The sequence below is a fragment of the Campylobacter sp. RKI_CA19_01116 genome (assembly GCF_025771405.1).
Classification (GTDB): Bacteria; Campylobacterota; Campylobacteria; order Campylobacterales; family Campylobacteraceae; genus Campylobacter_D.
Map to the genome: position 1 here is coordinate 1 of NZ_JAKMQF010000003.1, position 230686 is coordinate 230686.

A 230686-nucleotide genomic window follows, 5' to 3' on the forward strand; every position below is an offset into this window, starting at 1 on the left:
ACCCTCTATACAAGGAAATGGAGCGCATTGATACTTATTATCCGTTAAAACCATCATTGCTAGAATCTATCGCTAAATTATCTCTTAGCTTTTGGAATGGTAATTTCAATAAATGATATATTGTCACAACATATACTAAAAATCCAAAAGAAAGTAGTATATTATAATGCAACATAACACTATTTAAAAAATTTTCAACTACATTTTTTATACTTCAATTAGTATTTACACTTTTTGAATTTGTATTTTGGTTAATACTTGTGTTTTGCTCCCACAGCCTATCAAGCATAACATTAAAAAGCTTAGTGGTATTAGTTTCATTGCTTTTGGATATATAGTTTTTAACATCATCAACCCTTGTTTTGATTTGATTTTTTTGAGTATTTGCATGAAAGAGTGCTTTTAGCTCTTGTTCGTGTCTTGTTTTCAACTCCTGAGTAATTTTTGTGAGTTCATTATTTACACTCAAAGCTAAATTTAAATCACTTTGACTTTTTTCTAATTTTGCGTTTGTGTTATCTAGCTTAAGATATAAAAATACATTAAGTATAAGCATTAGAGCTAAAGCAATATAAAGCTTTGTATTGTTAAATAAAAATGACATATTATTTGTAGTTTAAAGTAGGTTTTTGTATAATACTTTCAAGGGTTAGCCGTAGGTCTGACCCCCTATGGCTTAATCTAACCCTAGAAAGTAGGTGATTAAATTTGAGCTATATAATCCACATAATCTTTATAATTATACTACTTTGTATAATTATAGTCAAGGCTTATTAACCTTGTCCCCTTTTTTAGGGGGATTATGTGGTAACCTACTCTAAGCTTACTCCTTTCTAAAATTTATTCGTGATTTCTAATTTTATATTTGATAAATCTTGTTGATATAGCAAATCATATAATTTTTTACAAGCTTGTCTGCTTTGACCGACACTTTCATCACTCTTAATTAAACCTAGTAAATTACAACCTTCTGTATTCTAATAATTATATATTTATTATCTTTTACTCTCAAACATTGTTTTCTAAATAAACTTTCATTTCCAAACTATAAGTTTTACAGCGTTTATAAACTAGACTTTATTTGTTTATAAAGCAATTATTGTTAATATTTTTAAAAAATTTAGAGAAAAATCATGAAAGATCTTAAAAAATACATCGCAAATTCCAAACTAACACGCCTTGAAGTTTTATATGAAAAATTAGTAAAGTCTGAAAATGGCATAACCATAAAAGAACTAGCCCAAGAACTCAATGTAAGCGCTAAAACCATAAAAAGAGATATGCAAGGGGTTTTTGAGCCTATGGGGCTTATTAAAAATGGAAGAAAATGGCGTATTGATACAAGCAAAGACATTCAAGAGCAAGATGATGAAAAAATAATCCTTGAAGTGCTTGATACCATGGCAAAAAGTGCCGGAAATAGCTTTTATGCTAAGGCTCATCCCCTACTTTCTAAACTTTCTCAAAATATCTCTAACCCCATCCATACTAGCCTAGATGCAGAAAAGCTAGAAGAAAAAGATTTAAGCAATTTTCAAATTCTTGAACAAGCCATCAACACCAAAACACAAATTGTCTTTAAATATGAAAATAAACTTTTCCAAGTAAAACCTTTAAAACTAGCTTTTTTTAGTGGATTTTGGTATTTGCTTGCTTTTGATATGAAAAAACGTGATATTTTCAAAAAATTTTATTTAAAAAATATCCAAAACATCACCCTAACCCAAGAGCATTTTCAAACCGATGAAAGTTTAGAAGTAAAACTTCAAAGAGTAAATTCTATATGGTTTAGCCTTGATAAGCCTTTTACAGTAAGGCTTTTAGTAGAAGAACCTATACGAAAATACTTTGAAAGAAAGCCTCTAAATTCACAAATCATCACTGGTAAAGACAAAGATGGCTCCATAGAAATAGAGCTTGAGATAACTCATGAAATGGAAATTTTACCTTTAGTGTATTATTACATACCTTATGTAAAGGTTTTAGAACCTGATTTTATAGCAATTAAAGTCAAAGAAGTAGTTAGAGAATACCTCGATCAAATAAGCAAATGATTGCTTATTTGTCAGGATTTTAATACTTTCTTAGCTTCATTTAAAGCTTTTTTAATCGTGTCATTTTCTATAAAATTTTTTATCAATTTCATTGTTTTTAACTTTTTCTTTTATGTGTTTTATGTAGTCTTTGAGTTGATTTGGCTGATCTTTTGCTTTAAGTTTATTTTCGATGATGATATATCTTTTATCTTTTAAACTTATAAGTATATCGATCCTTCTATTATCTTTTGTACAAGCTTCTGTTTCTACGCTTTCTATATCATGGGCTGTAAGATTTTTAAATTTCTTAGCCTTTGTGTATCTTCCAAGCTTTTTTAAAAACTCATTTGCAAAAAGCTCTTGATAATGATCATCATGTGGATCTATCAAATAAGCTATAAATTTAGAATGATAAATTTCCATTTCTTGTACGCCCAAAGATTCAAAAATATTTATATCACTCATGCCTTTTTTGGTATTTTCTTCAAATTTATCATTAACCCTTAATAATTCTTCAATAAAATTTTTCATTCACAATGCCTTTAAAATAATTTTCACAATTATACTACAAAAATATAGACTACCATTGTCTGCTTTTTTTAGCTATGATTTTTCAAATCATTCAAAAAAAGGATAAAAATGCTTCAAACCATGAAACACATCCTAACTCACACCGATGAGACTTTACTTGCAAAGAAATTTGGTTATAACAATGTAGAAAAATTTACTAAAACAAAAACTTTGTTTTTAGAATGCGAAAGCATACAAGAATGGCTTTTAAAAGGACATTATGATATGGTAAATTCCTCTTTAGAATTTATGCAAAAATTTGATTTTATTTTAGATAAAGAAATTTTGAATTCAATTTTAGAACAAAGTATTTTATTAAAAGATAAATACACAAAATTACAAGAAGCAAAAGCCATCATAAAAACAAATTTTAAACGCAAAAGCGAACCTTTGCATACTTTGATGTTTTTATCTCATTTACGCGTGCTTAAATTTCCTATTAGCAATGATATGCTCTATCTTGATAAAACACAAATCATGCAAAAACTCAAAGAACTAGCTATAAAGCATTATGAAAATTCACAAGGCAAATTAAAGCTTTGGGGAGATATCTTACAATATGACATTATTTATGATGATGAGTTATTAGTTTTAAGCATGCAAAAGAGCGATGAATGATAGCTATTTCTACACTTTTATCATCAAAACATAAAATAATTTATCAAAATCTTGTGCGAAATTTTGCTCAATTTAACATCACTTTTAAAGAAATTCCAAGTAATGATATATGGTTAAGAGATTTCATGCCTTTAGTGTATGAAAATACGGCGACAAGTTATATTTATGATCCTGATTATCTTAGAAATTATCCACATTTAAAAACCACTATAAAACCTTTAAAAAATCACTTAAATTTAATCCTTGATGGAGGTAATTTCATAAGAAAACATGATGTTGCCTTTATGTGTGAGAAAATTTTTAGCCAATCCAACACTTAGCAAGGAAAGCATTATCCATACTTTAAAACAAAGCCTAAATTTAAAACACATAGTCTTTTTACCAAGACTAGCTTATGATAGATACACACATAGCAATGATATTAATAATTATTCATAACTAGACAACTAAAGTCTAGTTATTTTGTTTATAATTGCATTATATATCTTAGTTTAAAGGTTTATAATGCAAACAAATACTTCTACTCTTACTCACATTGCGGATTTTGATTATTACTCACATAATGTAAAAGTCATCTCACTACACGCACAAATGCTCTCAAACAGCAAACAAATCAAAAAAGATTTTTACAGCGAATTTGAAGATACACTAGAAAAAGATAATAAAATCCCTAGTTTTATCTATAAACAATACTCCAAATTTATCTATCCTAGCTTTTTAAAGAAAAATCTAAGTTATCTTAAAAAATACTTAAATTTTACTCAAGCAGAATGTGATGTGTTTGCGTTTTTTTACTATGCAAACAAAGGTAGATTTGCCCTACACCAAGGTTATAGCACTGCTTTGGGCAAAAAGATCATAGAAAAAATTTTCAACCACACTTCAAAAGATGTCAATAAAGCCTTAAGTGATGATTCTATGCTTTTTAAGCTAGATGTCTTGTGTTATTATGATAGCGATGCCTTTGGTATAGATGTAAATAATTTTGAAAGCATTTTCACTCAAGATATTAGCAAAACTACACTTATGGGTGAGTTTTCTTATTTTTTACCTAAAACTAGACTAAATTTGAGTGATTTTGACTATATACAAGAGGAATTAAATACCATCATTACTTTTTTAAAAAAACGCCAAAAAGGAAATATTTTTATATATGGAAAAGCAGGCGTAGGCAAAAACGAGCTTAGCGCACTCATAGCTAAAGAGCTTGGAAAAGAAGCATTGTGTGTTAAAGATTGCGAAAATGATAAAAAATCAAGTAGAATTTCAAATTTTTACGCACTTAAAAAGATACTCAATCCAAAAAAACAAATGATAGTCTTTGATGAGTGCGAGGATAGTCTTTGCTATGATTCTTTAAAAGAGAAATTAAAAATCAATAAAATCTTAGATGAAGAAAATGGCATTTGTGTATTTTTATCAAATTCTAAAGACATGGATGAGGCGTATTTGAGGCGTTTTGATGTGATTTTAGAGCTTGAAAGTATGCCTAAAGAAAAGAAAATTCAAAATATAAAAAAGTTATTTAATAAAAAAAATATAAAAATAGATGAGGTCATTATAGAAAATATAGCTTCTCATCCTGAACTTTCTCAAGGGGTTATTTTAAAATGTGCAAACAATGCTAAGATCTTTAAAAGCAAAAGTCAAGAAGTATTTGTAAGATTGATCAATGAAAATTTAAAAGCAAGATCACTTCAGGGCATTTCAATACCAAAAAAAGACAAAAAATACGATTTAAGCTTGATAGAATGTGATTTAAATTTACAAGAACTAATAAACAATATCGATAAAAATTCAAGTTTGAGAATTTTAAGCTATGGCATAGCAGGTAGTGGAAAAAGCGAGTTTGGCAAAGAACTAGCTAATGTTTTAAACAAAACTTTACATTCTTATAAACTTAGTGATATTTTAGATCCTTTTGTGGGTAATAATGAAAAAAATATCGCAAACATTTTCAAAAAAGCTTCTAATGATAATGCTATCTTACAACTTGATGAAATCGATGCGTTAATTTATAGTAGAGACGAAGCAAATAAAAGCTGGGAAAAAAGCTTAGTCAATGAAATGCTTATGCAAATGGAAAATTTTGAGGGTATTTTCATAGCTTCTACAAACTACCTACAAAACCTTGACAAAGCTAGCATAAGAAGATTTGATCTAAAGATAGAATTTCAAGCATTAAAGCAAGAAAAGCTTTTAAAGGCTTTTGATTTTTTTGCTAAAGAATTAAATTTAAGCTTTGATAAAAAGCAAATTTCAAAAAGGCTCTTAAGACTTCAAAACATTTGTTTGGGCGATTTTGCGCTAATTCTTAGACAAAATAAAATTTTTATAATCAAAAACGCCGATGAATTTTTAGAAAAATTAGAAAAAGAATCAAAACTCAAGTCAGATGATGAAAAAATCAACATGGGATTTTTATGAAAAGGATAAAACTATGAACATAACACTTCAAGGAACAATACACAAATGCTTTGTGTTTGGATTTAATGATATAAAAGCAAAAGAACACATTAAAGCATTATACGAAACAAATAATGATGAGTTTAATTTCCAAACACAAATTCAAAATACAGAAAATATACAACTACTAAGCCAAAGTTATCATTTAGAAAATGGATATTTTTTAGATGTAAATACTCAAAGCAAACTTTTGTCTTTTGAAAATTTTTTAAGTCAAAATTATGCGGATTTTAAACATTTTTGTGTTGTTGAATTTATAAAACATAATGCAAAAATATACTATAAATTAAAAAAAACAAATACAAAAAGCAAACTCTATCATCTTGTAAGTGCATATGCCTTTCCTAAAAATGGCTGGATAGATAAAAAAGTGCTAAACATCAATGACATCTCACCTTATCAAAACATACTTATAGAAGGGTTGTTTTATATTAAAGAGCAAGAATTGCTAGAAATTATAAAGCAAAATGAAAATTTGATAAGAAATAATTTTTATTTAAAAGATTATGATTTTTCAAAAGGTTTAAAAAAACTTTTAGATGTGAGTTTGGATATTTTATTTGCTAATATTAGCACGAAAAATTTTAAACCCTATAAACTAGAAATAAACTCTATCGCTCACGAGGATATAGAAAGAAAGATTTCTTTTGTTAAGCTACTAAAATGATTGTTTTAGTAGCTCTTTGATCCTTTCTATAAATTGCGTTTCTTTTTGGGTAATATACTCAAGAGTGATTTCTTTATCTTGACTATCTTCAAGAAAAATTCCATCAACTATAAATTTATACTCATCTGAAAGGATAGAATTTTCACTATGGCATTTGGCTTTTTCAAATTCTTGCATAGGATATAAAAGTCCACCTAAAAGCACCTTGCCTATCTTTTGATAATACCCCATATAAGTATGAATTTGAAATAAATCATTTCTGTCTAAATCTCCCATACCATTTTGGCTTCTACCTTCCATTTTCATTCTTTTATATTTAGTATCAAAAACCATATATGTATCATCTTTAGACAAAACAATATCAGGTATTATATAGCGTTTATAAAAGCTATTTTTATAAATTTCAAGCTTTGGAGAATCAACCATATATTCTTCAAAATTATTTCTTAAAAGTTTGCTTATATAAATTTCAAAAAGCTCTGCTATATTAACGATAAAACCATAACTTTTTTGATCATTTTTATTTTTACTAGTAAAATTTTGACTTTCTATGATCATTTTTGCATATTTTAAAAGCTCTTTGTAGTTTTGATAGTTTTGATTTCTCAAGGCTTTGCTAGAAAAGGCTTTATTTAAACTTTCTTTTATAAAACAATGCTCGCTTTTATTTTGCACTAAATAGGTTTTTATATGCTTTACATTTTTTAAAAAGCTTGAATTTTTCTTTTCTATGACTTCTAATGCTTTGTATAATACATTAATAATATGCACATCTTCTATTTGCTCTCTTGTTTTTGTAGCAACCTTTGCTTTTAAAGGGATATTGTGTTTTATAAATTCAACCATATCGATATTTCCCTTAAAGCGCAAATCGTTGTATTTTTTACTTTGATAATTTTTAGGCAAACCTATCAAAAAACTTTTTTCAAGTTTTTGCACAAAGATATAAAAAAGTATAAACTCACTTATATTGCTTTCCTTTTTTACATCTTGATAAATACTCACATCATCGACAAATACATCATTAGCAAAATTTAGCATTCTTTCTAAAAACTTCTTGCCAAACCTGGAATTTATCTCAACTTCCAAACCATTATAAGAAATTTTTCCTATATAATTTCCACTAGCAATTTGCCTTTTATTTTCTTCAATCGTTCGCAATGAAATGATAGGATTTTTAGCATTTTTGCTTAAAATTTTTTCATCATCATTGAAAAAAGAAAAGAAATTTCCATTTTTTATAAAATCTTCAAAATACAAATCAAAATCTTGTATTCTTGAAGATTTTTGATCTATTTCTATAAAGCTATTATCATTTATTTTTATCATCGTTTTTTTCTATAACAAAAAGTTTTTTTAAATTATCCAAGTGTGTTTGTATTTCTTTTTCATTATATTCGCTTCTTAAATACTCTTTTAAAAGCGCTTCAAAGCGGTTGCTAAAAAGTTTTTTCATATCACTATCTTTAATCTCATCATTTTTAAATTCAATTTTTAGAAAATAAGAATGTCCAAGTTGATATTTTTCACCTATATCTTTACTAATTTTATCGTTTAATTTTTTACAAGCTTGTGCGTATTCTTCGTTATTGCTGGCATAAATTTCATTTTTTATTACATCATAATCACATGTCATTTCTTGCCATATAAAACGTCTTCTAAGTGCTAAATCAAAACTATCTATGCTTTTATCTAAATCATTCATAGTTCCTAGTAAAAACATATTTTCAGGTACATAAAAATCCTCATCATCTCTCATAGAGGCATATTGTGTTTTTATCTTGCCTTTTTCTCCTCTATACTCAAGCGCATAAAGTAATTCTCCAAAAACCCTAGATAATTCCGCACGGTTAATCTCATCAGCTATGAAAAAATACCCATGATCACTTAGAGCTTCATTAAAATTTCCTTTTTCTAGTTTTTCTAAAAACCCTTTTTCTTCTTTTTTTGCTTTATCACAAAATTCTCTAAAAATTCCATTTTTAAGTTCAAGTTTTAATTGTCCATTTTCAATCCCTGCAGGTTTAATACCTTCTATAAAATCTTCATAAGAAAAACTTGGGTGAAATTGAGTGATAAGCATCTGCTCTTCATTGCTAATAAGATTTTTTATATTATTAACCATAGTATAAGTTTTTCCTGTTCCAGGAATTCCATGAAAAATGATATTTTTATGTGTTCTTAAAAGCTCCAAAAAACCTTTTAAATTACTACTTTTAATATCTGCCTTGCCACATAAATTTGCAAAGCTATAGGCTACCTCGTAAAGTTTATAATACACACTTTGATTTTTATCATTTTCAGCTAATTTTTCTTTTGTAATTAAAGCAAAATCAGACTTTTTTATCTTATCAATCAAATTTAAAAATTGATCTAAAATATAATATCTTGGAAGATTATTTGTTTTTTTTACTTCAAGTTTTTCCAAAACAAAATCAAAATATACTTCTTCTTTACATTCATTATCAAAATTATATTCTTTTGGATTTTCATTTAATATCTCAAAGATGTACTTAGCGGTATTTACAGAAGCATCATTTGCAAGTGGAAATTTATCATCTTTAAATTGTAAAAAATATGCTAATTCTCTAGCAGTAGCTTTCATGCCTTCCACTTTATCAAGTGCTACTAATAATTCTGTTAAATTGCTACTATTACTTACTGCATCATTTATTATTTTAAGATTATCAACTAATTTTTTTTCATCTTTTAATAAATTCGTAGCATTACCTTGCATTTTAGCACTATTTATACTTTTATCCCACCATTTTTCAAAAATATCTTTTTTAAAATTACCCTGATTGAAATCTATCTCGTCTATTTTTTCTTTACCAAATGTTTCGCTAAAATTATCCACAATTTTGCTTTTTGTTTTTAAAAATTCACCATTTTCATCAAATTTAATATGTATAGTACTTTTATTACTATAATCGTTTAAATATTCCTCAAAAGCACCTTTTAATTTATCAAATACCTCACTATTATCTTCATAAATTTTCTTGGTTAATTCTTTAAACCTTAATTCAATATCATCATTTTCTAAAATTACACTATTTCTTTCTCTACCAAATTTAGTATGATAAATATAACATTTTCCATCTTTATCAAAAAAATAAGCAAAATTTTTATTTTTATTTTCGTTTAATCTAGTTTTTAAATCACTCATTGTTTTCCTTAGTTTTGATTTTTATAATTATAACTTAATTTTTGCATTGTTAATTATACCAAAATAAAAAAATAAAAAATAGACAAACACCGTCCGTTAAAATAACATATAATTACAACAAAATTAAAAACTATTGTAAATCTATAACATAAGGAGGTATTAAAAAATAAAAATCAACATAAAAATTTAAAATAACAAATCAAAAACAAAGGAATAAAATGAAAAAACTATTTTTAATTTTAAGCATGTTAATGTGTATATGCTTTACTTTTGCCAATGCTGAAGTAAATTATACAACAGCACAACAAGATATAACAATAGAAAAAACTATAGATAATAATACAAGCACAAAAATAGCTCAAGAAGATTATACCAATACAATAATCATCACCATAGCTATCTTAATATATATCATCATAGCCGCAGTGCTTGTGTATTATGGATTAAAAGGTAAAGTGATTATATATAGAAATACAATAGATCTTAGCTTGTGTGTTGGATTATTTGCTGTATTGCCTTTAGCCTTTATAATCTTTATGACATTATTTCTAATGCGAATAGAAAGAGATACTGCGCTAATGATTATGGGTGTCATTGCTTTTATATGGGCATGCGTTGTATTATATATAGCATACACAACACTAAGAGATAATCGTAATAATCCATTACTAATGATTTTAATACTACCTTTAAAAATAACATTAGGATTATGGTATGGACTTAGTATTTTTGCAGTTTTTAGAAAAAGCAATCTTAAAACCGTAGCGCAAAGAAGAGAAGAAAAACAAAATGCGTTAGCACGCTTTGCTTTTTCAAGCGGACTAATTTATGCTCTAATGCGAGATAAACCTTTGAAAAAATAATACTCTAGCCTATTTTAATAAAATAGGCTAAAATTCAAACAAAACAACAAAGAAAGGTAAATAATGTTTTTTTCAAAATCAAGATACACAAGAGGCGCACAATGTGCTAAATCTCTTTGGTTAAATACTTACAACAAAGATGTTTTAAATTCATCTAACAAATCAACAAAAACTGACATAGGTAATAAAGTAGGCGAGCTAGCCTGTAATCTTTTTCCAAATGGAGTAAAGATAGAGTTTGAAGGTAGTTCTTTTGATGAAAAATGCGAACAAACTAGAAAACTATTAGAAAATAACCAAGAAGTGATTTACGAAGCTACTTTTTGCTACGATGGTATTTTGATCATGATAGATATTTTGCAAAATACCAAAGACGGTTTGATCATAAATGAAGTAAAAAGCTCTACATCTTTAAAAGATGTTTATATAGATGATTGTGCTTTGCAGTATTATGTTTTATCAAATTTAAATTATAAAATCAAACAAGTTAACCTGATACATTTAAACAATGAATACTATAGAAGTGATTTTCTTGATATAAATCAACTTTTTAAGATCAATGATATCACAAAAGAAGTTTTATTAAATCAAAACCAAGTTAAAGAAAATTTAAAATACTTTGAAGAAATTTTAAGCAAAAAAGAAGAGCCAGATATAGACATAGGAACACATTGCTTTGATCCTTATGAGTGCGATGGATATGAGTATTGCTGGATTAAACAAAGAAATTTATGTGAAAAAGAAAATGTTTTTAATATACCAAAATTTAAAAAAAGTTTTGAATTTTATTATCAAAATACTTATAATTTTGAAGATTTAGATGATCTATCTATCTTTACCAAAAACCAACAAATTCAAATCAAAGCTTCACTTAATAAAGAAATCTATATAAACAAAGAAAATATCAAAAAATTCTTAGATACTCTAACCTATCCTATATATCATTTAGATTTTGAAACATTTATGCAAGCTATACCTGAATATAAAGGTATAAGACCTTATATGCAAATTCCTTTTCAATACTCTTTACATATAGACCATAAAGACAAGTTAGAACATAAGGAATTTTTGAGCGAATGTGGGATCGATCCAAGATATGAGTTTGCAAAAAATTTAATCAACGATATACCGAAAGATGTTTGTGTGCTTTCTTATAATGCAAGTTTTGAAAAAGGTGTAATAAGGAATTTAGCACTTGCTTTTCCTGAATTTAGCGAACATTTGTTAAATATAGAAAAAAACATCAAAGATCTTATGATACCTTTTCAAAATAAAGATTATTATCATTATAAAATGCAAGGAAGTTATTCTATAAAAAAAGTTTTACCAGCTCTGATCCCTGATATGGAGCAAGCTTATAAAAATTTAAATTTAATCCATAATGGAAGCGAAGCTATGCAAAGTTTTGAAGCTATGCAAAATATGGATGAAAACGAAAGAAAAGCTTACCGCCAAGCCTTACTAGAATACTGCAAACTTGATACCTTAGCCATGGTAAAAATTTTAAAACATTTAGAAGAGCTTGTAAAATAATAACTATATTAAAAGTTACTGCTTAGAGTTTTTATATCAATCTCTAAGCAAAAATTATCAAACTAGACAGCAGTAGTCTATAAAAATACATTATAATAATAACCATATCAATTAAAAAGGAAAACACATGAAAACAACACTTTTAAAACTAGATAAAAAACTTGCTAACAAAAAAATAACAAATTGTGGTGTTATAAAAAAAGATGAAATGTATTATGCAAGTTTTTTAGAAGATTCGATCTTATTTGATATCAATGGAAACATACTAAAAAAATAGCTGGAAGTATTTATAGCTTAAATGATGATTTATATGGATTTTGTAGCACAAAAACAAAATATGGCTTTATAGATAAACAAGGAAATTTAGTTATAGAAGCAAAGTATGATGATATTTATGATTTTAGCGAAGGTTTAGCTAGAGTTGAGCTTAATGGAAAATGGGGTTTTATAGATAAAAAAGGAAATTTCATCATAGAAGCAAAATATGATTATGCTATGGGTTTTAGCGAAGGTTTAGCTAGAGTTGAGCTTAATGGAAAATGTGGCTATGGTTTTATAGATAAAAAAGGGGAGATAATCATAAATAATGAATATGATGAAATTGGCTATAATGAAAAAGAAGAATTATCAAAAATTAAACTTAATGAAAAATATGGTTTTATAGATAAACAAGGAAATTTAGTCATAGAAGCAAAGTATGATGATGCTTGGGATTTTAGCGAAGGTTTAACTGGAGTTAAGCTTAATGGAAAATGGGGTTTTATAGATAAAAAAGGAAATTTAGTTGCAGAAACAGAGTATGATGGTATTTGGAATTTTAGCGAAGGTTTAGCTAGAGTTGAGCTTAATGGAAAATATGGTTTTATAGATAAAAAAGGAAGTTTCATCATAGAAGCAAAATATGAAAATGCTTTGGGTTTTAGCGAAGGTTTAGCTGGAGTTAAGCTTAATGGAAAATATGGTTTTATAGATAAAAAAGGAAATTTCATCATAGAAGCAAAGTATGATTATGCTTTGGGTTTTAGCGAAGGTTTAGCTGGAGTTAAGCTTAATGGAAAATGGGGTTTTATAGATAAAAAAGGAAATTTAGTTATAGAAATAAAATATGATGATATTTTTAATTTTAGCGAAGGTTTAGCTGGAGTTAAGCTTAATGGAAAATGGGGTTTTATAGATAAAAAAGGAAATTTCATCATAGAAGCAAAATATGAAAATGCTTTGGGTTTTAGCGAAGGTTTAGCCGGAGTTAAGCTTAATGGAAAATGTGGTTTTGTAGACAAGCAAGGAAATTTAGTTATAGAAGCAAAATATGATAATGCTTTAAGCTTTAACGAAGGTTTAGCTGGAATTGAGCTTAATGGAAAATGGGGCTTTATAGATAAGCAAGGAAATTTGGTTATAGAAGCAAAGTATGATTATGCTTGGGATTTTAGCGAAGGTTTAGCTATAGTTGTGCTTAATGAAGAATATGGCTTTATAGATAAACAAGGAAATTTGGTTATAGAAACAGAGTATGATGTTGTCTTGGATCTTATTAAGGGTGTTGGATATGATTACATAGGTTTTGAAGATGTAGATGAAAATTGTTGTTATAGTGAGATATTAAAATTTGATACGAATTTATTTTTACTTAAAAAAGGCGAAGAATTAAAACTAAAAAACCTAAATTAATTTAAAATGTTTGCGTGCTTGCTTATAATGCAAGCTTTGAAAAAAGGTGTTATAAGAAATTTAGCACTTGCTTTTCCTAAATTTTGCAAGCATTTGTTAAATATAAAAAATACCAAAGATCTTATGATACCTTTTTTAATAAAAATCATTATAAAATGCAAGGAAGTTTTATAAAAAAGTTTTACTAGCTTTAATCCTGATATAAAGCAAGCTTATAAAAATTTAAATTTAATCCATAACAAAAGCGAAGCTATGCAAAGTTTTGAAGCTATGCAAAATATAAGTGAAAATAAAAAAAGCTCTCCATCAAGCCTTACTAGAATGCTGTAAATTTAACCATGATAAAAATTTTAAAAGCTTAATCCATAGCTTAAAGCTATGGATTAAAATTCGATTTTTAAAACCTCATACACATTTGCCTCATTTGTATAAAAGACATCATAATAACATCCTGTGTATTTATTGTTTTTTAAAAACTGATTGATTATTTTTAGTTTTCTATCATCACTGAGCTTAAAACTTAAAATATGAATTTTAGCTTGTGGATTTAGCACTATCTCTTCATCTATGGTTTTTACTTCACAATGATAATTTTCACTTTCTTTTAAAGCTTCTATTACATTGTAATTGTTAAAAACTTCATGATGGATAAATTCTCTACATAAGTTTTTATGAAAATCATTCCATTTTTCTAGTAAAATATCACGTGTTTTCATTGTTTTTTACTCCGTTTAATTTTTCATTTAATTCTTTGATTTTTTCTTTATTTTTTTTAATAAAATCTCGTATTGTTTCTGCTGTAGATTTTTCATCAAAAACTATATAATTAGATAAAGTGTATCCGTTAAATTCAGGTATTTTCTCTTGAATTTTTTCTCTATCTCCTTGTGATATATCACCTATAAGTCTGATTCCAAAATTTTTCCAATTTTTAGAATTTGTAGTATCAAACCAAGCAAAAGCAAAATATACATCATTATTACTTAAATTCTTTGGTTTGAGTATAAATTGAATATAGCTTGAGCCATTATCAATGCTAAAATCATTATCAAAAACTTTGCAAGTTTCTTCTAAAAACTTATTGATAATATAATCTCTTTCATACATTGATATTTTTGGCAATAATTTTGACTTATTATTAACTAAATCTTTAAACAATTGTTCAAAACCAACTTTACTTTCCTTTTGCAAAAAGCTTATTATATCACTACCATTGCCTATGACATTATTTATAGCATCTTTGTAAAATTCTATAGTTTGGTTTAAATTGCAAAAATTTTTAACCTTTTCTTGAGATTTTTTTAACCAAGTTAAAATTTCTTTCTCATAAGAAATTTGTCTATATAGCACTTTATCGTTGCCTCTTTTTAAGAATAATTCATTTTCAACATTTTCTATATTCCAACCATTTAAACTATTCTCACTAGGATCTCTATCGCCATATGGAGTAAGATAAATCACCGTGATATCTTTCTTTTCTCCATTATTTAATGTATCTATATACCTAGCAATTTGTTGATGTTGATCTTTCGCCCAAATTTTATTTTCTAGTATAATGTGTTTGGTGCCATTATGTATATAAATATCTATATTTTTATATTCTTTTAAGACTTTTACATCATCACTTTCTCTAAACCAATCTTTTAATCCTATCTCATTTAAAAATAAATCTAAAAATAATCTTCCTTGTTTATGATTTTCACTAGGATCAAGTAAAGATTTTAAAATTCCACTATGCAAATTCACCTCATCATGAGCAGGCAAAACCTTTAATAAAGGATTGTAGTTTGATTTGTTTTTTTCCTTAAATTCCTTAAATTGTTCTAAAAAATTTTCCATATTTATTTCCTTTCCATATATAAACTAATAATTTTTATTTTAGCGTAATTTTCATCATCGCAAAACCAAAATTTCATGCGTTCTCCAACTCTATTTTTCTCCAAAGTTTTTAAAATTTTAATAGCGTGTTTTGCTAAATCATTTTTAGGTAAAAATATCACAGCAAAATAACACATCAAATCATACTCTCTATCAACTATTTTCTCATCATAGCAAAAAAATCCTCCTTTATTTAAAATTTCACTTGCATACAACAAATCATCATCATCTAGTCTAAACACACCACTATCTCCATAAATAGACATGTATTTATCATAAATTCTTATCATTTCATTAAGATTATTTCCTCGCATATTTTTCCTTTACACTTTTAACTCTAGCAACCTTAAAATTCTCCAGCCTATATCCTTGCTTATACATTCAATTTGTCTTTGAGAAAAAGGATTAAGGGTTATTTTTCCGTTGTATTCTAAGTAAAATTTATGTCCATTTTTACTAAGCTCATAAATTCCATTGCCCAAATCATTTACATTTTCAAACTGCAAGTCAAGCACAAATTCTCCATTTGTATTAATAAAACCCCATTGATTATCTATACAAACTTGTGCTAAACCTTCTTTAAAATCAAACGCCTCATCAAAATGCTCTTTTATAACAATATTTGCATTTTTATCCACATAAATAAAACCATCACTTGTTAAAACTAATGCCAAACCACAGCTAAAACAGGACATATACTCATACTCATGCTCACAAAGTATCTCATCATTTTGATTGATCAAAAAATATCTATTGTCTTTTTTTACACTTGCTATGCCTTCGCTAAAGCTATTTACCTCATCGTATTTTGCTTCTATGATGATTTTTCCTTTTGTATTAATATAGCCGTATTTACCATCTTTTTTTACTACAGCTAAACCTTCGCTAAAGTTACTTACATCATCGTATTTTGCTTCTATGATGGTTTTTCCTTTTGTATTGATAAAACCCCATTTTCCTTCTACACAAAAGGCTGCTAAATTCTCACTAAAAAACCTAAGCTCATCATACATCACATCGATGATGATTTTGGCATTTTTATCTATAAAGCCGTATTTGTTAGCTATCTTTACGCAAGCCAATCCACCAACAAATTCTCCAACTTCATCAAATTTAGCTTCACAAATTAACATCCCATTTTGATCCATGAAACCAAATTTAGAATTTTCTAAAAACAAAACAAGCTCATCATCAATAATCTTCATAAAATCAAAACTATTCTCACTAAGCTCATTTTTGTTTTTATCTACCAAAGTATATTTAGTCCCTACCCTGACTTTGATCATATCTTTGGCTATAAATTTCACATCCTTATACATAGGATCAAAAATGCAATTTAAATTTACATCAAACAAACCATACAAAAACCCATCAAACACTAGCAAATACTCATCATTTATCAAGCTAATATCATCAAATTTAGCCTCTAAAACAAGCTTTGCAAATTCATTCAAAACTCCGCATTTAACCTTGCCATTGATCTTTTGCTTGCATAAAAATAATTTTTCATTTAGTCTTTTTATACTTAAAAACTCAAAATCACTTAAAAAATTTCCATTCTGATCAATCAATGCAAACACATCGCCTTTTTTGATCTTAAAAAGCTTATCACTGAGTCTTATAATGCCATCATATTCAGTCTTTAAAATGATATTTGCTTGAGTATCTATGATGATATTTTCATTTCCTTGTCGCAAAAGTGCATAATCATTTACAAAACTACAAACATCATCATATACAAGATCCACTACCACCTTAGCCTTAGTATCTATAAAACCCCATTTGTCATTTATCATAACACCTGCTAAATTTTGACTAAAATTTAAAACCTCATCATATAAAAAATCACAAATTAATTCTCCACTGCTATTTATAAAGCTATACTTACCAGCTTTTTTTACCGCCGCAAAGCCATTTTGAAAATCTCTTACATGATCAAATTCATCATCAATAACAATCCTAACTTCTTTCATCACTTTCCTTTATAAAATGAAATTATATTAGAATTTTATAGACTAAGATTGTCTATATTTTATGCTAGAATATCATTTTAAAAATATGGAGGAAAACATGAAAAAGAAAAAAATACCAAGTCAGGTTCCGTTTAGTTTTGAAGATTCTCCCTTTGAAAGCAAAGAAGAGTATCTAGAATTTATCAAAAACATGCCTAAAATAGCTACTTTAGATAAGGCTTTGATAAAAAAATCAAGAGAGAAAAATTTAGCAAATAAAGCCATTTCTTACATACAAAGAAAAACTAATCTAAGCTACAACAATGCTAAAATTTTAAAAGATATCTTATCAAAAGAGTATTTTCGTAAGATAAGAAGCAAAAATAAAGTCCTTGCTAAATTTATGAAAAGATAAAGCCTTAGGCTTTATCTTTGATTACTTCAAGAGAATTTTAACTTGCTCTATACCCCCAAGCATAAGGGCGTTGATAATCAGGTATGTTTAAAGAAAAATTATTTTCTGAAAATATCTTTGATTTTTCCTTATTTTGATCATTTTTACCATCTACTTTACCACACACCAACTCTTTCAAACTCACAACACAAGAATTTACTTTATTTTCATCACTCATTTATAGCCTTTCTAAATTTTAAGCTTATTATATCAAGCTATCTATCATTTCCAAAGCTTTCAAAGCTTTCATCTTAAGTCCTATGCCATTTCTAAAAAACTTTGGAAAATCACACTCATTTGGATTGATCCTTAAAAGTGTTCTAGCTTTGCTTTTTTTACAAAAATCCTCACTAAACATACGCATACTAGGTACAGCTTTACCAGCTCCAAGCTCTATAAGCAAGATGTTTTTACCCTCTAAGGGTTTAAGCCAGTTTTTATAACTTTGCTTTTGTAAAAAATAACGGCTATCATTAAAACTACCATCATTAAACATCAAGATATTTGGCCTTGCTAAACCTTGACATCTAGGGCATTTTGGCAAAGACAAGGCTTTGAAATTTTCCATATCTATATCTAATTCCTCTTGCATTTGCCAAATCAAATCACCACATGCATAATTAAAACATTGTAAATAATTTATATTTCCATGAAATTCATAAATCTTATTCTCATCAAAGCCAGCCTTTTTAAAATGTCCATCTACATTAGTCGTAACGACATAATAATCTTGTTTGCTTTTTGCAAGTTTTAAAAGTATCTCATAACCTTTATGTGGCTTAGTATCTTTGTATAATTTAAATCTATGTCCATAAAAAGCCCAAGCAAGCTGTGCGTTTGTATAAAAATTTGTAGGATTAGCCATGCGTTCAAAGTCTATGTCTAGTTTTTGCAAATGCGGATAAGCCCTCCAAAAACCATCTTTTCCTCTAAAATCAGGCAAACCACTATCTACTCCCATGCCAGCTCCAGCTGTGATGATGATTACCTCTGCTTTGTCTAAAGCTTCTTTTACATAAGTTTGTATTTGCATTTTTTACCTTTAAAAATTTTCATAATCAAATTTCCTAGCCTCATGTAGTTCTTTAGCTACTTCAAGACTCATTTCCCAAAAAACTGCATTCATGGATTTTGGCATGCAATTTTCATCTTCGTATTTTTTGTTTATAGCCTTATAAACCTCATCATTTTCCTCACAATCAACAGCAAGACTACCCAAATAAGGATACAACAAATACCCCACCGGAGCCGTATCAAATACCATAGTTAGTTTTGTTTTTGGAAAATTTTCTTTCATAAAAGCTAAAAATTCATCTCTAGCTTTATAATCTGTCTTGTCTTTGTCAAACAAATCACTATGTTTTGTTTTATTGACATGAAAATCATTATTTGGAATGTTAAAACACATCCAAAAAGATTTTTTACCTTTTTGGATGGTATAATCTTGAATAGTCTCAACCGCTAAAGCCATTTTTTATCCTTTTTATATTGTATTGATATAATTATACTATATAAAATGGACTTTTAATGTCTATATTTTAACCTTTACATTTTTGAGCTATCACATCCATAGCTTCTTGCGAGAGAACAAAATTTGTATGATAAAGCAAGCAACTACCCATATCAAGCACTTTTAACACAAGCTTTTTGTTATTAGTATCTTTTGGATTGTGCCTTGTATTAGCTAGATCATAAATTTCATACACCATATCTTTACTAAGCTTGTTAATATCAAGTTCTATGATATTTTCTTCAAATTTCATAGGCTCTTGGGTAAATTCTTCTTTATTTTCTTTTTTTGCAAAGCTTTTTTTCTTACTAAAAGATTTTAGCTCATTTTCCTTTGCTTCTTCTAGAGTATAAATTTCATTTAAACTAAAGCTTAAGTCATTGTCGTTGTTTTTATATCTTAGTAAAAAGGCAAAGGCTTCATCTTTGTTTTCTTTAAAAAGCGCCTCAACTTTTTCTACTTGGGCTTCAAAGATGATCATATCAAAAGTAGAATAAAAATCTAAAATCACAGCCTTGGCATATCTTTTACCACTTTTACTCATCATCGATTTAAAATCTTCGATCTTTCCTACAACCAAAAGCTCACCTTCGCCTTTGAGTGTTTCAAAGTCCATACTTTTAAAATACTCTATGCCTTCTATTTGACTTGCAAATTTATCTAAAGGATGGCCTGATACATAAATTCCTAAGATTTCTTTTTCATAGCCTAGTTTTTCCATTAGTTCAAATTCTATTTTACTATCATGAAGCCCTACTTTGATATCTGCAGCTATTTCTTCTTCTCCAAAAAGTGAAGCAGTGGAGTTTCTTTTAACTTCAGCAATTTTCCTACTTGTTTCTGAAATAAGCTCAAGATTATCCACTAAGCATTTTCTAGTATAGCCAAACTCATCAAAAGCACCTGATTTTGCCAAATTTTCAATAGTTTTTTTATTAATTTTAGTTGGATCAATCGAACTTATAAAATCATCAAAATCACTAAAACCCTCTTCTTTACGAATTGCCATGATATTTTCTATCGCAGGAATTCCCACACTCTTAATCGCTCCAAGCCCATAAATAATAGCTTCAGAACCATCTTCAAGCTTAGTTGCACTAAATTCTCTTTGGGCTTTGTTAATGCTTGGTGGCAAAAGCTTGATGTTCATTCTTTTCATCTCTTCAATGTATTTTGCGACCTTATCTACATTGCTTTCTTCACTTGTTAAAAGTGCAGCCATAAACTCACTTGGATAATAAGTCTTTAAATACGCTGTTTGAAAGGTTATAAGTGCATAAGCAGCTGAGTGAGATTTATTAAAACCATATTCAGCAAATTTCAAAATAAGCTCAAATAAATCATCAGCCTTTTTCTCATCATAGCCTTGTTTTTTAGCTCCTTCTAGATACTCTGCTTTAAGATTATCCAAAATTTCTCTTTTTTTCTTACCCATAGCACGGCGCACATTATCAGCCCCGCCCAAAGAAAAACCACCGATTTTTTGCACTATTTGCATAACCTGCTCTTGATAAACTATAACCCCATAAGTATTTTCAAGTATAGGTTTTAAATCTTCAAATGCATAAGTTGCAGCCTTTCTACCATGCTTGATATCGATAAAATCATCCACCATCCCACTATCAAGTGGCCCTGGTCTATATAAAGCTAAAACCGCGATTAAATCTTCAAATCTTTCAGGCTTTAACCTAGCATTTAAACTTTGCATACCGCCTGATTCTATTTGGAAAATGCCCAAGGTATTACCACTTTGTATGGTTTTATAAACCTTAGGATCATTCATATCAATCTTTTCCCAAATTACATCTTTACCATAGCGCTTTTTTACTAGCTTAATCGCATTATCAATTACTGTAAGAGTTTTTAAACCCAAAAAGTCAAATTTGATTAAATCTACATCTTCAAGATATTCTTTAGAATACTGCGTAACTAAATGACGCTCATCGTTTTTGCTTTGTCTAAACAGTGGAGCTTTATTCCACAAAGCTTCATTAGATATCACAACTCCGGCTGCATGCATACCTGCGTTTCTATTTAAACCCTCTAGTGCTTTAGCAAAGTCCCAAACCTGACGCCCTTTTGGATGAGAATTTACAAATTCAGCTATTTTTGGTTCTTGCTCATAGGCTTTTTCTAAAGTGATTTTTAGCTCTTCAGGAACTAATTTTGCCAAAGCATCCGCATCAGGTATGCTCATATCACAAACCCTAGCCACATCACGGATTACTCCCTTTGCTAAAAGCTTACCAAAGGTAATGACTTGCGCAACCTTTTCAGCTCCGTATTTATCAATAACATAATCAATTACCTCCCCTCTTCTATCTTGGCAAAAATCCACGTCAATATCGGGCATTGATACACGCTCAGGATTTAAAAATCTCTCAAAAAGAAGATTGTAAGGTATAGGATCTAAATCTGTAATTTTCAAACAATACGAAACCAAACTCCCCGCAGCACTCCCACGCCCTGGGCCAACTGGTATATCTTTTTCCTTAGCTGCAGCGATAAAATCATGAACGATTAGCATATAACCTGAAAATTTCATATTTTTAATAATACTAATTTCTAAATCAAGCCTATCTTTATACTCTTGGTGCTTACTCTCATCGATAAATTGAAGTCTTTCTTCCAAGCCCTTTTTACAAAGATACTCAAAAACTATATCATCATTATCAAAGCTAAATTCTTGATCTTCTTGACTTAAATTTAAGCCGTATTTTTTCGCATATTCACGGGTAAATTTAAAATTTGGTGGTGTTGGATCACCTAGTTTTAATTCTAGATTGCATTTATTAGCTATTTCTTGAGTGTTTTCAATGGCTTCAGGAATATCAGCAAAAAGCTCACTCATTTGCTCTGGTGTTTTTACATAAAACTCATGCACTTCATGTCTTAAACGCCCTGGATCATCAAGCTTAACCCCCATAGCTATACACATAAATACTTCATGCGCAGCTGCTCTTTCTTTAAAAGTATAGTGCGTATCATTGGTTGCGATGATTTTTATATCAAGCTCTTTAGCAAGTTTGATGATAGAATCATCGATAAATTTTTGATCATCAATGCCATGACGCATAATCTCAAGGTAAAAATCATCTCCAAAAACCTTTTTATACCAAAGCGCAGCTTCTTTTGCGCCTTCATAACCTTTTGCGCCAAATTTTAAATTTCTTTCATTTTTGGTATTTAAATGCCAATTAACCTCACCTTGCAAACACGCAGACGAGCAAATCAAACCCTCACTATGTGCTTCTAATAGCTTTTTATTAATCCTTGGGTAATAATACAAACCATGTATATAGCTTTGCGAGCTTAAATACATCAAATTTTTATAACCAATTTCATTTTTAGCAAACAAACAAATATGAAAGCGTTGTCTTGAGCTTTTATCACTTAAATCATCATGATTATGCAAATACGCTTCAAGCCCTATGATAGGTTTAATCCCCTCAGCCCTCATCGTTTTATAAAAATCAATAGCCCCAAACATATTTCCATGATCAGTCATAGCAACACTTGTTGCACCTTGCGCTTTTAGCGTTTTAGCAAGCTCTTTGAGTTTATTTGCTCCATCAAGTAAAGAATATTCCGTGTGTAAATGCAAATGTGTAAATTGGCTCATATTTCCCCTTGTATTTTTTTATTATTATAAAAAAAAACCTTAAATTTAAAACTTACAAGCATAAAAAATGTATAATAGCTTACTTTCAAAAAAGGAGTAAAAAATGGAAGTAAAAATTTATTATTGTAATCTTTGAAATTACAAACCACAAGCTGCAAGGGTTGCAGAAGAAATACAAAATGAATTCAAAGATGTGCAAATTTCTACCATAGAAAAAGGTGGTGGTCATTTTATAGTAGAAGTAGATGGCAAAATCATTTACTCTAAAAAAGACTTGTTTAACTGCGAAGTAGATAGATTTCCTCATGAGGGTGAAATCACTAAGCTTATGAAACAAATGTAAGCTAAACCCTCATTAGCGAGGGTTTATTTTGTTAAAGGAACAAGCATACCTTCATAAAGTTTTTGATAAATTTCTTCTGAGCATAAATGTTTAGCAAGCTCTAAACCAAACAAAATAGCTGTAGCAGGCCCAGCTGCTGTGATGACATTTTCATTTACCACAACTGCTTTATTTACTCTTACACCTTCAATACCTACTTCACAACCAGGATAGCAAGAAAACTCCCCATTTATCACCCCTGCTTTAGCTAACACCATAGGTGAAGCACAAATAGCTGCTACGATTTTTTTCTTAGCATGTAAATCTTGTATGATTTTTATGATAGCTTGATTATTTTTTAAATTCATCATACCTTCAAATCCACCCGCCAAAGCAATTGCGTCTAAATTTTCTTGATCAACACTAGATAAACTCACATCAGCCCTTATGCAAATTCCATTAGCTCCTTGTACCAAAAGCTCATCATCTAGTGAAGCAATAATTACTTCTAAATTTCCACTAGCTTCTCCTGCTCTTTTTAAAACATCAGCTATACCTATAAATTCAGCTTCTTCAAAACCTTTTGCCAAAGGCACTAAAACTTTTTTCATTTTTTCTCCTTTTAGTCAATAAATCTTTTATTTAATTCATGAAAATACTCTATGCGTCTATCGCGTAAAAATGGCCACCACCTACGCACATTTTCACATCTTTGCATATCAATTTCAATGATTTTACAAAGCTCTTGTTTATCATCAGCTCTAAAAAGCTCTTCGCCTTGAGCCCCAAAAACAAAAGAATTTCCCCAAAATCTTATGCCATCTTCCACACCGCTTTCATCTTTTTCAAAACCCACTCTATTAATAGCTACTACAGGTAAGCCATTAGCTATAGCATGGCCTCTTTGCACACCTATCCAAGCTTCAAGCTGTCTTTGTTTTTCTTCTTTTTCATCCTTATCAAACCAACCAATAGCAGTAGGATAAATCAAAATTTGAGCTCCTTTTAAAGTCATTAACCTAGCAGCTTCAGGATACCATTGATCCCAGCATATTAAAACCCCAAGTTTTCCAACACTTGTTTGTATAGGTTCAAAACCCAAATCACCTGGAGTAAAATAAAACTTTTCATAAAAACAAGGATCATCAGGTATGTGCATTTTACGGTATTTACCTGCTATGGAGCCATCTTTTTCAAATACCACGCTAGTATTATGATAAAGCCCTGCGCTTCTTTTTTCAAATAAAGAAGTTACCAAAACAACTTTATTTTCCCTAGCTACATTAGACCAAAACTTAACATCTTCTTCATAGTCATTGGCTAAATCAAAAAAGTCTGTATTTTCACTTTGACAAAAATACTGCGTTTGATGAAGCTCTTGCAAGCATACAAGTTCAGCCTTTTCTTTTGCTGCTTGTTTGATAAGTTCGCATGTTTTTTTTATAGTTTTTTCTTTATTTTGTTTAAATTCTTGCTGTATGAGTGCTAATTTCATTTTTACTCCTTTCTTCTTCTGAATCATCATAAGGGTCTAAGTGTACATGAATATTCCAAAAATCATCTTTAAAATGCTCCCTTATACTATCTTCAATCTCATCACCGATTTTATGAGCTTTTAAAAGTGATATTGTAGGTTCAAAAACTAAATGCACACTAACATAAAGTATATCAGGACTTTTTCTAGTTTTTAAATGATGAAAGCTTTTGACCTCTTTATTTGCACTTATAATTTGCTTAATCACTTCAACTTGCTCTTTATCAATTGCCACATCTAATAAAATTTTAGAACTTTCTTTTATAATTTTAAAAGCTGAAAAAATCGTATATAAACTTATAGCTATACCAAACAAACCATCAATAAAATGATAATTTGTAAAAGCTATAATCACAAGTGCTAAAAGCGTTAGAGCATTAGTTAAAAAGTCTATTTTATAGTGTAAGCTATCAGCTTTTATAATCAAGCTTTTTGTTTTTTTGGCAACATAATTTAAAAAAACTACCAAACACAAAGTCACAAGCATAGCAAAAGCCATGGCATAAATTCCAAGATCAAGTTTTTCTACACTTTCTTGATTGTGAATTTTCAAAACACTCTCATAAAAAATATAAACCCCAATCCCGCTAATCACAAGACCTTCAAAAAACCCCATTAATGCTTCAATTTTACTAAGGCCAAAATTATATTCTTTACTAGATCCTTGAGAGCTTTTTTTCAAAGCTAAAAAATTTAAACCCGAAATCACACAATCAAGTAAAGAATCAATCGCACTAGAAAGCACCGCAACAGAACCCGAAGCTAAACCTACTATAAATTTAACAATAGCTAAAAAAACAGCACATACACTTGCGATGATGGTTGCGCTTTTTTGCAAATTCATCTTTGACCTTCATAGCGGTTTTGACAAGAACAATGCAAAGAACCATTTTGTCTTAAAAACACTCTTGCATCAACTCCTACTACTTTTCTATCTTTACATGCTTTTTGTAAATTTTCTAATACCAAAGCATCGTTTTCATCATTATAAGTTGGCACTATCAAGCCACCATTAACAAAAACAAAATTTGCATAAGTAGCACCAAGCCTTTTACCTTCAAAATATAAAGGCTTAGGTAAAGGAAGCTCTAATAAATCAAACCCTGTTTTTTTAAGTTCTTCCTCCATAGCTTTTAAGGGCTTATAATGTTCATCGTTTTCATCTTTACACACGCAATAAGCAATGGTTTTTTCATTGATAAATCTTGCTAGAGTATCTATATGATGATCAGTATCATCACCTTTTATATAACCATGATTTAACCATATAATTTGTTTTAAGCCAAAAATTTCTTTTAACTTAGCTTCAATTTGCTCTTTATTTAAACGGGAATTTCTATTTTCATTTAACAAACAAGCACTCGTTGTAAGCATTACTCCTTGCCCATTAAAATCAATACTCCCACCTTCTAAAATAAAATCAATTTTTTCTAATTTTCCAGATAATTTTTGTGCAAAAAGTTTTGAATTTACCGCATTATCTAAAATGCTTTGAAATTTATCCCCCCAAGCATTAAAAGTAAAATCAAGCCCTATAGTTTTATCATCTTCAAGCACATCAATTGCACCAAAATCTCTAATCCAAGTATCATTAGTATCACACTTAAAAAAATCAACGTTTTTTATATGCTTAAATCTTTGAAAATCTTTTTCATTTGGCGCTATAAGTAAAACTTTTTGAAAATTTGCCACAGCTTTAACAAATTCTTCATAACTTTGTAAAATCTCTTCTAAATAAGGCTTCCAATCGCTATTTTCATGAGGCAAGGAAAGTAAAAGTAGCTCTTGTTTTTGCCATTCTGCTATGCTTTTTCTCATTTTGATACCCTTTTTGATAATTAAAAAAGTATTTTAACATTTTTAATGATAGTTTTTTACTCTTTTTTTAAAACCCAAGCAAAATACCATATCGCAAAAGATAAAAGCAAAATCATGAAAAGCTTTTTATCATACACTCCAAATCCTATATAAAGCACAGAATACATAAAACCAAAACTTCCTGCATAAATGCAAATTCTACTCATTAAACCATTTTCCACCGCTCTAAAACATGGGCATTTGTGAAAAAATTTCTTTTTTGTTTCTTTGGGCTTAAAAAAACTCAAAACCGCACTTAAAATCAGCAAAAAACTTAAAAAATATAAAACCTTATCCATTAGTGAAAATACCTTAACCAAGCAGGAATTGCTTTTTGTTCTTCTTTTAAAGTGCTTTCTTCTCCATGCCCTGGAAGTAATCTAAAATCTTTTTCATAAGCTAAAACTTTAAGCAAACTCTCTTTCATCTTGGCTGCATCTGAGTAAGGAAAGTCCCATCTACCAATACTACGGTAAAATAAAAAATCTCCACTAAAAAGCACATCTTCACCCACAAGTTCTATCATGCAACACCCTGGAGTATGCCCTGGAAAATGATGAAATTTAAACTTAAACTCATCTATACTAAATTCATTTTCATTTTCTATCAACACATCAGCATTTGAATGCTCAAAACCATAATTAAAAGGATCTTTTAGCATAAAAGCATCATCTTTATGGATAAAAAGTGGAATTTCATAAACCTTTTTAACTTTAGCATTATCATAAACGTGATCATAATGACCATGAGTATTTAAAATAGCTAAAGGTTTGCTTGCGTTTTCTTTGATAAACTCATAAGCATTTTCACCTGGATCAATGATGATTTGCTTGTTATTATGATCTATAATATAACAATTTGTTTCATACATTCCGCATGGTTGTTTTAAAATACGCATATAAACTTCCTTTTAACTAAATCAAATATAATTTTAAAAAATTAATATTTAAAGATTTTTTATGAATTATACAAAATTACAAGAATTATTGATCAATTTTATAAAAGAACAAGCAGGAGATAAAAATCTCATCTTAGGTTTAAGTGGTGGGATAGATTCAGCTTTAGTAGCTCATCTTTGCAAAAAAGCAATAGGTGAAAAACTTTTTGTGCTTTTAATGCCTACAAAACATTCTAAAAAAGAAAATTTAGATGATGCATTAATGCTTTGTAAAGATTTGCAAATTCATCATAAGATTATTTATATTGATGAAGTACTTTGTGCTTATGAAAAAATTTGTCAAGACTTAAACCCTTTACGCTTTGGAAATTTAGCTGCAAGAGTGCGTATGAGTTTGCTTTATGATTATTCGGCTTTACACAATGCATTGGTAGTAGGCACTTCTAATAAAAGCGAACTTATGCTTGGTTATGGGACTATTTATGGGGATTTAGCTTGTGCTTTTAACCCTTTGGCTACGCTTTATAAAAGTGAAGTTTTTGAGCTTGCTAAATTTATGGGTGTGCATGAAAATTTCATACAAAAAGCCCCTAGTGCTGATCTTTGGCCAAATCAAAGCGATGAAAAAGATCTTGGCTATAAATATGAAGTTTTAGATGAAGTTTTAAAAGCTTTAGAAAACAATCAAAGTTTGGAAAATTTTGATGAGAATTTAAAAAATTTAGTCTTAGAGCGTGTGCAAAATAATGCCTTTAAAAGAAAACTTCCAACAACATTAAAGAATACATATGACTTGGCTTGATCGCTATTTTTTTAAACCTAATTTTTTGCAAAAAACTCTAGCCTTTTTACTTTTACCTTTTAGCTTTTTATATATGATTATAGCGATTTTAAATACTAAATTTAAAAAAGAACTTGATTTTAATTTACCCATTATAAGCATAGGCAATCTAACCCTAGGAGGCAATGGAAAAACTCCCATTTGTAAAGCCATAGCAGCTGAGTTTGAAAATTGTTTTATCATCTTAAGAGGCTATAAAAGACAAAGTAAAGGCTTAATCATCGTTAAGCATAAAGATGAAATTTTGTGCGATATTAAAGAAAGTGGCGATGAAGCTATGGAATATGCACTTACAAAGCACATTAATGGAGTGATAGTAAGCGAAGATAGGGTTAAAGGCATACAAAAAGCTATCGAGCTTGGAGCAAAAATCATACTTTTAGACGATGCTTTTTCTAAATTTCACATTAAAAAACTTAATATTTTATTACAAAGTAAAGATGAGCCATTTTTTGATTTTACCCTACCTAGTGGGGCTTATCGTTTGCCAAAATCTTTTGCTAAAAGGGCTGATTTTATAGCTAAAGAAAACGAAGATTTTGTGCGTTATTCTCATGTAAAAGAAAATCAAAAAGCCATTTTAATAAGCTCTATTGCAAAGCCTTTTAGATTATATGAACATTTTATCAAAGCTAGGGCTTGTTATTTTTTTGCTGATCATTATACTTTCAAAAAAGAAGAATTAGAAAAACTTTTAAAAAAACACAATTGCGACACTTTAATGCTAACCTTTAAAGACTATGTGAAAGTAAAAGATTTTGGCTTTAAAACTGAACTTATCCATCTTGATATTGTTTTAAAAGATAGTTTTAAGCAAGTTTTGCAAGATTATATTGATAAATTTAACAAAAAGGAAGAAAATGTTACTACACTCAACCCAAGATAAAAATCACCAAGTAAGCTTTTCAAAAGCCTTACTTAGCCCTAGTGCACCTAATAATGCTTTATATGCACCACTTAATCTACCAAAGCTTGACAATGAAGCTTTGAAAAATTTAAACTACAAAGAATTAGCCTTAAAAATCATCGCAGCTTTTGATTTTGATTTAGAGCTTGAAGTTTTTGAAAAAGCTTTGAAAACTTATGAGAGTTTTGATGATAAAACCTGCCCTATTAATTTAAGAAAAATCAATGATAAGCTTTATATTAATGAATTATTCCATGGGCCAACAAGAGCTTTTAAAGATATGGCTTTGCAACCTTTTGGCGTGCTTTTAGAACACTTAAAAAAAGATGATGATTTTTTAATCATGTGCGCTACAAGTGGTGATACAGGGCCTGCTACGCTAAAAAGCTTTGAAAATAAAAAAGGCATAAAAGTAGTTTGCATTTACCCAAATGAAGGCACAAGTAAAACTCAAGCTTTACAAATGACACACTCAAATGCAAGCAATTTAAAATCCATAGCCATTGAAGGTAATTTTGATGATGCACAAAATGTTCTAAAAGCGCTTTTAAATGATGAGGATTTTAAAAATACTTTAAAAGAAGAAAAGTTAAGTCTAAGTGCTGCAAATTCAGTTAATTTTGGAAGAATACTTTTTCAAATCATCTATCATTATTATGCTAGTTTGAAAATCAATAAAACAATAGATATCATCATTCCAAGTGGAAATTTTGGCGATGCTTTGGGAGCTTATTATGCTAAAAAAATGGGAGCAAATATAGGTAAAATTAAAATTGCTTCCAATTCAAACAATATCTTAAGTGAGTTTTTTAATACAGGCAAATATGATTTAAGAAATAAAAGCTTACAAAAGACTATTTCTCCTGCTATGGATATACTCATATCATCAAATATAGAACGCTTGCTTTTTGATAAATTTAAAGATGAACGCACCAAAGAACTTATGCAAGCTTTAAAGAATAAAAAATATTATGAGCTTAGCCAAAAAGAGCTAGAGCTTTTACAAGAAGACTTTGAAGCTGATTTTTGCAATGATGATGAGTGTATGCAATATATCAAACAATACAGCCACTTAGGACTTTTAGATCCTCACACTTGCACTTGCTTTAAAATGCTTGATTCTAACACCACTACGCTTATTACTTCCACAGCACAATGGAGTAAATTTACTCCGAGTATGTATCAAGCAATTTATAATAAAGAATGCCAAGATGAACAAGCTTGCATGCAAGAACTTGCAAAAGAATTTAAACAAGAAATTCATCCAAATATCGCAAGCTTATTTACAAGCGTACAAAAGCAAAATCAAGTTTGCAAACTCAAAAATCTAAAACAAACTATTATAGAATGGATAAAACAATGATTATCATACCAGCAAGATTAAAATCAAGTCGTTTTGAAAATAAAATTTTATGTGAGATTGATAATTTACCTATGTTTATTTATACAGCTAAAAAAATGCAAGAAGTTGATGAAGTGTGCGTGGCACTTGATGATGCAGAGGTTTTAAAAATAGCACAAAAACACAATATAAAAGCAGTTTTAACAAGTAAAAATCACGAAAGTGGCACTGATAGAATCAACGAAGCTTGTCAAATTTTAAAACTAAATGAAAATGAGTTAATCATTAATGTCCAAGCTGATGAGCCTTTTATAGAAACACAAAATATTAAAGATTTTAAGGAATTTAGTCAAAAAGCTTTTGAAGATGAGCTTTGCTTTATGAGTAGTTGCTACAAAGAAGTAGATGCGAAAGCTTGTGATGATCCTAATTTGGTTAAAGTAGTTACTGATAGTAATGATTATGCTTTATATTTTTCAAGATCTAAAATTCCTTATGAAAGGGCAAATTATAAACAAAATTTTAAAGCCCATCTTGGAATTTATGCATATAGGGTTAAAAATTTACAAGAATTTTGCACTTTGAAAAACTCAGCTTTGGAAGAATGTGAAAAATTAGAACAATTAAGAGCCTTAGAAAATGGCAAAAAAATCAAAATGCTAAAAATACAAAGTCAAAGCATAGGTATAGATACAAAAGAAGATTATGAGAAAGCTTTAGCTAAATTTGGAGTTAAAAAATGAAAAAAATACTTTTTTTACTAAGCTTGTTTTTTACACTTCATGCAAAAGAATTAATCGTAGGCATGGAGTTAGCCTACCCTCCTTTTGAAATGAGTGATACCAAAGGTAATCCAAGTGGTATTAGTGTAGAGTTTTTACAAGCCTTTGCCAAAGAAAAAAACTATGATTTAAAAATTCAAAACATAGCTTGGGATGGACTTATACCTGCTTTAAGAACTCAAAAAATAGATCTCATCATGTCTTCTATGAGTATAAGTGAACAAAGAAAAAAAGTAATAGATTTTACCTTGCCTTATGCTAAGGCAAATTTAGCGATATTAAGTGCTAAAAAATCAAATATTAATTCCATAGAAGATTTAAATCAAAAAGGAAAAATCCTTGCCTTAAAAAGAGGTTCAAGTGCGCATTTATATGCTCAAAAAAATCTTAAAAATGCAAAAATCCTAGTACTTGATAAAGAAAATGCGGCTATTTTAGAAGTCATTCAAGCAAAAGCTGATGCTTTTATTTATGATCAAATGAGCATTTATAAAGCATGGAAAAAACATCCTGAACAAACAAAAGCTATTTTTACTCCTTTTGAAAAAACACCTGAGCAATGGGCCATAGCTTTAAATAAAAATAATACCAAATTAAAAGAAGAGCTCAATGAGTTTATTTTAAAATCTAAAAAAAATGGTCTTTTTGATAAACTAAGTCAAAAATACCTCAAAGATATGCAAGAAGTTTTCAAAGAACAAAAGCTTGAGTTTTTCTTTTAAGAAAAACTCTTTTCAAGCTTTCTTGAAAACATAGAAATAGGTAAAGTTAAAACCAAATAACAAAGTGCTAAAGGAATGTAAATTTCTAAAGTTGAAAAAGTAAAAGCATTGATTTCCTGAGCATTTTGAGTTAATTCTGAAATAGCTATAACGCTTAAAAGAGAGCTATCTTTGATCAAATTACTAAGTTGTCCACTTAGTGGTGCTAAGATATTTTTTAAAGCTTGAGGAAAAATCACGCTTTTATAAATTTCAAACTCACTCAAACCCAAAGCTTTAGCACTTTCATATTGCATTTTATCAACACTTAAAATCCCTGCTCTAAATATCTCACAAATATAAGCACTAGCAAACAAAGCTAAAATCAAAACTCCACAAACATAACGATTATCAAGCCCCAAATTATCCGCAAAAATATAATAAATCAATAAAATTTGCACTAGCAAAGGTGTACCTCTAATAAGCTCTATAAAAACTCTTGCAAACATATTAAAAAGCACGATTTTACAAAGACTCATATAGCATAAAATCAAAGCAAAAATCACACCTACAATCAAAGACAAAACACTAATAAAAAAACTCGTAAAAAAACCCTGTATCATTTTGTCTTTATATTCATAAATTGCCCCAAAATCAAAATTATAACTAGCGCTTAAAAAAGATAAATAAAAAAATAAAAACAATAAAAAAACCAACAAAAAAGCATTAACCATATATGCTTTTAAAGTAATTTTTTTATACTCGTTAAATTTATTGTGTACTAAAAAAATATTATTCAAAAATTTCCTTTATTATGATTTCAAATATAGCAAATAGCAGCTAAATTTCACTAAATATTAAGATTGTTAAAAATTGGAATTTTAGTTTATAACAAACTCCTTAATTTAGGATAATTATTAACTTAAATTTACCACAAATAAGTAAAATAAAACAAATTTAACTTCTAGTTTCAAGGAGAAAAATGCGTTTTTTAGCGGTATTTTTTATTTTTTTAAATTTAGCTTTTGCTAATAATGGAGTATTATCACTCAATGAAGCTTTTAAACTCAATACCCACAGCAACAATCAAGGAATTTTTTTAAAAATCAATCTTGCAGATAGAATTTATCTTTACAAAGATCAAATCAAAGTAGAATTAGATTCAAATGACATTACTTCTTTATTAAATTTCCCACAAACTCAAACTAGAGAAAACAAAGAGGTAATCTTTAGCCAACTTGAACTTTTTATACCTCAATTATTATTAGATGATTTTGTTAAAAATAACAAAGCAAAACTTTCCTTAGCTTATCAGGGTTGCTCAGAAGAAGGTTTATGCTATCGTCCTGTATATGTAAATTATGAACTTAATAAACAAAATGGATTTTATACTATAAAATCCACTAAAGATCAATTTAAAAAGCAAAATGAAGATGAGCAAATTGCTAATGATTTAAGCACGCAAAATATATTTATCACACTTTTAACTTTTTTTGGTTATGGCTTGTTATTAGCACTTACTCCTTGTATTTTACCAATGATACCTATTCTTTCTTCATTAATCGCAATGAAGCTCAAAGATAAACCATCTAAAAAATATAGCTTTTATTTATCTTTTATCTATGTCTTTTTTATGTCTTTAGCTTATGCTATAGCAGGTGCTTTAGTAGGTCTTGCAGGAGCTAATGTACAAGGTTTATTACAACAACCTTGGATTATTATTGCTTTTGCAGGTATTTTTGTATTGCTCTCACTTTCCATGTTTGGCCTTTATGAATTACAACTACCACTTAAATTTCAAAATTTTATTAATAAAAAAATAGAAGGCAAAAACGGGGTTTTTGGTATAGCTATCATGGGCTTTTTATCAGCTCTTATTGTAGGACCTTGCGTGGCTGCACCTTTAGCAGGGGCTTTGCTTTACATTACTAATAGTGGCGATGTATTTTTAGGAGGACTTTCTTTATTTGTGATGAGTTTTGGTATGGGTATGCCTTTACTTTTAATAGGACTTGGAGGAAGTTTTTTAAAAAGCGGAGCTTGGATGCTTAAGATAAAAATTTTCTTTGGTTTTATCATGCTCATCATGGCAGTTTGGATGCTAGAAAGAATACTTAGTGCAAATATCATTTTAATGCTTTATGGGATTATAGGGGTATTTTTTGCTAGCTTTATGGGGCTATTTGATGAAGCAAAAACTAATTTTGATAAATTTAAAAAAGCAAGTATGATTTTAATTTTAGCTTATAGTTTAAGTCTAATTTTAGGCGGCTCAATGGGTTCAAAAAGCTTACTAAAACCTCTTGAGTTTAACCTTGCTTCAAAAGAAAATAGCTCTAGTTTAAGTTTTAAAACCATTAAAAACTTAAAAGAACTTAAGCAAGAATTACAAAATTCTACCAAACCGGTTATGCTTGAATTTACAGCTACTTGGTGTGAAAACTGCAAACTTTTAGAAGAATATACTTTTACAGATACGAAAGTACAAAATTTGCTTGCTAATTACACGCTTTTAAAAGCAGATGTAACACATAATAACCAAGAAGATTTAGCTCTTATGAAAGAATTTGGAGTTTTTGGGCCTCCTGTAATGATATTTTTTAACAAAGGTGAGGAAAAAGGACGTATTATAGGCTATGTAGATGCAAATGATTTTTTAAGCAAAGCTCCTTGATGAGTTCTATTAAATCTTTACAAATTGGCAAAATCAAAAACTATAATAAATTTCACTCAGCATTTATCAAGGATATTTATTTAAATTCTTTGCAAATTTATACAGATTATATTCTTGATAATGAAATAGCTGATAAAATTCATCATGGAAATTTAGAAAAAGTTGTTTTTGCAAATAGTGTGCAAAACTATACTTTATGGAATAATTATTTAAATAAATACTTAAATTTTGGAGAAATGGGAGAGAACTTAAGTATTGATGGTTTAAACGAATATAATGTTTGTTGTGGAGATATACATGAGATAGGTACTTGTATTTTGCAAGTAAGTCAACCGCGCAAGCCTTGTTTTAAAATTTCTAGCATACACAATCACTTAAATTTCACTCAAGAAATTTTCAAAAGTGGAAGAACTGGATGGTATTATAGAGTCTTAAAAGAAGGCATAATAAACAAAAATGACAAAATCAAAATCTTACAAAAAGATGAAACTAATTTAAGCATTATGGAGTTAAATCAATTATTTTTTAATCCTTTTAAAAATTCAAATTCTTTAGAAAAATTAGAAAAAATTTCCACCCTAGCAAAAGGATGGAAAGAGAGTATTCAGGCTAGATTAAATCACACTTATGATGATTCTTATATGTTTATTTAAAAAATCCTTTTATCCCTATAAGCTGATACTGCCATAGTTTTTCTATAAAAATTTTAAGTTTTATTGCCAAAAGACCACTAATTGGCTTATGCAAAACTGTGCCAACTGCATAATCATTTCCGATTGAACAAACGGTATTTCCACTTATAAAAGAAAATTCTTGCTTAAATTCTTTCTCACCAATCATAGCCATTAAAGCTTTGGCTACATAAGCTCCTTCTCTTAATGCAAGCTGGGCTGTTGGAGGATAAGGAGTGTTGGTTTTAGGATTTTTAAATAAACTATTATCACCTATAAAAAAGTATTTTGATGGATTTTCAACATTTAAAGGATGCATGAAAGCATCTACTTCTATACGCGATCTTGCACTTGGAAAATCAGAGCTATTTTCTATAACGCTATTACCCCTAACTCCTGCAGTCCAAATGATAGTATTAGCTTTAACAAATTCTCCCTCATCAAGTCTTATACCATTTTTTTCACATTCTATGATTTTAGATTTTTCATATACTTTTACACCAAGCGCTTCTAGTCTTTGCTTTGCTTTTAAAGCCAAACTTTTATCAAACATAGGTAAAATTTGATCCATAGCTTCGATAATAGAAAGCTCTAATTTCTCATAAGCAATTTGCTCTTTTTGGCAAAAGAATTTAAGCTCTTTAGCTAAAGAAGCTATAAATTCAACCCCACTTAAGCCCCCACCACAAACTGTAATTTTTAAATCATCTTCATTTTGGGTGGTTTTATAATTTTTTATTTTCTCATGTATTATTTCATTAATTTTTAAAGCATTTTCATAATTGTCTATACTCAAAGCATATTCTTGCATACCTTTAATGCCAAAAGTTTCTTTAGCAAAACCAAGCCCACATACTAAAATATCAAAGTCAAATTCATTATTTTTAGTAAAAACTTTGTCTTTAGAAATTTTTAAAACTTCATCTTGGATAAAGTTAATTTTTGGATTTAACAAAGGCAAAAGATCATATTTTGAACTATAAATATCTTCATTGGAAGCTACTTTGTGTAGTAAAATAGTATGATAATGATAAGAATTGTTATTAATCAAACTCACTTGTGCTTTTTCAAAAAACTCATCAGGTAAGGCTTTTATAGCCGATAAAGTAGCATATCCTGCACCTAAAAACAAAATTTTCTTTTTTTGCATGGATTTTCCTTTAATTTGATAAAAAAATAAATAAAAATTTGGCATAATGGTATTATTTTTTATCTTAAAATATTTTTTATTTAAATTTAGCAAGGAAAAAGTATGCAAAGACAAACTTGGAGCAATACGCTAACTTATATCCTTACAGTAGCAGGAGCGACTATTGGTTTTGGAGCCACTTGGCGTTTTCCATACTTAGTAGGTGAAAATGGAGGCGGTGCTTATGTTTTAGCCTTTTGTATAGCTATGATTTTTATAGGAATTCCTGTGATTTTGGTTGAAAATGTTATAGGAAGACGCAGAATGCTAAATTCAGTCGATGCTTTTGGCGGAAAAACAAGCGATGGAGTTAAAATATCTAATTCTTGGCAAGGTGTTGGCTACATGGGGCTTTTAGGTAGTTTTGGAATCATGGCTTATTATATGGTAATAGGTGGATGGGTTTTGGCTTATATTTTTAAAATCATCATAGGCGATTTTAATCTTTCAAGTCCCATTAATGCTCAATATACAAGCGAATTTTATAGCTCTACCATAGAAAATAATCCTTTATTAATAGGAATTTTTACTACTATATTTGTGATAATTAACTGGATTATCTTAAAAAAAGGTGTGATTGATGGCATAGAAAAGTCAGTAAAATACCTTATGCCATTTTTATTTATCTGCCTTTTGGTTGTTGTTGCACGCAATTTAACACTTGAAGGAGCAAGTGAGGGCGTAAAATTTTACCTTACTCCTGATCTTTCCAAAATCACTCCTAAATTGTTTATAGATGTTTTAGGACAAGTATTTTTTGCCCTATCTTTAGGCTTTGGGGTAATGATAACCTTATCATCTCACCTTAAGAAAAATGAGAATTTAATCAAAACTTCTGTTTATACAGGAATTTTAAATACCCTCATAGCAGTGCTTGCTGGTTTTATGATTTTCCCTGCTTTATTTAGCGTAGGTTTAACCCCTGATAGTGGGCCATCTTTGGTTTTTAAAACCTTACCTGTTGCATTTTCACATATACCTTTTGGAAGTATAATTTGTGTGTTTTTCTTTTTGCTTTTAATCATCGCCGCACTTACCACAAGCTTGCCAATTTATCAAGTAATCATTAGTGTTTTGGAGGAAAAATTTAAACTAGCTAAAAATACCGCTATTAATCTAACACTTGGAAGTATTTTTGTTTTAGGAAATTTACCATGCATACTTACTTATGGTCCTTTAAAAGATATTACTATCATCAAAGGAAAAAATATTTTTGATAGCTTTGATTTTATTAGTGGAAATATATTCTTTGTTTTAACCGCATTTTTTTGTTGTATTTATGTAGGTTGGGTGCTTAAAAAAGATGCTATTTATGAACTTTCTAATCAAAATACTCTAAAAGGAAGTATTTTTAAACTATGGTATTACTATGTTAAGTTTATTATACCTTTGATTATCTTAGTGATTTTTTATTTTGGAATTTTTTAATTTATATTCATAACGCTTTAACATGCTTATATTTCCTTCAAGGCCTCCTTGATGGATATATAAGATTTTTCCACCAAATTGCTCTTTATGAGCTAATAAAGTTTTAAAACCCACCATATCATAAAGCAAATCAAACTCCACTCTACATTCTTTTTTTAGATCTTGATAAAGATCATAAAATTCCAAATAAGGCTTAGCAAAATGATATTTTTTAGGTGGATTTAGTATGGTTAAATTATCAAAATCATAATTTGCTTCTAAGCTTAAAATTTGCTCTTTTAAATACGCACTATCTCCCACACAAGCACATGTAAAAACTTTAAATTTACTATGTTTAGCCAAAAAAGCCGCAGAAGTTCCTGTACCTGAGGGTAAAAAAATACTTACATTTTCATTCAACTGTTCACTAAGCTCTAAGGCTAGTTGTTGGTATCCAAATTCAGCTTCTTTTATAGCCACACCCTCTTCTATAAAAATATCATCATCTTTTTTTAAGGCTAAAGCTTGTAATCTTCTTGTAGGATAATTTGTATTTTCTATCAACTCAACATTGTATTTTAATGCAAATTCTAAATTTCCATGGGGATTTTCTTTTAAAAAAGAACTAATTTTTTCACAAACAAAAATAAGTGAAAAATCATTTTCGTAACAAAACTTAGCTAAAGCAACTAAAGCATTACTTTGAGAAGAACCAAAAGAAATAAACCTTTGTCCTTTTTTAAATAAATGTTTGTTTTTTTCAAAAAAGGCTAGTTTTCTAGCCTTATTTCCATTGATATAACCTAGTAAATCATCTCTTTTGAGTAAAAATTCAAAATCTTTGTATTTTAAAACATCAATTCTACTTGCTATCAAGGTATTTTTCAACCTTTTCTAAAGCATTATTTGTATTGATATTAAACTTAATCTCTATTCTACGGCTTGCTTCTTTATCTTCTTTACCATCTTTCATAATCACATCAGAATAAGACCTACCACTTGCCATTAAAAGCTTTTGCAATCTTGGATCTTTGTAAAATGAGTGTATAAAACTCATCACAGCATAAGCTCTTTTTTGTGATAAATCAAGATTATATATATAAGAACCTGCACTATCTGTATGACCTTCTATGACTATATTTTCTATGCTATTTAAGATATTTTCATCTTTTAAAATATTGTCAAAATACTGCGTTAAAATTGCTTTTAAATTCTCTTTTGCTTGAGCTTTTAGCGTAAAAGAATTTGTATCAAAAAGCACTTCAGAAGGTAAAACTATCGCCCCTGTATTAGAATCTAAGGTAATATTAGTGTCAAATTTAGCTTGAAGATTTTTAATGGTATTTTCTTTGATTAAACCTAGTTCTTTGATTTTACTTTTTGCCTCATCAAAATTACGCTCTAATTCTTTGATTTCTTCATCTTTTTTGTTTAATCTCTCAAGTAAAGCAAAAATTTGTTGATCTTTTTCATCCAAACTTGAATTTAAATCTTGATTGAGTTTAGTAATATTAGCCTCTAAAGCCTGTTTTTGCTTATTAACATCATCAAGCGTGCTTGAAGTATTATTTAATTTTTGGCTAAGATTTTTTAAAATATCTTCTTTTTGGTTTAATTCTTCTTTGTTCTCTCTTAAGCGCTCTTCTTGTTTTTGCAGATTTTCTTTTATGATTTGCAAATCACTTTGAGTTAAAACATACTTAACAACTATAGCTCCAATAAGCAAAATAAATATAAAAAGCAAGCCCGCCATTAAATCTGCATAAGCGATCCAAAAATTATTTTCTTCATTGTTAGAATTATTTTTTATCATCTATTTTTTCATCTTCTTTTTGATTTTCAAGCTTTGCAATAACTTGTGTGGTTTGCTCATCTAATTCTTTGCTTTCTTCTTTAAATTCTTGCATTAGTGAAATTTTTTCATCGATATTTTTTTCATCTTCATAAGCTTCTTTAAAAGTATGCATACCTTCTATAATACTTGCCCTAAAACCTTCAAAAAGCTTAGTTTGATTATCTAGCATAAGATTTTGATATTTTTCAATATTATTTGAAAAATTATTCACCTTTTCATCTAAAGCACTCACGCTTTTATCTAAATGCACAATCTTATCAGAACTCACATCCAAAAGTCTGTTGTATTGCTCTGAAATTCTTAAAGTTAAATCTTTTATGTTTGAATTTAGCATATTTACCGCATTTGCAATCTCGCTGTAAGTTTTAACTATATCTTTTTGCTCTCTTTGGGTTTTAGACAAATCACTCATAGTTTGTTTTACATGCTCACTGCTTAATCTTACAGCTTTTTCCTCAGCATTTACAAGCTCTTGAAAAACTTTGAATTTTCTATCTATTGTATTATCTAATTCTTTAAAAAATTCCTCATTGCTCACATGCTCAAAAATCGTGCCTATTTTTTCAAAATGTTGCAAACTTTCTTGAAGATATTTTCTATCAATTTCTTCTTTAGACCAGAAAAAATCGCTTGTTGCATTTTTTTGACGATTAAGAAGTTTTTGAAATTTACTGCTGCCGTATTTTTCAAAAAATATCCACCAAAGCGCTAAGAAAATTCCATAAATTGATACATAAAAGGCTGTTCCTACTCCATTTAATAAAACTGAAATTTCTTGTTCTAAACCTGCTGTGTCACTTGAATTAAAATTTGGCATAGACATTGCTATACTTATAAAAGTCCCCAAAATACCGAGCATAGGAAAAATAGCTGCACCTACAGAAGCAAAATTTTCATTTCTCAAATCTTTCACATAAGCATAAGCAAAATCATCAAAACTAGCGTTTGACTTTGTTTCTTTACCTATAACTAAAAAATGCTTCATAATATAGCGTTTTAATATAAGCTTAAATTCATCTTTTTGTTGCTCAAAAATACTTGAAGCATAATCAGCACTATGTCTAGCAAAGATCAAAGCTACCAAAAAGATAATCCCTATCATTACAACACTATGTAATTCTACTTTAAAATCAATCTTTCCAAAATATCCTAAAAGTACTAAAATATACAATATAGCAGGGATAAATATAATCTTTAAATAAGCAACAATTCCAGTACTGCCTTTTCCCTCAGGCAATACAAGATCAGAAAAATCATCAGTTGTTTTAACTTCCATTTTATAAACCTTTGTTAATTTTGCTCTAAAAATTTGAAATCTTCACAGGAAAATCAACTAAGAGTTATAAAACTCTTAGTTTCTATCGATACAATTTAAATCACTAAAAGCACACTCTAAGCGTTTGATCATACTTTCTTCGCCCGCTCTAAGCCATACTCTTGGATCATAGTATTTTTTATTTGGCTTATCATCTCCATCTGGATTGCCAATTTGTCCTTGCAAATAAGCTTTATTTTTAAGTTCATACTCTCTAACACCATCCCAAAAAGCCCATTGAGTATCTGTATCGATATTCATCTTAATCACACCATAGCTAAGTGCTGCTTTGATATCTTCTATATCACTACCACTGCCACCATGGAAAACAAAATTGATTGGTTTTTCTTCACCAAGATTGAATTTTTCTTTTACATAATTTTGAGAGTTTTTAAGAATTTCAGGTCTTAAAATCACATTTCCTGGTTTATATACTCCATGTACATTACCAAAGCTAGCTGCGATTGAAAATCTATCACTAATTTTAGAAAGTCTCTCATAAGCTAGTGCTACATCCTCAGGCTGGGTGTATAATTTTGCATTATCGATATTAGTATTATCCACCCCATCTTCTTCACCGCCCGTACATCCTAGCTCAAGCTCTAAAGAAATTCCAAGTTCAGACATTTGTTTTAGATAATTTTCACAAGTGCTTAGATTGCTTTCTAAATCCTCTTCACTTAAATCAATCATATGAGAGCTAAACAAAGGCTTGCCTGTTTCTTTTTTAAACTCAATATTTGCTTCAATCAAAGCATCGATCCAAGGAAGTAATTTTCTAGCAGCATGATCTGTGTGTAAAATCACCGGAACTCCATAAGCTTTTGCCATTAAATGTACATGTCTTGCACCACTTATAGCACCAAGTACATCAGCCTTTGGGCAAGCTTTCCCTGCTACAAATTTAGCTCCTCCATTTGAAAACTGAATAATCACAGGTGAATTAACTTTTTTAGCACTTTCTAAAACCGCATTGATAGAATTTGTCCCCACGACATTTACCGCAGGGATAGCAAATCCTTCTTTTTTTGCATGATTATATACGATATTTAGATCATCACCACTTAAAACACCTGGTTTAACAAGATCTAATACGCCCATTATTTGTATTCCACTTTTGCTTTTTGAAGAAGTTCTTGAGCTTTTTTATTCATAAGTTCTTTAAATTCTTCCATTTTGATATTGCTTTCAATACCTGCTTTTACTTCATTATAGCTCATAGTACTTTTTGCTCTAGCATCTTCTTTTAAGATAACATGATATCCAAAATCACTCTTTACAGGTGTTTTAGAAATAGTACCTTTTTTCATAGAAAAAGCTGCATCAGCAAATGGTTTTACCATAGTTGATTCAGCAAACCAACCAAGATCACCACCTTGAGCTGAAGAACCTTTGTCGATTGATTTTTCTTTTGCAAGTTGAGCAAATTTATCATTTAAAGCTTTTCCACTTAGCTTACTAAGCTCAGCAATAATATCTTTAGCTTCTTTTTCGCTAGTTACCAAAATATGTTTAGCTTTCACTTGAGCTGGTTTAGTAAATTTATCTTTATTTGCTTCATAGAATTTTTTAGCTTTAGCATCATTATTTTTAATTGAATCAAAAATTTTCTTTTGGTAGATATTTACCAAAATAGCTTCTTTAGCACGCTCTAATTCTTCTTTATATGAAGGATCATTTTCTATTTTTTGAGCTTTAGCATCTTTTAATACAAGTTGTTGAACGATATATTGATCAATAATTGCTTTTTTTTGTTCAGCTGGCAAATCAGTGATTTTAGCACCTCTTAACATAGGAGCAAAAAATTCATTCACTTCTGTATCGCTGATATTGTTTCCATCAAGGGTTGCAACCACCGCAGCATTTAAACTTAAACCTGTTAGCAAAGCCGCAGCAACTAAAGAAATTTTTTTCATTGTTTTTCCTTTTGAAATAGTTTTGTTGATTTTATTATATCTAAACTTTATTTAAAGCCGATTAACATACAATAAGTTTATGAAAAGAAATTTAGAAATTAAAAAATTATTTTTAGAGCATTTTGGACAAGCAAAAACAGAATTAGTTTTTAGTAATGCTTATGAACTTATAGTTTGTGTTATGCTTTCAGCTCAATGTACTGATAAAAGGGTTAATCTCATCACACCGGCTTTATTTGAAGCTTATCCTAGCGTACAAGATTTAGCTAAGGCAAACTTATCATCTTTGAAGCTTTTGATTAATTCTTGCTCATTTTATAATAATAAAGCACAAAATTTAATCAAAATGGCTCAAGCAGTTTGCGAGCAATTTAATGGTGAAATTCCTATGAATGAGCAAGATTTAAAAACTCTAGCAGGAGTAGGACAAAAAACTGCACATGTAGTAATGATAGAATGGTGCGGGGCTAATTGTATGGCTGTAGATACTCATGTATTTAGAGTTTCACACAGACTTAATCTTAGCAAAGCCAAAACCCCTGAAGAAACAGAAAAAGACTTAACTAAAATTTTTAAAGATAATCTAAACTATCTTCATCAAGCTATGGTGCTTTTTGGACGCTATACATGCAAGGCTAAAAATCCTTTATGTAAAGAGTGTTTTTTAAATCATTTATGTAAGAGCAAAGATAAAAAGTTAATCTAGCACTAAATAGTGCTAGATGATTTTAATGAAAGAATGGTAGATATAAGAAAGCATTAATCACTAAAGCATTTACTATATCTATGAAAAATGCACCTACTAAAGGCACAATAATAAATGCCATATGGCTCATACCATAGTGATTTGTTACAGTTTGCATATTTACCATAGCTGTTGGAGTAGCACCTAAACCAAAACCACAATGTCCTGCTGCTAAAACTGCTGCATCATAGTCTTTTCCACATATTCTAAAGGTTACAAATATAGCAAAAGCAGCCATCATAGCAACTTGTACTACTAAAATTACTAGCATCGGTAGTGCAAGGGTTACTAGATCCCAAAGATTAATAGTCATTAACGCTAAAGCTAAGAATAATGACAAGCTTACATTACCTAAAACTGATACCTCTCTATCAAATACATGGTGAATTTTTGTAGCCGATAAAACATTTCTTAAAACAACACCCACAAAAAGACAATACACAAAAGTTGGTAAAGTAAAACCTGTATTTGCTTTGATATAAGTAGATAAAGCATTACCTATTAATAAACATAAAGCAATCAATGCTAAAGACTCTATAAAAGAAGATGGAGTGATCAATCTTTCTTTTTCTGGAGATTGGAAATTTAAAATCGCATCTTTATCATCATTTTGTTTTGGAACTACTAATTTGTGTTTATTAACCAAATATCTTGCAACAGGCCCACCTATGATACCACCTGAAATAAGTCCAAAAGTCGCACAAGCAATAGCAACAGTAGTTGCACTAGAATACAAATAAGGTTCTTTAATAAATTCAGCCGCCCAAGCTGCACCTGTACCATGACCACCACTCATTGTAACAGAACCTGCTATAAGCCCCATAAGTGGATTTTGTCCCATGGCAGTTGCTACACCTATACCAACTATATTTTGCGCAAATAGTAAAGCTACAACTACAACTAAAAAAACTGCTAATTTTCTACCACCTTTTTTCAATGAAGCAAAATCAGCTAACAAACCAATACTTGAAAAGAATGCAAGCATTAACGGATCTTTCATAGATTCATCAAATTTAATGTCTAGTGAAAAAGAACTATGTAAGATTAAAAGAATAATCGCAGCTATTCCACCACCAACAACTGGCTCAGGGATATTATAATCACGAAGAAATTTTACCCTTTTAATGACAAAAACGCCCAAAAGCAATACTATAACCATAGTAACTAGCGTTGCATAAAAATCAAATTTCATACCTCTCCTTTGTTTGATTTACTTATCAATTGTAATCTAAATGACTTTAAAAACAACGCAAATAAACACTACTCTTTACTAAGATATTACAAAATGAAACATTTTTAAGTCTATTTTACTCTGAAATCAATACTATATTATGATACAAATTAATATTTTTAAGCAAAGACAGTTTCGCTCTACTAAGTTCTTGAAGTGAATTAATAAGCAAAGCATCTGCATCAAGATAATCTTTTAGCTCATTACGCCCTAATTCATATTTTTCAAAATATAATTGTGTAATTTTTGCTTGATTGGCATTAATATCTTTTACTAAATTTAACAAATCATTGTAGTATTTATCATTTTCATAACAAAGTTTAAACTCATGAATAGCTCTTTGTAATGCATCTTTATACTCATATAAGCGTGCTTGGTATGCAAATTCAGAAATTTTTACATTTTGTCTTACTCTATAAAAGTCCAAAAATGGTAAGTCAATAACAACATTACCTCCTAAGATTAAAAATTTAAAACTCTCATCAAAATTTTTATCACTCCCATCTAAATTTCCCAATATTTTTATACTAGGCAAAATACTTTTTTGCACACTTGCAGAATCCTTATAAGAAGCAATAAGTTGATTTAGTTTTACTTGAACTTGTGGTCTATAAGCAAGCATTTTCAACTCTATATCAAAATTAATTTTTTGCAAAGAAAAATCTTCAAGAGTATAATTTAGCATTTTATTAATCAAAAACTCATCATCTTTACCTAGTAAATCTTTTATGTTTTTAAGTGTTAAGTCTTTATTTTGCAAATTTGTAATGATGTTTTGTTTAGTGTTTAATAAAGACTTTTTAATATTTAAAAGATCAATATATTCAACCTTACCATAATCAAATTTAGTAGTATAAATTTCTAGCATTTGCTCAAGATTTTTTAAATGATTGTTTAGCAAGTGATCTACATCATTAAAATAAATCAATTCAAAAATACTATTAATTGCCAAATTAATCGTATCAAGCTCTAAAGAGCGTAACTCATATTCGCTTGCTTTTGCTAAAAATTCAGAACTAGCAACTTGATCTGAGATTTTGCCATATATATCAAGCTCATAATTTAACACAATGCCATTTGAGAAATTATGTATTTCCGCGCCATTGTTTAAATTTTTTCTTATGTTTGCACCTAAATTTCCACTCAAAGTAGGATAAAGATCTAAATTTAAAAGCTTATATCTAGCTAAAGTGCTTAAAAAATTAACTCTTGCTACATTTAGATCTTTGTTATTGTCAATAATAGCTTTTAAGATATTATTTAAATCTTGATTATTATATTTTTCCCACCAAGCCTTGCTTGCATTAAAATCTTCAAAATATTCTTTTTTTATTTGATCTTGGGATACTTGTTCTAATTTTACTCCTACGCAAGCATTTAAAAAAAAGGCTATAAAAAATAATAAAAATATTCTCATCTCATTCCTTTGATAAAGCACTAATAGGATTTAAATTTGCTGCATTTTTTGCCGGAAAAAATCCAAAAACCACTCCGATTAAAACCGAACTTAAAAGCCCTAAAAATACCGAATTTAATGAAAGTATCATTGTAAAACCAAAATTTAAAGAATTAAATACTTCAATGATAATAAAAGAAAACATTACTCCAAAAATGGCCCCTAAAGAACAAATCAACACAGCCTCGATTAAAAACTGCATTAAAATATCTTCTTTTCTAGCTCCAATAGCCATTCTAACTCCAATTTCCCTTGTACGCTCACTTACTGAAACAAGCATGATATTCATCACACCAATACCACCTACTATCAAAGATACCACCGCAATGGAAGAAATAAGTAAGGTCAAAGTAGCAGTATTTTCCTCAATAGCATTTTTAATCGCGTCAGAATTTATAGTGAAAAAATCCTTTTTTCCGCGTTTAATCTCTAAAATTTTTACCATAGCCTCTTCAGCTAAAGCAGGATTTACCTCATCTTTTACCTTAGTTACTATAGCTCTTATTTGTTTATCCCCTGTGATTTTATTCATCAAAGTAGAATAAGGAGTGTAAATTTTAATGGTATTTTCATCAGCTCTAAAGCCTTTATTATCTCTTTCTTTTTTTAAAACACCAACTATAGTTAAAGGCTGTTTGTTAAAAATCACACTTTTACCTAAAACATCTTTAGCGCTGATATTATCAAATAAAATTCTCAAAGCATTTTCATCTATAATACAAATATTAGTATTATCTTTTATATCTTCATTATTAATAAACCTACCATCTACCATCACAAAACCTCTAAGCCTTAGATGATTTGGCCCTACTCCATAAATTCTAGCTTGCAAAGAATTATTCTTATAAGTTACTACCCCTATTTTGCCCACATCTGCTTCTACTGCTTCTAAATAAGGCAAAGAACTTAAGGTTTTTAAATCACTTAAATTTAGCCTTGTTTTACCTGATCGAATATCTCCCAAACCACGCCCTGAAACAACTTCTATGGTATTAGTCCCGATAGAACTAATAGAAGCAAGTATGTTTTGTTGGGCTCCAAGTCCTAAAGCAACCACGCAAACTACTGAAGCTATGCCTATGATAATACCAAGCATAGTAAGCAAAGAGCGTAGCTTGTGTGCTACAATGGAAGTTATGGACATTTTTAAACTTTCAAAAAGCTGATTTTTAAGCAAATTAAAGCTTTTTTTCTCTTTTGGCATTAACTTAGCTTTTATTTCGTCTGCTTTTTTTGCACCATTATCGCTTATAATCTTACCATCTTTAATTTCTATAACTCTTTTTGCTCTAGCAGCTATTTCTCTATCATGAGTGACTAAAACTACAGTGTGTCCTTGATCGTTTAGTTTATTTAAAATTTCTAAAACTATCTTACCGCTTTTAGAATCAAGCGCACCCGTTGGCTCATCTGCTAAAATAAGCTCACCACCATTCATCAAAGCTCTTGCTATAGAAACTCTTTGCTGTTGCCCCCCGCTTAGTTCATTTGGCTTTGATAATTCTTTATGATCAAGCTCTAAAAAAGAAAGTAATTCCTTAGCCTTTTGCGATCTTTCTTGTTTGTTTTTGCCTGCATAAACAGCAGGTAAAGCGACATTATCTTTAGCATTTAAAAGACTAAGCAAATTATATCTTTGGAAAATAAAACCTATTTTTTCACGTCTAATCCTTGCTTTTTCATCCTTGCTTAAATTTGTAACTTCATATGCATCTAAAAAATATTTTCCACTACTTGGTTCATCAAGTGTGCCTATAATATTTAAAAGAGAGGTTTTTCCGCTACCTGATTGCCCTATAATAGCTACAAATTCCCCTTTTTGAATATAAAGATTAATATTTTCTAAAATAGTTGTATTATTAATCTTTTTTTGTATATTTTCTAAGCGTATCATTTTTTATTTTTACCTATGATAACTAAATCACCCTCATTAATACCATCTAAAATTTGAGTATTTAAACTATCTTTAATACCTAATTTAACAGGTGTCTTCACGCTTATATTATTTGCTTTTAAAATTTCTACATAATAACCACTTGTATCACTTTTTATAGCCAAAGTTGGTATAACTAAAGTATTATTTTCTGTTTTAATAGCAATTTCATTTTCTGTACTCATACCTATGCGTAAAAAATTATTATCATTTTTTACAAAAACCCTTGCATAATAATATACAGCGCTAGTGCTAGTACTTGAGTTTGAGTTTAAACTTGTATTGCTTGTTGCATCACTTATGGTAGTATTTGCTGGATCTATACTTGAAATAGTTGCTTCATATTTTTTATCAGGCTCATTTAAAATGCTAAATTTTACCTTTTTTCCAACACTGATTTTATTAATATCAGCTTCAGCTATTTGCATACGAATTTCCATTTCACTTAAATCAGCCAAGCGCACTATACTTGGTGTATTTTGGTTTGCATTTACAGTTTGCCCCTCTTCAACCGCTACATTGATAATCTCACCCTTACTAGGTGCGGTTATAGTAGTATAAGCTAAATCTTTTTGAGCATTTTTTAAAGAAATTTCAAGTTGAGTAGTTTGAGCTTTTAAATCAGCTACATTTGCTCTTAAGGCATAAAAAGTATTTTTAAGATTTTCAAGATTTTCTAAAGAGGTAGCCTTTTTAGCATAAAGCTTTTGCTCTCTTTGGTATTGTTTAGTAGCTATATCAAGAGCAATTTTTTTACTTTCTAAATTTGCCTTTGCACTTTCAAGCTGAGCTTTGGTAATATCTAAATCATTTTGTTGCTTATCTTTATCAATTTGTGCGATTAAATCACCCTCATTAACATGATCACCTAATTTTACATAAAGTTTAGTAATTTGCCCACTAACTTGTGCACCAACATCAACTTGGGTTTTTGCATAAACTTCACCAATTGCTTCTATACTTTGAGTGATGTCTTGTTTTTTAACCTCATAAGTTAGATAATTATATTCTTCCTTATTTGCAAAAAAGAAAAAATACACCCCTATAATGAGTAAAATCAAAAATATGCTTAAATAAATTATTTTTTTCATTTTAATCCTTTAAAAATCATATAATAAAACATTTGTATGAAGTAAAAATAAAATTGTAACAATAAAATATAATTTTAACAATTTTAAAGCTTATAAGATATAAGATAAATCAAAAAAAGGAAAAATAATGCAAGATTATTTAAATTTAATGCAAAATCGCTCTTCTATTAGAGCTTACACCCAAGAAAAAATTTCTAAAGAGAATTTAGAATATATCTTAGAATGTGCTAGATTATCTCCTAGCTCCTTAGGACTTGAACCTTGGAAATTCTTAGTTTTTCAAAAAGATGAACATAAAAAAGAAATTGCTAAAATAGCTAGCAATCAAAGCCATGTAGCAAATTGCGCTGCTATTATAGTTGTAATTTCAAGGGCTGATTTTAAAGATTATTTTGAAGAAAAACTAAAAAAGAGAGGTTTAAGTCAAGAAGAATTAAACAAACGCTTGCAAACTTATAAGCCATTTTTAGATGCAATGGATTTAGAACAAAGTTTTATTTATGCCAAAGAACAAAGTTATCTTGCTATTGCAAATATTATCAATGCTGCTTATAGTTTAAATTTGGGCTCATGTATTATCGGTGGTTTTGATAAAGATAAAATCAATCAATATTTAAATTTAGACACCGCTAAACAAAGAGTATCTATGCTCATTACTTTAGGACATACCCAAGAAAATATTAGCACAAAAAAAGCTCGTTTTGCATTTGATGAAGTGGTAGAATTTAAAGATTAATCAAATATCAAAACTCCATTTAAATTTTATATAATAGAATAATATTTTTAAAATAAAATGGAGTTTTAAATGCAAGGAAATTTCTTAAAGATTTTTGGCGTATTGCCATTTTTAGCAGTAGCTTTTATTAATGCTTTTGTAGATTTAGGACACAAAATCATTATACAAAACACTATCTATAAATTTTATGAAGATAGCACCCAACTTTTTTTAACCGCTATTGTCAATGCTTTGATGCTTTTACCTTTCATCCTTATGCTTTCGCCTTCTGGATTCTTAGCAGATAAATTTCCTAAAAATAAAATTATGAAAATATCTGCATTATTTTCAGTAATATTAACTTGTATTATTTGTTTGTGTTATTATCTTGGAGCATTTTGGCTTGCTTTTGTAATGACTTTTATCATGGGAGTACAATCTGCCTTATACTCTCCTGCAAAATATGGTTTTATAAAAGAATTAGTAGGAAAAGAGCTTTTAGCTATGGGAAATGGAGCTGTAAACGCAGTAAGTATTGTGGCTATTTTAGCGGGTATGGCAGTATTTTCTCTAAGCTTTGAAATGCTTTTTGATCCAAATTTTAACACTCCTTCAGATATTTTAATACAAATTGCACCTTTGGGTTTTGTATTAATAGCTTTTGCTTTATTAGAACTTTTTTTAGCTTATAAACTTCCTTGTTTAAAAGAAGAAGATAAAAGTTTAAGTTTTGACAAAAAACAATATTTCCAAGGAAAACTTTTAGCCTCTAATTTAAAAACAATATTTTCTCATAAAATCATTTGGCTTTGCATTGTAGGAATTTCACTTTTTTGGGCCATATCACAACTTTACTTAGTGAGTTTTCCTGTATATGCAAAAAATGATCTTTTCATAGAAAATACCTTTTATGTACAATGCTCTTTAGCTTTTTCTGGCATAGGAGTGATTATAGGATCGCTTATTAGTGGTAAGTTTTCTAAAAATTACATCGAATTAGGTCTTATACCACTAGGTGCCTTAGGAATTTTTCTAATGAGTATTTTAATGTCGTTTTTAGAAAACTTACTAAGTTATAGTGTAGTGTTTTTTATTTTTGGTTTAAGCGGGGCATTTTTTATCATACCTTTAAATTCTCTCATACAATTTCATGCAAAAGAAAATGAACTAGGAAAAGTCTTAGCAGGAAATAATTTCATACAAAATATTTTTATGTTAGGCTTTTTAGCACTAGCTACTTTTGCTGCTTATGCTGAATTTGAAGTGATAAATTTGTTTTATTTTATCATCGCTGTGGCATTTTTTGGAAGCATTTATGTGTTAAGTAAATTGCCTTTTTCTTTAGTGCGTTTATTAATAAGTATAGCGTTTTTTCAACGCTATCGTTTATTAGTAGAAGGTTTTGAAAATATTCCTGAAAAAGGTGGAGCATTATTACTTGGTAATCATATATCTTTTATAGATTGGGCTATTGTGCAAATGGCTATACCAAGAAAAATTTATTTTGTTATGGAAAAAAGCATTTATTCTAAGTGGTATATTAGAATTTTTCTTGATAAATTTGGAGTTATTCCTGTTTCAAGCGCTTCTAGCAAATCAAGCTTAGAGCTTATTGCTATGCATATTAAAAATGGAAATTTAGTTTGCCTTTTCCCAGAAGGAGTGCTTTCACGCCATGGACAGCTTAATGAATTTAAAGGTGGATTTGAGTTAGTTTGCTCAAAATTAGAAGAACAAGATGGAGTGATTTTACCTTTTTATATTAGAGGACTTTGGGGAAGTGCTTTTTCAAGAAGTGATGAAGAATTTTCAGCAAGAAACCGCAAAATAAGCAAAAGAAAAATCGCTATTGCTTTTGGAAAAAGCTTGCCAATACACACTAAAAAAGAAGTGGTTAAAACAAAAGTTTTTGAACTTTCTTTTATTGCTTGGAAATCTCAATGTGAAAGTATGCATACTATAGCCAGAGCTTGGATAGATAGCGCTAAAAGAAATTTAAGTCAAATAGCTATTGTTGATCCTTTAATAGGTGGTATTACCTATAGAAAAATGCTTGCTTTAAGTTTAGTTTTTAGCTCTTTCATAAAAAATATATCGCATGAGCTAAATATACAACCTACCCAAGGAAGCTATGCTCCAAAAGAAGAATGTGTGGGAATTTTACTCCCTGCTTCTATGGCTAGTTCTCTTTGCAATCTAGCTGTATTGCTTGCAAATAAAATCGTAGTAAATTTAAACTTCACAGCAGGTGTAAAAGCAATTAATCAAGCCATTCAAAGCTCTCAAATTCAACAAATTTATACTTCTAGAAAATTTATGGAAAAATTAGAAAATAAAGGTATAAAACTAGAATTTGAAGAGCATGTTAGAATCATTTTTATGGAAGATATTATCGCAAGCTTTAAAAAACAAAAACTCAAAATCTTTTCTATGCTTGCTTTAGTAAGTATCTTACCTACTTGTTTAATAAAAGCATTATTTGCACCTAATAAACAAAACCTTGCCATAGCTGCTATATTATTTAGTAGTGGTAGCGAGGGAACACCAAAAGGAGTAATGCTAAATAATCGTAATATTTTAAGCAATATAGCTCAAATTTCAGATGTATTATGTGCAAAAAATGAAGATGTTGTCTTATCTTCTTTGCCACCTTTTCATGCTTTTGGATTAACTGTAACTACTTTTATGCCTTTATTAGAAGGGATTAAAAGCATAACACATGCTGATCCAACAGATGCGCTAGGTGTAGCAAAAGCTATAGTAAAAAATAATGTTAGTATTATGTGTGCTACTTCAACTTTTCTAGGTATTTATGCAAGAAATAAAAAACTTGATGCGATTATGTTTGAAAGCTTAAGGATTATCGTTTCAGGTGCTGAAAAACTCAAAAGCGAAGTAAGAACTGCCTTTGAAATGAAATTTAAAAAACCTATTTTTGAAGGCTATGGAGCTACTGAAACCACTCCAGTTGCAAGTGTAAATTTACCAAATAAATTTGATCCTGACTATTGGATTTTACACCGTGCAAATAAAGAAGGTAGTGTAGGTATGCCTTTACCAGGAAGCGCTATACGCATAGTAGATCCATCTACTTATGAAAGTTTAAATCATGGAGAAGATGGATTAATACTCATTGGTGGCCATCAGGTTATGGTGGGTTATTTAAACAATAAAGAAAAAACCGATGAAGTTATCAAAGAAATCGATGGCATACGCTGGTATAATACCGGCGATAAAGGTCATGTAGATGAGGATGGCTTTTTATATATAGTAGATCGTTATTCTCGTTTTGCAAAAATTGGTGGAGAAATGATATCTTTAGGAGCTTTAGAAGAAGAAATTGCTAAATTTATCAATACAGATATAGTAAAATTTTGCGCAGTTGCGCTAGATGATGATAAAAAAGGTGAAATGGTATGCTTATTAGTAGAATGTCAAGAGCAAGACTTTGATGGAATTTGCGAAGTGATTAAAAACTCTACTATGCCTGCTATTTTTAAACCAAGTAAATATTTTAAAGTAGAACAAATTCCACTTTTAGGCTCTGGTAAAGTAGATTTAAAAGGCGCTAAAGATTTAGCTAAAATCTTGCAAGAAAATTAATTCCCAAAGTAATTTTACTTTGGGAAATTTTACAAACTATTTCTTTTAGTTTTATAATCATATTTTTTATCAAAAACAAGTTTATCGTTTTCTTTGACTGCTATTTTTCCCTTAATATAAAAATACTCCAAATCACTAGTTTGTGTTAAGATTATATCAGCCTCCATCATACAACCCTCACGTCCTATTTGCATTGTTTGAGTAATGGTATATTGCGCGCTTAATGGGTTTTCATTTTGAAGTTTTAATTCTCTTTTTAAATTATGCTTTACTAAAACATCAACCTCATCAAATCTATAAACACCTTCTCCAAAAACTCCGCCAACACCATCTGTAATACAAGTCCAAGTATCATTTAAAATATCATAAGAAATGCTTCTATCTACCCTACCTTCTTCTAAAAGTGTTATTGGAGTTAAAGGAGCACTTTGTGCTTGCATATTGATTTTATTACTATTTTGTCCATTAAAACATGGCAAATTAAATTCACACTCATTTAAATCCAAAGTCAAGGTTGAAATTTTTGGCATAGGCCAAAACATAGGCCAAAAAGAATTTGCTAATGATAATCTTATCTTAGAACCCTTGCCAAATCTATATCCACAAGCATCAAGTTTGATTTGCTTTTGGATAAATTCATCTTTTTTTAAAGGTATAAATTGCTCTTTATCATCACTTAATGCAAGATTGATCACTCCATAACTTACTCTTTTTACAAAACCATCAGCTCTAACTTCACTAAGCTGAGCAAAGAGCATAGCTTTTCCTTGATCACTTGCAATTTTTACATTTAAAACCGGAAAACCCAAAATATCTAAATCTTGTTCTAAAAAATCACTTTCAAAAACAACTGCCATCCCATCATCCAACCTTTGATCACTAGGACTTTCTCCTAAAACACCAGCCCCCATCCACTCTCCGGATAAAAGCCCATGATTTAATGGAGTGTTAATTTTGATAAATTCACTTGATTTTTTGCATGTTAGTTTATACGGATTTAAATAGTATTTTTTATAGCTAATATCATTTTTAAAATCATTTAAAGCAACAAAACGACCTTCTACTTTCTCTGTTTTTGAATTTGGCTTAGAGCTATTTTCAATATATGCTTGTATCATAGGAGCTTCAAGCACATCGTTTTCTTCATTTTTAAGCCATTTATCCCACCATTTAAGTGCTTCTTGTAAAAAACCCATTGCAGGCAAAGGAGATCCATCATGAGGATAAACATGAGCCCAAGGACCAACAATAGCTTTTTTTGGAACTTTCAAAGCATTCATTAGAGTAAAAACAGGATTAGTATAAGAATCAGCCCACCCATCTAATGCAAAAACAGGAACTTGTATATCATCATAATTTTCTCCAACAGATCCATGCTTCCAATAATCATCTTTTAAAGTATGCTCAAGCCACAATGCGGGCCATAAAGGCATATTCTCAAGCCTATTGAGCCATTTATTTCTACCATTTGAATCAATTTTTGGATCAACAAAGCGCGATTGATATGCAAGCATAATATTACCCCACCAAAAATTATCATTAAGTAAACATCCACCTTTATAATGAATATCCTCATTAAACCTATCATCAGTAAAACCTACCACTATAATAGCTTTTAAATTTTTGGGTCTTCTTGCTGCAACTTGCAAAGAATTAAATCCACCCCAAGATTTACCCATCATACCAATATTTCCATCACACCATTCTTGCTTTGCTATCCATTCAATAACTTCTAAGGCATCATCTTGTTCTTGCTTTAAATATTCATCTTCTAATAAACCATCAGATTCCCCACTTCCTCTAATATCAACTCTAACAACCGCATAACCATTACCACTAAAATATCCATGCATAGGCTCATCTCTACTTCTTGTTCCATCATTTTTTCTATAAGGAATGTATTCTAATATAGCAGGAACTTTTTCTTCAACCTGAGGAAGCCAAATTCGTGATGAAAGCTTGGTGCCATCTTTTAAAACTATCCATTCATTTTCTATCACTTTAACCTTGTTTTTAAAATCAAGAATAATTTCTTTCATTTCATCTCCTTTTTATTGTATTTTTTAATCCAAATCAAACAAAACATTACACCCAAAATAGCCATAGCAATCATAATAGTAAAATATATATGAAAACCTTTTACACCTGGATATCTATCTAATAAATCTCCAGCAAGCAAAGGTGCAAAAACCTCAGGTAAATATCCAAAAGTAGATACAATACCTATGGCCATACCTGCTAAATGAATAGGAATTTTTCCCTCACTAAGTAAAGAATAATAAATTCCAAAATTAGAATACATAGCTACATAAATTACCACACAAGCAGAAGTTAAAACGCTCATTTGCAAAAATCCATTTAATTTTGAACTAAGCATTAAAAAAATAACACCAATTCCCATTAAAATAAAGCCTATCATCATTATTTTAGCCTTTCCATATCCATCTGCTATAAACCCACCTACCACAGAAGAAACAGGACGAATGTATTGAGCTAATACTGTTAAAATAGCTGCAAAAACAGCAGAAGCTCCTATCACATTACTTGCATAAGGAGTAAAATAATAAAAGCTCATATTAAAAAAATAGGTACAAAAAGTAATAGCAACCACAAGCCAAAGAGCAGAATTTTTCAAAAGAAAAACTAAATCTTTGATTTTAATCTTCTCGCTTTGTTCATTAACCTCATCTTTTAAAAGAAAAAATAATAAAACAGCGCTTGCAATAGGAGCTATAGAATAAAAAATAATAACCATTTCTATACCTTGTGCGGCTAAAGCTTTTGTTTGAAAATATCCAAAAATACTTGTAGCTATAGCCAAATGTGCAGCACCAACAACACCTCTACCACCTTCAAAAATTCCATAAGCTTTTGCTTGCTCTTTAGAATTTGCCAAACTTCTTACTATTTTCATCAAAGAAGGCCAAAAAGTTAATAATGAAGTAATCCCCCAAATTCCATAAATAATCAAAAGTGCATTTAAAGAAGTAAAATATAAATGCAACAAACCACCAAGTCCTGTAGCAATTAAAGAAAAAATCAATAATTTTTTTGGCGCAAAACGATCTGCTAAATATCCTCCTAAAGCATAAGAAAACAAACCAAGTAAGCCATAAGCACTACCCAAAAGGCCCATTTCAAAATTATTTAAATGATAAAGACTCATATAATCATCATAATAATATTTTCTAAAATAAGGCAAACCATAAATAATAGATCCACAAAAAGATAATAACAATAATGTAAAAAAATTATTTTTTAAACTTTGTTCTTTATTTTCATACATTAAAAACCTCCTTTTTTATACTATATATGATTTTTTTATTTTTTAATCTAAATATAGATAATTTTGCATAAAAATTTTAAATTGATATATTTTTTTACACACTTAAGATAATTTTTAAAAAATTTTTTTAATTAAATGAGTTGCAATAAAAACAAAAACTCTACAAAAAATTAAAATTATCTATAAATTTTTATATTTCATTATCATTTTTTTGATACATTTACACATTAAAATACTAAAAAAGGGAAATAATGAAAATTTTTGATATGGTAGTTATTGGTGCTGGCCCTGCAGGTATTGCAGCGGGAGTAGAAGCTAAAATAAAAAATAAAGAAGTTATTGTTTTAGAAAAAGCTGATGCGATTTGTCAAACCTTAGTAAAATTTTACAAAGAAGGCAAAAGAGTAGATAAAGCTTATAAAGGTTGTGATAGCACAAATCACGGGCATATAAATTTTGAAGATGGAACTAGAGAAAGTACGATAGAAACTTTCCAAAATGCTATCAAAGAGTACAATCTTGAAGTAAAGCTTTCTAGTGAAGTTGAAAGTGTTAAAAAAGATGGAGAAAATTTCATCGTTAGCACCGCAAATGAAAATTATATTTGCAAAAATGCAGTTATTGCCATAGGTAGAATGGGTAAACCAAATAAACCAAGCTATACTTTACCTATAACTTTAACAAAAATCATTAATTTTAATGCAAATTCAGCAAGCCAAGGTGAAAAAATCTTAGTTGTAGGTGGTGGAAATTCAGCAGCAGAATACGCTATAGATTTAGCTAAAAATAATGATGTGACGCTTTGCTATAGAAGAGAAACTTTCTCAAGATTAAACGATATTAATCTAGAAGATATTCAAAAAGCTTTTGAACAAGGCAGTGTAAAAGCAAAACTTGGCATAGATATAACTAGCATTGAAGATGAAAGCGGTAAAGCTAAAGTAAATTTTACTAATGACACAAATGAAATTTATGATCGTATTATTTATGCTATTGGGGGTTCAACTCCACTTGATTTCTTACAAAAATGCTCTATAGAAGTTGATGAAAAAGGTGTGCCAAGCTTTGATGAAAATAAAGAAAGCAATGTAAAAGGATTATTCGTAGCAGGCGATATAGCGAGTAAAAACGGAGCTTCTATTGTAGTGGGTTTAAATGATTCATTTAAAATCTGCGATCATCTTTATAAATGCTAAAACTCTTTCAATACTCAAAAGGCTATCGCTATAATAATGATAGCCTTTTGCTTTTTGACTTTTTATCTAAATATAATTTAAAAGGAAATATCCTTGATATAGGATGTGGTTGTGGAATTTTAGGACTTTTAATAAAGCAAAGATTTCCAAATTCAAAAGTTTATCTACTAGATATCCAAGAGCAAAATATCAAACTAAGCTATAAAAATGCCAAAGAAAATAAACTTGAAATTCAAGGCATTTGTGAAGACTTTTTAAACTATAAAAGTGATATAAAATTTGATTTTTTAATATCTAATCCTCCATTTTATAAAAAAAATACACAAAAAAGCCAAGATTTGCATTTATGTATATCAAGATATCAAGAATTTATGCCACTTGAGAAGATGCTTACTAAAATAAATACTTTAATCAAGCCAAATGGTAGTTTTTTTATGTGTTATGAGGCAAGTTTTTTAGATAAAATTTGCGCTTATTTAAAACAATTTAAATTAAAACTAGTTTCACTTCAATGTGTTCATACTAATACACAAACTAACGCAAGACTTGTTTTAATGCATATTAAAAAAAATAGCAAAAGTCCATGCACTATAATGCCCACACTTTTTATGTATGAAAATGATGTTTTAAATCCAAAAATTAGTGAAATTTATAAAAATACAGGAACTATAAGCTATGATGTGTGAAAAAGGTTTTGATTATTCTTTTGATGAAAGTGCTTGTGAAAAATGTGGTGGGAAGTGTTGCACTGGAGAAAGTGGGTATATCTATGCTAGCAAAGAAGAACTAGAAGCTATTGCTAGTTTTTTAAATTTAAACTTTGAAGCCTTTAAAGAACAATACCTCATCAAAGTTGGATTTAAATATAGCTTTAAAGAAGCAAAGTATGAAAATGGCTATCGTTGTATTTTTTTTGATACAATATATAAAAAATGTTTAATTTACAAGCATAGACCAAAACAATGCAGAACTTTTCCATTTTGGGAGTATTTTAAAACACACAAAGAGGAGTTAAAAAAAGAATGTATAGGGGTTTGCTTTCACTAATTATAGTTTTTATCCTAACAAGCCTTGCTTTAGCTAAAGGTGAAGATAAAATCCTACAAGCACTTATTTATGAAGAGCATGGACAATTTCAAAAAGCATGTGATATTTATACAAATTTATTTCATGAAAATAATGAAAGTATTTATTTGCAAAAGGCTTTACTTTTAGCCTTAAGTGCTAATTTAAAACAAAAAGATGAGCTTTTAAAAGCTTCTAAAGACTTTTTAGAACACACAGCTATTGCAAGATTAAATGCTTTATATTTTTTTGAAATAGGAGATTATAAACAAGCTGAAGCTATACTTTATAAACTCATTAAAGAAGAACAAGATTATAGAAATTATGAAATATTAGGCGATATTTTTGCCAAAAAAGCTTTATATACTAAAGCTTTAGAGCAATACAATCTTGCTTATAAGCTTTTTGAGCATGAAAATTTATTGCTTAAAATAGTTGAAGTTAATATCAAAAATAAAAATATCAACCAAGCTAAAAAGGCCTTAGAAGAATTTGTAAAAAGTTCACAATGCACCCTTAAAACATGCACCCTACTTTTAAAAATTTATCAAGAGCAAAAAGATCATAAAGCAAGTATTCAAACCCTTGAAAAGCTATATAAACTCAACAATGACATTAAATACATCTACGCTATTATAGAATTACTAGTACAAGAAAAAAATTATACTCAGGCTCTAAATTTAACCCAAAAATATAACATAGATCCTGATACCAAAATTTTCTTATACACACAAACAAAAGATTATAAAAAGGCCTATGAAATAGCTTTAAAACATTATGAACTTAGCAAAGATAAAAAATATCTTTCTATGGCAGGTGTTTTAGAATTTGAAATTCATATGGATCCTAAAAGTAAAAAAGTCACAGATCCAAAAATTCTAGCCTCTATCATGAAAAAATTTGAACAAAGCGTAGATGTGCGCAGTGATGCTTTATATCAAAACTACTATGGCTATGCCTTGATTGAATATGATATTGATATAGCCAAAGGTATAGAGCTAGTAGGCTGGGCGCTTGAACAAGAACCACAAAATCTTTATTATCTAGACTCTTTAGCTTGGGGGTATTATAAACTTAAAGATTGCAAAAAGGCTTATGAAATTTTGCAAAAAACACTGCATGATAAAGAATTTTCAAGCTCAGATGAAAGCAAAGAGCATTTAAAGGCCATCGAAAAATGTTTAAAACAATAAATTTAAAAAATCATTTTTCAAAAACACAAAAAATTCTTGAAAGTAAAAAAGAAATTTTTCCTTATGATATGTTAGGTAGAAGTCTAGCTTCTAATGCCTTTTATCCTAAAGATATTTATACACTTTTACTTGAAGGAAAACTTTCACATTTTTTATATTCTAAAGATTTAAATTTTAATCATGAAAATTTTGATGCCATCATCTTACCAACAAGCCCTTTGCTTAATCAAGACATACAAAATTTAAGTCTTTTTAGACGCTATCATGAAAAACCTATTGTGCAATTTGATTTTATTTTTGATGAATATCAAATTTTAGAAAGCTTAGTATATGGGGCTGATGCATTTATTGTATTTCCTAAAATGCTAAAAACTATGCAACTAAAAAAACTTTATAATTTTGCAATACATCTTGGCTTAGAGGCCATTTTTTACCTTGAAAGCAAAAGTGATCTTAATAATGCTATTTTAGCTGGAGCTAGAATTTTTTTATTAGAAGATGAAAAGCTATTATCTTTGATACCAAAAAATAAAGCTCTTATAAGTAAAAATATTAAAAATCTACATGCTTGCATAAAGGAGAGTTGATGGAGTATTTATACGCACCTTGGAGGGATGTTTATTTTAACAATAAAGATAAAAATTTTTGCCCTTTTTGTCATTGCAAGTATAAACTTAATGAAGATGAAAAACTTGGGGTAATTTTTAGAGCTAAAGAATGTTTTGGCATTATGAATAAGTACCCTTATAGTCCAGGTCATTTTATGATTATCCCTTATGAGCATTTAGAAAATATAGAAGATTTAAGTGATGATACATGGCTAGAAATTAGCCATTTTGTGCGTATTGGAGTTAAAATTTTAAAAGAAAACTTTCACGCTAAGGGTGTTAATATAGGTATGAATTTAGGCAGCGCAGCAGGAGCTGGCATAGCACCACATTGTCATTATCATTTAATCCCAAGATGGCAAGGCGATACAAATTTTATCACCACCATAGGACAAACTAGAGTTTGCGGGAGCGATTTGGAAAAAGTTTATACCACCTTATGTAAAGCTTTTAAAGACTATGTATAAAGAAGTTGATTTTGAAAATTTTTTAAAATTTAATTTTGATCTTTTAATTGACGCAAGAAGCCCCAAAGAATACAAACTTGCTCATATAAAATCTGCGCAAAATTACTACGCGCTCAATGATAATGAATTTGAAGAAATAGGCACACTTTATAAGAAAAATAAAGGCTTAGCTAAAGCAAAAGGTGTAAGTTATATTTGCAAAAATATGAGTGAGCATATTAATAAAAATTTATCAAAATTATAAAATAGGCTCTTTGGTGGGAATTTATTGTGCAAGAGGTGGTAAAAGATCAAAAGCTATTGCTTTAATCTTAGCTGAACTTGGCTATAGAGTTGTAAGATTAGAAGGTGGATACAAAGCCTATAGAAGTTATGTGAGTGAGTTTTTTAGAAAAGATTTAAATATTGAGTTTTTATGCCTTTGTGGTAATACAGCAAGTGGTAAAAGTGATTTAATCCAAACTTTAGATAATGCTTTAAATTTAGAAAAACTAGCCAACCACCAAGGATCTAGTTTTGGTAAAATTTATGGAGAACAACCAAGCCAAAAAGCCTTTGAAGATGAATTGTTTTATTTTTTAAAAGATTATACTTATAAAACTTGTTTTATAGAAGCTGAAAGTAGACAAATTGGAAATTTAACTATCCCGCTAAATTTATACAATAGCATGCAAAAAGCTAAGAAAATTTGGTGTGAGTGTGATATGAATTTACGCATTCAAAGAGTTTTAAAAAACTATACTCCAATGGATAAAAAAATATTTTATCAATGTGTTGAAAAAATATCACCTTATATTAGCAAGGATTTTAAACTAAGACTTTGTCAAAATTATGAAGAAAACAATTTAGAACTTTGTGTAAAAATGCTTTTTGAATATTATGATAAAGTATATAAAAAACCTTCAAAAATTGATTATTTTATCAATAGTTCTAATTTAGATGAAGCTAAAAAACATCTTATGAGTTTAAACTCATAAGATTGTATTTACAAAGATAATAAAAATAATACTTGAAAGAATTCCAGCAACTGGTAAAGTAATCACCCATGCTAAACCAATAGGTTTCATCATAGCCCATTTAGCATCTTTATTAAATACCCCTATACCTAAAATTGCACCGATTAAGATATGGGTTGAGCTAACTGGAATTCCAAGTTGGGTAGCTAAAAGTATAACGATACTTGCACCAAGTTCAGCACTAAAGCCTGTTGTTGGTTTAATTTCAGCAAGTTTTGACCCCACAGTTTGAATAACTTCTTTACCCAAAAACCAAAGCCCAATAACCAAAGCTATACCAAACATAAGCATTACAGCAAAAGGTACTGGTGAGCTAGGATTAATGGTGTTATTTTTAAGTACATCTAAAATAGCAGCAAATGGTCCAAGAGCATTAGCTATATCATTAGCTCCATGTGAAAAAGCAAAACTTGAAGCAGTAAAAATTTGAAACCATGAAAAAATCTTTTCTATGGTTTTATTAACCTGAGTTTTTTTCATCAATCTCACAACTGCCAAAGTAACAATATAAGCAAAAATAGAGATAATCGAAACTATCCATAAATTTTGCATTACATCTAAAGTAGAAACATTATTTAAACCCTTAAATAAAAACATAGAAGCAATAGTCAATGCACCTACACCTGCTATTAAAGGAACGTGAAATTTCATTCTTGAGAAAACATCTATGTTTTTTTCTTTTTCTTTTAATTCTTTGATTTTTAACTTATATTCACTTCTTTTTTCATCATCATCTAAAACAATAGCACTAAGTTCTTTGATTTGCTCTTCTTGGCTTTTGTTTTTTAAATTTTTAAAATATTCTTCTTTAAATGCTTTTTTTTCTTTTTTAATTTCTTTTACCACAAGAGTTATTTCTTCTGATGGCTTTAGAATTTTTTTATAAATATAAGCATAAATTAAATACGCCACAAGCCCGCCAAGCAAAGGCGAAATAACCCAACTCATAGCTATTTTATAAATACCATTCCAATTTACCATAGATAATGCTTGATCTTGATCAAAAAATACAAAGCCCATAGCAATACTTGAACCTACAATACCTCCTATAATACTATGAGTGGTAGAAACTGGAAGTCCTTTTTTAGTCGCCACAAAAAGCCAAATTCCTGAACTTAACAAAGCTGAGAGCATTACACATACAAACACCATAGGATTAATTCCATCAGGTAAAACCACTATACCACTTCTTATAGTATTTGTTACTTCTCCTCCTGCAAACACAGCCCCGCTTAATTCAAACACCGCTGCAATAATCAAAGCTTGTTTTATAGTAACAGTTTTAGCGCCTACGCTAGTACCAAATGAATTTGCTACATCATTACCACCGACATTAAAGGCCATAAAAATACCAAATATACTAGCAAGGATAAATAATATCATGGAATTATTAGGAATATAATTATATCCCCAAACAAAAAAACATAAAACACTCACAATAAAAATAAAAAATGCAATAGCATTATCTTTACTCAAGTATTCTCCTTAAGAATTTATTTTAATGAATTAATTTTAGTAACTTTTACTTAGTTTTTTCTTTGATTTTTAAAAATTGCAAAGCAGATTTCACTGCTTGCATATAACTTTGTAAATTAATTTTTTCATTTTTATAAGCCCTATCATAAGCTGTTCCATGATCAACGCTAGTGCGAATTATAGGTAAATTTAAACTCACATTAATACTTTTTTCAAAATACAAAGCCTTTAAAGGCGCTAAACCTACATCATGATACATACTGACTAAATACTTGCATTTACTTAACGCAAAAGGAGTAAAAGCACTATCAGCCACTAAAGGCTCACTTAAATAAATATTTTCCTTACAAGAAAGTTCTTTTTCTTTTTGACTTAAAAAATCTTCATTTTCTAAATTTTGCAAATTTAACGCACAATCTTTTAAAAATACATTTGCCATTCTTATAGCTTTTTTTATCTCTATCTCTTCTTCTCCGCCTATTACGCCATTATCACTTGCATGAGGGTTAAAACTCAAAACTCCAATTTTTTCAAATAAAGTGCATTGATAAAAATTAATTAAAAATTGCGCAAGCTCAAAAGCCTTAATCTCTTTAAAAACATCTCTTAAAGCCATATGCTCAGTATATAAAGCCACAAAAAGCTCATCACACCCTAACATCATAATAGCATCTTGTTTGAAAAAATCTCTTAGTGCTTCAGTATGACCTTTATAGCTCACTCCCCCCATTTGCCAAGTCTTTTTATTAATCGGTAAAGTTACCAAAGCATCTAAAAACAAATGCGTGCAATAACTAGCTCCTTCAAAACTTAAAAAAGAATAAACCCCACTTTTAGCGTCTAAATTTGCAGGATTTAACTCAAAATCAAAATCAATAATTTTACTAGCTTGATATGAAAACTCATAAATTAAAAAATTTTCTTTTTCTTCTTTAAAACTAAATTGTGGTTTTGAAGCATTAGAAATTTCAACTAAATTGATTTTAGATTTAGGATTTATTTTCAAAAGTTTATTTGCTTTTTGAAATAATTCATAATGCACAAAATAATAAGGCTCGCAAATTTTTACTAGCTCATCATGACAAGCTAATAAAATTTGCATACCTATGCCATTTAAATCCCCTATGCTAATAGCAATTTTTTTCATCTTTTAATCAAAGCTTTCATTTGCAATATAGCTTTTTCTAAGCCTACAAAAACCGATCTTGCTACTATGCTTTGACCTATATTTAACTCTTCTATTTCTAAAATATCTACAATATTTTTTACATTTTTATAATTAAGTCCATGACCAGCTGCTACTCTTAAATTTAAACTCTTAGCCAAACTTGCACTTTGTCTTAATCTTTGGAGTTCATTTTCTAAAAACTTTTTGAGTTCATTTTTACTTAAAATTAATTCAGGCAATGCATAAGAAGTTTGATTGATATTAGTATATAGTGCATTATAAATATTAGCATACAAACCTGTATGAAGCTCTATAAAATCAGTATTTAAAGAAGATGATTTTTTAATATCTTCTAAATTTGGATCAATAAATAAAGAAACTTCGATTTGCTCTTGCTTTAAAGCATTAATAGCTTCTTGTAGTTTTTCATTATCTAAATTTAAACCACCTTCTGTTGTAAGCTCTTGTCTTTTTTCAGGCACTAAAGTAACGCGCGAGGGTTTGTATTTTAAAGCATATTCTATCATATCAATAGAACATTCTAAATTCACTACACATTTGCAATATTTTAAGATATTTTCTAAATCAAACTCATTAGCATGGCGACGATCTTCTCTTACATGGATAGTGATTTGATCAGCTAAATTTGCACTCAAAAAAGCAGCCTCAAGCAAATCAGGATCATTTACTTTTCTAGCTTCTCTTAAAACTGCTATATGATCGATATTAACCCCTAAAAGCATAAGTTTTCCTTATAAGTTTTTTGCTATTATACTTTAAATTTTTTAAGGAGAGCTAGTGCTAGGTATTGATATGGGTTCAAATACATTAAGAGCTGTTTTAATGGATGAGAATTTTAATAAATTAAAAAGCGAAGAATTTATCATAGGCGCAGCTAAAAATATGCAAAATGACACCATTAGCGATGAAGCCATAGAAAGAATTTTTAACGCTTTAAAAATCTTAAAAGAAAAAAACTATGATTTAAGTCAAGCCAAAGCAGTCGCCACAGCTGCTTTTAGAAAAGCAAAAAATACTGAGTTTATTTTTGAAAAAATTCAAAAAGAATTTAAACTTGATATAAAATTAATCGATGCAAAAACCGAAGCAAAACTAAGCATTTTAGGTATGCAAGAGCGTCTTAAAACTCTTAAACTTTTTAGAAAAGACTTAAACTATTGTGATTTGGGTGGTGCTTCTTGTGAAATTTCAAATGATAAGTTTAGTAAAAGTTATGATTTTGGAATTATTAGTTTTTATGAAAGAATGCATTTTAAAGCTATAAAACCAAGTGCTTATGTAAGATTTTTTAAAAAATACCCGCAAAATCTTGCACGCATTAAAGATGAAAAATTAAAAATTCATCTAAGCCCCTACCCTGCACATTTAAAGCAGCTTGTCTTAAAAGCTTTTAATCTTAGTAAAGATATAAAATTAAAAGGAAATTTTTTCATACTAAATTCAGGAGTACCTACCACACTTTGTGCTTATAAACAAAACATAAAATACAAAGATTACCTAGAAGAAAGTGTTAATGGTAAAATACTCAAACGCAAAGATTTTTTTGATTTTGCATTAAAAATTTGGAATTTAGAACAAGAAAAAGCTAAAATTTATCTTGGAGAAAATAGAAAAAAATACCTCATAGCAGGCTCAATGATACTTTTTGCTTTATTTAATAAGCAAAAGCTCATTGTGATTGATGATGGTGTTAGAGAAGGTGTGTGTATAGCACATTTTAAAAATATCAAATTTTAAAGGAGAAAAAATGAGTTTAAAAGATCAAATTTTAGAAGACATTAAAGAAGCTATGCGTAATAAAGATGATTTTAAAAGAAACACTTTAAGAACGCTTAATGCTAGCTTTAAACAAATAGAAGTTGATGAGAGAATTACGCTTAGTGATGAAAGAATATACAAAATCATTGCAAGTGAGATTAAAAAACGAAATGAAGCAGCTTTGGCTTTTTCTAAAGGCTCTAGAGAAGATTTAGCACAAAAAGAACTCCAAGAAGTAGCTATTTTAAGTGCTTATTTACCAAAACAACTTAGCGATGAGGAATTAGAAAGTGAGCTAAAAAAACTTATAGATAAATTACAAATTAGCTCTTTAAAAGAACAAGGTATTTTGATGAAAGAAGCTAAAGCAGCTTTTGGCGCAAGCGTTGATGGTAAAAGACTTAATGAAATGGTAAGAAAGCTTTTAGCATGAAAAAAGTTTTAACACTTTGTGCCTTAGCTTTAAGTTCTTTTGCTTATACCCAATATGAGTTACATCCTAGCTTTAAGCCGTATTTTAAAGACTGCTCTTTATTGATGGATAAGTATTATTATATCAATTGTTATGATTATAATTATAAAGGCACTAAGGCAATTGCTTATAAACTAGAAGCTAAAATTTTAAATCAAGGGCACATCAAAAAACGCCCAAGATTTCAAGAAGATACCAATATACCTAAAAAATACAGAACTTATTGGGAGGATTATCTAAGAAGTGGCTATACAAGAGGGCATGTCGTGCCAAATCAATCCATGAATGCAACCCCACAAGCCCAACTTAGCACTTTTTTAATGAGCAATATCACTCCGCAAAAAAAAGATATCAATGCAGAAATTTGGAATGAAATCGAACAAAGAGAAAGATATTTAGCAAAGAAAAATAAAGAATTAGAAGTCTTAAATTTAGTACTTTATGATGATAAGCCAAAACGCATTAAAAACAACATAGCCATTCCTAGTTTTTATATCAAAATTCTTAAGGCTAAAAATTTCAGTGAATGTTATAAAGTGCCAAATAATGATAATTTTGCAAGATTTGATAGAAATTATTTTAAGGAAGATTGCAAAAAATATATTGATTAAACTAGAAGCAACAAGGCTTCTAGTTTAGTTTTTACTCAACTTCAGCATCGATTACATCATCGTCTTTTTTCTTTTGAGCGTTTGGTTCTTCTTTTTTGTACATATTTTCTGCTAATTTATGAGAAACTTCGCTTAAAGCTTTCATTTTACCTTCGATTTCTTCTTTAGAAGCATTAGCATTTTTCAATGTCTCTTTTAACTCATCTAAGGCTTTTTGGATATTTACTTTATCATCATCACCTACTTTATCTCCAAGCTCACTTAAAGATTTTTCTACTTGATGCACTAAGCTATCAGCAGCATTTCTAGCTTCTACTGCTTCTTTGCGTTTTCTATCTTCTTCTTTGTGAAGCTCTGCATCTTTTACCATATTATTGATTTCTTCTTCACTTAATCCGCTTGAACCTGTGATTTTAATCTCTTGAGCTTTACCTGTAGCTTTATCTTTTGCACTAACTGTTAAAATACCATTTGCATCAATATCAAAAGTTACTTCAATTTGTGGCATACCGCGAGGTGCTGGTGGAATTCCTTCAAGATTGAAATTTCCTAAAGATTTATTATCACGGCTAAATTCTCTCTCACCTTGTAAAACATTGATAGTAACCGCGCTTTGATTATCTTCGGCAGTTGAGAAAACTTGCTCTTTTTTAGTTGGTATAGTTGTACCTTTTTCGATGATTTTAGTCATCACACCACCTAAAGTTTCAATACCTAAAGAAAGCGGAGTAACATCAAGCAATAATACATCTTTAACATCACCTTTAATAACCGCACCTTGAATCGCCGCACCTATTGCAACAACTTCATCAGGATTTACTGATTTATTAAGCTCTTTTCCAAAGGCTTTTTTAACTTCTTCTTGTACCAGTGGAACACGAGTAGAACCACCCACCATAACGATTTCTTTTACTTCACTTTTATCAAGTCCTGCATCTTTTACTACTTCGTTAATCTTACTAATAGTTTCAGCAACTAAACCATCAATCATACTTTCAAATTTAGCTCTTGTTAGAGTTTTAGTTAAGTGTTTTGGACCACTTGCATCAGCTGTGATAAATGGTAAATTAATATTAGTTTCATTAGCTGAACTTAATTCTTTTTTAGCATTTTCAGCTGCTTCTTTTAATCTCTGTAAAGCCATTACATCGTTTTTAAGATCAATACCTGTTTCATCTTTAAACTCATTTGCTAAAAAGTCGATTAATTTATTATCAAAATCATCACCGCCTAAAAATGCATTACCGCCAGTTGCTAAAACTTCTACAACATTATCACCTGTTTCAAGCACAGTAACATCAAATGTACCACCACCTAAATCATAAACTACAATTTTTTCACTTTCTTTTTTATCAAGTCCGTAAGCCAAAGCTGCTGCAGTTGGTTCATTAATAATTCTTAACACATTCAATCCTGCAATTTGTCCTGCTTCTTTTGTAGCTTTTCTTTGCGCATCATTAAAATACGCAGGAACAGTAATAACCGCATCTTCTACTTTTTCACCCAAGAAAGCCTCTGCATCTTCTTTTAATTTCATTAAAACTTTTGCTGAAATTTCTTGTGGAGTATAAATTTTACCTGCTATTTCAATCGCACAAGCTCCATTTCTTTCTGTGATATGGTAAGGTAAGCGATTTTTAGCTTCTTTTGCTGCTTCTTCATTGATCATCAAACCCATAATTCTTTTTATAGAATAAATAGTTTTTTCAGGATTAGTCACAGCTTGACGCTTAGCGCTATCTCCAACCAAAACTTCTCCCTTATCTGTAAAAGCAACTACCGAAGGAGTAGTGTTTTTACCTTCTTTATTTGGGATAACTTTACTCTCACCTCTTTCATATACACTCACACAAGAATTTGTTGTACCCAAATCTATACCTATAACTTTTGCCATTTTTTATCCTTTTTATTAAATTTTATTTTGCAACACTAACTTTTGCTGATCTAATTACTCTATCATTCATCATATAGCCCTTTTGTAAAAGTTGGACAATATGATTGCTTTCATGATCAGCGCTTTCAACATGAAACATCGCTTCATGTAAATTTGGATCAAACTCACCATTTGCTTCTATTGCTTTAACCATATGTTTTTCAAGTTTTTTCAAAAGCAAGTCTAAAGTGTTTTGAACCCCTTCTTTTATTTTCAAACTTAATTCATCATTAGCTTCTACATTAATAGCCGCCTCTAATGCATCAACTACATCAAGCAAATCTTTAGCAAAACTTTCATTTGCATAAATTGTTGCTGCAATTTTTTCTTTTTCCATTCTTTTTTTGATATTTTCAAATTCAGCATTTGCTCTTAAATAAGTATCTTTTAACTCATTATACTCTGCTTGAAGTTTTTCTAATTCATTGTTTTGATTTTCTGAATTTTCCACTGCTTCTTCTTGCATTTGCTCATTTTGCTTTTCTTCGCTCACGCAGCCTCCTTTATAATATTTAACATTGTTTTAAAATCAGAATACACACTACCAGCAAAAACCACATTAGATTCTTTGCCTAAAAATGTACTCTTAAGCTTTAATCCCATAAAACCCTCTTCAAATAAAGGATCAAATTGCAATTTATCGTTAAAATAAAATCCAATTTGAGGAGATAAAAGCTTAGCAAATTCATCATTTTGATAAATTTGATAAGCTTTACTCTCATTATATCTATAATAAACCATAGCATCTTTTAACATAGCAATTTTTTCTAACAACTCTTTAAACTCAACTCTAAAAGCTAAATTTTCAATACTTTTTAGATCAAGCCCTATAAGTCTTTGTAAGAAAATTAAACTATCTTGACTAAATCTTAAAACCAACTCATTTTGTCCAAAATCAAGTATGATAAATTTATCATTAACCTTAGTAATATCTTGTAAAATAAGCTCATCACCACCATAAACTAAGGTATAAATTTCAAACTTATCAAGTAAAAACTCCAACAATGCAAGATCGTTAATCACAATCTCATCTTCGCAAAGTTGTTCATACCAATAAGCCTTCATAGCAGTAAAAGTTGGTATGCGACCACTGCTAATGTGAAGTTGTGTTAATACACCCTCATCACTTAATTTTTTAAAATAAACTCTTATAGTAGAAGCAGGTATGCTAACTTTATGATTTAACTCATTAGAACCCACAGGATTATTACCATCTAAATAGGTCTCAATGATGGTTTTTAAAATTAAATCTTTTTTACTATAAGACTTCACTATAAAACCTTAAATTTTTTATTTTAGCACTCAATGTTTTTAAGTGACAAGATAATTATACAACTTTAGTATAATAATGTCAAGTTATTTTTAAATAAAAATATTTAAAATTATTTAGTCTATATAACTAAAGTTTATTTAGCTATTTATATATAATATATAAAAATTTATTTTTCAGTTTTTTTAAAAGAAAAGATAATATAATTGCATCTAGCAATATTTTTTAAAAGGTTTATAACAATGAAAAATCTTACTTTAAGAGAAAAGCAAGATCTAGAAGCTTATGTGTTTTCTAATATAGAAAGAAAAAAAATGGCTTTAAGTAGAATTTTAAAATTATATTATTTAAGATTTTTTAGATTAGTTTTTTAATTTATATTTTTTCATACCCTCTTTTGTGAAAGATAAGTCCTTAAAATCAGGAGATGAGATTAACTCCATACAAGTTTTATCTAAATTTTCCATTCCGCTTATTTGCATACTAGCTTGCAAATTTTCATCTAAATATAAATCAAAAACTACACAAGCTTGATCATTAACCTTGTAAAGAATTTTTCCACCTTTTTTCTCATCTAGTTTATACGCTTGTAATTTATCATTTTTACTCATTTTTTTAATTTCATTTGCAAAAGATTGATGTAAGGTATAATAAATCATAAAATCACGCATTATGTTTTTAATATCAGCAATTTCTTTTCTTAGTTTTGATAAATCTTTAGTGTATAAGCTTATAAATTGCGTATTTAAGTACTCATTTAGACTTTTTTCGTTTAAATTTTCACATAATGGATAAATTTTAACCACAAAAGCCTTATCTTTAGCAAGTACTATATCCACACAAGCTTGTTTATTTTGTTTGTATTCTAAAAATAAAGCTTGACTTGAGCTTAAATTTAGCGTGTTTTGTTTATTGTAAGCAAAATCACTTAAATCTTCATAGATATTTGCATAAGAAAAAATTCCCGCAAAAAGCAATAATAAAATTTTCATTCAAATAAATCTTTATGATGATTTTTTAAGTACTCTACTACTTCTAAGATCTCATCAACTCCTTCTTTTTGAGTATTTTGACAAACCTCATCAATACAATCAATATAAAGTCCAATTGCTTTTTCTAATTTTACTCTTTTTACCCCAGCAAACAAAAGCATTGCCTCTAAAACTATACTTAATTCATATTGTAAATTTTCTATTTCTTCTTTAAAATCATGATTTGTTTTCATTATTTTCCTTTAATTCTTTGCTTTTAATTAAATCTACAAATTGTGCTTTTATAAAATCATAGTTAGAGCTATCTTTATACGCAGCGAACAATCCACCGCTAGCATTTTTATGCCCTCCTCCATTGACCAAACTCTTAGCCATCAAACTCACATCGATTTTATTATTTGCTCTAAAACTTAAGGTTTTTCTTGAACTAAGATCAACGAAAAAATCAAAATCAGGATTTTGCATTAAAAAATCATTTCCAATTACGGAAGTATTGCCTATATTTGAAGTTAATAAACCTTTACTTCCTTTATAAAATACACTAAATTTTTCTTTATTTACACTTAGTTTTTCTACTACGAATTTAGAAATTAAATTACTTAAAGTATCATCATTTTCTTTTTTGAAAAAAGATTTTTTTAAGCCATGCAAATCATCATCTAAATTAATATGAGCATTTTTTTGATGAATGTATTTTCTACAAACATCAAAAAGATAAAAAAGATATTTGATATTTTCTTGTGCAAACATTACTCTATTGATTTCTTTTGCTCCAGAAACCATACCAAGCAGTACTTTTCCAAGTTCAAAATTCTCATCTTCACTCAACCAAATATCTACTGCATTTACCACATCTACAAATTCTGACAAAGCCTTATTTTCGCCATAACATTTACTAAAAAAATCATAAACAATCTTAGTAGCACATCTTTTATCATCTAAAAAATACCAAGGATATTTTTGCATACATTCTAAGCCACTTTGATGATGATCTAAAAGTAACAGTTTGATTTTTTTGCCTTCTATAGCTTTTTGAAAATCTTCACATTGACTTAAAGTTAAATTTAAATCCGTGATTAAAATCACAAATTCTTCATTAGGATTTTGTTTTAAATCTTCCTCTATATTTTTAAAAATCACATTAAAATTTTCATTAATCTCTTTACCATAATTAGAATTATAAAAATAACAATTCTTAAAATAAAAATCTAGCACATACTGACAAGCATAGCCGTCTAAATCTGTATGTGAAAGATGATAAATTTTCATATTTTTCCTTTATAAATTATCAACTTTTATGATACCTTCTGTTTCAAATTTGGTATTTTCTGCAATCTCAGCAAAACTCAAAACCGTAATATTAATACCAAAATTAGAACAAATATCAGCAATAAATTTTCTAAGTTGCGGCTCAACACAAAGCAAGAAAGGTTTAATTCTTGTATTTGCTACACTTGCAAGTTCAGCTTTTAAAGCTTCTACTAAAGCGCCAGTTTGAGCTACATTTATCATTAAATGATACGAACCATCTTTAAACTGCACATGCTCCATTAATTTTGCAGCCGCAGCTGCATCAAAAATATAAAAGCTAATTTGCCCTTTTTCATCCACATATAAATTTGTAATTGCTCTTGCTAAAGAAGCTCTTACATGCTCAATAATCATATCCAAACTCTTACTTACTTCAGCTATATCACTAATTGATTCTAAAATTGTAAGCATATCTTTAATAGGAATATGCTCTTTAAGTAAAGCTTTTAAAACTTTTTGAATCAAACCTATACTAGCAACTCTTAAACAATCATCTACTACGATAGGATAATCATTTTTGATTTTATCTAATAAATTTTGAACCTCTTGTTTAGTTAAAAGTTCTGAAGCATTGGCTTTTATAAGCTCGCTCATATGGGTTGAAATCACACTTGCTGGATCAATTACAATATAACCATTTAGCGTTGCCTCATCTTTTAAAGATGATTCTATCCATAAAGCATCAGAATTAAAAGCAGGTTCTTTAGTAGCTATACCTTCGATAGGTTCAGTTATAAAACCACTATCCATAGCCAGATATTTATCTGGATAAATTTCAGCACTAGCTATACCCACACCTTTGAGCTTGAAAGTATATTCATTAGGCTTTAATTGTAAATTATCTCTAATTCTAATTTTTGGCATTAAAAAACCTAAACTTTGAGCTATATTGCGTCTTGTTGATCTAATACGCTCTGTTAATTCACTTTCTGCTAATTTAATAAGTCCATAACCTAATTCTAATTCTAAAATTTCTAATTTTAAAATATCTGTGATTTTGTTTTCTTCTTCTTTTAAAATTTCTTCCTCGCTGCGTTTTTGAGGTTTAGCTTGCTCTTGCTCATCAGCTTCTTGAGATTTTTTAGCCGAAATTGTATTGATTTGAATTTTACCTTCTTGCACTTGTTTTATCATATAACCAAGACCCAAAAACACCAAAGCCATAAAACCCAAAGAAAAATGCGGTAAACCAGGTACTAAAGCAAAAATAAATAAAACAAAACCTACAATTAATAGTGTTTTGTATTCTCCTAAAAGCTGATTAATAGAACCTTCAGCAAAATTATCCTCATCTTTACTAGCACGCGTAATGATAATTGCAGTTGCTGTTGAAGTGATAAGCCCAGGAATTTGAGAAACAAGTCCATCACCTATTGTTAATATAGTATAAGTTGAAGCACATTCTCCAAGCTCCATATCATGCTGAAAATAACCTATCATAAACCCGCCAATTAAATTTACAATGGTGATAATAATCCCAGCAACAGCGTCCCCTTTTATAAATTTAGAAGAACCATCCATTGCTCCATAAAAATTTGCTTCGGCTATAATTTCTTGGCGTCTTGCGCGTGCAGTTTTTTCATCAATCAAACCTGCATTTAAATCCGCATCAATAGCCATCTGCTTACCTGGCATTGCATCAAGGGTAAATCTTGCTTGAACCTCAGAAACCCTTGTACTACCTTTGGTTACAACCATAAAATTAATCAAAACCAAAATACAAAAAACAACCATACCTATAACATAATTGCCACCAACAACAAATTCACCAAAACTTGCCACTATATCACTAACAGCTGCTGGACCTTGATGACCCTCACTCAAAATCATACGCGTTGTAGCAATATTAAGTGAAAGCCTAAAAAGTGTGATGATCAAAATCAACGTTGGAAAAGTTGTTAAATCCGTAGGCTTTGGTATATACAAAGAAATTAAAATAATTAAAACTGAAATGGCAATACTTAAAGCAAGAAAAAAGTCTAAAACTATACTTGGTAAAGGCACTATAATAATTGCTAAAATTGCAATAATTACGGCTACTATAGTTAAACTTTTTGCCTTTAAAATAGGCGCAACAAGTGGAGCAACCCAAGGCAACACTAAGCTAAAAATATCTCTTTTAGCCATTATTTTGAATAATATCCTCTAAGGTAATAGAAACTAAAAAATCATCGATTTTATTTTGAAGTTTCACTAAAACTGGCATAATTTTGCAATTATCCTCTTTTTGAGAAGGACAAATTCCATTGCTACATTCAAAAACATTAATAGATTTTTTCTCTACGCTATTGATAATTTCTTTTAAAGTGTATTCACTTGGCTGCTTAATAAGCGCAAAACCACCCTTAGCTCCCTTGTAAGACTTCAAAAGTGCATCTTTAGCAAGAGCTTGTAAAATTTTTGCTAAAAAACTTTTAGGTATATCTAAGACATTTGACATAGTATCTACATCTTGTGGTTCTTGGGATTTTGCTATATGAATTAAAGATAATAAAGCATATTCGCTAGCTTTGGTAAATAACATTTGTTCCTTTCAAGTTATAAATAAAATATATTATTGGTTATTAATAAAAATTTTTATTATATCAAAAATAAGTATCGATAAATATTAAATTTCATATTTTTTAAATTTCAGCATTCTTTTTGGTTTTTTAGTTATAATTACACTTTTTATTTAAATACCGCTCAGGAGGTCTATTATGGCTTTAGATTCGGCTAAAAAAGCAGAAATAGTTGCAAAATTTGCTAGAAAAGAAGGAGACACGGGTTCTCCAGAAGTTCAAATCGCACTTTTAAGTGCAAGAATTTCAGATTTAACAGAACATTTAAAAATCTACAAAAAAGATTTTTCTTCTCGTTTAGGTCTTTTAAAGCTTGTTGGTCAAAGAAAAAGACTTTTATCTTATCTAAAAAGAAAAGATTATCAAGTTTATTCTAAATTAATTAGCGAATTAAATTTAAGAGATAAATAAGCTTCGTGCTTATTTATCTTTATATATTTTTTATTACATTTATTTACTACTACTTTAATTTAAGTTTTCAAAATTTCATCGTTTTATTCACAAGAGTTTCACAGTGTGAATTTACCTTCTAAGCACCTAAAAATAGCACTTTAAGTTTTAAACTAAAAACATTTTTCACATTTAATTTTATTAATTTTTAATATTTTTTCACTTTTGCTATAAAAAACCCATCTGCATAGTCATCTGGTAAAACTCTTTTAGCAAATGATAAATCAAATTCATCACTCTTTGCACATATAAAATCAACATTAATCAAATTAAAATCAAGCAATTCTAATTTAAAATTTTCATTTCTTAATGCATTTTCTAAAACTGCTTCATTTTCTTCTCTTAAAAATGTACAAGTGCTATATACTAATTCTCCGCCATGTTTTAAAGCTAATAATGCTGAATGCAAAAGCTTTTTTTGCAAATTTGCAATTTGCTTAATTTCTTTTGTGTTTTTTTGGATTTCAAAACCCATTTTTGCAAAAGTTGAGCAAGGTGCATCAAGTAAAATTTTATCAAATTTCAAAGGACAAGCCTTGCCTATAATGCGTGCGTCTTTTAAGAAACATTTTGCAATTTTAACTTGATAATTTTCCATAGTTTTTTTTAAGGTAAAAAAACGTGTTTTAGATAATTCACAACTTGCTAAATAACCCTCATTTTGCATAAAATTAGCTAAATTTAGACTTTTTCCACCAGGAGCTGCACACATATCCAATACACTCTCACCAGCTTTAACACCCAAAGTTTTAGCGCATAAATACGAAGAATAATTTTGTATATAAAACTTACCCTCATTAAAAGCTTTCATTGAGCTTAGTTTGCTTTTGAAGATACATGGAATTTTATAACAATATAGATCAATTTTTTCAAATTCTATATTTTCATTATTTAAAATTTCTTCTAATTCATCATTATCAACAAGCAAGGAATTTCTAAAAATATTAATATATTTTTCTTGATTAAAACTTTGAAGGATTTGTTCTTTTTGCTCTTTTGTATAAATTTCATCTAAAGTTGTATTTAAATCAAGTAAGGCCATAAAAATCCTTTAAAAACAAATACGCAGCTAAAGAATCAAGTTTGCCATCTTTTTTCTTTAAATTCACCATGCCAAGTTCTTGTGCATTTTTAGAACTAAAACTCTCATCGACAAAAAAAACTTCTTTGTCAAAATCAAGTAAAGATATAAAATGCTCTATTCTTTTTCGCATTTCATCTTCACTAGATCCACCTAAAGGAATTCCTACTACTAAAGTATTTACATCATACTCTTTGATGCACTTTTTTACCTCATTTGCTGCTTGGTTACGGTTTTTTCTAATAATAGCTTCAAGCGGCATAGCTATACTTTTATTAACACACAAAGCAACACCAATACGCTTTAAGCCTATATCTAATGCTAAAGTTTTCATAAGCAAGATCTTATTTTCACTCCAAATATTTCTACTAAACCCTCAAGTTCATACTCATAAACTCTATCGCCAAATTTTTTCAAAACTTTTTCTAAATCGTCTTCATGTTTTAAAAAACTTAACAAATCATCTTCACTTTGCTCATAATGAAGCTCTCCAAACATTTTTGCAAATTCATCAAAATCATGAATTAAATTTGCCTTTTTTGTAGCTAAAAGCAAATTTGTTCCTTCGCTTTCATTTTTCCTATGAGGTAATACATATATAGGTTTATTCATACCTAAAGCAAGTCTTGCACTTTGCATAGAACCACTTTTTAAATCAGCTTGAGCTATTATAACAACCTCGCTTAAAGCAATAATAAGTCTATTTCTTAATAAAAAATCATAGGGTTTTGCCTTGTAATTTCCTTCATTTTCACTTAAGGCTAATGCATTTTCATAAATATTTAAAATTTCATTTGTGTTTGCTTTTGGATAAATCTCATCAAGCCCATTAGCAAATATAGCTATGGTTTGAGGGTAAGCTATTTTAGCTGCTTGGATATCAACCCCCAAAGCCCCGCCACTTACCACACAAACCTTAGCTTTTTTTAACAAAGTCACCAATTCAACAAGACAATTTTTGGTATAAACACTCATTTTTCTAGAACCTATAACAGCTACTTTTCTAGCATTTAAAAGCTCTAAATTACCTTTATAATAAATCTTTGAAGGCGGATTTAAAAGATTTTTAAAATCTTCAATATTCTCAATAAATTTCATTTAAATACACAAGCTCAACTGAATTTAGCAATTCTTTACTTTGCACCAAGGCTTTAAAAGTCTTTTCTCTTGGATGACCAATAGCAATAGCAAAACCTTTCTTTTTTGCCTCTTCTACTGCTTGTCTGAGTTGGTTTTTAATATATGCTATATCATCTTCATTATCCAAAAAAACATCTCTAGCTATATAAGGTTGTTCAAAATGACTTACTAAATTTTTAGCTTTAGAATTTCCTATAGTTCTTGAATCTACAAAAATAAAATCATTTTGTTTAAAGGCGCTAAATAATTTTTCCATAGCCTGCTTATTTGCAGTAAATAAACTTCCTGTGTGGTTGTTAATAAATTTTACTTTTGGAAATTGCTCTTTTACAAAAGCTATGCGCTTGCTTATTTTTTGCATATCATCACTAGGGTGTAAAGTGTTTAATTCTGCCTTGTCATATTTTATAGCAGCAAGAGGCAAATGCACCATAAAAAAGTCAAAATCCTTTGCAAACTCAGCTGTATAAGGATGACGTTTATCAGGTGGAAAAAAAGATGGGATTAATTTTAAATTTGTTTTTTTAAGCATATCTACATGAGTGTGACTTGCCATATCATCTATGATAATTGCTAGACGAGGCTTGGTATTTTTTTGCACTAGGGTTTGAGTTTTATTATCCTCGTTTTTATCTGATATATTTTGCTCTTTATTGATTGATTCTTTGCTTGCATTTTGATCTATTACTTTTAAAATTAAAGTTTGATTATCCTCTTTAGTTTGATTTAACTCTGTATTTACAGGGTTTAAATTTAAAATTTCACTAATATTTTTATCTAAAAATTCTAATTTTTCATTTTCTAAAGTCAAATTTATATCATTAAAACTAAAATTATTTTCTTGTTCTTTTGTAGGTGGTAATGGTTCTTTTTTAACTATGGTTTGATTATAGTCTAAGGTTTTATTTTCTTCTTTTTTTAAAAACAAAGCTCCAAATGCAAAAAGAAAAATTCCAAACACAACCAAACAAAGTGCTAAAAGCACTTTGTATTTTTTATTTATAGTTTTCAAATTAGTTTTTATCTTTATCAACTAATTTTTTAGCACTAATCCAAGGCATCATAGCGCGAAGTTCGCGTCCTGTTTTTTCTATCAAAGAATCATTCATTAATTTACGCTCTGCATGCATTCTTGCAAAATTTGCTCTTCTTTCTAAGATAAAATCTTTAGCAAAACTTCCATTTTGTATGTCTTTTAAAACACCTTTCATAGCCACTTTAGTTTCTTTGGTAATAATCTTAGGTCCTGTGATATAATCTCCATATTCAGCAGTATTAGAAACAGAATATCTCATATCAGCAATACCACCTTGATAAATCAAATCCACAATTAATTTCATTTCATGCAAACACTCAAAATACGCCATTTCAGGCTCATACCCTGCTTCAACTAAGGTTTCAAAACCAGCTTGGATTAAAGCACTAAGTCCTCCACAAAGTACTGCTTGTTCGCCAAACAAATCTGTTTCAGTTTCAGCTTTAAAAGTTGTTTCTATAATACCTGTTCTACCACCGCCTATAGCACTAGCATAACTTAAAGCTAAATTTTTAGCATTTTTACTCTCATCTTGGTGGATAGCAATTAAACAAGGAGTACCCCCACCTATACTAAATTCATGCCTTACAGTATGACCCGGAGCTTTAGGAGCTATCATAATCACATCTATACCTTTTGGAGCAACAATTTGTCCATAATGAATATTAAATCCATGTGCAAATGCTAAAGTTTTACCTGCTTTTAACTCAGGTTTAATTTCCTCATTAAAAATTTCACTTTGAATTTCATCAGGAGCTAAAATCATAATCAAATCTGCTTCTTTAGTAGCTTCTTTTACACTTTTTACTATAAAATTTGCTTTTTGAGCTTTTGCCCAACTTTGCCCACCCTCTTTTAAGCCTATGATAACATCTACACCACTATCTCTTAAATTCATAGCATGAGCATGACCTTGAGAGCCAAAACCTATAATAGCTACTTTTTTTGATTTTATTAAATTAATATCACAATCTTTATCATAATAAATTGATACAGCCATTATGCACTCCTAAAATTAAAATTAAAGCAAAGATTATAACTAAAAAATATAAATTTAATCCTTTTATGATAAAATTTAAGTTTTGAAAAATTACTATAAAGAGTCTTATGAAAGAATTATTTAATCAACTAAGTTATGGTCTAAATGCCAATGAAATTTCCAATAAAAACAAGCAAATCATTAGAGAATTATTAACTTGTGATATTATTAAATTTTATAAAAATAAATACTATTTAAAAGATGGCTTTACTTTTGGTAAGATTGATATTTCTGTTAATGGAACGGGATTTTTAGAAAGTTTTGATCCTGCTTTTAAGCGTGATTTACTCATAGAAAATAAAAATTTAAAAGGAGCAAATTATGCTGATATAGTTGTGGCAAAATTACTCCCTCTTAAAAAAAAGCGCCCAAGCGCTAAAGTTATTTTTATACTTAAAAGAGCCCACGAAACTTCTTTGGTTATGACTAAAAAATACGGAGAAGCAGTCCTTGGAGTAAATATTCAAACAGGACTTACATGTGTCTTAAAAGCCTCTCAAAAATCTTTAAAAGCTCTGCCTTTAGGAACTATTTTAAAAATAGAAAATCATGATAATAATATCACTGAAGTGATAGGGCATATTGATGATGATTTTGTTGATGAAAAAATTTCCTTAGCACTTTTTAATAAAAATGCAATTTTTGATAATTTATGTGAAAATGAAGCAAAAGCTTATGGAGATAAAGTTGATGCAAGTATGTATCCATCAAGAAAAGATCTTAGAAATTTAAATTTTTGCACCATTGATCCAATTGATGCAAAAGATTTTGATGATGCAATTTATTATGATAAAAATGAACATGCCATTTATATAGCCATAGCTGATGTAAGCGCTTATGTGCATGCTTATAGTGCTATTGACAAAGAAGCAAGATCAAGAGGCTTTTCGATTTATTTTCCTCATATTGCCATACCTATGTTGCCAAGAGCTTTGAGTGAAAATATTTGCTCACTAAAACCTAATGAAGATAGGTTAGCATTTTGTTTTAAAATAAGTTTAGATCAAAACAATGAAGTGATTAAAGAAGAGCTTTTTGAGGCTATTATCAACTCAAAACGCCGTTTTAATTATGATGAAGTTGATGAGTATTTACAAACGCAAGAAGATTTAGGTGCGATTAACTGGCTTTATGAAGTTTTTAAAATCACTCAAAATTTACGCAAAAAACGTCTAAAAAATGCTTGTGAGTTTAAAACCCAAGAGCTAAGAATGACTTTAGATGAAAATAACAAACTCATAAAAACACGCCTTGAAAATGACACAGCCTCACATAATTTAATCGAAGATTGTATGCTTTTAGCCAATAAAGCTGCAGCAAAACTCATTGATATAGGAGTTTTTAGAAATCACTTAAGTCCTGATTATAAAAAAATAGATCAATTACTAGCTGATCTTTCAACACTTAGTATAGATATTAATCCTAAAAATAATGTCATAGAATTATTTAAAGACATTCAAGTCTTAGCAAATGAGCTAGATATAAGAGAAGAAGTAGATAAGCTCATCATCAAAGCACAAAAAAAGGCAGAATATTCTAGTGAAAATGCGGGACATTTTGGCTTAGGTTTTGATAAATATACCCATTTTACAAGTCCTATTAGAAGGTATTCTGATCTTATTTTACATAGACTTTTAAAAGCCAAAATCAACAATGATGAAAAAATGTTTAATTATTTACTTTTAAATATACAAAGTACTTGTGAGGAATTAAGCTTACTAGAAAGAGAGGCGGATAAAGTTGCTTGGCATTTCATGGATAGAAAATTTGCAAGATGGGCAAAAGAAAATATAGGAAAAAGATTTAAGGCTTTGGTGGTAGAAAATCAAAGTTCATTACAAGTAAAATTAAATGATGAAATTAAAGGAGCTTTGATTACCATCATAGGTTCAAGGGCAAATTTATTAGAAAATGTAGAAGTAGAAATCACTGAAGTAGATATTGTTAGTGCTAAAATTTTTGGCAAAATTACCAAGCATTTTAGTTTAGAAAGAAACCAAAATGTATAAAAATCAACTCCAAAGCTTACTTAATAGCAATAGTTTTCCTAATTATTTCTTACTTTATGGAGCGGATAATTTCCAAATAGAGCTTTATGCTAAATTTATTAAAGACAAATACTCTTTTGATGAGAGTTTAAGATTTTATTTTGAAGAATATGATTTTAAGCAAGCCCATGATTATTTATCTAGTGCTTCTTTATTTAGTGAAAGAAAACTGCTAGAAATCAAAACTCAAAAGAAAATCCCAAGCAAAGAACTCAAACAACTTTTACAGCTTTGTCAAAATTCGCAAGATAATTATTTTTTACTTGAAATTTATGATGAAAGCTCCAAACAAAGCGAAGCGGAAAAAATTTTTGCTAATAATTTTTGTAGATTTTATAAAGTAAATTCAGCCAAAGAAGGTATGGAATTACTAGCTTTAAAAGCCAAAGAATTAAATATTAACATCACTCAAAATGCCCTCTATGCTCTTTTTTATAATTTTAATGAGAATTTGTATTTAGCAGCTAATGAGTTAAATAAATTTAGCGGTTTAAATATCGATGAAAAAATTATTCAAGAGCATTGTTATAGCTTAAGTACTATTAGCTTTGAAAGTTTTTTTGATAAATTAATGCAAAAACAAGATTTAAGAAACGAATTTGAAAATATTTTAGAAAATTATAATGAAATAGCACTGATTAACGCCTTATATGCAAATTTTTCTAGACTTTTTAAAATTGCATTACATGTTAAAATTTATGGAAATTTAGACTTAAAAGAAATTTTAGGCTATGCCCCGCCTATTTCTGTGACACAAAATCTTCAAAAACAAGCTCTTGTGATCAAAATATCACAATATAAACATATCTTTTTAACACTTTGTAATTGCGAATATGAATTAAAAAAGAATTCTAAAATAGAAAAAAAAGAGTTTTTAATCGCAACACTTTTACAACTTAGCTCCATATTAAAAAGTTAAATTAAGAAAACTTATGGTAAAATAAAATTTGCATTTTATGCAAAATCCTTGCCTAAAAATTTTAGGCTTTATATCCATAAGGAGAAATTAAATGAGACATTATGAAGTTTTATTCATATTAAAACCGACACTTACAGAAGAAGAAGTAAGTGCTAAGTTGGAATTCGTAAAAGAAGTCCTTACAAAAAATGGCGCAGAAATTGAAAGCGTAGTTCCAATGGGAACAAGAAAACTTGCGTATAAAATTAAAAAATACGAAAGAGGAACTTATTTTGTGATTTATTTCAAAGCTCCTACAAATTTAATAGCAGAGCTTGAAAGGGTATTAAGAATCACTGAAGAAGTAATTAGATTTTTAATCGTAAAATATGAAAATAAAAAAGAAATTGCAGCTTGGGAAAAACTAAGCAAAGGTATCAAACAAAATAAAAAAGAAATCAAAGCTAGTGAAAATACAGAAGGCTAATTAATGTTTAATAAAGTCGTTTTAGTAGGTAATCTTACAAGGGATATAGAGATGCGCTATGCTCCATCAGGTAGCGCGATAGGCTCTTCTGCTATAGCTGTAACAAGAAGATTTAGTACAAATACAGGAGAAAAAAGAGAAGAAACCTGCTTTATCGACATTAGTTTTTTTGGTAGAACAGCAGAGATTGCTAATCAATACCTTAACAAAGGTAGTAAAGTTTTAATTGAAGGTCGTTTGAGATTTGAGCAGTGGAGCGATCAAAATGGACAAAATAGATCAAAACACAGCATTCAAGTTGAGAATTTAGAAATGCTAGGTTCAACTGTACAAAATAACCAACAAAACAATTTTGACAATCAAAATTATGGCTATAATCAAAATTTTAACCAACAACAAAGTTTTGATCCTTATGCTCAAGTACAAACTAGAACAAACCCATCTAATACTTATCAAAATCCTCAAAAGGAAGCTCCTATGAAGGAAATTGATATTGATAAATATGATGATGATACAGAATTACCATTTTAAAGGAAAAAACATGGCAGAAAAAAGAAAATATTCACGTAAATATTGCAAATATACAGAAGCTAAAGTTGATTTCATAGACTATAAAGATACAGCATTGCTAAAACATGCTTTATCAGAAAGATTTAAAATCATGCCACGCCGTTTAACAGGTACTAGCAAAAAACACCAAGAAATGGTTGAAGTTGCTATTAAACGTGCAAGACATGTAGCACTTATCCCTTATATCGTAGATAGAAAAGAAGTTGTTACTAATCCTTTTGAAGGACTATAATTATTAAATCAATCCCAAGCTTAAAAGCTTGGGAAAATAAAAGGTTGTCTTATGTTTTCAGATATAGAATCTGAAATTTATGCTATTTTACTTGCTTCTGTTGCTATTATAGCAGTCTTAAATCCTTTTGGAAATCTTCCACAATTTATCGCAATGACTGAGGGCTTAGATGCTGATACGAGAAAAAAACTTTTTAGAAATATCATTTATACTGCATTTTGTATTGTTTTAGTTTTTTTACTTTCTGGACCGTTTATTATGAAATATTTATTTAAAATAGATATTAATGATTTACGAGTTGCGGGTGGTTTGATTTTAATCATTATGAGTACTAAAAACTTACTTTTTACTCCATCAAGTTCTCAATTTCAACATTATCAAGGATTAAGTCATAAAGAATTATTGAAAAAAAGTATAGTTCCAATGGCATTTCCTATGCTAGTAGGACCTGGAACACTTTCAACGATAGTGGTTATTTCAGAAGATCAAAATTTAACTATAGCTATAGCTTCTGTACTACTTACCTTTGCTTTTATTTTTGCTTTATTTCACTTTTCAGCTACCATTGAAAAAGTCATAGGAAAACTTGTACTTTATGTTTTTTCACGTATTGCTTTAGTTTTTATTATGGCTATGGGGGTAAAAATGATAGCCATTGGAGTTCAAACTTACATTCAATCTAATTTAGGATAAACAAAAAAACTTTTTTGTAAAAACACTTCTTCATTTACCGCTTTATTACCATTTAGTAACACACTAATATTTACAGCTATAATGCTTTTTGCATTAACATCATTTGCTATCAATTTATATTCTTTACACTCACCTAAAGGATAAGCATAATCAATTCGTATTTTTATATTATTATATTCAAAATTATATTCATTTAAACATTCTTTACCCTCTAAATAGGCTTGATATAAAAAATATTTAGAAAGCTCTTTTGTATCATAAAGCAAAATCTTTCCTTGAGTATAAAGAGTTAAATCTTTCATAATTCTTGGAGAATATGAAGAAATTTTTATTATAAATACCATAACAAAAGAGATAAATAAAATAAAAGATATTGTATAAACCATAGCAAACGATTTTTTCATAAAAACATCCACTTAAATAAACATTCATTTTGACTTTTATCGCATATTAAAACTTTTAGCGCCTTATCATCTTGCTTGAAAATAAGCTTTGAAATATTTTGAGCTAGTAAAAAAGATCGTTTGTTATGATTTAAATCATCTATTTGCATATAAATATTTTCATTTTCTAAATATACTCTAACATAAGCATATAAAATAGTATAAAATCCACTAAATTTCTCATTATTAAAATGGATTTTCTCTCTATCATTCACTAATGCTTTATAAATTTTTGAATTTTTTATATCATAAAAATACATATAATCATTAGCATATATTTTTAACTTTTTTTCGCTATGGATATCTTTATAATTACTTAAAATTCCTTTAGAATTTCCATTTTCTATAAAATGTAAATTGCTTTTTGGACTAAAAAAACTTTCATTGTTTTCTAAAATAATGCCACTAAAGTTTAATTTTTTCAATGATACATCATAAAAAATATCATCATTTGCACTCATATAGCACTCAAAAGAACTACTTGTCAATGTCGCATTTAAACAAGAATGATAAATTTTTTCCATACTAAGCAAAGTTTGATTTAAATTTAAAAATACTGTGTTGGAATTTTTAATTTTGTAACTATGATTATAAAGATGTATAGCCGGATTGCTTAAGATAACAATCAATACACCCAAGAGAACAAGGCTTAGCACAAGCTCTAATAAACTAAAAGCTTTTTTCATCTATAAAGGCTTCTTTATAGGATAAATCTTTTATTTTTAAAGATTTGAGTTTAAACTCATCACTAGTGTATTCTAAAAAGTTATAAGTATTTATATTTACTTCTTTTGTTTTATATGAGGGATTTTGCATAAATAATTCTTTTTCTTCATTAAAAAGGATTTGATTTTGCCATATAATATTTAAAGATTTATTTGCAAATATAAGATAATAATATCCAAAAACAAAAGATAAAATTACAATACAAAAAGCAAGCTCTAGGAGACTAAAAGCTTGCTTCATTTGTTTAAACTTACATTAAAAGCTTCAAAAAAAGCACCGCGCAAAGCTCTTTTTTCTAAAGCCTCAACTCCTCTTATAGTCACTCCTGCTGGAGAACAAATTTTTTCTTTAATAATAGCAGGATGTGTATGATTAAATAAAGCACTAAAGCTTTCAAAACAAGCACGAGTAAGCTCATAACTAAGCTCATTTTTTAGACCATTTTTCACACCTGCATTTGCTAAACTTTCTGCTACCAAAGCCAAAAACGCAGGAGCGCAGCCACTTAAAACCATAGCCACATCAAATTCTTTTTCATTTTGCAAACCTATGGTTTTACCAAAAGTATTTAACAAAGATAAAATTTCATCTTTATATAAATCATTTTCCATCAAATACGCAGTCGCTGAGGCTTTAAATTCAGCTGCTGTATTTGGCATGATTTTTATATAATTTTGCGCATTAACACAATGAAGTTGCTCAAAAGTAGTATTTGCTAAAACTGAAATAAGCCATCTTGCCTTGCCTTTTAATTTAATAGCTACTTCTTCTAAAGCATAAGGTTTAAATGCTAAAATAACATTTTTATCTTCTAAATCAAATTCTTCATAAGATAAAACTTCTAAATTTAAGCTACTAGCTTTTTTTAAATCCCTAGCAACAATAACTACTTTATAAGTATCTTTTAAACCTTTAGCTATAGCACTTGCCATAGCGCCATTTCCTAAAATATAAATTTCAGACATTATTTTGCTTGTTTAATAAAAGCTGAAATCTTTTCAGATTGAAAATAATTAGGATATTTGCTTGTATCTAAAATCACTTGTACTAAAGAATTATTATCATAATTCATCACAACAGGTGCTAAAAAATTAACCGTAGATTCTTCTAATGGCTCATTAATAGCGACAATAACAAATACACCAAAATTAGTTTGTTCATTTAAAGCTAATAATTCTTGATAATAATCAGGTACTTCAAAATCATAATCAGGACGGATCATATAAGGATCAATCATCACAAAAGAAAAATCTTTACCATCAAGGCTTTTAAGTCTATAAAAAACCTCATCTATTTTATAAAAGTTCATATTTTTGGTATCTTCAAACCCCAAAATAGGACATTTAACCTCTAAGTTCATTTTGCCTCCTAAAATCTATTGACTAAGAAATTACAACTCATAAAGCAATTTTAGTTCCAACTTTTTAAATTATGCTAATTAAAACTTTTTGATTATAATTTTAATTCAAAAATTAACATTTTCATAAACATAAAAACACTATAATTATAAACTATATAAATTTATAAGGTAACATCATGAAAAAACTTTTTATTTTTTCGTTTATTATCGCAGGTTTATTTTTAGGGGCATGCAGCTCAAAAAAAGCCGAAGATTTGTATAATCTAAGTTCGATGGAATGGTATCAACAAATTATAAAAGATTTACAAGAAAAAAATCTTGAAGCAGCTGATAAACATTATACTTCAATGGCAGCTGAACATATAGCTGATCCATTATTAGAACAAACTTTGCTTATATTGGCTCAAGCTCACATTAGTGAAGAAGAGTATGAAATGGCAAATTTTTATCTTGATGAATACTTAAATAAATTTGGTGATTCACAAAATGTAGCTTATATAAGATATTTAAAAATCAAAGCCAAATTTGACTCTTTTGCTGTTCCAAATCGTAATCAAGCACTAATGTTAAAAACAATAGAAGAAATCAAAGAATACAATCAAAGCTATCCTAATGTGCAATATAATGATTTAATTGACACCATGCTTACTAAATTTAATCTTGCGGTTTTTTACCTTGATACCAGCATAGCAGAGTTATATCATAAAAAAAATAGAGAGCAAAGCTATGAGATTTATAAGCAAAAAATAGAAAATTCCGATTTTAATAAAATCGATATGATTAAACCAGAACTTCCATGGTATAGAAAAATATTTGAAGAAGGTATAATGTAATGAAATTAGAAAACACTCAAAACTATCCAACAAAACTTCCTGTTCTTGTGGAAGATGAGCTTTTTTTATACCCTTTTATGATAACACCAATTTTTTTAAATGATATGCAAAATATCAAAGCCTTAGATACTGCTTTACAAAATGAAAGTATGATTTTTGTAGCACCATCTAAGATTGAAGGTGGACGTGGTTTTGATGAAATTTATGATTGTGGGGTTATTGGAACCATTATGAGAAAAGTTCCATTGCCTGATGGTAGAATTAAAATTTTATTTCAAGGTTATGCCAAAGCTAAGATAGTTGAAAAAATTTCAGATGACCCCTTACTTGCTCTAGTTGATTTAATCCACCAAGAACCATTATGCAGCACAAAAAAAGAAGCAATCATCGAAGTAGTAAGAGAAAAAGCTAAAGCTTTATCTACCGTGAGTCATTATTTTCCACCCGATCTTTTAAGAACCATAGAAGAAGATGTCGAGCCTGGTAGAATTTGTGATTTAATACTAAATTCCATTAAAATCAAAAAACAACAAGCGTATGAATTTTTCATCGAAACTAACTTAGAAACCAAGCTTTTAAATTTAATTGATTATTTAGCTAAAGAAATTGAAGCAAATAAAATTCAAAAAGAAATCAAAAACAAAGTTCATTCTAAAATAGATAAAGTCAATAAAGAATATTTCCTAAAAGAACAGCTCAAGCAAATTCAAAGAGAGCTTGGAAGTGACATACAAAAAGAAAGCGAAGTAGAAGAATATAATAAAAAATTAGAAAAGAAAAAAGCTTTTATGTATGAAGAAGCTTATAAAGAAATCAAAAAACAAATTCAAAAATATGAAAGAATTCATCAAGATAACTCAGAAGCCTCTATGGTGCAAACTTACATAGAAACGGTTTTAGATATACCTTTTGAGCACTCCTCAAAGAAAAAACTAAATTTAAAAGATGTATCTTTACAACTCAATAGTGATCACTATGCCCTAGAGAAACCAAAAGAACGTATTGAAGAATATTTTGCAGTAAAAGAGCTTTTAGAAAAACGCAAAATTAAAGATAGAGATGGTGCAAAAGTTATCTTGTGTTTAGTTGGACCTCCAGGTGTTGGTAAGACTTCTTTGGCAAATTCAGTCGCAAAAGCATTAAAAAGAGAATTAGTACGCATAGCTTTAGGCGGTTTAGAAGATGTAAATGAATTAAGAGGGCATAGAAGAACCTATATAGGAGCTATGCCAGGACGCATTATACAAGGACTTATAGAAGCTAAACAAAGTAATCCTGTAGTAGTGCTTGATGAGATTGATAAACTAAGTCGCAACCATAGAGGAGATCCAAGTGCAGTTTTGCTTGAAATCTTAGATCCTGAACAAAATACTAAATTTAGAGATTATTACCTAAATTTCAACATCGATTTAAGTAAAATCATTTTCATAGCCACAGCAAATGATGCAAGTTTAATCCCACCTGCTTTAAAAGATAGAATGGAATTTATAGAGCTTAGCTCTTACACCCCTCAAGAAAAATTCCAAATAGCTAAAAACTACCTCATACCTGATGAAATAAAAAAACATGGTCTTAAAGAAAAAGAAATTAGCTTTGATGATGAAGCCATAGAATTAATAGTCAGTGAATATACTAGAGAATCAGGTGTAAGAAATTTAAGAAGAAAGATTGCTGAAGTTTGCAGAAAATGCGTTAAAAAACTTCTTTTAGAGGAAAATACTAAACACATTCAAATTAATACTGAAAATTTAAAAGATTTTTTAAACAAAAAAGTCTTTGAAATAGAAAAACATGAAAAAGAAAATAAAATCGGTCAAGTAAATGGACTTGCATGGACTGCAGTGGGTGGAGATGTTTTAAAAATAGAAGCTATTAAAATCAAAGGCAAAGGCGAGTTAACTCTTACAGGAAGTTTGGGTGATGTTATGAAAGAATCAGCAAAAATTGCTCAAAGTCTTATTAAAAATTTAATTGATGAAGAACAAATCAAAACACCAAAAAATCTTTTTTATAAAAAAGATGAAAGCATTTACAATCAATACAATCTTCATATTCATGTTCCAGATGGCACAACACCAAAAGATGGGCCAAGTGCAGGTATAACAATCACCACAGCTATTGCCTCTATTTTTAGTGACAAAAAAGTAAGATCTGATGTTGCAATGACAGGAGAGATTGACTTAATGGGCAATGTTTTACCAATAGGTGGTTTAAAAGAAAAATTAATCGCTGCTTATAAAGCTGATATTAAAACAGCTATTATTCCACATAAAAACTACGAAAGAGATTTAAAAGATATCCCAGAGGAAGTAGTAAAAAATATGAAAATAATTGGGGTAAAAACTTTAAATGAAGTATTAAAAATAGCTCTTGTGTAAAAACTAGAAGCTTATTAAGCTTCTAGTTTATCCATAATTAATTTGCTATCTTTTTCTAACTCTCTTATATCACTAATAATTGAATCATAATCTTCTTTTGAAATATTTTCTTTTTTAGCTATTTCTATAGCTTTATTTGCAGAGTGTTGTATTTTTTCGCTCTTAGAATCCATTTCATTTTGAGAGATTAAAGGACAGAAAATACTTTTTGCATCTTCATCTTTACATAGACTAGAGATTGGATCAAGATTTTGTAGATTTTGCTGAGAACCATTAAGAGTTAGATAAACATCTGATTTATATAAAATATGATCTATTTTCATAGCCGATAAAGTCAAATCAGAAGCAAAATTAACAAATTCTTTTCCTAAATGAGAGCTTTTATCCTCTAATTCTCTAAATGCTTCGCTAAAATCAGCGATTTTACTGTTAGAAGAATTTGCAATATCAAATACCTTTTCACTATTTTCTTGTATTGAGCCAATTTCTTGATTCATTACTTGAATTGCCAAGGTAATCTCGCCAGTTGCTTTTTGTGTTTTTTCAGCAAGTTGTCTTACCTCATCTGCAACCACAGCAAAACCCCTTCCATGTTCACCCGCACGAGCAGCTTCAATAGCCGCATTTAGCGCAAGAAGATTAGTTTGATCTGCTATATCTCTAATAACTTCTACAATTGCATTAATACTCTGAGCATTAGATGCAAAAGTATCAACAGCTTTTTTACTCTCATCAGCCACTTGCATCATAGAAGAAATCGAATCTTGTAAATTGCCCACTTCTAAACCATTCTTTTGAGCAGTATCTGATATTATTTTAATATCACCAAAAACTTCCCTCATCAACTTAATAATACCATTTAAAGCAGAAGATAAGTCATTTAAATTTTTATTTTGGCTATTTAAACTCAAATCCATCAATTCTCTTGATAAAGCATTTTTAAAAACAGATTTTCCTGTTTTTTCTATATCATCTAAAGCTTTATTGATAAAGTTAATATTATGAACAAAAATTCCTTTTAAACCTTCAGGAATAGCTCTTCTAAAATACTCACCCTTTTGAGAACAAGCAATAGAAGTATTAATTTCTCTCAAATAAGCTTCTAAACCATCTATAGTATTATTAAGATTATCCGCAATTTCTTTAAGTTTTTTATTGCTACATTTAATATATACAATTCTTGAATCAAAATTACCATTTTTTAATTCTCTGCTAAGATCTAAGATTTTATCACTAAATTGATCTTCTTTTTTTAAAACAACAAAAGCAAAAGCAAACAATAATAACAAAGCTAAAGAAAACCCAAAAGAAATAAAATCCATAAAATATATAGAATTTGCACAAGATAAAATACCCAGACCAATACCAACTAATACTATATTTTTCATCAACATCCTTTTATTTTTGAATTTGCATTATTAATTCATTGTAGCTCATCCCATAAGATTTTACTACAGCATTTAGTTCTTCAAGTCCTGTTTTTATACCGCCTTCCTTTTCTTTTCTTATAAGAACTTTATAAATTTCTTCTATTGTTTTAACAGCCTCTGCTTTAGGCTTTCTTCTTACTGAATAATAATTTAAAATATTTTCATTAGAATCACAAGAAGCTGTTATGTTTGCAAAAACCCAATAATAATCATTAAATTTTGTTTTATTTTTTACAAAAGCAAAAACCTCTCTTTTCATTTGAATATTATCCCATAAATATTTAAAAACAGTTCTTGGCATATCAGGATGACGCATAATACTATGAGGTTTATATAAAATTTCATCAATTTTATAATCAGAGTATTTTAAAAAATCCTCATTGGCATAGATAATTTCACCTTTTAAATTAGTTTTTGATGTTATTAAAACATCTGGAGTTAGAACTTTTTCCAAAGACATAGATAAATTCCTTAAATTTAAATTAATCAGACTGATTATACCTTTTTTTATAAAAACATTTTTTAAATGTTTTTATAAAATTATTTTTGAAGCTCTAAAATTAGCTGATTATAACTCATACCATAAGAATTAACTATCTTCATAAGTTCATTCACTCCAGCTTTTATACCTCCAGTTTTTTCAGCTTCTAATAAAACCTTATAAACTTGCTCTATAACAGGTATGGCCTCTCTTTTAGGTTTTCTTCTTACTGAATAATAATTTATAATATTTCCTTGATTATCAAATGAAGCTGTAACATTAGTAAAAACCCAATAATAATCATTTTGTTTGGTTTTATTTTTTACAAAGGCAAAAATTTCTTTTCCATCTTGTATATAATTCCACAAACATTTAAAAACCGTTTTTGGCATGTCAGGATGACGCACAATATTATGTGGTTTATACAAAATCTCATTCATTTTATAACCAGCATATTTTAAAAAATCATCATTAGCATAAATGATATCTCCTTTTAAATCTGTTTTAGAAGTTATTAGTGTATCTGGTTCTAAAATTTTCTCTTGTGACACTTTTACCCTTTTTTTGGTTTTATTTAAAAAATATTATATTTAATATATCATAAAATTTCATTAAAATTAAAACCTTTATCATAAAGTATCTTTCTAACTAATTCTTGATGCTCTTTTCCTTTAGTTTCTAAGGTAATTGAAATCATTGCATCACCATATTCAAGCTTGGTTGAAAATCTATCATAGTCAATTTTAACTATATTAGCCTGAGCTTCCTTAATTGCATCACTTAAAGCACTTAAAGCCCCTGGTTTATCAACTAAAGTAACATTAATAAGCATTTTTCTAAAAGCTTTAAATAAGCCTTTTTCTATAATAATATTTAACATTTGTACATCAATATTTCCACCACTTAAAACCACACCGATTTTCTTATGATTTTTTAAATCTATTTTTTTATGCAAAAGTGCAGCTACTGCTGATGCTCCTGCTCCTTCAACTGTTATTTTGTGTTTTTCAAGTAAATACAATACCGCATTAGCTATTTCTTCATCATCAACTTGAATAAAATCATCAACACATTCAAGAATAATATCAAAATTAATTTTATTCACATCACGCACTGCTATACCATCAGCTATAGTTCTAACAGCTTTTGAATTAATCATTTTTTTACTTTTAAAACTCTCATACATCGCAGGAGCTCCCTTAGCACTCACTCCGATAACTTTTATAGCAGGATTAATTTGCTTAGCAGCACTTGCCACTCCACTAATCAAACCTCCCCCACCAACTGGAGCTAAAATCATATCCAAATCACTTATTTCATCAAGCATTTCAAGCATTAAAGTGCCTTGTCCTGCTATAATACTTTCATTTTCAAAAGGATGAATGAAATTTAAATGATGTTCTTTGGCATAATTTAGTGCATAAGCATAAGCCTCATCAAAATTATCTCCTTTTAAGATCACTTTTGCGCCTAAATTTTTAGTCGCACTTACTTTTAATAAAGGCGTAGCTTCAGGCATAACAATCACAGCTTCTATGCCAAATTTTTTAGCACTAATTGCTACTCCTTGCGCATGATTTCCTGCGCTTGCAGCTATTACACCTGCTTGTTTTTGTTCTTTAGTTAAATTAGCTATTGTATTATAAGCTCCTCTAATTTTATAAGCACCTGTTTTTTGCAAATTTTCACATTTTAAAAAAACATCAGCTTCTAAAAACTCACTCAAAAAAGAAGAGTGCACAAAAGGGGTTTTTAATACAAAATCTGCGATTTTTTGTTTTGCTTGATAAATTTTATTTAATTCAACCATGATTATCCTTTTTGTAGTTCTATTTTAATGCAACGATCTTGAACGCAATTTATACCATATTTTTTACATTTTTGCATTATTTCTTCATTAATAATGCCAAGTTGCATCCAAAAATTTTTAATCTTTTTACTCAAAAGATCCTCAAAAATTTCATTTGCAAAACTTGCTTTTCTAAACATTACAACCGTATCAACTTCAAAAGGGATTTCTTTTAAGTTTCTATAAACTCTTTCATTTAAAATAAAATCTTCTTTAGGGTAGATGGGATAAATTTTATAACCTAAATCTTGTAAATATTTGCTTACAAAATGAGAAGGTTTATCTTGATTAGGGCTAAGTCCTATGATGGCTATATTTTTCATAGTACTTAGTATTTTATAACTATCACACAATGCTTTTTCCTTTTTAAAGCATTGTATCTAAAATCAAATTAATAAGAAGCTTTTTTTACAACCAACAAACAATACAAAATCAAAGCCATTGCAACTAATAAAGCACAAAAAGCATAAACATTAGCAAAACCTATACTTGGCTCTATAATGCCTAGCAAATAAGGACTTACTCCTATACCAAAATCTAAGGCTATAAAAAATGTAGAATTAGCCAAGCCCATTTTTTCTTTAGGTGCAAGTTTTATAGCTAAAGCTTGAGCACTTGAAGTAGCATTAGCATAACCTAACGCACAAAAAACTCCAGCTAAAATAATCATATAAAAATTTAATGCAAAAGCAAGTAAAAGCAAACATACTATAAAACTCAAAAAAGAAAAAATCATCACAATATTAGCACCATATTTATCAAACACTTTACCAGCAAGTGGTCTAAAAATCATAGAAAATCCAGCATATATCACAAAAAACATAGATCCAGCAAAAGCTAAATTTAAACTTTGGGTATAAGCACTCATATAAGCTATAATAGCACCAAAAGGGCATGCAAGCAAAAAGGTTACCAAGGCTAATTTTAAAACTGATTTTTCAAAATAATTATAAATACTAAATTTTCTTTTTATATGATGATGTTTTTTAAATCTTCTTACTTTTAAAAAAATAGATAAGATTAACGCAAAGACAATACTCAAACAAGCTATTAAAAAACTGAGCCAAAATTGATTGATAGAGTCAAGTTTTATGGCCAAAAAAGGCCCTAAAGCTGAAGTTAAAACAACGCTTGTAGCATAATATCCTATACCAACTCCTCTTTTATTGCTAGGTATTATCCTAGCAATAGCTGCCCCACAAGCACAAGAACAAATTCCGTAACAAATCCCTGCTAAAAAGCGTATTAAAATTAAAAAATATACATTATAAAATTTCAAATACATTAAATTAATAAAAAGATAAAACAAAAGCGAAAACACTATAACCTTTTTTATATTAACATCATCAATTATAGAACCAAAATAAAGTCTAGATAGCAAAGCGCCTATAACAAAAGCTCCCATAATAAGACCTGCGGTGCTAGTTTGAAGGTTTAAAACACCTAAAACATAATCTGTACTAGAAATAGTACTCATATAAAAAACAAGACAAATAGCAAAATTTATCCCAAAAATACAGAAAAAATTTATATTAAATAAATTATATTTTTTACTTAATCCCATGAAAAAACCTTTTAAATTTTCTCATTGATATAATCAAGTAATTTTAAAAGTCTTTCTTGATCTTTTACATCTAAGATATCTAAAATATTTCTTTCATATTTTCTTATATAAGCATTTGCATCTAAAAAAATTTCCTTACCTTTAGCGCTTAAAGTAATGATTTTTTCTCTTTTATCATCTGCTTTTAAAAACTCTATATATTCAAGTTTTGCTAATTTAGAAACAACTCTAGAAAGTATAGCTTTATCCATCTGATAAAACTCACATATTGGAGCTAAAGTACTATAGCCATGCTGATTTAAATATACAAAAACCCTCCAATCACTTGATTTTAATCCAAAGGGTTTTAAAATTTCATTGACTTTATAGAGTATTTTTCTATTTGTATAAGTAATTTTTTGAAATAAAATAAGAAATCCTTTATAAAAATTAATTGATTAAATCAACTATTTTTATAATAACAAAGCTTGTATAAATTCTAACTTATACTAAGCTTTTATTTTTAAATGCGCCCCACATTCAAGATGAGGAGTATTAGCAAATTGATCAAAAAAGGCTAAATTTAAAATTTCATGACTTTGACATAAGATTTCAAGATTTTCTTTTAAAGTAATAGGATTACACGAAATATAAATGATATTTTCATAATTTTTAATAAGTTCAATCACGCTTACATCAAGCCCTGCTCTTGGAGGATCAACCAAGACATGAGATATTTTAAAGCTATCTAAATCTATGCCTTTTAAGCGGTTAAATTCTCTTTCTTTTTTCAAAGCTTGACTCAACTCTTCACTAGAAAGTCTTGTAAAAGTTATATTTTCAATAGAATTTAAAACGCAATTTTTTAAAGCAAATTCGATATTTTTTTTAGAAATTTCAGTTGCTAAAACTTTGTTAAAATTTCTTGCTAAAGCTATTGTAAAATTTCCATAACCACAATAAAGCTCTAATAAATCTTGTTTAAAATCACTCTCTACACAAGATACAACCCATTCAATCATTTTTTCATTGATAAAAGTATTAGGCTGGATAAAACAATCATTATTAAACTCATATAAAAATTCATTTGTATTGATTTTTAAAGCTTGTCTTAAATTTTCCCCATTAAATACAAGTTTTTTACCCCTGCTTCTTGCTATGAGCTTGAGATTTAATTTTTCTGCTAATTCTTGTAAATCTTGTGTAATTAGCTCTATATTTTTATGGAAAAGTAAAGTTATACTTAAATCTAATTTTGTAGCTAAAAACTCTACTCCAAAAAGCTTATGTTTTAAATTTTCGTTTAGATTATTTAATAAAATAGGCATACAGTCTTGAATTTTTTCATCTGCTATATCAAATTTCTCAATAGGAATTTTTTTCTTGTTTTCAAACATTGCATAAGAAATTTCCCCATTTTCATGATGATATATAGAAAATTCTGCCCTAGTTCTATAAGCTTTTAAAGGTGATTTAAAGCACTGAATTTCTTTATCATATAAAGAAGAAAACAATGCTTTATTTAAAGCAATTTTTTCTTCAAAATGCATCTATGCATCTACCTTTTTGCCAACTACAAAAAGTAAAGCTATCATAGCTAAGATTCCAAAAACAAGCCCTAGCCATACATTAAGTCCTAGTGCTACTGGTAAATAACCACAAAGTATACTAATAGCACAAACACTCAAAGCATAAGGCATTTGCGTGCTAACATGAGCTAAAAGATCACACTTACTTCCCATAGATGAAAGTATAGTTGTATCAGAAATTGGCGAGCAATGATCTCCAAAAATAGCTCCTGTTAAAACCCCTGAAATATTAATAATCATATATTGGTGCAACTCTGCTCCGCTTAATTCATTATGAACACCAACAGCCATAGCTAAAGGAATAGCTAAAGGCATTAAAATACCCATAGTTCCATAACTAGTTCCTGTTGAAAAAGATATAATAGAAGCAAAAATGAAAATTGCCGTAGGAAGCAAGTAAATAGGTGTTTTATCTGAAAATAAATCAATTAAATATTTAGAAGTTCCTAAATCCTTAATCACAGAAGCTAATGACCATGCACAAAGTAAAATAATCACAGTCATAATCATAGTCCTCCAACCATGGGTCCAAACTGCAATAGCTTCTTTTAAAGTAAATATTTTTCTATACATTCCTAAAATAATAGCTACTATGGTAGCTAAAAGTGCTGCTTGAAATAATACAACCGAAGCATCAGCTGCGCCAAAAGTTTCTCTAAAGGCAAATAAACTAAATGGTACTGCATCAATTTGTGCTTTAATACTCGCATCATCTAGGGCATTATAACCACTAAAATAAAAACCTATAAATGAAAATACAATCAAAACAGCTAGAGGTATAATAGCATTAGAAGCTTGTAATTTTACATGCTCTTTTGGCTCTAAAACCTTATCTTCTATATTATCAATTTGCTCATGACCATGAGAAAATTTACCCGCTCTAGCTCTAAGCTCAGCTTTTAACATAGGTCCAAATTCTCTACCTGTATAAATAGTCAAAACAACAAAAATCAGCATAAAAAGATTATAAAATCTATAAGGTAAGGTTTGTACAAAGATCTCAAAAGCATTGATTTCTTCTTTTACTATACCTAAATGCGCAAAAGTTGCATTATCGATTAAATCATATCCGCTACGAATTAAAGAAATTTCAAGTCCTATCCAAGTAGAAATGATAGCAAGACCGGTAATTGGTGCTGCAGTTGCATCCATAATAAAAGCAAGTTTTTCACGGCTTACTCTAAATTTATCTGTTACCGGACGCATGATAGGACCTACGATTAATGAATTAGCATAATCATCAAAGAAAATAAAAATCCCCATACACCAAGTAGCAAATTGTGAGCTTTTTGCCTGTTTAGCTTTAGTAGAAAGCCAAACAGCTACAGCCTTAGTACCACCTGTTTTGGTAATAAGAGCTACAACCCCACCTATGGTTAAAACTTGTAGTAAAATTCCTGCATTACCAGGACTTGCCATGGCATTTACCACTTTAGAAATAAAGCCTGTAAAAGAAGCAATAATAGCATGATAAATGCTATTTTCAATAAGTCCTAGCATAAAAGTACCACTTAATGCACCAATAAACAACGAAAGCACTACATCTTTAGTGATAAAAGCTAAAATAATAGCTATCACCGGTGGTAAAAGCGTCCAAACTCCAAAAAGTTCTGCATTTGCTTGTGCATCAGCAAATAACAATAAAGGAGCTAATAATAAATAAAAAATTTTCATATTTTTCCTTAAGTTTTTATATTTTCTCGCTAAAAGTTCCTGCCCATGTTTGAGTCACAGGCATAAGTTCAATTTCGTTAATATTAATATGCTCAGGCAAGCTAATAATAAAAGTAATAATTTTTGCTATATCTTCAGCTTTAATATATTTAGTATTTTCATAAACCTCATCAGCCTTTTTAATATCACCTTTAAATCTCACTTCACTAAATTCAGTTTTACAAAGCCCTGGAGCTATATTTGTTACCTTTATATTACTTCCGCGCAAATCTGTTCTTAAAGCTTTAGAAAATTGTGCCACAAAAGCTTTCGTACCACAATAAACATTACCTCCATAATAAGGCACATTTGCCGCAATTGAACCAAGATTAACCACATGAGCATTTTTTGCCTTTCTAAGTAAAGGTAAAGTAGCTCTTGCTATATATAAAAAGCCTTTGATATTAGTGTCTACCATGGCTTCAATATCTTCAATATCCAAAGAATCAAACTCATTTAAACCCAAAGCAAGACCTGCATTATTAACAAGTAAAGAAATATTTTGTAAATCTTGAGGTAAATTTTCAATTGCTGTAAAAACCGCTTGTTTATCCCTAACATCAAGCACGATAGGATAAATTTTATCCCCATAAAGCTCTTGTAGTTTTTCTAACCTTTCTTTACGTCTTGCTATGGCTATAACCTTATAATCAAGTTCTATTAAAGCTTTTAAACTCTCTAGTCCAAAACCTGAACTTACCCCTGTTATTAAAGCAATTTTCATGGTTGAGCCTCTTCATACAACATCAAATTTTCATTTTCTTTTAAACCAAGTTTTTTTAAAAATTTAATATTTTCTTCTTTTTTTGCAATGATAGCAAAATCAAGAGCATTAAATCCTAAATCATCTATTTCTTTATAATTAGCTTTATAATCTATAAGCAACTTAAGCATTTTTACATCAGCATAATTTGCTCCATGCATAAAGATATTTTTAGAAGTATGCTCAAGCGCACATAAGGTGATAAAATATGGCGTATTGCTTCCCATACTGGCAATAGAAAGTTTTTCATTATCATTAATGTATTTTTGATTTACATTTGCACCATTTTCAAGCAAAAGCTTGGCAATCTTATAGTTGTTATATTCAACAGCATAAAACAAAGGTGTTTTTCCAAAAGAATTTTTATAATCAACCACCGCTTCATTTTCAAGCAAAAGCTTAACATTTTCTGCATTATCTAGTGCAAAAAATAAAGCAGACTCATAACCTTCATTTATTTTTACGCCCAATTTAATAAATTCTCTTATAATCTCACTTTCTCTATTATTTAACAAGGCTGATTTAAAACCATTGTTTAATTCTAAATTACTAATTTTTTTAGTATAAATATACTCTTTAATCTGCTCTAAAGAATTATTTTTATTAGCTACAAATTTTTCAAAATCTGAAATATCTTTAAAGATTTTAGTCTCGCCAACTGCCCAGTTTAAAAATTCATTCAAAGCATTACTAGCAAAATAAATTGCACTTGCTTTATCTAAATTAAATTCCTTTTGAAAATATCTTGTTAAAGGATTAATCGCATTATTATATTCTTTCCAAAATTCCTTAAAAAGTTTAAAATTTCCAATGCTTTGATAAGCCCAAAATCTAAAATACGCTTTTAATTTTGCAAATTTTTCTTCAAGTATTATAGAATCTTGTAAAGTCTTTTGGTAGCCTTGTGGATCAAGTGCAATTTCTAATAATTTAAAATCAAATTTTCTCAAATCACTAAAATATTCTCCACCCATGCAAGCACTATTGCTTCCTCTAATTTCATTAGCAAGCTCATATAATCTTTTTGTGATTTGATGATTTTTTAAAGAAAAAGCACAATTTAAATCCACTTGAGCAAAATCTTGTGTATTTTTTGGCTCAAATTCTTTGAAAAAATTAGCTTTATTTTCCTTAACATACTCACAACTATAATCCAAAGCTAAAACATTTAAACTTATAATCAAACTAAATAATAAAATCTTCAAATATTTTCCTTGAATATAAATTAAATCACTATTTTAACTAAATTTTTGCTTTAATAACAATTAATTAATTTAAAATTCATACAATGCTTGCTTTTAAATAAGGAAAAATATGTATCAAAGTTTTTATAAAGCTAGTTTTGCTTATATTCTTTTACAAAGTGATAAAGATAAGCTTATTAATGTTGATTTTGCTATATATAAGCCTGATTTTACCAAAGATAAACACCTTGTTTTAGAACAAGCCTTAGAAGAGCTAGACCTTTATTTTAATAAAAAGCTTTTTGCTTTTAACACTCCTCTAACTCTTCAGGGAAGCGAATTTGAACAAAAGGTATATAAAGCTTTGATAAAAATTCCTTATGGGCAAACTAAAACTTATCAAGAAATTGCTTCTTTCATCAATCATCCAAAAGCTTTTAGAGCAGTAGGTAATGCAAATTCTAAAAATAAACTTGCAATTTTTATACCTTGCCATAGAGTGGTAGCTAAAAATCACTTAGGTGGATACAATGGTGGTTTATTTATCAAAGAGGCTTTACTTAAATTAGAAGGCGTGCTTTAAAATGCCAAGTTTATTACTAGCAAGTTTTATTTGGGCTTTTTCTTTTCCATTAATTGGACATTTTATTACCTTAGAAATGGATAGTTTTTTTGCAGCATTTGCAAAAGTTTTTTTGTCTTTATTGGTGTTTTTGCCTTTTTTAAATTTTAAGCTAAATTTGCATTTAAAACTAAAACTCATAAGTATTGGGGCTTTACAACTTGGCATAATGAATTTATTTTATTATCATTCTTTTTTATATTTAAGTGTAAGCGAAGTAGCGCTTTTTACGATTTTTACACCTTTTTACGTTGTGCTTTTTTATGGGCTTTTTTCAAAAAATCTTAGATATTTATATTTTATAAGTATTTTTATATGCATTATGGGTGCTTTTGTAGTTAAATTTGATAATATTAACTCTAATTTTTTATATGGATTTTTACTTATTCAAGGAGCTAATTTAGTATTTGGTGCTGGACAAAGTTTTTATAAAATTTTATTAGAAAAAAATACAAATTTAAGCCAAAAAGAAGCCTTTGCTTATTTTTATTTAGGCGCAACCAGTATAACCTTACCTGCTTTTTTATTTTTTGGAGATTATAATAATTTACCATCCAATTTAAGTTCTTGGATAGCTTTGATTTATCTTGGGACTATTGCTTCGGGACTTGGATATTTTTTATGGAATAAAGGCTCTACGGAAGTAGATAGTGGGGTTTTAGCCTTGATGAATAATGCCATTATACCTATAAGTATTTTTATCAATATGAGTATTTTTGGAGTAGATGTAGAGCTGCTACCTTTTTGTATGGGGACTTTAATCATTCTTTTTTCATTTTTTATACATAAAAAAATCATGCATTATTATAATAAGAAATCTTACTCAAATATAAACCACTAGCAGGAGCTAAAAATCTACAATGAGCTTTTTTAGCGTTGATTTGTTCTAAAAGCTCATTTTTGCTCATTTTTCCTTCTAATACTTTTAAAATGCTTGCCATCATCATTCTAATTTGAGATCTTAAAAAACCATTTGCTTCAAAATAAAATACAGTGTAATTTTTATAAGCATAAACTCTAGTTTTATACATTTTTCTTATACTTGTTTTATTATCAGAGCCTTCTTTTTGAAAGAGTTTAAAATCATGCTCTCCTTCAAATAAAAAAGCAATTTCCTTGGCTAATTTAATATTTATTTTTGGATAAAAATGCACATATGAGGCTAAAAAAGGATTATATTTTTCATGACTTATAATATAGCGATATGCTCTTTTTTGCACATCAAAGCGCACTTGGAAATTTTCTTGCATTCTTTGAATATGCTTTATATGTATAAATGGGTGTGCAAAATAATTGATTTTATTCTTTAAATATACAAAATCTTTAAAATGTTCTCCCGCTTTAACGCAAGCAACTGCATTAAATGCATGCACACCTTTATCAGTTCTTGAAGCAAATAAAGGCTTTTCATAAATACCCAAATGCGACAAGGCCTGTGCTAAGACATCTTGGACACTAAACTTATGTGGCTGGGTAGCAGAACCTTGAAATTTAGAACCATCATAAGAAAAAGTTAATTTTAAAAGCATTAATACTTACTTGCAATTTTTGCTTTAAAATAAAACAAAGAAGTAATTAAAAAGCTTGAAAAAATCACAGCAATAGCTACAAAAGGAGGATTATAAAAACTAATCAAAAGCGTAAAATAAGCAAAAATAATCACAAAAATTCCAAAATAAGCAAAACCTTTTTCATAACGATAAGTTACTATACCAAAAGAGAGTGCAAAAAGCACGCTAGCTAAAGGAAATAAAGCTATAAGAATATAAATAACAAATTCTTTTGCTTTTTCTTTATTGCTTGCTACATCAGACCAATACCCATAAAAACTTTGAGTATTTAATTCTTTAGAAGAAAGCTTGCTTTTAATTAATAAATTTTTAAAACTAGAAATATGCCAATCTTCTTCTTTAATCTCATAAGCTTTTCCCTCATCTAGCTTAAAAGTAATAACCCCATCATTTGTTTCTAACTTTCCTTCTTTGGCCAAAATCACTTGTTCTTTATCTTGTGGGTTTTTCTTTGGATGATACATTATGATATTTTTATAAGTTTCATCGGAATTTTTAGCATCGATAAAAACAAGCCATTCTCCATATCTTTGTCCAAATTCTCCTGTTTTTATGCTTACTTTAGCGCTAATTTTTTTATAATCTACAAAATTATCAAAAAGTTCAAAAGATATAGGTATAAAAACCAAAACCACCAAAAGCATAAAAGCACTTACTAAAGCTGCAATTTTTGCAAAAAAACTTGCTATCATACTTGGAGCTATACTCAAAGCAAACAACACCGTGCTTTCATTTTCCCTAGAAAGCCTATAAAATGCCAAAGTCAAAGCTATGAAAAAAGATATGGGTAAAGTAAAAATCAATATCTTTGGTAAAAGATAAATATATAATTTGATTAATTCAAAAAAAGTAATTTCAATATAAGCAGTAATTTTAGCAAGTTGTATAAAAAATATAATCGAAACAATAATAAATAAAGTAAAAAATAAAGACAACATTGTGCTTAAAAACTGATTAAGCAAATACTTATAAACTAGTTTCATAATATACTTTCTATACTTAGGTTAATCAAAATTCCGCAAAATAAAAAAGGAATCATAGGCATTTGATAATCTTTCTTGGCTATTTTTATAAACATCAAAAGACTTAAAAAACTTGCAATAAATAAAATCAAAAAGCCTTTTTCATAGTCAAAAATTCCAAAAATCAAAGCTATTATTATAACATCACCTTCCCCTAAACTTTCTAAAATTTCATCTCTTTTTTTAAAATTTTTAATAAAATTAATTACACTTTTTAGTATGAAAATTAACCCCGCCCCAAAACACACGCGAAATAAAAAGCTATCTTGAAAATCCTCTAAATTTAAGCCATTTTGTAAAAAATCAAAACAAAAAGCTAAAATAAATAAAATCCAAAGCCAAAGCTCACTCACTGCTTTTAAATAATAATCCATCCAAGAAAGCGCTAATAATATAGCTAGCATACAAGCAAAAATTAAAATTTGAAAAACATCTTCGATTAAATAAAAAGCAAAGAAAAACAAACACGCACAAATAAATTCATTAAAAGGATAAATCAAAGAAATTTTTTCCTTACAAAAAGCACATTTACCTTTTAAAAATACAAAAGATAACAAAGGAAAAAGATGATAAAATTTCAAAGTTTTAAGACACTTAGGACATTTTGATCTTGGACTTATTATACTTTCTTTATTAATCGTTCTTAAAATCAAAACATTGACAAAAGAACCCATACAAAGCCCTAGTAATAAAAAGAAAAATATCATTTACCAAAGGTTCTTTTGCGTTTTTTAAACTCAGTAATAATATTTGCGATTTCTTTTTTAGTAAGTGCAGGAAATAAGGTTTGACTAAAATAAATTTCTGCATAACTTGATTGCCATAATAAAAAATTTGAAATTCTTTTAGCACTCCCTACCCTTAAAAACAAATCCACATCCTCGCTTAAGTCAAGATTTGCTTGTATATTTGCTTCGTTAATTTCAAGATTTTTTTCAATCACCTTTTTAACCGCTCTAACTATTTCATCCTTACCTCCGTAAGAAATAGCTAAATTTACGCATAATTTTGTGTAATTTTTAGTTTGTTCTTGAAAATTTTGTATTTTTTTTAAGGTTAATTCATCTAAAAGATTTAAATTTCCTATGGCTTTAAAACGCACTTCATTGGCTACAAATTTATTTAAAGACTCATCAAGATATTTATTTAATAGTTTAAAAAGAAACTCCACTTCTTCTTTTGGTCTTTGCCAATTTTCTGTACTAAAAGCATAAAGGGTTAGATTTTGAATTTTTTCATCTATACATACTTCTATGATTTTTTCAACAACTTTAGCACCTTGACTATAGCCAATTTTTTCTAAAAGTCCATTTTTTCTAGCCCATCTTCTATTGCCATCCATTACCACAGCAAGATGTTTTAACTCATTCATTCTATCCCTTTATATCCATCAATCTTTTAAAAACAAACATAGGATTAAGCGTATTAACTACTTCAAATTTAAAATACTCATTTAAAAAATGTGCTACTTTGGCAAAAGGTGTTTGTATGCGTGTGATTTTACCATTATCAATTATAATTTTTAAAGCACCAAAAATTTCAAAATACAAATACACCTCTAAAATATTTCCATTTTTCTTAGCTTCAAACAAAGCCCTATTTCCCTCATAAACAAAAGGTATATGATAAATTCCTTCAAAAAATGCGAAAAACATTTCCTTATAAATTTCAAACTCATATGCGCTTTTACTTTCTATAAGCCTTTGAATAATGAATTTTTTATACCAAGCTTTTTCATCACCTTCTTGCAAAAGCTTTTCTATAAGTTCGGCCCCTTCTTCAAAAAGTCTAATTTTAGGCTTTTTCAAAAGATTTTTAAAAGAAATTACTCCTTTATTTTCATAAACTTCAGCTAAATACTCCTCCCCTACTTCAAGCTCTATCAAACTTTTTGTTTCAAGCTTTTTAGTGTTTAAAAGCAATACATAGCGATTATATGCACGTTTTTCCAAAATTTGCATTCTTACAGGTAAAGTTGAGTTGATGATATTCACCAAAGTTTCCTTAATTCTTGTGCCAAAATAAAGCCAAGTTTTTCTTTGCTTTGTTTAGAACTTTGAGAAATACTATCTTTAGTGATAAAACAAATGCTATTTTCATCACTTCCAAAGTTCATTTGCTCATTTAAGACATTTAAACACACCATATCTAAATTTTTACTAACTAAAGATTTTTTAGCATTTTCTAAAGCATTTTGCTCATCAAATTCCATTTTAAAGCCTATTTTTTTGCCTTTAAAATCTAAATTTTTTAAGATGTCTTCATTCAGCTTTAATTTTAAATCAAGTCCATTTAAATGCTCATTTTTCTTAATCTTGCCCTTATAAGCTTTTAGAGTAAAATCACTCACAGCAGCAGCCATAATTAAAGCATCAAATTCTTTGTATTTTTGCAATTTTTCTTTTAATTCTAAAGAAGATTTAAATTTTTCTAATTTATAAGGTGTTTTAAACTCTACTGAGCTAACTAACACTACTTTAGCACCTAAAAAATACAAAGCATCAGCAACCGCCTTTGCCATTTTTCCACTTGAAAAATTACTAATACATCTTACATCATCAATTTTTTCTTTAGTCCCACCACCGCTTATAACAAAACTTTTATCTTTAAAAAAATCTTCCTGCATTAGACTTTTTTTTAAAGCATTTATAATACTATCAAGCTCAGCCAAAGCTCCTAAGCCCTCATCTTTACAAGCTAGAGTTTTAACTATAGGATCAATGATAATATAACCTTGCTCTTTTAAATTTTTTAAAGAATTTTGAGTGCTAAAATGTAAATACATGTTTGTATTTGCAGCAGGTGCGATTAAAAATGGTTTATTTTTATCTACTGCTATTAAAGTTTGAATAAATAAATTATCCGCTATACCATAATTTAGCTTATTAATAGAATTTATACTAGCAGGTGCAAAAAGCACACAATCACAAGTCTTACTAAAGGCTATATGATTATTAGTATTTTGCCAACTTTCATTATCTTCACATAAAATTTCATCTGCTAAAGCTTCAAAGCTAAGCTTAGTGCCAAATTTTAAAACTCCTTGACTTAGCAAAACTTTAACCCTAAAGCCTTCTTTTTTTAATAAAGAAATAAGCTCATAAGCTTTATAAAAGGCTATGCTTCCACTTACTGCTAGTAAGATTGTTTTCATTTTTTACCTAGTTTTTTATAGTAAAAATCTTCTATGATTTGCACTTTTGCCCTATTGATATGTAAAGAGCCTTTTTCTACATCCCTACACACGGTGCTTCCTGCTGCGATGATTACCTCATCTTTTATCTCAACCGGAGCGATAAATTGCGTATCTGAACCCACAAAAACATTTTTACCTATTTTGGTCTTATGCTTTTTAACCCCATCATAATTACAAGTGATAGTACCACAACCTATATTAGTTCCCTCATCTATCTCACAATCTCCTAAATAACTCAAATGTCCTGCCTTAACTCCATTTAATAAAGCATTTTTACATTCTACGAAATTTCCTATATGGGTATTTTTAAGCTGACATTTTGGACGCAAATGCGCTAAAGGACCCACATCGCTATTTTCCACTATGCTATCTTCAATCACACTTGAACTTTTAATGATAGAATTAATGATTTTTGATTTTCCTTCTATGCGCACATTTTCATACACTTCACACTCGCCTACAAACTCAACTTCATCTGAAATAAAAGTCGTCGCAGGCATGTGAAAAATCACTCCTTGCCTCATCCATTCCTTTTTAATCGCTTCTTGCATAAGATCTTGAGCTAGGCAAAGCTCAATTTTATCATTTACCCCCATAAAATCTTGCTCATTTACAAATACCGCATCGATTTCATAGCCCTTTTCTTTTGCTAAATAAACCGCATCAGTTAAATAATACTCTTTAGCTTTATTATCATTTTTTATCAAAGGCAATACTTCTTTTAAAATTTGTGCTTTTATAGCATAAACACCACTATTACAAATGTTTATAGCAAGTTCTTCTTTGCTTGCATCTTTTGTTTCTACTATTTTTTGAATTTTATTTTCTTTTAATACTATTCTTCCATAACTTTTTGGATCTTTTGCCTCAAAAACTGCTACATTAAAATCACTTTCATTTAAAGCTATTTTTTCTAAATCATCTGCTTTAACTAAAGGCATATCACCACATAAAATCAAAACTTTTTCATGCTTACTCTCATAACCCCTTAAAGCCCCTGCAGTACCTGGAAAATTTTGCAAGTCTTGCTCTAAAAAGCGTGTATTTGGAAAATACTCTAAAACAACTTGTTCAACCTTTTCTTTTTGATGAGAAAGCACCACACACACATCATCACTAATCTTATATGCTTGTTTTAAAATATGTAAAATCATTGCTTTTGAGCAAATTTTTTGAAGCACTTTTGGATTTTGTGATTTCATACGCGTGCCAAGTCCAGCAGCCAAAATAAGCACAGAAATTTTCATAATTTACCTTTGTTTTAAAAATTATTGCTTATTTTAACAAGCTAAAGTAAAAATTCTTATTTTTATAAAATCATTTTTATTCTTTTAAGAGTAAAATTGCTAAAATGACGCTTTTAATTTTAACCAAGGAAATATTTTGAGGGTTTTACTAGCTTTATTTTTATCAAACTTGGCTCTTTTAGGTGCTGAAGCAACCATACCAACTGTAAATTTAAGCCTTAGTGCTCCAAATAGCCCACAACAACTCGTAACAACCCTAAATATAGTTATAGTTTTAACCATACTAGCTCTTGCGCCTACCATTGTTTTTGTAATGACTTCATTTTTAAGACTTGTTGTAGTATTTTCTTTTTTAAGAACAGCCCTTGGTACTCAAACTATGCCACCAAATACTATCTTGGTTACCTTAGCTTTGATTTTAACTTTTTTCATTATGGAGCCTGTGGCTACAAAATCATATAATGAAGGTATAAAGCCCTATATCGCTGAACAAATAGGTTATGAAGAAGCTTTTGCTAAAGGCGTTAAGCCTTTTAAAGATTTTATGCTAAAAAACACTAGGGAAAAAGACTTAGCGCTTTTTTATAGGATTAGAAATTTAGAAAATCCAAAAACCATAGATGATGTGCCTTTAACAGTTTTAGTGCCAGCCTTTATGATAAGCGAGCTTAAAACTGCTTTTGAAATAGGCTTTTTACTTTTCTTACCATTTTTGGTTATTGATATGGTAGTAAGCTCGGTATTAATGGCTATGGGTATGATGATGCTACCTCCTGTTATGATTTCTATGCCTTTTAAACTTTTGATATTTGTGCTTGTAGATGGATGGAATTTACTCATACAAAATTTAGTCAAAAGCTTTTTAACTTAGCAGAATAAAATGTATATTTTTTCTTCCTTATTTAGTATATTTTGTTTGCTTTTTGGTGGATATTTTGCTAAAAAAATCAAAATTTTAAAACAAAAACAAGCGCGTGCTTTTTTAGATTTTGCTATTATTTTTGCATTGCCTTGCTTGATTTTTGAGCGTGCTTATCATTTAAATTTTGATTTTTCTTTGATTGTTATTATATTGCTTGGGTTGGGCTGTGCTATTTTTTCAGCATTATGTTGTGTATTTTTAGCTCTTTGTTTTAAATTTAGCAAAAGCACTCTTGTAAGTATTTTTTTACTTTCTAGCTTTGGAAATACTTTATTTGTAGGTATACCTATTATTAGTGGAATTTATCAAGATCCTCATTTTTTGGGAGAGATTATCCTTTATGATGCTCTTGCTACTTCTTTGCCAGTGGCACTGCTTGCTCCCTTTATCATATCTTTAGCTAGTGAGCAAAAGGTAAGCTTTTTACAAAATCTTAAAAAAGTTTTTACTTTTCCACCTTTTGTTGCTTTGATTTTAGGACTTTGTTTTAAGTTTACTACACTTCCTAATTTTATCTTTGAACCTTTGCGTATGCTTGGAGCTAGTGCCACACCTATAGCACTTTTTGCCATAGGTTTAAATTTAGGCTTTTTAAGTATAAAAACTTCTTATAAAGCAACTATAATAGTCATTTTTGGTAAAATGATACTCACACCTTTAATCTTTTTAGTGCTTTTAAAGCTTTTAAATTTCAAATTAAATCCTAGCTCTATCATCGCTTTACTTGAATCAGCTATGCCTACTATGACAATGGTTGCAGCTATGATTATGAAAGCAAAACTTGATACAAATTTAGCAGTTAGTTCTGTGGCTTTTGGTATAGTTTTTGCCTTTATTTCTTTACCTATTTGGGTATATTTTCTAAGCTAAGGATATAAATGGCATTTGCTATCTTTGGAAAATATCTTTATAATGATCTTGCCTTTACCCTCAAAGCCTATACTCAAAAAGAAAGCAAAAAAGCTTTTAAAACCATAGAAAAATATAAAAGTCAATATTATTTTTTAGGTTATATCCAATATGAATTTTATAAATATCTAGAAGATAAAAATTATAAAAGCAAAGAACCTTTTTTGTATTTTTTTGCTTTTAAAACAAGAAAAATCTTTACAAGTGAAGAAAAAAATTTAGACTTTTATCCAAATTTTTCATCTAATTTAAATCAAGAAAAGTATTTTGAAAATTTTGACAAAGTTAAAGATGCCATAGCTAAAGGTCAAAGTTATCAAGTTAATCTTGCTCAAGAACAACATTTACAATCAAATCTTAATGTGTATGAGAGTTTTTTAAGCCTTTATCCTAAGCAAAATACCCCTTATAAGGCTTATATGAAAAATGAATTTTTAGAACTAGCTTCATTTTCACCTGAGCTTTTTTTTAAAATCAAAAATAAAAAAATCATCACAAAACCCATGAAAGGCACAATCAAACGCTCAAATGATCCAAAAGAAGATGAAAATCTAAAAAACTTTTTAAAATGCGATGAAAAAACCATTAGCGAAAATGTAATGATAGTTGATTTATTACGCAATGATATTTCAAAACTCATCAAAAAACATTCTTTAAAATGCGAACTTTTTAAGGTTAAAACCTATCCTACCTTACACCAACTCATTTCAAAAATAAGCGGAAAATTAAAGCAAAAAAATGATTATTTTAAAATTTTCAAAGCCCTTTTTCCATGTGGATCTATCACAGGCGCACCCAAAATAGAAACCATTAAACTCATAGAAAATTTAGAGCAAAGAAAACGCGGAATTTATTGTGGCGCAATAGGTTTAATCTATAAAAACAAAGCAAAATTTAGCGTAGCCATACGCACTTTAGAGAAAAAAAATAATGATGATTTTTTAAGATATGGTGTGGGAAGTGGGCTTGTGTGGGACTCACAAAAACAAGATGAATTTGAAGAATTAAAACTAAAAAGCAAAATTTTAGAACCTAACTTTTACTTGTTTGAAACAATGTATTATAAAAATCATTCTATTTTATTTTTCAAAGAACATTTACAAAGAATTTTAAACTCAGCTAAATTTTTTGGCTTTGATACTCAAAGATTAATACATGATTTTAAAAATATACTAGAGAGTAAAGATAAAAAATTCCATTTTAAATCTTTACAAAATTTCAATAATTTTGTTTTCAACCAACATCATTTTTTTACAAAAAGTAATTTTACTCAAAAAGACTCAAAAGCTATTAAATTAAAACTTTTCAAAAATGGTCTTTATGAGTTTGATTTTAGCAATATACAAGAAAATTCAAGCAAAAAACTACTCATAAGTAAAGATATCATAAAAGTAAATCTTTTAACACACCATAAAACTTCTCTGCGTAGTTTATATGAAGCAAATTCGCATCTATGGAAAGAAAATATTTGCTATGACATAGTTTTTTTTGATGAAAAAGGCATACTTTGTGAGGGTTCAAGAACTAATATTATCATAAATTTAAATGATGAGTATTTTACTCCTTATGCTAAAAACTGCCTCAATGGCATTTATAGACAAACACTCTTAAAACACAAGCTCATCAAAGAAAAAGATATCACTAAAGATAAGCTTTTAAATGCTAAAGAAATTTATGCTATTAATTCTTTAAGAGGCTTAAAAAGGGTGTTTTTGTGAGAGTTTTAATTATAGATAATTATGATTCTTTTACCTACACTATAGCCTTTTATTTAAAAGAATTAAATATTACTTATAAAATCATCAAAAACGATAAATTTAAAAACCCAAAAAAGCTTAAAAAATATGGTTTTACCCATCTTTTAATCTCCCCTGGACCAAATTCTCCAAAAGAATCAAAGCTAAGCTTAAAAGCTATAAAATATTTTAAAAAAGATAAAAAAATTCTTGGAATTTGTCTAGGACACCAATGCATAGCACATGTTTTTGATGGTAAAATTTCTAAACTTCCAAACCCAACTCATGGTAAGGTAAAAACTATAAAATTTAAACCAAATCCACTTTTTAAAAATCTTAAGCAAAATTTTAAAATTTGTTTATATCACTCTCTTTATGTTAGCCATATAGGTAAAAAATGTGAAATTTTAGCCCATAGTGAAGATAATGTCATCATGGCTTTAAAACATAAAAAATACGACATTTATGGAATCCAATTTCATCCTGAAGCCATACTAAGTCAAAATGGTAAAAAGCTACTTAAAAATTTTCTTGCTTTATAATTACTTTAAGTTATATTTTCTATAATAAAATAAAAAGTTTAAAAATGAAAATTTTATATTTACTTTTCTTGCCTTTATTTTTGCTAGCTAATAATCTTAAAGAATTTATAGATTTAAGTTTAAACAATGAAAATTACTTACAAAAGCAACTTCAATTTTCAAAAAGTATTTTAGAACAAGAAAGCGTGCAAAATGCTTATTTGCCAAGTTTACATTTAGGTGTTTCTTATCTTGGCTCAAACAAAGATCGCTTTATCATAGAACCTCAAGAAAGTCTAATGAGTACTCTTTCGCTTAAATTTTTACTTTTTGATGGGGGCAATAGAGAAGCAAAAATCGCTAGCATGCAAAGTCTAAAACAACTTGCTCATCTTGAAAAAGAAAACATGGCAAATTATATGGCACTTAGTGCTAGTGTTTTGTATTTTAATTATCTTAGTTTAGAAAGTATTATAGCAAGTGATAAACAAAAAGAAATCACTCTACAAAATCAACTCAAGCGCTTAGAAAATTTTTACCAAGCTGGACTTGCTAGCCAAAGTGAGCTTGAGAGCATAAAAGCAAAATTTGAGTTAAGCTCTTATGAATTAGCTCAAAATGAATTAAAACTATATGAATTAAAAAATGAAATTTATAATCTTAGCAAAACGCATTTTACGCCTTCTTTTCAAAATATTTTACAAGAACCAAGTGCAGAAAAAAACAAAAGCTATGAAATAGCCCTTATGCAAGAAAAATTAAATTTAGAAAATTTAAAAATAGACTCTGCTAGAGCTGAGTTGTTTCCAAAAATATTTTTACAAAATAGTTTTAGTTTTTATGATATAAACTACAATCCTAAATTACCACATGAGCTAAAATCAACAAGCGAAAGCTTTTTAAAAGAACATGGACAAAGTAATCGTTTTATTTTAACTTTTGAGTGGAAAATTTTTGATTTTGGGGCTAATCAAAAAGCTCTAGAATCTCAAAAATATACAAGCAAAATCACTCAATTAGAGCTTGAAAAAACTAAAAGAAAAGTAGATATAGAACTAGATAATCTTTTACAAGAAATTGAAATTTCCAAAGTTAAAATAAAAGCATTAAATGCAAGTTTTAAGGCGGCTAATTTAGCTTTTGAGGCCATTGAGAAAAAATACACCGCAGGGCTTTGCTCATATGTAGAATACCTAAATGCATTAGAATTAAAATACAAAAGTCAAAGTCAACTTGAACTAGCTAAAAATGAATATGAAATTACAAAAGCAAGGTATTATTTTACAGCTGGAATTGATATAAAAACAAAGGTTTTAGAATGAAATTAGTATTTTTAATTTTATTTTCTCTACTCACTTTAAAAGCTGAAGAAATTTATGCTAGTTTTGATGTGCTTGCGCAAAATCAATCAAAATTATCCTTGCAAAGTGCTGGTATAGTTAAAGCAATTTATGTGAATGTTAATGATAAGGTAAAAAAAGATCAAGTTTTACTTAAACTTGAAGATTCTAGCGAGCAAATAGCCTTAAAATTAGCACAAAATGAATACAAACTTGCCACTCTTGCACTAGAACATGCTAAAAGTTCTTTAGAAAAATTTAAAAAGGTACAAGAAGTTATAGATAAGCAAAGTTATGAAAATATTTTATTTGAGTTTCAAAAAGCACAAAGCTTGCAACAAAAAGCCTTTTTAAATATACAACACTATAAAGACTTAATCGATAAAAAAACTCTAAAAGCACCTTATGATGGGATTATTTCTAACAAATATATCGACATAGGCGATGGAGCTAGGGGAATTTCTCATGTTTTATTTGATTTTTTTTCTTATCCAAAAGTAAAATTGCTTTTAAGTTTTGATGAAAAATTTAAAGATAAGATAAAAATCGATGATATTTTTATTTATAAAATAGACTCAAATGAAAAAGAATATCAAGGTAAAATCACACTTATTTATCCAAGTATAGACATAAAAACACGAAAAATTTATGCAGAAGTTGAGGCCTTAAACTTTACTCCAGGTTCTTTTGGAGAAGGAAAAATCATCACCAAGGATTAATCTTGTATCGTTTTGCTATTAATAATCCTATTGCTGTTTTGATGTTTTTTATCGCTTTGGTGATTTTTGGTACTTTTTCTATTTTTAGTATGCCCATTAATCTTTATCCAAAAGTAGATATTCCTTTGATTAAAATTACCACCACTGCGAATGGAGATTTAAAATTCATAGAATCTAAAATAACCAAAGAAATAGAAAATGCAATTTCAGATGTACAGGGGATAAAAAATATCAATTCTACAAGTTATAATAATTTTTCTATTTCTGTTGTTGAATTTGAACTAGGCAAAAACTTAGAAGTAGCTGCAAATGATATTAGAGATAAACTTAATACTATTAATCTTCCAGCAAAGCCAACCTTAGAAAAAATATCCCCTGATGCAGGATCTGTTGTATCATTATTTTTAAGCTCCAAAGATCATTTAAAACTTATGCGTAAGATTGACAATGATATAAAACCATTTTTACAAAAAATTTCAGGAGTTGGAACGATCAATGATATAGCCTTTTTAAAACCACAAGTTCAAATCAAACTCCTGCCTAATGCCTTGCAAAAATACCACATTAATGCACTTGATGTAGCTAAAATCATCCAAAGTCATAATTTTAAACAATATCTAGGTGAGTTTGAAAATTCAAAAGATAATTTCACCATCAAAGGATATTTTGAAGCACAAAATTTAAAAGAGTTAGAAAATATACGCATTTTTAGTGGAATATTTTTAAAAGACATAGCAAATATTAGCTATGACTTAGAAGATCAAAAGCAGTTTGCAATGCTTGATACAAAAGATGGGGTATTACTTGAGCTTAATAAAATTTCTGGTTATAACTCCTTAAAAGTTATAGAAAATATCAAAAATTCTTTAAAAACATTACAAACAATAGTAGGCAATGAGATAGAAATTAAAATAGTTTATGATAAAAGCCAAAATATCTTAAAACATATCAATCAAGTTATTTTTGATATGGTTTTTGGCGTGATTTTGACACTTTTAATAGTGTATGTATTTTTAAGAAATATCAGTGCGACTATTTTAGCTTTTATTGTTTTACCAACTTCAATTATTTCTAGTTTTTTTCTCATTAATCTTTTAGGTTATGATATTAATCGCTTAACCATCATAGCTCTTACTTTAAGTATAGGAATTTTTATAGATGATGCTATAGTTATTATTGAAAGTATAGCCAAAAAAGCAAAAACACTCCCTCCTTTACAAGCTTCATTTGAAGGAATCAAAGAAATAGGCTTTAGCGTTTTAAGCATTAGTGCGGTTTTATTGTGTGTGTTTATACCTATTGCTTATATGAATTCAGTTCCTGGTTTATTTTTTAATGTATTAGCTACTAGCGTTGCTTCTGGTGTGATTATAAGCTATCTTGTAAGTGTATTTTTAATACCTACCTTAAGTGCTAGATTTTTAAATACTAGCGAAAGTACATTTTATAAAAAAAGTGAATTTTTATTTATAAAACTTGACTTATTTTATGAAAAGCTACTTTATAAAGTTTTAGCTAATAAAATTAAATTTATCCTATCAACGCTTGTTGTAATTATTTTATGTTTTTCTTTAGCTCCTAAAATAGGCTTAGATTTTCTACCTATAGAAGAAGATAGTGAAATACAAATTTTATTAGAAAGCAAAAACGACTTATCTTTAGAAGCTATGAAAGAAAAAAGTTTAAAAGTATATGAAAATATAAAGCAAGATCCAAGTGTTGCTTATGCATATTTACTTATAGGATATAATGACGCAAAAGAAATTAAAAAAGCAAAAATTTATGTAAAATTAAAACCTTTAAATGAAAGAAAATTCAGACAACCTAAGCTTATTAGCCTTTTTCAAGAAAAATTAAACTCCTATGAAGACTTAAAGATAAAAGTTTTAGAACTCCCTAAAATAGAAGGAGCAGGCATTGAAGATCCGGTTCAAATTCAAATTTTAGGTGATGATTTAAAGCTAATAAAAGAAGCTATTAATAGAATGAAAGAAGTGCTTTCAAAACACGAAGGCTTTGTTGCTATAGATGATAATGAAGGGGATTTAAAAGAAGAAATTGCTATTAATATCAATAGAGAAAAAGCTGCCAAACTTGGTATTAACCCTCAAGAACTTGCTTATGTCTTGGCTTATTCCTTTGGAAATTTAAGTGTTGGAAATATGGATTATAAAAATTTTAAAGATGAAATTATCCTTAGCTTTGATGAAGCTTTTAAGCAAAATCCAACTAGTTTAGAGCTAATAGAACTTAAAAATCATAACAATGAAAGTATAAAACTTGCTAGTATTGCTAGCTTTTCTTATAAAAAAGATCTTTCTTTAATTAACAGACACAATAAAACTACTAGTATAAAACTCACTTCAAGCATAGAAAACATTTCTTTGGGTGAAGTAAGAAAAATTTTTGAGTCCAATTTAGCTTATATTTTAGGAAAAAACAACCTATCTTTTGCTTATTCTGGTTTTTTGGACTTTTTAGATGATACCATTAGTGGATTTTTGTTTTCTATATCTTTGGGAATGATTTTGATTTATTTAATCCTTGCTTCTTTGTATTCAAGTTTAATACTTCCTTTAATCATCATGATAAGCATGCCTTTGGCTTTTGGTGGAGCTTGTTTTGGAATTTTTATCACAGGAAATCACTTTTCTTTATTTGTACTTGTGGCTATTATTTTGCTTTTTGGAATGGTAGGAAAAAATGCTATATTATTAGTAGATGTAGCTAATAAAAAATGCGATGAAGGTATGGAAGTAGAAAAAGCACTAATTTATGCAGGAAAAAGTCGTTTAAGAGCCATTTTAATGACAACTTTTGCGATGATTTTTTCCATGCTTCCACTAGCACTTTCAAGGGGTTCTGGTTTTGAAGGAAATTCTCCTATGGCCATTGCTATTATATTTGGTCTTATTAGTTCAACCTTACTTACACTTTTAGTAGTGCCAGCTTTATTTAAATTTGCTCATAATTTAGATGTGAAAATTAAAAAAATCTACCAAAGAGAGAAAATTTAATTAAAAACTCTCATATTCTTTAGCTATAAAAACTTCATCATCTTTTACAATTAATGGGCGTTTTATGAGTGTTGGACTTTCTAAAATCATTGCTTTAATTTCATCTTGGTTTAAATTTTGAAGTTTTTCTTTATTTAAGCCTAATTTTCTAGCACTCATACCCACTGTATTTACAAGCTCTAAAACACTCCTTTTGCTAAGCCAAAAATCTAAAGTTTCTTCATCTAGTTTTTTAATATCTAAAAATTCAAATTCAATTTGCTTAGAATTTAAACAATCCATAGCTTTTTTAACACTATTACAATTTTTAATACCATAAAATTTTAACATTTTCTTGCCTTTTTAACTAAGTCTGCTATGATAAATGCTAATTCTAAAGCTTGGTCAGCATTTAATCTTGGATCACATTGTGTTTCATAGCGTTTAGAAAGCTCTTCTTGAGTGATATTTAAAGAGCCTCCTACACATTCTGTTACATTTTGCCCTGTCATTTCCAAATGTACCCCACCAGGATATACGCTCTCACTCATAGCTATTTCAAAAAATGCACGCACTTCTTGAATGATTTTATCAAATTCTCTTGTTTTAAAATTACCTGACTTAACTGTGTTTGCATGCATAGGATCTATGCTATAAAGTATATTAAATCCTTCTTGTTTTAACTCTTTAAATAATTTTGGCAAGGCATTTTCTATCTTATCACATCCCATACGAATAATGAAATTTAATCTTCCTGCTTCATTATGCGGATTTAAAATACTTACTAACTTTTTAATCTCATCTAAATCATAATTAGCACTAAGTTTAACACCAAGTGGATTTTTCACTCCACTTAAAAAATGCACATGTGCTTCATCTGCTTTTCTAGTACGCTCACCTATCCAAAGCATATGTGCTGAACAATCATAAATTTCCCCGCTTAAACTATCTACCCTAGTTAAAGCTTCCTCATAAGGTAAAAGCAAGGCTTCATGAGAAGTATAAAAGGCTGTTTGAGAAAGATTTGGAGTATCGGTGATACCACAAGCTTGCATAAAAGCTAAAGCTTGAGTGATTTTTTCGCTAAGTTCATCATATTTTTTTCCAAGCTCTGCCTTTTTTAAAAAACCCAAATTCCACTTATGTACCACTCTTAAATCCGCTAAACCGCCTCTTGAAAAAGCTCTTAATAAATTTAAAGTTGTAGCACTTTGATAATATGCTTCTAACATTCTTTTAGGATCAGCTATTCTTGATTTTTCATTAAATTCAAAACCATTAATAATATCTCCACGATAACTTGGAAGCTTTACTCCTTCAATTTCTTCAAAATCACTACTTCTTGGCTTTGCAAATTGTCCTGCAACGCGCCCTACTTTAACAATGGGACAAGATCCTGCAAAAGTAAGCACTATAGCCATTTGAAGCATAACTTTAAACATATCTCTTATATTATCAGCGCCAAAATTTACAAAACTCTCCGCACAATCTCCTCCTTGGAGTAAAAATGCTTGTGAATTTACAACATTAGCAAGGGATTTTTTTAATTTATCCACCTCACCTGCAAAAACAAGCGGTGGTAATTTTTCTAATTTTTTAACAACATCTTGTAATTCATTTTCATCAGGATATTGTGGTTGTTGCTGAATTTTATAATTTTTCCAAGAATCTTTAGTCCATTTCATAGCTTAACTTCCTCATTTTAGTAAGCTAAAATTATACAAAATGAGGCTTAAATTAAGATTTTAAAACACTTTCAACGCGTTCAAGACTATCTTGCTTATACAAAGTTAAGCGCACTATAGAATCTTCTAACGCTAAAAGATTATGAATCTCATGAGCTTTTAAACTTATACTATCTAGTGTTTTAAGTAGAATTTTTTGGTTTAAAACTCCAAAATCGATAGAGCCTTTTAATACTTGTATGGTAATATCAAAAGGTGCTTTATGATCTTTCATAAAGCTATCTTTTGACATAGTTATGCAGATTTCTTTAGCATAAGCATTTTCTATTTTCTTAGATATATTAATGCCGTTTTGAATTTCTTGTTCCCAAGAAATTGCTTCATATATTTGAGTTCTAAATTTCACTTTTATTTTTTAAGTTCTTTAATACGAGCAGCCTTACCTCTTCTATCTCTTAGGTAGAACAATCTAGCACGGCGTACACGACCTCTTCTTAATACTGTAATACTTTCTAAACTTTCACTATAAATAGGAAAAATTCTTTCAACGCCTACATTGTTAGCACCGATTTTACGTACGATGAAAGTTTCATCTACACCATTTCCTCTACGTGCTATACAAATACCTTCAAAATTTTGAATTCTTGTTTTATCGCCTTCTTTAATGCGAATAGCAAGTCTTAAAGTATCTCCAGCACGAAATTCTGGAACATTTTTACCTTCAATTTGCTTTTGCTCAAATTGCTCAATGTATTTATTTTTCATAACGATATTCCTTAAAATTTGCGTTCATGCTTTTGATACAAATCAGGACGAAAATATTTCGTTTTGCAAGACGCCAAAGTAGTTTTTAAAGCTGTGATTTTAGCGTGATTTCCCTTTAAAAACTCTGAAGGCACATAAAATTTTTTATTTTCCTTTTCAAAAATAAAAGGTTTGGAAAACGATGGAGCTTCCAATAAGTCATTTTCAAAACTTTCTTCACTTAAGCTTTCGCTATTTCCAAGAACATCTTGAATATTTCTGCTAATAGCATCACACATCACCAAAGACGCTAACTCTCCACCTGTAAGTATAAAATCACCTATAGAAAATACCTCATTAGCAAATTCTTCCACAATGCGCTCATCCAAACCCTCATATCTACTACTTACAAAACAAATATGATCTTTCTTACTTAATCTTTTAGCATCAGCTTGTTTAAAAGTCTTAGCGCAAGGCAAAAGAAAAACAAAATGAACATTTTTATCTTGCTTTTTAATATGTCTTAAGCAATCATACAAAGGCTGAGCTTGTAATAAAAGCCCTGCGCCTCCTCCTATTTTATAATCATCTACTTTAAAGTGCCTGTTTGTGGTAAATTTTCTAGGATTAACAAAAGCAAATTCTAATATTCCCTTTTCTTTTGCCCTTGCTAAAATAGAAGTTTGAAAATAAGGTTCAATAAGCTCTGGGAATAAACTTACAAAAGTATATTTCATGAATTTTCTAAAATATCTAAAGCAGATTGCGTGAATATTTTTTTATTTTCTACATCAACTTTTTGAATATATTTATCAACATAAGGAATATAAAAGTTTTTAACCTTTGTTAGTTTTTCATCACATTTTATACAAAATAAAAATCCTGCTCCATTTTCTAAAATGTCTTCAACTGCACCTAATTTTTGCTCATTTTCAATAATATCACATCCAATTATATCAAAATAAAAATACTCATCTTTTTTTAATTTACAAGTTTCTTTTGTAGCTTCAATAGTTTGAAAAAGAGTAATATTAGTTAAGGTTTTGGCAGCTTCAACACTCTCAAAACCTTCAAATAAAACTAAAGATCTAGTTTTATCAAAAGCCTTTATGGTGTAAATTTTTTGATTAATATCAAAAAATTTAGCACCTATTTTAAACTGCTCATAAAAATCACTAAGATTATGTAATCTTACATAACCTTTTAAACCAACACTTTTCCCAAGTTTAGCAACTTGGATCAAATCATTCTTCAATGGCTTTTACCGTTATACGATATGAAGTTGCATCTTTAACTTTGTAAGCCATAATGACTGTTTTTATTGCGTTGATTAATTTTCCATTTTTTCCGATCAACTTACCAGTATCAGATGGATCGACATAAATGATAATTTCAGCAAAATTATTTTCTAAATTTTGTCTTTGTATATCAACTTTTTCAGGAAAATCAACAATTAATTTTGCATATTCTCTTAAAAAATTTTCAACCATTTTTATTTGCTTGTAATAGCTGCTACTCTATCGCTTAATTTAGCACCTACGCTTTTCCAATAAGCTAAACGCTCAGCATCAAATTTTACCACTTCAGGTTCAACCATAGGATTGTAATATCCAATGCTTTCTATCCAGCTACCATCACGTCTTTTTCTACTATCAGTTACAACTATACGATAAAATGGTCTTTTTTTACGTCCCATTTTTGTAAGTCTGATTACTGTCATTTTAATACTCCTAAAAAAATTAAAATTTTGTTATAGATATTTTAACTCATATATCCATAAAAAAGCTTTAATTATTGCGGTCTTTTAGCTTGCTGCAACATATTCATAAAGTTTTCCATTCCTTTTTTGTTTGAAAATTTCTTTGCCAACTTAGCTGCATTGCTAAATTGTTTTAAAAAGCGATTTACTTCCATTTGAGATAAACCAGCACCTTCTGCAATACGACGCTTTCTTGCGTTGTTTAACAAATCAGGATTTTCTCTTTCTTTTGGTGTCATTGATGAAATCATTGCCTTAATATGAATAATTTCTTTAGAATTATCCAAATCAATATCTTTAATATTTGCTGCCATAGATGATAAACCAGGTATCATACCAATGATTGATTTCATACTACCAAGTTTTTTAACACTTTCCATTTGATTTAAAAAGTCATTAAAATTAAATTCACCTTTTTTAATTTTCTTATTAAGTTTTTTTGCTTCTTTTTCATCAATAATGGCTGCAGTTTTTTCAGCTAAAGTCGCTAAATCACCCTCACCCATGATACGATTAACAATTCTATCAGGGATAAATACTTCTAAATCAGCTACTTTCTCACCAACACCAATAAATCTTAAAGGCACACCAATTTGTCTTGCTATACCTAGCGCAACACCACCTTTAGTATCTGCATCAAATTTACTTAAAATAACCCCAGTGATTTCTAAAGCTTCATTAAAGCTACTTGCTGTTTTAACTCCATCTTGACCACTCATAGCATCAGCTACATAAAATACTTCATCAGGATTTAAAATAGCTTTTACATCTTTAAGCTCATTCATCAAAGCCGTATCAATTGCTAAACGGCCGGCAGTATCTACAAGCAAAACATCATACATAGAATTTTTTGCTTTTTCCAAAGCTTGTTTAGCAACATTTAAAGGATTACTTTCATTTTCTATGAAAAATAAATCAAGCTCATTAGCTTGAGTGAGTTGTCTTAGCTGTTCTACTGCAGCTAATCTTTGCAAATCGCATGCAGCAATTAGTACTTTTTTATTTCTTAACTTTAAATAATTAGCAATTTTTACCGTAGTAGTAGTTTTACCACCACCTTGCAAACCACACATCAAAACAACCGTAGGTGGCTTACTAGCAAATACAAAACCTTGATTTTTACCTTTAACACTAAGAATTTCTTCTAAATTTTTCTTAATTGAGTCTAAAAATTGTTTTTGACCTATGCCATTAGTTTTCACATCATTTTCTACTAAAGTAAGTAATTCTTTAGTAACTTTATGATGTACATCTGCTTTTAAAAGGGCTTTTTTTAGAGTGTCAAGAGCATTTTTTAAAGCTTTTTCATCATCAACAAAACGAAGTTTATTAACTGCGGATTTAAATGACTCACTAACTATTTCAAACACTTTATTTTCCCTTTATTAAAATTTTAAAAAGCTAAATTATAAACCCTTTTAGCTTTAAACGCCTTTAAAAATTTAAATTTTTTATTTCAAAACCATAAGTATTGAAGCTCTCATCAAGTAAGGCTTTAAATTGATAATCAAAAATATGCGTTTCATATGAATGCAAATACATTCTAGAAGATCTAATTTTTGCATATTTTTCATCACCTATAATACCATGTTTTATATGATTTAAATGCACTCTAATTTGATGTGTTCTACCTGTTTTAATGACTGCTTTTATTAAGGTTTTTTTAGCATTTACCATTAAAGGTATAACCTGAGTATGAGCTTCTAAGCCAAATTTATCGATTTTACTAAAAGCTCCGGATTTATTTTTTATAGTAGTTATTTTTTCACAAATTTCAAGTTCTTCAGCAATCACTCCATCAACAATAGCCAAATAACTTTTATAAACATTTTGCTTTTTATATTCTTGAATACATTTTAGTCTAAATTCCTCATCTTTACTCAAAAGTAAAACTCCACTTGTTTCCTTATCAAGTCTATTGATTAATTTAGCATTATAAATACCTTCTAAATTCTCACTAATCTCTCCATAAGGCTTATTTAAAGCTATGATTTTATCATCTTCAAAAAGTATTTTTGCTTTTTTTATTTTTTGCACAACAAATCTTGTTTTAGAACTCATTAAAGCCCTAGCTATAACAACCTTTTTACCCATAGCAAAAACACAGCCTTTGTCAATCAAATCCTTTGCTGCGTTATTAGAAATTTTTTCTTGCATTGCAAGCAATTTATAAGCTTTTTCTTGCATCTAAACCTTCTTTTATGCTTAATATAATTTCATTTAAATCACTTTGTTCTTTAAGTTGTGCTTGTGGTGATTTTTGCTTTAAAAAAACATTTATATCTTTTGCACTCTCACAAATATACAAACCATCAACTTCTTGATATAAACTTTCTTGATTAAAATAATATTTCCCTGAGATAATAACATTATTCCATCTAGCTGCCTCTATAGGATTATGCCCACCTATATTATCTACAAAAGAGCCGCATAAAAAAACCACATCACTAATCTTATAAAAACTTTCTAGCTCACCTAAAGTATCTAGCAATAAACATTTGGTATTAAAAAAATTTGCAAAATCATTTTCACTTAAAATAAAGTCTGAAAATTTTTGCATATTATAGTGGTTTTTTTGACAAAAATCTTTTAAAATTCCCTCAACCTCGCCAAAACGCTCCGGATGTCTTGGGGCAATAATCAATTTATCGTTTTCTTCTAAATTAATTTCATTAAGTAATAATCGTTCTTCATTTTCATGTGTACTAGCAAATATAATAATCCTAGCTTTGGGCTTGGAATAGTTTTTCACTTGTTCTTGTTTTATATTAGCTTTGATATTTTTATATGCTATAACATTTTTAGCGCCCAAGCATTCTAATCTTTCTTTGTCTTTTTGACTTTGCGCAAACACAACATCAATATATTTAAAAATCAAACGATAAAAAAAGCTAAAACGCTTATAGTTTTTTAAAGATCTATCGCTAATTCTAGCATTTAATAAAACAACTTTTGCATTATAAAATTTAGCCATAAACACAAGCATAAGCCAAAGCTCTGCTTCAAAAATAACCAAAACTTTACAAGGTCTCATCCAAAAAGGTACAAAAATCTCAAAAGGGAAAAAATTTACTTTTTTAGAATATTTTAAAGCTTCACTAAAACCAGTTTGAGTTATGGTTGAAATTTTACAAGCTGGAAAAAGTTTTATTAAAGGAATAAGGCTTTTAATTTCACCAAAAGAACAAGCATGAAAATACACGTCACCTTGTTTTTGCCTTAAATTTTTGTAAAGAAAGAATCTTGATTTTAATGATATTTTATACTTTTCCTTACAAAAACTTAAAATCAATAAAAAAGGAGCTGCAATTATATATATAATCACAGCAAAAATATAATACAAAAAAATCAATTTTGATTTTCTTCTTTTTCTTTGTATAAAATTCTTCCACAATGTGGGCAAGTTATGATTTCATCACCTTTTAAAACAGCCAAATAAGTTTTATCATAAATTCTCATAAAACAGCCATAACAAGCATGTTTTTTTACAGGAACCACTGCAGTATTTCCTGCCCATTTTCTAATTTTTTCATAAAAAGTTAAAACTTTTTGATTTATTTCACCTACTAATTTTACCTTTTTATCATAAATTTGTAATCTTTCTTTTTCAATATCCACTAAAACAGTTTTAGTTTGAGCATCGATTTGATCCACTTCATTTTCAAGTTCGCTTCTTTTAACTTGCAATTCTTGTATAAACTTTTCTTTATTTTCTAAAATTTTATCCAATCTTTCAATTTCTTCATTTGCTGCATCAAGTTGTTCTTTGGCTATATCCTCTTCAATTTTTAAAGCATTTGCTTCTTTTTCAGTTTTTACCGCTGCACTTTTTTTGGCTATTTCTTTTATTTTTACACCAAATTCTGCAATATGATTGTTGTTTTGAATTTTTTGATTTTCTATATCTTTAATATCTTTCTCAAAACCTGCAATTTCTTCTTCTGTTTTATCAAGTAAATTGCGTTTTTCTTTTAAATCTTTTGTAGCATCTTCTACTTTATTTGCAAAACCATCAAGTTCTTTATCAATTTGCGATAAAGCTATAAGTTGTTCTAAATATTTACTCATTGAAATTTTCCTTAAAAATATTGAAATGGATTTTTTGAAACTGATATTATAACTTCTAAATGAAATTTTTGCAAATCTTTTGCTAAAATTTTACCAAAACAAGATTCGCTTTCATAGTGTCCTATATCAATCAAACTAAGTTTATTATGATAACTTTCCAAAGCTTGATGATATTTAAAATCTCCGCTTAAAAAGCAATCTGCCTTAATACTAGAAATTAAATCTCCTCCACTACCTGTGCATATTGCTAAAGTTTTAATTTTCTCATTACCTGCATTTACAACTCTTATGTAATCAAGCTTTAAATTTTTTTTTACATGATTAATTAAATCACTAAATTTAAAATCAACATCACAATAAATTAAAAACTCATTTTGTTCTTTAATCTTAAAACCTAAAATTTCACGAGCAAAATAAGCATTTAAATGACTTAAGTCAAAATTCGTATGCATAGCAATTAAAGCTATGTTTTTTTGTATCATTTTAGTAAGAATATTTTGCGGATAAAACACCCCGCTTAAGTTTTTTAAACCTTTAAAAATCAAAGGATGATGAACTATAAAAAGTGAATTTTCACGTGCATTTTCAATTAAATGCATATCCACATCAAGAGCAAGATAAATTTGATTTACTTCTTGATCTAAAGCTCCAAGTAATAGGCCACTATTATCCCATGAACTTTGCGTACTAAATGGGCTAATAGTATCCAAATAATCATAAATTTCTTTAATTTTCATCTAAACTTTCTTTATACACCAAAGCACAATTTTTAGATAATTCTCTAATTTTAAGCATAAAGTCTTGTCTTTGAGTTACTGAAATAGCTCCTCTTGCATCAAGCAAATTAAAAGTGTGCGCTGCTAACATACAATAATCATATGCGGGTAAAGCAAGCTTTGCTTCTAATGCATTCTTACACTCATTATAGGCATTTTCAAATTGCACATTTAAAGTTTTAACATCACTTACTTCAAAATTATATTTACTAAATTCAAACTCACCTTGCTTATGAACATCTTTATAGGTAATTTTTTCACCGTTAAATTCATTCCAAACTATGTCATATACATTATCTACATCTTGCAAATACATTGCGAGTCTTTCTAAGCCATAGGTAATTTCAGCACTTACTAAATCTACGCTTATACCGCCAACTTGCTGAAAATAAGTAAATTGTGTTACTTCCATGCCATCAAGCCAAACTTCCCAACCCAGACCCCAAGCACCTAAACTTGGACTCTCCCAGTTATCCTCAACAAAACGAATATCATGTGATTTTAAATCAAAACCTAAATTTTCCAAACTTTTTAAATATAATTCTTGGATGTTATCAGGGCTTGGTTTAATCAAAACTTGAAATTGATAATAAGCACCTAGTCTATTAGGATTTTCACCATATCTTCCATCAGTTGGTCTTCTACTTGGTGCTACATAAGCAGCTGCCCAAGGTTTTTTACCCAAACTTCTTAAAAAAGTCGCAGGGTGAAAAGTCCCTGCACCTGCTGGAAAATCATAAGGTTGCATAATGGCACAACCTTGTTTTTGCCAAAATTCTTGTAAGTTTAATATCATTTGAGAAAAAGTCATTTTTCTTCCTTTATTTCTTCTGGCTTTTCAGGTGAATTTGCATATAACTCTACTGTTTTATTCCACATCATTTTGTATTTTCTTTTTAGAAATTCCACTTCATTGCGCGCATATTTGAGTTGCTCGTTAAGATTTTCTATGGTTTTTCTATCTTCATCATAAAGTTCTTGCATAGAATAAAGAGCATCTTTTAAAAATTTATTCTCACCCTTTAAAGCTTCTAAGGTCTCATCTTTAGCATCAAGAACTTTTTCGTGTAAGTTTAAAATAGTTCCTATGGTTTTTTCCACAAAACTTTCTCCTGCTAAAGTCATAGAATTTACCACAGCAGGTTGCTTTGAGCTTGTTGGAACCACACTAAATGTTCCTTGATTAGCCTCAATATAAATTTCACCCTCTTCTTCTTTGAAATTTAAAGCACCATTTGCCATCATTCCTTTTACAACATCTTCAGATAAATGCACTAATTGACAAAATTCTTTTAACTTCAAGTAAGTTTGCATAAATACTCCTTAAAGAAAAACTTCAATTGTGCTAGAATCTTGAATTAATTTTTCTTGTTGTTTTTTTCTATCTTCTAATAATTTTTGTGCTAAAGATTCATCCTCTATAGCTAAAATTTGTACAGCTAAATAAGCTGCATTAATAGCCCCTGCTTTACCTATAGCCAAAGTTGCTACAGGAATTCCACTTGGCATTTGCACAGTAGAAAATAAAGAGTCCATACTTGCTAAATTACTTCCTGGCATAGGTATGCCTAAAACAGGTTTTGTTGTATGTGCTGCAACAGCTCCTGCTAAATGTGCTGCCATACCTGCTGCTGCAATAAATACTTTTGCACCTTTTTCTTCGGCATTTTTGATGTATTCTTGGGTTCTTTGAGGACTTCTGTGTGCTGAAGTGATTAAAATTTCATATTTAACATCAAATTTTTCCAAAATTCCCAAAGCTTCTTTCACTACATCATAATCACTCTTACTTCCCATCAATATAGAAACAAATTTCATTCAACACTCCTTCTTAAAAAGCTAAATTCTGGAAGCTTAAACGGTAAAGTAATTTCATTTTCATTACCACTATGAATTTCACTAAATTCTTTATTATTTTTGGCCAATAATTGCTTAAAAACTATAAATTTCTTACCATCATTTTCATAGATTAAACCTAGTTTATTTTCTCCTAATTCTATATTAGAATTAACCGGAGCTAAAATTTCATATTCTTTGTTTAATTCTATCTTGCCTTTACATTTAAAAAACTCGCCATCTTCACTAATAGCATGCACTTGATGAGTTCCTTCTTCTATACTTGTATTGTGATTAATAGAATCGGTTTTTTCATAAGCTCTTGAGACTAAATATCCATCCGTAAAACCTCTGTGTTTTAAAGTATGGATTTCTTTTTCATATTTAGCAGCATCAAAAGTGTCTTCCAATACATCTTGCACTGCCATTTTATATGTTCTTGTAGTTAAAGCTACATAATACTCACTTTTTGTTCTTCCTTCTATTTTAAAAGCATGAATACAATTTTCTTGCATAATCTTTTGAATATATGAGCTTAAATTTAAATCTTTAGAATTAAATACATGTGTGCCATTTTCATCTTCTTCTAATCTAAAAAGTGTATTTGTCTCTGGATTTTTCGCATAAAGCTCATAATTAAATCTACAATCATTTGCGCAAGAACCACGATTGCTCATGCGTCCACTTTGTACTGAGCTTATTAAACATCTACCGGAATATGCAAAGCACATAGAGCCATGCACAAAACTTTCAAGCTCGATATCACAATTATTTTTCAAATCTTTTGCATCTTTTAAGCCAAGCTCTCTTGCTATAACAACACGCTTAGCTCCCATGTCTTTATAGACTTGAGCGTCTAAATAGTTTAAAATATTAGCTTGAGTGGATACATGAAGATTGATTTCAGGTGCAAGTTCTTTAACTAAACGCATAGCACCTACAGAAGCTACTATAAAAGCATCAGGTTTCATTTCTTTTAATTTTAAAATATGCCTTTTTAAACCCTCAATTTGTGAACTAAAATGAAAACCATTAATGGTTACATAAATTTTTTTTCCTCTTGTATGAGTATAATCAATAGCCTCTTTAAAAGTTTCATAATTGAAATCCCTAGCAGTTCTTGCTCTTAATGAAAAATTACTCACTCCCGCATAAACAGCATCAGCTCCATAAGCCAACGCTATTTTTAATTTTGTAAAATTTCCCGCAGGAGCTACTATTTCAGGAATAATCATTTTTTGCCTAAACTTGCGATTAATGCCTCAATATCATCATTGCTTACAACATCTGTAGTTGTATCACCTTCAATATGCACAGCCGATCCTACGCGTTTTTCATCATCAATTTTACCTTCAAATAAACTACTCATATATCTACTTAAAGCTCTCATAACATTAATAACACGTTCGATTTTTTGACGATGAATATCTTGATATTGCATAGCATCCATTGCCATCATAACTTCATCTTGTCCAGTTTGCAAACAACCTGTAATCTCATCTATAATATTTTTAGCATTATTGTTAGTTTCTATGGCTTCTTTAAAGCTTACAACATTAGGAAATTTTGCATTTAGCTTTTCAAAAATTTCTATATTTTTATTCAGAGCATCACTAATTACACAAAGCTCATTTTCTGAATTTGCAAAGAAATCATTAATAATTTCTAACTTTTCCATCATTTCAGTAGCTTTGATTTCACTATCTCTTGTAACATCATCAAGCTGATGCACAACTTTATGCTCTTTGCTAGGTGGTGGTGGTGGCCATGCCATATCTGCTCTTGCTTTATAATCACCATTAATCATTGCATCAACAATTTGTTTATTTTTTTCCTCATCTTCATACTCTGTTTCAGGCTTTGTTTCTGTTTCTTCTACAGAATCAAGATCTAAATCTTCAGTGCTATTCATTAAAGCATCTAATTCTTCTTGAGTCATTTTTACACCTTTTTAATATAAAAAACTAATGTGAAATTATATTATAAAAAAATATAAACCAATATTAATTTTGTTAATTAATTATATAAATTAATATTTTTTTATATTTGACCATAAAAAAAATATTAATTTAAACTTAATTTAATAAAAATATACTACAATCTTAAAAAATAAATTAATACCTAATTAAAAAGGAGAGAAAATGGGTAAGTTTGTAAATAACATTGGTGAGTTTTTTAGTTATTGTCAAGAACATGAGGTTTTATTTGTTGATTTTAGATTTACTGATATGATAGGTACTTGGCACCATATTACTTACAATATAAAAGCAATTGATGATAAAACTTTTGAAAATGGAATTCCTTTTGATGCAAGCTCTTTACACGGTTGGCAACCTATAGAAAAATCAGATATGATTTTAAAACCTGATGTAGAAAGTGCATTTTTAGATCCATTTACAGCAGATCCTACTATCATAGTAATTTGTGATGTATATGATATTTATAAAGATCAAATGTATGAAAAATGTCCAAGAAGTATTGCCAAAAAAGCAATGCAACACTTAAGTACAAGCAATATCGCCGATACAGCTTATTTTGGTCCTGAAAATGAATTTTTTATTTTTGATAATGTAAAAATAGTTGATTCTTCTCATTGTGCAAAATATGAAGTAGATACTGAAGAAGGTGAATGGAATGATAATAAAGATTTCACAGATAGTTACAATAGCGGACATCGCCCAAGAAATAAAGGCGGATATTTTCCTGTAAGTCCTATTGATTCTAGTGTAGATATTAGAGCTGAAATGGTGCAAGTTTTAGAAAGAGTGGGTTTAAAAACTTTCGTACATCACCATGAAGTAGCACAAGGACAAGCTGAGATTGGTGTAGAATTTGGAAATTTAGTTGAAGCTGCTGATAATGTACAAATTTACAAATATGTAGTAAAAATGGTAGCACATTTAAATGGAAAAACAGCAACTTTTATGCCAAAACCACTCTATGGAGATAATGGAAGTGGTATGCATGTACATATGAGTCTTTGGAAAGATGGAGTAAATTTATTCTATGACAAAGAAGGCTATGGAAAATTAAGCGAATGTGCGATTAATTACATCGGTGGAATTTTAGCTAATGCAAGAAGTGTTGCCGCATTTACCAATCCTAGCTCAAATTCCTATAAAAGAATAGTTCCAGGTTTTGAAGCACCTTGTATATTAACTTATTCTTGTCAAAATCGCTCTGCAAGTTGTCGCGTTCCTTATGGTATTAACGAAAAAAGTGCAAGAGTAGAAATAAGATTTCCTGATAGCACTTCTAACCCTTACTTGGCTTTTACAAGCTTGCTTATGGCAGGACTTGATGGTATTAAAAATAAAACCATACCGGTTGGCCCTATGGATGAAAATTTATTCGCACTAACCCTAGATGAAATTAGAGAAAAAGGTATAGAGCAATTACCTCACACTTTAAGAGGATCTTTAGAAGCACTCATTAGAAAAAATGCTTTCTTAAAGCCTGTTATGAGTGATGTGTTTATTGATGATTATCAACATATGAAATTTGAAACCCAAGTATGGCCTGTAGAAGCTAGACCAACTGCATATGAGTTTAAAACTTGTTATTCTTGCTAATTTTTGATGCCTTTTTGGCATCAAAAATTTAAAACACTATCGTTTTATTTTCGTGTATAAAAATCCTATCATCAAAGACCAAATCCAAAGCCTTAGAAAAAACATTTTTTTCCACATTACGTCCTGCTTGTTGCATAGCCTGCCAAGAATATTCATGAGTAACTGGTATAACATCTTGAGTGATAATTGGTCCCTCATCTAAGTTATTATTTACAAAATGTGCTGTTGCGCCTATAATCTTCACTCCTCTTTCATAAGCTTGCTTATAAGGATTAGCTCCTATAAATGCAGGTAAAAAAGAATGGTGGATATTAATAATCTTTCCTTCAAAATGCTCCACAAAAGATGGAGATAATATTCTCATATATTTTGCTAAAACAATATAATCAAACTCGTATTGTTTTAAACACTCTAGTAATTTTTCTTCATGCTCTTGCCTACTTAAATCCTGCGCTAAAATAGTATGAAAAGGTATGTTAAATTTATCCACTAAAGGTTTTAACACCTCATAATTTGCAATAACTGCTTTAATATTTGCGTTAAATTCCCCACTAAATTGGCGGATAAGTAATTCACCCAAACAATGAGTTTCTTTAGTAGCTAAAACAATAATATCTTTTTTTCTCTTTGGTGTAATTTCAATTTGTGCATTATCAGGAAGCATGGCTTCAAGCGTTCCCTTAAAAGCTTTTATATCAAGATCACCTTCTAAATGCGCCCTAAAGAAGAAACGATTTTCTCCAACAAATTCATCATTTTTTATAATATTGATTCTATATTTAAAAATAACATCTGAAATTCTATAAATCAATCCTTTTTCATCACTACTTGAAATTTTTAAAATATATTCATTCATTTTTGCTCCTTTATATAGTTTTTTAACTCTTGCAATCTTCTTTTTTCAAGCTCAATCCCAAGCTCCTTCCCGCTAAATCCTTCCTTTAGTAAATCATTTGCACTAATTTTACTTTTAAAAGTATGATGATATAAATTTAATTTCTTTGCTTGTGCTATACGCTCATTATCCCAAAGTCCAAGCCATTTACAAAGTGGCATTTTCAAAGCAATTTTAGCTAAATTAAAATCATCAATTTTACCTAAAATAAACTCTTGTTCACATTTTTTTAATAGTTCTTTTTTTAATTTTGTTTTTTTAAAAAAAATCTCTTTATTTATATGAAAAAAATTCAAATACAAATACAAATACAAAGCCTCATCGCAAATTAATTTTTGACTACGCTCTAAAAGTCTTTCAAATTCTTCATTACAGCTTTGATAAAAAAATATTTTTTCTTCTAACTTTAAAATTTTGAAATACTCATAAGCTTTATTTAGTCTTGAAGTTTTAAAAATTTTATAAAGTTCATTATTAATACGCTCTTTAGATAAATCACTTATATCCATAGTTTGCATTAATTTTAAACTTTCTTTCGCAATTGTTAAATCAAACCTGCATGCAAAAGAAATTCCACGAAGCACTCTTAAACTATCTTCAACAAAACTTATATCATCAATATGTCTTATAATCTTTGCTTGTAAATCTTGCAAACCATTAAAAAAATCTAAAAACTTAAAATCAAAAATATTTACCATCAATGCATTAATGGTAAAATCTCTTCTTTTAGCTCCTTCTTGTTCATCATTGCAAACTTTAACTTCAAAACCTCTATGGCCTGTAGAAATTTTATTTTCATAACGCGCTAGAGCTAAATCAAATTTTTTGTATTTATATACAAAAAAACTTTTTCCTACTCCATTTGCACCAAGTTTTTGCATAAGCTCATCAAAAAGCTTAGGCTCAATATCATAAATTTCTATATCATAATCATCACTAGATAAATCTAAAAAAGAATTCCTTACACAACCACCTACCAAATAAGCTCTTTGTGTGCAAGGTTTAAGTATATTTTTAATTCTTAAAAAATCTTGATCATTTTTTAAGTCTATCTTCAATCTTTGCAAGCAAAAACTCTAAAAAAGTAATTGTAACATCTAGTCTTTTTTCTATATGCTCATCTTTAGTATTTTTTAATCCTTCAAATAAAACCAAAATACGTTCTCTGAGATTTTTTAAGAAAAATTCTTCATTATTTATAATATTTTCTTCTTTTTCCTCTAAAGCTTCAACTTTAATAGCCATAGCTTGTTTATCTTCTTTAACTTTTACTTCTAAATCATCTAATTCTTGGATCAATTCTTGTGCAACTTGATTAATCTCTTTTTTTATTTTATCTTCTTGGATATTAGTATTTTTTTCTTGAGTAATTTCCTCTACCATAGGAGTAAATTCATCATTTTTACTTTTTTTATTATCTAACTCTGAATTAACTTCACTTATGGCCATTTTTGCTAAATCTTCTATATTCATAGTTTTATTAACCACCTTTTAAATTCATTAACTTCTTCTTCGCTTTTCATATTAACAAAAAAATCAAGCATATCATAATTTAAATCTTCATGATTAGAGCGCAAACCACTTAAACGCCTTATAGCATCAATGGCATTTTTATTTTGCGGATCTTGCTTTAATATATTTTTATAAATCTCCAAAGCTTCATCTTTTAAACCTTGTGCTTCATAAATAGAGGCTTCTGTTACTGTATATCGCATTATCAACTCACAAAAAATAAAATGTCAAAATTCTAACAAAAAAGACTTTAATTTATTTTAATTTTTACTTAATCACAGGAGCTTTATATGCTAAAAATACAAAAATATTAAGTATTATAGCTACCGTAATAAGCATGATAAAGCCTAAAGTAAAATTTCCAAAACTATCATGGAGCATACCTATAATCCAAGGTGCTTGAGCTGCTATTAAATACCCTATGCCTTGTGACATGGCAGAAAGTTTAGCTGCTATAAAAGAGGTTGAACTTTTTATAGCAATAAACAATAATGAAATTGTAAAAACCCCACTAGATGCAAAACCTAAGAAAATAGCTGCTAATAACAGTACTAATTTTACATCACAAAAAAACACCAAAATAAAACTTAAAACATATAAAAAACCTAATATTATAATAACAAAACCCTTAGCATGAGCTCTTAGTTTTCCTAAAACAATAGGCAATAAAAACGCCACAGGCATACCTATGATTTGAGAAAGTAATAAAACATTAGAACCAAAATCAATTCCAAAACCTTTTTCACTTATCATCACACTAAGCCAAGCAAAAAGACTATAAGATAAAAAACTTTGCAGCCCCATTACAATAGTAACTTTCCAAGCTGTTAAATTCAAAAAAAGATTTATTTTATTGATGTTTTTCTTCTTAGGACGCAATAATCTTTTGTTTTTCAAATGCGGAAAATAAAAAATCAAAGCAATCAAAGCTAAAACAACCCAAAAAAACATAGCTTGAGGCACCTCAAAAATTTTAAGCAAAGGAAGTGATAAGGCCACTCCAGCAATTGAAGATAAACCTATAATTGATCCATATAAGCCCATAATTTTATAAGCATTTTTTGCAAATTTTTCTTTTACAAAAGAAGGTAATAAAACATTAGCTATTGCAATGCCTGCTCCAATTAGAAAAACCCCAGAAAATAAACCTATATTACCCCCATAACTTCTAATAAACTCTCCAAAAACAATTAAACACAAAGCAAAAAACAAAGCTTTAATTTGCGAAAAATACGCCACTAAAAAAGATATAAGCCCAAAGGCTATCAAAGGTAAAGTTGTAAGCATTCCTGCTAGAGCTGAATTTATCTTATAATATTCTTGAATGTATTCTATCATAGGACCTATAGAGGTTATAGGTGCTCTTAAATTTAAAGCAAGGGTAATTACAACCAAAATATTAATCCAAAAGAATTTTTTATATGAAATTTGTGTATACATGATTATTTTTGATTTAATATATTTTCAAGGTATTTTTGTTTATCTTGCTTAATATTTTTTTGTTCTATTTGCTTTTGTTGTTTTACTACTTCATTTTCCTTAGAAAAATAAAAATGATCAATAATAAAAACAGAAGAAATGATAAAAATCAAAGGAATCAAAAAAACCATAATCAATACTTTCTAAAGACATTACCATAGTATTCTATATTATCTTTTTTTAAATTCTCATCAAAAGCATTTGCCTCAAAATTTGCTTTTAAAATTTTTTCTCTTTCTTCGTCTAAATCCTGATAAGAAAAAACCATATTAATACTCACTACCCCATCAAGCTGCTCTAGTTGTTTATATGCTTTTAACTCGTCATCTAAATTTTCACTTTCTATTACTACTATAATTTTTTCATCCTGAGCTAATTCCACACTACAACAAGGTGTTTTTTGAATTTGCTCTTTGAGTTTTTCTACTTTTTCTTCTTTGGTTAAAATCAACACACTAGAAAGATTCATCTATACTCCAAAATATAATTTTATCTTCATAACCTGCACTAATAAGCTCATGCTCATTTAAAAATATAAGATATTCTAGCAAAAAATCTTTATTTTGGAATTTTTTTATCGTTTTTAAATTTTTAGTATCTATAAGTTCTATGATATTTTTTTCATTATCTCCAAAAACTGCTATTGAGCCATCTTTATTTAAAGCACAAGTATAAATCAAAAAATCTCTTTCTATATTTTTTTCTTGATCATTTTTCACTATGCCTAATTTTCTATCAGTACTACAGCTTGCAATAATTGTGTTTTTAAAATCAAGTTGATAAATATTATCCTTGTGAATATTCTTATAACTTTTCATTTTTTGCCATTTCTTCACATCAAAAAGCATTAGCTCACCACTTTCAAAACCTGCCACTAATTGAGTTTTAGTTTCATTTAAAACCACATCACTTAAGCTTGAACTAGAAAAAGTAAAATTTTTTACAACGCTTTTTGTTTTTAGATCAAAAAGCTCTATATTAGAACCTAGCAAGGCTAATAAAATAGTATTATCATCTAAAAACAAAGCTTTTTTTGCTCCATCATTAGCTAAATCATAGCTTAAAAGTTGTTTATTTTTATAAACATATAATTTTTTACTTCCAAAATCACCTTCACTTAAAATCAAAATAGCCCCATTTAAGTAATCGATACTATAAATTCTGGGGCTAAGATTTTCTTCGTAAAAATTTTTAATCTTATTTAGCTGAGTGATTTTTTGCATTTTTTTATCTTTAAGGAAATATTGTTTTATCTCTCCATTATCAAGTCCTATAAGTAAACTATTATCAGCAAGCTTTAAAGCGTTTAAATTTGAATCAAGCTTAAGCTCATAACTCAATGCATAAATACTCATTAGTAAGATTAAAAACATTTTTTTCATAATTTTATTTTACACCTTCATTTAAAACATCTAAAAGATTAGATTTTTTCTTTGATTCTTCGCTTTTAAATTTTGCTTCAAAGCTATTTCCTACCAAAGGTTTAGCATCACTTTGTGGCACATGACATTGTGTACAATTAAATCTTGCATCGCTTATCATATCTTTAGTAGATTTGTTTTTTCTTAAATCAAAATAATGACTACTTGGAAGTGGTGTAGCTCCAACATCTTTAGCAATAGTCTTATCATGACAACTTAAGCAAATATTATTATCCTTAGTAATTGGAAGCATATCCTCTAAAGTGTGCGGGATTAATGGCGGAGCATTTTCAAACGATCTTTCAATCAAAACAGACTCACCAGCCACTACTTGAGAATATTTTGCATCCAATAATTCTACATTTTCACTTTCTAAACTTGTTTTTCTTAAACCTATATCTTTTGAATCAACACTTTTAACAGCAAGCCCACAAGCACTTATTAAAACAGCTGCTGCTAAGGATAAAAAGATTTTATTTTTCATTTTCTCTCCTTAAATTTATTATACTAAAACCTAAAGCATCATCACCGCAAATATCAATACATTTTCCACATCTTATACATTCACCTGATTTTACATCTTGATCTTCTTTACCTATCATCCAAAGCACTTGTTTTTCAGGGCACACTCCAAGACATTTATAACACTTAGTGCATTTTTGTATGCTATATCTTACTTTTAACAATGAAAAATGCGAACTTAAAGCCCAAAAAGCCCCTAAAGGACAAAAATGCGAACAAGTAAATCTTGGACTAAAAAATGTATCTATACAAAAAATAATCAAAGCCATAAAAAGCCAAGAAACACCACCGAAAATAATCCCTCTTTGGATTATTCCTATATAAGAAAATTCCTCAAAAACAGGAAAAGAAAAAAGAAAAGAAAAAATCAAAACAAAAGCTAAAACATAATAACGCAAATTTTTATTTACATTAAAAACTCTTGCTTGATTAAAACCTAATTTATTTCTAATAAAATAAGCAAAATCAGTAATGATATTGACAGGACAAACCCAAGCACAAAATGCTCTTCCAGCAAAAATAGCATAAAACAAAAATACTATCAAAGCACCACTTAAAGCCATCAAATCTACTTGCAAACTTGCCAAAGCAAGTTGAATAAATGCAAAAGGATCACTTAGTGGCACCGAAGAAAATAAAACCGAAGAGCTTAAATTTCCTTTTAATATAAAATTAAATACACCAAAAGAAAAAAAAGTCAAAATAGACAATTGCACTACTCTTCTTAAAATAAGATACTTCATAGCAATTCTCCATCGTTAAGATAATCTTTAGCCTTATTTTTATTGAATTTTTTATCTGTGTTTACATCTTGTAAACGTTTTTCATCTTTTTCATCCCAACCTTTGATGTAATTATCCCCAGCTTTTCCTAAAACAAATTCTCTAGGTAAAACTTTAATGGCTGCTTTTTGTGTTATACAAGCTTTTTCACAAATCCCACATCCAACACACACTTCATGATCTACCACAGGTAGTAAAAATGCATGCTTTGCTGTTCTTTCATTGCGTTTTGTTTCAAGTTTTAATGCTTTATCTATTAGAGGACAAGCTCTATAACATGCATCACATTGAATTCCCCAATAAGCAACACAACTTGCACTATCAATTATAGCTATACCCATTTTTGTTTTATAAATTCCATCTTTTTGCTCTAGATATTTATGATCTAGAGCATTTGTAGGACAATCTCTTATACAAGGTATATCCTCACATAACCTGCAAGGATTTTCTCTTGCTACAAAAAAAGGTGTACCATTTTTAGCACTATTTTCTAAATTTGCTAACTTTAAAACATCATAAGGACAGGCTTTTACACAAAGTCCACATCGTATACATTTTGATAAAAATTCTTTTTCATCATCTGCCCCAGGAGGTCTTAAAAAATACTCCTGATTTGAGCTAAATGCTAAACTTGCCAAAAATGCACTTCCGCTTCCTATACATAAAAGCTTAAAAGCAAAGGCTAAAAATTCTCTTCTATTTTTCATTTTTATGCTTTAGTAATTTTTACGGCACATTTTTTGAAATCTGTTTGATTAGACAATGGACAAGTTGCATCTAGTGTAACTTTGTTTATATATACATTCTCATCAAACCAAGGCACATACACAAGGCCTTTAGAAGGTTTATTTCTACCACGAAAATCTACTCTAGCTTTTACTTTACCACGACGTGATTCTACCCATACGATATCACCTTGATTAATTTTCATAGCCTTAGCATCATCTTCATTCATATAACAAAGTGCTTCAGGTACTGCACGGAAAAGCTCAGGAACCCTCATGGTCATAGTTCCACTATGCCAATGCTCTAAAACCCTACCAGTACATAACCAGAATGGATATTCTTTGTTTGGTCTTTCAGGTGCTTTCATAAATGGTCTAAAGAAAATTTTCACTTTGTTTTTCAAGCTATATTTTTCTTTAGTTTGTGGAGCTAGTAAATCTCCTTTTGGTAATTCTTTAGCAAAATCACCATAAAACGCAAAGTCTGAATTTGGAGCGGCTTTTTTAGCATAATAGTCAAATTTAGTATTAAATCTCCACTGGGTTTCCTTGCCATTTACTACAGGCCACCTTAAACCTCTTACTTTATGATAAGTATCAAAATCAGCTAAATCATGTCCATGACCTAAGCCAAATTTGCGGTATTCTTCCCATAGATATTTTTGTACAAAAAATCCATAACCTTCAAATTCTTTACCGTCACTACCTATAACTTTTCTCTCATCACCAAATACTTCAGAATTATCAAATCCTTTTGCAATATTATCTTTAGCTTTAAAAGATTTTGCTTCTTTATTAGCAAATAATACATCATATAAAGTATCATCTTCGCTATAACCCATAGCTTTAGCTTCTTCTAAAACACTTGGTAGAGTAAGCTTATCATTTACCTTAGTTTCGCCCCAAACTTCTTTTAATTTAAAGCGTTTTGCAAATTCCATGATTTGCCAAGTATCACTCATAGCTTCACCTACAGGCAGCACTTGTTGCTTCCAGTGTTGAGTTCTTCTTTCAGCATTACCATAAGCACCCCATTTTTCATAAATCATAGCACTTGGTAAAATTAAATCTGCCACCTTAGCACTAATTCCTGGGTAACAATCACTCACAACGATAAAATTATCCATTTCTCTAGCCGCTGCTATCCAGTGATTTGCATTAGCTGTATTTTGCCAAGGATTATTTACTTGCACCCAAGCAAATTTGATATTTCCATCTTCTAAATCTCTCATAATTTTTAAGTATGGAGCACCTGGTTTAGGATTGATTGTTTTTGCAGGAATTTTCCAAATTTTTTCACTAATTTCTCTGTGTTTAGGATTTGCAACCACCATATCAGCAGGTAAACGATGCGAAAAAGTCCCTACTTCTCTTGCAGTTCCACAAGCACTTGGTTGTCCTGTTAATGAAAACGCACCACTTCCTGGCTTAGCTTGTTTACCAAGTAAAAAATGCACCATATAAGCTTGCTCATTTACCCAAGTACCTCTTGTGTGTTGATTAAAGCCCATAGTCCAAAAGCTTACAACTTTTCTATTTTTTTCTATATATAAATTTGCTAATTCTTGAAGTTTTTTCTTAAATTCTTCTATGCTTTCATCTTCATTACCCTTAGCAACTTTAGCAACATAATCAAGTGTATAAGGCTCTAAAGCTTTTTTGAAATCTTCAAATGAAATTTCCCAATGCGCATCAGGAGCATTTTGGTGTTTCATTTCAAATTTATCGCCTGCTTTTACACCCAAATAAGCCAAAGATACTGCTTCTTCTTCATCTACAATAATAGCATTTTGTTTTGCTACGGTATCTTTTTCACTTGCTTTAAATTTAGGATGATTTGGATTATTTCTCATTCCATAACCAATATCAGCATAACCTGTTGTAAAAATACAATGTTTTTCAATAAATTCTTTATCCATAGCTTCAGGATGATTATAAACAATCTCTCTAGCGATATAATTCCAAATAGCTAAATCAGTATTTGGTTTGAAAATGATTTCAGTATCTGCTATATGAGAAGTTCTATTAGAAAAAGTAGATAAATTTACGATTTTAACTTTATCTAAATTACTTAATTTTCTATCACTTACCCTTGACCATAAAATCGGATGCATTTCTGCCATATTTGCACCCCAAGTAATAATAGTATCAGTAAGCTCTATATCATCATAACAACCAGAAGGCTCATCAACCCCAAAAGTTTGCATAAAACCAACAACAGCACTAGCCATACAATGACGTGCATTTGGGTCTATATTGTTGGATCTAAAGCCAGCTTTTACTAATTTTGCAGCAGCATATCCTTCTTGTATAGTATATTGACCACTTGCAAAAATTCCAATCCCCTCAACACCTTTTTCTTTGTAGGCTTTTTTGAATTGTTTTTCCATTTCATCAAAAGCTCTTTGCCAAGAAACTTGTTGAAATTTTCCTTTTTTATCAAACTCACCTTTTGCATTTACACGAAGTAAAGGTGTTACTAAGCGATCTTCTCCATACATAATTTTTGCATTAAAATAACCTTTAATACAATTTAATCCACGATTTACCGGAGCTGCTGGGTCTCCTTTTACAGCGACAATTTTACCATCTAAACTTGCAACTAAAATTCCACAGCCTGTACCACAAAATCTACAAACAGCCTTATCCCAACGCCATTTATTCTCAGTATTTGCAAGTACACTACTTGGAACACTAAGGCCTGCAACACCACAAGCACTAGCAATAGCGGTATTTTTAATGAAGTCCCTTCTGTTCATTATATCCCTCGTTATTGTTTATTTATGTATATAAAGAATACATAAATAAAATATTACTATGATTAGTTTAAATTTAAATTATAATAGAGAATATTTTACAAGTATTTATAAATAGGAGTTTTTTAGTATTTTTTAATATTTTTTGCATATTATAAAACGCTAGTTAATTCTAGCGTTTTAATTGATTTACAATTCCAAGCATATCATCACTTGTAGTAATAGCTTTTGAGCCAGCTTCATAAGCTCTTTGCCCTGTGATAAGATCTGTCATTTCTTCTACAAGCTGAACATTACTAAGCTCTACAAAGCCATGTTTAATTACAGAAAATCCATTCTCTCCCGCTATACCTGCAATAGGCGCTCCACTTGCATCAGTTTCTACTAAAAGATTATCTCCCAAAGCATGCAAGCCCGCTGGATTAATAAAATTTACAAGCTCAATTTGACCTATTTGAGTTTCTGCTGTATTTCCTGGTTGCATAACAGAAACTGTTCCATCGCTTGCTACGTTAATAGCTGTAGCATCTTCAGGTATAGTCATTTCCGGCAAAAGTCTATAACCATCTGAATTTACTATATTTCCTTCAGCATCTTTAGTAAATTGACCATTTCTAGTATAAGCTATAGTTCCATCAGGCATTTGAATTTGAAAAAAGCCATTATTACCAGCAATTGCCATATCAAGACCTGAAGTTGATGTTTGTTTTAAACTACCTTCACTAAAAATTTTACTCACAGCTGTCACTCTTGAGCCAAGACCCACTTCTATACCACTTGGGTGTTTTGTGGTACTTGAGGTTGAAGTACCTGCGTATTTCATCGTTTGATACATCAAATCTGCAAATTCTGCACGCGATTTTTTATAACCTACTGTATTAACATTTGAAATATTATTTGACGTTACATCAATTTGTGTTTGTTGTGATACCATCCCTGATGCTGCTGTATATAATGATCTTAACATTTTACCTATCCTTAGTTTTATTTAGTACTTGCTAATTTGTTAATAGCTTCTTGATTTAAATCATCCATATGAGATGTCATAACTTTTTGATACATCTCAACCATTCTATTTGCTTCGATTAATCCTACCATTTCTGTAACTGGATTAACATTTGAACCTTGAGTAAAACCTTGCTTAATGGCATTTGAATTTGGCAAATCTCTAATTTTGTTTAAATTATCGATTTTATACATATTATCGCCATCTTTTTGCAAATCTCTTAAATCATCAACTTGCGCTACGAATAATCTTGCTATATCTTGATTAGATGCACTGATGATTCCATTTTTATCCACATTAATAAAAGAAGTGGAATTTCCTATGCGTATGCCATCGTTTTCAGGATTGTTAAAATAATCACTGCTTAAAACTCTATACCCTTGACGATTTACCAAATATCCCTCATCATCAAGCTGGAAATTTCCGTCTTGACTCAATCTTACCTCACCATTATTTGTTTTAATTAAATAAAAAGTATCCTCACGAGTAAGAGCTAAATCCAAAGGATTATGCGTCATTTTCATAGAACCTACGCTAAAATTTGTATAGACGTGATTAACTTGTGGAACCCTATCTATAGTTGTATTTACAAATCTTGCAGCATCTCTTGTATGATTTTGTATAGGTAACTCATCTTGAGTTTCTTTAAAAATCCTTTTAAAATCTGCAATAACAACATTATCTCTTTTATAGCCACTTGTATTTACATTTGCTAGGTTATTAGTTACAACATCTAAGCGATTAAACTGCGTAACCATAGCACCAGTAGCTTGATAATACCCATTTTGCATTGTTTTTCCTAACTAAAATCTTAATTTTCTACATGATAAAGCAAAAGCTGTTCCAAAATGTTTTTATTTGTTTTTAATTAATTTTTAGGCATAATATTTAGTTTTACACTCATTACTTAAATACAAGGGGTATCCATGGCTAATGAAACTAATGTTTTAGAAGAACTTTTCAAAGAAAATTCTAAAGATTATATCACATATGAAAAACTTGTCAAGTATTTTGCAAAGCTTCCAAATGCAACAAGTGCAAAAAAAATCCGCGATTTAATGGATAAACATAAAGTAGAATTAATTTCTTCAGCTGAAATTGCTAAAAAAAGAAATTTAGAAGAAGCAAAAAAACTACAAGAAGAAAAACAAAAATTACAAGATACAAGTTTAGAAAATGAATTTGATTTAGCCAATGAAAACGATTTGCTTGAATGGAGTAGATCAGACTCTCCTGTTAGAATGTATTTAAGAGAAATGGGACAAATAGCTCTTTTAAACAAGGACGAGGAAGTTGAAATTTCTAAAAAAATTGAGCTAGGTGAAGATATTATTATTGATGCTTTTTGTTCTGTGCCTTATTTGATAGATTTTATACTTGATTATAAAGAACCTTTAATCAATAGAGAAAGAAGAGTAAAAGAGCTTTTTAAAAGCTTTGAAGATGATGATAAAAGTGATGATGATAAAAGTGATGATGAAATAGACTCTGAAGAAGAAAATGAAAACGAGGAAAATGAAAACTCAAGTGAAAAAAAACCTAAAAAAGCAAGTAAAAAAGAAGACGAAAGAACCTTAAAAGTTATAGAAAGTTTTAAGGCCCTAGAAAAAGCAAAAAAAGAATGGTTAAAAACCATATCTACCATTAATGCAGAAAAAAATGATGATGAATTGTTAGATAAACTCATAATTGCTTTTAAGAAAAATATATTAAAAGAAAAACTAATGGATCTAGGTCCAACTTCAAAACTTATCTCTGAAATCGTAAAATCCATGGAAACAGCTTTAAAAAGTGACGAGGAATTTGACAAAGAATTAAAACGCTTAGAATATCGTTTGCCAATGTTTTCAGAAGAATTAAAACAAAGACACCAAAATATCTTAAAAGATATTACCAAACTTAGCAAAGAAGAAATCGCTGAACGCGCACTAGAAACTACCATGGTAAGCACTTATATGGAGATAAAAAAACTCATTCAAACTAAAGAAGCTAGTCAAAATTCTTTTGATTTAGAAAAAGATCAACTAAAAGAAATTCTAGAGCAAATCAAACGCGGTAAAAAAATCTCAGATGAAGCTAAAACTAGAATGGCAAAATCAAATTTACGCTTGGTTGTAAGCATTGCCAAAAGATATACCAATCGTGGGTTACCATTTTTAGATTTGATCCAAGAGGGCAATATAGGCTTAATGAAAGCGGTAGATAAATTTGAATATAAACGCGGTTATAAATTTTCAACCTATGCAACTTGGTGGATTAGACAAGCCATTTCAAGAGCTATTGCTGATCAAGCAAGAACAATTAGAATTCCTATTCATATGATAGAAACTATTAATCAAATCAATAAAATCATTCGTGAATATTTACAAAAAGAAGGTAAAGAACCTGATGTAAGCATTATTGCTAAAGAAGTAGGACTTAGCGTAGATAAAGTAAAACAAGTGATTAAAATCACTAAAGAACCAATTTCTCTAGAAGCACCTATTAGCAATGAAGATGATGGTAAATTTGGAGATTTTGTAGAAGATAGAACTTCAATTTCACCTATGGATCACATCTTAAAAGATGATTTAAAAGAACAAATTGATGAAGTTTTAGATCAGCTTAATGACAGAGAAAAAGCTGTTATTAGAATGCGTTTTGGTTTAATGGATGATGAAAGTGATAGAACCTTAGAAGAAATCGGCAAAGAACTAAATGTCACAAGAGAAAGAGTAAGACAAATAGAAAGCTCAGCCATAAAAAAACTCAAACACCCAAAAGTTGGTAGAAAACTTAAAAATTATATAGAAGGTTGGAAATAATCCTTGCTAAAAAGCAAGGATTAGCTATCCCTAAAAAGCTTCGTTGCTAAATGTGCTGCTCTACTATGATCGGTATCTTTTTTCAAGGTATTAAAAATTCTACTAATATATTCTTCTAAAATTTGTTGAGAATTATTAATTTTTTCTGCTTCATTTAAAGTAATCTTACGATATCTTCCTTCACTGTTTAACTCATAAGCTAAATCATTATCACTTAATTGTAGTTTTAAAATTTGGGCTAATTTTGCACGCGAATGCTCATCAAAAATAGGAGTCATTAATTCCAGTCTTCTTTCTAAATTTCTTGGCATCCAATCAGCACTTGAAATAAAATAATTTGGCTCAGTGTGTTTAAAATATAAAATTCTGGCATGTTCTAAATATTTTCCAACTATACTTCTAACTTTTATATTTTCACTATACCCTTTTACTCCAGGTCTTAAACAACAAATTCCACGCACAATAAGATCTATTTTAACACCCTTATTTGAAGCCTCATATAAAGCTTTAATCACATCACCATCTACTAAAGCATTCATTTTGGCTATGATTACCCCATCTTTTCCATGACTTGCTTCTGTAGCTATCATATCTAAAATTCGTTCTTTGATTTGCTTTGGACTCATTGATAAAGTCTTTAATCGACGGCTTTTGCTATATCCTGAAAGTATATGAAAAAAGGTTGTGGTATCTTGAGAGTATTCTTCTTTAGAAGTAAAATAACTCACATCAGTATAAATTTTAGCTGAACTTGCATTATAATTGCCTGTACTTAAATGATTATAAATTTTTAATTTATCCCCTTCTTTTCTAATCACTTGAGCTACTTTTGCATGCACTTTAAAACCAGTGATTCCATACACCACATGAGCTCCTGCATTTTCTAATGATTTTGCCCAGTGCAAATTATTTTCTTCATCAAAGCGTGCTTTTAATTCCACCATTACTGTAACTTGCTTACCATCACTGGCTGCATCAATTAAAGCTTGGACTATGTTTGAATTTTTTTCTACCCTATAAAGAGTCATTCTTATAGAAACAACCTTAGGATCTTTACTTGCTTCTTTGATAAATTGATATACAGGCTCAAAACTCTCATAAGGCTGTATAGCCAATATATCTTGTTTATCAATTGCACTAAAAATAGATACATTATCTCCAAAAGGTGGTAAAATCTTTGGTGTATACACAGGGTTTAGTAAGTGTGTAAATTCTTTATTAGAAATGATTTGCCACAGTGATGGCAGATTTAAAAGTATGCTGTATTCATAAATGTCTTTATGAAAAATATTCATATGAGAATTTAAAAATTCAATCAACTGCTCATCTGCGCCTTTTTCTATTTGCAAGCGTATAAAAGCACCTTTTCTACGAAGCTTTAAACCCTGCTCCAAAATCAACATAAAATCATCAGCTTCTTCTTCTTCTATCTCCATATCTGCGTTTCTAGTTACCCTAAAAGCAGCAGAAGATAAAAGCTTATAGCCAGGAAAAATATGCTCCGTATGATGACGCACTATACTTTCTATAGGCACATAAATATTCGAACTTACTTGATAAAATCTTGGTAAAACCCTAGGTATACGTATCATACCAAATTTTAAAAGTTCAGGATGCATAGGATCACAAAGCTTTACCGCTAAAGAAAACGAAAGATTATTTAAATGCGGAAAAGGATGAGTTGCATCAACCGCAATAGGCACTATCACAGGAAAAATATTAGAAAAAAAATGCTCATTACATTGTTGTTTTAAATCCTCGTCAAGTTCTTCATATAAACGAATAAATAAATTTTCTTTTTCTAAATCTTGAGTTATTTTAGTAAAATACTGCTCTACTACATATTTTTCTTCATGTAAATAATTTCTAATAGCTTTAAGCTGTGCAAGTGGTGTCATTTCATCATTGCTTGCTGTGCTTATTCCTGCTATAAAAAGCTGTTTTAATCCAGCTACCCTTATCATATAAAACTCATCTAAATTTGTACAATATATAGCTATAAATTTAAGTTTTTCAAGCAAAGGAAGATCTTTAGAACATTGATCTAAAACACGGGAGTTAAATGCAAGCCAAGAAAGTTCTCTATTAATATACATTGATGGTTGAATTTGCATAATACACCTACCTTATTTTCTAGTATGTAATATTTTAGTATTTCTTTTATTAAATTTTATTTTATTTTTATAATAGTAAATAAATTTATATAAAAAAATAATACTTTTTTTATCTTATTAAAAAAATTATAAATAAATAATAAATTTATATTTACTTTTTAAGATTTTATAGATAATATAATTATACTTAAGTTCTTGTAACTTAAACTTCATTCAAAGGAGAGACTTTGAAAAAAGCAAACTCAAAACTTTTTGCTGTTTTCCTCTTCTTGCTTGTAATTTTAGCAGGAGTTGGAATGTATACTTTCCATAATGCTAAAGGCACTTCTTATTTTAGCGATGCTAGTGAAAGCTGTAATAATTGTCATATTATGAACGAAGTTTATAATGATTATTTAAAAGCTTCACACTCTAAAGAAGTTGATGGTAAACCAAGAGCAACCTGTAATGATTGTCATTTACCACATAGCTTTTTTGAAAAATGGATTGCCAAAGCTCAAAGTGGTTTAGGACATGCTTATGCATTTACTTTTAAACTTGATTCTTTACCTACACATTTAAGTGCAAATGCAAAAAGTAAAGAAATAGTCCAAAATAACTGCATAGAATGTCATAAAGAAATTGCGAGCAACACTATCAACCCTACTCTAGATCCACACAAAGATAATTCCTTAAGTTGTGTATCTTGTCACCAAGGTGTTGGCCATAAGAGAGGATTTTAAATGAAAGGAGTAATTAATGAATAATAAAGGCATTTTATATAGTGCTATAAGTGCTACTATAGTAGCTATTGCGGGCGTATTGTGGTTAAATCAAGATATCACAGCTAAAACAAATGATTCAGTAGGTGGAATCATTTCTCAAGAAATTGTAAAACTTGGCGATGAAAACCCTACTTTTGATTATTGGGGAAAGAATTTTCCTGATTATTTAGATATGCATACAGCAGTGGAAAAACAAGCACCTAATGCAACAGAATTTGGTGGAAATTTAGCTTATTCAAAACTAATCCGCTATCCACAACTAACTGTTCTTTGGGCGGGTTATCCATTTAGCATTGATGCTAATGAAGAAAGAGGACACTTTTGGGTTCAAGTAGATCAAATGGATACAGCTAGAAATAACAAAGATTTCTTAAATGCACATGGCTTTGCAGGATTTGGTGGTCAACCAACAGCTTGTATGAATTGCCATAGCGGATGGACTCCTTGGCTTTTAAACAACACTGCAAAAGGTGATTGGGTGGCATTTAACTCTGCAAAATATTGGACTATGATTAAAACAGTTCCTGCGGTAAATGGAGCTAAAGAAAACTCGCCTGAGCACAGTGGACCTCATGGTGGAAAAAGAATGGGTGTAACATGTGCAGATTGTCACAACCCAACAGATATGAGTTTAAGACTTACAAGACCAGCTTTAATTAATGCATTAATTTCAAGAGGCTATGAGGCAGATGAAAAACAAGGCATTAAAGCTTCAAGAAGCGAGATGAGAACTTTAGTATGCTCTCAATGTCATGTTGAATATTATTTCAAACCAACAGGTACTAAAGTAAAAACTATCGGTGAAAGTATTGCTAATGATAGTTCTAAAAAATGGTGGAATGGTACACAAAAAACTTATGATGAATTTGACTCTTGGAGAGATGGAAATAAACCAATTGAAATTGAGGTTGATGGTATAGAGTTAACCTATCCATGGAGTGAGTGGAAAAAAGGTGAGCCATTTAGAATAGAAATGTTTGATGATTATTATGAAAAAAATAGAAAAAATTTCCCAAGTGATTGGGTTCATAAAATCACTAAAGCACCTATGTTGAAAATTCAACACCCAGAAAGCGAGCTTTATAGTGGTGGAGTACATGCTGCAAATGGTGTAAGTTGCGCAGATTGTCACATGCCTTATATTAGAAAAGGTGCAAAAAAAGTTACCAACCATAACATCACCTCGCCTTTAGTTGATATTAATTCAGCTTGTAAAACTTGCCATACTCAAAGCGAAAGCTATCTAGCTAAACAAGTAAAAGATATTCAAAATTCAGTAGCTCATGATTTAAGAACAGCTGAATATTCTTTAGTAAGCTTGATTAAAGACGTAGAAACTATTCGCGCAGAGCTTGGAAAAATGCCTAAATTCCAAACTAATGGCAAAGCAGATGATGCTAAAATTTCAGCTGAATTAAAAGAAGTATTAGAACTGCATAGAAAATCTCAAGTAAGAGCAGACTTTGTAGGTGCTGAAAACTCAACAGGATTCCATAATCCTAGAGAAGCTTCAAGAATGCTTTTACAATCAGTTGATATGTCAAGACAAGGACAAACTAAATTAGTAGAAATTGCGGCCAAAAATGGTATTAAAGATTTCAAAACTTCAAATTTAGGTTTTGAAGATATTCAAAAATTAAATCCAGGTGAAATTCACTATAAAGTAGATCTAAATGGCAACAAAGCAGGAGACCGCTACTATAAACACCAAGAAGTAAATGGTAATCCACCAGCAAAACTTCTTGAAGATGATAAAAATCTAAAACCTTATAATTATAAAGTAATAGATTAATCAAACTAAACCCTCATGATCGAGGGTTTATTCTTTTATCAAACTTACATCCTCACCTTTTAAAATTTTATTCATAGTGTTCATAGCACACATTTTTCCACACATTGAACAAGAATTAAGTTCTTCAGGCTTTCTTTCATTAAACATTTTCTTAGCCTTTTCTCCATCAATTGCCAATTTAAACATTTTTTCCCAATCAATATCTTGTCTAGCTTTACTCATTTCATCATCTATTTTTCTTTCTTTAGGAAGTTTGGCTATATCTCCTGCATGAGCTGCTATTTTAGTCGCTACTATACCATCTCTTACATCTTCTAAATTTGGAAGTCTTAAATGCTCAGCAGGGGTTACATAGCAAAGTATATCAGCACCAGCTGCTGCTGCAACTGCTCCGCCGATTGCTCCACTTATATGATCATATCCTGCGCCTATATCAGTAACCAAAGGCCCTAAGACATAAAAAGGCGCGCCGTTGCAAATTCTTTTTTCAAGTTGCATATTAGCTTCTATTTCATTAATAGCCATATGGCCAGGTCCTTCTATCATCACTTGTACATCTTGAGCCCATGCTCTTTTAGTTAATAACGAAAGTTCGATAAGTTCAGCAATTTGAGCTCCATCACTTGCATCATGAGTGCAACCAGGTCTTAGCGCATCACCCAAAGAAAGTGTCACATCAAATTCCTTACATATAGCGAGTAAATCATCATAATATTCATAGAAGGGATTTTCAGCATCATTCATTTGCATCCAAGCATAAAGAACTGAACCTCCTCTTGAAACTATATTAGTAATCCTATCACACTCTTTAAAAACTCTAGCAGCACGAGAATTTATCCCTGCATGAATTGTCATAAAATCCACTCCACTTTTAGCATGATGATACACTACATCTAAAAAATCTTTTGCCTTAATATCTTTTAAATCTTTTTCTAAAAATCCAACCGCATCATAAACAGGCACCGTGCCTATCATAGCTTTTGAAGTGGCAATTAGCTCATCTCTAAAACGACTGGTTTTACCATAATTACTAAGATCCATAATAGCTTCTATATTAAATTTATGAGCCAACTCTACCTTTTTCATTTCTTCGCTATAATCTACACAATCATTTGAAACACCTAAATTTACATTTACTTTTGTTTTAAGTCCATAGCCAATACCATTTGGGTCTAGTGCTTTATGGTTGATATTTGCAGGAATGATAATTTTTCCACATGCTATATTTTCAAGCAAAAAATCTTCACTTACTTGCTCTTTTTGTGCAACAATTTGCATTTGTTTTGTAAAAATTCCTTCTTTTGCATAAGACATTTGAGTTTTCATTTAAATTTATCCTTAAAATAAAATTTGGATAAATGAAGGGTATGTGAGTAGTTGATAAATTATCCCAACGCTAGCATTACCTAGTTCTGGTGCGGTCTAAGCTTTTAGCTTACTCTCAGCCTGTATCACAAGCTCCCGTCATTTATGCAAAGCAAGTATAGCAATAAATACAAAACAAAGTTTATTTTTTTATTTGATTTTTAGCTTGCTTGCTAAAATGTAACAATTCTTCGGTAGTTTTTATATAAAAAGGAATTTTTTTAAGACAGTATTTTAAAATTTCACTTGCAGCCAAAGCATCACTTAAGGCTCTATGATGCTTACTTTCAATACACAAAAACTCTTTTAGCGCATCAAGACCGTATTTTGGACTTTCAATACACTTTTTAGCTAAATCAATAGTACATAATCTTCTATTTAAAAGCACCCCAAAATCATTTTCATACATAGCTTTAGATATAAAATGATAATCAAAACGCACATTGTGTGCTACAAAAATACTATCTTTTAAAAATAATTTAAAATCATTTAACACAGTTTTTAAAGAAGGTGCATTTTCTACCATATCCAAACTAATCCCTGTTAATTCTGTAATATTTTCAGGTATGCTTTCTACTTTTATAAAACTCTCAAATCTATCAATTTCTTTATAATTTTGAATTTTAACCGCACCTATTTCTAAAATTTGACCACTTTTTATCCCACCAGTGCTTTCAATATCTACTACACAAAAAATCTCATCTTTTATTTTTGTATTTTTACTTTTTAAGCACAAGCAATTTTGTGCATTAAGCTTCACTCCTAGTCCTAAAAGCTCAAAAATATATAAATCAAACTCATAATGATTTAATTCTTCTATTTTTGCAAGTTCTTTTAAAACCCAAGGAAAAGGTTTGTTTTCTTTGCTTAGCTTGATGATTAAATCATCGATTTGTTGTTGGCTCAAAATTCAAGCTTTAAAGAATTAATTGCTGTTTTTTTATCTTGCGAGGAAAAGATATAACTACCTGCGACTAAAATATCAGCTCCTGCTTCATCTAAATCAGGCGCATTTAAACCATTTACCCCACCATCTACTTCTATAAAAACTTTAAGATTTTTCCTATCTATCATTTCTCTTAACTGTCTAATTTTATCATACACTAAAGGTAAAAAATTTTGCCCGCCAAAGCCTGGATTAACACTCATTAAAAGCACCATATCTACAAATTCTAAAATATGCTCTATACTTGAAACTGGAGTATGTGGATTTAAAACAATAGCAGGGTGAATACCATTTTTTCTTATATACTCACACACCCTAATAGGATGATTTTCAGCTTCTAAATGAAAACTAATAAATTTTGGCTTTATTGGGATAAATAAATCTACAAAACTACTAACATTATGCACCATTAAATGCACATCTAAAGGCACTGGAGTAATTTTTGAAATATTTTCAATCACACAAGGACCAAAAGTAAGATTTGGTACAAAATGCCCATCCATCACATCAATGTGCAACAAATCAGCCCCTGCTTCACACACATCTTTAATCTCGTTTTCCAAATTTAAAAAATTTGCAGACAATAAACTTGGCGCTACATACATTTTATATCTCCAATAAAAGTAAAAAATAATTTTATCATACTTATTATCAAATTTTCTTTATGTATTTTTGATAATATTTGATTTTTTTAAGCTTGTTTTAGATACAATGCTAAAAATTATTTTTATTTCATAAGGAAAATTTATGTCAAGAATTTGCCAAATTACAGGAAAAGGACCTATGGTAGGTAACAATGTTAGCCATGCTAACAATAAAACAAAAAGACGCTTTTTGCCAAATTTAAGAACAGTTCGTATTACTTTAGAAGATGGAACTACTAGAAAAGTTAGAGTTGCTGCTTCAACTTTAAGAACACTTAAAAAGCAAAGTAGTAAATAATCCTTAATGTAAATGAGGAATTACTATGTCTTTTTTAAAAAAGCTACAAAAATTCCTCAATTGGTCTCCCTCTCCAAAACCTTCAATTAATCTCAATGATGAGCTTTATGAGCAACTTAAATTTTTAAGAATTCCTCTTATTGCCGTTGTTGTTATGACATTAATTGGGGCTTTTGGTTATATGCTCACAAGTAATTACAACCTTAACGATGCTATTTATCAAGCCGGTATGACTTTTACCACTTTGGGTTATACTGAAGTTAATCCCATACCAACAGCGGGTAGAATTTTTACTGTTGTATATGTACTATTAACTTTTACAATATTTACTTTTTGTATGGGTTTAGTAATAGAAATAGTAAAAAAAGGTGTTTTGTCTAAAATTATCAAGGAAAGAAGAATGCTGCATAAAGTTGCAAGATTAAAAAATCATTTTGTAATATGCTACCATAATGATTTTACCATAGAATTAGCACAGCAATTTAGAGAAAATCATATTCCTTTTGTTGTGGTTGATGAAGTTGAAAATTTCAGCGAGATTGCTGAAAAATATAATTATCCTTATTATATAGAAAGCGCACCTCATACTAATACAGCCTTTTTAAAAACCAATCTTTCTAGCGCAAAAGGCGTAATAACCCTTAGTAATAACATAGCAGATAATATTGCTATCATTGCCTCAGTAAGATTATTTGAAAAAGAACTACAAAGAATTAATCCTTATTTTATACTAGCTAGCTCAAGCAACGAAGATGAAACAGAAAAACTTAAAAAACTTGGAGCAAATTCTATTGTTTCTGCTACAAAATTAGTTGCACAAAGACTTAGTGCGATGTCAGCAAGACCAGATATGGAAAATTTATTAGAAAATTATCTTTATAAAAAAAATAGCCCTATTGATTTAGAAGAGGTTAAAATTCCTGATGAATCATGGGTGAGATTTAAAAGATTAAAAGAAATTCATTTAAGAGATATGGCAAACGTAAGTATAGTAGGAATTTTAGAAAATAAAAAATTCACACCTATGCCAAGAGGTGATACTTTAATAGGTACTGGAGCAAAATTATTAATCGTAGGTACAGCAGATAGCATAAAAATAGCCAAAAAGATTATAAAAAACAAGCAAAAACCTGATGAGTTAAAATATATTTAACTTATTTTAAGCTATAATCAAATATTAATTTTAAAAAGGAGGCTTATATGCTACATGAATTTAGAGATTTAATTACTGAGCTAAAAGGTAAAGACATGCACTTTGATAAATTGTTTGAAGAGCACAATGAACTTGATCACAAAATCAAAGACGCAGAAGAAGGTAGAATTCATCTAGATAGCTTGGAAATTGCAAATCTTAAAAAAGAAAAACTAAGATTAAAAGATGAGCTAAACACTTATTTATCAAATTATAAAAAATAATTTCTTTCTAATTTTAACTTTCAAGGAAAAACTATGTTTGGAAAAAAAAGTCAATCAAAACAAGACTTTGAAGATTTACAAAATAAAATCAAAGAACTAGAAGAAGAAAACAAAAAACTTCTTTTAGAAAGACAAGAATTAATCGAAAAATACGAAAAGCAACTTCAAGAAGATTGTGGGAAAACTGCACTTGAAACTCGTCTTTTGGAGATGTTATTAACTGGAGTGTTAAAAGGCATTTCAAATGTACAAGGCGATATGCAAGAAAATGTAAATAAAGCTGAAATGATTTCCCAGTATTCTGACTCATCATTAAAAGATATGCAAGAATTAAATGCAATAACCCACTCTATCATATCTTCACTTCAAAGCATTATTGAATCAGCTAACCGTTCAAGAGATACAGCAGGTAATTTACACCGCAGTGTTGATGAAATCACTAATGTTATTAACTTAATCAAAGATGTATCTGATCAAACTAATCTTTTAGCACTAAATGCCGCAATTGAAGCTGCTAGAGCAGGAGAACACGGCAGAGGCTTTGCTGTTGTTGCTGATGAAGTTAGAAAACTTGCTGAAAAAACACAAAAAGCGACCTCTGAAGTAGAATTAAATATTAATCTATTAAAGCAAAATGCAGATGAAATGTATGGACAAAGTGAACAAGTAGAAAAAGTATCATTAGAATCAAATGAACATATTATAAAATTCTCTAGTAATTTTGCTCAATTAATCTCTAATGCAAATTCAACTAGCTCGCACGCTAAACGTATTGCTTCTGAAATTTTTGTTTCCTTAGCAAAATTAGATCATGTTGCTTTTAAATTAAATGGTTATAATGAAATCATTCATGCTTCAGGTAAAGCACTCTCTGATCATTTGAGTTGTAGACTTGCAAAATGGATTGCAGGTGTGGGCAAAGAAAGATTTTCTAGCGGAAGAGCTTTTGGTAAGTTAAATTTACCACACCAAAAGGTGCATGAAAATATCAACCAAGCCGTTGCCTTAGCACATAATGAAAATACAGGCAATGAATTAGTTCAAAATCAAATTCTAGATAAATGCTCAAATGCTGAAAAAGCCTCTGAAGATTTATTTGTAATCTTTAAAGAAATGCTTGATGAAAAAGACCCAAACATTGAAAATAAAGAAGAAAAATAAAGGTAAGGTTAATTCTTACCTTTAAACCACAAATACGCATATTCAAGTAAAGGGGTTTTGATAGGATTTTCTTTAGAAAATTTTTCAAAGTCTTTTCTTTTTATCCATACTGCTTGAATATCCTCTCCATCAATTCCACCACCATGACCAGTTTTATCATCTTCGGTAATTTCAGCATAAAATAAAAACTGTCTACTTACACCTGAACCAAAACCTGTATAAAACTCTCCTATTTTTTCTACAACCTTAGGAGTATAACCTAGCTCTTCAATACATTCTTCTTTAGCTATTTCGTCTAAACTCAAATTTTTATCAACAAGTCCTGAACAAAGCTCTATGCTAAATCCCATCTCATCTAATTTTAAGTTATTACGTTTTTGATAATCCCATAAAGGAATTCTAAATTGTTTTACAAAGACAAAAGAATCTTTTTGAGTATGATACAAAAAAACAGAAACACTATCCAATGCTTCTATAAAATCCCAAGTATATTTTTTATTATCTTTGCCTATATAAGTATATCTTTTAGGTTTAATGTATTTTGAGTTGGAAAATCGCTCTTCTTGTAAGTTTTTCATGTAAAATCCTTATAATTTTACATCTATTATAACAAAAATAAAAATCAGTGCAGAAAAATAAAAAAAGAGTGAGTTGCTTTATATAAAAAGCAACTCAAAAGCAACAAAAAGATGGTATTACATCATACCACCCATGCCTCCCATACCGCCCATGCCACTCATATCAGGCATAGCAGGTTTATCCTCTTTGATTTCACTAATTGTAGCTTCAGTTGTTAAAAGCATACTAGCTACTGAAACTGCATTAAGCAAAGCCACTCTTTCTACTTTAACAGGATCAATAATACCGCTTTCAAGCATATTTACATATTCACCTTTTGCAGCATCAAAACCGGTATTTTCTTCTTTACTATTTTCTACTGTATTTACAACCACACCAGCATCAAATCCAGCATTTTCAGCAATTTGTCTTAAAGGTGCTCTTAAAGCTCTTTCTACAATAGCAGCACCAATAGCCTCATCACCTTGCAAATTCAAGCTGATTTTTGATTTTGCTTTGATTAATGCAGCACCACCGCCTATTACTATACCTTCTTCAACAGCAGCTTTTGTAGCACTTAATGCATCATCAACTCTATCTTTTTTCTCTTTCATTTCAGTTTCAGTAGCAGCACCAACTTTAATCACCGCTACACCACCGCTTAACTTAGCTAGTCTTTCTTGTAGTTTTTCTCTATCATAATCTGAGCTTGTTTCAGCAATTTGAGCTTTGATTTGATTAATTCTTGCATCAATATTTGCTTTTTCACCTGCGCCATTTACAATAGTTGTATTATCTTTGTCAATAATCACGCTTGAAGCTTGACCTAAATCTTGGATACTAGCACTTTCTAAAGTTCTTCCAAGCTCTTCAGAAATCACTTCACCGCCTGTTAAAATAGCAATATCTTCAAGCATAGCTTTTCTTCTATCGCCAAATCCAGGAGCTTTAACTGCTGAAATATTTAAAACACCTCTTAATTTATTTACAACTAAAGTTGCTAAAGCTTCACCTTCAATGTCTTCAGCTATAATTAAAAGTGGTTTTCCTGTTTTTTGAATTTGCTCTAAAATTGGTAATAAATCTTTTAAATTAGCAATTTTTTTATCAAATAACAAAATAAATGGATTTTGCAATTCAGCTGTCATTTTTTCAGTATTTGTAATAAAATATGGGCTTAAATAACCTCTATCAAATTGCATACCTTCAACCACATTTAATTCATCATTGATTGATTTTGCTTCTTCAACAGTGATAACACCATCTTTTCCAACTTTTTCCATAGCATCAGCGATTAAATTTCCGATTTTCTCATCTGAATTTGCAGAAATTGTTGCAACTTGAGCAATTTCTTTTTTGTCTTTAACTTCACGAGAAAGTTTTTTAAGTTCAGCTACTATAGCTTCACAAGCTTTATCCATACCTCTTTTAACTTCGATAGGATTGGCACCTGCTGTGATATTTCTCAAACCTTCTTTAAAAATAGCATGCGCTAAAACTGTTGCCGTTGTTGTTCCATCGCCTGCTTGATCAGCTGTTTTACTAGCTACTTCTCTAACTAAAGAAGCACCCATATTTTCTAAAGAATCTTTTAATTCTACTTCTTTAGCCACACTCACACCATCTTTTGTGATAGTTGGAGCACCAAAGCTTTTTTGGATTAATACATTGCGACCACGTGGTCCCATGGTAACTTTTACTGCATCATTAAGTTTTTTAACACCTTCATAAAGTTTATTTCTTGCTTCATCTGAAAAAAATATTTCTTTTGCCATTTTTTATCCTTTTTTATTTAATAATCCCTAAAACATCTTCAACATTAAGAACTAAATACTCTTCATTATCAAGTTTTATTTCAGTTCCGCCGTATTTTGCAAACATTACTTTATCATTTACTTTAATATCTTCTATTTCTTTACTCACTGCAACAACTTCACCATTTAATGGTTTTTCTTTAGCATTATCTGGTATAATAATCCCAGAAGCAGTAGTTTTCATTTCTTCTAAGCGTTTTACTAAAATACGCTTTCCTAGAGGTTGAAAATTCATTTTTTATCCTTTCTAAAATGTGCTATTTTTAGCACTCTTTGTTTTTGAGTGATAGAATTATACATTAAAGAAAGTTAATTGTCAATAAATTAAGTAAAATATATCATATAAGTTTAGTCTATTACACTAAATTTTTATGATATATTATTATAAAGGTTTCTTATGAAAAAAATTCTTTACATTCTTTTAGGCGTAGTGTGCGTGGCATTATTAGCTATATATACATTATTATTTACAAGCATGGGTAATGCTTTTTTAAAGCCAAGAATCGAAACGATTATTGCTCAAAAAAGCGGTATGAATGTTAAATTTGAAAATTTTAAAATTAGTTTTTCACAACTTGACATTAAAACAAATATTGATGATAAATTTTTTACTAATATAGAAGGTGACATATCACCTTTAAGACTAGGATTTGATTTAAATTATCTTTTAGGACTTAAACAAAATTATATTCAAGAACTTGGCTTAAAAAGCGATAGAGATTTTACATTTAAAGGTAGTGCTGTAGGTAAAAGTAGTGATTTTTTAGTAAAAGGTAATGGTTTTTTGTTTGATTCTAATCTTAGCTTAGATGCAAAATTTGTTGATTTTTCTCCTATAAATCTTGAATTTATTGGAAAAAATATAGATTTAGCTCAAATTTTAGATTTTGCTAATTTACCAAGATATGCTCAAGGAAAAATTAGTATTATAAGTGATATACAAGCTAAAGATTTAAAACCAAATGGTAATGCTTTGATTAATTTTTACACAAGTTCTATCAACAATACTCTAATTGAAAAAGATTTCAATCTAAGCCTGCCAAAACAAAGCTATATAAAGGGTGAAATAAGATCTTTGATCCAAAACAATGAAGTTATTTCTAAAAGTGAAATTTTAAGCAACTTCTTCAAACTTTATACACAAAAAAGTATTTATGATATAGCAAAACAAAGCTTAACTAGTGATTTTGACATCAAAATAGATGATTTTAATCAATTTTCATCTTTAGCTAAAATGAAACTCCAAGGCAAAAGTCAAATTCAAGGTAATTTACTTTTTGCAAGCAATCAATTACAAAAATTAGATGCTAACTTGCTGGGATTTGGTGGTAGCTTAAAAGCTATTTTAGAAAATAATAATCTTAATATCAACACAACCAATATAGAAGTAGCAGAGCTTTTAAAGACTATCTCTATGCCTGCTTTTATTAATTCTAAATTAATTTTAGATTTAAAAGCGCAAGGACTTGATTTTAAAAATTTCAATCTAAATACTAGGTTAAACAATGCAAATATAAATGTTGTAGAATTTAAAAAACTAAGCAATCTTGATTTTCCAAAAACAACTTTTAATCTACAAGCTAAAGCAAATGCGAAAAATTCTTTGATTGATTATGAAGCTTTGCTTGATTCAAACATAGCAAAAATACCTCAGCTAAAAGGCTCTTATAATCTTACAAACAAAGATTTAAAAGCACAAATTAGTGCTTTTGTAGATAATCTTAACAAATTAAAACCTTTAACCAAACAAGATCTCAATGGACCTTTAAATTTAGATGCCAAAGTTGATCTTAAGGCAAATCAAATTCAAAATCTTGATGCAAATATTAAAATCATGCAAGGACTTATCAATGCAAAATCCAATGGGAAAAGTTTACAAGCGAAAGTTGATAATATAAAATTAGAACAACTTTTCCCTTTAATAGGACAAAAAGTTTTAGCATTTGGCGATGTAAATGCTGATATTGATTTAAAAACACTTGATTTTAACAATATTAATGGTGATTTTAAAGCCACTATCAATTCTTCTTTTAATGAAGTAGAATTATCCAAGCTTTTGGATAAAAAATTTCCAAAGAATACTTCAGCAAAAATCAATCTTGATGGAAAAATTTCTAAATCAATCATTGATTTTAATGCTAAAGCTCTAAGTTCATTTGCAAATATTAACTCATTAAAAGGAAATTTTGATCTTAATCAAATGGCTCTAGCAAGCACTTATAATATATCATTGCAAGATTTTTCTAAACTAGGATTTTTAGTCGATAGAAACTTAAAGGGCAAGGCTGATTTTGAAGGAAAATTTGATTTTAAAAACGCTTTAATAGATGCAAGTATTAATAGTAAAAATATATTTAACGGCTCATTAAATGCCACTTTAAAAAATAATATTTTTAACGCTAAAATGCAAAATACCGATCTTTCAAATTTAACTCAAAGCTTAGATTTGCCTGATTATTACCAAGCAAAATCAAATTTAAGCATTGACTACGATCTTTTAAAAGAAAGTGGTGTAGTGCTAATGAATTTAGCCGATGGGCAACTTAAGAAAAATCTTATCACAGGTGCTTTAATGTTACTTTTACAAAAAGATATCACTCAAGATGTATATCGCAACGGTGAAGCCAAAATAAATATCAACAAAAATCTTATAGATTTAAATTTAAACCTAGTGGCTGATAGAAGCAATATAAATATTAGCAAAGGTAAGGTTGATACAAAAAGTACCAAATTAAACATTCCTTTTAATATCATTATTGATAGAGCAAATTTCAAAGGCATTATAAAAGGAACAACACAAGATCCTAAAGTAAGTCTTGATACAAAAAGTGTTGTAAATTCTATTGTTAATACAATAGGTGGAAATGCTAGTGATGGTGCTAAAAACACAGGTAAAAAAGTAGATCAGGCAATAGATAAAATCTTTAACAAACTCTTCTAATACATCTAGCCTTAAAAAGGCTAGATTTTTTAAAATAAACCAAATTTACCATCTTTTTTCTTATATAGCACCCTCATTTTTGCATCTATGTCATTAAAAACTAAAAATATATCCTTACTTGCTTTTAGCTTTTCTAATGCTTCTTCAATTTCTAAAGGTTTGTATAGCTCAAGTTCTGTTGGAACTATCTCATCTTCCTCAATCACACTTGGCAATACTAAATTTTCTTTTATCTCATCTTGATGCTTATGAGTAATATTTTTATCATGTAATCTTCTTAAAACCTTAGAAATTCTATCAATAGCTAAATCTATAGCAGCATATAAGTCTTTATCTTTTTGCTTTACAACCACTGTATTAATACCAGCTAAGTTAATGCTAAATTCAGCCCAAAATCCTTTCTTTCCATGCCTTTCATCAGCGCTTATAACACAACGTGCAGAAATCACATCTAAGCCATATTTACTTAAAGCATCAAAGCTTTTTTCCACATACTCTTTTATAGACTCAGTTAGCTCAAATTGCTTTCCAACTATACTTGTATTCATTACTTCTCCTTTTTATGAAGTTAAATACATTATAGCACTTTAATCGTAAAAAATTAACTTTTTAAATAAAAAATAAATTTAAAATTTTAAAGGATCTAAAATAAGCGCACCATCTGCTGAAAGTTTTTTACCTTGAAAGTGTGTTTTACAAAAAGAAACAATTAAAGCATGAAAAATTTGATAAAGCTCGTATAGTTTACATTCTTTTTTTAGTAAAACACATAAATCTTGTTGATTTTTAGCTATGCCTTTTTTTAAAAAATCTGCTAATTCATCATAACTTTGACACTCATAGCCTAAATAATTAGCTATTTTTGCACTATAAGCATCAACTACTAAAACTTCTTTTTTACATATATAATTTAAAATTCCATCTACACTTTCTTGACCCAAGCCTTTAATACCTAAAAGCCATTCTCTATCTACTTCTTCTTTAAAAAGTTCAAAAGAATTAAAATTTTGAAAATATTTTTGAGTGAAATTTTTAATATATTTTGCCTTGGTATTATAAAATCCACTTGGCTTTATTAAAAGTGCTAAATCTTGAGTGCTTAAAGTTAATAAATCTTCTATCTTGGTAATATTTGCTTGTTTTAAATTTGTCAAAGCTTTTAACACATTTTTCCAGTTTGTATTTTGAGTTAAAACCACAGAAATTAAAATTTCAAACTCGCTTAAAGTATTATTTTCTAACCATTCAAAATCTTTATAGTCAATATTTGTATTAACTAAAGCTTTAAAAATTTCATATCCGCTCATGCTTTTTCACTCTTTCTTAAATGCATCAAAATAGCCTCGATCACATCATCATCGTCTTTACTTTTTGCCTTAATGACTTCCTTACTCTCATCATCTTTTACAAAACAAATATTTTGCTCATAATTACTCACTAGTTTATAATGCTTGCTAGCCAAAATTTTTATAATGATTAAATCCAAAAACTGCTTAGTAAAAATATCAGGCTTACCAAAACGATCATTCATCTCACTTTCTATCTCATAAACTTCATTAACACTCATACATTTACTAAGTCTTCTATAAAGCTCTAATCTCAAACGATCTTCGCTAATATACTCACTATTTAAAAAGGCATTGATATTAAGCTTTAGATCTATTTTTTTCTCTTTAATTTCTTCTTTTTTGCTTAGCTTATTAATTTCATCTTCTAACATTTTAAGATATAAACTATAACCAATTTGCTCTATATGTCCACTTTGATCCACGCCTAATAAATTTCCACCACCACGAATTTCTAAATCATGGTAAGCAAGCACGCTTCCTGAACCTAAATAAGAATTACTCTCCAAACTCGTAAGTCTTTTTAAAGAATCTTTTGTGATTTTTTCCTTATCTTCAATCAAAAAATAACAATACCCTTGCTTAGCACTACGCCCTACTCTTCCTCTAAGTTGGTGCAAATCAGCCATACCAAAGCGATCTGAATTTTCCACTATGATAGTGTTTGCATTTGCTAAATCAATACCACTTTCAACTATAGAAGTACAAAGCAATAAGTCATATTCTTTATTTTCAAATTTAATCATTTCTTCTTCAGTAGTTTTTGCATCAATTTTAGAATGCAAGATTAAAATTTTTAAATTTGGAAACAAATCTAAAAGATATTTTTTACACCCATCAATACTTGCTATATGATTGTGTATATAAAAAATTTGTCCTGCTCTTCTTAATTCTCTAGAAATAGCTTCTTTAATCAAAGCGTCATTACTTTCTCTAACAAAGGTACGCACATCCAAACGATCCTCAGGTGGAGTTTGTAAAACACTATATGATTTTAAAGAACTAAGAGCTTGATTTAAGCTTCTTGGTATAGGCGTTGCTGACATAGATAAAATATGGGAGTTTTTACTTAATTCTTTGAGTTTTTCTTTTTGTTTTACACCAAATTTATGCTCCTCATCTATCACAACTAAACCCAAATTTTCACACTCAACCCCTAAAAGAGAATGCGTTCCAACCACTACACAAGGCTTATTTTCTTTTAAAAACGCTAAAACTTGTTTTTTTTCTTTAGCACTAGTAAAGCGATCTAGCTTAAAAACCTCTATATTAAAAGAATCAAATCTTCGTTTTAAGGTTTTAAAATGCTGGGCTGAAAGTAAAGTAGTTGGCACAAAAAACAAAGCCGTATAGCCACTTTTTACACAAGTAAATATAGCATTCATAGCAACTTCTGTTTTACCAAAGCCCACATCACCACTTAAAAGCCTATCCATCACCTGCATACTTTTTAAATCTTGAGTGATTTCTTGACAAACTTGACTTTGATCTTTAGTATAAAAAAATCCTGCTTTATTGATAAATTCATCTTGTAATTCTTGAGAAATTTTTAATTCTTTTGCTTTTATCAAAGCTCTAGCCGCTGCTAAAGAAACTATATTTGAAGCAATGGCAAATAATTTTTCTTTTAATCTTTCTTTGATTTTTAGAAAACTTCCTTTTCCAAGCTTATCAAGTAAAGGCACGCCACCACTTGCACCGATATATTTATCAATCATATATAAATTTTCAACAGGCAATAAAAGCTTATCGTTATTTAAATACCCAAGAGTGACAAATTCTTTTTTTGCTCCTGCAATTATAATAATCTCAAGACCTAAAAATTTAGCTATACCATAATCTTCATGTACAACAAAATCCCCAACCCTAAGCTCATCTATTACCAAACTTGCTTTTCTAACTCTTTTACTTTTTTCTTTTTTATTTAAAGAGATAATAAGCTCATCTTGAGTGATTAGGTTGATTCTTTCTTGAGATATTTTTAATTTAATATTTGAAAATTCTTGTAAATTTAAAGCTTTAAACAAAGCTTCATTTTTTGCCAAAATAGTAATTTTTTTATCTTTGTGAAAAGTGAAAAAATCATGATTATAAGAACTTACCAAATCTTTACAACATCTTGGTTCAGGTAAAATATTTTGATTAATTTTACTAATATCTTCTTCAAAATCATTTATATCAAAATTTTTTATACTCACAAAATTTAAATCTAAATAATCACAAAAATCATCAACACACCAAAAGCCTAAAGAATTAACATCATTAACAATGCTTTGACTTTGAAAATTTTGAATTTTTTCTTGTAGATTTTCATATTGCTCTTGATTAAAAGCACTTAAAAATGGACAAATTTCTATATTGGAGAGTTCAGCAGGGATTGATTTTTGCGTATGTATATCAAAATATCTTATACTTTCTATCTCATCTGAAAAAAGCAAAATTCTAAAAGGTTGTTCTTCATTAATCGCAAAAATATCTATAATATCCCCGCGTATTGAAACCTCACCCTTATCTTGAACTATATCTACAAACTCATACCCACTATGTAAAATTTCTTCTTTAAATTTCTCTAAAGCAAGAAGTGAATTTCTTTTAAGAATAATGTTTTTTAGATGCTTTTTCCCGGGGAGTTTTTGCAAAATTGTTTTTATAGGAGAAATTAAAATTTTATTTTCATCTTCTTTGTGATAAGCATTTAAAACTTTACAAATTTCAAAAAGCTCTTTAGAAAAAGAGCGCAAGTCACTACCAAATTCTGCTCTAAAATCAGGTAAAACGAAAGTTTTTAAATTTAAAAATAAACAAACTTGAGCTAACTCATCTGCTTCTTTATCATTCTCACAAACTATTAACTCAGTTTTGTTACTTAATAAATATTCATATAATTTAGCTTGCATTTTCTGAATTTTCTATGCTCACATCAATAGTTGCAAGTTCTTCGTCTTTTTCAATTATTTTACTGCTTCCATTAAATTTTCCACCATTTTCAATGCTTAATTGTTTAACTATGATATTACCATTAAGCACACCACCGGATAAAATTTCCAAAGAATCAACTTGCATTTCTCCTTCAAAAACCCCATTAATCACTATCTTACTTGCCTTAACTTGTCCTTTTAAAACACCACTTTTACCTATCACTATCACATTAGAAGAATCAATCACACCTGTAATCTCTCCATCTAAATGAAGCATAGAGTCAAAATAAAATTTTCCTTCTATTTTTGCTCCGTTTGAAATGACTGTAGTTTCGGATACTGTAGCAATAGAGCCTTTATTAAAGATTGCCATGGAACTCTCCTTTCTTTATCAAATATTTGTTCATAATTTTTTCGGTTTAAATCTATAAAAATTTTAGGGTCTAAAAGTTTATTAATAAATCTAACCTCATAATGCAAATGTGGTCCAGTAGAAAGACCGGTATTTCCTGTATATCCAAGCAAATCACCTTTTTTTACAAATTGCCCTGCCTTAACAACATCTTTGCGCATCATATGTGCATATACCGTTTTAAAGCCAAAATTATGGATCAAAATCACTGAATAACCATAACCATTATTACTATATGCAGCATATTCAACTACTCCATTTGCCGGTGCATAAATAGGAGTATTTAAAGCTGCTCTTAAATCAATACCTGGATGAAACTCTTTTTTATTTAATATAGGATGATGGCGCCATCCGAAATTACCTGTGACTCCATTATCTTCTACCACATGGCCATTTGGAATTTGTGTTAAAAATAAATAGGCTTGATCGTTGGTAAGTTTAACTTTTTCCAATCTTTCTGGTATATCTAAACCCTCATCTTGCTTTAAGCCTAAATTTTCTTCAATATCTGCAAGTTGAGTTTGGAGTTCATCATACAAGGCTGTTTTTTCCTCTAAACTTTTTTGCATACTTTCATTTTGAGAAAATAATTTAGTATTTTTTGCTGACAATGCTTCTTGCTCTTTTAAAAGCTCTGAACGCTTATCTGCTAAATAATTAATATATAAAGCACCCAAAACTATAACAACAAAAACAAAAGTAGTAAAATAAATAATTACTTTTTTTATGATCTGACTTAATAAAAAATGTCTAGAACCATTTACATCTGTGATAGTTAACGTAAATTTATCTTTCATTATAGCCTCTTAAAAAATTTTCTACCAATACAAAAGAACCAAAAACTAAATACAACTCATCTTTTTTTATTTGTTCAAATTTTTGATAAGCAATATCTAATTTTTCTAAATTTTCTAGCAAAACAGAGCCTGCTAAAGGTCTGTCTTTGCTTTCATATTCATAAATTTCAACTATTTTTATTATAGGCTTTAAAGCTCTTAAAATTTTATAAGAATCTTTATCTAAAAAGCAATTATAAACCAAATGAACTTTTTTTTCCTTGAAAATTTCAGCTAAAGTTAAAGCTGCCATTTCATTATGGCCTACATCAACAAAAATATTTTGACTTATTTGCTCACACCTTCCTTTTAAATCAAGTTTTGGCAAATTACTAATGCTGCAAATCAATTCTTTTTCATTTTTGGCATAAATTTTAGAAAAAGCTTCTAAGGCTAAAAAAAGATTATCTTTTAAAAAAGTTGCTAAATTATATTTTTGAATATATTCCTGTACACAAGGATAAATAATTGTATTTTTATCTAACGCACTAATATCTAAACTAGCTTGTTTTAATTTTGCTATTTTTTGAGCCAAATTTAATACTTTTGTTTCTTGCTTATGATTAATTAAAGCTTTAGCACTCATGGCTTTTAATTTTGTTCTTGCTATTTCATCTAAGTTTTTACCCAATAAATCTTGATGATCAAAACCTATTTTAGTAAAAATACTAAAATCTATCTCAAAAACACTTGTTGCATCGTACTCTCCACCTACTCCAGCTTCTAAAATCACATAATCACAATCTTTAAAAACAAAAAATGCTAAAAATGTAGCATACTCAAAATAGCTAAGTTTTTTCACATCATCTAAAAAAACACTTTCCAATTCTTCGTGTGCTTTTTCTAAAAGCTCATTGCCTGTAATTTTTCCATTTAACCAAAATCTTTCATTAAATTCAAAAATATGTGGACTTGTATAATGCCCTACTTTACATCCTTGCTCTAAGAGTAAAAGCGCTAAAAATCTACCTGTACTTCCTTTGCCATTAGTGCCAATAATTTGAATATTTTTAGTTTTTGGGATAAATTTTTTATATTTTTCATACATACTAAACATAAAAAATCTACTGATTTTTTGTACATGCATAGTTTTTTGTGAAAGTGTTTGCTGGAATTTCATACTAAGCTTTTTGCATTAATTCTTTTAAAATATCGCCATCTGGAAATTCTTTTTTTTCTATACAAGAAGATGATAAAACAAGTCTAACTACTTCTTCTTTATAAATAAATTTATAATCATCTATAAGTTTCAAAGCTTTTTCCGTAAAGATTTGAGCATCTTCTAAGCTTTTACCCGGAAAAACAATTAAATAAGAACTTTCATCTAAAATCCAAATTTCAGCTAAATTTTTACATAAGTCTTTGAGGATTTTTTTAAACTTCCCACTAATGGTTTTAAAACTATCAATACCATAAGCATTAATAACATGTTCTATATTATTGATTTTAAAGAAAGATAAAGCATAATTAACCGCATAAAGCTTATAATTTTCATCAAGTTTTTTAAGCTCTTGAGCAAGACTCCATTGTTCTCTTTGCTCATCATCGCTTGTAGCTTGAATTTGAGTTTTAATTTGAGCTATTTGCTCGTTTGCATACAAAAGCTTATCTTTTAATGTATCAAAATTAACCTGCACATTACCATTTTCATCTTTAGTTAAAGCATTAATAAATTTCACATCTTCTTGGCTATTATCATAAAGCTTTGAAACCATTTCATTGAGGCTTTCTAAATGTTGATTGAAAAAAGAAAGATTTTTTTGTATGTAGTATTTATCTATTGCTTCTTTTTTTTGTAGCATCAAACAATATTCATGTGCAAATTCTTTTCTAGCAATCAATCTAGGATTTTCTTTTAATTTTTGCTTAAATTGCTCTACTTCTTTACTCTCACCAAATAAAGGTTCCAAAGAAGCTAGTAAAAGTTCAGCTTGTTTTTCATAAGAACGTTCTTTTAGCATAGTGATAAGTTTTTCTATTAAAGCATGAAAATCCAAAAAAGCTCGGATATTAAATTCTTCTAATTTTTTTAAGAGTTCTCCATCTTCATAAGATTTTTCAAGTTCTTTCCATTTAGCTCTTAAAAGATATATGGTTTCTAAATCCATAGCTTGGGATAATCTGTGTTGAGTAATTTGAGCAAGCTCTTTGATTTTTTTATCTTTACTAATACTAAGTTGTTGAATGATTAAGCCAAGCAAAGCATAAACATCTTCATATTTTCTACTTACCTGTCTATTGAGCCTAGAGACTAAAAACATCAAAAACTCATCAATAGTTCGAATACTTTTTCCTTTTAATTCTTGTTTGTAAGAATCATCTAAAAGATTGGTGTATTTTTCTATTCTAGCTTTATTTGAACTCATCACTCCTGCTTTTTTAGCACACTCTTCAAACACCTCGCTATAATTTTCAGGAGTTGGATATAACTTACGCTCTTTTAGTTTTATCAATGTTTCTTTTGCAATTTCATTGATATGACTTGCCATTTTATTTATAACCCCTAATAGCTATAATAGAAACAAATTCATCAAAAGCTTCACTTGATGCATTTTTAATCGCTTCAAATCTTGCTTGATCACTGATGATAGAGTTTGGATTAATATCAAAATTATAACTTCCTTTAGTATTTACAATTTCTTCCTTGCCATTTTTATAACGCAACACAAACTCCAAATAAAGCTCTGCTTTATAATTAATCACATAACCATTTTTATCATAAACCATAGGATGAAATTCTAATTTTTTCATCGTGACTATAATAGAACTATCTGCATTATACTCATCTGTGATTTTTCTACCAAGCTTATTAAGCATGGCTTCTCTTAGAATGTCTGTTATGTAAACACTGTTTTCAGGATCTTGTTTGCTAATATTGATTTTTAAAAATACATTTTCACCCAAAACCCTACTTGCCATCTGCGAAGAGGGAATATATCCACAAGCTATGATGAAAAAAGCAAAAAACAACACTAGATATTTTTTCATTTAATCACCAAATTTACTAATTTCTTGTCAATATAAATTTCTTTTACTATAGTTTTTCCTTCTAGCCATTTTGCGACATTTTCTTTAGCTAAAGCTAAAATCTCATCTTCTTTAGCTTCTGAATTTATTTCAATCTGTGCTCTTTTTTTACCATTAACACTAATAGCTATATTAAAGCTATCCTTTATAAAAACCTCATCTTTTATTTTTAATACTTTAAAATTTTCACATTTAAATAAATGCTCACTAAGTTCAAAACAAACATGAGGGATGATAGGCTCTAAGATATTTAAAATAATATAAAAAGCTTCTTTTGAAACTTCTTTATGATTTATAGCATTTAAAGCATTTAAAGCCTCCATACATGCAGCTATTAAGGTATTAAAGGCAAAGCTTTCTTCATAAACTTCGAAAGATTTTTTCAAAGCTTCATATACTTTTAATCTAGCATATTTTTCTTCTTTATTTAAACTTTGATGATCAATTTCTTGTAATTTTCCACATTCTAAACTCATAGCCTTTTCATAAAGCCTATTGATAAATTTAAACGCACCTTCTAATGCACTATCGTTCCATTCAAGTTCTTTAGCAGGTGGTGCAGCAAACAATATAAACAATCTTGCACTATCTGCTCCATATTTTTCTATAATATAATCAGGATCAACCACATTCCCCTTAGACTTACTCATCTTAGCACCATCTTTAGTGACCATTCCTTGGGTTAAAAGTCTATTAAAAGGCTCATCATCTTTTAAATAACCCAAATCTCTAAGTGCTTTTTGGAAAAATCTAGCATAGAGTAAATGCAATATCGCATGTTCAATCCCACCAATATATTCATCAACATTCATCCAATAATTAACACTTTTTTCATCTACTGCTTTTTCTTGCCATGTTTTATCATCACTTGCAAAACGCGCAAAATACCAAGAACTTTCAAAGAAAGTATCTAAAGTATCGCTTTCTTTTTGTGCTTTTTTACCACATTTTGGACAAACGCACTCTTTCCATGTTTCATGCTTATCAAGCGGATTTCCTTCTCCATTTATCACCACGTCTTCAGGCAAGGTAATAGGTAAATTTTCTATTTTTTGAGGGACTATGCCACAAGAGTCACACTTAATCATTGGTATAGGAGCACCCCAATATCTTTGTCTAGAAACACCCCAATCACGAATTTTAAAATTGGTAACCTTTTTACCAATACCCAAAGATTCAATTTTTAAACTAATTTTTTCTCTAGCATCATTGCATTCTAGTTGATCAAATTCGCCACTATTAATTAAAACGCCTTCTTTTAAAGTATAACACTGTGTATCATTTTCATCTTTATAAATTACTTTTTTTATAGCCAAATTATAAGTTTTTGCAAACTCATAATCTCTTTCATCATGAGCAGGTACACTCATAACAGCACCACTACCATAATCACTTAAAACAAAATTAGCTACCCATAAAGGAATTTTTTCTTTGCTTAGTGGATGGATTACATAAAGATTTAAAAAATATCCTTCTTTTGGTGCGGCTTGTCTTTGGCGCGGTGTTTGATTTTGTATATTTTGAATTTTAGCTATAACATCTTGATCTAGTAATTTTTTATCAATTAATTCATTTACTATTTCATGATCAGGCGCTAAAGCAATGTAAGATACTCCATAAATAGTCTCAGCTCTTGTGGTAAAAACATTGATTTTTTTTGCACTGATTTTATTATTTTCTTCTATATCAAAATCAAAACTAAGCCCTGTGCTTTTACCTATCCAATTCTCTTGCATAGTTAGAACTTGACTTGGCCATTTTCCTTCTAATTTTTTAAGATCTTGCAATAATTCATCTGCATAAGCGGTAATTTTTACATAATATCCTGGCATTTTTTTTCTAATGACTTCATGCCCACAACGCCAACATTTGCCATCTTCAACTTGCTCATTTGCTAAAACTGTTTTATCATTCTCACACCAATTAACTTCAGCTTCTTTAGTATAAACAAGCCCTTTCTCATACATTTTGATGAAAAATTCTTGCTCAAATTTAGTATATAAAGGATCAGAAGTAGCAAGCATTCTTTTTTTAGAAAAAGAAAAACCCAAAGAAGCAAGCTCATTTTGCATATAATCAATATTTTCATAAGTCCATTTTTTAGGATGGATGCCATGTTTAATCGCAGCATTTTCAGCAGGCATACCAAAACTATCAAAACCTATAGGATGTAAGACATTAAAACCTTTTTTTCTATAATATCTAGCCATAGCATCGCCTATGCTATAGTTTCTCACATGTCCCATATGAATTCTACCACTTGGGTATGGAAACATAGATAAAATGTATTTTTTTGGCAAAGAAAAATCATCTTTTGGTTCAAAATATTCTTTTTCTTGCCAAATTTTTTGCCATTTTTTTTCTATTTTACCTGCTTCATATGCCATTTTCACTCCTAATTTTCTTCTTGATTTTTTACTGAATCAACTATAACTAAAATCATTGAAAAGATATTAGCTATCAAAGCACCAATTGCTAAAGTATAAACCATAACATTAGCTTCTGGATTAATTTGTATTAAAGCAAAAGCTGGAATTAAATGCAAATCAGCCACCAAAGAACTAGCAAATAATTCAGCTGCTAAGAAATTTCTAACCCCAATTTTCAATAAAGTAGAAATTAAATTCACACAAGCTGCAATAAATAAAGCAACTTCATTTTGATCATATAAAAATCCTGCGGTTGTAGTTAAGCTCATTAGAGCAAAAAAGATATAAATAACCTTACCCCAATTCATTTTTACACTGTTCCTTTTTCATACATCGCTCTTAATTTCTCTTTTTCTTGTTTTTTCTTTACTTTTTCTAATTCTTTTTGACGATACTGCGCAACACTAAATTTAAACCATAAAAGTGCTGGACTTGCTACAAATATAGAACTCGCAGTACCTGCTACAATACCCACTATCATAGTTAGAGCAAAACCTTCTATCATAGATCCACCAAAGAAATAAAGCACTACAACAGTAATTAAAGTTAAACCCGTTGTTAAAGTAGTTCTTGATAAAGTTGCAGAAACTGATTCATTGATAATTAAATCAAGTTTTGAATTTTTACTTATTTTAACACCTTCTCTAATCCTATCAAAAATAATAATCGTATCATTTAAAGAATACCCAAGTACGGTTAAAACAGCCGCCAAAATATCTAAATTTACATCTATTTCGAACAATGCAATAGCACCTAAAGTAATGACTATATCATGAATTTCACACACAATAGAAGCCATAGCAAAACGCCATTCAAATCTTACTGCCAAATAAATCAAAATAGCAATCAAAGAAATTCCAACCGCCATAAGACCTTTATTACGCAGTTCATCTCCTACTTTTGGACCTACTACATCCACACGGCGCACTTCAAATTTACCTGTATCTTTTAATAAATTTGCAATACTTACTCCAATATCACTTCCTAAACTATCACTACTTCCTGAAAAACGAATAATCACTTCATTAGCACTACCAAATTCAGTAACACTAGCACCTTTTAAATTTTCATTAATAGCTAAAGCTTTGCGAATTTCAGCCAAAGGAGCTTTTTGCTCATATTGAAGTTGCACCAAAGTTCCACCGGTAAAATCAATACCAAAATTCAAACCCTTAGTAAAAAGGATAAAAATAGAACCAAAAAATAAAATAAAAGACAAAGAGATGGCTGCAAATCTCATTCTCATAAAATCATAAACATGTTTTTGACTAAAAAATTGCATTAAGGTCTCCTATATCCAAACCATAATCTTGTGTTATTGCTTTTTTCCATACGATTCATAAACATTTCAAACATACCATGAGTTCCAACAATAGAAGTAATCATCGAAACTAAAATCCCAATACTCAAAGTCACCGCAAAACCTTTTACTGCACCTGTTCCATAAGCATAAAGTACCACTGAAGTAATAAGCGAAGTAATGTTAGAATCTAAAATCGCACTCATTGCATGCTTATAACCATTTTCAACACTTTGCCTTATACTAGCACCTTCTCGCAATAACTCCCTAATTCTTTCATTAATAATAACATTAGAATCTACTGCCATACCCACAGTAAGCACAAGTCCTGCCATACCAGGTAAAGTTAAGGTTGCACCAAACATAGCCATTACAGCAATAATCACTAAAATATTTGCCACTAAAGCAATATTAGCAAAAATTCCTGCTATACCATAATACATCACCATAAATGCAATAACTAATATAGAAGCACCTGCTAGGGCTATCATACTCATTTTAATACTATCAGCACCCAAAGATGGTCCAACACTTCTTTTTTCAAGCATTTTAACCGGTGCTAAAAGTGCCCCACTTCTTAAAGCAATGGCCACATCATGAGCTTCTTCAACAGTAAAGCTACCACTAATTTGACCACTACCCCCACCTATTCTTTCATTAATTCTTGGAGCTGAATATACTTTATTATCTAAAACTATAGCTAAGCGTTTGCCTACATTATTTCCTGTATAGTCTCCAAATTTTTTAGCACCTTCTGAATTTAAGGTAAAATTAATCACAGGAAGATTATTACTTTGCGCAAAGCCTACTTTTGCATCTGTTAACATAGAACCATCAAGAATAGGTATAGATTTTACTAGATATTTAATTTGAGGATTTTTTGCATCTTCAAAAATCAAGTCTCCATATTCAGCAGCTTGAGCTGGAGTAAGATTATTTACCTGATCCATTCTAACATCATCTACTTCCATTAATTGCAAATGTGCAGCTTTTGCGATAAGCTCTCTAGCTCTAGCCTCATCTACAGCAGTTTTAATACCTGGAAGTTCGACTAAAATTTTATCCTCACCTGATCTTGCTACATTTGGCTCTGCAAGACCAAATTGATCAAGTCTATTTCTAATGGTTTCTACAGCTTGTAAAATAGCTTGTTCATGAGTTAATTTAATTTCTTCTTGGGTTAAAGAAAGTGTGTAGTGTAAATTTTCGTGTGTAATAGCCAAGCCTTTAATGTCTTTTAATAACAAATCAACCTTAGCTACATCATTTTCATCTAATAAACTAAATTCAATACTAGTATCATTTACTTTGATTTTATCAACAATAATATCTTCTTTATTGATAGAATAACTAAGAGAAGAGGCTATGGATTTAACCTTTGATTTAACCGCCTCTTCTACTTCTACACCTAATAACATATGCAAACCACCTTGCAAATCAAGTCCTAGGTTGATCTTAGCACCACTTTGGGTTTGCATAAAAGAAGGTATGGAAAAAATTAATCCTATAAGAAAAACTACAAAGAAAATGATACTTCTATAAGTAATTTTTCCACTACGCATCAATTTTCTTTGCTATGAAATCTCTAGAAATTTTTACAACTACATTTTCATCATTAAGCTTAACTTTGATAAAATCCTCTTCTGGTTTTACCACCTCGCAAATTATCCCACCATTTGTGATGATTTTATCTCCTTTTTCTAAAGATAAAACCATTAATTTGTGGTCTTTTGCTTGTTTTTGCTGTGGTCTGATAACCAAAAAATAAAAAATCGCAAAAAGCACAATGAGAGGCAACAATGAAGTCCAAATATTTCCGTTTTCTGCCATTTCTTCCCCTTTTTTTAAAGTTCATAAATTCTAATTCTACCACTTTTAAAATAATAAAAGCCTTTTTTTCTGCACTTTTATTGTCAAATTTTATTTATTTTTCTTTTTTTGAAAATTTACTTTTTGAATTTATTTCACCATTTTTAAGTATATATGGTTTGATTTTATTGCTAAGAAATAAAAGTAAAATAGGATATTTTTATACCGGATTTTTTGTAGGAATTTTATGGTTTTGGTGGATAGCTTTATCATCAATTTATTTTGATTTAGCTTATTTAATTCCTTTAGAAATTATCTTAATCGGATTAATTTATGGATTATTATTTTTAGTATGTTTTTTTCTTAAATATGATTTTTTAAGGCTTTGTGGGATTTTTTTACTTAGTTTTGTTCATCCTTTTGGATTTGATTGGCTAAATTGGGGTGTTTTAAGTGTATATGGAATCTTTGATGCAAGTTATCAAGGCATTATAGCTATGTTTTTGATTGCTTATTTTTATTATGAAAAATATATTTCAAGATATTATAAAATAGCAATCATTTTAATCCTTATTCTAATCGGAGCTCAATATAATCAAAAACAACCACAAACACTAAATTTAGACTATAAATTAATTCAAACTAATATCTCCCAAGATCAAAAATTCATACAAGAAAATTTACAAACTCATTCTAAAGATATATTTTATCAAATCAATCAGGCCATAAAAGAAGGCAAAGAAGCAATTATTTTTCCTGAAACAGCTTTTGCCTTTGCTTTAAATAAAGCACCAAGTTATTTGCAAGCTTTAAAAGATTTATCAAAACAAATCATCATCATCACAGGTGCTATAAGTACCACACCTAATCATCTATACAATAGCACTTATGTATTTGACAATGGTAACATACAAGTTTTTAACAAACATTATCTTGTACCTTTTGGAGAAGAAATTCCTATATTTAAAAACTTTTTTAAAAAATATCTTTTAAATATTGATGAATTTTCAAAAGGAAAAGAATTAAATCAATACATTCTAAATAATCAGCTCATCACTAATGCTATCTGCTTTGAAGCTACAAAAGAAAAACTTTACAAGAACTCAAAGATCATCATCGCTATTTCAAACAATGCTTGGTTTAATTTTTCAAGTGAGTATAAATTACAAAATTTTCTAATGCGTTTTTATGCAAATAATTATAATGTAAGTATATATCATGCAGTTAATGGAAAAGAAAATGCAGTAATTAAGCCAAAAGAAGTATTGATTTTAAAGATAAAAGAAAAACTTTTAAAGCAAAATGAAGCTTAAAAGCTTCATTTTATAATGCCTTAAATTCATCAAGTGCGTCTAATTTTTCCCAAGGATAATCAGCTTGACCCACTTGACCACGAGCAGCTACATCAGCATACATGAAAGTATCTTTACTTGGTTTATCAAGATTGAATTTATTTTTAATCCAATTTGGAGTTAATGGGAAAGTTTTCATTACAAAATCACTTAAAATATCATCATTTAATCTTGTGTTTGTTCCCATACAATCCACACTAACAGAAGTTGGTTTAGCTACACCTATAGCATAAGAAAGCTGCACTATGCATTTTTTAGCAAGACCTGCGGCTACGATATTTTTAGCAAGCCATCTTGCTGCATAAAGCCCACTTCTATCAACCTTAGTATAATCTTTAGAAGATTGTGCTCCTCCGCCTATTGGAGCATAACCACCAAAGCTATCTACTATAAGTTTTCTTCCTGTTAAACCACTATCATGTAACGAGCTGTGATTTACATATTTTCCCGTTGGGTTGATTAAAATTCTTGTTTTTTCCGGACAAAAAAGTTCTTTTGGCAAATTTGAATCCAAAATCAAATCCATCACCAAAGCTCTTAGATCTTCTATTTTCATACTTTCAACACAAGGAGCTGAAACTACAATAGTATGGATGCTTTGAGGTTTACAATTTTCAAAATTTTCTTTATTTACATAATCAATTGTCACTTGAGTTTTAATATCCACTCCAAGTTTATCAGGATTGTTTTTTGCAAACTCATATACTTTATCACAAAGCATTCTAGCATAAGAAATAGCTGCTGGCATATATTCTTTTGCTTCATTACTTGCAAAACCAAACATTATCCCTTGATCACCCGCTCCAATCTCTCCATCTTCTTGATCAACACCTTGATTGATATCAGGACTTTGTTCATTTAAAAATACCATTACATCTAAATCATCAGGATGTAAACATTGTTTTTTGCTAAAATGTGGATGCCCATCATAGCCAATATCTGCCAAAGCTTTTTTTACAATATTTTCATAATCTTGTTTTTCTAGTTTATGTTTTGATTTAATCTCACCACCAATTACTACTTTATTTCCTGCTACAAAAACCTCACTAGCAACCCTTGAATCTTTATCATGAGTTAAAAAAGCATCCACTATAGAATCAGCTATAATATCAGCACATTTATCAGGATGTCCTGCACTAACAACTTCAGAAGTAAACAAATACATATTTTATATTCCTTATCATAAAAATTCTAGCTTTATTTTAACATAAGCTAGCTTAAAAATAAAAAAGCTTATTTAAGCTTTACTTTGTTAGAATAAATTAAAAATTTATCACTACAAAAAAGGTAAAAAATGAGTTTATTTTCTTGTGCAATCAAACGCTATAAAGATGGAAATCTTATTTTACAAATTTGCATAGGTATTATTTTAGGAATTTTAGTAGGTGTTTTTTCTAAAGATTTAGCTATTTTTGCAAATATTTTTGGTGCTTTATTTACAGGAGCTTTAAAAGCCATAGCACCGATTTTGGTTTTTATCTTAATCTTAACAACTATTTGCACAAAAGAATTTAATCATGGAAGCGAAAAAATAAAACATATCATTTTCTTATATATATTTGGAACTTTTTTAGCTTCTTTAAGCGCGGTTAGTATAAGCTTTGTCTTTCCCGTAGAATTAGTATTAACCGATATTGAAAAAGCTTCTACTACAAGCCCTGCACATATAGGCGAAGTATTTAAAACCTTACTTTTTCAAATCGTAGATAATCCTATCCACGCCTTATCTTCAGGAAATTATTTAAGTATATTAGCTTGGGCCATAGGTGGGGGTTTTGCTCTAAGGCACTGTTCAAATGACGCAAAACAACTTTTTACTGATATCAACGAAGGTGTATTAAAAATTGTTAAATTTATAGTCAAGCTTGCTCCATTTGGAATTTTTGGACTTGTAGCAAATTCAGTTGCTCAAACAGGAGCAGCAGGACTTTTAAGTTATGTTAAATTATTAATAATTTTAGTTTTAACCATGTTTTTTGTAGCCTTTGTGATTAATGCTTTAATTGTCTTTGCTTATACAAAGAAAAATCCTTATCCTTTGATTTTTATTTGCTTAAAACATAGCGCTGTTTTTGCATTTTTCACAAGAAGTTCTGCAGCAAACATCCCTGTAAATATGGCACTTTGCTCTAAATTAAATATCAATAATAATTTATATAGTATTTCTATTCCACTAGGCGCTACGATTAATATGGCAGGAGCAGCTGTAACCATAGCCATATTAAGTCTTGCAGCAGCTCACACAGTAGGCATTGAAATAAATTTTTTACAAGCTATGCTTTTGAGTGTTTTAGCCGCATTTGCAGCTTGTGGAGCTAGCGGGGTTGCTGGAGGCTCACTCTTACTTATACCGCTTGCTTGCTCTTTATTTAATATTGATTATGATATAGCCATGCAAGTAGTTGCGGTTGGATTTATCATAGGGGTTATCCAAGATAGTGTTGAAACAGCTTTAAATAGCTCAACAGACGTTTTATTTAGCGCCATTTGTTCAGATAATGAGCTTAATTTAAAAATTTAAGGAGGGCTTATGAGGCATTTAATTACTACAAAAGATTTTAACAATGATGAAATCTTGGCTTTATTTAAAGAAGCAAAAGAATTTTTAGATGAAAAACCGCATACATTTTTAGAAGGAAAAAGTGTTACAACAATTTTTTTTGAAAATTCAACACGCACTCAATCAAGCTTTGAAACAGCTGCAAGAAGACTGGGTGCTAAAGTTTTAAAATTAGATGTTTCAAGAAGTAGCTCAAGTAAAGGTGAAACACTTTTTGATACTGCTGCGAATTTAGATGCAATGGCACCAAGTGCTATTGTAGTTAGACACAAAAACTCAGGTGTGCCTCATACTTTAGCAAATTATACTCATTGTCCTATAGTTAATGGAGGCGATGGCAAACATGCTCATCCTACCCAAGCCTTACTTGATCTTTTTACTATAATGGAGCATTTTGATTATAATGTAAAAGGTAAAAAAATAGCAATAGTAGGAGATATTAAAAACTCGCGCGTCGCTGCTTCAAATTTAGAATTATTACCTCGTTTTGGTATTGATATCACCCTAGTAGCCCCGCCTCATTTTATGCCAAATTATCCTATTAAAAAAACAAATAAATTAAAAGAAGTCATTGATGATGTTGATATTATCATGAGTCTTAGAACACAAACTGAAAGACACAATATTCCAACCTATGCATCGCTTAAAGATTATGCAAATGATTTTTGCATTAGTAAAGATTTAATAAAAGATAAAAATCTCATTATCCTACATCCTGGTCCTGTGCATAGAAACATTGATATTAGCGATGAAGTAATGGCTGATAAAAGATGTAAGGTTTTAACTCAAGTTAAAAATGGTGTTGCCATTAGAATGGCTGTATTAAAAAAACTCATTTTAGAAAGCTAAAATCATGCAAAATTGGAACTTAAGTACGTTATTTAAAGATGAGCAAGAATTAAATCTTTTTTTACAAAAAACCCAAGAAGAAGCTTGTGAATTTAAAAAACAATATGAAAATAATCTTCATAGTTTAGACAATGAGCAATTCTTACAGGCTTTAAAAAATTATGAAGAATTAATCTTAAAACTTTCTCACATACTAACCTATGTGTATTTAAATTTTGCACAAGATACCACCAAAGGTGCTTTTTATGCAAAATATGAAAATTTAAGTAAAAAAATAGAAGAAAATCTTTTATTTTTTGACCTTGAATTTTGCGAATTAAAAGAAGAAAAAAGCAAAACTTTCATCACATTTTGCAAAGATTATGAGTTTTATTTAAACAATCTTATCAAACACAAAAAACACAATCTTTCCAAAAAAGAAGAAAGAGTTATATTAGCTCTATCAAGTACAGGCTCAAATGCATTTGCAAGATTATTTGATGAAACCTTTAGTGCTTTAAAATTTAATTTTGAAGGGCAAAAATTAAGCGAGGAAGAAATTCTAAGCAAGCTTTATGATAAAGATAGAAGCATTAGAAAAAAAGCTTCAAAATGCTTTAGTAAAACTTTAAAAAAGCAAAACAAACTTTTAGTATATATTTTCAATATGATTAAAAGTGAACTTGCTAGTATTTGTGAGTTAAGATCCTATGAAAGTCCTGAAACTCCAAGACATATAAGAAATCAAATTTCTAAAAAAAGTGTTGATGCGCTTATTAGCGCTAGCGAAAATAGCTTTGATATCGTTTCTAAATTTTACAATGCAAAGAAAAAAATTCTAGGGTATAAAAAGTTAAAAGATTATGATCGTTATGCACCCATTGGAAAAGAAATGCAAGTTGATTTTGATCAAGGAAAGGATATAGTTTTAAAAGCCTTTGAAAAATTTTCTAAAGATTTTTACACCATAGCAAAAGAAGCTTTTGAGAATAATTGGATTGATGTCTATCCTAAAGAATTTAAACAAAGCGGTGCTTTTTCTCACTCAAGTACACCACTAAGCCATCCTTTCATACTTTTAAACTATACCAACCAAAGACGTGATCTTTTCACCCTAGCACATGAGCTAGGTCACACTATACATCAAAAACTTTCTTATAAAGTAAGTTTTTTAAATCAAGATACACCACTAACTACAGCAGAAACTGCTTCAGTGTTTGCAGAAATGTTGATTTTTGATTATATTAAAGAAAATTTAGACAAAGAAGAGCTTTTATCTTTATATGCAGCAAAAATAGAAGATATTTTTGCTACTCTTTATAGACAGATTAATTTTACTACTTTTGAACGCAGATTTCATGCTAAAAAAGAAGAGTTAAGCGCTCAAGAACTAAGTGAAATTTGGCTTGAAGAATCAAGAAAAATGTTTCAAGATAGCGTAGTTTTAACCAAAAATTATGGCCTTTGGTATTCTTATATACCGCATTTTATACACTCTCCATTTTACTGCTATGCTTATGCTTATGCACAACTTTTAGTTTTAGCACTTTATGGTCTATATAAAAGTGGTAAATGTCCTGATTTTACTTCAATTTATATTGAGTTTTTAAGTAGCGGGGGAAGTAAAAGTCCAAAAGAACTTGTAGCTATGTTTGGCTTTGATATAGAAAGTGATGAGTTTTGGAATATAGGCTTAGAGCAAGTTAGAATACTAGTAGATGAATTTTTAAGGCTAAGCAATGATTGATAAAATTTTAAATAATAAAAATTTTATAAGTTTAATGCAAAAAAGCATTTATGAGTGTTTGCAAATTTTAATCCAAGAAGATATTGAGTTTAATATCATTGTAAATACTAAATTTGTTACACTCGAACCTCCTTTGCCACCAGAATTAGATGTAGTGAGTAAAAATCCTTATTGTCTTTTTGCTCTTGGTGGTTATACTTTTAAATCTATAGTTTTAACAAATGAGCATATAGAATTTCATGCAGGTTTTGGGCCTGATGATTTTGCAACCTTTGTGAAAGTGGATTTAGGGGCAATTACTCAAATTCAAGTTGAAGATAATATCATTTTTGTTAATTTTTCAAACTATTTCAAAAAGCAAAATGATCAAAAATTAAAAGAAAAATCCATGAATGCTTTTTTAAATAATCCCAACAATAAAGATTTATTTAAAAAATGAGTTTTTTTGAAAGTTTAAATGATAGCCAAAAAGAAGCTATCATGCATATTGATGGAGCTATGCTGATACTAGCAGGTGCAGGTAGCGGAAAGACTAAAACCATTACCACTAGACTTGCTTATTTGATTGATCATGTAGGTATTCCTGCGCAAAATACCCTCACACTAACCTTTACAAATAAAGCTGCTAATGTAATGAAAACAAGAGCCTTAGCACTTTTACAAGATCAAAATTTACACAATCCCCTTTTATGTACTTTTCATAAATTTGGCTTGTTATTTTTAAGACTTTATAGCGAAAGAATTAATAGAGCAAATAATTTTGTCATTATCGATACAGATGATAAAAAGAAAATACTAAAAGATTTGGCTAGCGAAAATTTGCAAAGCTCTTTAGCAAGCATAGGTGCTTATATTTCAAATTTTAAAAATCAAAGCAAAAGCGCTCAAGAAATACGCAAAGAATTAGAATTTTTAAAAGATGAAAAAAACAAAAATTACGAAGAAATCATTCATTTATATGAGCAATATGAGCATTTTTTAATCCAAAATAATTTTATGGATTTTGATGATTTACTCATGCTAACTAATAAAATTTTAGAAGATGAACAATTTGCAAAAGAGCAAAGTCAAAAATATACTTATATAACAGTAGATGAATATCAAGATACCAATGCCTTACAATATCAAATTCTAAAAAAACTTTGCACGTCTCATGAAAATATTTGCGTGGTGGGTGATGATGATCAAAGTATTTATGGTTGGCGTGGGGCTAAAATAGAAAATATCTTAAATTTCAAAGAACAATTTAATAATGTAAAATTAGTCAAACTAGAGCAAAACTACCGTTCAACTAGCGCTATTTTACAAGCTGCAAATGAACTTATAGAGCATAATAGAAAAAGACTAGGAAAAACTTTAATTTGCACCAAAGATGAAGGCGAAGAAATTACAATTTTACAAAATGATGATGAGAAAATTGAAAGCTTTAAGGTTGCAAGAGAAGTTTCAAAACTTTTAAACTCAGGGATTAATCCTAGTGAAATAGCCATACTTTATAGAGTAAATGCCCTATCTCGCGCTCTTGAAGAAGCTTTTAGTAAAGAAAAAATTCCTTTTAAATTGCTAAGTGGAATTCGTTTTTATGAAAGAGCTGAAATTAAAGATATTATTTCTTATTTAAGATTACTTTCAAATTTAAATGATGATTATTCTTTTAAACGCATTATCAACCGTCCTAAAAGAAATTTTGGTAATGCAAGTTTAGAAAAGCTAGAAAATTATGCTAAAGAAAATCATTTGTCTTTATTTGAAAGCCTATGTGCTTTGCAAGGAAGTGGATTTTTTAGCAAAAAAACAGACAAAGAATTAGAAAAATTCATACTAAGCATACACAAAATCAAAGAAAAAGATGATTTGCTTGCAATGATTTTAGCCTTAGAAGAAGAATTTAAAATCAAAGAATTTTATAAAGATAATCCAGAGGGCGAAGATAAACTTTTAAACATAGATGAACTTTATGCTAACTTAAAAGATAAAATCACTCATGGAAATTATAATGGCTTAGATGATATTTTAAATGAAATTTCTTTACTTAATGAGCAAGATGGACTTGATAAAGAAAGTATTTGTATTATGAGTATTCATGCAAGTAAAGGACTTGAGTTTGATTATGTTTTTATCATAGGCTTAGAAGAAGGATTTTTCCCACTCACTAGCGAATCAAGCAATATAGAAGAAGAAAGAAGACTTGCTTATGTAGCAATCACTAGAGCCAAGAAAAAACTTTATTTAAGTTATGCTAATTCTAGATTTTATAAAGGAAGTCGCACAAGATTAGAAAAAAGTAGATTTTTTGGCGAGAGTAATGTAATCAAAAAAGAATTAACACTAGATCATCAAAAAAATTGCTATAAAAAAGGCGATTTAATCAAACATAAAATTTTTGGCATAGGCAGAGTCACCGGAGTAAGTAAAATAGGAGCTGAAGAAAAACTCACGATTAATTTTGGAGGCATAGAAAGAATGATAATGTCAAGTTTTGTGGAAAAAGTGATATGAATAAACTTTTTGTAGCTTACAAACCAAGTGGAATGAGTTCTAATGCTTTTTTAGGCAAACTCAAGAAAAAATATAAAAATAAAAAAGCAGGTTTTTCAGGAACACTTGATCCTTTTGCAAAAGGTGTTTTACTCATAGCCTTTAATCAATACACAAAACTTTTTCGCTTTTTTGATAAAAATCCAAAAGTTTATAAAGCAACGCTTTGGCTAGGTGTGCATTCACTAAGCCTTGATAATCAAAATATCAAAGAGATCAATCTTATAAATGCTTTTGAAGAGAAAGTTTTAGAACAAATTAAAAATGAACTTTTAGGTAAAATCACCTACACCCCACCCGCATTTTGTGCAAAAAAAATAGATGGAGTACGCTCTTATGAGCTTGCAAAAAGAGGTTTTGAAGTCAATTTAAAACCTTGTGTTATGGAAATTTTTTATACTAAAATTTTACACTATAACCACCCCTTTTTAACCATAGAAATAGCAGTTAGTGAGGGTTCTTATATACGCTCTTATTGTGAATTATTTGCTAGAAAACTTGGTATTAAAGCCACGCTAAGCTCATTAGAGCGTTTAAGTGAAGGAAGGTTTTTTTATGAAAATGAAAAAGAGTTAAATCCTTTAGCTTATTTAAATCTTAGAAAAAATACGATAAAATACCCCCAAAAATTACACAATGGACAAAAAATATTTTTGGACGATTTGGAAATTCAAGAAGAAGGTAGCTATATTTTAGAAGAAAAAGATTTTTTTTCTATCATTTCTATCCAAGATAATCAAGTGCAATATTATTTAAATAAGGTATTAAAATGTTAATTTTATCAAGAAAAGAAAATGAAAGTATAAAAATCGGAGATGATATAGAAATCAAAGTAGTTCAAACAGGCAAAGGCTATGCCAAAATAGGCATCGAAGCTCCAAAGTCTTTAATGATACTACGCAAAGAGCTTATCGAGCAAGTAAAAAGTGAAAATTTACATGCAATTAGTGATGAAACGATAAAACTTGATGATCTGAGTAAAAAGCTTAAAAAATGAAAGCTTACGCAAAAGCTAATATTTTTTTAAAAATCATAGGAATTGACTCAAGATCTTATCATTTATTACAATCACGCTTTGTTTTATTAAAAGATATTTTTGACGAGTTAAGCTTTAGTGATGAAAAAACCAAAGAAGGGTTTGAAATCACTGGAAATTTTACTCAAGATACCATCATATACAAAGCTTATAAAGAATTAGAAAATTTAGGATTTTCTAATGAATTAAATGAATTTTTTAAAGACAAAAGTTTAAAGCTTATCAAAAATATTCCCATAGGTGGAGGCCTTGGTGGAAGTAGCACTGATGCAGTGACATTTTTGCTTATGATTAACGAAGCTTTAAATTTAAAACTTAACCAACAACAACTTGAACAAATCTGCCAAAAACTCGGTTCTGATTTAATCTTTTTTTTAAGTGGATATGATAGTGCAAATGTTAGCGGGTGTGGCGAGATTGTAGAATATTTTGAAGATGATTTTACTCAACTTGATTTTACTTTTCCAGCTATTGAATGCTCAAGTGCAAAAGTATATAAAGCATTTGATGAAAGCTCATATGATTTAAAAGCGAATTTAAATTTAGCCAAAACACTTAAAACACTTAAAACAAGTGAAATTTTAGAGCATAAAAATACTGATTTAAACGACTTATTTGCTCCTTGTGTAAAAATTTATCCTAAAATGCAAACTTTTCTTGATGAGGCTTATTTTTTAAGTGGAAGTGGAAGTGGAGTTTTTAAGGCTAAATGATGAAAAAAACTATAGTAAAAAACAAAAAAGCTTTTTTTGATTATGAAATTTTGGAAAAATTTGAAGCAGGTATTGTTTTAAAAGGCTCTGAAGTGGTAGCATTAAGAGCTAGTAGAGCAAATTTAAAAGATTCTTTTGTGCGTATTATCAAGGGTGAAATTTTCTTACTTAATGCTCATATTTCTCATCTTAGTACTACACATTCTTTTTATAAGCATGATGAAAAAGGCGCGCGAAAACTTTTAATGCATAAAAAGCAAATCGATAGGCTTTTTGGTAAAATTAGCACTCAAGGCTTTACTATAGTACCATTAGAACTTTATTTTAATGAAAAAAATAAAGCAAAAGTCTTAATAGCCTTAGCTAAAGGAAAAAACTTACACGATAAAAGAGAAAGTTTAAAGAAAAAACAAGCAGATCTTGAGGCAAGAGCTGCTATGAAAAATCATTATTAAAAAAAGGATTTTGATGAAAAAATTTGCTTATTTATTTTTTACATTTGCTTTTGCATTTTTAATAAATGCTTGCTCAAGTGAAGAAAAAATCGAAAATGAATTTGCGTTTGCTGAGTATAAAATGGGCGATGAAATTCTTTTAAAAAGTGTCAATGGCGGTGAAAAAACCTTAGTAAGAACACAAAATGGTTTTATGGTAAAAGGCGAAGAGAATAAAATTTTAATGTTTGATTTTTTTGGAACCTTTTGCACACCTTGCCAAGAAGAAGCTACCCATCTAACAAGCTTATGGCAAAAAAATACAGATAATTTTATCATCATAGGGCTTAGTCATTTTGAAAATGTAAGCGATCAAACTGTTAAAGATTTTGCTATTAAATATGGAGCATATTATTTTTTAAGCAATTCTAAAGAAAATGATAGAATTGTCGCACAAGCTTTAAAAGATATCAACTATCAAAGTATGGAACAACTTCCTTTTAAAGTGGTTTTAAAAGATGGTATTTATCAAGATTTAACAGACTTTTGGAATAAAGACTCAAAAAATTATGTGAAATATTATCTTGGAAAAGTTTCTACTCAAACTATGCAAGAAGATATTACTAGGATATTAAATGGGTCTAAAAAGTGAAATTTTAGAGCAACAAAAACTAGCAGAACCTAAAATGTTTAAGGTTTTGCTTTTAAACGATGATGTTACCACTATGGATTTTGTAATTGAAATTTTAATGAATATTTTTCATCATGATTTTGAAAAGGCAAGTGCAATTATGCTTGAAATTCATCATCAAGGAAGTGGAGTTTGTGGTATATACACAGAAGAAATTGCACTTAGCAAAAAACAGCAAGTTGACATGGCAGCAAAAAACAATGATTTTCCACTCCAAACAAGGATAGAAGAACAATGAAATATAAAGAATTAATTGACTCATTTATACCAAATGCAAGACATTTAAGCTTTATCAATCATCATGAATTTATCACTTGCGAGCATTTGCTTTTTGCTTTAGTTAAACTTAGTAATGACTTTAAAAATCTACTTGAAGAAATCGGAGATGGTGATTTACAAGGCTTTGAAAATGAGTTAAAAAACTACTTAGCTAAAAATAACGAAATTTTAAAAAAAGAAATAGAACCTATTTTTTCTGTAATCTTGGAAAATATATTACACAAGCTAAATGCAAAAAATCAAACAAGTGTGATTGATTTTATCATTGCACTTTGCAAAGAAGAAAAAGCTTATTCTTATAATATTTTAAAAAAACACCTAATAGAAGAAGAAAAAATAAAAGAATTGTTACAAAATGCTGAATTTGAAAATTTAAAAACCCATACTATAGAGCTAGTTGAGCTTGCAAAAAAAAGCAAAATAGATCCTGTTATAGGTAGGAAATTTGAACTTGAAAGAATGATGCAAATTCTAAGCCGTCGCAAAAAAAATAATCCTATTTTAGTTGGTGAGCCAGGTGTTGGTAAAAGTGCCATTATAGATGGACTAGCGTTAGCTATAGCTGAAGAAAAAGTACCAAAACATTTAAAAAACTCAAAAATTTATAGTCTTGATATGGCAAGCTTGCTTTCAGGGACAAAATACAGAGGTGATTTTGAAAAAAGATTAAAAGATATCATTAAAGAATTAGAAAATATCCCTAATGCTATTTTATTTATAGATGAAATTCACACCATAGTAGGAACTGGCGCAAGCAATGAAAGCCATGCAGATATGTCAAATTTATTAAAACCTGCACTAAGTAATGGCAACATCAAATGCATAGGAGCAACTACTTTTATAGAATATAAAAACACCTTTGATAAAAACAAAGCCCTAAGTAGAAGATTTGCAAAAATTGATATAGATGAGCCAAGCGAAGAAGAATGTTTTTTGATCTTACAAGGCTTAAAAAGCAAATATGAAAATTTTCACAAAATCAAAATCAGTGATGAAATTTTACAAACAAGTATAAAACTAGCAAAACAATTTTTACATGATAAATTTTTACCCGATAGTGCGATTGATTTAATCGATGAGCTTGGTGCAAGCTTTGCTTTAGAAGATAAAAAAAGTAAAAAAATAGTAAAAATAAAAGATTTAGAAAATACTTTAGCAAGAATGACACATTCTCATAAAATTTATGAAAGCGATCAAAGTAAAATTCTTAAGAACTTAGAGCATGATTTAAAACAAAACATTTTTGGACAAGATGAAGCTATCAAGGCTTTATGTTCTACCTTAAAACAAAGCTATGCAGGATTAAAAGGTAAAAACACCCCAAAAGGCGTGTTTTTATTTACCGGTTCAAGCGGGGTTGGTAAAACCGAACTTGCGAAAAATTTAGCACAAATTTTAAACCTTAACCTTGAAAGATTTGACATGAGCGAATACTCACAAAAACATGATGTGAGCAAACTCATAGGAACTTCAGCAGGTTATGTGGGCTATGAAGATGGTGGCTTGCTTAGTAATAGTATTAGAAAAAATCCTTTTAGCGTAGTTTTATTTGATGAGATAGAAAAAGCTCATCCTGATTTAACTAATACTTTTTTACAAATTTTTGATAATGCAAGCTTGACGGATAATAGTGGATTAAAAGCTGATTTTAAAAATACTATTATCATTATGACTTCAAATTTAGGCTTAAAAGAAAGTAATGAGCTTGGTTTTTTAAGCAGTGATAAAGAAAAAAGCAATAAAGCCATAAAAGATTTTTTTGCGCCTGAATTTATCAACCGTATTGATAAAATCATTCATTTTAATGACTTAAATCAAGAAATTTTAGAACAAATCGTTCAAAAAGAGCTAGATTTAATGGCGAAAAATTTAAATAATATCACCATAGAAGCTGATAAAAAAGTAAAAGAATTTCTTGCTAAAAAAACTAATAATAAGGAATTTGGAGTCAGATTATTAAAACGCATTATTGCTGAAGAATTAGGAGAGAGATTAAGCGATGAGATTTTGTTTGGAAAATTAAAAAATGGTGGTAAATTAAAACTCAAACTTTCCAAAAATGAAAAAATCGAATTTGTATTCTAAACTTTTAAAAAGCCCTGATGATGCGCCTGTTTTTATTAGCGAAAAGCTAGAAGTAGATTTTATACCTCATGCTTATCGTCTAGGGCTTTTTCCATGGACTAGTAATCCTGTTACTTGGTGGTGCCCTTCTCCTAGAATGGTGCTTTTACCTGATGAAGTACGTATGCAAAAAAGCATAAAAAAAGCTTTAAAAACTTATGAAATAAGACTTGATTTTGATTTTAACTCTCTTATAAGCCATTGCGCAAAAAGAAAAAAAACTTGGATAAGTCAAGAATTTATACAAGTTTATACAAAGCTTTTTGAGCAAAATTTAGCTCATAGTGTTGAAGTTTATGAAAATGATGTTTTAATCGGTGGTTTATATGGACTTATCATAGGCAAAATATTTTTTGGCGAAAGCATGATAAGCCTTAAAAAAGATGCTTCAAAAGTAGCTCTAATAAGACTTTGTGAGCTTTTAAAACCATATGATTTTTTAATAGATTGTCAAGTGCCTAATGAGCATTTAAAATTTATGGGCGCTAAAGAAATGACAAAAAAAGATTTTTTAAAAACACTAGAAAAAAAAGTTTCACTTGAAAGTGGCTTTAAAAATTTCAAAAATTTACTATAAAAAGATATACTTATAGATAAACAAAATTGCATAAATATTTTGGAATGATTTTTGCTTTTAGTCTATAAAAGCTTTATTTTAAGGAAAAATTATGATAAGCCCTTTTAAATCAAAAGAACTTATTGTTGATGCTTTAGCAGGAAGAAACCTAAGAAGTCAAATGATTAATTCTAACCTTGCAAATGTTGATACTCCTTTTTATAAAGCAAGAGATATAGAATTTGAAACTGCTTTAGTTAATAGAGCAAATGAAATTTTTAAAAAGAAAGATACCAAAGAGCTTGAATTAGCAAGTACAAATGCAAATCATCAAAAACCTTGGAAATTTCCAGATCCTAATAAATCAACCATTTATTTAAGAGATGGACATTTGGCAAGAAATGATGCAAATACAGTAGATCTTGATGTAGAAACTACCGAAATGAGTAAAAATACTATGATGATTACTGCTTTAGATGGTGTTTTAAGAAGACAAAGTAATATTTTTTCAACCATCATAGAAACAAGCTCTAAATTAGGCTAGGAGAAAAACAATGGCTTATTTAAGTGATTTTGATATTAGCGGATACGGACTTAGCGCTCAACGCTTTAGAATGAATGTAATTAGCTCAAATATAGCTAATGCAAACACTACTAGAACAGCGGAAGGCGGACCGTATAGAAGAAGAGAAGTGATTTTTAAAGCGACTGATTTTAATGAATTACTAAATAAACAAATCGCTAAAGATAATAATTTTTTAGAATATGAAAATCCTTTAAACGACCCAGCTTCACAAAAAGATGCAAAACCTGCTATAATGAGCGTAGTAGTTGATAAGGTTGTAAGAGATGATAAAGATTTTCGTATGAAATTTGATCCATCTCATCCAGATGCAAATGAACAAGGTTATGTTGCTTTTCCAAATATAAACCCTGTCATTGAAATGGCCGATTTAATAGAAGCAACAAGAGCTTACCAAGCAAATGTAAGCGCTTTTACAAGCACTAAAACTATAGCACAAAGTGCGATAGATTTACTAAGAGGTTAATAAATGAACACTATTAATGGTATAAATCAATTTAACAATGTTAACAATAAAAATAATAACAACTCAAATAATATAGGTGATGAATTTTCAAGCTTATTAAAAAATTCTATAAACAACCTTAATAAAACTCAAGAAACAGCTGAAGCTGCTATGGTAGACATCGCAACAGGTGAAGTAAAAGACTTACACCAAGCAGCAATTGCTATTAGCAAAGCTGAATCAAGTATGAAATTTATGCTTGAAGTTAGAAATAAGGCTATAAACGCATATAAAGAAATTTCAAGAACTCAAATTTAATATATGCTTTCAAACACCATTAGAAATAGAGTTTCAAAGGTAGCTTTTGCTTTTTGTATGGCTCTGTTTTTTATGGCCTTGTTTTTACTTTCTACTTTTTTTCTAACCTCAAAACGCCATATACCAAATACCCAAAAAGAACAATATTTTTCCGCTCTTAGAGGTAATATCATCACAAGCGATAATTTTACAGTAACTTCAAGTAGGCAAATTTATAGAGCAGAGATTGATCTAAGAAGTTTAAATCCTGATAAAAAAGAGTTATTCTTAACGCTTTTTCAAATTTATAGCGGTGCAAGCGATGAGCAAATGCAAGATATCAAAAAAAGAATGCTTGCAAAAAAAAGAAGAAGTTATAATTTTATTTTACTCCAAGATATTAACTCAAAAGACGCAAGCTATTTAAAAGAATTAGCTAAAAAGCTTTATACTCAAGGTTTTTTTAAGTCTTTTACAAATAACAATGGCAGAGTTGAAACAAGAGGACTTGATATCATAGAACACAAAGAAGATCGCGTGTATATGCCAAAAGACTCACTTACTCCTATCATAGGCTACACAAGAACTTATATGGATGAAAAAAGCGAAATTTTTAAAAATGTCGGCATAAAAGGTTTAGAAAAATACTACAATGAATGCTTAAGCCCTTTACAAAATGCAAAAATCCAAGGTTTAAGAGATATAGGTGGCAATATTATCTTAAATTTGCACTCTTATGAAAAGCGTAAAATAGATGGATGTAATTTATACTTAAATATTTCACTAAAACTTCAAAAAGGCTTAGAAAAGGCTATTGATAAAAGAAATGAAGATCTAAAAGCTAATGAAATTATAGTTGCAATTATGGAAAGTAAAAGTGGAAAAATTTTAGCCCTTGCTAGCTCAAGAAGATACGATCCGCAAAATCGTGGAAAAGATCTATCTGTACTTAATGCAAGCGCGATAGAATATGGCTATGAAGCAGGTTCTGTTATAAAGCCTTTTATATTTACCACTGCTTTAATGCTTGATAAAATCAAAGTCAATGAAATCATCAACACTCAAGGCGGTCAATACAAGCTTGGTCGTTTTACCATACGCGATGATCATAGAAAAGATAAAATGAGCATGGAAGAAGTTATCACCTACTCTTCAAATGTCGGCATGATTAAAATCGCCCAAAGATTAAGCAATCTTGAAATCATCTCAGGGCTTAGAATTTTTCGTTTTGGAGAAAGAAGTGGTATTGATCTTCCTTATGAACAAAAAGGAGAAATACCAAATCCAAAAAGATTAAGAGAAGTAGAAAAATCTGTATTAAGCTATGGTTATGGCTTAAAAACAACTTTTATGCAACTTCTAGCTGCTTATAATGTATTTAACAATGATGGAATTTATATCACACCACAAATTGCAAATAAAATTTATCAAGATGGACGCTTAATAAAACTTGATGATGAAGTTAAAAAAGAAAAAATTCTCTCAAGTAAAGCTGCCAAAGAAATGCAACAAATTTTAATCAATGTTATAGAAAAAGGAACAGGTAAAAAAGCACAAACTCAAGGCATTATCATAGGTGGTAAAACAGGAACTGCTAGGATTGCTGAAAGAAAAGGCTATACTTCAAATCGCTACAATGCTTCATTTTTTGGCTTTGCAAATGATGAGAAAAACAATTACACCATAGGGGTTTTGGTGAGAAATCCTACCAAGGCTTATAGTTATTATGCTGCACAAAGTGCTTTACCTATGTTTAAAGATACAGTAAATCTTATGATAAAAGAAAGTTATTTAAAGCCTATAGAGAACAAAACGATAAAAACTAATCCAAACTAACTTTAAAATTTAGAGTTTTATTTGACTCTAAACTAAACAATTTAAAATAAACTCTATAAACTCATCACTATTATTAGGGCAAGCAATAAGCTCATAATCACTTTTTGCTAAGTGTCTATACTCAACTCCAAGTTCAAAAATCGTTTCAGAGCAATCTATGCAAAAAGATATAGGATAAATCAAAGCTTTTTGATCTAAATTTGCTAAAATATCACTTGTATTAGGTTCAAGCCATTTCACTGGACCTAGTTTTGATTGATACGATAAAATGATTTGTTCAAATTCATTTTTAAGTTTTTCTTTTAAGATACCCACATGCTCTTGCACATGTTTTTCATATAAATCACCTTTTTTAATCACCGAAAGCGGTAAAGAATGGGCAGAAAAAATCAAAGTTTTATAATCACATTCTTTCTTTTTTTCTAAAATATGCTTTATAATCATTTCATTATAAAGTTCATCTTTATAAAAAACATCAATGATTTTTACATTAGCTTGATTTTGGATATTTCTTAGCTCATTTTGCACCACTTCTAAAGAACTAGTTACAGTGGTTTTAGAATGATGAGGATATAAAGGAAATAAAATGATTTCATCATTTTTTTGAAAATCATATTTTGAAAAAACCTCATTTACAAAGGGTGGTACATATAGACTGATAAAATCAAAGCTATATTCTCTAGTTTTAGAATTTAATTTATCACATAAACTTTGTGTGATTTGAGTAAGCGGGGACTTCCCACCCATTTTTTCATAGTTTTGCTTCATAGCTTTTAGTCTTGATTTTCTTATCATAAAGGCTACAAATTTTCTTAAAAAAACATTTTTTATCCCTAAAATATAAGGATCATTAAACATATTTTTTAAAAAAACTTCACATTCTTCAAGTTTATTAACCCCGCCCATATTTAAAAAAAATACATATTTCACTATCAAACACCTTCTAAAATTTCTTGCACTCTCAAAGCATCTTCAATGCTAGCTAAATTTTTACAAACCCCATTTTGCAAAAGCTCAAAAAAGGCTTCATGCTCAGCATATAAAGGAGAGTTTTCATATAAATTTGGAATTTTTTGCATATTGATAAAAAGTTCAAAATTTTTAAGATCAAGTTCATAAGTATGTTTTTTACCTAAAAGTGCGATTTTTCTTATAACACATTGTCCATTCCAGCTATCATGAATACTTGCTAAGATATTTTCTAATTTTAAGCTTATCATTACCTCATCTTCAAATTTATCATGATGGAAGCTTTTATAAATATTTGCTTTTAAAATTTGCTCTTGACTTAAAAATCTAACTAAGTCAATATCATGCACACTAAGATCACTTAAAACACCTACATCGTTTATTCTTTGTGGATAAGGCGAAATTCTTTGTATATTAATACTTATAATCTCATCTTCTAAAAGTTTTTCTTTAAAAGTTAAAATAGCAGGATTAAATCTCTCGCAAAAACCCACCCCTACTCTGACTTTGTTTTCTCTAGCTTTTTGCTCTAAGATTAAAATTTCATCAACATTTAACGCCAAAGGCTTTTCTATCAAAACATTTTTTATTTTAGGAAAAACCTTTAAAGCTATATCTAAATGCGTATGAGTAGGTGTAGCAATGATAACACCATCAAGATTTTGTGCTAAAAAATCATCAAAATTTTTATGAAAAAAGTGTTTAAATTTATCTTTGCAAAAAGGATCATAAAGATGAATTTCTTTTACTTTTAAATTACGCTCAAGTTCTCTTAAATGGTTTTTACCCATTTTACCAAGACCTATAAGCCCTATTTTCATTTAAAAGCCTCTATCACTCTAGCTTGGTGCTCTTCTTTTAAAAATGCACTCATAGGTAAGGATAAAATTTCATCACTTAAAAGTTCTGTATTTGGTAAATCGCCTTTTTTATAAGCAAGATAATCAAAAGCTTCTTGCAAATGAAGCCCTAAAGGATAATGCACCGCAGTAGGTATGCCTTGCTCTTGTAATTTTTGCATGAAATTTTCTCTATTCTTTACACGCACGCTATATTGAGCCTGGGCACTCACAAAATCATCTTTCCTTGGTGGTAAAATACAATTTTTTAAATTTTCATCATAAATTTTTGCTATTGCTTCTCTTTTTTTAATCTCTTCATCTAAGTATTTTAATTTCACATTTAAAATAGCTGCTTGGATAGTATCAAGCCTTCCATTAATACCGATGTATTTATGTTTATATCTTTGTATTTGTCCATGATTTAAATAAATTTTTATTTTTTGCGCTAATTCATCATCTTGGGTAAAAATCGCCCCGCCATCTCCATAAGCACCTAAAGGCTTAGACGGAAAAAAGCTTGTGCATGATATATCAGCTATAGCACATGATTTTATACCCTTTTGACTAGCTCCAAAACTTTGCGCACTATCTTCTATCAAAGCAATATTTTGACTTTTACAAAGCTCTTTTAGAGCAAACATATCAGGCATAAGTCCAAAAATACTCACAGCAATTACAGCTTTAGTTTTAGGCGTGATAGCACTTTGAACTTTTTCTAAACTAAGATTATAATCTTTAAAATCAATATCTACAAAAACAGGTTTAGCGCCGATTAGAGCAACCATTTCAGCTGTAGCTATAAAGGTAAAACTTGGCACTATTACCTCATCATCTTTACCTACACCCAAAGCCATCAAGGCTAAAAATAACGCACTTGTACCACTTGAACAACCTATTGCGTGTTTAATACCTACATATTTAGCTAAATTGTTTTCAAATTCTTCTAATTTTGCACCACCTATGAAAGAAGTGTTTTGTAAAACTTCACTAATAGCCTCATCGATTTCATTTTTATAAGCATTATATTGAGCATTTAAGTCTATAAAAGGAATTTTCATTGTATTACCTTAGTAAATTTAAAATCGTGATTATAAGATAGTTTTACTTAATTTAAAGTATTTTTGGTATTATTTTAAGCAAAAAACTAGCTAGGAAAATCTATGGATATAAGAAAAGAATATTTAGAATTTTTTAAATCAAAAGGACATGAAATCACTCCTTCAAGCCCTTTAGTACCTGATGATGCAACTTTACTTTTTACTAATGCAGGTATGGTGCCTTTTAAAAGCATATTTACCGGAGAAGTACCGCGCCCTAATCCTCCGCGTAAAACAAGCTGTCAAACTTGTATAAGAGCTGGTGGAAAACATAATGACTTAGACAATGTAGGCTACACAGCAAGGCATCACACTTTTTTTGAAATGCTTGGGAATTTTAGTTTTGGAGATTATTTTAAAGAACAAGCCATTGCTTATGCTTGGGAATTTGTAACTGAGGTTTTAAAACTACCTAAAGAAAGACTATATGTAACTGTACATGAAAGTGATGATGAAGCATATGAGCTTTGGCAAAAACATATAGAAAAAGAAAGAATTTATAAATTTGGTGATAAAGATAATTTTTGGCAAATGGGCGATACTGGACCATGCGGGCCTTGTAGTGAAATTTTTTATGATCAAGGTGCTGAGCATTTTAATTCTAGTGAAGATTATATGGGTGGTGATGGAGATAGGTTCTTAGAAATTTGGAACCTCGTTTTCATGCAGTATGAAAGAAGTGCTGATGGCACACTTACTCCATTGCCAAAACCAAGCATTGATACAGGTATGGGACTTGAAAGAGTTAGTGCTATAAAAGAAGGAAAATTTAGTAATTTTGATAGTTCTTTGTTTATGCCTATTATTGAGAGTATTGCAAAACTTTGTGGCAAAACTTATACCTATGAAAGTGGAGCTAGCTATAGAGTAATCGCTGATCATATTAGATCAAGTGTATTTTTACTTGCTCAAGGAGTTGGTTTTGATAAAGAAGGTAGGGGCTATGTTTTAAGAAGAATTATGCGCCGTGCCTTAAGACATGGATATTTACTAGGTCTTAAAAGAGCTTTTATGTATGAGCTTGTAGATGTAGTGTGTGAGTTAATGGGTGGGCATTATACTTACCTAAATGAAAAAAAAGAATTTATTAAAGAGCAGATTAAACTAGAAGAAGAAAGATTTTTAAGCACTATCGAAAATGGTATTGAAATTTTCAATGAAGAACTTAAAAAAACTAAAGATATTTTTAGTGGTGAAGTAGCTTTTAAACTTTATGATACTTATGGTTTTCCGCTTGATTTAACCCAAGATATGCTAAGAGAAAAAAATCTTAGTGTGGATGAGGCTAAGTTTAATGAGCTTATGCAAGAACAAAAAGACAGAGCCAAAGCTTCTTGGAAAGGAAGTGGAGATAAAGCAGTTAGCGGGGACTTTAAAGTTTTATTAGAAAAATTTGGCAAAAATACTTTTAGTGGTTATGAAAATTATGAAGAAAAAACTAAAATCATGGCCATTTTAGATGAAAATTTTAAAATCATAACCGAAGCAAAGGCAGGAGATATAGCATGGTTAATGCTTGAAAAAACTCCATTTTATGCAACAAGTGGAGGACAAAGTGCTGATATAGGTTTTATCAATGAAAATGAGGTTTTAGACACACAAAAATTCTTTGATATTAATCTTAGTCAAGTAAAATTAAAACAAGATCTTAAAACAAATGATGAAGTGTTAGCTTGCATAGATACTAAAAAAAGAGAACAAATCGCAAGACATCATAGTGCGACACATTTATTACACCATGCTTTAAGAGAAATTCTTGGCTCACACATTAGTCAAGCAGGTTCTTTGGTAGAGCATAATAAATTAAGATTTGATTTTACTCATCCAAAAGCCCTAAACAAAGAAGAATTAAAGCAAATAGAAGCTTTAGTAAATACTTACATCATGCAAGCAAATGAAGCTAAAATTGAAATTTTGGCTTTAGATGAAGCTAAAAAAAGTGGCGCCATAGCTTTATTTAGTGAAAAATATCAAGAAAAAGTAAGAGTTTTAACCCTAGGAGCTAGTAAAGAGCTTTGCGGTGGCACCCATGTGAAAAATAGCTCTGAAATAGGAAGTTTTTACATCATCAAAGAAAGCGGAGTTAGTGCTGGAGTTAGAAGGATAGAAGCAGTAGTAAGCAAAGCTGCACTTGATTATGTTAATGAAAATTTAAAAGAACTAAACCAAGCTAAAGAAGAGTTAAAAACTCATGATATTTTAAGCTATGTGGCAAAATTAAAAAATGAAATAGCTAGTTTAAAAAATGAATTAAAAAATTCAAACAAAGCAGAATTAAACTCTAAAGAACTAAATGGCATTCAATATTGCGTGCAAAAAATAGATAATGGTGATATAAAAACCATGATAGATGAGTTTAAAAATAAATTTAACAAAGCTGTGATTTTACTTTTACAAGAAAAAGAAGGTAAGATTATCATAGCAGCAGGTGTTAAAGACACTTCGTTAAAAGCTGGTGTTTTGGTAAAAGAAATTGCGCAAATACTTGGTGGAAACGGTGGTGGTAGAGATGATTTTGCAACAGCTGGCGGTAAAGATACAAGCAAAATAAAACAAGCGCTTGATCATGCTAAGAAAATCATAGAAGAAAGTCTTGCTTAATGCTTTATCTAGCTTCAAGTTCGCCTTCACGCGTTGCTTTATTAAAAGAAGCAAATATCGCTTTTGAACAAATTATTATCGATTATGATGAGAGCTTGGTAAAAAAAGATAATCCAAGCTCTTATGTGCAAAAAATTGTTTTAGAAAAAGAAAGGCAGTTTTTTGCAAAATATCCTGATTTAAAAAATGTTTTATTTGCTGATAGCATAGTTTGTGCTCAAAATATCATTCTTACTAAAGCTAAAAGCGATAATGAGGCTTTTAATATGCTCAATTTGCAAAGTGGCAAAAGCATTAGCGTTTTAAGCGCGATGATTTTAGTTTTAGAAGATAAAAAGATTTTTAATCTTAGCAAGTGTGATTTGATTTTGGATAAATTTGATCTAAAAGATATGCAAGAATACGTTGAGTCAAAACTTTATCAAGGCAAAGCCGGAGCTGTGATGTGCGAGGGATTTCATAAAAAATACATTAAAAAAATCATAGGCCATCAAAGTACAGCACTAGGGCTTAATATAGAACTTTTGAAAGCATTTTTATGATAAAAATTTTAAAAATATTTCTTTCTTTTTGTGTAGTGTGTGCGGTTGGAATTTTTATATTTATTGCTTATTTGTTTTCTGATTCTGATTTAAATCAATACACCTTTAAAGATTACAAACCACCTCTTACAACACAAATTTTTGATAAAAATGGAAAATTAGTTGCAAATGTTTTCGAGCAACACCGCTTTTATGCCCCTTATGAAGAACTTCCACCAAGACTTATAGAAGCTTTGGTGGCCATTGAAGATACTAGCTTTTTTGAACATGGTGGGGTTAATATAGATGCGATTTTTAGAGCAGCTATTAAAATCATAAGAAGCGGTGGAAAAACCATGGAAGGAGCTTCCACTCTTACACAACAATTCATAAAAAACACAGAATTAACCCCAGAGCGTACTTTAAGTAGAAAGCTAAAAGAAGCTTTACTTGCATACAAAATAGAAAGTACTTTAACTAAAGAGCAAATTTTAGAAAGATATTTAAATTTCATATTCTTTGGACATGGATATTATGGAGTAAAAACTGCTGCGCTTGGGTATTTTAGAAAAAATTTAGATGAGCTTAGTTTGAAAGAAATTGCCATTTTAGTAGGTATGCCAAAGGCTCCAAGCACTTATGATCCTACTAGACATTTAGATCTTTCTTTAGCTAGAGCAAATAGCGTAGTACAAAGAATGTATAATCTTGGTTGGATTTCTAAAGAAGAGTATGAAAATGCCTTAAAAGAAATTCCAAAAGTATATGATGATACTTTAACACAAAATGCAGCTCCTTATGTTACTCAAGAAGTTTTAAAACAACTAAGCGGAATTAAAGACTTAAAAAGTGGCGGTTATAAAATAGAGCTTGCTATAGATCTTGATGTGCAAAATATTGCAAGAGAAGCTTTAAAATTTGGCTATGATGAAATAGTTAAAAGAGACAAAGATGCAAATTTAAGCACACTTAATGGAGCTATGATAGTAGCAAATCACCAAAATGGAGATATATTAGCCTTAGTAGGTGGAGTAAATTATACAAAAAGTAATTTCAACCGCGCTACTCAAAGTTTAAGACAGCCTGGAAGTTCTTTTAAACCTTTTTTATACCAAATTGCTATTGACATGGGTTATTCTCCTATGAGCAAGGTTGCTGATATTTCAAGAATTTTTGAAAGTACCAAAGAAGATGAGAAAGACTGGAAACCTAAAAATTACGGTGGAAAATTTCTAGGGCTTATAAGCTTAAAAGAAGCATTAACTGGATCAAGAAACCTAGCTACCATAAATTTAGCTCTTGCCCTAGGACTTGATGTGATCCATGATAAACTTCAATTTATGGGCTTTGAGAATATACCGGTTGATTTATCTATAGTTTTGGGTAGCTTTGGAATTTCTATTTATGACTATGCTAAACTTTATACAGTATTTGGAAACTATGGCGTGCAAAAAGATTTAATACTCATTAAAAGAGTAATTGATAAAAATGGCAAAATAGTAGTAGAATTTAATTCAGGAGAAAGAAAAATCAGCGAACCCGAACAAGCCTTTTTAGTCAATGATATGATGCAAAATGTTGTTAAAAAAGGCACTGGACGCAATGCTAGAGTAGAAGGGATTGAAATAGCTGGAAAAACAGGTACTTCAAATAAAAGCATAGATGCGTGGTTTTGTGGCTTGACTCCTGAAATAGAAGCTATCATTTGGTATGGAAATGATGATAATAAACCTATGAAACAAATCGAAGGTGGCGCAAGAACCGCTGCTCCGGTTTTTAAAGAATTTTTAACAAAATACTTAGAACTTTATCCTGATAGTGCTAGAAAATTTATCATTCCAAAAGGAGTTTATCAAGGAATTTATGAAAAGCAAAGAGAATATTATACCAATACCTCTCCATTTCCAAAAAACAACCCTGCTCTATCTGAAAACAGTGAGATAATTTTTTAAAAATATTTTTTTATATAATAAAAATTATCCTTTTATTTTCCTTTATATGTTTTAATATCACAAAACTTATAAAGGAAAATTATGAATATCACAAACGAACAATTATATAAAAAAAGACGCCATTTTTTAAAACTAGGTGCTGGAGCTTTAGTTAGTTCAGCCTTAGTTCAATCTGAATTGATGGCATTAAATTTCTTTCCTGATCCTAATAATGAAAAATTAAAACTTAGCGATGAAAAAATTGCGACTAATTATGTAAATTTTTATGAATTTTCTACTGATAAAAAAAGAGCCGTAGAGCTTGCGAAAAATTTTAACACAAACGGCTGGAAAATAGAAGTTAGCGGGGAAGTTGAAGAGCCTTTGACTTTAACCATGCAAGATTTATTGGCTTTTCCTTTAGAAGAGAGAATTTATAGATTTCGTTGTGTTGAAACTTGGTCTATGGTAGTGCCTTGGGTTGGTTTTGAATTGCGTGCTTTAATAGAAAAATGCAAAGTCAAAAGTGAGGCTAAATTTATAAAATTTACCACTCTTTTTGATAAAAATCAATTTGCCGATCAAGCTTCATTTTTCCCAACTCTTGATTATCCTTATGTAGAGGGCTTAAGATTAGATGAGGCTATGCATCCACTAACGCTTATGGCTGTGGGTATGTATAAAAAGCCTTTATTAGGACAAAATGGAGCGCCGATTCGTCTTGTAGTTCCATGGAAGTATGGCTTTAAAAGTATAAAATCTATTGTAAAAATAGAATTTACCAAAGAACAACCTAAAACTACATGGGAGCTAGCAAACCCTAGAGAATATGGATTTTATGCCAATGTTAATCCAAATGTTTCTCATCCAAGATGGTCTCAAGCAAATGAGCGTCCCTTGGGAGATTTTTTCACCAAGCCTACACAAATGTTTAATGGCTATGAAAAAGAAGTAGCACATTTGTATAAAGATATGGATTTAAAGGTTAATTTTTAATGAGCAAAAAAGTTTATAATATCTGTGGATTTTTAGCCTTTGCTTTAAGTATTATTTTTAGTATTTATCAAATCATGCAAGAATTTGATATTGTAAAATCTGTATATTTTTATAGTGGTATATTCGGCTTAATCTTTTTTGGATTGAGCCTGTTTTTTTCACTTTTAAAGTATAAACACACAAAAGATTACCCTAAATTTTTAGGTTTTTATGCATTTTTTTGGGCTCTGATTCACTTTTTTAATTATTTTGCTTTTGGAAAAAATTTAGATTTAATACTTTTTTTCAAAGATACTTTTAGTAAAAATTTAGAATTTAGTGGTTTTGTAAGCTTTTTTATACTCACATTTATGTTTATAAGCTCATTTAAGTTTTTTAAAAAAATGAGTAAAATAAGAAAACTTGGATATTTTTGCTTTTTACTAGCAACTTGGCATTATTTTTTATCTGCAAAAATACCACAAATTCCACATTTTTTAGCTTTAAGTCTAGCCTTGATTTTTCTACTTATTAAACTATATAAAAACTATAAAAAGAGAAAAAAAGTAACTTTTTTATAAAAATTTATATTCAAATGAAACACTTTTAAGAGTAAATATATAAATATATTCTTAAAATAAGACTTGATATATCTTATTTTAAGGACAATCATGCAAAGAAGAGATTTTTTAAACGGAATGGCTTTAACTATACTTGCAGGAATGACTCCTTTGCAAGTATTATATGGTAAAGAAGCCAAAATCGAAGATTTTACCAAAGAATACTATCCTCCAAAATGGCTTGGACTAAGGGGTAGCAATAATGCAAGTTATGAATTTGCACATATGCTAAGAGATGGTGAAAAATTTGACTTTAGCGCTATCAAACCTAAACAAGAATATGATTTGGTTGTAGTTGGAGCTGGAATTAGTGGTTTAGCAGCTGCCTGTTTTTATCAAAACAAATTTGGAAAAGATAAAAAAATTCTTATCCTTGATAATCATGATGATTTTGGTGGACATGCTAGAAGAAATGAAATAGATTTAGAAGATGGTACTATTTTAAGTTATGGTGGTAGCGAAACATTTCAATCACCAAAGGCGTTATATTCTAAAGAAGTAGTAGATTTATTATCATCTTTGGGTGTGGATATTGATGAGCTTGCTAAACGTTTTGATGTAAATTTTTATCCTGATTTAAATCTTAGCAGGGGTGTGTATTTTTCTAAGGCTGAATTTGGAATAGATAAGGTCGTAAGTGGCAACCCTAGAAAAGTAATTTGCGATGATATTCCTGAGGGAAGACATAATGGTAGAAGTGTTGAAGCTTTTATAGGTGATTTTCCTCTTAATGAAAAAGATAAAAAAGATTTAATTGCTTTATTTAAAAGCGAAAAAGACTATTTAAAAGGCTTGACAAAAGAGCAAAGAGATGAGTATGTGGCTAAAACAAGCTATAAAAAATTCTTAGAAGAAAAAGTTAAGCTTTCACCGCAAGCTGTAAAATTCTTTGAAGGTATGACAGATGACTTTTTGGCTTTAGGTATTGATGCTGTTTCTTGTGAAGATGCTAGAGCTTCATTTTTACCTGGTTTTGACAAACTTGGACTTGATCCAATCGAGGGAGAAGCATTAGCTGAAATGGAAGAGCCATACATCCACCACTGCGCTGATGGTAATGCTACTGTTGCTAGATTAATGGTTAGAAGATTAATTCCTGATGTATCTAAAAAAGGCAAAGATATGGATGAAGTTACTCTAGCTCATTTTGATTATTCTAAACTTGATCTTGCTAAAAACAAAGTGCGTTTAAGATTAAACAGCACTGTTATCAATGTAGAAAACACAAAAGATGGAGCTTTGGTAACTTATGTTAATAAAGGCAAAAATTATAGAGTAAAAGCTAAAAAAGTTGTAATGGCAAATTATAATAGTATGATTCCATACATAGTACCAAGCATGCCACAAGATCAAAAAGATGCTTTGAGTAAAAACGTAAAAACATCACTTTTACACACAAATGTTATTATAAGTAACTGGGAACCATTTATAAAACTTGGAGTACATGAAATTTATTCACCAAAAATGCCTTATGCTAGAACTAAACTTGATTATCCTGTGGATATGGGAGGATACCATCACCCAAGAGATCCTAAAAAGCCTATTTGTGTTCATATGGTATGCTCGCCTTTAGTATTTGCTTCTATGCAAGGAATCGACCTTGAAGGAATGGATGCAAGAGATAGAGCTAGAGTGGGTAGAAATTTATTATTCACTATGAGTTTTGAAGAACATGAAAAAATCGTTCGCGATCAACTTCAAGGCATGTTAGGCTCGGCTGGATTTGACCATGAAAGAGACATTAAGGCTATAGTTGTAAATCGTTGGGGGCATTGTTATTCATATACAGAAAACAGTCTTTTTGATGATAGTGAAGAAGCGCAAAAAACTATAGAACTTGCAAGAAAACCTTTTGGTAATATCGTTATAGCAAATTCAGATGCTGATTGGGATGCTTATATGCACGCAGCAATTGATCAAGCATATCGCGCTGTTAATGAACTATAAAATCAAACTCCTTTTTAGGAGTTTGATGAATCAATCATCGTTTTTGATGCTAATATAAATTAAAGCTAAAAGCATATAAGTTACTAATCTAGTAGCATCAGGTAAGCCATTCCAAGTTTTACTCATCCACATACCAAACCATTCTGCAGCCACTACTTGAAAGCCAAAAAACCAAAGTAAACAACAACAAGTTAAAGCAATGATTCCAAATTTTTTAGCTTCATGGAAAGTTTTTGCATCTGAATTTCTTGCGTTAAACATATCCAAAGCGCCTTTTAAAGCAGTTAACATAATAAAGACTTCAAAACAAATAATAAAAATATAGGCAATATGATGAATAGTAGAATTTGTAATAGCTCTATAAACAATAGCATTACCTAAATAATCAGGTTTGGTATCCATGCTCATAACATGTTTTACAAATTGAAAATTTGAATTGTAATCAGTTATATTACCAAAAACAACAATAGCCGCTAAAGAGGCAACTGTAAGCAAGATAATCATTTTAGAATATCTTACTATATTCATCATAGAAAAACCGCAGTTGCAATTCATTCTAGTACTCCTTTTTGTTAAATTTATATTAATATATTATAGAAAATATTAAATAAACTTAAATACCTAACGTAATCTTAAAGAATTTAGTACAACTGTTACTGAACTAAAACACATTGCCAAAGCTGCCAAATGCGGACTAAGACTTATAAATGGCACAAAACCTGCTGCAATAGGAATACACAAAGCATTATAAATAAAAGCCCAAAAAAGATTGAGCTTGATGATATTTTTAGTTTTTTGAGAAAGCTCAAAACAATAAGCTATTAAAGATAAATCATCTTTTATTAAAATCAAATCTCCACTTTTTTTAGCAAGCTCACTTGCTTTGGAAAAACTTATGCTTGCACTAGCTAAATTTAAAGCAGGAGCATCATTGATACCATCTCCTATAAAAAGCACTTTTTCTTTTTTAATTTTTTCTTTTATAAAATCAAGCTTTTGCTCGGGTTTTAAGTCAGAATAATACTCATCGATATTAAGCTCATTTGCTATTTTGGCAACACTTTTTTTATTATCACCGCTTAAAATAATACTTTTTACACCTTTTTGCTTTAAATTTACTATCAAGTCTTTAGCTTCGTTTTTAAGTTCATTTTTCAAGCAAACCCCACCAAGACAAATTTTATTTTTTGCAAAATACAAACATATAGGTGCTTGATCTTCAAATTCTTGCAAAAATTGTTTGCTTTTTTGTATATCAACACCATTTTCAAGCATTAATTTTTCATTGCCTATTAAATATTTATCTTCATTTTCCTCATAAAGCAAACCACTACCCACTAAAACACTTAATTTTCCTTGCAAATTTAAATTTGCATTCAATTCTTTAGTAAAAGCCTTTGCGATTGGGTGTGAGCTTAAATTTTCAATTTGCGTGAGTTTTTGAAAATTTTCTTGAGTTAGATCATGCTTATAAACACTTAAATCATCTTGACTTAAAGTGCCCGTTTTATCAAAAATAGCAAGTTTTATACTAGCTAAATTCTCTAGCACTGCTGGATTTTTCACTAAGATAAAATTTCTTGCTCCATTTGCTAAAGCACTAACTATGGCTATAGGGGTTGCTAAGCCCAAAGCGCAAGGACAAGAGATCAAAAGCGTAGCACAAGCATGTAAAAACGCTGCATTAATTCCTTCTTTAAAATACCAAAAAGCAAACACAAAAAGTGATAAAATTATAATACAAGCTACAAAATAAGCTGAAATCTTATTAGCTAAATTTGCTAAAGGTGTTTTGACATTACCTGCTTTAAAAACAAGATCTTTGATTTGTTCTAATGAACTTTCAATCGCCTTTTTATTAGCTTTAATCTTTAAACTTCCATTAACCAACACACTTCCTGCTAAAATCTCATCATCTTGCTTTTTTAAAAGTGGTAAAAACTCTCCTGTTAAAAAACTCACATCAACCTCAGCTTCACCCGCTATAATCACCCCATCAGCGACAACGCTTTCACCCTCTTTTACTAAAATCACATCATTTTCTTTTACAAAAGCACTGGGTATGCTTTTTATACTTCCATCTTCTAAGATTATATTAGCTTTTTTAATATCTATGTTTTTTAATTTATTTTGATACTCTAAGGATTTAAATTTAGCCTTTTCTTCTAAGTATTTACCTAATAAAACAAAGCTTATAATCATCGCTCCGCCACTAAAATACAAATAACCATCTTTGCTAAATACCTCAAAATACACAAAAAAAGAATATACAAAAGAAGTAAAGGCACCTAAGGATATCAAAGTGTTCATATCTAAATTTTTATGTCTTAATCCTTTAAGAGCGTGGATAAAAAAACCTTTTCCGCAATAAAAAATCGTTACCATAGATAAAAACATTTGAATTAAAGCAGAAACATTTCCTTGAACAAACATTTCAAAATACATCACAATAAAGCTTAAAATTATACTCATGATAAGCTTTGTTTTCATATTTTTAAGCTCTTTGAGTTTAAACTCGTATAAATTTTGCTCTTCTTGTAATATCTCAAAACCCAAAGCTTTGATTTTTTCTTTGATTTTTACTTCCAAGGATAAATCTTTAAGCAAAAACACCCCGCTAGAATTGACATAAGAAACACTTACATCTTCGACTCCATCAATTTTTGCACAAACTTTTTCTATAGCATTAGAGCAATTAACACAAGTCATATTGCCTATTTTTAATTTTAACTCATGCTTCATCTATCTCAAAACCTAAATCTTGCAATTGTTTTTTGAACTCTTCAACTTGTTCTGCTTTTAAATCAATCTCTATGCTTTTTGTTTCAACATTTATTTGCATAGCACCAAATTTATCTTCTAATGAAGCTTTGATTAAATTTACACAACTTTGACAATTAATATTTTTAGTTTTTATAATCATTTATTCTCCTTTTTCTCTGTATTCATATTTATGAGAGTGAAAAATTTTATTTTTTATAAATTTAAAGCCCATTTTTTCATAAAGCATTTTTGCATTTATATTTTCATCTTCTACGATTAATGAAAGCTTTTTACCATTTTTTAAAGCTTCATTGAAAGCACATTCAATCAATTTCTTAGCAATACCTTTTCCTCTTGCTTTTTCATCCACACAAATACTATCTAAGTAAAACTCATTTTCACATTCTTTTAAAACTTTTTCATTGATTCCTAAAAATTCTAAATGCTCATTTAAAGGCTTATCTAGCTCATCCGCCAAAGCCCCATCATAAAAACAAATCGCACCTAAAATTTCCCTATCTTCTTCATAAACATATATATTTTCATAGCTTAAACGATTATTTTCTTGAGTGAAGAAATTTTCTAAAACCTCTATGGCTTTTTGATGATCATTATAACCACTAAGTTTGTATATAAAATGATCCATTGCTAAAGCAAGCAATTGTATGCATTTTTTAACATCATCTTTTCTAGCTTTTCTGATCACTCTTTTACTCCTTTAAAATCAAATTTAGACTTCTTAGTTTATACTTTTAACTTTAAAACAATATAAGAAAGAGAGAATTTATGGGAAGAGCGTTTGAATATCGCAGAGCCTCTAAAGAAGCAAGATGGGATAAAATGAGCAAACTTTTTCCAAAACTTGCAAAGGCTATACAAGTAGCAGCAAAAGAAGGCGGAGCTGATCCTGATATGAATCCAAAGCTTCGTAGTGCCATAGCTACTGCAAAAGCTAATAATATGCCAAAAGACAATATCGATGCAGCTATTAAAAGAGCAAGTGGAAAAGATAGTGCTGATATTAAAAATATCCACTATGAAGGAAAAGCAGCACATGGAGCTTTAATCATTGTTGAGTGCATGAGTGATAATCCTACACGTACAGTAGCCAATGTAAAAGCGATTTTTAGCAAAAATGGTGGAGAAATTTTACAAAATGGCTCTTTAACTTTTATGTTTTCACACAAAGCTGTTTTTCATCTTGAAAAATATGATGGAGATTTAGAAGAACTTGAGCTTGAACTCATTGATGCAGGACTTGAAGAGCTTGAACAAAATGAAGAGGAATTACTAATTATAGGTGATTACATTGCTTTTGGTGAGCTTAGCAATGCCATAGAAAAAAAAGGTTTAGTGCTTAAAAAAGCAGGACTTGAATATCTTGCAAACAATCCTGTAAATTTTAGCGAAGAACAACTTCTTGATATTGAAAAATTGCTTGATAAATTAGAAGATGATGATGATGTACAAGCAGTTTATACTAATATAGAATAGGATCAAAAAATGCTTAAAAAAATCGACACAAAAAATGCAAAAAAATACAATTTTGCTATCATTAGCACCGAAAAAGGTGATATAAAATTAAAATTATTTCCTGATGAAGCACCGCAAACTGTGTGTAATTTTGCCAACTTAGCCAATGATGGTTTTTATGATGAGCTTGTTTTTCACCGCGTGATTCCAAATTTTGTGATACAAGGTGGTTGTCCTTATGGTATAGGCTCAGGTGGCCCTGGCTATGAGATAGAATGTGAATGTGACGATCAAAAACACAAGCACTTAAGAGGTAGCTTATCTATGGCTCACGCTGGCAGAGATACAGGCGGATCGCAATTTTTCATTTGTCACAGCCCACAGCCTCATTTAGACGGAGTGCATACTATCTTTGGGCAAATTAACCCTGAAGATAAAGAAAGTTTGGAAGTACTAGATAGCATTAGAGCAGGAGATAAAATCAAAACTATCCAAATTTTAGAAAAACTTTAATTTTACATCTCCTTAAAATTGTGCTATGATTTTTAAGGAGATTAATTATGCATTTTATTTTTATTTGTATTCATCTTATTTGCGCTGTATTTTTTATAGCCTATGTATTTTTTGATGTATGTGTTTATCGCTTTGCTTATCAACACGCAAACAAAGAAGATTGTGATAAAATCAAAAAAGCCTATACTAAATCAAGTATTTTTATTTTTGCTGGTATTTTTATCTTACTTTTACTAAGTGGATTTTATCTTTTGAGCTTTTATGAAATTAACTCTTTTTGGGATTTTTTTGCGAGTAATTTTGGCATATTTTTATTTATCAAGCTTTTATTATTAATAACAATGCTAGCTTTGACTTTTTATTCTTTATTTTTTATAAAAGTTTTAAAAAGAAAAGATCCTTTGAAATCTCACTTGATTGCATTGATTTTATGTATTTTAATAGTCATTTGTGCAAAAGCGATGTTGTATTTTTAAAACATTAAAACTAAACTTATATCATTAGCTTAAAAAATAAAGGTTATTTATGCTTGGTGATATTATAGATTTTTTACTCACTCTTGCAAAAGATTGGGGTTATTGGGGGATTATTTTTCTTATGTTTGTAGAAAGTTCCTTTTTTCCTTTTCCCAGTGAAGTAGTGATGATACCTGCTGGATATTTAGCCCATCAAAATGAACTTAACTTTTGGCTATGTCTGCTTTGTGGGACTTTTGGAGCTCTTTTAGGAGCTTTGCTTAATTATTATTTATGTTATTTTTTAGGACGGGAAGTTCTTTTGAAAATATGCAAATATTTTGGAGTTAATGAAGCAAAATTTGCTCAATTTGAGGCCTTTTTTAACAAACATGGTGAGATATCAACCTTTAGTGGTAGATTAATCCCTGGTTTGCGTCAGTATATTTCTTTACCTGCAGGATTAGCAAGAATGAATTTGAAAAAGTTTATATTTTATACTAGTTTAGGGGCTGGAATTTGGTGTTTAATTTTGCTTATATTAGGCTATGTTTTAGGTAAAAATGAAGATTTAATCAAAGAATATTTGCATTTTGTTATTGTAGCTTGTATTATTTTTGCCACTATGATTGTGGCTATTTATATCTATATCCAAAAAAGAAAAAAGATATCTTAAAATTTCATTTTTAAATACCTAGTTTCATTAGCTAGGTATTTTATTATTTTCTTTAATTTAATATATATTTTTCTAAAAACATTTAAATTTATATGATTTTATATTTGATTTTTGATAAAATCTTATAAAAATTATTTCAAAGAAAAAAGGTTATGCAAAAGCCATCTATTCAAAATTTAACGGATTTTTTAATCGAATACATTAGTGTTTTTCTAAGTGCTGGAACTTACACAGCAAGAGTAGCAAAGTGCGTTGGAAGGATAGCTAATGCATATGGTTATGAGATTAACATGAATTTTTTCTTTCACCATACCACACTAAATATTTTTGATAAAGATGATAATTCCATACAAAGAACCTATATCATACCTAATAAACACAATCACATTAACTTTAAACTTATTTTAGAGCTTAGTGCATTAAGCTGGCAAATTCATGATCGTAAATACAACCTAGAAGAAGCTAAATTTTCTCTTTTAAAACTCAAACAAAGCACAAGAAATCCTTTTTTAGCGAATTTATTTTTAGTATCAGTGGCAAATTCAGCATTTTGCAAGCTATTTGGAGGAGATTTTTATGGCTGTTTATTTGTATTTTTAGCTACTTTAGTAGGTTTTAGCTTAAGAGTTTTACTCACTAGAATAAAAATTGATTTAAGAATTCAATACATTATTTGTTCTTTTTTATCCTCTTTTATTGTATTTTTTGGGGTGGATTTAAAACTCGTGCAAGAAGCTAATGTTGCTTTGGGTTCTAGTATATTGTATTTAATTCCTGGGGTTTATTTTATAAACTCCGTTATAGACATTTTAAAAGATCATATACTTATGGGACTTAGTCGTATTATTAGTGTGGCAATATTAGTATGCTGTATTGCCATTGGAATTTACACTACTCTTGGTATTAATGATTTTGGGACTTTAAGATGATTGATTATTCTTCTATACTTTGGGATATGTTTTTTGCAGCTTTAACAGGTTTTGGTTTTGCTTATGTGTGTAATCCACCCTTTAAAACACTCATACTCTCAGCCATATTAGCCGCTATAGCTCATGGTATGCGCTTTACCTTGATGGGATATTTTGGCTTTCAAACCTTGGCTATTGCAACCTTTATAGCTTCTTTTAGTATAGGTTGTCTTGGTTTATTTTTAGCTAAGATTTTTAAAACACCTGCTGAAATCATAGCTTTTCCCGCTCTCATTCCTATGATACCTGGAATTTATGCATATAAGGCCATATTGTATTTAATTTCTTTTATACGCTCAGAAGATATTAGCGAAAAGACTAATTTCTTGATTCAATTTTTTGATCATTTTTTTACAACACTTTCAGTAACACTAGCCTTAGCAGTAGGAGTAAGTGTGACTTTGCTTTTATTTTTTGAGCAAAGCTTTATGATGACAAGAAGTATTAAAAAAAGTAAAAATCACGATCAAAATTAATCGTGATTCATTTTATTTTTTGCTTCTATCCCCATAAGCGCAAAAGCTGTTTTAACACTTAAAGCACATACGGCAAAAAGTTTTAAAAGCTCATCTTCATTATCTGAGCCAACTACTTTATTTTCATTATAAAATTTATGAAATAAAGAAGCTAAATTTTTTAAATAATCAGGAATTTTTTGCAAGGCTCTTGACTCAAATGCGTCATTAAGCACTGCTTTTAAATTTAAACTTTCAAATAAAAGATTCATACCATCTTCATTTAAACTCTCAAATTTAGCATGCATAACATCATCTACACTCTTACCTGCTTTAGCAAATACTTGATGAATTCTAGCATGAGCATAATTAATATAATACACAGGATTAGAGCTATCTTCTTTTTTAAACTCATCTACATCAAACTCTAAATGTGTATCACATTTTTTACTAATAAAAATATATCTTAACACATCACTGCCAAGCTCTTCTAAAACATCACCCATTAAGATGAAATTTCCTGCTCTTTTGCTCATTTTATAAGGCTCACCATTTTTTAATAATGAAACCATTTGCGCTAAGATAATTTCAAGATTTTGACTATCATGACCTAAAAATTCCATAGCAGCTTTCATTCTAGCTATATAGCCATGATGATCAGCTCCCCATATATTAATACACTTATCATAACCACGGCTCATTTTATCTTTATGATAAACTATATCAGCAGCTAGATAAGTTCCTTTTCCATCATCTTTAATAATCACACGATCTTTTTCATCGCCTTTAGCACTTGATGCAAGCCAGATTTTACCATCTTGTTCATAAGTACCACCATGCTCTTTTAAAGCTTTTAAGGTATTTTCTAATTCATTATAATAACTTGTTTCGCTCACATAAGTATCAATAAATATCTTAGCATCGGCCAAATTTTGCTTGATAATTTTAAGCATTTTATCCTTAGCCCAAAGTGCTAATTGCGGAATGTTTTCTTCTACAAAGAAATCTTTTTCAAAATCAACAAAAGCTTCTTTTGCTACATCTACGATATATTCGCCTTTATAATACTCATCAGGATATTGAACTTGCTCTTTTAAACAATGCTCTTTTACTGCAAGTAATATAGAAAGACCTAAAAGATAAATTTGATTACCTGCATCATTGACATAATATTCTGTATCAAATTTATACCCTAAATGCCTAGCAACTCTAGTTAAAGTATCACCAAAAATAGCCCCTCTAGCATGTCCTATGTGTAAAGGTCCTGTCGGATTTGCACTCACATATTCAAGTAAAAAACTCTGCTCTTTTTTATCATCTTTTGCAAAATTTTCACTATCGCCCAAAGCTTGCGTAGCCAAAGAATTTAAAAAAGCTTTTGAAAGTTTAAAATTTACATAACCATTTAAAGCCTCTACACTTTCAAAACAATCACAATCTTTTAACTTAGCAACAATATCATTGGCAATTATCATAGGATTTTGCTTTAATTCTTTAGCCAAAGAAAAAGCCAAAGGCGTGGCAAAATGAGCTAGATTTTTATTCTTGGGATTTTCTAAGATAAAATCTCTTCCTAATTTTTCTTTAATTTCTTTATAAACTAAAGTTTTCAATGTATTGCCTTAAGCTTTTTTTACTTCTTCGTTATTTTCTTTTACAAGAACATCTTTTTCATTGATTTTTTCAATTTTTTGCGCATCTTCTTGAACGATTTTTTTATCATCTTCTGTATTCATTTCATCTTTAAAAGTTTTAATACCTTTTCCTAAGCCTTTAGCAAGCTCTGGAATTTTTTTTGCACCAAAAAGTAACACTACTATAAGTAATATAATCAACCATTGAGTTCCGCTTGGCATATGCATTTTATTCTCCTTTATTCCATTGAATTTGAATTTGTTTTAAATCATGTTTTGTACTTTTTAATTTTGAAGCTTCAAAAACCGCTTCTAACTCCCTATAGCTTTTTTCAAGATCATCATTTATGATTAAAAAATCATATCGATCCAAATAAGCCATTTCATCACTAGCATTTTCCAATCTTTTGCTAATATCTTCTATTTTATCAGTATTTCGCTTAAGCAATCTTTTTTCAAGTTCTTTTTTATTTTTAGTTGTAATAAAAACAGAAGTAATATATTCAGGCATTTTTTCTTTAGCTATACAAAAACCTTGCACATCGATATCAAAAATGACACTTTTACCCTCTTGTAATGCTTTTTTCACAGGGATTAACGAAGTGCCATAATAATTTTTATGTACCAAAGCCCATTCTAAAAAATCACCTTTTTCTATACCTTGTTTAAATTCTTCTTCGCTAATAAAAAAATAATCTACTCCATTTTTTTCATTTTCTCTAGGAGCTCTTGTTGTACTTGAAATAGAAAAATAAATATTATCTTTTTCTTTAAAAAGCCTTTGAAGCAAGGTACTCTTACCTGCTCCACTTGGCCCTGAGATGATTAAAATTTGACCACTCAATGTTTATCCTCATCAAAGCTTATGTTAATGTTTATATTCATTTTCATGCCTTTTAAGGCTGCTTTTAAAGTATCATCGGTAATACTCGAAGTGATAGTTTGAGCTATGCTTTTACTAAGCTCATTTACCATTTCATCTTCTTGTAAATTCTCTGCTTTTTCTTCAGTGTTTACCTTGCTTATTTCTTTCTTTTCTACAATAGCTGGAGCAAGTTCTTCTCCTAAAGCTAACATAATATCATTTTCGTTTAAATTTGCAAATTCATCTTGCGTTTTATCTAAAACTTCACTCATATTTTCCTCTATATTTTCCTCATTCACATCGGCTTGTGATTTCATTTGTAAATCTTCACCCTCACTTAAATCCTGCATATCAAAATCACTCATTAAATTCTCATCAATATCACCAAATTCTTCATCTAGTTCATCAATAGCAGCTAATTCTTCTTTTATTTTATCTTGAGTGCTTAACTCCTCTTCTGGTTGAAAATCATCTATACTTTCATCTTCAAAAACCTCTTCTACTAAAGGTTCATTTTCTTCTGCAACACTATCATCATCTTTTGCTTCACCAATAAATTGAGCATCTTCAGGTAAATCATCAAAACTCATCTCTTTTTCGCTCATTTCTTCAACCATAGGTAAATCATCAAGAGAATCAAATTCGGCGGGGTTTTCTTCTATATTTTCTTCTATATTTTCTTCTATATTTTCTTCTATATTTTCTTCTATATTTTCTTCTATATTTTCTTCTATATTTTCTTCTATATTTTCTTCTATATTTTCTTCTATATTTTCTTCATGTTGTTCATCTACTAATGTTAACTTATCATCTAATTCCTTGTCAATATCAGCTTCATTTGATAATTTAGATTTATCTTCAACTTCTAATGAATTATCTAAATTTTCTTCAAAAAAATCTTCTTGCAGATTTAAATCATCTTCACTTAAACTTTCTTCATGCTCAGACAAATCAATACCAGCCAAAAGTTCATTTCCATCTAAAGGCATATCTTTATCAATTAAAACATCCTCATCAAAACTCAATTCATCTTCTTCTAAAGTGCTATCCTTACTTTCACTTAAAGTTTTTTCATTACCCAAAAGTTCTATAAAATCAGTCGGTAAAAAAGGCTTATATAAACACTCTACGCCTTCTACTTGCTCTTGGTTTCTAGGCAATAAATAAATCAATCTATTACATTTACTTTTCAATTCATCTAAATTGGCTTCAATATCATGATCTATGATGATAATATCATAAAAGTCTTCAAGTTCTTCAGCATTTGCAAGCTCTTCAAATTCATAACCTAGTTTTTGAACCCCCAAGCTAATTAATTTTGAAACAGCTACATTAGAATTTATCAGCACAACCTTCATCTGTCATCTCCCAAGTTAAAGAAATGTATTATTTTAAAACATTTTTAATTATTTATTGCTTATATATTGAAAAACAATAACTCCATATGCTCAAAACTTTTTAACATTAAATTTTTAAAATACTGCATCATGATGAGTAAAATAGCAATAAGCACTGCAAAAGATAAAAATATCTTGATAGGATAACCTACCACTAAAAGATTAAATTGTGGCATAGTTTTCATAAGCATACCAAAAATAACATCTGATAATAAAGATATTGCTAAAATAGGAAAAGCCATAGAAAAACCGAGCACAAAGATATTTACCATAGCTTTATTCAAATAAAGCATTAAATTCTCGTGCGGATAAAATCCACCCAAACTAATATAATCTAATGAACTAGATATAAAAAGCAATACCAAATGATGACCATCAAATGCTAAAAAAACCAACAATGCAAGCAAATTTAAAACTTGAGAAATTACTGGAGTATTAGCACCTGTAGCTGGATCTAAAATACTAGCCATAGAAAAACCCATGGTAAAAGAAATTTGCTCACCTGCCATTTGTAAAATGGCAAAAATCATTTGTAAAATTAAACCTGCAACCATCCCAAAAAGCACTTCACTTAAAAGATACAAAATAAAAAAAGAATCAGGTGTATTATTTTCAAGTTTTGCCAAAGGATATAAAAACATTGTTAAAAATAAAGCTAAAGTTGTTTTTACTACCAAAGGTATACTATTGTGAGAAAAAAAAGGGAAAAATACTATTAATCCACTCATTCTGGCAAATAAAAGCATGAAAATTACAACATTTTCATCGCCTAAATATTTAACAAATTCCATAATTACTTAAATGATAAATCCTATCACATTTTTTAGCAAGTTCTTGATCGTGAGTCACAAAAACTAAAGCTGCATTATTTTCTTTGACATAACTAATCAAAATATCTAACACATTTAAAGCATTTTTAAAATCTAAATTACCAGTAGCCTCATCAGCAAAAATGATTTTTGGTCTTTTACTTAAAACTCTAGCTATACTTACTCGTTGCTGCTGTCCACCACTTAATTTTGTGATCTTTTGATTCATTAAATCAACAATATCAAGTTTTTTTAATAACTCATAATCGATATTTTGCCTACTCAAAATACTTGCAAGCTCTATATTTTCAAAAGCTAAAAAACCTTTAAATAAATAATGCATTTGAAAAATAATCCCAAAATCTTTTCTGCGAATTTCTAATAAAGCTTCATCATTTAAGGAATACAAATCCTGATTATTATAAAAAACTTTTCCTGATTGAGGTTTTAACAAGGTAGATAAAATATGTAAAAGAGTAGATTTGCCACACCCACTACTTCCACATATTGCAATACAATCTTTTGCATTTAAAGTAAAATTTAGATTTTCAAAAAGCGGAATATCAAAACTATGGCTTAAATTTTCCGCTTTTAAAAGTTCCATTTTTAACCAATTTGCGCAGCAACTTCAGCAGCAAAATCTTCAGTTTTCTTTTCTAGACCTTCGCCCACTTCAAAACGAATAAATTCTACTATTTTAATAGTTCCACCAAATTCTTTTTCTTTTTCTGCAATTACTTGCTCGACAGTTTTTTTATCATCCATCGCATAAAACTGTCCCATTAGGGTAAGTCTACCATCAAGCTGAGAATTATCCGCTATAAAGCTATTTAGTTTACCTGGGATAATGTTAGGCCAAATTTTTTCTGGTTTTCCTTGTGCTTGAAGTTCAGCTTTAATAGCTTCTTCAGCTTCTTGGATTATCTCTTGAGTTAATTGCTTTCTACTTGCAAATTTTGGAATTTTAAGCTCTGGCTTATTAGGATCTTTTAATCTTCTTCTTTCTTCATTTTCTTTTTCCAACTCTGCAACTAAAGCTTTATATTCATTTTCTACAAAATCCATATCAAGCTCTTCATAAGATAAATAACTTGGTTTCATTGCAGCAATATGCATACAAAGGTGTTTTAAAAATTCTCCACACTTATTAGCCGTAGCTTCACTATCACAAGCTGCAGCAATAATAACACCCACGCGTCCATTAGAATGAACATAACCATTTACTGCTCCACTAGCTCCAGCTTTTACAGTAGCAAATCTTCTTACAACTAAATTTTCACCTATAGTTGCAATTTGATTTTTTAAATATTCTTCAAATTTAACACCATTAATCTCACTTGAATGCAACTGCTCAACATTTTGAAGGCTTTTAGCTTGAATATGTGCTGTTGTATCTTTTGTTAAAGCAATAAATTGTTCATTTTTAGCAACAAAATCAGTTTCTGAATTGATTTCACTTACAGTTGCGCATTTTAAATCATCGCTTACTTTTACACTTACCAAACCTTCAGCAGCTAAACGATCGGCTTTTTTATCAGCTTTTCCAAGTCCTTTTTCTCTTAAAAGTTGTACTGCTTTTTCAAAATCACCATCTGTATCTTTTAAAGCATTTTTACAATCCATCATACCTGCGCCAGTACTTTCGCGCAGTTCTTTTACCATTTGTGCAGTGATTTCAGCCATTATTCTTTATCTCCTTCAAAATCTTCTTCACTCATAGCTTCTTCTAAAACTTCTTTTTTTTCTTCTTCAGAGATTGGTTGTTCTTCATTTGCTTCACCATCTTGCTCTCTTAAAGCTTTACCTTCATTGATTGCTTCAGCCATTTCTTGGCAGAAAAGTTGAACTGAACGAATCGCATCATCATTTCCTGGAATTGGGAAATCTACTAAGTCAGGATCGCAGTTTGTATCTAGTGGAGCAACCACAGGGATTTTTAATCTATTAGCTTCTTGTACTGCAATTTTTTCTTTAACAGTATCGATAACAAAAATCATATCAGGTTGGGTTTTCATATATCTAATACCACCAAGATATGCTAGTAATTTTTCTTTTTTTCTAGTAAGCATTAAAGCTTCTTTTTTAGTTAAAAGCTTAATGCTTCCATCTTCTTCCATTTTTTCTATAACTTCTAATTTTCTAATCGATTGGCGGATAGTTCCAAAGTTAGTCATCATACCACCAAGCCATCTATGATTTACATAAGGCATACCGCATTTTTCAGCATATTCTTTAATCGCTCCACCAGCTTGTTTTTTAGTACCAACAAATAAAATTGTTTTACCTTCTGCAGCAGCATCGCGAACGATGTTATATGTGTATCTAAAGTATCTAAGTGTTTTTTGTAAATCAATTACATAGATACCTTTTCTTTCTCCAAAAATAAATTTTTTCATTTTTGGATTCCATCTTCTTGTTTGGTGTCCAAAGTGTACACCACACTCTAATAAATCTCTCATGCTTACCATGAAATTCTCCTTGAAATAAAATAATTAGGTTTATTCCTCCGCATTCTTTAACCCATAAGCAACCTAATAAGGAAATTAATGCGTGTGAAATGAAAAAATATTATATCAAATTTTATTTTATATTTAGCTTATTATTGAAGAAAAAGAACGCCATAAGGCGTTCTTTGAGTAAATTAGTGTAGTTTAGACCAAACTGATCTTTTCCAACCTATAGCAAAAATACTTAAGATAGCAAAGAATATCATAATATAAATTCCTGTTTGCTCTCTTTCTTCTTTTTTACTATCACCAACTTTTTCAAGATAATTAATAACTTGGGTTTGTGCTTTTTCATTCAAACCAACTCTTGGCATAGCAGTTCCATGAATTTTCTTTTGAGGTTCATTGATGAAGATTTCAAGATAATGTGCACCTTTAGAACGAATCATCATAGATAAATCTGGAGGTGTCATACCAAGATAATTTTTTAAATCACTCATATTTGAGCTTGAAACAAAGCCATCATATTTTACATCATGGCATCTTCCACAAGCATTTTCAAATGTATGTTTGTTTTTAGCAAAATCAAACTCTTTTGCAATTAAAGCTGTTTTTGCTTGCTCTGAAAGCTCTTGATTTTTAGCATATTTTTCTTCTAAATCAGCTTTTAATTTTGCATCAAATTCTTTTTCATATTCACTAGCTGTATTTTTAAAGAATGCAATTAAATCTGCTAAATCTTGATTATCTTGTGTTTCATCGCCACTTAAAGGATAAGCAGGCATTAAGAATGGATTTTCATCATTAAATTTATGTGAAATTTGTAAAGCTTTAACCGGATCAATGATAAGTGCAGTTAAAAATTTCTCATCATAAATAGCACCTGCATCACTTAAATCAGGAGGTGTTACACCTAAAGAAGAATCTGTGATAGTAGCAGGAATTCCAGTGGCTTTTACACCATGGCATGCAATACAATTTCCTTCAAAAAGCTCTTTTCCTTTTTGTGCATTACCTTTGCTAAAATCGATTTTTGCGATTTTTTCCCATAATTGCTTAGTAGCTTCTTCTTGACTTTTTGCAAGCTCTAATGCTTTTTGAGCATTAGCTATAGCTTTTTCACTTCCTGAAGCATTAGCATCCACTGCTGCTTTTTCTTTTAAAGCAACTTCACCTTTGGTAAATTCTGCATCAGCTTTTGCAAAGTCAAAATTAACCGGAGTTGAAGGAGGATTCATCACTGAATGTGCATAAGGCTCAACCCCCCAATAAACTAAACCTGTGAAAAAGACAACTACAAAAAATATTTTTAATTCTCTCATTATTAGCCCCTTTTTCTTTCCATGATAGTAATAATTGGTAAGACTACTAACAATAATAGTAAAAATACCATAGAAGCGTAAAATCCTATCCAAGCATTAATTCCTGTTGGAGGAAGTTTTCCATAAACTGTTAGTACAATTAAATCTATCAATAACACCCAAAACCATACAAAAAACATTGGTCTTTCGTGTGCTGGTTTTACAACATCGCTTCTATCAAGCCAAGGTAATAAGAAGAAAATAATTTGTGCTATACCAAATGCTGCAAGTCCTATATCAAAAGCCTTAATGCTTCCAACATCAAAGAAAAATCCTCTTAAAACTTCATAACTCCATAAGAAATACCATTCAGGATAAATATGAGGAGGTGTTTTTAAAGAATTTGCTGGGTCAAAGTTGATTGGATCCATTGCAAAATTAAATTTAAAACATACCAAATAAAAGAAGAAAATCATAAATAGCGCAATATACATGAAATCTTTAGCTAAAAATCCTGGCCAAAAAGGAATAACTTTAGAACCTTTTGTATCACCTGCTAAATATTTTTCAGCTTCTAAATCAAAATCAATTTCTTCTGAAATTTCATTATTTACATGAGGAATTCTTAAAGAATAAAAGTGAAATGCAATAATTGCTAAAATCACGATAGGCAATAAACATACATGTAACATAAAAAATCTAGTTAAAGTTGGATCTGATACTGCAAAATCTCCTCTTATCCAAATAACCAACGCATCACCTATAAAAGGAATTCCACCAAAAAGCTGAGTAATAACTTGAGCAGCCCAAAAGCTCATTTGCCCCCAAGGCAACATATATCCACTAAATGCTTCTGCTGAAAATACAACAAATAAAAGCATACCACTAATCCAAATCATTTCGCGGCCTCTTTTATAAGAGCCATAATAAATTCCTGTTAGCATGTGAATATATATGATTAAAAATACAACTGAAGCAGCCACACCGTGCATATGACGCCAAAGCCAACCATACTCCACTTCTTGCATGATAGTCTTGTTAACACTATCAAAAGCCAAAGCTACATCTGGCTTGTAATACATTACCAAAAATAGACCTGAAATAAACAAAATAGCAAAAAGAGTGGTTAAAATAACACCCATTGCCCATAAGAAGTTAATTTGTTTTGGTATCCAATATTGAGCCATTAAAACATTAAAAAGCTTATTTACAGCTAATCTTTGATCAAGCCAATCCACAATACCATTTGCTTTTTTTATCTGTGCCATATTAAGCCTCCGCGATCATTTTTTTATATTCTGGACCTTCTTCGCCTAATACTAATTTTGTTCCATCAATTCTAAAAGGAGGAATGTCCAAAGGTCTTGGAGGAGGACCAAATACATTTTTACCACTGGTGTCAAATTCACCACCATGGCAAGCACACTTAAATAATTTTTCGCTTGGAGCGTAAGCTGGAATACAGCCTAAATGCGTACAAAGACCAATAACTACAGTATAAGCAACATCACCTACAACAACATCTCTATTGCTATCTTTTGCCATATCTGCATCTTTTTTTAAGATAAATATAGGCTTCTTACGCCATTCAATTGTTCTAAGCTCGCCCTCTTTCATGCCAGAAAGATCTACAGTAGTAATACCTGCTGCTTTTACACTTGGGAGTGGATCCCATGTTTTTTTCATTGCAACTAATGAAAAAGCACCACCCACAGCAGCTACCGTTCCAAAGGCAAAGCCCATAAAGCTTCGTCTACTTTCAGATGTAGCCATTTTACTTCCTTTGTTTTGATTTTTTTGTAAAACTTAGCAGTTTATCTAAAAAATGATAAATTTTTTCTTTGGTATAAAAAGCTTGATTTAAGATATATGGATATTTATTTAAAAACAAAAATAAATGTTTGTTTTAAATCATAACAATAGATAAATTTATTATTATCTATTGTTTTTTCATTTTGATATAAATATGTAAAATATCCAAAGCAGCAGGAGTAATACCGCTAATTTGCGAAGCAGCAAAAATAGTTGGTGGATTAAATTTTTGCAGTTTTTCCACTACTTCATTACTCAATCCACTCACACTTTTAAAGTCAAAATTTTCAGGGATTTTCAAATCATTTAAATTTTTCATTTTTTCAATTTGTGCTTTTTGCATTGCAATATAATGATAATATTTTGCTTCATTTAAAATTTCATTTAAAGAATACTCGTCCATATTTTTAAACATTTCATCTAAAGCTTTTAATTTTTCTATATTAAAACTAGCTCTTGCGACAATTTTTTGTAAACTCACTATTGAAGTAATCTCTTCCTCTTCAATGCTTTGTAAAAATTCATTATTTTGCTTACTTGGTGTCCATGTAGTTTGAAGTAAAAACTCAAGTCCTTTATCAACATTTTGTTTTATATTTTCAATATATGCATAATCTTCTTGACTTAAAAGTTTAAAATTATATCCATATTCTCCAAGTCTTAAAATGGCATTTTCTTCTCTTAAAAGCAATCTATACTCAGCTCTTGAAGTAAACATTCTATAAGGCTCTTTAGTGCCTTTCATCACTAAATCATCAATCAACACCCCTATATAAGCCTCATCACGCCTTAACACAAAAGGATCTTTTTCATCAATTGCTAAAACCGCATTCACTCCTGCCATAAAACCTTGCGCAGCAGCTTCCTCATAACCAGTGGTTCCATTAATTTGCCCAGCACAATATAAATTTTTAATCTTTTTGGTTTCTAAAGTATGTTTTAGTTCTGTTGGGTCTATATAATCATACTCTATAGCATAGCCAAAACGCGTGATTTTAGCATTTTCAAAACCTTTTATACTTCTTAGCATTGCAATTTGCACTTCATAAGGAAGCGAGGTAGAAAAGCCATTGATATAATATTCAGTCGCATCTTTAGTTTGTGGTTCTATAAATAAATGATGACTTTCTTTATCACCAAAACGATTAATCTTATCTTCTATAGAAGGACAATATCTTGGTCCTATACCTTCAATTTGCCCTGTAAAAAGCGGAGCACGGTAGAAATTACTTTTTATAATCTCATGTGTTTTTAAATTTGTTCTTGCTATATAACATGGAAGTTGATTAGGCTTGAAATTTTTTGTTTTAAAGCTAAAAGCTTTAGGATTTTCATCTCCAGGTTGAATTTCTAAAACACTAAAATCGATACTTTTAGCATCAACCCTTGGGCAAGTTCCTGTTTTTAATCTTCCTACTTTTAAACCACTTTGTTTTAAGTAATCTCCCAAATTTACAGATGCAAGCTCACCTACCCTACCTGCTTGAAGCTTAGTTTCACCTATATGGATAAGTCCATTTAAAAAAGTTCCTGTTGTAAGTATGATTTTTTTAGCAAAATATGTATTTTCTAAATTAGTTTTAACCCCTTTAAGCTCATCATTTTCAACAATCAAAGACAAAGCTTGCTCTTGAGAGATTTCTAAATTTTCAAGTTTTAAAAGCATATTTCTAGCACAAATTCTATAAGCATCCATATCAATTTGTGCTCTACTTCCGCGCACTGCAACACCTTTGCTTTCATTTAAAATTCTAAATTGAATTCCAGCCTCATCGGTAATTTGCCCCATAAGTCCACCCATAGCATCAAGCTCTTTTACCAAATGTCCTTTTGCTAAACCACCTATAGCAGGATTACAACTTGCAGCACCAATTTGCTCGATTAAAGTAGTTAAAAGTAAAGTTTTTTTACCCATTCTAGCAGCCCCGGCACTAGCTTCAACTCCAGCATGCCCACCACCTATTACGATTATATCATACATATTTTGACCTCATTTTTATAAAAAGGCAAAAATTATATAATATTTTTTAAAATAAAACACTAAAAATACTTTTTGAAATTTAAAAGTTTTAGATAAAATCTCATAAAAATTAAAGGTATTGAATGTTTAATGGATTAATCCGCGAATTAGCCTTTGTCAAATCATATCAAAACAACACTTTAAGATTAAAAGCAAACTACAAACCAAAACTAGGCGATAGTATTGCTGTCAATGGTGCGTGTTTGAGCGTAATAAAACTTTTTGATGATGGTTTTAATCTTGAGCTTTCTTATGAAACAAGAACTCACATAGCTATTGAAAATTTAAAAGATTATGTGCATATTGAACCTGCGCTAGCTTATGGCGATAGAATAGATGGACATTTAATGCAAGGGCATATTGATGGTATAGGTGAAATTACTAATATTTCTAAAAAAGAAAACGGGGTTGATTTTTATATTAAATGTCCTGATGATATACAAATTTATATGGCCAACAAAGCAAGCGTAGCCATAGATGGGGTGAGCTTAACTATCAATGAAGTTTTAAAAGATGGTATTCGTTTGACTATTATTCCTATAACCTTTAATGAAACCTTGTTTAAAAACTATACCATAGGAAGACGCGTGAATATAGAAAGTGATCTTTTAGCAAGATATATACACAGACAATTAAATTATAAAAAAGAAATTTCATGGCAACAAATAGACAAAATTACATCACTTTATTAGAAAATGATTTTGCAAAAGCTTTTGTAACTTTTGATCAAGATTATAATATTTTTAGAGCAAAAATTCATGATAATATTTTTCCTTGGGAAAATTCTATAAAAAAGTGTGTATTTTTAAATCAAATTCATTCTAATATCATTACTCAATACAATAAAGATTTTCACTTTAATGCTGATGGGGTAATTAGTAATGAAAAAAATGTAGCTTTGTGCATTTTAAGTGCTGATTGCTTACCTTTGCTTTTATATGATGATAAAAATAAAGCCATAGCAGCTTTACATTCAGGCAGAAAAGGATGTTTTGAAAATATCTTAAAAGAAGCTGTTTTAAAAATGCAAGAAAGTTTTAACACTCAAACCAAGAATTTAAAACTCATCATTTCAGCAGGAATTTGTGCTAAAAATTATGAAATTAATGGCGAGGTTTTAAACTACAGCAAAGAAAAATTTGCACCTTTTTTACATGAAAATAAGCTTGATTTAAAAGCATTAGTTAAATTTCAAGCAAAAGAATTAGGTGTTAATGATATTTTTGATATCAGTCTTTGCACCTTTGATGATAAGAGATTTTTTTCTTATAGAAAAAACCAAACTCCAAAGCGCATTGTTAGCGTGATTTATTTAAAGGATTAAAATGTATGAAGTAAAAAATTTGCTTGCTTTGAAAATTTTACAAAAGGCTAGAGAATTTGGTGATAATGACTTAAGCAACGAAGTTTTAATCACTCAAATGCTAAATCATACCTCACAAACTCTAAATCAAAACGATACTAAAAATTTAAATAAATTTATCACAACACTTATAAATGCCAAAGAAAAGGCTAAAATGAGTAATAAATAATTTTAATTTTTCCAAGTTAAAATAAATTTTGTTCCTTTATTTAGCTCACTTTCTACTTTTATGTTAATGTTATGATCTTTACAAATTTTATCCACTAAAGAAAGCCCTATACCAAAACCACCTTGATTTTCATTAAATCTTGAATAACGCTCAAAAATGTTGGCCAAATTTTCCTTTGCTATACCACAGCCACTATCTTCTATTATAAGTCTTTGCTCCAAAAGCATTATTTTAATATGTCCATTTTTTACATTATATTTTATAGCATTATTAACAAGATTATCAAACATTTTAAAAAACTGCTCTTTATTGGCATAAATTTTTCCATCATCTTCCAAGCTAAGCTCTAAATTGATATTTTTTTGCTCCAAAAATATCTTAAAATACTCCATTCTTTCTTTAATCAAATCTTTTAAAAATATCCAATCCTTTTTAGCCTCATAAGCTTGAGAAAAATTTAAAAAAGTTAAATCTGAATACAAATGACTCAAAGTCAAAGCAGCTATTTTTACACGCTTTAAAGCTTTGAGTTCTTCAAAATTCTTTTTTCTTTCTAAACCTTCTACACTCATTAATATCGCACTAATTGGAGTATTAATCTCATGAGTGGTATCTTTTATAAAATTATTTAAAAATCTTATTCTCATTTCTAAAGGCTTGAGTGCAAATTTTAGTATAAAATAAGCCATTATACTTACAAAAATCAAAGAAAAAACCATAGCCAAAGCTACTTTAAATCTTATAAATCCAAGTTCTTTGGAGATATCATCACCTTGTACTAAAACCCTCAAACGATTAACATCACCTAAGACCTCCAAAGCATCTTGTCCTTGAGTATTTGCAAGCAATAAATTATTTAAATTTACATCAGCTACATAAATTAGAGTGTTATTATTATAAATATTTGCGTTATTAAGTTTAAAAAATGTTGTTTGAGCAGGCAAGTCAAGATTAGAAAAATAAACTTTTGTTCTATCAAATATTGCAAATTTTATATTAGAAATTTGAGCAATTTTTCTAGCACCTTTTTCTATAGGCTCAAAACGTAACTTTTCCATTTGTAAAATTACAAAACGATGTTCTTGTCTTAATTTTATGCTATGTTCGGCTATTAATTCTTCTATTAACTTTGCATACCATACGCCAAAAAGTACTATAAGAACACTTCCTATACTCACTAAATACAAAGAAAGAATTTGCCATGCAACGCGCTTGGCTTCATACATAACAATACCCTCTTCCTCTTTGGTTGACAATACTATCTTTACCTAAAATTTTTCGTAAATTTTTTACATAAGCTCTTAAGCTAAGTTCACTTGGCTCCTGATCATACTCCCAAATTTCTTCAAAAATACAAGCAGTATCTATAAATTTACCTTTATTTTTTAAAAGCAAAGATAAAAGCTTTAATTCTTTTAAAGGCAGAGTTAAAGGCTTATCGTCTTGATATAAAGTTTGTGAAACAAAAGCAAATTTAAAACCATTTCCCAAGTCTTCATAATCTTCATTTTTATGAGCAAAAGAACGCTTTAAAATAGCATTAATTCTTATTTTTAACTCCTGCAATTCAAAAGGCTTTTTAATATAATCATCACAACCGCTTTCAAAACCTTTTTGTAAATCCATAGTAGTATTTAATGAAGTCATAAAAATAGCTGGAGTATATTTGCCAGCTTCTCTTAAATTTTTAAGCACACTAAAACCATCACCTTGTGGAACTTTTACATCTAAAATCCATAAATCAAAATTTTTCTCATAAGCTTTATCTTGCGCATCTTGAGCATTATCCACTAAAGTAACTATAAAACCTTCTTCTTCTAAAAATTCACTAACAATTTCTCCTAAATTAATATCATCTTCTAACAAAAGAATTTGTGTAGCCATTTTTAACCTTTTTATTATATTTTACTTAAAACATTATATTTTTTTTGTGTAAATTGAGTGTGAATTTAGTAGAATTAAAGCAAAATATTTATAAAATATTAACTATTTTATAATTTATACTGTTAGGATTTTTATGTTACCTGAATGGGATCAAAAATACAGCATTAATAATGAAAAAATTGATAAACAACATAAAAAACTTTTTGAACTTGCTGCTAGAGTTGAAGAAATTTCAGATAAACCAATTTGTCAAGTCGAACTTAAAAAATAGTTGCTGATTTTTTTCACTATATTAAAATTCATTTTCAAGATGAAGAAAACTACATGGCTGAGATTAATTATCCTTACTTAAACCAACATAAACTCATGTATAAACAAATCACAAAATCTATGATAAAACTCATACAAAGCATAAAAAGCACCAATGACCTAAAAGAAAAATTATACATAATGGTTAATTCATGGCTTATAGAACATATCATTCAGCATGATATGATGATACAGCATTAGAAACAAAGTATGCAAACAAAAAATTCTTCAGATAACTTTAAAGAAGAAAAACTAAAAATAAAAAATTTCTTATATCAATGCCAATGCGAAGGTAGAATTCGTAAAGTTTCTTATGAAATTCATTTAAAAATGCAGTATTCTAAAGTACAATTTAAATGTAAAAAAATGCTCTACTAATTTAATTTTATGTAAAGAAAAAACCGAAATTTAATAAAAATTAATCATAATTTAAAATATTGTAAATTATAATACATCA

238 protein-coding genes, 2 pseudogenes and 1 riboswitch are annotated in these 230686 nt (G+C 29.4%); of the genes and pseudogenes, 96 read left to right on the forward strand and 144 right to left on the reverse strand.

Annotated features, from left to right (window positions below; all coding sequences use genetic code 11):
- Positions 1–214: 214 nt before the first annotated feature.
- Positions 215–604: a hypothetical protein gene (locus L8U41_RS02780; RefSeq protein WP_263725442.1), complete on the reverse strand. Its 390-nt coding sequence runs from the start codon at positions 602–604 to the stop codon at positions 215–217.
- A gap of 529 nt (positions 605–1133) precedes the next feature.
- Here L8U41_RS02780 and L8U41_RS02785 point away from each other — a divergent pair.
- Positions 1134–2054: a helix-turn-helix transcriptional regulator gene (locus tag L8U41_RS02785; protein WP_263727756.1), complete on the forward strand. Its 921-nt coding sequence runs from the start codon at positions 1134–1136 to the stop codon at positions 2052–2054.
- Between the two features lie 87 nt (positions 2055–2141).
- On the opposite strand, the pseudogene L8U41_RS02790 reads toward L8U41_RS02785, so the two are convergent.
- Positions 2142–2567, reverse strand: a pseudogene (locus L8U41_RS02790) (PD-(D/E)XK nuclease family protein); the annotation flags it as partial.
- A gap of 108 nt (positions 2568–2675) precedes the next feature.
- On the opposite strand from L8U41_RS02790, the gene L8U41_RS02795 reads away from it, so the two are divergent.
- From L8U41_RS02795 to L8U41_RS02810, 4 genes are all read left to right on the forward strand, one after another.
- Positions 2676–3224, forward strand: a complete 549-nt coding sequence (locus L8U41_RS02795) for a hypothetical protein (RefSeq protein WP_263727758.1) — start codon at positions 2676–2678, stop codon at positions 3222–3224.
- Positions 3221–3544 carry an agmatine deiminase family protein gene (locus L8U41_RS02800; RefSeq protein ID WP_263727759.1) on the forward strand — a complete coding sequence of 108 codons (324 nt, stop codon included), beginning with the start codon at positions 3221–3223 and terminating at the stop codon, positions 3542–3544. Before L8U41_RS02795 ends, L8U41_RS02800 begins: the two co-directional genes overlap by 4 nt.
- Positions 3545–3728: 184 nt before the next feature.
- On the forward strand, positions 3729–5651 hold the full coding sequence (locus L8U41_RS02805) for an AAA family ATPase (RefSeq protein ID WP_263727760.1): 1923 nt from the start codon (positions 3729–3731) through the stop codon (positions 5649–5651).
- Positions 5652–5664: 13 nt separating this feature from the next.
- Positions 5665–6357, forward strand: a complete 693-nt coding sequence (locus L8U41_RS02810; protein ID WP_263727761.1) for a hypothetical protein — start codon at positions 5665–5667, stop codon at positions 6355–6357.
- Here L8U41_RS02810 and L8U41_RS02815 read toward each other — a convergent pair.
- Complete coding sequence (locus tag L8U41_RS02815) at positions 6349–7686, reverse strand: McrC family protein (RefSeq protein WP_263727762.1); 1338 nt, start codon at positions 7684–7686, stop codon at positions 6349–6351. The genes L8U41_RS02810 and L8U41_RS02815 overlap by 9 nt on opposite strands.
- Positions 7670–9523, reverse strand: a complete 1854-nt coding sequence (locus L8U41_RS02820; protein ID WP_263708202.1) for an McrB family protein — start codon at positions 9521–9523, stop codon at positions 7670–7672. The genes L8U41_RS02815 and L8U41_RS02820 overlap by 17 nt, the downstream gene beginning before the upstream one ends.
- 218 nt (positions 9524–9741) lie before the next feature.
- Here L8U41_RS02820 and L8U41_RS02825 point away from each other — a divergent pair, with 218 nt between their 5' ends.
- The 4 genes from L8U41_RS02825 (at position 9742) to L8U41_RS02840 (ending at position 13590) form a co-directional block, all read left to right on the forward strand.
- Complete coding sequence (locus L8U41_RS02825) at positions 9742–10386, forward strand: hypothetical protein (RefSeq protein WP_263727763.1); 645 nt, start codon at positions 9742–9744, stop codon at positions 10384–10386.
- 63 nt (positions 10387–10449) lie between these two features.
- Positions 10450–11919 (forward strand): DUF2779 domain-containing protein, encoded by a 1470-nt coding sequence (locus L8U41_RS02830; protein WP_263727764.1) that lies wholly within the window; start codon positions 10450–10452, stop codon positions 11917–11919.
- Between the two features lie 127 nt (positions 11920–12046).
- Complete coding sequence (locus L8U41_RS02835; RefSeq protein ID WP_263727765.1) at positions 12047–12196, forward strand: hypothetical protein; 150 nt, start codon at positions 12047–12049, stop codon at positions 12194–12196.
- Between the two features lie 68 nt (positions 12197–12264).
- Entirely contained in the window at positions 12265–13590 is a 1326-nt protein-coding gene (locus tag L8U41_RS02840; protein ID WP_263727877.1) for a WG repeat-containing protein, read from the forward strand.
- Positions 13591–13973: 383 nt separating this feature from the next.
- On the opposite strand, the gene L8U41_RS02845 is transcribed toward L8U41_RS02840, so the two are convergent.
- The 4 genes from L8U41_RS02845 to L8U41_RS02860 are packed head-to-tail and all read right to left on the reverse strand — an operon-like array spanning position 13974 to position 17441.
- On the reverse strand, positions 13974–14306 hold the full coding sequence (locus L8U41_RS02845; protein WP_115645612.1) for a hypothetical protein: 333 nt from the start codon (positions 14304–14306) through the stop codon (positions 13974–13976).
- Positions 14293–15429: a PD-(D/E)XK nuclease family protein gene (locus L8U41_RS02850; RefSeq protein ID WP_263727766.1), complete on the reverse strand. Its 1137-nt coding sequence runs from the start codon at positions 15427–15429 to the stop codon at positions 14293–14295. The genes L8U41_RS02845 and L8U41_RS02850 overlap by 14 nt, the downstream gene beginning before the upstream one ends.
- Positions 15430–15431: 2 nt before the next feature.
- Positions 15432–15782 carry a hypothetical protein gene (locus tag L8U41_RS02855; RefSeq protein WP_115645616.1) on the reverse strand — a complete coding sequence of 117 codons (351 nt, stop codon included), beginning with the start codon at positions 15780–15782 and terminating at the stop codon, positions 15432–15434.
- Positions 15783–15791: 9 nt separating this feature from the next.
- Positions 15792–17441 carry a WG repeat-containing protein gene (locus L8U41_RS02860; RefSeq protein WP_263727767.1) on the reverse strand — a complete coding sequence of 550 codons (1650 nt, stop codon included), beginning with the start codon at positions 17439–17441 and terminating at the stop codon, positions 15792–15794.
- Between the two features lie 97 nt (positions 17442–17538).
- Here L8U41_RS02860 and L8U41_RS02865 point away from each other — a divergent pair, with 97 nt between their 5' ends.
- A complete protein-coding gene (locus tag L8U41_RS02865) occupies positions 17539–17835 on the forward strand; it encodes a hypothetical protein (RefSeq protein ID WP_263692525.1) in 297 nt (98 codons plus the stop codon).
- Between the two features lie 37 nt (positions 17836–17872).
- Here the strand turns inward: L8U41_RS02865 and L8U41_RS02870 are convergent, their stop codons facing one another.
- The 4 genes from L8U41_RS02870 to dnaE form a co-directional block, all read right to left on the reverse strand.
- Entirely contained in the window at positions 17873–18052 is a 180-nt protein-coding gene (locus tag L8U41_RS02870; protein WP_263727768.1) for a DUF262 domain-containing protein, read from the reverse strand.
- 27 nt (positions 18053–18079) lie between these two features.
- Positions 18080–18907 carry an SIR2 family NAD-dependent protein deacylase gene (locus L8U41_RS02875; RefSeq protein ID WP_263727769.1) on the reverse strand — a complete coding sequence of 276 codons (828 nt, stop codon included), beginning with the start codon at positions 18905–18907 and terminating at the stop codon, positions 18080–18082.
- A gap of 9 nt (positions 18908–18916) precedes the next feature.
- Positions 18917–19345 (reverse strand): hypothetical protein, encoded by a 429-nt coding sequence (locus tag L8U41_RS02880; protein ID WP_263682185.1) that lies wholly within the window; start codon positions 19343–19345, stop codon positions 18917–18919.
- 67 nt (positions 19346–19412) lie between these two features.
- Positions 19413–23006 (reverse strand): DNA polymerase III subunit alpha, encoded by a 3594-nt coding sequence (dnaE, locus tag L8U41_RS02885; RefSeq protein ID WP_263727770.1) that lies wholly within the window; start codon positions 23004–23006, stop codon positions 19413–19415.
- Between the two features lie 103 nt (positions 23007–23109).
- On the opposite strand from dnaE, the gene L8U41_RS02890 reads away from it, so the two are divergent.
- Entirely contained in the window at positions 23110–23349 is a 240-nt protein-coding gene (locus L8U41_RS02890) for a SelT/SelW/SelH family (seleno)protein (protein WP_255349556.1), read from the forward strand.
- A 23-nt stretch (positions 23350–23372) separates the two neighbouring features.
- Here the strand turns inward: L8U41_RS02890 and L8U41_RS02895 are convergent, their stop codons facing one another.
- Genes L8U41_RS02895 through L8U41_RS02920 form a run of 6 tightly spaced genes read right to left on the reverse strand, consistent with a single transcriptional unit; the run spans position 23373 to position 27617 of the window.
- A complete protein-coding gene (locus L8U41_RS02895; RefSeq protein WP_263678634.1) occupies positions 23373–23939 on the reverse strand; it encodes a DJ-1 family glyoxalase III in 567 nt (188 codons plus the stop codon).
- Between the two features lie 11 nt (positions 23940–23950).
- Positions 23951–24823, reverse strand: a complete 873-nt coding sequence (locus L8U41_RS02900) for an N-carbamoylputrescine amidohydrolase (RefSeq protein WP_263727771.1) — start codon at positions 24821–24823, stop codon at positions 23951–23953.
- Entirely contained in the window at positions 24792–25706 is a 915-nt protein-coding gene (locus tag L8U41_RS02905; RefSeq protein WP_263727772.1) for a cation diffusion facilitator family transporter, read from the reverse strand. Before L8U41_RS02905 ends, L8U41_RS02900 begins: the two co-directional genes overlap by 32 nt.
- Entirely contained in the window at positions 25703–26680 is a 978-nt protein-coding gene (locus L8U41_RS02910) for an agmatine deiminase family protein (RefSeq protein ID WP_263727773.1), read from the reverse strand. Before L8U41_RS02910 ends, L8U41_RS02905 begins: the two co-directional genes overlap by 4 nt.
- A gap of 56 nt (positions 26681–26736) precedes the next feature.
- Positions 26737–27018: a hypothetical protein gene (locus L8U41_RS02915; RefSeq protein ID WP_263702031.1), complete on the reverse strand. Its 282-nt coding sequence runs from the start codon at positions 27016–27018 to the stop codon at positions 26737–26739.
- A complete protein-coding gene (locus L8U41_RS02920; RefSeq protein WP_263663228.1) occupies positions 27018–27617 on the reverse strand; it encodes an MBL fold metallo-hydrolase in 600 nt (199 codons plus the stop codon). The genes L8U41_RS02915 and L8U41_RS02920 overlap by 1 nt, the downstream gene beginning before the upstream one ends.
- A 61-nt stretch (positions 27618–27678) precedes the next feature.
- Between L8U41_RS02920 and L8U41_RS02925 the strand changes: the two genes are divergently transcribed.
- From L8U41_RS02925 to L8U41_RS02945, 5 genes are read left to right on the forward strand one after another with little or no spacing between them, the layout of a single operon-like run.
- Positions 27679–28419 carry an NAD+ synthase gene (locus tag L8U41_RS02925; protein ID WP_263727774.1) on the forward strand — a complete coding sequence of 247 codons (741 nt, stop codon included), beginning with the start codon at positions 27679–27681 and terminating at the stop codon, positions 28417–28419.
- Positions 28406–29344 (forward strand): tetraacyldisaccharide 4'-kinase, encoded by a 939-nt coding sequence (locus L8U41_RS02930; RefSeq protein WP_263727775.1) that lies wholly within the window; start codon positions 28406–28408, stop codon positions 29342–29344. The genes L8U41_RS02925 and L8U41_RS02930 overlap by 14 nt, the downstream gene beginning before the upstream one ends.
- On the forward strand, positions 29319–30728 hold the full coding sequence (gene thrC, locus L8U41_RS02935) for a threonine synthase (RefSeq protein ID WP_263727776.1): 1410 nt from the start codon (positions 29319–29321) through the stop codon (positions 30726–30728). Before L8U41_RS02930 ends, thrC begins: the two co-directional genes overlap by 26 nt.
- Positions 30725–31450, forward strand: coding sequence for a 3-deoxy-manno-octulosonate cytidylyltransferase (gene kdsB, locus L8U41_RS02940; protein ID WP_263727777.1), 726 nt, complete (start codon positions 30725–30727; stop codon positions 31448–31450). The genes thrC and kdsB overlap by 4 nt, the downstream gene beginning before the upstream one ends.
- A complete protein-coding gene (locus L8U41_RS02945) occupies positions 31447–32211 on the forward strand; it encodes a transporter substrate-binding domain-containing protein (protein ID WP_263727778.1) in 765 nt (254 codons plus the stop codon). Before kdsB ends, L8U41_RS02945 begins: the two co-directional genes overlap by 4 nt.
- Here L8U41_RS02945 and L8U41_RS02950 read toward each other — a convergent pair.
- Positions 32208–32924: an amino acid ABC transporter permease gene (locus L8U41_RS02950; RefSeq protein WP_263724880.1), complete on the reverse strand. Its 717-nt coding sequence runs from the start codon at positions 32922–32924 to the stop codon at positions 32208–32210. The two genes, L8U41_RS02945 and L8U41_RS02950, sit on opposite strands and share 4 nt — an antisense overlap.
- Before the next feature lie 248 nt (positions 32925–33172).
- On the opposite strand from L8U41_RS02950, the gene dsbD reads away from it, so the two are divergent.
- Both dsbD and L8U41_RS02960 read left to right on the forward strand, forming a co-directional pair.
- The gene (gene dsbD / locus L8U41_RS02955) at positions 33173–34864 is read left to right on the forward strand and encodes a protein-disulfide reductase DsbD (RefSeq protein ID WP_263727779.1); all 1692 of its coding nucleotides are present in this window, start codon (positions 33173–33175) and stop codon (positions 34862–34864) included.
- Positions 34864–35517: an MOSC domain-containing protein gene (locus tag L8U41_RS02960; protein WP_263663220.1), complete on the forward strand. Its 654-nt coding sequence runs from the start codon at positions 34864–34866 to the stop codon at positions 35515–35517. The genes dsbD and L8U41_RS02960 overlap by 1 nt, the downstream gene beginning before the upstream one ends.
- Here L8U41_RS02960 and L8U41_RS02965 read toward each other — a convergent pair.
- Entirely contained in the window at positions 35510–36685 is a 1176-nt protein-coding gene (locus L8U41_RS02965) for an NAD(P)/FAD-dependent oxidoreductase (RefSeq protein WP_263727780.1), read from the reverse strand. The genes L8U41_RS02960 and L8U41_RS02965 overlap by 8 nt on opposite strands.
- Before the next feature lie 102 nt (positions 36686–36787).
- On the opposite strand from L8U41_RS02965, the gene L8U41_RS02970 reads away from it, so the two are divergent.
- Positions 36788–38152, forward strand: coding sequence for a sodium-dependent transporter (locus L8U41_RS02970; protein WP_039618443.1), 1365 nt, complete (start codon positions 36788–36790; stop codon positions 38150–38152).
- Here the strand turns inward: L8U41_RS02970 and L8U41_RS02975 are convergent.
- The 5 genes from L8U41_RS02975 to L8U41_RS02995 all read right to left on the reverse strand — a co-directional run bounded on the left by L8U41_RS02975 (position 38123) and on the right by L8U41_RS02995 (position 43217).
- Positions 38123–39007, reverse strand: a complete 885-nt coding sequence (locus L8U41_RS02975; protein ID WP_263727781.1) for a 1-aminocyclopropane-1-carboxylate deaminase/D-cysteine desulfhydrase — start codon at positions 39005–39007, stop codon at positions 38123–38125. The genes L8U41_RS02970 and L8U41_RS02975 overlap by 30 nt on opposite strands.
- Positions 38994–39944 (reverse strand): OmpA family protein, encoded by a 951-nt coding sequence (locus L8U41_RS02980; RefSeq protein ID WP_263671400.1) that lies wholly within the window; start codon positions 39942–39944, stop codon positions 38994–38996. The genes L8U41_RS02975 and L8U41_RS02980 overlap by 14 nt, the downstream gene beginning before the upstream one ends.
- The gene (locus L8U41_RS02985) at positions 39931–41262 is read right to left on the reverse strand and encodes a MotA/TolQ/ExbB proton channel family protein (protein WP_039626332.1); all 1332 of its coding nucleotides are present in this window, start codon (positions 41260–41262) and stop codon (positions 39931–39933) included. Before L8U41_RS02985 ends, L8U41_RS02980 begins: the two co-directional genes overlap by 14 nt.
- Positions 41263–41337: 75 nt before the next feature.
- Positions 41338–42402: a class II fructose-bisphosphate aldolase gene (gene fbaA / locus L8U41_RS02990; protein ID WP_263706251.1), complete on the reverse strand. Its 1065-nt coding sequence runs from the start codon at positions 42400–42402 to the stop codon at positions 41338–41340.
- Positions 42402–43217 carry a peptidylprolyl isomerase gene (locus tag L8U41_RS02995; protein WP_263663212.1) on the reverse strand — a complete coding sequence of 272 codons (816 nt, stop codon included), beginning with the start codon at positions 43215–43217 and terminating at the stop codon, positions 42402–42404. Before L8U41_RS02995 ends, fbaA begins: the two co-directional genes overlap by 1 nt.
- 79 nt (positions 43218–43296) lie before the next feature.
- On the opposite strand from L8U41_RS02995, the gene nth reads away from it, so the two are divergent.
- The gene (gene nth / locus L8U41_RS03000; protein ID WP_039618455.1) at positions 43297–43923 is read left to right on the forward strand and encodes an endonuclease III; all 627 of its coding nucleotides are present in this window, start codon (positions 43297–43299) and stop codon (positions 43921–43923) included.
- A gap of 22 nt (positions 43924–43945) precedes the next feature.
- On the opposite strand, the gene gltS is transcribed toward nth, so the two are convergent.
- The 4 genes from gltS to L8U41_RS03020 all read right to left on the reverse strand — a co-directional run bounded on the left by gltS (position 43946) and on the right by L8U41_RS03020 (position 49673).
- Positions 43946–45154, reverse strand: a complete 1209-nt coding sequence (gltS, locus tag L8U41_RS03005) for a sodium/glutamate symporter (protein ID WP_263663209.1) — start codon at positions 45152–45154, stop codon at positions 43946–43948.
- Positions 45155–45269: 115 nt separating this feature from the next.
- On the reverse strand, positions 45270–46610 hold the full coding sequence (locus L8U41_RS03010; RefSeq protein ID WP_263727782.1) for a TolC family protein: 1341 nt from the start codon (positions 46608–46610) through the stop codon (positions 45270–45272).
- A gap of 1 nt (position 46611) precedes the next feature.
- Positions 46612–48543, reverse strand: a complete 1932-nt coding sequence (locus tag L8U41_RS03015) for an ABC transporter permease (RefSeq protein ID WP_263727783.1) — start codon at positions 48541–48543, stop codon at positions 46612–46614.
- On the reverse strand, positions 48540–49673 hold the full coding sequence (locus L8U41_RS03020) for an efflux RND transporter periplasmic adaptor subunit (RefSeq protein WP_263727784.1): 1134 nt from the start codon (positions 49671–49673) through the stop codon (positions 48540–48542). The genes L8U41_RS03015 and L8U41_RS03020 overlap by 4 nt, the downstream gene beginning before the upstream one ends.
- A 127-nt stretch (positions 49674–49800) precedes the next feature.
- Between L8U41_RS03020 and L8U41_RS03025 the strand changes: the two genes are divergently transcribed.
- Together L8U41_RS03025 and L8U41_RS03030 are read left to right on the forward strand one after the other, a co-directional pair.
- Positions 49801–50409: an NAD(P)H-dependent oxidoreductase gene (locus L8U41_RS03025; RefSeq protein ID WP_263682163.1), complete on the forward strand. Its 609-nt coding sequence runs from the start codon at positions 49801–49803 to the stop codon at positions 50407–50409.
- 69 nt (positions 50410–50478) lie between these two features.
- Positions 50479–53991 carry an acyl-[ACP]--phospholipid O-acyltransferase gene (locus L8U41_RS03030; protein ID WP_263727785.1) on the forward strand — a complete coding sequence of 1171 codons (3513 nt, stop codon included), beginning with the start codon at positions 50479–50481 and terminating at the stop codon, positions 53989–53991.
- Between the two features lie 29 nt (positions 53992–54020).
- Here L8U41_RS03030 and L8U41_RS03035 read toward each other — a convergent pair whose 3' ends face one another.
- Complete coding sequence (locus tag L8U41_RS03035; RefSeq protein WP_263727786.1) at positions 54021–56030, reverse strand: CocE/NonD family hydrolase; 2010 nt, start codon at positions 56028–56030, stop codon at positions 54021–54023.
- The gene (locus L8U41_RS03040) at positions 56027–57277 is read right to left on the reverse strand and encodes an MFS transporter (RefSeq protein ID WP_263663202.1); all 1251 of its coding nucleotides are present in this window, start codon (positions 57275–57277) and stop codon (positions 56027–56029) included. The genes L8U41_RS03035 and L8U41_RS03040 overlap by 4 nt, the downstream gene beginning before the upstream one ends.
- Before the next feature lie 251 nt (positions 57278–57528).
- Between L8U41_RS03040 and L8U41_RS03045 the strand changes: the two genes are divergently transcribed.
- The 7 genes and pseudogenes from L8U41_RS03045 (at position 57529) to mnmH (ending at position 62783) form a co-directional block, all read left to right on the forward strand.
- Positions 57529–58473, forward strand: a complete 945-nt coding sequence (locus L8U41_RS03045; protein ID WP_263708166.1) for an NAD(P)-binding domain-containing protein — start codon at positions 57529–57531, stop codon at positions 58471–58473.
- Positions 58467–59159: a tRNA1(Val) (adenine(37)-N6)-methyltransferase gene (locus L8U41_RS03050; RefSeq protein WP_263727787.1), complete on the forward strand. Its 693-nt coding sequence runs from the start codon at positions 58467–58469 to the stop codon at positions 59157–59159. Before L8U41_RS03045 ends, L8U41_RS03050 begins: the two co-directional genes overlap by 7 nt.
- A complete protein-coding gene (locus L8U41_RS03055; protein ID WP_263727788.1) occupies positions 59149–59520 on the forward strand; it encodes a YkgJ family cysteine cluster protein in 372 nt (123 codons plus the stop codon). Before L8U41_RS03050 ends, L8U41_RS03055 begins: the two co-directional genes overlap by 11 nt.
- Positions 59496–60731, forward strand: a complete 1236-nt coding sequence (locus tag L8U41_RS03060; RefSeq protein ID WP_263727789.1) for a tetratricopeptide repeat protein — start codon at positions 59496–59498, stop codon at positions 60729–60731. Before L8U41_RS03055 ends, L8U41_RS03060 begins: the two co-directional genes overlap by 25 nt.
- Entirely contained in the window at positions 60716–61318 is a 603-nt protein-coding gene (locus tag L8U41_RS03065; protein WP_263727790.1) for an indole-3-glycerol-phosphate synthase TrpC, read from the forward strand. Before L8U41_RS03060 ends, L8U41_RS03065 begins: the two co-directional genes overlap by 16 nt.
- On the forward strand, positions 61318–61806 hold the full coding sequence (locus L8U41_RS03070) for an HIT family protein (protein WP_263727791.1): 489 nt from the start codon (positions 61318–61320) through the stop codon (positions 61804–61806). Before L8U41_RS03065 ends, L8U41_RS03070 begins: the two co-directional genes overlap by 1 nt.
- Positions 61799–62783: pseudogene (mnmH, locus tag L8U41_RS03075) on the forward strand (tRNA 2-selenouridine(34) synthase MnmH). The gene L8U41_RS03070 and the pseudogene mnmH overlap by 8 nt, the downstream one beginning before the upstream one ends.
- On the opposite strand, the gene L8U41_RS03080 reads toward mnmH, so the two are convergent.
- Genes L8U41_RS03080 through L8U41_RS03090 form a run of 3 tightly spaced genes read right to left on the reverse strand, consistent with a single transcriptional unit; the run spans position 62778 to position 66209 of the window.
- The gene (locus L8U41_RS03080; RefSeq protein ID WP_263702059.1) at positions 62778–64298 is read right to left on the reverse strand and encodes an inorganic phosphate transporter; all 1521 of its coding nucleotides are present in this window, start codon (positions 64296–64298) and stop codon (positions 62778–62780) included. The pseudogene mnmH and the gene L8U41_RS03080 overlap by 6 nt on opposite strands.
- A 46-nt stretch (positions 64299–64344) precedes the next feature.
- The gene (pdxA, locus tag L8U41_RS03085) at positions 64345–65445 is read right to left on the reverse strand and encodes a 4-hydroxythreonine-4-phosphate dehydrogenase (protein WP_263727792.1); all 1101 of its coding nucleotides are present in this window, start codon (positions 65443–65445) and stop codon (positions 64345–64347) included.
- The gene (locus tag L8U41_RS03090; protein WP_263727793.1) at positions 65442–66209 is read right to left on the reverse strand and encodes a pyridoxine 5'-phosphate synthase; all 768 of its coding nucleotides are present in this window, start codon (positions 66207–66209) and stop codon (positions 65442–65444) included. Before L8U41_RS03090 ends, pdxA begins: the two co-directional genes overlap by 4 nt.
- A 55-nt stretch (positions 66210–66264) precedes the next feature.
- Between L8U41_RS03090 and L8U41_RS03095 the strand changes: the two genes are divergently transcribed.
- From L8U41_RS03095 to L8U41_RS03105, 3 genes are read left to right on the forward strand one after another with little or no spacing between them, the layout of a single operon-like run.
- The gene (locus L8U41_RS03095; RefSeq protein WP_263706272.1) at positions 66265–67224 is read left to right on the forward strand and encodes a Ppx/GppA family phosphatase; all 960 of its coding nucleotides are present in this window, start codon (positions 66265–66267) and stop codon (positions 67222–67224) included.
- 10 nt (positions 67225–67234) lie between these two features.
- Positions 67235–67678, forward strand: a complete 444-nt coding sequence (locus L8U41_RS03100) for a GatB/YqeY domain-containing protein (protein WP_263667172.1) — start codon at positions 67235–67237, stop codon at positions 67676–67678.
- On the forward strand, positions 67675–68328 hold the full coding sequence (locus L8U41_RS03105; protein WP_263706277.1) for a DNA/RNA non-specific endonuclease: 654 nt from the start codon (positions 67675–67677) through the stop codon (positions 68326–68328). The genes L8U41_RS03100 and L8U41_RS03105 overlap by 4 nt, the downstream gene beginning before the upstream one ends.
- A gap of 31 nt (positions 68329–68359) precedes the next feature.
- On the opposite strand, the gene dnaK is transcribed toward L8U41_RS03105, so the two are convergent.
- From dnaK to L8U41_RS03120, 3 genes are read right to left on the reverse strand one after another with little or no spacing between them, the layout of a single operon-like run.
- The gene (gene dnaK, locus L8U41_RS03110; RefSeq protein WP_263706278.1) at positions 68360–70222 is read right to left on the reverse strand and encodes a molecular chaperone DnaK; all 1863 of its coding nucleotides are present in this window, start codon (positions 70220–70222) and stop codon (positions 68360–68362) included.
- A 22-nt stretch (positions 70223–70244) separates the two neighbouring features.
- Positions 70245–70754: a nucleotide exchange factor GrpE gene (gene grpE / locus L8U41_RS03115; protein ID WP_263682148.1), complete on the reverse strand. Its 510-nt coding sequence runs from the start codon at positions 70752–70754 to the stop codon at positions 70245–70247.
- Positions 70751–71533, reverse strand: coding sequence for an HrcA family transcriptional regulator (locus L8U41_RS03120; protein ID WP_263678687.1), 783 nt, complete (start codon positions 71531–71533; stop codon positions 70751–70753). The genes grpE and L8U41_RS03120 overlap by 4 nt, the downstream gene beginning before the upstream one ends.
- 240 nt (positions 71534–71773) lie before the next feature.
- On the opposite strand from L8U41_RS03120, the gene L8U41_RS03125 reads away from it, so the two are divergent.
- On the forward strand, positions 71774–71905 hold the full coding sequence (locus L8U41_RS03125) for a hypothetical protein (protein WP_256374638.1): 132 nt from the start codon (positions 71774–71776) through the stop codon (positions 71903–71905).
- On the opposite strand, the gene L8U41_RS03130 is transcribed toward L8U41_RS03125, so the two are convergent.
- From L8U41_RS03130 to L8U41_RS03150, 5 genes are read right to left on the reverse strand one after another with little or no spacing between them, the layout of a single operon-like run.
- Positions 71894–72523: a hypothetical protein gene (locus L8U41_RS03130; RefSeq protein WP_263706284.1), complete on the reverse strand. Its 630-nt coding sequence runs from the start codon at positions 72521–72523 to the stop codon at positions 71894–71896. The two genes, L8U41_RS03125 and L8U41_RS03130, sit on opposite strands and share 12 nt — an antisense overlap.
- Entirely contained in the window at positions 72520–72756 is a 237-nt protein-coding gene (locus L8U41_RS03135; protein ID WP_263692475.1) for a hypothetical protein, read from the reverse strand. Before L8U41_RS03135 ends, L8U41_RS03130 begins: the two co-directional genes overlap by 4 nt.
- Positions 72740–73792, reverse strand: a complete 1053-nt coding sequence (locus tag L8U41_RS03140) for a DHH family phosphoesterase (protein WP_263706288.1) — start codon at positions 73790–73792, stop codon at positions 72740–72742. Before L8U41_RS03140 ends, L8U41_RS03135 begins: the two co-directional genes overlap by 17 nt.
- A gap of 9 nt (positions 73793–73801) precedes the next feature.
- Positions 73802–75961, reverse strand: a complete 2160-nt coding sequence (gene flhA / locus L8U41_RS03145; RefSeq protein ID WP_263678690.1) for a flagellar biosynthesis protein FlhA — start codon at positions 75959–75961, stop codon at positions 73802–73804.
- Positions 75954–76358 carry an Rrf2 family transcriptional regulator gene (locus L8U41_RS03150; RefSeq protein WP_263663184.1) on the reverse strand — a complete coding sequence of 135 codons (405 nt, stop codon included), beginning with the start codon at positions 76356–76358 and terminating at the stop codon, positions 75954–75956. Before L8U41_RS03150 ends, flhA begins: the two co-directional genes overlap by 8 nt.
- Positions 76359–76533: 175 nt before the next feature.
- On the opposite strand from L8U41_RS03150, the gene rpsO reads away from it, so the two are divergent.
- Positions 76534–76806, forward strand: coding sequence for a 30S ribosomal protein S15 (gene rpsO, locus L8U41_RS03155; RefSeq protein ID WP_263678691.1), 273 nt, complete (start codon positions 76534–76536; stop codon positions 76804–76806).
- 187 nt (positions 76807–76993) lie between these two features.
- Here the strand turns inward: rpsO and L8U41_RS03160 are convergent, their stop codons facing one another.
- From L8U41_RS03160 to ilvC, 5 genes are read right to left on the reverse strand one after another with little or no spacing between them, the layout of a single operon-like run.
- A complete protein-coding gene (locus L8U41_RS03160; RefSeq protein ID WP_263678692.1) occupies positions 76994–77887 on the reverse strand; it encodes an RsmB/NOP family class I SAM-dependent RNA methyltransferase in 894 nt (297 codons plus the stop codon).
- Entirely contained in the window at positions 77874–78260 is a 387-nt protein-coding gene (ruvX, locus tag L8U41_RS03165) for a Holliday junction resolvase RuvX (protein WP_263724832.1), read from the reverse strand. Before ruvX ends, L8U41_RS03160 begins: the two co-directional genes overlap by 14 nt.
- Positions 78257–79024 carry a DNA-protecting protein DprA gene (locus L8U41_RS03170; RefSeq protein WP_263727794.1) on the reverse strand — a complete coding sequence of 256 codons (768 nt, stop codon included), beginning with the start codon at positions 79022–79024 and terminating at the stop codon, positions 78257–78259. The genes ruvX and L8U41_RS03170 overlap by 4 nt, the downstream gene beginning before the upstream one ends.
- Entirely contained in the window at positions 79011–80078 is a 1068-nt protein-coding gene (locus tag L8U41_RS03175) for a divergent polysaccharide deacetylase family protein (protein ID WP_263727795.1), read from the reverse strand. The genes L8U41_RS03170 and L8U41_RS03175 overlap by 14 nt, the downstream gene beginning before the upstream one ends.
- Before the next feature lies 1 nt (position 80079).
- The gene (ilvC, locus tag L8U41_RS03180) at positions 80080–81102 is read right to left on the reverse strand and encodes a ketol-acid reductoisomerase (protein ID WP_263663178.1); all 1023 of its coding nucleotides are present in this window, start codon (positions 81100–81102) and stop codon (positions 80080–80082) included.
- Between the two features lie 107 nt (positions 81103–81209).
- Here ilvC and L8U41_RS03185 point away from each other — a divergent pair, with 107 nt between their 5' ends.
- From L8U41_RS03185 to L8U41_RS03210, 6 genes are all read left to right on the forward strand, one after another.
- Positions 81210–83150 carry a VacB/RNase II family 3'-5' exoribonuclease gene (locus tag L8U41_RS03185; RefSeq protein WP_263727796.1) on the forward strand — a complete coding sequence of 647 codons (1941 nt, stop codon included), beginning with the start codon at positions 81210–81212 and terminating at the stop codon, positions 83148–83150.
- Entirely contained in the window at positions 83143–84108 is a 966-nt protein-coding gene (gene holA, locus L8U41_RS03190) for a DNA polymerase III subunit delta (RefSeq protein WP_263727797.1), read from the forward strand. The genes L8U41_RS03185 and holA overlap by 8 nt, the downstream gene beginning before the upstream one ends.
- Positions 84109–84199: 91 nt before the next feature.
- Positions 84200–84574 carry a 30S ribosomal protein S6 gene (rpsF, locus tag L8U41_RS03195; protein ID WP_263663175.1) on the forward strand — a complete coding sequence of 125 codons (375 nt, stop codon included), beginning with the start codon at positions 84200–84202 and terminating at the stop codon, positions 84572–84574.
- Positions 84575–84577: 3 nt separating this feature from the next.
- Positions 84578–85105 carry a single-stranded DNA-binding protein gene (locus L8U41_RS03200; protein WP_263663174.1) on the forward strand — a complete coding sequence of 176 codons (528 nt, stop codon included), beginning with the start codon at positions 84578–84580 and terminating at the stop codon, positions 85103–85105.
- 10 nt (positions 85106–85115) lie between these two features.
- Positions 85116–85376: a 30S ribosomal protein S18 gene (rpsR, locus tag L8U41_RS03205; RefSeq protein WP_039618521.1), complete on the forward strand. Its 261-nt coding sequence runs from the start codon at positions 85116–85118 to the stop codon at positions 85374–85376.
- A gap of 51 nt (positions 85377–85427) precedes the next feature.
- Positions 85428–86069 (forward strand): MarC family protein, encoded by a 642-nt coding sequence (locus tag L8U41_RS03210; protein ID WP_263702075.1) that lies wholly within the window; start codon positions 85428–85430, stop codon positions 86067–86069.
- On the opposite strand, the gene L8U41_RS03215 is transcribed toward L8U41_RS03210, so the two are convergent.
- The 5 genes from L8U41_RS03215 to fliW are packed head-to-tail and all read right to left on the reverse strand — an operon-like array spanning position 86051 to position 88598.
- The gene (locus L8U41_RS03215) at positions 86051–86473 is read right to left on the reverse strand and encodes a hypothetical protein (RefSeq protein ID WP_263727798.1); all 423 of its coding nucleotides are present in this window, start codon (positions 86471–86473) and stop codon (positions 86051–86053) included. The two genes, L8U41_RS03210 and L8U41_RS03215, sit on opposite strands and share 19 nt — an antisense overlap.
- Complete coding sequence (locus L8U41_RS03220; protein WP_263727799.1) at positions 86470–87198, reverse strand: prepilin-type N-terminal cleavage/methylation domain-containing protein; 729 nt, start codon at positions 87196–87198, stop codon at positions 86470–86472. Before L8U41_RS03220 ends, L8U41_RS03215 begins: the two co-directional genes overlap by 4 nt.
- Positions 87182–87478, reverse strand: a complete 297-nt coding sequence (locus L8U41_RS03225) for a hypothetical protein (protein WP_263727800.1) — start codon at positions 87476–87478, stop codon at positions 87182–87184. The genes L8U41_RS03220 and L8U41_RS03225 overlap by 17 nt, the downstream gene beginning before the upstream one ends.
- The gene (locus L8U41_RS03230; RefSeq protein ID WP_263727801.1) at positions 87475–88203 is read right to left on the reverse strand and encodes a pyrroline-5-carboxylate reductase; all 729 of its coding nucleotides are present in this window, start codon (positions 88201–88203) and stop codon (positions 87475–87477) included. Before L8U41_RS03230 ends, L8U41_RS03225 begins: the two co-directional genes overlap by 4 nt.
- Positions 88203–88598: a flagellar assembly protein FliW gene (fliW, locus tag L8U41_RS03235; protein WP_263663168.1), complete on the reverse strand. Its 396-nt coding sequence runs from the start codon at positions 88596–88598 to the stop codon at positions 88203–88205. Before fliW ends, L8U41_RS03230 begins: the two co-directional genes overlap by 1 nt.
- A gap of 176 nt (positions 88599–88774) precedes the next feature.
- On the opposite strand from fliW, the gene bamD reads away from it, so the two are divergent.
- Together bamD and lon are read left to right on the forward strand one after the other, a co-directional pair.
- Positions 88775–89431 carry an outer membrane protein assembly factor BamD gene (gene bamD, locus L8U41_RS03240; RefSeq protein WP_263708143.1) on the forward strand — a complete coding sequence of 219 codons (657 nt, stop codon included), beginning with the start codon at positions 88775–88777 and terminating at the stop codon, positions 89429–89431.
- Positions 89431–91809 carry an endopeptidase La gene (gene lon, locus L8U41_RS03245; protein ID WP_263702079.1) on the forward strand — a complete coding sequence of 793 codons (2379 nt, stop codon included), beginning with the start codon at positions 89431–89433 and terminating at the stop codon, positions 91807–91809. Before bamD ends, lon begins: the two co-directional genes overlap by 1 nt.
- Before the next feature lie 14 nt (positions 91810–91823).
- Here the strand turns inward: lon and L8U41_RS07870 are convergent, their stop codons facing one another.
- The 11 genes from L8U41_RS07870 to L8U41_RS03300 all read right to left on the reverse strand — a co-directional run bounded on the left by L8U41_RS07870 (position 91824) and on the right by L8U41_RS03300 (position 102382).
- A complete protein-coding gene (locus tag L8U41_RS07870) occupies positions 91824–93203 on the reverse strand; it encodes a methyl-accepting chemotaxis protein (RefSeq protein ID WP_412175023.1) in 1380 nt (459 codons plus the stop codon).
- 4 nt (positions 93204–93207) lie between these two features.
- A complete protein-coding gene (locus L8U41_RS03255; protein WP_263727802.1) occupies positions 93208–93699 on the reverse strand; it encodes a PAS domain-containing protein in 492 nt (163 codons plus the stop codon).
- Positions 93700–93779: 80 nt separating this feature from the next.
- Positions 93780–94271 carry a PAS domain-containing protein gene (locus L8U41_RS03260; protein WP_263678712.1) on the reverse strand — a complete coding sequence of 164 codons (492 nt, stop codon included), beginning with the start codon at positions 94269–94271 and terminating at the stop codon, positions 93780–93782.
- Positions 94272–94318: 47 nt separating this feature from the next.
- The gene (gene ilvA, locus L8U41_RS03265) at positions 94319–95530 is read right to left on the reverse strand and encodes a threonine ammonia-lyase (protein WP_263702080.1); all 1212 of its coding nucleotides are present in this window, start codon (positions 95528–95530) and stop codon (positions 94319–94321) included.
- A gap of 2 nt (positions 95531–95532) precedes the next feature.
- On the reverse strand, positions 95533–95892 hold the full coding sequence (locus L8U41_RS03270; protein ID WP_052243414.1) for a CoA-binding protein: 360 nt from the start codon (positions 95890–95892) through the stop codon (positions 95533–95535).
- 68 nt (positions 95893–95960) lie between these two features.
- The gene (locus L8U41_RS03275) at positions 95961–97133 is read right to left on the reverse strand and encodes an MFS transporter (protein WP_263727803.1); all 1173 of its coding nucleotides are present in this window, start codon (positions 97131–97133) and stop codon (positions 95961–95963) included.
- A gap of 11 nt (positions 97134–97144) precedes the next feature.
- Positions 97145–97567, reverse strand: coding sequence for a MarR family winged helix-turn-helix transcriptional regulator (locus L8U41_RS03280; RefSeq protein ID WP_220516650.1), 423 nt, complete (start codon positions 97565–97567; stop codon positions 97145–97147).
- A 54-nt stretch (positions 97568–97621) separates the two neighbouring features.
- Positions 97622–98662 carry a tRNA (uridine(54)-C5)-methyltransferase TrmA gene (trmA, locus tag L8U41_RS03285; protein ID WP_263727804.1) on the reverse strand — a complete coding sequence of 347 codons (1041 nt, stop codon included), beginning with the start codon at positions 98660–98662 and terminating at the stop codon, positions 97622–97624.
- Positions 98663–100375, reverse strand: a complete 1713-nt coding sequence (locus L8U41_RS03290; RefSeq protein ID WP_263727805.1) for a Na+/H+ antiporter NhaC family protein — start codon at positions 100373–100375, stop codon at positions 98663–98665. It lies immediately after the preceding gene.
- 16 nt (positions 100376–100391) lie between these two features.
- Positions 100392–101138 carry an SDR family NAD(P)-dependent oxidoreductase gene (locus L8U41_RS03295; RefSeq protein WP_263678716.1) on the reverse strand — a complete coding sequence of 249 codons (747 nt, stop codon included), beginning with the start codon at positions 101136–101138 and terminating at the stop codon, positions 100392–100394.
- Positions 101135–102382 (reverse strand): ankyrin repeat domain-containing protein, encoded by a 1248-nt coding sequence (locus tag L8U41_RS03300; RefSeq protein ID WP_263727806.1) that lies wholly within the window; start codon positions 102380–102382, stop codon positions 101135–101137. Before L8U41_RS03300 ends, L8U41_RS03295 begins: the two co-directional genes overlap by 4 nt.
- Before the next feature lie 109 nt (positions 102383–102491).
- Here L8U41_RS03300 and L8U41_RS03305 point away from each other — a divergent pair, with 109 nt between their 5' ends.
- Positions 102492–102944, forward strand: coding sequence for a methylated-DNA--[protein]-cysteine S-methyltransferase (locus L8U41_RS03305; protein ID WP_263727807.1), 453 nt, complete (start codon positions 102492–102494; stop codon positions 102942–102944).
- Position 102945: 1 nt separating this feature from the next.
- Positions 102946–103824: an EamA family transporter gene (locus tag L8U41_RS03310; protein ID WP_263727808.1), complete on the forward strand. Its 879-nt coding sequence runs from the start codon at positions 102946–102948 to the stop codon at positions 103822–103824.
- On the opposite strand, the gene truA is transcribed toward L8U41_RS03310, so the two are convergent.
- The 7 genes from truA to glmU are packed head-to-tail and all read right to left on the reverse strand — an operon-like array spanning position 103778 to position 110019.
- Positions 103778–104512 carry a tRNA pseudouridine(38-40) synthase TruA gene (gene truA / locus L8U41_RS03315; RefSeq protein WP_263727809.1) on the reverse strand — a complete coding sequence of 245 codons (735 nt, stop codon included), beginning with the start codon at positions 104510–104512 and terminating at the stop codon, positions 103778–103780. The genes L8U41_RS03310 and truA overlap by 47 nt on opposite strands.
- The gene (locus L8U41_RS03320; RefSeq protein WP_263727810.1) at positions 104512–105537 is read right to left on the reverse strand and encodes an LptF/LptG family permease; all 1026 of its coding nucleotides are present in this window, start codon (positions 105535–105537) and stop codon (positions 104512–104514) included. The genes truA and L8U41_RS03320 overlap by 1 nt, the downstream gene beginning before the upstream one ends.
- The gene (locus L8U41_RS03325) at positions 105534–106283 is read right to left on the reverse strand and encodes a prepilin peptidase (protein WP_263727811.1); all 750 of its coding nucleotides are present in this window, start codon (positions 106281–106283) and stop codon (positions 105534–105536) included. The genes L8U41_RS03320 and L8U41_RS03325 overlap by 4 nt, the downstream gene beginning before the upstream one ends.
- Positions 106280–106948 carry a polyprenyl diphosphate synthase gene (uppS, locus tag L8U41_RS03330; protein WP_039668518.1) on the reverse strand — a complete coding sequence of 223 codons (669 nt, stop codon included), beginning with the start codon at positions 106946–106948 and terminating at the stop codon, positions 106280–106282. The genes L8U41_RS03325 and uppS overlap by 4 nt, the downstream gene beginning before the upstream one ends.
- 1 nt (position 106949) lies before the next feature.
- The gene (locus L8U41_RS03335) at positions 106950–107570 is read right to left on the reverse strand and encodes a hypothetical protein (protein ID WP_263727812.1); all 621 of its coding nucleotides are present in this window, start codon (positions 107568–107570) and stop codon (positions 106950–106952) included.
- Positions 107567–108730, reverse strand: coding sequence for a bifunctional phosphopantothenoylcysteine decarboxylase/phosphopantothenate--cysteine ligase CoaBC (coaBC, locus tag L8U41_RS03340; RefSeq protein WP_263727813.1), 1164 nt, complete (start codon positions 108728–108730; stop codon positions 107567–107569). Before coaBC ends, L8U41_RS03335 begins: the two co-directional genes overlap by 4 nt.
- The gene (glmU, locus tag L8U41_RS03345) at positions 108727–110019 is read right to left on the reverse strand and encodes a bifunctional UDP-N-acetylglucosamine diphosphorylase/glucosamine-1-phosphate N-acetyltransferase GlmU (RefSeq protein ID WP_263727814.1); all 1293 of its coding nucleotides are present in this window, start codon (positions 110017–110019) and stop codon (positions 108727–108729) included. Before glmU ends, coaBC begins: the two co-directional genes overlap by 4 nt.
- 133 nt (positions 110020–110152) lie before the next feature.
- Here glmU and fliP point away from each other — a divergent pair, with 133 nt between their 5' ends.
- From fliP to L8U41_RS03380, 7 genes are read left to right on the forward strand one after another with little or no spacing between them, the layout of a single operon-like run.
- Positions 110153–110890: a flagellar type III secretion system pore protein FliP gene (fliP, locus tag L8U41_RS03350; RefSeq protein WP_263708217.1), complete on the forward strand. Its 738-nt coding sequence runs from the start codon at positions 110153–110155 to the stop codon at positions 110888–110890.
- 9 nt (positions 110891–110899) lie between these two features.
- Entirely contained in the window at positions 110900–111811 is a 912-nt protein-coding gene (locus L8U41_RS03355) for an AEC family transporter (RefSeq protein WP_263727815.1), read from the forward strand.
- An 8-nt stretch (positions 111812–111819) separates the two neighbouring features.
- Positions 111820–113568 (forward strand): bifunctional anthranilate synthase component I family protein/class IV aminotransferase, encoded by a 1749-nt coding sequence (locus L8U41_RS03360; protein WP_263727816.1) that lies wholly within the window; start codon positions 111820–111822, stop codon positions 113566–113568.
- A complete protein-coding gene (locus L8U41_RS03365) occupies positions 113565–114128 on the forward strand; it encodes an anthranilate synthase component II (protein ID WP_263727817.1) in 564 nt (187 codons plus the stop codon). The genes L8U41_RS03360 and L8U41_RS03365 overlap by 4 nt, the downstream gene beginning before the upstream one ends.
- A gap of 44 nt (positions 114129–114172) precedes the next feature.
- Positions 114173–115429, forward strand: a complete 1257-nt coding sequence (locus L8U41_RS03370) for a TolC family protein (RefSeq protein ID WP_263727818.1) — start codon at positions 114173–114175, stop codon at positions 115427–115429.
- Positions 115426–116166 carry an efflux RND transporter periplasmic adaptor subunit gene (locus L8U41_RS03375; RefSeq protein ID WP_263727819.1) on the forward strand — a complete coding sequence of 247 codons (741 nt, stop codon included), beginning with the start codon at positions 115426–115428 and terminating at the stop codon, positions 116164–116166. The genes L8U41_RS03370 and L8U41_RS03375 overlap by 4 nt, the downstream gene beginning before the upstream one ends.
- A gap of 2 nt (positions 116167–116168) precedes the next feature.
- Entirely contained in the window at positions 116169–119183 is a 3015-nt protein-coding gene (locus L8U41_RS03380; RefSeq protein ID WP_263727820.1) for an efflux RND transporter permease subunit, read from the forward strand.
- Here L8U41_RS03380 and L8U41_RS03385 read toward each other — a convergent pair whose 3' ends face one another.
- The 18 genes from L8U41_RS03385 to L8U41_RS03470 all read right to left on the reverse strand — a co-directional run bounded on the left by L8U41_RS03385 (position 119184) and on the right by L8U41_RS03470 (position 131969).
- Positions 119184–119513 (reverse strand): Spx/MgsR family RNA polymerase-binding regulatory protein, encoded by a 330-nt coding sequence (locus L8U41_RS03385; protein ID WP_220701572.1) that lies wholly within the window; start codon positions 119511–119513, stop codon positions 119184–119186.
- Entirely contained in the window at positions 119507–120847 is a 1341-nt protein-coding gene (locus L8U41_RS03390) for a class II 3-deoxy-7-phosphoheptulonate synthase (RefSeq protein ID WP_263727821.1), read from the reverse strand. The genes L8U41_RS03385 and L8U41_RS03390 overlap by 7 nt, the downstream gene beginning before the upstream one ends.
- 52 nt (positions 120848–120899) lie before the next feature.
- Positions 120900–121253, reverse strand: coding sequence for a cupin domain-containing protein (locus L8U41_RS03395; protein WP_263727822.1), 354 nt, complete (start codon positions 121251–121253; stop codon positions 120900–120902).
- A gap of 2 nt (positions 121254–121255) precedes the next feature.
- Entirely contained in the window at positions 121256–121612 is a 357-nt protein-coding gene (rplS, locus tag L8U41_RS03400; protein ID WP_012661698.1) for a 50S ribosomal protein L19, read from the reverse strand.
- An 11-nt stretch (positions 121613–121623) separates the two neighbouring features.
- A complete protein-coding gene (trmD, locus tag L8U41_RS03405; RefSeq protein WP_263727823.1) occupies positions 121624–122328 on the reverse strand; it encodes a tRNA (guanosine(37)-N1)-methyltransferase TrmD in 705 nt (234 codons plus the stop codon).
- Positions 122325–122846, reverse strand: a complete 522-nt coding sequence (gene rimM / locus L8U41_RS03410; protein ID WP_263727824.1) for a ribosome maturation factor RimM — start codon at positions 122844–122846, stop codon at positions 122325–122327. The genes trmD and rimM overlap by 4 nt, the downstream gene beginning before the upstream one ends.
- Positions 122836–123081 carry a KH domain-containing protein gene (locus tag L8U41_RS03415; RefSeq protein ID WP_012661701.1) on the reverse strand — a complete coding sequence of 82 codons (246 nt, stop codon included), beginning with the start codon at positions 123079–123081 and terminating at the stop codon, positions 122836–122838. The genes rimM and L8U41_RS03415 overlap by 11 nt, the downstream gene beginning before the upstream one ends.
- Before the next feature lie 2 nt (positions 123082–123083).
- Positions 123084–123311: a 30S ribosomal protein S16 gene (gene rpsP, locus L8U41_RS03420; protein WP_012661702.1), complete on the reverse strand. Its 228-nt coding sequence runs from the start codon at positions 123309–123311 to the stop codon at positions 123084–123086.
- A 71-nt stretch (positions 123312–123382) separates the two neighbouring features.
- The gene (ffh, locus tag L8U41_RS03425; RefSeq protein ID WP_263727825.1) at positions 123383–124720 is read right to left on the reverse strand and encodes a signal recognition particle protein; all 1338 of its coding nucleotides are present in this window, start codon (positions 124718–124720) and stop codon (positions 123383–123385) included.
- 64 nt (positions 124721–124784) lie between these two features.
- Positions 124785–125537, reverse strand: coding sequence for a pseudouridine synthase family protein (locus L8U41_RS03430; protein WP_263727826.1), 753 nt, complete (start codon positions 125535–125537; stop codon positions 124785–124787).
- Positions 125518–126702 (reverse strand): lipid IV(A) 3-deoxy-D-manno-octulosonic acid transferase, encoded by a 1185-nt coding sequence (waaA, locus tag L8U41_RS03435; RefSeq protein ID WP_263727827.1) that lies wholly within the window; start codon positions 126700–126702, stop codon positions 125518–125520. The genes L8U41_RS03430 and waaA overlap by 20 nt, the downstream gene beginning before the upstream one ends.
- On the reverse strand, positions 126699–127418 hold the full coding sequence (locus L8U41_RS03440) for a zinc ribbon domain-containing protein (RefSeq protein ID WP_263727828.1): 720 nt from the start codon (positions 127416–127418) through the stop codon (positions 126699–126701). The genes waaA and L8U41_RS03440 overlap by 4 nt, the downstream gene beginning before the upstream one ends.
- Before the next feature lie 11 nt (positions 127419–127429).
- Positions 127430–128155, reverse strand: a complete 726-nt coding sequence (locus L8U41_RS03445) for a Nif3-like dinuclear metal center hexameric protein (RefSeq protein WP_263727829.1) — start codon at positions 128153–128155, stop codon at positions 127430–127432.
- The gene (gene glyQ / locus L8U41_RS03450) at positions 128145–129005 is read right to left on the reverse strand and encodes a glycine--tRNA ligase subunit alpha (RefSeq protein ID WP_039668538.1); all 861 of its coding nucleotides are present in this window, start codon (positions 129003–129005) and stop codon (positions 128145–128147) included. Before glyQ ends, L8U41_RS03445 begins: the two co-directional genes overlap by 11 nt.
- Positions 129002–129508, reverse strand: coding sequence for a DUF3972 domain-containing protein (locus tag L8U41_RS03455; protein ID WP_263727830.1), 507 nt, complete (start codon positions 129506–129508; stop codon positions 129002–129004). Before L8U41_RS03455 ends, glyQ begins: the two co-directional genes overlap by 4 nt.
- Positions 129509–129517: 9 nt before the next feature.
- Positions 129518–130012, reverse strand: coding sequence for a 5-(carboxyamino)imidazole ribonucleotide mutase (gene purE / locus L8U41_RS03460; RefSeq protein ID WP_263663130.1), 495 nt, complete (start codon positions 130010–130012; stop codon positions 129518–129520).
- A complete protein-coding gene (locus L8U41_RS03465; protein ID WP_257396754.1) occupies positions 130009–131265 on the reverse strand; it encodes a peptidase U32 family protein in 1257 nt (418 codons plus the stop codon). The genes purE and L8U41_RS03465 overlap by 4 nt, the downstream gene beginning before the upstream one ends.
- Positions 131262–131969, reverse strand: a complete 708-nt coding sequence (locus L8U41_RS03470) for a protein phosphatase CheZ (protein WP_240379224.1) — start codon at positions 131967–131969, stop codon at positions 131262–131264. Before L8U41_RS03470 ends, L8U41_RS03465 begins: the two co-directional genes overlap by 4 nt.
- 202 nt (positions 131970–132171) lie before the next feature.
- Between L8U41_RS03470 and glnA the strand changes: the two genes are divergently transcribed.
- A complete protein-coding gene (gene glnA / locus L8U41_RS03475) occupies positions 132172–133602 on the forward strand; it encodes a type I glutamate--ammonia ligase (RefSeq protein WP_263663129.1) in 1431 nt (476 codons plus the stop codon).
- 28 nt (positions 133603–133630) lie between these two features.
- Here glnA and purU read toward each other — a convergent pair whose 3' ends face one another.
- The 14 genes from purU to L8U41_RS03545 all read right to left on the reverse strand — a co-directional run bounded on the left by purU (position 133631) and on the right by L8U41_RS03545 (position 145491).
- On the reverse strand, positions 133631–134458 hold the full coding sequence (purU, locus tag L8U41_RS03480) for a formyltetrahydrofolate deformylase (RefSeq protein ID WP_263678747.1): 828 nt from the start codon (positions 134456–134458) through the stop codon (positions 133631–133633).
- Entirely contained in the window at positions 134455–135564 is a 1110-nt protein-coding gene (locus L8U41_RS03485) for a CCA tRNA nucleotidyltransferase (RefSeq protein WP_263727831.1), read from the reverse strand. The genes purU and L8U41_RS03485 overlap by 4 nt, the downstream gene beginning before the upstream one ends.
- Positions 135533–135970: an effector protein CiaD gene (gene ciaD / locus L8U41_RS03490; protein ID WP_263727832.1), complete on the reverse strand. Its 438-nt coding sequence runs from the start codon at positions 135968–135970 to the stop codon at positions 135533–135535. Before ciaD ends, L8U41_RS03485 begins: the two co-directional genes overlap by 32 nt.
- Positions 135967–136215, reverse strand: a complete 249-nt coding sequence (locus L8U41_RS03495; protein ID WP_087699331.1) for a hypothetical protein — start codon at positions 136213–136215, stop codon at positions 135967–135969. Before L8U41_RS03495 ends, ciaD begins: the two co-directional genes overlap by 4 nt.
- Before the next feature lie 61 nt (positions 136216–136276).
- Positions 136277–137449: an MFS transporter gene (locus L8U41_RS03500; RefSeq protein ID WP_263727833.1), complete on the reverse strand. Its 1173-nt coding sequence runs from the start codon at positions 137447–137449 to the stop codon at positions 136277–136279.
- A gap of 2 nt (positions 137450–137451) precedes the next feature.
- On the reverse strand, positions 137452–137619 hold the full coding sequence (locus L8U41_RS03505; protein WP_257396760.1) for a hypothetical protein: 168 nt from the start codon (positions 137617–137619) through the stop codon (positions 137452–137454).
- A gap of 2 nt (positions 137620–137621) precedes the next feature.
- A complete protein-coding gene (locus tag L8U41_RS03510; protein WP_263702116.1) occupies positions 137622–137957 on the reverse strand; it encodes a chaperone NapD in 336 nt (111 codons plus the stop codon).
- Complete coding sequence (locus L8U41_RS03515) at positions 137944–138870, reverse strand: WD40 repeat domain-containing protein (protein ID WP_263727834.1); 927 nt, start codon at positions 138868–138870, stop codon at positions 137944–137946. The genes L8U41_RS03510 and L8U41_RS03515 overlap by 14 nt, the downstream gene beginning before the upstream one ends.
- Before the next feature lie 4 nt (positions 138871–138874).
- Complete coding sequence (locus L8U41_RS03520) at positions 138875–139393, reverse strand: nitrate reductase cytochrome c-type subunit (RefSeq protein WP_263702118.1); 519 nt, start codon at positions 139391–139393, stop codon at positions 138875–138877.
- Positions 139383–140174, reverse strand: coding sequence for a quinol dehydrogenase ferredoxin subunit NapH (napH, locus tag L8U41_RS03525; protein WP_263727835.1), 792 nt, complete (start codon positions 140172–140174; stop codon positions 139383–139385). The genes L8U41_RS03520 and napH overlap by 11 nt, the downstream gene beginning before the upstream one ends.
- A complete protein-coding gene (gene napG, locus L8U41_RS03530; RefSeq protein WP_263702120.1) occupies positions 140171–140920 on the reverse strand; it encodes a ferredoxin-type protein NapG in 750 nt (249 codons plus the stop codon). Before napG ends, napH begins: the two co-directional genes overlap by 4 nt.
- A gap of 2 nt (positions 140921–140922) precedes the next feature.
- Positions 140923–143697, reverse strand: coding sequence for a periplasmic nitrate reductase subunit alpha (gene napA, locus L8U41_RS03535; RefSeq protein ID WP_263702121.1), 2775 nt, complete (start codon positions 143695–143697; stop codon positions 140923–140925).
- 169 nt (positions 143698–143866) lie between these two features.
- Positions 143867–144661 carry a flagellar basal-body rod protein FlgG gene (gene flgG, locus L8U41_RS03540; RefSeq protein ID WP_039626513.1) on the reverse strand — a complete coding sequence of 265 codons (795 nt, stop codon included), beginning with the start codon at positions 144659–144661 and terminating at the stop codon, positions 143867–143869.
- Positions 144662–144678: 17 nt separating this feature from the next.
- Positions 144679–145491, reverse strand: coding sequence for a flagellar hook-basal body protein (locus tag L8U41_RS03545; protein ID WP_039668554.1), 813 nt, complete (start codon positions 145489–145491; stop codon positions 144679–144681).
- A gap of 135 nt (positions 145492–145626) precedes the next feature.
- On the opposite strand from L8U41_RS03545, the gene rpoD reads away from it, so the two are divergent.
- Complete coding sequence (rpoD, locus tag L8U41_RS03550) at positions 145627–147504, forward strand: RNA polymerase sigma factor RpoD (protein ID WP_263727836.1); 1878 nt, start codon at positions 145627–145629, stop codon at positions 147502–147504.
- A 20-nt stretch (positions 147505–147524) separates the two neighbouring features.
- Here the strand turns inward: rpoD and L8U41_RS03555 are convergent, their stop codons facing one another.
- Positions 147525–149618: an RNA degradosome polyphosphate kinase gene (locus L8U41_RS03555; protein WP_263727837.1), complete on the reverse strand. Its 2094-nt coding sequence runs from the start codon at positions 149616–149618 to the stop codon at positions 147525–147527.
- A 227-nt stretch (positions 149619–149845) separates the two neighbouring features.
- Here L8U41_RS03555 and nrfH point away from each other — a divergent pair, with 227 nt between their 5' ends.
- Together nrfH and L8U41_RS03565 are read left to right on the forward strand one after the other, a co-directional pair.
- Positions 149846–150340 carry a cytochrome c nitrite reductase small subunit gene (gene nrfH / locus L8U41_RS03560; protein ID WP_012661729.1) on the forward strand — a complete coding sequence of 165 codons (495 nt, stop codon included), beginning with the start codon at positions 149846–149848 and terminating at the stop codon, positions 150338–150340.
- A 16-nt stretch (positions 150341–150356) separates the two neighbouring features.
- Entirely contained in the window at positions 150357–152174 is a 1818-nt protein-coding gene (locus L8U41_RS03565) for an ammonia-forming cytochrome c nitrite reductase subunit c552 (protein WP_263727838.1), read from the forward strand.
- A 27-nt stretch (positions 152175–152201) separates the two neighbouring features.
- Here L8U41_RS03565 and thiC read toward each other — a convergent pair whose 3' ends face one another.
- The 3 genes from thiC to rpe form a co-directional block, all read right to left on the reverse strand.
- Positions 152202–153500 (reverse strand): phosphomethylpyrimidine synthase ThiC, encoded by a 1299-nt coding sequence (gene thiC / locus L8U41_RS03570; RefSeq protein ID WP_258107586.1) that lies wholly within the window; start codon positions 153498–153500, stop codon positions 152202–152204.
- Between the two features lie 44 nt (positions 153501–153544).
- A riboswitch (TPP riboswitch) is annotated at positions 153545–153649 on the reverse strand.
- 32 nt (positions 153650–153681) lie between these two features.
- Entirely contained in the window at positions 153682–154446 is a 765-nt protein-coding gene (locus L8U41_RS03575) for a 3'-5' exonuclease (RefSeq protein ID WP_263682095.1), read from the reverse strand.
- Positions 154443–155090 (reverse strand): ribulose-phosphate 3-epimerase, encoded by a 648-nt coding sequence (rpe, locus tag L8U41_RS03580; protein ID WP_263727839.1) that lies wholly within the window; start codon positions 155088–155090, stop codon positions 154443–154445. The genes L8U41_RS03575 and rpe overlap by 4 nt, the downstream gene beginning before the upstream one ends.
- Positions 155091–155232: 142 nt before the next feature.
- On the opposite strand from rpe, the gene rpmB reads away from it, so the two are divergent.
- From rpmB to L8U41_RS03600, 4 genes are read left to right on the forward strand one after another with little or no spacing between them, the layout of a single operon-like run.
- Positions 155233–155427, forward strand: a complete 195-nt coding sequence (rpmB, locus tag L8U41_RS03585) for a 50S ribosomal protein L28 (RefSeq protein WP_012661734.1) — start codon at positions 155233–155235, stop codon at positions 155425–155427.
- 25 nt (positions 155428–155452) lie between these two features.
- A complete protein-coding gene (locus L8U41_RS03590) occupies positions 155453–156580 on the forward strand; it encodes a potassium channel family protein (protein WP_263678769.1) in 1128 nt (375 codons plus the stop codon).
- Between the two features lie 47 nt (positions 156581–156627).
- Positions 156628–156843 (forward strand): YdcH family protein, encoded by a 216-nt coding sequence (locus L8U41_RS03595; RefSeq protein ID WP_012661736.1) that lies wholly within the window; start codon positions 156628–156630, stop codon positions 156841–156843.
- A gap of 33 nt (positions 156844–156876) precedes the next feature.
- On the forward strand, positions 156877–158004 hold the full coding sequence (locus tag L8U41_RS03600) for a methyl-accepting chemotaxis protein (RefSeq protein ID WP_263727840.1): 1128 nt from the start codon (positions 156877–156879) through the stop codon (positions 158002–158004).
- An 8-nt stretch (positions 158005–158012) separates the two neighbouring features.
- Here L8U41_RS03600 and L8U41_RS03605 read toward each other — a convergent pair whose 3' ends face one another.
- From L8U41_RS03605 to groES, 3 genes are all read right to left on the reverse strand, one after another.
- Positions 158013–158582, reverse strand: a complete 570-nt coding sequence (locus L8U41_RS03605; RefSeq protein WP_263678772.1) for an NUDIX domain-containing protein — start codon at positions 158580–158582, stop codon at positions 158013–158015.
- A 117-nt stretch (positions 158583–158699) separates the two neighbouring features.
- Positions 158700–160337, reverse strand: coding sequence for a chaperonin GroEL (gene groL / locus L8U41_RS03610; protein WP_070256698.1), 1638 nt, complete (start codon positions 160335–160337; stop codon positions 158700–158702).
- Positions 160338–160350: 13 nt separating this feature from the next.
- Complete coding sequence (gene groES, locus L8U41_RS03615; protein WP_039626536.1) at positions 160351–160611, reverse strand: co-chaperone GroES; 261 nt, start codon at positions 160609–160611, stop codon at positions 160351–160353.
- A gap of 162 nt (positions 160612–160773) precedes the next feature.
- Here groES and L8U41_RS03620 point away from each other — a divergent pair, with 162 nt between their 5' ends.
- Positions 160774–163317, forward strand: a complete 2544-nt coding sequence (locus L8U41_RS03620) for a hypothetical protein (protein ID WP_263727841.1) — start codon at positions 160774–160776, stop codon at positions 163315–163317.
- A 29-nt stretch (positions 163318–163346) separates the two neighbouring features.
- Here L8U41_RS03620 and hpf read toward each other — a convergent pair whose 3' ends face one another.
- The 13 genes from hpf to yajC form a co-directional block, all read right to left on the reverse strand.
- Positions 163347–163865 carry a ribosome hibernation-promoting factor, HPF/YfiA family gene (hpf, locus tag L8U41_RS03625; protein ID WP_012661742.1) on the reverse strand — a complete coding sequence of 173 codons (519 nt, stop codon included), beginning with the start codon at positions 163863–163865 and terminating at the stop codon, positions 163347–163349.
- 78 nt (positions 163866–163943) lie between these two features.
- Positions 163944–164624, reverse strand: coding sequence for an endonuclease III domain-containing protein (locus L8U41_RS03630; protein ID WP_263727842.1), 681 nt, complete (start codon positions 164622–164624; stop codon positions 163944–163946).
- Positions 164621–167560 carry a DEAD/DEAH box helicase gene (locus tag L8U41_RS03635; protein WP_263727843.1) on the reverse strand — a complete coding sequence of 980 codons (2940 nt, stop codon included), beginning with the start codon at positions 167558–167560 and terminating at the stop codon, positions 164621–164623. Before L8U41_RS03635 ends, L8U41_RS03630 begins: the two co-directional genes overlap by 4 nt.
- A complete protein-coding gene (locus L8U41_RS03640; protein WP_263682088.1) occupies positions 167550–167954 on the reverse strand; it encodes a bactofilin family protein in 405 nt (134 codons plus the stop codon). The genes L8U41_RS03635 and L8U41_RS03640 overlap by 11 nt, the downstream gene beginning before the upstream one ends.
- Positions 167882–168793 carry a M23 family metallopeptidase gene (locus L8U41_RS03645; RefSeq protein WP_263727878.1) on the reverse strand — a complete coding sequence of 304 codons (912 nt, stop codon included), beginning with the start codon at positions 168791–168793 and terminating at the stop codon, positions 167882–167884. Before L8U41_RS03645 ends, L8U41_RS03640 begins: the two co-directional genes overlap by 73 nt.
- Positions 168780–169949, reverse strand: a complete 1170-nt coding sequence (locus L8U41_RS03650) for a Mur ligase family protein (protein ID WP_263727844.1) — start codon at positions 169947–169949, stop codon at positions 168780–168782. The genes L8U41_RS03645 and L8U41_RS03650 overlap by 14 nt, the downstream gene beginning before the upstream one ends.
- 1 nt (position 169950) lies before the next feature.
- Positions 169951–171318, reverse strand: a complete 1368-nt coding sequence (locus tag L8U41_RS03655; RefSeq protein WP_173787453.1) for a hypothetical protein — start codon at positions 171316–171318, stop codon at positions 169951–169953.
- 1 nt (position 171319) lies between these two features.
- Entirely contained in the window at positions 171320–171817 is a 498-nt protein-coding gene (gene lptE, locus L8U41_RS03660) for an LPS assembly lipoprotein LptE (RefSeq protein WP_039668573.1), read from the reverse strand.
- Positions 171814–174243, reverse strand: coding sequence for a leucine--tRNA ligase (leuS, locus tag L8U41_RS03665; RefSeq protein ID WP_263727845.1), 2430 nt, complete (start codon positions 174241–174243; stop codon positions 171814–171816). Before leuS ends, lptE begins: the two co-directional genes overlap by 4 nt.
- 8 nt (positions 174244–174251) lie before the next feature.
- Complete coding sequence (locus L8U41_RS03670) at positions 174252–174593, reverse strand: DUF6394 family protein (protein WP_039618681.1); 342 nt, start codon at positions 174591–174593, stop codon at positions 174252–174254.
- 2 nt (positions 174594–174595) lie between these two features.
- On the reverse strand, positions 174596–175567 hold the full coding sequence (gene secF, locus L8U41_RS03675) for a protein translocase subunit SecF (protein ID WP_263702138.1): 972 nt from the start codon (positions 175565–175567) through the stop codon (positions 174596–174598).
- A complete protein-coding gene (secD, locus tag L8U41_RS03680) occupies positions 175567–177147 on the reverse strand; it encodes a protein translocase subunit SecD (protein ID WP_263727846.1) in 1581 nt (526 codons plus the stop codon). The genes secF and secD overlap by 1 nt, the downstream gene beginning before the upstream one ends.
- Positions 177140–177415, reverse strand: coding sequence for a preprotein translocase subunit YajC (gene yajC, locus L8U41_RS03685; protein ID WP_012661754.1), 276 nt, complete (start codon positions 177413–177415; stop codon positions 177140–177142). Before yajC ends, secD begins: the two co-directional genes overlap by 8 nt.
- Here yajC and L8U41_RS03690 point away from each other — a divergent pair.
- The gene (locus L8U41_RS03690) at positions 177385–178707 is read left to right on the forward strand and encodes an apolipoprotein N-acyltransferase (RefSeq protein WP_263727847.1); all 1323 of its coding nucleotides are present in this window, start codon (positions 177385–177387) and stop codon (positions 178705–178707) included. The genes yajC and L8U41_RS03690 overlap by 31 nt on opposite strands.
- Positions 178708–178717: 10 nt before the next feature.
- On the opposite strand, the gene metK is transcribed toward L8U41_RS03690, so the two are convergent.
- Positions 178718–179911: a methionine adenosyltransferase gene (gene metK, locus L8U41_RS03695; RefSeq protein WP_039628549.1), complete on the reverse strand. Its 1194-nt coding sequence runs from the start codon at positions 179909–179911 to the stop codon at positions 178718–178720.
- 129 nt (positions 179912–180040) lie between these two features.
- On the opposite strand from metK, the gene sstT reads away from it, so the two are divergent.
- The 17 genes from sstT (at position 180041) to L8U41_RS03780 (ending at position 195413) form a co-directional block, all read left to right on the forward strand.
- Entirely contained in the window at positions 180041–181267 is a 1227-nt protein-coding gene (sstT, locus tag L8U41_RS03700) for a serine/threonine transporter SstT (protein ID WP_263702142.1), read from the forward strand.
- 9 nt (positions 181268–181276) lie between these two features.
- The gene (locus L8U41_RS03705) at positions 181277–182155 is read left to right on the forward strand and encodes an aspartate carbamoyltransferase catalytic subunit (RefSeq protein ID WP_263727848.1); all 879 of its coding nucleotides are present in this window, start codon (positions 181277–181279) and stop codon (positions 182153–182155) included.
- Positions 182156–182159: 4 nt separating this feature from the next.
- Positions 182160–183881, forward strand: a complete 1722-nt coding sequence (locus L8U41_RS03710; RefSeq protein WP_263727849.1) for a M3 family oligoendopeptidase — start codon at positions 182160–182162, stop codon at positions 183879–183881.
- Positions 183874–184320, forward strand: coding sequence for a hypothetical protein (locus tag L8U41_RS03715; protein WP_074691700.1), 447 nt, complete (start codon positions 183874–183876; stop codon positions 184318–184320). Before L8U41_RS03710 ends, L8U41_RS03715 begins: the two co-directional genes overlap by 8 nt.
- Positions 184317–186380 (forward strand): ATP-dependent helicase, encoded by a 2064-nt coding sequence (locus tag L8U41_RS03720; protein ID WP_263727850.1) that lies wholly within the window; start codon positions 184317–184319, stop codon positions 186378–186380. The genes L8U41_RS03715 and L8U41_RS03720 overlap by 4 nt, the downstream gene beginning before the upstream one ends.
- The gene (truB, locus tag L8U41_RS03725) at positions 186377–187195 is read left to right on the forward strand and encodes a tRNA pseudouridine(55) synthase TruB (protein WP_263727851.1); all 819 of its coding nucleotides are present in this window, start codon (positions 186377–186379) and stop codon (positions 187193–187195) included. The genes L8U41_RS03720 and truB overlap by 4 nt, the downstream gene beginning before the upstream one ends.
- Entirely contained in the window at positions 187189–187416 is a 228-nt protein-coding gene (gene csrA / locus L8U41_RS03730; protein WP_012661763.1) for a carbon storage regulator CsrA, read from the forward strand. The genes truB and csrA overlap by 7 nt, the downstream gene beginning before the upstream one ends.
- Positions 187413–188168, forward strand: a complete 756-nt coding sequence (locus tag L8U41_RS03735; protein WP_263727852.1) for a 4-(cytidine 5'-diphospho)-2-C-methyl-D-erythritol kinase — start codon at positions 187413–187415, stop codon at positions 188166–188168. The genes csrA and L8U41_RS03735 overlap by 4 nt, the downstream gene beginning before the upstream one ends.
- Entirely contained in the window at positions 188168–188623 is a 456-nt protein-coding gene (gene smpB / locus L8U41_RS03740) for an SsrA-binding protein SmpB (RefSeq protein WP_039668585.1), read from the forward strand. Before L8U41_RS03735 ends, smpB begins: the two co-directional genes overlap by 1 nt.
- 13 nt (positions 188624–188636) lie before the next feature.
- Positions 188637–189254, forward strand: a complete 618-nt coding sequence (locus tag L8U41_RS03745; protein ID WP_263727853.1) for a thioredoxin domain-containing protein — start codon at positions 188637–188639, stop codon at positions 189252–189254.
- Positions 189238–189531 carry an ATP-dependent Clp protease adaptor ClpS gene (locus L8U41_RS03750; protein WP_263663090.1) on the forward strand — a complete coding sequence of 98 codons (294 nt, stop codon included), beginning with the start codon at positions 189238–189240 and terminating at the stop codon, positions 189529–189531. The genes L8U41_RS03745 and L8U41_RS03750 overlap by 17 nt, the downstream gene beginning before the upstream one ends.
- A complete protein-coding gene (locus L8U41_RS03755; RefSeq protein ID WP_263727854.1) occupies positions 189528–191657 on the forward strand; it encodes an AAA family ATPase in 2130 nt (709 codons plus the stop codon). The genes L8U41_RS03750 and L8U41_RS03755 overlap by 4 nt, the downstream gene beginning before the upstream one ends.
- Positions 191632–192273: a leucyl/phenylalanyl-tRNA--protein transferase gene (aat, locus tag L8U41_RS03760; protein ID WP_263727855.1), complete on the forward strand. Its 642-nt coding sequence runs from the start codon at positions 191632–191634 to the stop codon at positions 192271–192273. The genes L8U41_RS03755 and aat overlap by 26 nt, the downstream gene beginning before the upstream one ends.
- Positions 192274–192364: 91 nt before the next feature.
- A complete protein-coding gene (gene flgB, locus L8U41_RS03765) occupies positions 192365–192796 on the forward strand; it encodes a flagellar basal body rod protein FlgB (protein ID WP_039668590.1) in 432 nt (143 codons plus the stop codon).
- Positions 192797–192806: 10 nt separating this feature from the next.
- Positions 192807–193301 carry a flagellar basal body rod protein FlgC gene (gene flgC / locus L8U41_RS03770; protein WP_039618718.1) on the forward strand — a complete coding sequence of 165 codons (495 nt, stop codon included), beginning with the start codon at positions 192807–192809 and terminating at the stop codon, positions 193299–193301.
- A gap of 3 nt (positions 193302–193304) precedes the next feature.
- Positions 193305–193598, forward strand: a complete 294-nt coding sequence (gene fliE / locus L8U41_RS03775) for a flagellar hook-basal body complex protein FliE (RefSeq protein WP_039668591.1) — start codon at positions 193305–193307, stop codon at positions 193596–193598.
- A 3-nt stretch (positions 193599–193601) separates the two neighbouring features.
- On the forward strand, positions 193602–195413 hold the full coding sequence (locus L8U41_RS03780; protein WP_263727856.1) for a peptidoglycan D,D-transpeptidase FtsI family protein: 1812 nt from the start codon (positions 193602–193604) through the stop codon (positions 195411–195413).
- Between the two features lie 27 nt (positions 195414–195440).
- Here the strand turns inward: L8U41_RS03780 and hemH are convergent, their stop codons facing one another.
- From hemH to L8U41_RS03795, 3 genes are read right to left on the reverse strand one after another with little or no spacing between them, the layout of a single operon-like run.
- Positions 195441–196343 (reverse strand): ferrochelatase, encoded by a 903-nt coding sequence (gene hemH, locus L8U41_RS03785; protein WP_263702154.1) that lies wholly within the window; start codon positions 196341–196343, stop codon positions 195441–195443.
- Positions 196344–196345: 2 nt separating this feature from the next.
- The gene (locus L8U41_RS03790; RefSeq protein WP_263702155.1) at positions 196346–197203 is read right to left on the reverse strand and encodes a Gfo/Idh/MocA family protein; all 858 of its coding nucleotides are present in this window, start codon (positions 197201–197203) and stop codon (positions 196346–196348) included.
- Entirely contained in the window at positions 197200–198276 is a 1077-nt protein-coding gene (locus L8U41_RS03795) for a DegT/DnrJ/EryC1/StrS family aminotransferase (protein ID WP_263727879.1), read from the reverse strand. The genes L8U41_RS03790 and L8U41_RS03795 overlap by 4 nt, the downstream gene beginning before the upstream one ends.
- A 108-nt stretch (positions 198277–198384) precedes the next feature.
- Between L8U41_RS03795 and alaS the strand changes: the two genes are divergently transcribed.
- The 6 genes from alaS (at position 198385) to L8U41_RS03825 (ending at position 206916) form a co-directional block, all read left to right on the forward strand.
- Entirely contained in the window at positions 198385–200922 is a 2538-nt protein-coding gene (gene alaS / locus L8U41_RS03800) for an alanine--tRNA ligase (RefSeq protein ID WP_263727857.1), read from the forward strand.
- Positions 200922–201464, forward strand: coding sequence for a septum formation inhibitor Maf (maf, locus tag L8U41_RS03805; protein ID WP_263663083.1), 543 nt, complete (start codon positions 200922–200924; stop codon positions 201462–201464). Before alaS ends, maf begins: the two co-directional genes overlap by 1 nt.
- Positions 201464–203395 carry a penicillin-binding protein 1A gene (locus L8U41_RS03810; RefSeq protein WP_263727880.1) on the forward strand — a complete coding sequence of 644 codons (1932 nt, stop codon included), beginning with the start codon at positions 201464–201466 and terminating at the stop codon, positions 203393–203395. The genes maf and L8U41_RS03810 overlap by 1 nt, the downstream gene beginning before the upstream one ends.
- Positions 203396–203476: 81 nt before the next feature.
- Positions 203477–204370, forward strand: a complete 894-nt coding sequence (gene msrP / locus L8U41_RS03815; RefSeq protein WP_257396805.1) for a protein-methionine-sulfoxide reductase catalytic subunit MsrP — start codon at positions 203477–203479, stop codon at positions 204368–204370.
- Positions 204370–204930: a sulfite oxidase heme-binding subunit YedZ gene (locus tag L8U41_RS03820; protein WP_263727858.1), complete on the forward strand. Its 561-nt coding sequence runs from the start codon at positions 204370–204372 to the stop codon at positions 204928–204930. Before msrP ends, L8U41_RS03820 begins: the two co-directional genes overlap by 1 nt.
- A gap of 90 nt (positions 204931–205020) precedes the next feature.
- Entirely contained in the window at positions 205021–206916 is a 1896-nt protein-coding gene (locus tag L8U41_RS03825; protein WP_263727859.1) for an NAD(P)/FAD-dependent oxidoreductase, read from the forward strand.
- A 30-nt stretch (positions 206917–206946) separates the two neighbouring features.
- Here the strand turns inward: L8U41_RS03825 and L8U41_RS03830 are convergent, their stop codons facing one another.
- The 4 genes from L8U41_RS03830 to L8U41_RS03845 all read right to left on the reverse strand — a co-directional run bounded on the left by L8U41_RS03830 (position 206947) and on the right by L8U41_RS03845 (position 210385).
- A complete protein-coding gene (locus tag L8U41_RS03830) occupies positions 206947–207471 on the reverse strand; it encodes a DUF2165 family protein (RefSeq protein ID WP_263727860.1) in 525 nt (174 codons plus the stop codon).
- A 66-nt stretch (positions 207472–207537) separates the two neighbouring features.
- The gene (locus L8U41_RS03835) at positions 207538–209658 is read right to left on the reverse strand and encodes a heavy metal translocating P-type ATPase (protein WP_263727861.1); all 2121 of its coding nucleotides are present in this window, start codon (positions 209656–209658) and stop codon (positions 207538–207540) included.
- The gene (locus tag L8U41_RS03840; protein ID WP_263727862.1) at positions 209648–209839 is read right to left on the reverse strand and encodes a heavy-metal-associated domain-containing protein; all 192 of its coding nucleotides are present in this window, start codon (positions 209837–209839) and stop codon (positions 209648–209650) included. The genes L8U41_RS03835 and L8U41_RS03840 overlap by 11 nt, the downstream gene beginning before the upstream one ends.
- Complete coding sequence (locus tag L8U41_RS03845; RefSeq protein ID WP_263727863.1) at positions 209840–210385, reverse strand: GNAT family N-acetyltransferase; 546 nt, start codon at positions 210383–210385, stop codon at positions 209840–209842. It abuts the gene before it with no gap.
- 80 nt (positions 210386–210465) lie between these two features.
- On the opposite strand from L8U41_RS03845, the gene L8U41_RS03850 reads away from it, so the two are divergent.
- The 6 genes from L8U41_RS03850 (at position 210466) to L8U41_RS03875 (ending at position 214240) form a co-directional block, all read left to right on the forward strand.
- Positions 210466–211173, forward strand: a complete 708-nt coding sequence (locus L8U41_RS03850; RefSeq protein ID WP_263727864.1) for a YebC/PmpR family DNA-binding transcriptional regulator — start codon at positions 210466–210468, stop codon at positions 211171–211173.
- A gap of 9 nt (positions 211174–211182) precedes the next feature.
- Entirely contained in the window at positions 211183–211665 is a 483-nt protein-coding gene (locus tag L8U41_RS03855) for a peptidylprolyl isomerase (RefSeq protein WP_263727865.1), read from the forward strand.
- Between the two features lie 47 nt (positions 211666–211712).
- Positions 211713–212141 carry a trehalose-6-phosphate synthase gene (locus L8U41_RS03860; protein WP_263727866.1) on the forward strand — a complete coding sequence of 143 codons (429 nt, stop codon included), beginning with the start codon at positions 211713–211715 and terminating at the stop codon, positions 212139–212141.
- 49 nt (positions 212142–212190) lie between these two features.
- Positions 212191–212796: a DedA family protein gene (locus L8U41_RS03865; RefSeq protein WP_263678813.1), complete on the forward strand. Its 606-nt coding sequence runs from the start codon at positions 212191–212193 to the stop codon at positions 212794–212796.
- 152 nt (positions 212797–212948) lie between these two features.
- Entirely contained in the window at positions 212949–213725 is a 777-nt protein-coding gene (locus L8U41_RS03870) for a threonine/serine exporter family protein (protein WP_263727867.1), read from the forward strand.
- Entirely contained in the window at positions 213722–214240 is a 519-nt protein-coding gene (locus L8U41_RS03875) for a threonine/serine exporter family protein (RefSeq protein WP_039618755.1), read from the forward strand. Before L8U41_RS03870 ends, L8U41_RS03875 begins: the two co-directional genes overlap by 4 nt.
- Here L8U41_RS03875 and argS read toward each other — a convergent pair.
- The 12 genes from argS to mnmG form a co-directional block, all read right to left on the reverse strand.
- Positions 214237–215832: an arginine--tRNA ligase gene (gene argS, locus L8U41_RS03880; RefSeq protein WP_263702168.1), complete on the reverse strand. Its 1596-nt coding sequence runs from the start codon at positions 215830–215832 to the stop codon at positions 214237–214239. The two genes, L8U41_RS03875 and argS, sit on opposite strands and share 4 nt — an antisense overlap.
- 9 nt (positions 215833–215841) lie before the next feature.
- Positions 215842–216081, reverse strand: coding sequence for a twin-arginine translocase TatA/TatE family subunit (locus tag L8U41_RS03885; protein ID WP_039618758.1), 240 nt, complete (start codon positions 216079–216081; stop codon positions 215842–215844).
- A 1-nt stretch (position 216082) separates the two neighbouring features.
- Positions 216083–216697, reverse strand: a complete 615-nt coding sequence (gene gmk / locus L8U41_RS03890) for a guanylate kinase (protein WP_263663070.1) — start codon at positions 216695–216697, stop codon at positions 216083–216085.
- Positions 216694–218076 (reverse strand): hypothetical protein, encoded by a 1383-nt coding sequence (locus tag L8U41_RS03895; protein WP_263727868.1) that lies wholly within the window; start codon positions 218074–218076, stop codon positions 216694–216696. The genes gmk and L8U41_RS03895 overlap by 4 nt, the downstream gene beginning before the upstream one ends.
- A 59-nt stretch (positions 218077–218135) precedes the next feature.
- Positions 218136–218906, reverse strand: a complete 771-nt coding sequence (gene fliR / locus L8U41_RS03900; RefSeq protein ID WP_263664301.1) for a flagellar biosynthetic protein FliR — start codon at positions 218904–218906, stop codon at positions 218136–218138.
- Positions 218893–219528: an ABC transporter ATP-binding protein gene (locus L8U41_RS03905; protein WP_263664302.1), complete on the reverse strand. Its 636-nt coding sequence runs from the start codon at positions 219526–219528 to the stop codon at positions 218893–218895. Before L8U41_RS03905 ends, fliR begins: the two co-directional genes overlap by 14 nt.
- Positions 219529–219530: 2 nt before the next feature.
- A complete protein-coding gene (gene tsf / locus L8U41_RS03910) occupies positions 219531–220607 on the reverse strand; it encodes a translation elongation factor Ts (protein ID WP_263664303.1) in 1077 nt (358 codons plus the stop codon).
- Positions 220607–221392: a 30S ribosomal protein S2 gene (rpsB, locus tag L8U41_RS03915; protein ID WP_012661799.1), complete on the reverse strand. Its 786-nt coding sequence runs from the start codon at positions 221390–221392 to the stop codon at positions 220607–220609. Before rpsB ends, tsf begins: the two co-directional genes overlap by 1 nt.
- 173 nt (positions 221393–221565) lie before the next feature.
- A complete protein-coding gene (locus tag L8U41_RS03920) occupies positions 221566–222693 on the reverse strand; it encodes a c-type cytochrome (protein WP_263727869.1) in 1128 nt (375 codons plus the stop codon).
- A 2-nt stretch (positions 222694–222695) separates the two neighbouring features.
- Positions 222696–223940, reverse strand: a complete 1245-nt coding sequence (locus L8U41_RS03925) for a ubiquinol cytochrome c oxidoreductase, cytochrome b subunit (protein WP_039668616.1) — start codon at positions 223938–223940, stop codon at positions 222696–222698.
- Position 223941: 1 nt separating this feature from the next.
- Positions 223942–224445, reverse strand: coding sequence for a ubiquinol cytochrome c oxidoreductase, 2Fe-2S subunit (locus L8U41_RS03930; protein ID WP_039618773.1), 504 nt, complete (start codon positions 224443–224445; stop codon positions 223942–223944).
- A 166-nt stretch (positions 224446–224611) separates the two neighbouring features.
- Positions 224612–226465 carry a tRNA uridine-5-carboxymethylaminomethyl(34) synthesis enzyme MnmG gene (gene mnmG, locus L8U41_RS03935; RefSeq protein WP_263727870.1) on the reverse strand — a complete coding sequence of 618 codons (1854 nt, stop codon included), beginning with the start codon at positions 226463–226465 and terminating at the stop codon, positions 224612–224614.
- A 122-nt stretch (positions 226466–226587) separates the two neighbouring features.
- On the opposite strand from mnmG, the gene ribE reads away from it, so the two are divergent.
- The 3 genes from ribE to L8U41_RS03950 are packed head-to-tail and all read left to right on the forward strand — an operon-like array spanning position 226588 to position 228036.
- On the forward strand, positions 226588–227196 hold the full coding sequence (ribE, locus tag L8U41_RS03940) for a riboflavin synthase (protein ID WP_263727871.1): 609 nt from the start codon (positions 226588–226590) through the stop codon (positions 227194–227196).
- On the forward strand, positions 227160–227828 hold the full coding sequence (gene pgeF / locus L8U41_RS03945) for a peptidoglycan editing factor PgeF (RefSeq protein ID WP_263727872.1): 669 nt from the start codon (positions 227160–227162) through the stop codon (positions 227826–227828). The genes ribE and pgeF overlap by 37 nt, the downstream gene beginning before the upstream one ends.
- A 1-nt stretch (position 227829) precedes the next feature.
- Positions 227830–228036 carry a hypothetical protein gene (locus L8U41_RS03950; RefSeq protein ID WP_263687289.1) on the forward strand — a complete coding sequence of 69 codons (207 nt, stop codon included), beginning with the start codon at positions 227830–227832 and terminating at the stop codon, positions 228034–228036.
- Between the two features lie 2 nt (positions 228037–228038).
- Here the strand turns inward: L8U41_RS03950 and L8U41_RS03955 are convergent, their stop codons facing one another.
- A complete protein-coding gene (locus L8U41_RS03955; protein ID WP_263727873.1) occupies positions 228039–229292 on the reverse strand; it encodes a sensor histidine kinase in 1254 nt (417 codons plus the stop codon).
- The gene (locus tag L8U41_RS03960) at positions 229255–229920 is read right to left on the reverse strand and encodes a response regulator transcription factor (RefSeq protein WP_214118110.1); all 666 of its coding nucleotides are present in this window, start codon (positions 229918–229920) and stop codon (positions 229255–229257) included. Before L8U41_RS03960 ends, L8U41_RS03955 begins: the two co-directional genes overlap by 38 nt.
- A 133-nt stretch (positions 229921–230053) precedes the next feature.
- Between L8U41_RS03960 and L8U41_RS03965 the strand changes: the two genes are divergently transcribed.
- From L8U41_RS03965 to L8U41_RS03975, 3 genes are read left to right on the forward strand one after another with little or no spacing between them, the layout of a single operon-like run.
- On the forward strand, positions 230054–230191 hold the full coding sequence (locus tag L8U41_RS03965) for a hypothetical protein (RefSeq protein ID WP_263727874.1): 138 nt from the start codon (positions 230054–230056) through the stop codon (positions 230189–230191).
- A gap of 53 nt (positions 230192–230244) precedes the next feature.
- A complete protein-coding gene (locus tag L8U41_RS03970; RefSeq protein WP_263727875.1) occupies positions 230245–230430 on the forward strand; it encodes a hypothetical protein in 186 nt (61 codons plus the stop codon).
- A 9-nt stretch (positions 230431–230439) separates the two neighbouring features.
- A complete protein-coding gene (locus tag L8U41_RS03975; protein ID WP_263727876.1) occupies positions 230440–230607 on the forward strand; it encodes a hypothetical protein in 168 nt (55 codons plus the stop codon).
- Positions 230608–230686: the final 79 nt, after the last annotated feature.

What these genes read in the sequence shown, in the direction of transcription:
- L8U41_RS02780 (WP_263725442.1), bottom strand. Translation starts at nt 604, where the DNA reads ATGTCATTTTTATTTAACAATACAAAGCTTTATATTGCTTTAGCTCTA.
- L8U41_RS02785 (WP_263727756.1), top strand. Translation starts at nt 1,134, where the DNA reads ATGAAAGATCTTAAAAAATACATCGCAAATTCCAAACTAACACGCCTT.
- L8U41_RS02795 (WP_263727758.1), top strand. Translation starts at nt 2,676, where the DNA reads ATGCTTCAAACCATGAAACACATCCTAACTCACACCGATGAGACTTTA.
- L8U41_RS02800 (WP_263727759.1), top strand. Translation starts at nt 3,221, where the DNA reads ATGATAGCTATTTCTACACTTTTATCATCAAAACATAAAATAATTTAT.
- L8U41_RS02805 (WP_263727760.1), top strand. Translation starts at nt 3,729, where the DNA reads ATGCAAACAAATACTTCTACTCTTACTCACATTGCGGATTTTGATTAT.
- L8U41_RS02810 (WP_263727761.1), top strand. Translation starts at nt 5,665, where the DNA reads ATGAACATAACACTTCAAGGAACAATACACAAATGCTTTGTGTTTGGA.
- L8U41_RS02815 (WP_263727762.1), bottom strand. Translation starts at nt 7,686, where the DNA reads ATGATAAAAATAAATGATAATAGCTTTATAGAAATAGATCAAAAATCT.
- L8U41_RS02820 (WP_263708202.1), bottom strand. Translation starts at nt 9,523, where the DNA reads ATGAGTGATTTAAAAACTAGATTAAACGAAAATAAAAATAAAAATTTT.
- L8U41_RS02825 (WP_263727763.1), top strand. Translation starts at nt 9,742, where the DNA reads ATGAAAAAACTATTTTTAATTTTAAGCATGTTAATGTGTATATGCTTT.
- L8U41_RS02830 (WP_263727764.1), top strand. Translation starts at nt 10,450, where the DNA reads ATGTTTTTTTCAAAATCAAGATACACAAGAGGCGCACAATGTGCTAAA.
- L8U41_RS02835 (WP_263727765.1), top strand. Translation starts at nt 12,047, where the DNA reads ATGAAAACAACACTTTTAAAACTAGATAAAAAACTTGCTAACAAAAAA.
- L8U41_RS02845 (WP_115645612.1), bottom strand. Translation starts at nt 14,306, where the DNA reads ATGAAAACACGTGATATTTTACTAGAAAAATGGAATGATTTTCATAAA.
- L8U41_RS02850 (WP_263727766.1), bottom strand. Translation starts at nt 15,429, where the DNA reads ATGGAAAATTTTTTAGAACAATTTAAGGAATTTAAGGAAAAAAACAAA.
- L8U41_RS02855 (WP_115645616.1), bottom strand. Translation starts at nt 15,782, where the DNA reads ATGCGAGGAAATAATCTTAATGAAATGATAAGAATTTATGATAAATAC.
- L8U41_RS02860 (WP_263727767.1), bottom strand. Translation starts at nt 17,441, where the DNA reads ATGAAAGAAGTTAGGATTGTTATTGATGATGAATTTGATCATGTAAGA.
- L8U41_RS02865 (WP_263692525.1), top strand. Translation starts at nt 17,539, where the DNA reads ATGAAAAAGAAAAAAATACCAAGTCAGGTTCCGTTTAGTTTTGAAGAT.
- L8U41_RS02870 (WP_263727768.1), bottom strand. Translation starts at nt 18,052, where the DNA reads ATGAGTGATGAAAATAAAGTAAATTCTTGTGTTGTGAGTTTGAAAGAG.
- L8U41_RS02875 (WP_263727769.1), bottom strand. Translation starts at nt 18,907, where the DNA reads ATGCAAATACAAACTTATGTAAAAGAAGCTTTAGACAAAGCAGAGGTA.
- L8U41_RS02880 (WP_263682185.1), bottom strand. Translation starts at nt 19,345, where the DNA reads ATGGCTTTAGCGGTTGAGACTATTCAAGATTATACCATCCAAAAAGGT.
- dnaE (WP_263727770.1), bottom strand. Translation starts at nt 23,006, where the DNA reads ATGAGCCAATTTACACATTTGCATTTACACACGGAATATTCTTTACTT.
- L8U41_RS02895 (WP_263678634.1), bottom strand. Translation starts at nt 23,939, where the DNA reads ATGAAAAAAGTTTTAGTGCCTTTGGCAAAAGGTTTTGAAGAAGCTGAA.
- L8U41_RS02900 (WP_263727771.1), bottom strand. Translation starts at nt 24,823, where the DNA reads ATGAAATTAGCACTCATACAGCAAGAATTTAAACAAAATAAAGAAAAA.
- L8U41_RS02905 (WP_263727772.1), bottom strand. Translation starts at nt 25,706, where the DNA reads ATGAATTTGCAAAAAAGCGCAACCATCATCGCAAGTGTATGTGCTGTT.
- L8U41_RS02910 (WP_263727773.1), bottom strand. Translation starts at nt 26,680, where the DNA reads ATGAGAAAAAGCATAGCAGAATGGCAAAAACAAGAGCTACTTTTACTT.
- L8U41_RS02915 (WP_263702031.1), bottom strand. Translation starts at nt 27,018, where the DNA reads ATGGATAAGGTTTTATATTTTTTAAGTTTTTTGCTGATTTTAAGTGCG.
- L8U41_RS02920 (WP_263663228.1), bottom strand. Translation starts at nt 27,617, where the DNA reads ATGCGTATTTTAAAACAACCATGCGGAATGTATGAAACAAATTGTTAT.
- L8U41_RS02925 (WP_263727774.1), top strand. Translation starts at nt 27,679, where the DNA reads ATGAATTATACAAAATTACAAGAATTATTGATCAATTTTATAAAAGAA.
- L8U41_RS02930 (WP_263727775.1), top strand. Translation starts at nt 28,406, where the DNA reads ATGACTTGGCTTGATCGCTATTTTTTTAAACCTAATTTTTTGCAAAAA.
- thrC (WP_263727776.1), top strand. Translation starts at nt 29,319, where the DNA reads ATGTTACTACACTCAACCCAAGATAAAAATCACCAAGTAAGCTTTTCA.
- kdsB (WP_263727777.1), top strand. Translation starts at nt 30,725, where the DNA reads ATGATTATCATACCAGCAAGATTAAAATCAAGTCGTTTTGAAAATAAA.
- L8U41_RS02945 (WP_263727778.1), top strand. Translation starts at nt 31,447, where the DNA reads ATGAAAAAAATACTTTTTTTACTAAGCTTGTTTTTTACACTTCATGCA.
- L8U41_RS02950 (WP_263724880.1), bottom strand. Translation starts at nt 32,924, where the DNA reads ATGGTTAATGCTTTTTTGTTGGTTTTTTTATTGTTTTTATTTTTTTAT.
- dsbD (WP_263727779.1), top strand. Translation starts at nt 33,173, where the DNA reads ATGCGTTTTTTAGCGGTATTTTTTATTTTTTTAAATTTAGCTTTTGCT.
- L8U41_RS02960 (WP_263663220.1), top strand. Translation starts at nt 34,864, where the DNA reads ATGAGTTCTATTAAATCTTTACAAATTGGCAAAATCAAAAACTATAAT.
- L8U41_RS02965 (WP_263727780.1), bottom strand. Translation starts at nt 36,685, where the DNA reads ATGCAAAAAAAGAAAATTTTGTTTTTAGGTGCAGGATATGCTACTTTA.
- L8U41_RS02970 (WP_039618443.1), top strand. Translation starts at nt 36,788, where the DNA reads ATGCAAAGACAAACTTGGAGCAATACGCTAACTTATATCCTTACAGTA.
- L8U41_RS02980 (WP_263671400.1), bottom strand. Translation starts at nt 39,944, where the DNA reads ATGATAAAAAATAATTCTAACAATGAAGAAAATAATTTTTGGATCGCT.
- L8U41_RS02985 (WP_039626332.1), bottom strand. Translation starts at nt 41,262, where the DNA reads ATGGAAGTTAAAACAACTGATGATTTTTCTGATCTTGTATTGCCTGAG.
- fbaA (WP_263706251.1), bottom strand. Translation starts at nt 42,402, where the DNA reads ATGGGCGTATTAGATCTTGTTAAACCAGGTGTTTTAAGTGGTGATGAT.
- L8U41_RS02995 (WP_263663212.1), bottom strand. Translation starts at nt 43,217, where the DNA reads ATGAAAAAAATTTCTTTAGTTGCTGCGGCTTTGCTAACAGGTTTAAGT.
- nth (WP_039618455.1), top strand. Translation starts at nt 43,297, where the DNA reads ATGAAAAGAAATTTAGAAATTAAAAAATTATTTTTAGAGCATTTTGGA.
- gltS (WP_263663209.1), bottom strand. Translation starts at nt 45,154, where the DNA reads ATGAAATTTGATTTTTATGCAACGCTAGTTACTATGGTTATAGTATTG.
- L8U41_RS03010 (WP_263727782.1), bottom strand. Translation starts at nt 46,610, where the DNA reads ATGAGAATATTTTTATTATTTTTTATAGCCTTTTTTTTAAATGCTTGC.
- L8U41_RS03015 (WP_263727783.1), bottom strand. Translation starts at nt 48,543, where the DNA reads ATGATACGCTTAGAAAATATACAAAAAAAGATTAATAATACAACTATT.
- L8U41_RS03020 (WP_263727784.1), bottom strand. Translation starts at nt 49,673, where the DNA reads ATGAAAAAAATAATTTATTTAAGCATATTTTTGATTTTACTCATTATA.
- L8U41_RS03025 (WP_263682163.1), top strand. Translation starts at nt 49,801, where the DNA reads ATGCAAGATTATTTAAATTTAATGCAAAATCGCTCTTCTATTAGAGCT.
- L8U41_RS03030 (WP_263727785.1), top strand. Translation starts at nt 50,479, where the DNA reads ATGCAAGGAAATTTCTTAAAGATTTTTGGCGTATTGCCATTTTTAGCA.
- L8U41_RS03035 (WP_263727786.1), bottom strand. Translation starts at nt 56,030, where the DNA reads ATGAAAGAAATTATTCTTGATTTTAAAAACAAGGTTAAAGTGATAGAA.
- L8U41_RS03040 (WP_263663202.1), bottom strand. Translation starts at nt 57,277, where the DNA reads ATGTATGAAAATAAAGAACAAAGTTTAAAAAATAATTTTTTTACATTA.
- L8U41_RS03045 (WP_263708166.1), top strand. Translation starts at nt 57,529, where the DNA reads ATGAAAATTTTTGATATGGTAGTTATTGGTGCTGGCCCTGCAGGTATT.
- L8U41_RS03050 (WP_263727787.1), top strand. Translation starts at nt 58,467, where the DNA reads ATGCTAAAACTCTTTCAATACTCAAAAGGCTATCGCTATAATAATGAT.
- L8U41_RS03055 (WP_263727788.1), top strand. Translation starts at nt 59,149, where the DNA reads ATGATGTGTGAAAAAGGTTTTGATTATTCTTTTGATGAAAGTGCTTGT.
- L8U41_RS03060 (WP_263727789.1), top strand. Translation starts at nt 59,496, where the DNA reads ATGTATAGGGGTTTGCTTTCACTAATTATAGTTTTTATCCTAACAAGC.
- L8U41_RS03065 (WP_263727790.1), top strand. Translation starts at nt 60,716, where the DNA reads ATGTTTAAAACAATAAATTTAAAAAATCATTTTTCAAAAACACAAAAA.
- L8U41_RS03070 (WP_263727791.1), top strand. Translation starts at nt 61,318, where the DNA reads ATGGAGTATTTATACGCACCTTGGAGGGATGTTTATTTTAACAATAAA.
- pdxA (WP_263727792.1), bottom strand. Translation starts at nt 65,445, where the DNA reads ATGAAAAAAATTGCTATTAGCATAGGGGATTTAAATGGCATAGGTATG.
- L8U41_RS03090 (WP_263727793.1), bottom strand. Translation starts at nt 66,209, where the DNA reads ATGCTTTTAGGGGTTAATATCGATCATATAGCAGTTTTAAGAGAAGCT.
- L8U41_RS03100 (WP_263667172.1), top strand. Translation starts at nt 67,235, where the DNA reads ATGAGTTTAAAAGATCAAATTTTAGAAGACATTAAAGAAGCTATGCGT.
- L8U41_RS03105 (WP_263706277.1), top strand. Translation starts at nt 67,675, where the DNA reads ATGAAAAAAGTTTTAACACTTTGTGCCTTAGCTTTAAGTTCTTTTGCT.
- dnaK (WP_263706278.1), bottom strand. Translation starts at nt 70,222, where the DNA reads ATGGCAAAAGTTATAGGTATAGATTTGGGTACAACAAATTCTTGTGTG.
- L8U41_RS03125 (WP_256374638.1), top strand. Translation starts at nt 71,774, where the DNA reads ATGAAAAATCTTACTTTAAGAGAAAAGCAAGATCTAGAAGCTTATGTG.
- L8U41_RS03130 (WP_263706284.1), bottom strand. Translation starts at nt 72,523, where the DNA reads ATGAAAATTTTATTATTGCTTTTTGCGGGAATTTTTTCTTATGCAAAT.
- L8U41_RS03135 (WP_263692475.1), bottom strand. Translation starts at nt 72,756, where the DNA reads ATGAAAACAAATCATGATTTTAAAGAAGAAATAGAAAATTTACAATAT.
- L8U41_RS03140 (WP_263706288.1), bottom strand. Translation starts at nt 73,792, where the DNA reads ATGAAAATTTATCATCTTTCACATACAGATTTAGACGGCTATGCTTGT.
- flhA (WP_263678690.1), bottom strand. Translation starts at nt 75,961, where the DNA reads ATGGCTAAAAGAGATATTTTTAGCTTAGTGTTGCCTTGGGTTGCTCCA.
- L8U41_RS03150 (WP_263663184.1), bottom strand. Translation starts at nt 76,358, where the DNA reads ATGTTATTTACCAAAGCTAGCGAATATGCTTTATTATCTTTAATTCAT.
- rpsO (WP_263678691.1), top strand. Translation starts at nt 76,534, where the DNA reads ATGGCTTTAGATTCGGCTAAAAAAGCAGAAATAGTTGCAAAATTTGCT.
- L8U41_RS03160 (WP_263678692.1), bottom strand. Translation starts at nt 77,887, where the DNA reads ATGGCCTTACTTGATTTAAATACAACTTTAGATGAAATTTATACAAAA.
- ruvX (WP_263724832.1), bottom strand. Translation starts at nt 78,260, where the DNA reads ATGAAAACTTTAGCATTAGATATAGGCTTAAAGCGTATTGGTGTTGCT.
- L8U41_RS03170 (WP_263727794.1), bottom strand. Translation starts at nt 79,024, where the DNA reads ATGAAATTTATTGAGAATATTGAAGATTTTAAAAATCTTTTAAATCCG.
- ilvC (WP_263663178.1), bottom strand. Translation starts at nt 81,102, where the DNA reads ATGGCTGTATCAATTTATTATGATAAAGATTGTGATATTAATTTAATA.
- L8U41_RS03185 (WP_263727796.1), top strand. Translation starts at nt 81,210, where the DNA reads ATGAAAGAATTATTTAATCAACTAAGTTATGGTCTAAATGCCAATGAA.
- holA (WP_263727797.1), top strand. Translation starts at nt 83,143, where the DNA reads ATGTATAAAAATCAACTCCAAAGCTTACTTAATAGCAATAGTTTTCCT.
- rpsF (WP_263663175.1), top strand. Translation starts at nt 84,200, where the DNA reads ATGAGACATTATGAAGTTTTATTCATATTAAAACCGACACTTACAGAA.
- L8U41_RS03200 (WP_263663174.1), top strand. Translation starts at nt 84,578, where the DNA reads ATGTTTAATAAAGTCGTTTTAGTAGGTAATCTTACAAGGGATATAGAG.
- rpsR (WP_039618521.1), top strand. Translation starts at nt 85,116, where the DNA reads ATGGCAGAAAAAAGAAAATATTCACGTAAATATTGCAAATATACAGAA.
- L8U41_RS03210 (WP_263702075.1), top strand. Translation starts at nt 85,428, where the DNA reads ATGTTTTCAGATATAGAATCTGAAATTTATGCTATTTTACTTGCTTCT.
- L8U41_RS03215 (WP_263727798.1), bottom strand. Translation starts at nt 86,473, where the DNA reads ATGAAAAAATCGTTTGCTATGGTTTATACAATATCTTTTATTTTATTT.
- L8U41_RS03220 (WP_263727799.1), bottom strand. Translation starts at nt 87,198, where the DNA reads ATGAAAAAAGCTTTTAGTTTATTAGAGCTTGTGCTAAGCCTTGTTCTC.
- L8U41_RS03225 (WP_263727800.1), bottom strand. Translation starts at nt 87,478, where the DNA reads ATGAAGCAAGCTTTTAGTCTCCTAGAGCTTGCTTTTTGTATTGTAATT.
- L8U41_RS03230 (WP_263727801.1), bottom strand. Translation starts at nt 88,203, where the DNA reads ATGTCTGAAATTTATATTTTAGGAAATGGCGCTATGGCAAGTGCTATA.
- fliW (WP_263663168.1), bottom strand. Translation starts at nt 88,598, where the DNA reads ATGAACTTAGAGGTTAAATGTCCTATTTTGGGGTTTGAAGATACCAAA.
- bamD (WP_263708143.1), top strand. Translation starts at nt 88,775, where the DNA reads ATGAAAAAACTTTTTATTTTTTCGTTTATTATCGCAGGTTTATTTTTA.
- lon (WP_263702079.1), top strand. Translation starts at nt 89,431, where the DNA reads ATGAAATTAGAAAACACTCAAAACTATCCAACAAAACTTCCTGTTCTT.
- L8U41_RS07870 (WP_412175023.1), bottom strand. Translation starts at nt 93,203, where the DNA reads ATGTTGATGAAAAATATAGTATTAGTTGGTATTGGTCTGGGTATTTTA.
- L8U41_RS03255 (WP_263727802.1), bottom strand. Translation starts at nt 93,699, where the DNA reads ATGTCTTTGGAAAAAGTTCTAACTCCAGATGTTTTAATAACATCAAAA.
- ilvA (WP_263702080.1), bottom strand. Translation starts at nt 95,530, where the DNA reads ATGGTTGAATTAAATAAAATTTATCAAGCAAAACAAAAAATCGCAGAT.
- L8U41_RS03270 (WP_052243414.1), bottom strand. Translation starts at nt 95,892, where the DNA reads ATGAAAAATATAGCCATCATAGGACTTAGCCCTAATCAAGATAAACCT.
- L8U41_RS03275 (WP_263727803.1), bottom strand. Translation starts at nt 97,133, where the DNA reads ATGGGATTAAGTAAAAAATATAATTTATTTAATATAAATTTTTTCTGT.
- trmA (WP_263727804.1), bottom strand. Translation starts at nt 98,662, where the DNA reads ATGCATTTTGAAGAAAAAATTGCTTTAAATAAAGCATTGTTTTCTTCT.
- L8U41_RS03290 (WP_263727805.1), bottom strand. Translation starts at nt 100,375, where the DNA reads ATGAAAATTTTTTATTTATTATTAGCTCCTTTATTGTTATTTGCTGAT.
- L8U41_RS03295 (WP_263678716.1), bottom strand. Translation starts at nt 101,138, where the DNA reads ATGAAAATTGCTTTAATAACAGGGGTAAGTTCAGGTTTTGGACTAGAG.
- L8U41_RS03305 (WP_263727807.1), top strand. Translation starts at nt 102,492, where the DNA reads ATGTATCAAAGTTTTTATAAAGCTAGTTTTGCTTATATTCTTTTACAA.
- L8U41_RS03310 (WP_263727808.1), top strand. Translation starts at nt 102,946, where the DNA reads ATGCCAAGTTTATTACTAGCAAGTTTTATTTGGGCTTTTTCTTTTCCA.
- truA (WP_263727809.1), bottom strand. Translation starts at nt 104,512, where the DNA reads ATGCTTTTAAAATTAACTTTTTCTTATGATGGTTCTAAATTTCAAGGT.
- L8U41_RS03320 (WP_263727810.1), bottom strand. Translation starts at nt 105,537, where the DNA reads ATGAAACTAGTTTATAAGTATTTGCTTAATCAGTTTTTAAGCACAATG.
- L8U41_RS03325 (WP_263727811.1), bottom strand. Translation starts at nt 106,283, where the DNA reads ATGATATTTTTCTTTTTATTACTAGGGCTTTGTATGGGTTCTTTTGTC.
- uppS (WP_039668518.1), bottom strand. Translation starts at nt 106,948, where the DNA reads ATGAATGAGTTAAAACATCTTGCTGTGGTAATGGATGGCAATAGAAGA.
- coaBC (WP_263727813.1), bottom strand. Translation starts at nt 108,730, where the DNA reads ATGAAAACAATCTTACTAGCAGTAAGTGGAAGCATAGCCTTTTATAAA.
- glmU (WP_263727814.1), bottom strand. Translation starts at nt 110,019, where the DNA reads ATGAAAATTTCTGTGCTTATTTTGGCTGCTGGACTTGGCACGCGTATG.
- L8U41_RS03355 (WP_263727815.1), top strand. Translation starts at nt 110,900, where the DNA reads ATGTATATTTTTTCTTCCTTATTTAGTATATTTTGTTTGCTTTTTGGT.
- L8U41_RS03360 (WP_263727816.1), top strand. Translation starts at nt 111,820, where the DNA reads ATGGCATTTGCTATCTTTGGAAAATATCTTTATAATGATCTTGCCTTT.
- L8U41_RS03370 (WP_263727818.1), top strand. Translation starts at nt 114,173, where the DNA reads ATGAAAATTTTATATTTACTTTTCTTGCCTTTATTTTTGCTAGCTAAT.
- L8U41_RS03375 (WP_263727819.1), top strand. Translation starts at nt 115,426, where the DNA reads ATGAAATTAGTATTTTTAATTTTATTTTCTCTACTCACTTTAAAAGCT.
- L8U41_RS03385 (WP_220701572.1), bottom strand. Translation starts at nt 119,513, where the DNA reads ATGTTAAAATTTTATGGTATTAAAAATTGTAATAGTGTTAAAAAAGCT.
- L8U41_RS03390 (WP_263727821.1), bottom strand. Translation starts at nt 120,847, where the DNA reads ATGAAATGGACTAAAGATTCTTGGAAAAATTATAAAATTCAGCAACAA.
- rplS (WP_012661698.1), bottom strand. Translation starts at nt 121,612, where the DNA reads ATGAAAAATAAATACATTGAGCAATTTGAGCAAAAGCAAATTGAAGGT.
- trmD (WP_263727823.1), bottom strand. Translation starts at nt 122,328, where the DNA reads ATGAAATATACTTTTGTAAGTTTATTCCCAGAGCTTATTGAACCTTAT.
- L8U41_RS03415 (WP_012661701.1), bottom strand. Translation starts at nt 123,081, where the DNA reads ATGGTTGAAAATTTTTTAAGAGAATATGCAAAATTAATTGTTGATTTT.
- rpsP (WP_012661702.1), bottom strand. Translation starts at nt 123,311, where the DNA reads ATGACAGTAATCAGACTTACAAAAATGGGACGTAAAAAAAGACCATTT.
- L8U41_RS03430 (WP_263727826.1), bottom strand. Translation starts at nt 125,537, where the DNA reads ATGCAAGAAAAAGCTTATAAATTGCTTGCAATGCAAGAAAAAATTTCT.
- L8U41_RS03440 (WP_263727828.1), bottom strand. Translation starts at nt 127,418, where the DNA reads ATGAGTAAATATTTAGAACAACTTATAGCTTTATCGCAAATTGATAAA.
- L8U41_RS03445 (WP_263727829.1), bottom strand. Translation starts at nt 128,155, where the DNA reads ATGAAAATTAAAGAAATTTATGATTATTTGGATACTATTAGCCCATTT.
- glyQ (WP_039668538.1), bottom strand. Translation starts at nt 129,005, where the DNA reads ATGACTTTTTCTCAAATGATATTAAACTTACAAGAATTTTGGCAAAAA.
- L8U41_RS03455 (WP_263727830.1), bottom strand. Translation starts at nt 129,508, where the DNA reads ATGCAAACTTACTTGAAGTTAAAAGAATTTTGTCAATTAGTGCATTTA.
- purE (WP_263663130.1), bottom strand. Translation starts at nt 130,012, where the DNA reads ATGAAATTTGTTTCTATATTGATGGGAAGTAAGAGTGATTATGATGTA.
- L8U41_RS03465 (WP_257396754.1), bottom strand. Translation starts at nt 131,265, where the DNA reads ATGATTATTCCTGAAATAGTAGCTCCTGCGGGAAATTTTACAAAATTA.
- L8U41_RS03470 (WP_240379224.1), bottom strand. Translation starts at nt 131,969, where the DNA reads ATGACTCAAGAAGAATTAGATGCTTTAATGAATAGCACTGAAGATTTA.
- glnA (WP_263663129.1), top strand. Translation starts at nt 132,172, where the DNA reads ATGGGTAAGTTTGTAAATAACATTGGTGAGTTTTTTAGTTATTGTCAA.
- purU (WP_263678747.1), bottom strand. Translation starts at nt 134,458, where the DNA reads ATGAATGAATATATTTTAAAAATTTCAAGTAGTGATGAAAAAGGATTG.
- ciaD (WP_263727832.1), bottom strand. Translation starts at nt 135,970, where the DNA reads ATGAATATAGAAGATTTAGCAAAAATGGCCATAAGTGAAGTTAATTCA.
- L8U41_RS03500 (WP_263727833.1), bottom strand. Translation starts at nt 137,449, where the DNA reads ATGTATACACAAATTTCATATAAAAAATTCTTTTGGATTAATATTTTG.
- L8U41_RS03505 (WP_257396760.1), bottom strand. Translation starts at nt 137,619, where the DNA reads ATGGTTTTTTTGATTCCTTTGATTTTTATCATTTCTTCTGTTTTTATT.
- L8U41_RS03510 (WP_263702116.1), bottom strand. Translation starts at nt 137,957, where the DNA reads ATGAATCTTTCTAGTGTGTTGATTTTAACCAAAGAAGAAAAAGTAGAA.
- L8U41_RS03515 (WP_263727834.1), bottom strand. Translation starts at nt 138,870, where the DNA reads ATGAAAAAAATGTTTTTAATCTTACTAATGAGTATTTATGCATTGAGT.
- L8U41_RS03520 (WP_263702118.1), bottom strand. Translation starts at nt 139,393, where the DNA reads ATGAAAAATAAAATCTTTTTATCCTTAGCAGCAGCTGTTTTAATAAGT.
- napH (WP_263727835.1), bottom strand. Translation starts at nt 140,174, where the DNA reads ATGAAGTATCTTATTTTAAGAAGAGTAGTGCAATTGTCTATTTTGACT.
- napG (WP_263702120.1), bottom strand. Translation starts at nt 140,920, where the DNA reads ATGAAAAATAGAAGAGAATTTTTAGCCTTTGCTTTTAAGCTTTTATGT.
- napA (WP_263702121.1), bottom strand. Translation starts at nt 143,697, where the DNA reads ATGAACAGAAGGGACTTCATTAAAAATACCGCTATTGCTAGTGCTTGT.
- flgG (WP_039626513.1), bottom strand. Translation starts at nt 144,661, where the DNA reads ATGTTAAGATCATTATATACAGCAGCATCAGGGATGGTATCACAACAA.
- L8U41_RS03545 (WP_039668554.1), bottom strand. Translation starts at nt 145,491, where the DNA reads ATGCAAAATGGGTATTATCAAGCTACTGGTGCTATGGTTACGCAGTTT.
- rpoD (WP_263727836.1), top strand. Translation starts at nt 145,627, where the DNA reads ATGGCTAATGAAACTAATGTTTTAGAAGAACTTTTCAAAGAAAATTCT.
- L8U41_RS03555 (WP_263727837.1), bottom strand. Translation starts at nt 149,618, where the DNA reads ATGCAAATTCAACCATCAATGTATATTAATAGAGAACTTTCTTGGCTT.
- L8U41_RS03565 (WP_263727838.1), top strand. Translation starts at nt 150,357, where the DNA reads ATGAATAATAAAGGCATTTTATATAGTGCTATAAGTGCTACTATAGTA.
- thiC (WP_258107586.1), bottom strand. Translation starts at nt 153,500, where the DNA reads ATGAAAACTCAAATGTCTTATGCAAAAGAAGGAATTTTTACAAAACAA.
- rpe (WP_263727839.1), bottom strand. Translation starts at nt 155,090, where the DNA reads ATGTATGTAGCGCCAAGTTTATTGTCTGCAAATTTTTTAAATTTGGAA.
- rpmB (WP_012661734.1), top strand. Translation starts at nt 155,233, where the DNA reads ATGTCAAGAATTTGCCAAATTACAGGAAAAGGACCTATGGTAGGTAAC.
- L8U41_RS03590 (WP_263678769.1), top strand. Translation starts at nt 155,453, where the DNA reads ATGTCTTTTTTAAAAAAGCTACAAAAATTCCTCAATTGGTCTCCCTCT.
- L8U41_RS03595 (WP_012661736.1), top strand. Translation starts at nt 156,628, where the DNA reads ATGCTACATGAATTTAGAGATTTAATTACTGAGCTAAAAGGTAAAGAC.
- L8U41_RS03600 (WP_263727840.1), top strand. Translation starts at nt 156,877, where the DNA reads ATGTTTGGAAAAAAAAGTCAATCAAAACAAGACTTTGAAGATTTACAA.
- L8U41_RS03605 (WP_263678772.1), bottom strand. Translation starts at nt 158,582, where the DNA reads ATGAAAAACTTACAAGAAGAGCGATTTTCCAACTCAAAATACATTAAA.
- groL (WP_070256698.1), bottom strand. Translation starts at nt 160,337, where the DNA reads ATGGCAAAAGAAATATTTTTTTCAGATGAAGCAAGAAATAAACTTTAT.
- groES (WP_039626536.1), bottom strand. Translation starts at nt 160,611, where the DNA reads ATGAATTTTCAACCTCTAGGAAAGCGTATTTTAGTAAAACGCTTAGAA.
- L8U41_RS03620 (WP_263727841.1), top strand. Translation starts at nt 160,774, where the DNA reads ATGAAAAAAATTCTTTACATTCTTTTAGGCGTAGTGTGCGTGGCATTA.
- hpf (WP_012661742.1), bottom strand. Translation starts at nt 163,865, where the DNA reads ATGAATACAAGTATAGTTGGAAAGCAATTTGAGCTAACTGAGTCTATA.
- L8U41_RS03630 (WP_263727842.1), bottom strand. Translation starts at nt 164,624, where the DNA reads ATGAGCGGATATGAAATTTTTAAAGCTTTAGTTAATACAAATATTGAC.
- L8U41_RS03635 (WP_263727843.1), bottom strand. Translation starts at nt 167,560, where the DNA reads ATGCAAGCTAAATTATATGAATATTTATTAAGTAACAAAACTGAGTTA.
- L8U41_RS03640 (WP_263682088.1), bottom strand. Translation starts at nt 167,954, where the DNA reads ATGGCAATCTTTAATAAAGGCTCTATTGCTACAGTATCCGAAACTACA.
- L8U41_RS03650 (WP_263727844.1), bottom strand. Translation starts at nt 169,949, where the DNA reads ATGAAATTCCAGCAAACACTTTCACAAAAAACTATGCATGTACAAAAA.
- L8U41_RS03655 (WP_173787453.1), bottom strand. Translation starts at nt 171,318, where the DNA reads ATGGCAAGTCATATCAATGAAATTGCAAAAGAAACATTGATAAAACTA.
- lptE (WP_039668573.1), bottom strand. Translation starts at nt 171,817, where the DNA reads ATGAAAAAATATCTAGTGTTGTTTTTTGCTTTTTTCATCATAGCTTGT.
- leuS (WP_263727845.1), bottom strand. Translation starts at nt 174,243, where the DNA reads ATGGCATATGAAGCAGGTAAAATAGAAAAAAAATGGCAAAAAATTTGG.
- L8U41_RS03670 (WP_039618681.1), bottom strand. Translation starts at nt 174,593, where the DNA reads ATGAATTGGGGTAAGGTTATTTATATCTTTTTTGCTCTAATGAGCTTA.
- secF (WP_263702138.1), bottom strand. Translation starts at nt 175,567, where the DNA reads ATGCAATTTTTTAGTCAAAAACATGTTTATGATTTTATGAGAATGAGA.
- secD (WP_263727846.1), bottom strand. Translation starts at nt 177,147, where the DNA reads ATGCGTAGTGGAAAAATTACTTATAGAAGTATCATTTTCTTTGTAGTT.
- L8U41_RS03690 (WP_263727847.1), top strand. Translation starts at nt 177,385, where the DNA reads ATGAAGTCCAAATATTTCCGTTTTCTGCCATTTCTTCCCCTTTTTTTA.
- yajC (WP_012661754.1), bottom strand. Translation starts at nt 177,415, where the DNA reads ATGGCAGAAAACGGAAATATTTGGACTTCATTGTTGCCTCTCATTGTG.
- metK (WP_039628549.1), bottom strand. Translation starts at nt 179,911, where the DNA reads ATGTATTTGTTTACTTCTGAAGTTGTTAGTGCAGGACATCCTGATAAA.
- sstT (WP_263702142.1), top strand. Translation starts at nt 180,041, where the DNA reads ATGAGTTTATTTTCTTGTGCAATCAAACGCTATAAAGATGGAAATCTT.
- L8U41_RS03705 (WP_263727848.1), top strand. Translation starts at nt 181,277, where the DNA reads ATGAGGCATTTAATTACTACAAAAGATTTTAACAATGATGAAATCTTG.
- L8U41_RS03710 (WP_263727849.1), top strand. Translation starts at nt 182,160, where the DNA reads ATGCAAAATTGGAACTTAAGTACGTTATTTAAAGATGAGCAAGAATTA.
- L8U41_RS03715 (WP_074691700.1), top strand. Translation starts at nt 183,874, where the DNA reads ATGATTGATAAAATTTTAAATAATAAAAATTTTATAAGTTTAATGCAA.
- L8U41_RS03720 (WP_263727850.1), top strand. Translation starts at nt 184,317, where the DNA reads ATGAGTTTTTTTGAAAGTTTAAATGATAGCCAAAAAGAAGCTATCATG.
- truB (WP_263727851.1), top strand. Translation starts at nt 186,377, where the DNA reads ATGAATAAACTTTTTGTAGCTTACAAACCAAGTGGAATGAGTTCTAAT.
- csrA (WP_012661763.1), top strand. Translation starts at nt 187,189, where the DNA reads ATGTTAATTTTATCAAGAAAAGAAAATGAAAGTATAAAAATCGGAGAT.
- L8U41_RS03735 (WP_263727852.1), top strand. Translation starts at nt 187,413, where the DNA reads ATGAAAGCTTACGCAAAAGCTAATATTTTTTTAAAAATCATAGGAATT.
- smpB (WP_039668585.1), top strand. Translation starts at nt 188,168, where the DNA reads ATGAAAAAAACTATAGTAAAAAACAAAAAAGCTTTTTTTGATTATGAA.
- L8U41_RS03745 (WP_263727853.1), top strand. Translation starts at nt 188,637, where the DNA reads ATGAAAAAATTTGCTTATTTATTTTTTACATTTGCTTTTGCATTTTTA.
- L8U41_RS03750 (WP_263663090.1), top strand. Translation starts at nt 189,238, where the DNA reads ATGGGTCTAAAAAGTGAAATTTTAGAGCAACAAAAACTAGCAGAACCT.
- L8U41_RS03755 (WP_263727854.1), top strand. Translation starts at nt 189,528, where the DNA reads ATGAAATATAAAGAATTAATTGACTCATTTATACCAAATGCAAGACAT.
- aat (WP_263727855.1), top strand. Translation starts at nt 191,632, where the DNA reads ATGAAAAAATCGAATTTGTATTCTAAACTTTTAAAAAGCCCTGATGAT.
- flgB (WP_039668590.1), top strand. Translation starts at nt 192,365, where the DNA reads ATGATAAGCCCTTTTAAATCAAAAGAACTTATTGTTGATGCTTTAGCA.
- flgC (WP_039618718.1), top strand. Translation starts at nt 192,807, where the DNA reads ATGGCTTATTTAAGTGATTTTGATATTAGCGGATACGGACTTAGCGCT.
- fliE (WP_039668591.1), top strand. Translation starts at nt 193,305, where the DNA reads ATGAACACTATTAATGGTATAAATCAATTTAACAATGTTAACAATAAA.
- L8U41_RS03780 (WP_263727856.1), top strand. Translation starts at nt 193,602, where the DNA reads ATGCTTTCAAACACCATTAGAAATAGAGTTTCAAAGGTAGCTTTTGCT.
- L8U41_RS03790 (WP_263702155.1), bottom strand. Translation starts at nt 197,203, where the DNA reads ATGAAAATAGGGCTTATAGGTCTTGGTAAAATGGGTAAAAACCATTTA.
- alaS (WP_263727857.1), top strand. Translation starts at nt 198,385, where the DNA reads ATGGATATAAGAAAAGAATATTTAGAATTTTTTAAATCAAAAGGACAT.
- maf (WP_263663083.1), top strand. Translation starts at nt 200,922, where the DNA reads ATGCTTTATCTAGCTTCAAGTTCGCCTTCACGCGTTGCTTTATTAAAA.
- msrP (WP_257396805.1), top strand. Translation starts at nt 203,477, where the DNA reads ATGAATATCACAAACGAACAATTATATAAAAAAAGACGCCATTTTTTA.
- L8U41_RS03820 (WP_263727858.1), top strand. Translation starts at nt 204,370, where the DNA reads ATGAGCAAAAAAGTTTATAATATCTGTGGATTTTTAGCCTTTGCTTTA.
- L8U41_RS03825 (WP_263727859.1), top strand. Translation starts at nt 205,021, where the DNA reads ATGCAAAGAAGAGATTTTTTAAACGGAATGGCTTTAACTATACTTGCA.
- L8U41_RS03830 (WP_263727860.1), bottom strand. Translation starts at nt 207,471, where the DNA reads ATGAATTGCAACTGCGGTTTTTCTATGATGAATATAGTAAGATATTCT.
- L8U41_RS03835 (WP_263727861.1), bottom strand. Translation starts at nt 209,658, where the DNA reads ATGAAGCATGAGTTAAAATTAAAAATAGGCAATATGACTTGTGTTAAT.
- L8U41_RS03840 (WP_263727862.1), bottom strand. Translation starts at nt 209,839, where the DNA reads ATGATTATAAAAACTAAAAATATTAATTGTCAAAGTTGTGTAAATTTA.
- L8U41_RS03850 (WP_263727864.1), top strand. Translation starts at nt 210,466, where the DNA reads ATGGGAAGAGCGTTTGAATATCGCAGAGCCTCTAAAGAAGCAAGATGG.
- L8U41_RS03855 (WP_263727865.1), top strand. Translation starts at nt 211,183, where the DNA reads ATGCTTAAAAAAATCGACACAAAAAATGCAAAAAAATACAATTTTGCT.
- L8U41_RS03860 (WP_263727866.1), top strand. Translation starts at nt 211,713, where the DNA reads ATGCATTTTATTTTTATTTGTATTCATCTTATTTGCGCTGTATTTTTT.
- L8U41_RS03865 (WP_263678813.1), top strand. Translation starts at nt 212,191, where the DNA reads ATGCTTGGTGATATTATAGATTTTTTACTCACTCTTGCAAAAGATTGG.
- L8U41_RS03870 (WP_263727867.1), top strand. Translation starts at nt 212,949, where the DNA reads ATGCAAAAGCCATCTATTCAAAATTTAACGGATTTTTTAATCGAATAC.
- L8U41_RS03875 (WP_039618755.1), top strand. Translation starts at nt 213,722, where the DNA reads ATGATTGATTATTCTTCTATACTTTGGGATATGTTTTTTGCAGCTTTA.
- L8U41_RS03885 (WP_039618758.1), bottom strand. Translation starts at nt 216,081, where the DNA reads ATGCATATGCCAAGCGGAACTCAATGGTTGATTATATTACTTATAGTA.
- L8U41_RS03895 (WP_263727868.1), bottom strand. Translation starts at nt 218,076, where the DNA reads ATGAAGGTTGTGCTGATAAATTCTAATGTAGCTGTTTCAAAATTAATT.
- fliR (WP_263664301.1), bottom strand. Translation starts at nt 218,906, where the DNA reads ATGGAATTTGTTAAATATTTAGGCGATGAAAATGTTGTAATTTTCATG.
- L8U41_RS03905 (WP_263664302.1), bottom strand. Translation starts at nt 219,528, where the DNA reads ATGGAACTTTTAAAAGCGGAAAATTTAAGCCATAGTTTTGATATTCCG.
- tsf (WP_263664303.1), bottom strand. Translation starts at nt 220,607, where the DNA reads ATGGCTGAAATCACTGCACAAATGGTAAAAGAACTGCGCGAAAGTACT.
- rpsB (WP_012661799.1), bottom strand. Translation starts at nt 221,392, where the DNA reads ATGGTAAGCATGAGAGATTTATTAGAGTGTGGTGTACACTTTGGACAC.
- L8U41_RS03920 (WP_263727869.1), bottom strand. Translation starts at nt 222,693, where the DNA reads ATGAGAGAATTAAAAATATTTTTTGTAGTTGTCTTTTTCACAGGTTTA.
- L8U41_RS03925 (WP_039668616.1), bottom strand. Translation starts at nt 223,940, where the DNA reads ATGGCACAGATAAAAAAAGCAAATGGTATTGTGGATTGGCTTGATCAA.
- L8U41_RS03930 (WP_039618773.1), bottom strand. Translation starts at nt 224,445, where the DNA reads ATGGCTACATCTGAAAGTAGACGAAGCTTTATGGGCTTTGCCTTTGGA.
- mnmG (WP_263727870.1), bottom strand. Translation starts at nt 226,465, where the DNA reads ATGTATGATATAATCGTAATAGGTGGTGGGCATGCTGGAGTTGAAGCT.
- ribE (WP_263727871.1), top strand. Translation starts at nt 226,588, where the DNA reads ATGTTTAATGGATTAATCCGCGAATTAGCCTTTGTCAAATCATATCAA.
- pgeF (WP_263727872.1), top strand. Translation starts at nt 227,160, where the DNA reads ATGGCAACAAATAGACAAAATTACATCACTTTATTAGAAAATGATTTT.
- L8U41_RS03950 (WP_263687289.1), top strand. Translation starts at nt 227,830, where the DNA reads ATGTATGAAGTAAAAAATTTGCTTGCTTTGAAAATTTTACAAAAGGCT.
- L8U41_RS03960 (WP_214118110.1), bottom strand. Translation starts at nt 229,920, where the DNA reads ATGGCTACACAAATTCTTTTGTTAGAAGATGATATTAATTTAGGAGAA.
- L8U41_RS03965 (WP_263727874.1), top strand. Translation starts at nt 230,054, where the DNA reads ATGTTACCTGAATGGGATCAAAAATACAGCATTAATAATGAAAAAATT.
- L8U41_RS03970 (WP_263727875.1), top strand. Translation starts at nt 230,245, where the DNA reads ATGGCTGAGATTAATTATCCTTACTTAAACCAACATAAACTCATGTAT.
- L8U41_RS03975 (WP_263727876.1), top strand. Translation starts at nt 230,440, where the DNA reads ATGCAAACAAAAAATTCTTCAGATAACTTTAAAGAAGAAAAACTAAAA.